Origin of the sequence: Streptomyces sp. NPDC005551, assembly GCF_042871785.1 — a bacterium.
In the GTDB taxonomy this organism is placed as follows: Bacteria; Actinomycetota; Actinomycetes; order Streptomycetales; family Streptomycetaceae; genus Streptomyces.
This window is the reverse complement of record NZ_JBIAJE010000003.1, coordinates 630462-859895: the sequence shown is the minus strand read 5'-3', so window position 1 is coordinate 859895 and position 229434 is coordinate 630462. Positions and strand designations below refer to the sequence as shown.

Genomic DNA, 229434 nt, shown 5'->3' with positions numbered 1-229434 from the left:
CACCCGGGGTACCCGCCCGGTCGGCGAGGGCGGTACCCGTCCCACGACGAGAGGAAGTGAGCCGGCATGCCCCGTGGCTCCAGTCCCAAGCGGGAACGCCAGTACGAGCACATCAAGGAGAGCGCCCGGGACCGCGGCGAGAGCGAGGACCGCGCCGAGGAGATCGCCGCGCGCACCGTCAACAAGGAACGCGCCCGCTCCGGCGAGTCGAAGACCGCGAGCCGCACGTCCACGGAGGACATGTCGTCCGGCGAGCGCGGCGGCCGGCGCTCGCACCAGGGCGCACAGGGACCCACCTACGACCAGCTGTACGAGGAGGCCAGGCGGCGCAACGTCCACGGCCGCTCGGACATGAACAAGCAGCAGTTGAAGCGCGCACTCGACAAGTAGCGGCCCCCTCCGGCGGGTTCGCGCACCACCCGCCGCACCCGGGCACGGTCCCGCGCGACGGCGAGGGCGATGGGTCGCCCTCGCCGTCGCCGTCGCCCTCGCCGTCGCGGGGACCTTCCGGGCGGTACGCGAGGGCGCCCGTACCGGGGCGACGACCCCGGTACGGGAACGCGGTCCCGGCGGCGCCGTACCCTCGTCACCACCATGACGACGACCGTAGGAATTCCGGCGGGCTGGCCCGCCACCGAAGCGCAGGCGCGCGCAGCGCAGGACGAGTTGCGGGCGCGGGTGGTGCTCGACGAGCCAGGACCGCGGCCCGGGAACGGCCACGTGACCGGCGTCGACGTGGCGTACGACGACGAGCGGGACGTCGTCGTGGCCGCGGCCGTCGTGCTGGACGCGGCGACCCTCGACGTCGTCGCGGAGGCCACCGCCGTCGGACAGGTCTCCTTCCCGTACGTGCCGGGGCTGCTCGCCTTCCGCGAGATCCCGGCGGTGCTGGCCGCGCTCGACGCCCTGCCCTGCGCCCCCGGCCTCGTCGTCTGCGACGGCTACGGACTCGCCCACCCGCGCCGCTTCGGTCTCGCCAGTCACCTCGGCGTCCTCACCGGACTGCCCACCATCGGCGTCGCCAAGAACCCGTTCACCTTCTCCTACGAGGAGCCGGGCCTCCGGCGCGGCAGCGCGTCCCCGCTGCTCGCGGACGAGGAGGAGGTGGGCCGCGCCCTGCGCACCCGGGACGGCACGAAACCGGTGTTCGTGTCCGTCGGCCACCGGGTCGGCCTGGACACCGCGTGCGCGCACACGCTCGCGCTCACCCCGAAGTACCGGCTCCCGGAGTCGACCCGCGCGGCGGACGCCCTGTGCCGGCGTGCGCTGAAGGAGGCGACGGGCTGACCCGCCGGCCCGTCGCCGCCGCCCGGGCCCGCCTGCGGGTCTCCACTCCCGGCCCGGTCCTTGAGTACGTGCTCTGAGTAGCTGTACGGATGCGGTGGCCGCCGTGGCGTCGGCAGGCTGTGCCCCATGACGACGCACCGGTCCCACCCAGCCCCCGTCCCCCCGGTCCACCCCGCCCGGCCCGTCGAGCGCGCCATGACCGCCGCCCTCGTCCTCGCCGTGATCGGCGGACTGGGCTGGATCGGCGGCATGCTCTACACGGTCCTGGGGTGGCCGCTGTAGGTCCGGTGCCACCCGGTCACCTGGTGGCCGCCACCCGGAAGACGATCCCCGCCCGGCGGAGGCGCTCCGTCAGGGCGTCACCCATGGCCGTCACCGTCGTGACCTGTCCGGCGGTCTTCGGGAGTTCGTCGAACGCGAGGGACAGCGCCCCCTCGGCGAGGATCTTCGCGGTCTCGCCGTAGCCCGGGTCGCCGCCCGCCACCTCCGTGAAGACCCGGCGCCCGCCACCCTCACCGACGAACCGCACCGAGAACCAGCTCTTCGCGCGCTTGGCCTCGCTCGGCCCCTCGCCGGGCCTGACCCGGCCCGACAGCCAGCGCCGGGCGGGCGGCAGTTGGGCCGCCGCGAAGAGGGCGCTCACCGCGGCGACCCCGCCCACGGCGAAGGGCAGGTGCTCGACGGCCGCGTAGTGCCGGTAGCGGAAGTCGGGCCCGTACCGTTCCACGGCCCGTGCGGAACGCTGGACCACCTGGGAGTCGATCGTGGGCAGCGGGAGCGCCCACGCCCCGACCTCCTTGGCGAACCGCGGCGCGCCGGGCGGCGCGTACGCCCGCCGTCCCACCAGGCGCGGCTCGTGCCGCCTGCGGTCCCGCGCCGCGGCCAGCACCTGCCGGCCGCGCGCGAACTGGTTGAGCGCCGAGGCGAACGTGCCGCCGGAGAACGCCCCCTGGGCGCGGACGAACCCGTCGACGGTCAACGGCACGCCCTCGGGAAGCTGTCGCACCGTGAAGTAGGCGCCCAGGTCGTGCGGGACCGAGTCGAAACCGCAGGCGTGCACGAGCCGCGCCCCGGTCTCCCGGGCGCGCGCGTCGTACCGGACGTACATCAGGTCCACGAACTCCGGCTCACCGGTGAGGTCGACGTAGTCGGTGCCGGCGTCCGCGCAGGCGGCCACCAGTTCCTCGCCGTAGGTGAGGTACGGGCCGACCGTCGTGGCGACCACGCGGGCGCTGCGGGCCAGTTCGCGCAGTGAGGCCGCATCGGACACGTCGGCCCGCAGCACCCCGATCTCCGAGGTGCCCGCCAGCCGCTTCCGCAGCCGCTCGAGTTTCTCCGTGCTGCGCCCCGCGATCGCCCACCGCAGCCCGTCGGGCGCGTGCGCCGCGAGGTACTCCGCGGTGAGCGCGCCGACGAAGCCGGTCGCTCCGAAGAGCACGATGTCGTACGCCCGATCCGCCCTGTCCTGCATGGTCATGACACCTTTCGTCGCACGTCCCGCGCCGTTCCCGGTGGCTGAGGCTAGCGTGAGGTGCCGTGGGCCGAACGACACGGGCCCACAACGGCCGGAATTTGACTAAGCGCTTGCTCGCTCAGGTCTTGTCCGAAGTGGAACGCGTTCTTTAACATCGCCGATGTCACATCGGTGGTGTCACAGCGCTGGGAGCCCGGATGGCAGCGGCAGGAACGGCAGGGCACGGTCCGCTCGCCGGGGTGCGCGTGGTCGAGCTGGCGGGCATCGGGCCCGGCCCGTTCGCCGGGATGCTCCTCGCCGACCTCGGGGCCGATGTCGTCCGCGTCGACCGGCCGCACGGTACGGGCCTCGCGATCGACTCCGCGTACGACGTCACCAACCGGAACAAGCGCTCCGTGGTCGTCGACCTGAAGGCCGAGGACGGGCCGGACCGCGTCCTCGACCTGGTGGAGCGGGCCGACGTGCTCATCGAGGGGTACCGCCCCGGCGTCGCCGAACGGCTGGGCGTGGGCCCCGGCAGCTGCCACGCCCGCAACCCCGGCCTCGTCTACGGACGCATGACCGGCTGGGGCCAGGAAGGACCGCTCGCCCCACGCGCCGGGCACGACATCGCCTACATCGCCCTGACCGGCACCCTGGGCATGATCGGCGGTCCGGAGGGAGCGCCCGTGGTCCCCGCGAACCTCCTCGGGGACTACGCGGGCGGCTCGCTCTATCTCGTCGTCGGCATCCTCGCCGCCCTGCACCACGCGCGGGAGAGCGGCAGCGGCCAGGTCGTGGACGCGGCCGTCGTCGACGGCACCGCGCACCTGTCCGCGATGATCCACGGCATGCTGGCCGCCGGCCGCTGGCAGGACCGGCGCGGCGCCAATCTGCTCGACGGAGGCGCTCCCTTCTACGGGACGTACGAGACGGCCGACGGCCGGTACATGGCCGTCGGCGCTCTCGAGGAGCGGTTCTACGACGAGTTCGTGGAGCTGCTCGGCATCGCGGCCGACGTCCCCGCCCGCACGGACCCGGCGCGCTGGGAGGACCTGCGCGCGGCGGTCGCGGCCCGCTTCAGGACCCGTACCAGGGACGAGTGGACCGCGCTCTTCGAAGGCTCCGACGCGTGCGTGGCGCCGGTCCTGTCGCTGCGCGAGGCCCCCGCCCACCCGCACCTCGCCGCCCGCGGCACCTTCACCGACCACGGCGGCATCACCCAGCCCGCCCCCGCCCCCCGCTTCTCCGCCACCCCCACCTCCGTGCGCCGCGGGCCCGCCCGGCCCGGCGCCGACACCGCCGAGGTGGCCCGCGACTGGGACCTGCCCCATCTGACGGACGACGGCGACATGCCGCGCCGCGACAGCAAGGACCGGACCTGATGGAACTCTCCGTCCCGCTCGACTACGCGGGCGACCCCCGGCAGGCCGCCGACGACGTGGCCGCCCTCGAATCCGCCGGGCTGGACGCCGTCTGGGTCGCCGAGGCCTACGGCTTCGACTCGCCCACGGTCATGGGCTACCTGGCCGCCCGCACCGAGCGCGTCAAGATCGGCGCCGCGATCCTGAACGTCTACTCCCGCACGCCCGCCCTCATCGCCCAGACCGCCGCGGGACTCGACGCGGTCTCCGGCGGCCGCGCGCTCATCGGCCTCGGCGCCTCCGGCCCGCAGGTCGTCGAGGGCTGGCACGGAAAGGCGTACGACAAGCCGCTCGGCCGTACCCGCGAGGCCGTCGAACTGACCCGCCGCATCCTGCGCCGCGAGACCATCGACCACCACGGCATCACGGACATGCCCCGCCCCGGCGGCCTCGGCAAGCCCCTGAAGATCCTCACCAGGCCCGTGCGTCCCGAAGTGCCCCTGTACGTGGCCTCCCTGGGTCCCGCCAACGTGCGCATGACCGCCGAGATCGCCGACGGCTGGCTGCCCACCCTCTTCATCCCGGAAAAGGCACACCAGGTGTGGGGCACGCCCCTCGCGGAGGGCGCCGCTCGCCGGGACCCGTCCCTCGGTCCGCTGCAGATCGCCGCCGGCGGACCGCTCGCCATCGGGGAGGACGCGTCGGCGCTGCGCGACCTAGCGCGTCCCAGGATCGCCCTCTACGTCGGCGGCATGGGCGCGCCCGGCAAGAACTTCTACAACGACCTCGCCGTGGCCTACGGCTACGAGCAGGAGGCCGCCCTCATCCAGGAGCTGTACCTCTCCGGGAAGAAGCGGGAAGCCGAGGCGGCCGTACCGGACGAGTTCTGCGAGCTCATGTCGCTCTGCGGACCGGAGAGTTACGTCCGCGAGCGGGTCGAGGCCGCCCGCGAGGCCGGCGTCACGATGCTGAACGTGACACCCGTCGGCGAGGACCCGGCGAAGCTGGTCGAGACCGTCAAGAACTGGCTCTAGGGGGCTTGGGCAATGAAGCGGAAGATCTTCTCCGCCGAGCACGACGCGTTCCGCGAGACCGTCCGCACGTTCCTCGCCAAGGAGGTCCTGCCGCACTACGAGCAGTGGGAGAAGGACGGCATCGTCTCGCGCGAGGCCTGGCGGGCGGCCGGGAAGCAGGGACTTCTCGGCCTCGCCGTCCCGCAGGAGTACGGGGGCGGCGGCACCGCCGACTTCCGCTACAGCGCCGTACTGGCCGAGGAGTTCACGCGCGCCGGCGCGGCAGGTCTCGCCCTCGGTCTGCACAACGACATCATCGGGCCGTATCTGACGGACCTGGCCACCGAGGAGCAGAAGCGGCGCTGGCTGCCCGGATTCTGCGACGGCTCGCTGATCACGGCCATCGCCATGACCGAACCGGGCGCGGGTTCCGACCTCCAGGGCATCCGGACGCACGCCGAGGACCGCGGCGACCACTGGCTGCTCAACGGCTCCAAGACCTTCATCTCGAACGGCATCCTCGCCGACCTGGTGATCGTGGTCGCCAGGACGACTCCCGAGGGCGGCGCCAAGGGCCTGTCCCTGCTGGTCGTCGAGCGCGGCACGGAGGGATTCGAGCGCGGCCGCAACCTGGACAAGATCGGCCAGAAGGCGCAGGACACCGCCGAGCTGTTCTTCCACGACGTCCGCGTGCCCAAGGAGAACCTGCTCGGCGAGCCCAACGGGGCCTTCCTGCACCTGATGACGAATCTCGCGCAGGAACGCATGGGCATCGCCGTCGCCGGGATCGCCGCGGCCGAGCACCTGCTGGAGATCACCACCGCGTACGTCAAGGAACGCGAGGCGTTCGGACGGCCGCTGTCCAAGCTCCAGCACATCCGCTTCGAGATAGCCGAGATGGCGACCGAGTGCGCCGTCACCCGCACGTTCCTCGACCGCTGCATCGTCGACCACACGAACGGCGAACTCGACGCCGTGCACGCCTCGATGGCCAAGTGGTGGGCCACCGAACTCCAGAAGCGGGTCGCCGACCGCTGCCTCCAACTGCACGGAGGCTACGGCTACATGACGGAGTACCGCGTCGCCAGGGCCTTCACCGACGGACGCATCCAGACCATCTACGGCGGGACCACCGAGATCATGAAGGAGATCATCGGCCGTTCCCTGCTCGGCTAACCCCCTGGCCCTCCCGAAAGGCTTATCAGTGAGCACCGAAGCGTACGTGTACGACGCGATCCGCACCCCGCGCGGCCGCGGCAAGGCGAACGGCGCCCTGCACGGCACCAAGCCCATCGACCTCGTCGTCGGACTCATCCACGAGATCCGCGACCGCTTCCCGGGCCTCGACCCGGCCGCGATCGACGACATCGTGCTCGGCGTGGTGGGCCCGGTCGGCGACCAGGGCTCCGACATCGCGCGCATCGCCGCGATCGCCGCGGGACTGCCCGACACCGTCGCCGGCGTCCAGGAGAACCGCTTCTGTGCCTCCGGTCTCGAAGCCGTCAACCTGGCCGCCATGAAGGTCCGTTCGGGCTGGGAGGACCTGGTCCTCGCGGGCGGCGTCGAGTCGATGTCGCGGGTGCCGATGGCCTCGGACGGCGGCGCCTGGTTCGCCGACCCGATGACGAACCTGGACACCAATTTCGTGCCGCAGGGCATCGGCGCGGACCTCATCGCCACCATCGAGGGCTTCACGCGCCGCGACGTCGACGAGTACGCCGCCCTCTCCCAGGAACGCGCCGCCGCGGCCTGGAAGGACGGCCGCTTCGGCCGGTCCGTCGTGCCGGTCAGGGACCGCAGCGGCCTGGTCGTCCTCGACCACGACGAGCACCTGCGCCCGGGCACCACGGCCGACTCCCTCGCCGGGCTCAAGCCCTCCTTCGCCGAAATCGGCGAACTGGGCGGTTTCGACGCCGTGGCCCTGCAGAAGTACCACTGGGTGGAGGAGATCGACCACGTCCACCACGCCGGCAACTCGTCCGGCATCGTCGACGGCGCCTCCCTCGTGGCGGTCGGCTCGCGCGAGGTCGGCGAGCGCTACGGCCTCACCCCGCGCGCCCGCATCGTCTCCGCCGCCGTCTCCGGTTCCGAGCCGACCATCATGCTCACCGGCCCCGCGCCCGCCACCCGCAAGGCACTCGCCAAGGCCGGTCTGACCATCGACGACATCGACCTCGTCGAGATCAACGAGGCCTTCGCCGCGGTCGTGCTGCGCTTCGTCAAGGACATGGGCCTGTCCCTGGACAAGGTCAACGTCAACGGCGGCGCCATCGCGCTCGGCCACCCGCTCGGCGCGACCGGCGCGATGATCCTCGGCACCCTCGTCGACGAACTCGAGCGCCAGGACAAGCGCTACGGCCTCGCCACCCTCTGCGTCGGCGGCGGCATGGGCATCGCCACGATCATCGAGCGCCTGTAACTCCCCAGCGGCCCACGAGACCTATCCGGAGACCCTCCTCATGACCGAGAGCACCACCATCCGCTGGGAACAGGACGAGACCGGCGTCGTCACCCTCGTCCTCGACGACCCGAACCAGTCCGCCAACACGATGAACCAGGCCTTCAGGACCTCGATCGCGGCGGTCGCCGAACGCGCCGAGGCGGAGAAGGACTCCATCCGCGGCATCATCTACACCTCCGCCAAGAAGACCTTCTTCGCGGGCGGCGACCTCAAGGACATGATGAAGGCAGGACCCGAGGACGCCCAGCGGGTGTTCGAGGCCGGCGCCGCCCTCAAGTCCTCCCTGCGCCGCATCGAGACCCTGGGCAAGCCCGTCGTCGCCGCCATCAACGGCGCTGCGCTCGGCGGCGGTTACGAGATCGCCCTCGCCTCCCACCACCGCATCGCCCTGGACGCCCCCGGCTCCAGGATCGGCCTGCCCGAGGTCACCCTCGGCCTGCTGCCCGGAAGCGGCGGAGTCACCCGCACCGTACGCCTCATGGGCATCGCGGACGCGCTGCTGAAGATGCTGCTCCAGGGCACCCAGTACTCCCCGCGGCGCGCCCTGGAGAACGGCCTCGTCCACGAAGTGGCCACCACCCGGGAGGAGATGCTCGCCAAGGCCCGCGCCTTCATCGACGCCAACCCCGAGTCGCAGCAGCCCTGGGACAAGCCGGGTCACAAGATCCCCGGCGGCACGCCGTCGAACCCCCGGTTCGCCGCGAACCTGCCCGCCTTCCCGGCCGGCCTGAGGAAGCAGCTGAACGGCGCCCCCTACCCGGCCCCGCGCAACATCCTCGCGGCCGCCGTCGAGGGCTCCCAGGTCGACTTCGAGACGGCGCTGACCATCGAGGGGCGCTACTTCACCGAGCTGGTCACCGGGCAGACCGCCAAGAACATGATCCAGGCGTTCTTCTTCGATCTCCAGGCGGTCAACTCCGGTGCCAGCCGGCCCGACGGCATCGCACCGCGCCAGGTCCGCCGGGTCGCCGTCCTCGGCGCCGGCATGATGGGCGCCGGCATCGCCTACTCGTGCGCCCGCGCCGGCATCGACGTGGTGCTGAAGGACGTGTCCGCCGAGGCCGCGGCCAAGGGCAAGAACTACTCCGAGAAGCTCTGCGCCAAGGCCGTCTCCCGGGGCCGTACGACCCAGGAGAAGGCGGACGCGCTGCTCGCCCGCATCACGCCCACGGCGGACCCGCAGGACCTGGCCGGCTGCGACGCCGTGATCGAGGCCGTCTTCGAGGACACCTCGCTCAAGCACAAGGTGTTCCAGGAGATCCAGCACATCGTCGAACCCGACGCGCTGCTGTGCTCCAACACCTCGACGCTGCCCATCACCGCCCTCGCCGAGGGCGTCGAGCGCCAGGACGACTTCATCGGGCTGCACTTCTTCTCGCCCGTCGACAAGATGCCGCTGGTGGAGATCATCAAGGGCGAGCGGACCGGCGACGAGGCGCTGGCCCGCGCCTTCGACCTGGTCCGCCGGATCAACAAGACCCCGATCGTGGTGAACGACTCGCGCGGCTTCTTCACCTCGCGCGTCATCGGGCACTTCATCAACGAGGGCGTCGCGATGGTCGGCGAGGGCATCGAGCCCGCGTCCGTCGAGCAGGCCGCGGCACAGGCCGGCTATCCGGCCAAGGTCCTCTCGCTCATGGACGAGCTGACCCTCACCCTGCCGCGCAAGATCCGTGCGGAGTCCCGGCGCGCGGTCGAGGAGGCGGGCGGCACCTGGGCGACCCACCCGGCCGAGGCGGTCATCGACCGGATGGTCGACGAGTTCGGCCGCACGGGACGCAGTGGGGGAGCGGGCTTCTACGAGTACGGGGAGGACGGCAGCCGCGGCAGGCTGTGGCCGGGACTGCGTGAACACTTCACGAAGCCGGGGCACCGCATCCCGTTCGAGGACATGCAGGAGCGCATGCTCTTCTCCGAGGCGCTCGACACGGTCCGGCTCCTCGAAGAAGGGGTCCTGACGTCCGTGGCCGACGCCAACATCGGATCCGTCCTCGGGATCGGCTTCCCGGGCTGGACGGGCGGCGTGCTCCAGTACATCAACGGGTACGAGGGCGGACCGGCCGGCTTCGTGGCGCGCGCGCGGGAACTCGCCGAGCGCTACGGCGAGCGGTTCACGCCGCCCGCGCTCCTCGTCGAGAAGGCGGAGAACGGCGAGACGTTCAGCGACAAGTAGCGACGGCAGCCGGTACGCCTCGCGCGGCCGCACCGCAACGCGGATCCGCGTCGGCGGCGGAGTGGCTCAGGACTCCCTGAGCCACTCCCGCAGTTCCTCCTTGAGGGAGCGCTGGAAGGTCGTCAGCAGGGCCTGCACCACGAGCGGCTGCATGTGCGCGGACAGGGACTTCACCGCGGCCACGGACTCCCGTCCGTCCACCGCTTCCCGCAGCAGCGTGGACAGCTCGTGCGCGGCCGCCCGCGAGTGCTCCAGCAGGACGGTCCGCGCCGCGACGATCGCCTCGGGCGCGATCGGCACGTCGAGGAGCTGGACACCGAGCCGCAGCAGACCCGGGTCCGCGCGGAACCCGCCGGGGACGGGGACGATCAGGTCCATCGCGGTGAGCCGGTCCAGGTCCGCCGCGTCCAGCGGCCGGCCCGCCCGCCGCTCCAGTTCCTCCCGCGACATCTCCTCCGCCGTGTCCGGCGCCCACGAGGCGACCACGGCGCGGTGGACGGCGAGGTCCTCGGCGCTCAGGCCGGGCGGCAGCCGCCGGAGGTGACGCTCGATCGCGGCCAGCGTCATGCCCTGGTGCTGCAACTCCTCGATGAGCGCGAGCCGGCCCAGGTGCTCCCCGCTGTAGTGGCCCACCCGGCGGGGGCCGATCACGGGCGGCGGCAGCAGGCCCCTGGTGCTGTAGAAGCGGACCGTACGGACCGTGACGCCGGCCCGCGCGGCCAGTTCGTCGACCGTGAGCGTCGGCTCCCCGGTGTCCGTCGTCATGGCAGCCCCTCGCCTCTTCGGGTGGTGCGGTGGTCCGGTGCAACAGTATTGCTGTCTCACCGGTGTGGTGAAAGCGCACGCCGGAGCCGGCCGGCACCCGCACCGGTGTGCCGGAAGCACGTCCCGGGAAATCTGTACAGACCCCGATCAGCATGTGAGATGTGCCGCTATGTGACATCGGCCACCGCGTGCGGGGTGATCTCTGAGGGAAGGTGGCGCCTTGGTCTGTGCCACGAGTGGGACGGTGCGGGCCAGACACATCCGGACACCCGCGTACGCCGTGCGCCGGGGCACCAGAGAGTTGATCCACCCGTGAGCAAGGACGCCGTAGACACGGCAAGGGCCGCATCCCGCCCGGAAGCCGCCGGTACCCCCGCGGACGCGGGCGACGCCGGGTACAGCAAGGACCTCAAGGCCCGCCACGTCAACATGATCGCGATCGGCGGAGCGATCGGCACCGGACTCTTCCTGGGAGCCGGCGGCCGGCTCCACGACGCCGGCCCCGCGCTGGCCCTCGCCTACCTCGTCTGCGGCGTCTTCGCCTTCTTCGTCGTACGGGCCCTGGGAGAGCTGGTCCTCTACCGGCCCTCCTCCGGGTCCTTCGTGTCGTACGCGCGCGAGTTCCTCGGCGAGAAGGGCGCGTACGTCGCCGGCTGGATGTACTTCCTCAACTGGTCCACGACCGGCATCGCGGACATCACCGCGATCGCGCTCTACACGCACTACTGGAGCCTGTTCACCGACATCCCGCAGTGGGTGCTCGCCCTCGTCGCGCTCGCGGTGGTCCTGGCCGTCAACCTGATCTCCGTCAAGATCTTCGGCGAGATGGAGTTCTGGTTCGCGATCGTCAAGGTCGCCACCCTCGTCGCGTTCATGCTGGTCGGCATCTTCCTGCTGGCGACGCGGCACGAGGTCGGCGGCACCACCCCGGGCGTGGGCGTCATCACCGACCACGGCGGCTTCCTGCCGCACGGGGCCATGCCCGTCGTCCTGGTGATGCAGGGCGTGATCTTCGCGTACGCCGCCCTGGAGCTGGTCGGTGTCGCCGCGGGCGAGACCGCCGAGCCGGAGAAGGTCGTCCCGCGCGCGGTGAACTCGATCATGTGGCGGGTCGCGCTCTTCTACGTCGGCTCGGTCGTCCTCCTCGCCCTGCTGCTGCCCGGCTCGGTCTACTCAGCCGGCCAGAGCCCCTTCGTCACGGTGCTGTCGAAGATCGGCGTCCCGGCGGCCGGTGACGTGATGAACCTGGTGGTCCTCACCGCGGCCATGTCCTCGCTGAACTCGGGTCTGTACTCCACCGGCCGCATCCTGCGCTCCATGGCGATGGCGGGCTCCGCGCCGAAGTTCACCGCGAGGATGAACCGCAGCCAGGTCCCGTACGGCGGCATCCTGCTGACCTGCGCGGTGTGCGTGCTCGGGGTCGTCCTGAACTATCTCGTGCCGAGCCAGGCCTTCGAGATCGTCCTGAACGTGGCGTCCCTGGGCATCATCAGCACCTGGGTGATCATCATGATCTGTCACCTGGTGTTCGTCCGGCGCGCCAAGGAGGGCCTGCTGACCCGCCCCTCGTTCCGCCTGTGGGGCAGCCCGGTCACCGAGATCGTCACGATCGCCTTCCTCGTCGCCGTGCTGGGCCTGATGGGGAAGGACCCGGACGTCGGCCGCAAGACGCTGCTCCTCATCCCGCTCGTCGCGGTGCTGCTGGTCGCCGGTTGGTTCGCCGTCCGGCGCCGCGTCGCGCAGTCCGCGGACCAGGAGCTGACCCGGATCACCGGATAGGCCGCGCGAAGGGACGGGTGCGGCGCCATCCCGCTGTCCGGTGTGGCGACAACGGTGAATTCCGGTCAACTCTGGCGCAGATGCGCGTTGGTTTCGCACATGTGAGCGGGTAGGTCCCGGGCATGGATTTCCCTCCGCACCCGGCGGGTCCGGTCGGCCCGAGGACCGCAGACCTCCTCCTCGCGCTGCCGCTGTTCGCCGTGGTGTACCTGTGCCTCGCACGCGTGCTGCCGCCGCTGCACCGGGCCCTCGGGACCCGGCGCGAGGCGGCCGGGGGTGCCGCGGTGCGGGCGGACGCGGTGCGGGCGGCCGCCGCGGCCGAACGGTCCCGGACGCGCAGGCTCCTGGCCGCCGCGGAGCACGACGCGGCCCGCACCCGGCGGCGGCCCGACGACACCGCCCGCACCGGGCGCCGGGTGGACGAAGCGGCCCGCACCCGGCTTCGGGCTGACGATGCGGCCCGCATCCGCAGGCGGGTCAACGACGCCTGCACCGGGCCTCAGGCGGACGACGCCGCCCACACCGGGCCTCGGGCCGACGGCATCGCCCGCACCGGGCTGTGGGCCACCGAGGAGAGCGCCGTGCCGCTCGCCGCGTCCCGCGAGGACGGCCGCCGTGGGCGGGACGCCCGCGCCGCGCGGGCACGGGCCCGCGGCGCGGCCGAGCGGCGCACCGCCGACACCGAGCTCCGCATGTCGGTCTCCGAGCTGGCCTCGGAGCTGGCGGGCCGTATCGCGGGCGGGCCGGGACCCTTCCGGGCCGAACCCGGGCGCTGACCGGCGGCACCGCGAGAAGAAAAACCGTCCGCCCGCCCGGAAGAGGACGGACGGGCGGACGGACGGCGGGGGAGACCCCGGCCGGGGGCGGCGTCAGTGCACGGAGTCGGTCGCGGCGATCTTCTTCCAGGACCTGGGCCGCGCGGGCGCGCCTTCCGCACCCTTCGTGCGCGCGTCCCGCGCGATCACCGCGTCGCGCGCCGCGGGTGCGCCCGGCTTCGACGGCTGGTACAGCCAGGTGTCGAAGAGCGAGCCGAGCGAGGCGCCGGACACCTTCTCCGCGTACTTCCGGAAGTCGTCGACGGACGCGTTCCCGTACGCGAACTGCTTGGGCCAGCCCTTCAGAACGGCGAAGAACGCGTCGTCCCCCACCTCGTTGCGCAGGGCCTGCACCGCCAGCGCGCCCCGGTCGTAGACCGCGATGTCGAACTGGTGCTCAGGACCGGGGTCGCCGGGCGCCACCGTCCAGAACGCGTCGTCCGCCGGGTGCGACGCGTACACGTAGTCCGCGAGTTCCTGCGCCGTGCCCTCGCCCTCGTGCTCCGACCACAGCCACTGCGCGTACCGCGCGAAGCCCTCGTTGATCCAGATGTCCTTCCAGCCGGCGAGGGACACGCTGTCGCCGTACCACTGGTGGGCCAGCTCGTGCACGACCACGGACGTGTTCGACCCGCCCGCGAACTGGCGAGGGCTGTAGAACACCCGGGTCTGGGTCTCCAGCGCGTACCCGGTGGTGGTGTTCGGGACGTACCCCCCGACCGAGTTGAAGGGGTACGGGCCGAAGTAGCCGGTCAGCCAGTCGGTGATCTCCGCGGTCCGCTCCACGCTCGCCCGGGCGGCTCCTTCGTTGTCCCCGAGGTCCTTGCTGTACGCGTTGACGACGGGCACGCCGTCGGACGTCGTCCCCGTGGTGAGGTCGAATTTCCCGACCGCGAGCGTGGTCAGGTAGGTGGCCTGCGGTTTGTTGGAGCGCCAGTTGTAGCGGGTCCAGCCGAGCCGTGAACTCGTCGACTGCAACGTTCCGTTGGAGATCGCCTGCGTTCCGTCGGGCACCGACACGGACACGTCGTAGGTCGCCTTGTCGCGCGGGTGGTCGTTGCTCGGGTACCACCACCAGGCCGCCTCGGGCTCGTCCGCCGCGACTGCGCCGTCCGGGGTGCGGTGCCAGGTCGAGAAGCCGTACGCGGTCTTCGTGGACGGCACTCCGCTGTAGCGGACGACGACCGTGACCGGCGTGCCCTTGGCGAGGGGCCGGGCCGGCGTGATCTCCAGCTCGTGCTGTCCCGACGTGGCGAACGACGCCTTCGCGCCGTTGACCCGCACTTCGCTGACGTCGAGCAGGAAGTCCAGGTCGAACCGCGACAGGTCCTGTGTCGTCGTCGCCAGGAGTGTCGCCGTGCCTTCCAGCTCGTCCGTCCTCGGCTGGTACTTCAGCCGCAGGTCGTAGTGCGAGACGTCGTACCCGCCGTTGCCGTAGGCCGGGTAGTAGGGGTCGCCGATACCCGGGGCGCCGGGGGAGGCGCCGGCCGCCGATGCCGGGATCGCCAGCAGGAGGGAGGCCGCGAGCGCGCCCGGGGCGATGAGTCTGCGGTGCACAGGAGCTCCAAGTCGTAGGGTCACGGAGTCTGTTCGGAGACTATTCAGCCGCCCTGGCCACGGTCATGTCCACGGCCCCACCCGTCACACGATCGCCATTCGGCCGACATGAGCCATCACGCCGCACGCACCCGCAAGAGCCCTCTTTTGTGCGGGAGTTGACCGGGGTACCTTCCGCGCATGCCGATACGTGCGCGCCGTTGGCGCCTCACCACCTGGAGATCGCTCGCGACGGCGGCCACCACCGCCCTGCTGGCCGCCTTCGTGTCCCCCGCCGTCGCCCACAGCGCGCCCCGGGAGAGCACACCGGTCTACTCCTACGAGAACGCCATCCGCGAATCCGTATGGGTCGACACCGGACTGGACGGCGACGGCGACGGGAAACGGGACCGCGTCGCCGTCGACATCGTCCGCCCCCGCGAACCCGCCCAGCGGGGCCGCAAAGTGCCCGTGATCATGGATGCCAGCCCGTACTACTCCTGCTGCGGACGCGGCAACGAGAGCCAGAAGAAGACGTACGACGCGAACGGCGACGTCGTCCGGATGCCGCTGTTCTACGACAACTACTTCGTGCCGCGCGGGTACGCCTTCGTCGGTGTCGACCTGGCCGGCACCAACCGCTCCGACGGCTGCGTCGACGTAGGCGGCCGCTCCGACGTCCAGTCCGCGAAGGCCGTCGTCGACTGGCTGAACGGCCGGGCCAGGGGCTACACGACCCGCACCGGCGCCGACCGGGCCGGGGCCGGCTGGACCAACGGCAGAACCGGCATGATCGGCAAGAGCTACGACGGCACGGTCGCCAACGGTGTGGCCGCCACCGGGGTCGAGGGCCTGAAGACGATCGTCCCCATCAGCGCCATCTCCTCCTGGTACGACTACTACTTCGCCAAGGGCGCCCCGCTCTACGACTCCGGCCCCGAGTGGCTGTCCGACTACGTGGAGAGCCCGGAAGCCCGCGCCCGGTGCGCCGCCGTCCAGCAAGAACTCGTCGACGAGGCACCGCGCACCGGCGACCGGACCTCACTGTGGACCGAGCGCGACTACGTGCGCCACGCCGACCGGGTGCGGGCCAGCGTCTTCCTCGTCCACGGCATGCAGGACCTCAACGTCCGCACCCAGCACGTCGGACGATGGTGGAGGGCCCTGGCCAGGAACGGCGTCGAGCGCAAGATCTGGCTCTCCCAGACCGGCCACGTCGACCCCTTCGACTTCCGCCGAGCCGCCTGGGTCGACACGCTGCACCGCTGGTTCGACCACGAACTCCTCGGCTACGACAACGGCATCGACGACGAGCCGATGGCCGACATCGAGCGCGCCCCCGACACCTGGACCACCTCCGGCGTCTGGCCGCCGCGGGGGACCGACGGGGTGCGCCTGCACCCGGGGAAGAGCGCCCTGCCGGGTGTCGGCACCCTCGGACTCCGTACGAGGTCGGGGACCGAGACCTTCACCGACGACCCGCGGCTGAGCGAGACGGACTGGGCCGCCCACGTCGACGGCCCGACCCCCGAGAAGGCCGGGTTCACCACCCCGGTGCTGACCCGCGACCTGCGGCTGTCCGGATCGTCCGAGGTCACCGTCACCGCCACCCCGACCACGTCGACCGCGCACCTCTCCGCGGTCCTGGTCGACCTCGGTCCGGACACCATCCGTGACTACGCCGCCGCCGGGGAGGGCATCACGACGCTCACGGACCGCACCTGCTGGGGCGCGAGCACCGCCGGGGACAGCTCCTGCTTCAAGGAGACCGCGGCGAAGAACGCGGACGTCGACTACACGGTGGTCAGCCGCGGCTGGGCCGACCTCGGCAACCACGCGTCCGCCGCGAAGGGCGTCCCGCTCACCCCGGGCCGGGCCTACACCATCACGCTCGACCTGGCCGCCACCGACCACGTCGTGCCGCGGGGCCACCGACTCGCGCTCATCGTCGCCGGCACCGACAAGGACCTCATCGACCCGCCGTCGAGCACGCCCACGCTGACGCTCGACCTGTCCCGCACCTCGGCCCGGATACCGCTGGTCGGCGGCGCCGGCGCCTTCCGCTCCGCGACGGTGAACTCCACCCGCACGCCGCGCCCGTCGGTCCTCGACGGCGTACGCGACCCGAGCGCCCCCCGCCGCGTCCCGGGCGGCGGCACTCGCTGACGTCGCGCTCCCGTGCCCCGGCCGTGGCGGTCACCGCCACGGCCGGGGCCGTTCTTCGAATTGCGCCGGCTTCGGCTTCGTAGGGTTCATCTACATGAACAACATTCAGCGCTCAGGCGGCCCTAGGTCTCTGCCCCCTGGCCATGCGCCCTTGGTCCACGTGCCGGTATACCCACTCCAGCCGCGTGTGATCCGCTCCGAGGGGTGCCTGGCGGCGAGAGTGATGTCGTGCTGCTTTCCGCTGTGTGCAGAGCAGTGTTCGAGCATGTGAATTCGATTCGGTCAGGACTCTTGCCACCCCATGGGGGCCCACTTATCGTCTGCGGCTAGAGAAAGCGCTTTCCGAGGTTGGGGAACGCTGGAGGCGGTCTACGCGCAGACCGCCGTACGCGGTCCTCGGTCAACCGCACGGGCTTGAACTGTTCGCAGGGCACGACGAATGAGCAGACCACGGTGAACCAGGAGTGAGAATGAGACGACCACTCGCACTGAGACTCTCCGCCGCGTCGGCCGCCATGGCCGCAGCGGCCGCGGTCGGTGTGGCGCTGACGATGCCCGAGGCGTCGGCGGCGACCGGCAGCGCCACCGGCTACGCGACCCAGAACGGCGGCACCACCGGCGGGGCGGGCGGGCAGACCGTGCGGGCCACCACCGGAACCGCGATCAACGCGGCTCTGTGCGGCCGTGCCAGCAGCAGCACGCCCATCACCATCCAGGTCGAGGGGACCATCAACCACGCCAACACCGCGAAGGTGTCCGGCGAGAGCTGCAACACGGCCGCCGGAGTGATCGAGCTGAAGCAGGTCAGCAACGTCACCATCGTCGGCGCCGGCAGCGGAGCCGTCTTCGACCAGCTCGGCATCCACATCCGGGAAGCGAGCAACATCATCATCCAGGACGTGACGGTCCGGAACGTGAAGAAGTCCGGCTCGCCCACCTCCAACGGCGGGGACGCCATCGGCATGGAGGGCGGTGTCCGCAACGTCTGGGTCGATCACACCACCCTCGAGGCGTCCGGAGGGGAGGACGAAGGATTCGACGGCCTCTTCGACATGAAGGACAACACCCAGTACGTGACCCTGTCGTACAGCATCCTGCGCAACTCCGGGCGGGGCGGCCTCGTCGGGTCCAGCGAGAGCGACCTCTCCAACGGCTTCATCACCTACCACCACAACCTCTACGAGAACATCGACTCCCGCGTGCCCCTGCTGCGCGGCGGCACGGCGCACATCTACAACAACCACTACGTGGGCCTCAGCAAGTCGGGCATCAACTCCCGCGCCGGCGCCAAGGCCAAGGTGGACAACAACTACTTCGAGGACTCCCGGGACGTCCTCGGCACCTTCTACACCGACGCGGCCGGCTACTGGCAGGTCAGCGGCAACATCTTCGACAACGTGACCTGGTCCAGCCCCGGCACCGACAACCACCCCGCCGGCCCGAAACCGCAGTCGAACACCACAGTCGCCATCCCCTACGCCCACACCCTCGACGCCGCAGCCTGCGTGCCCGACATCGTGCGCCGGACGGCGGGTGCCGGCACCGGTCTGCAGGTGTCGAACGGCAACTGCGGGGCCCAGACGCCGACGCCGACGCCGACCACGACTCCGACCTCGCCCACCCCCACTCCCACCCCCACGGCGACGCCGACACAGCCCGGCGGGACCAACCTCAGCCTCGGTGCCGGCTCCGACGGTTCGAGCAAGGCCGACGGCACAAGCTACGGCAACGTCCGGGACGGCAACCTGAGCACCTACTGGTCACCGGCCGGCGCGACCGGCTCCGTCTCCATCAAGTGGGGCTCCGCCACCACCGTCTCCAGCATCAACATCCGTGAGGCATCCGGATCCGCGGGAAACATCGGCTCCTGGAGGGTCCGCAACGCCGACAACGGCGCCGTCCTCGCCTCGGGCAGCGGCGCGGGCCCCATCAGCTTCCCGCGCACCTCCCTCAGCAAGATCACTTTCGAGATCACCGGTTCGACGGGAGCGCCGAAGGTGGCCGAGTTCGAGACCTACGGGTCGTAACAGCGCACTCTTCGAGGTCCGCACATCGGGTCGTATGGGCATTATGAGGCAATAATGCCCATACGGCGTCCAGGGGAAGGTGCGGAATGACAGAGGACCTGAAAGAACGGGGCGGCCGGGGAGATCCGTCCGACGTCCCCGGCGGCTCCGGCCACCGGACGGACCGGGTGGTGTTCGGCGTCACCGCAGCGCTCACCCTGGCCTTCGTGATCTGGGGCGCGGTCGCGACGGACTCCCTGGAGAGCGTCTCCACGACGATGCTCAACGGCCTGATCCACAACGGCGGCTGGGCCTTCATGCTGGCCGCCTCGTGCTTCGTGGTCTTCGCGCTCTGGCTCGCGGTCAGCCGCTACGGCAGGATCCACCTGGGCGCCGAGGGCGAGAAGCCCGAGTTCCGCACCGTCTCCTGGGTCGCGATGATGTTCAGTGCCGGCATGGGCATCGGCCTGATGTTCTACGGCGTGAGCGAACCGCTGTCGCACTACACCACGCCCCCGCCCGGCACCTCGCCCGCCGACTCCGGTGAACGCATGGAGACGGCGATGGCCACCACCCTCTTCCACTGGACGCTGCACCCCTGGGCGATCTACGCGGTGGTCGGCCTCGGCATCGCCTACAGCACCTTCCGCAAGCGCAGGCGCCAGACCATCAGCGCGGTCTTCACCCCGCTCATCGGCGAGAAGCACGCCAACGGCACCGCGGGCCGGGTCATCGACATCCTGGCGATCATCGCCACCGTCTTCGGCTCCGCGGCCTCCCTCGGCCTCGGCGCGCTGCAGATCGGCTCCGGGTTCAAGGAGCTGGACTGGCTGGACAAGGTGAGCACGGGACTGCTCGTCGCCATCATCGCCGTCCTGACCGTCGCGTTCGTCGCCTCAGCGGTGTCCGGCGTGGAGAAGGGCATCCAGTGGCTGTCCAACATCAACATGGTCCTGGCGCTGGTGCTCGTCGTCTTCGTCTTCGTCGCGGGGCCCACCATCATCGTCCTCGACCTGCTGCCCACCTCGATCTTCGCCTACCTCGGCGACCTGCCCCAGCTCGCCGGGCGCACCGAGGCGGCCGGCGGGGAGGGCGTCGCCGACTGGCTGGGCAGCTGGACGGTCTTCTACTGGGCGTGGTGGATCTCCTGGACGCCGTTCGTCGGCATGTTCATCGCCCGGATCAGCCGCGGCCGCACCATCCGGCAGTTCGTCGGCGGTGTCATCCTCGTCCCCAGCAGCGTCAGCCTGGTCTGGTTCGCCGTCTTCGGTGGTACGGCGATGAAGCTGAAAGAGGGCGGCGCGCTCGGCGGTGAGTCGACCCCCGAGGGTCAACTCTTCGGCGTGCTCCAGGAGTTCCCGGTCGCGACGGCGTCCAGTCTGCTCGTGATGATCCTCGTCGGGATCTTCTTCGTTTCGGGTGCCGACGCCGCGTCCATCGTGATGGGCACGCTCTCCCAGCGGGGCGCGCTCGAACCGGGACGTCTCGTCGTCGTGTTCTGGGGTGTCGTGACCGGCGCCGTCGCCGCCATCATGCTGCTCGTCGGCAGCGGCCAGGGCGACGCGCTCACCGGCCTGCAGAACCTCACGATCCTCGCCGCCGCGCCCTTCGTCCTCGTCATGATCGGCATGTGTGTCTCGCTCATGCGGGACCTGCGCAGGGATCCGCTCGTGGTGCGCGGCGAGATGGCCTCGGAGGCCGTCGAGCTCGCCGTGATCGAGGGTCACAGGAGATACGACGGCGAATTCGAGATCAGGGTCGGCCCGGGGGCCGGCACGGACACGGAGGGAGACCCGCTCGGGCACGACCACGGCTGAGGCGTCAGCGGCAGGCGAGCCCGGCCGCCTCCCGCGCACATCCCCAGGCCACGGTGACACCCGCACCCCCGTGACCGCAGTTGTGCACCAACAGCCTTTCGTCGGGCAGCACTTCGCGCTCCAGGCGCACCGAGTCGCGCACCGGCCGCAGCCCCACCCGGTGGCCCAGGACACGGGCTCCGGCGATCTCCGCCCGCGGCGCCGTGCAGCGCTCGACGATCCGCGCGGCCGCCGCGGGGTCGGGCGTCGGGGACCAGTCGTCCTCGTCGGTCGTGCCGCCGAGCGGGAGCGCGCGGGGCGGGCCGTTAGGATCGGCGTTCTGATGACTGCCACTCTCGTCGCCAAGAATCTCGCCGCCGGACACGGCGACCGCTCACTCTTCTCCGGGCTCGACCTCGTCGTCGCGCCCGGAGACGTGATCGGGCTCGTCGGTGCCAACGGCGCCGGCAAATCCACCCTGCTGCGGCTGCTCGCCGGGCTGCTCACCCCGGAGGAGGGCGAGCTGCGGCTGTCCCCGCCCGGCGCGTCCGTCGGGCACCTGCCGCAGGAGCCGGAGCGCCGGCCGGGCGAGACCGTACGGGACTTCTTGGCCCGCCGCACGGGCGTGGCCGAGGCGCAACGGGCGATGGACGAGGCCACCCAGGCCCTGGTGGACGGAGCGCCGGGCGCCGACGACGCGTACGGCACCAGCCTGGAGCAGTGGCTGGGCCTCGGCGGCGCCGACCTCGACGAGCGGGCCGAGGAGGTCGCCGACTCCCTCGGACTCGGCGTCGGACTCGACCAGCCCATGACGTCCCTGTCCGGCGGCCAGGCCGCCCGCGCGGGCCTCGCCTCGCTGCTGCTGTCCCGCTACGACGTGTTCCTGCTCGACGAGCCCACGAACGACCTGGACCTGGACGGCCTGGAACGGCTCGAACGCTTCGTGAGCGGCCTGCGCGCGGGCACCGTCGTCGTCAGCCACGACCGCGAGTTCCTCAGCCGCACCGTCACCAAGGTGCTCGAACTCGACCTCGCGCAGCAGGAGATCACCCTGTACGGCGGCGGCTACGAGGCCTACCTCGAAGAGCGTGAGACCGCCCGCCGGCACGCCCGCGAGGACTACGACGAGTACGCCGACAAGAGGTCGGCGCTCGAAGGGCGCGCCCAGATGCAGCGCTCCTGGATGGACAAGGGCGTCAAGAACGCCCGCCGCAAGGCGAACAACGACAACGACAAGATCGGCCGCAAGTTCCGCAGCGAGGCCAGCGAGAAGCAGGCCGCGAAGGCCCGGCAGACCCAGCGCATGATCGAGCGGCTGGACACCGTCGACGAGCCCCGCAAGGAATGGGAGCTGCGCATGGAGATCGCGGCGGCGCCCCGGTCGGGCGCGGTCGTCGCCACGCTGCGGGACGCCGAGGTGCGGCGCGGCGACTTCACGTTCGGGCCCGCGACGCTCCAGATCGACTGGGCGGACCGGGTCGCCGTCACCGGAGCGAACGGCGCGGGCAAGTCGACGCTGCTCGGCGCCCTGCTGGGCCGGGTCCCGCTGGACGCGGGGCACGCGGCCCTCGGCTCCGGCGTGGTCGTCGGGGAGGTCGACCAGGCCCGCAAGCTGTTCCACGGCTCCGAGTCCCTGCTCGACGCCTTCAGCGCGGCCGTCCCGGAGACCGAACCCGCCGAAGTGCGCACCCTGCTCGCCAAGTTCGGCCTCAAGTCGCACCACGTGCTGCGCCCCGCGGCCTCCCTCTCCCCGGGCGAGCGCACCCGCTCGGCGCTGGCGCTGCTCCAGGGCCGCGGCGTGAACCTCCTGGTCCTGGACGAGCCGACCAACCACCTCGACCTGCCGGCCATCGAGCAGCTCGAGTCCGCCCTGGAGTCGTACGAGGGCACGCTGCTCCTGGTCACCCACGACCGCCGGATGCTGGACGCGGTCAGCACGACCCGTCGTCTCGAAGTGGCCGACGGCAAGGTCACCGAGAAGCGCTGACCGGCCCCCTCCCCGGGAGCTCCCGGGAGAGGGCCGTGAGACCCGGAAACCGTGCCGGCCCGCCCACCCCGGACGGGCCGGCTCCGGACGTCAGCGGCCCCGCTCGGGGTCCGTCAGACCCGCTCGCCGCAGGGCGTCCGCCATCGCACTGTTGCCGGGTGCGGCCGCCTGGCGGGACCCACCGCCCGCGCCGCCGCCGCGGCCCTGACGCGGCTGCTGCTGCCGCTGCCTGGGCGGCCGGCCCGCACGCTGGGGACGCCCGCCCTCCTGCGGCTGGTCCTGCGGCGCCGCCTCGTCGTCCAGCCGCAGCGTCAGCGCGATCCGCTTGCGCGGAAGGTCGATGTCGAGCACCTTCACCTTGACGATGTCTCCCGGCTTCACCACGTCCCGCGGGTCCTTGACGAACGTCCTCGACATCGCCGAGACGTGCACCAGACCGTCCTGGTGGACGCCCACGTCCACGAAGGCACCGAAGGCCGCGACGTTCGTGACGACGCCCTCGAGCACCATGCCCGACGACAGATCGGTGAGCTTCTCGACGCCCTCCTTGAAGGTCGCCGTCCGGAAGGCGGGCCGCGGGTCGCGCCCCGGCTTCTCCAGCTCCCTGAGGATGTCCGTCACGGTAGGCAGACCGAACTTCTCGTCCACGAAGTCGGCCGCCTTCAGCGAACGCAGCACGCCCGTGTTGCCGATCAGCGACGCGACGCCGTCCCCCGCCGTCTTCCCCATGCGCCGGACCACCGGATACGCCTCGGGGTGCACGCTGGACGCGTCCAACGGGTCGTCCCCGCCGCGGATCCGCAGGAAGCCCGCGCACTGCTCGTACGCCTTGGGACCCAGCCGGGCCACGTCCTTCAGCGCCGTCCGGGACCGGAAGGGGCCGTTGGCGTCGCGGTGGGCCACGATGTTCTCGGCGAGGCCCGAGGTGATGCCGGAGACCCGGGCGAGCAGCGGTGCCGAGGCCGTGTTCACGTCGACGCCCACGCCGTTCACGCAGTCCTCGACCACCGCGTCGAGCGAGCGCGACAGCTTCACCTCGGACAGGTCGTGCTGGTACTGCCCGACGCCGATCGACTTCGGGTCGATCTTCACCAGCTCGGCCAGCGGGTCCTGGAGCCGGCGGGCGATGGAGACGGCCCCGCGCAGCGACACGTCCATGCCGGGCAGCTCCTGCGAGGCGAACGCGGACGCCGAGTACACGGACGCACCCGCCTCGGAGACCATCACCTTGGTGAGGTTCAGCTCGGGGTGCTTCGCGATGAGGTCACCGGCGAGCTTGTCCGTCTCGCGGGAGGCCGTGCCGTTGCCGATGGAGATCAGCTCGACAGCGTGCTCCCTGGCCAGCCGGGCCAGTTTGGCGACGGCCTCGTCCCACCGGTTCGCCGGGACGTGCGGGTGGATGACATCCGTGGCGACGACCTTGCCGGTCGCGTCGACCACGGCCACCTTGACGCCCGTACGGAACCCGGGGTCGAGCCCCAAGGTCGCGCGCGTGCCCGCCGGGGCGGCGAGCAGCAGGTCCCGCAGGTTCGCCGCGAACACGTTGACCGCCTCGTCCTCGGCGGCCGTCCGCAGCCGCAGCCGCAGGTCGATGCCGAGGTGGACGAGGAGACGAGTGCGCCAGGCCCAGCGGACCGTGTCCGTCAGCCACTTGTCACCGGGGCGGCCCCGGTCGGCGATTCCGAAGCGCCGGGCGACGATCCCCTCGTACGTGGACGGTCCCGGCTGCTCGGAGGGCTCCTCCGGTTCCAGGACGAGGTCCAGCACCTCCTCCTTCTCGCCGCGCAGCATGGCGAGGACGCGGTGGGAGGGCAGCTTCGTGAACGGTTCGGCGAAGTCGAAGTAGTCGGCGAACTTGGCGCCGGCCTCCTCCCTGCCCTCCCGGACCCGGGCGACCAGCCGGCCGCGCACCCACATGCGCTCGCGCAGCTCGCCGATCAGGTCGGCGTCCTCCGAGAACCGTTCGGTGAGGATGGCGCGCGCGCCGTCCAGCGCGGCCTGCGCGTCGGCGACGCCCCTGTCGGCGTCGACGAAGGCCGCGGCGGCGGTGAGCGGCTCGGCCGAGGGGTCCTTGAGCAGGCCCTCGGCCAGCGGCTCGAGCCCTGCCTCGCGGGCGGTCTGCGCCTTGGTGCGCCGCTTCGGTTTGAAGGGCAGGTAGATGTCCTCGAGGCGTGCCTTGGTCTCGGCGCCGCGGATCCGCGCCTCCAGCTCCTCGGTGAGTCGGCCCTGCTCGCGCACCGATTCGAGGATCGCCGTGCGGCGGTCCTCCAGCTCCCGCAGATAGCGCAGCCGCTCCTCGAGCGTGCGCAGCTGCGCATCGTCGAGCATCTCGGTCGCTTCCTTGCGGTAGCGGGCGATGAAGGGCACCGTCGAGCCGCCGTCGAGCAAGTCGACCGCGGCCTTGACCTGCCGCTCCCGTACGCCGAGTTCCTCGGCGATCCTGCCTTCGATGGACCCTACGAGGGGTGTCGTCACGATCCCGTACCGCCTTCTCCACTGGGGTTGCGCGGCAATTGTGGCAGGTGACACCGACAACGGGGGATCAGGGCGGCGCCGCAACGCGCCGGGAGCCGGACGCGTGCGAGGCGTCCGGCTCCCGAGGCGGTTCGGATGGGCGGGCCGTGCGGCCCGGGGTCGCGCTAGGCCTTGCGGGCGGAGTGCGAGGCACCGCCGAACAACCGGGCCACCGCCCGGAACGGCAGGGTCACCACTGTGGCGACGGCTCCACCGATCTGGCGCAACACGTCTGCGATCGCCTTGAACACGCGCTTCCCCTTTCGTCTCCCGGCACGTGGACTCACGTCAGTTCGACGAGGCCGGGTGACATACGTGTACCTCAGTCCTTGCCGATCATGCCTTCGGGGAACGCGCCGTTCCCCAGGGCCGTGATCAGCAGTCCCTTCGCCAGCTCCGTGAGCCGTTCGACGCCCGCCGCCCCCAGGTGGGTGTACGGGGCCAGGTCCAGCCGGTCCGTGTCGGCCTCGACCGACTGCCGCAGGGCCGTGCCGGCGTCGGTCAACTCGCCCTTCGCGTCGAGCAGTCCGCGCTCCCGCAGCCGGTTGGCCGCCGCCTCCCAGTCCTCCCGTGACCAGCCCCGGGTGCCCAGCGCCCACCTGGGGGCCATGCCCTTGCCGGTGGCGGTGTGGCTCACCAGCGCCTCGACCGGGTCGAGGTCCGCGGCGAGCAGCACGGCGAGGTGACCGTCGCCACGGTGTTCGCGCAGCAGTGTGGCCGCGTGCCAGAGAGCCAGGTGCGGTTCCCCGGGTACGGGCAGGTCGGCGTGCGCGGCGTACAGCGGGCGTGCCGTCCTCGTGCAGGCCTCGGCGGCCCGCAGCGCGAGCTCCGCCGCCTCGGCCACCACCTCGGAGGCGATCAGCTCATCGCCGAGCAGCCGCCGCAGCGTCGCGTCGACGGCACGCGTGCGTGCCGCGAGGACGGCGTCCGGGGACGCGGTCCGCCACACCCCGGGCACGTGCTCGGCCACGAGTTCGTGCCGGAAGTTGTAGAACGTCGCGGTGACCGTCCCCGCACCGACCGCGCCCATGGCGGCGGCGCGCGTGGCGAAGTAGGCGCCCCTCTCGTTGCCGAGTCCGATCGCGGCCATCTCCCGGCCGAGGTCCGGGGAGAAGTAGTGCGTCGAGTGCAGGGGGTTCAGGACGTTGTGGCAGCGCCGCCCGGCGCGCTCCGGCAGGGGAGAGGTCATGCCCGGCACCTTACCGACTGGTCGGTACGCAAGGAACCGCCGGATCTCCGATGGCAGGAAAGGTGGGATGCTCGTCATTGCGGACGTCCCGCCGCGTGCCGACACTCGACGCCATGCGCACCGTTCTGGTCGTCCTCTTCGACGACGTGCACAGCCTCGACGTCAGCGGCCCCGTGGAGGTGTTCGCGGCGGCCGGGGGCACGTACCGCATCACCACCGCCTCCCTGGACGGCGCCCCTGTACGCACCTCCAGCGGTCTGACCCTCGTGCCGGACCGGGCGCTGCACGGGGCCCCCGCCCCGCACACCCTGCTCGTGCCCGGCGGCCGGGGCACCAGGAGCCCGGCGCCCGCCCTCGTCGACTGGCTGCGCGAGCACGGACCGCGCGCCGAGCGCCTGGTGTCGGTGTGCACGGGTGCTCTGCTGCTGGCCGGCGCCGGGCTGCTGGACGGCCGCCGCGCCACCACCCACTGGGCGTTCTGCGACAAACTCGCCCGCGACCACCCGGCCGTCGAGGTCGAGCCCGACCCCGTGTACGTCCGCGACGGACACGTCGCGACCTCGGCCGGTGTCACGGCGGGCATCGACCTGGCACTGGCGCTGGTGGAGGAGGACCTCGGCCGGGAGACCGCGCTGGCCGTCGCCCGCGGCCTGGTCGTGTTCCTGCGCCGCCCGGGCAACCAGGCCCAGTTCAGCGCCCAGCTCGCCGCGCAGACCGCACAGCGCGCACCCCTGCGCGAGGTCCAGCAGTGGATCACCGAGCACCCCGGAGGGGACCTGGGCGTGGAGGCACTCGCCGCCCGTGCCCGTCTCTCGCCCCGGCATTTCGCCCGCGCCTTCCGGGCTGAGACCGGCGTGACACCCGGCCGGTTCGTCGGGCGGACCAGGCTCGAACACGCCAGGCGCCTGCTGGAGGACACCGCCGACGGGATCGAGGAGATCTCCCGCGCCTGCGGCTACGGCACTCCGGAGGCGATGCGCCGGTCCTTCGTCAGGGCCCTCGGCGCGGCACCCGCCGAGTACCGGCGCCGCTTCCGTCCCCCGGCCGCCCCCTGACAGGGACTCCCGGGGCGGTCCGGCCGGCGCGCCCTCAGTCGCTGTGCGGGCCGGTCTCGCCGACGGTCCAGGTGAAACGCGGCTGTCTGCGCTCCAGGAAGGCGGCGACACCTTCCCCGGTGTCGTCGCTGCCGCGCGCCCGGCCGGCCCAGTACGCGTCCCGGTCCGTGCGCCCGTCCGCGAACTCCTTGGCCGCGGCCTGCGTCAGCTGCGAGCGCGCGGCCAGGACCCGGGTGAACTCAGCGACCCGCTTGTCGAGTCCGCCCTCCGGCAGCACCTCGTCCAGCAGTCCCGTGCGCAGCGCCCGCTCCGTGTCGATCAACTCCCCGGAGAACAGCAGGTACTTGGCCGTGGCGGGCCCCACCAGGGAAACCAGCCGCCGGGTGGACGAGGCCGGATAGACGATCCCCAGCTTCGCCGGTGTCACCCCGAACAGCGAGCCCTCCTCCGCGAACCGCAGATCGCACGCCGCCGCGAGCTGGGAGCCGCCGCCCACGCAGTACCCGCGCACCGCCGCGAGCGTCGGCTTCGGGAACGCCGCGAGGGCCTCCTCGGCACGCACGGCGAGCCCCTGCGCCTCGTCGGGTGCAACCCGCAGCGTGGAGATGTCGGCCCCGGCGCAGAACGTCCCGCCCTCGCCGGTCAGCACCAGCGCGTGCACGGCGGGGTCGGCGGCCAGCGCGTCGAGCAGCGGTGGCACCGCCCGCCACATCTCCGGCGTCATGGCGTTGCGCTTGGCCGGGTGGTGGATGACGACGGTGGCGACGCCGTCGGCGACGCCGTGCAGCAGCTGGGGCTCCATGCGGCGGATGCTATCGGGACCCCCGCCCCGTCGACCGGGAAGGGGTACGCCCGCGCCGGAGGGACGAAGGGGACGAGCCCGGCGGCGAACCCGTACAACCCGAATAGTTCCCGAAGGCGGCACAGCCGCGACAGGAACGGTCCAGCAACCGACAAGTCCGGACACGGCACGTCGGAAGACGTCGATACCCGCTGACTTGTGTTCAGTCATCCGGTACGAACCAGCGCGTTACCAACACTCGACGTGTGGTGACAATCGAGCGCAGGGGTGGCGACCGGACGATGGACGACGGCGGGCGGGGGTCCGGCTCACGCCCGGAAGGCGGCGAGGACGTGCCGGCCGACCGGAGACCCCCCGGACCGCTGCCGTACGAGGGGGTGTGGCGGTTCACCGCCCCCGCCGTGGACGCCTCGGTCCCGCAGGCCCGGCACGCCGTCCGCGACCTGCTCGTCCGCCAGGGCGTGCCGGTCTCGGAGGACCTGGTCCAGGGACTGCTGCTGATCGTCTCCGAGCTGGTCACCAACGCGGTGCGGCACGCGGCGCTGCTCTCGCCGACCCTCGCCGTGGAGGTCGCGGTGGGCGCCGAGTGGGTGCGGGTCTCGGTGGAGGACAACCACCCCTACCGCCCGACCGCCCTGGAGGCCGACCACGGGCAGACCGGCGGCCGCGGTCTGCTGCTCGTGCGGGAGGTCACCAAAGAGGCGGGCGGCGTCTGCGACGTCGAGCACACGGCGAGCGGCGGCAAGGTGATCTGGGCCGCGCTGCCCCTCAAGCAGACCGCCGGGTGACGGACCTCACCAGCCGGCGGACGGGCCCGTGAGCTCGCGCACCGCCGGACGCGCCGCGTCCAGGACCGTCATGAACCACGCGGAGAACGGGTCCCTCGCGTGCCGCTCCGCCAGCTCCCCCGCGCTCACGTAGGCGGTCGAACCGACCTCCTGCGGGTCGGGACGCAGCGGGGACTGGACCAGCCCCACGAAGAGGTGGTTGTACTCCTGCTCCACCAGGCCCGACTCCGGGTCCGGGTGGTTGTAGCGGACCGTGCCCGCCTCGCCGAGCAGCGACGGGGACACCCCGAGTTCCTCATGCGTGCGCCGGGCCGCGGCCGCGAAGGGGGACTCGCCCGGATAGGGGTGACCGCAGCACGTGTTGGACCAGACCCCGGGGGAGTGGTACTTGCCGAGGGCACGCCGCTGGAGCAGCAGCCGGCCGCGCTCGTCGAAGAGGAAGACGGAGAACGCCCGGTGCAGCTGTCCGGGCGGCTGGTGCGCGGCGAGCTTCTCCGCCGTACCGATCGTCGCCCCGTCCTCGTCGACCAGCTCGAGCAAGATCGGTTCAGCGGTGCCGTTCGACGAACTGTGCGTCGCGGTGGCTGGTGTGATCGGCATACCCATCCTTCGCATCGGTCTTCGAAGCCCAAGTCTGCCGTACGAAACCGGCACTCCGGGCACTCACGGCGTCCCCGCATGTCCCCCGGGGGAACCGTCCGCGACGGGGGGCGTCATGTGTTCGACCGGTACCTCCGTGCCGCGATGCGTCAGTGGCAGAGCCGCGCCTCGTGCTCGGCGTGCCCGCTGGGCTCCAGCTGGAAGGTGCAGTGCTCCACGTCGAAGTGGACGCCCAGACAGCCCTGGAGTTCGTGGAGCATCTTCTCGTGGCCGATGGCGCTGAGGGCGTCGCCGCTTACGACGACATGGGCGGAGAGCACCGGCAGACCGGAGGTGATGGTCCAGGCGTGCAGGTCGTGGACGTCCTCGACCCCGGGCAGCGCCAGGATGTGCGCCCGCACCTCCGCCATGTCGACCCCCTTGGGGGCCGCCTCCAGCAGCACGTCGAGCGTTTCGCGCAGCAGCTTCCAGGTGCGCGGGACGATCATCAGGCCGATGGCGAGCGAGGCGATCGGGTCGGCCGCCTGCCAGCCGGTCGTCAGGATGACGACGGCCGAGATCAGCACGGCGAGCGAGCCCAGCGCGTCCGCGGCGACCTCCAGGAACGCGCCCCGCACGTTGAGGCTCTCCTTCTGTCCCCGCACCAGGAGCGTCAGCGAGATCATGTTCGCGACCAGGCCGATCAGACCGAACACGACGGTCAGCCCGCCCTCGGTGGCGGCGGGCGTCATGAAGCGCTGCACGGCCTCGTACAGGACGTATCCGCCCACGCCGAGCAGCAGCAGGCAGTTGGCGAGCGCCGCGAGGATCTCGGCGCGGGCCAGCCCGTACGTGCGGTTCCCGCTCGGCGGCAGATTGGCGAAGTGGATGGCGAGCAGCGCCATGCCGAGGCCGAGCGCGTCCGTCGCCATGTGGGCCGCGTCCGCGATGAGCGCGAGCGAATCGGCGAGCGTCCCGCCGACGACCTCCACCACCATCACGGTGAGCGTGATCGACAAAGCGACCCGGAGTCTGCCGCGGTACGCCGCCGCCGCCGTCCCGGTGGGCGGCGCGCCGTGCGCGTGTGCGTGGTCGTGCCCTGCCCCCATGAAAGCCGCCCTCCGATGCGTGCGCCGAAAGCCCAGTCAACTACGGGCAGGGGGTATGAGGCAACGCGGCACTGAACACCGTTGTCATACTCTCTGACCTGCGGAAACGTTCCGCAGGTCAGAGCGCCGGACGGTCAGCTCCCGGTCGTCGTCCCCTGGTGCAGCCGCCACCCCTGCCAGGCCGACTCGACCATCTCGCGCACCCCTCGGCGCGCGCTCCAGCCCAGCTCGCGGCCGGCCAGGGCCGCCGAGGCGACGGCGCGCGGGGCGTCGCCGGGCCGGCGCGGCTCCACGAGCGCGGGCCGGGTGTCGCCGCTCACCTCGCCGATCAGCGTCAGGAGTTCGCGAACCGATACACCCTCGCCGCGGCCGACGTTGACCGTCAGGTCTCCCGTGGCACCGCCGGCGAGCCGCCGGGCCGCCGCGAGATGCGCGTCCGCCAGGTCGGCGACGTGGATGTAGTCGCGCACGCACGTGCCGTCCGGCGTCGGGTAGTCGTCGCCGAAGATCCGGGGAGCCTCACCGCGGGTGAGCCGGTCGAAGACCATCGGGATCACGTTGAAGACACCGGTGTCCGCGAGCTCGGGAGCCGCCGCCCCCGCCACGTTGAAGTAGCGCAGGCACACGGTCGCCATGCCGTGCGCCCGGCCCGCCGCCCGCACCAGCCACTCCCCGGCGAGCTTCGTCTCGCCGTACGGGCTCATCGGCGCGCAGGTGGTGTCCTCGGTGATGAGGTCCACGTCCGGATTGCCGTACACGGCGGCGGACGAGGAGAAGACGAACCGCTCGACGCCCGCCCCGGCGACCGCCTCCAGCAGCGTCGCGAGACCGCCCACGTTCTCCTGGTAGTAGCGCGTCGGCTGCGCGACGGACTCACCGACCTGCTTGCGCGCCGCCAGATGCACCACACCGGTCACGGCGTGCTCGGCGAGCACCCGCTTCAGCAGCCCGCCGTCCAGCGACGACCCCTGCACCAGCCGGATGTCCCCGGGCAGCCGCCCCGGCACTCCGGCCGACAGGTCGTCCAGGACGACCACGCGCTCCCCGGCCTCCGTCATCGCCCGCGCCACGTGCGCCCCGATGTATCCAGCTCCGCCTGTGATCAGCCATGTCATGGACGCCCACCCTATGCCGGTCCCGTGCCGGCCGCCGGTGCTCCCCGTCCCGCTCGCCGCGATGCGGTCCGTTGCGCCCCGGTGCGCCGGGGACCGATCGCGATGCCGTGAATGCGCCGGTCTGGGGCCGCGGTTTGTGGCGCGGGCCCCGGATCACCGATGATGATCGCGGCTGGGCGGCCGCCCGTACCGGGTGATCGGGCGTGAACGGGCGGTGAACGCCCGCTTCCATCCATCCGATAGCCTCAGCCGACATGCCGCCCGCCGCCTCAGGCGCAGGGCCACCCCACCACGCACATGCCCGGCGCGGACGCGTCGGCACCCAGGGAGTGAGTTCGTCTGTCGACCGCCATCCTCACCGGCCAGCCGGTCCCCGGATCGTCGCTCGAGGGCGATCTGCGGACGCTCGGGTTCGACGTGCGGGTCGCCTCGGACGCCGGTGACACCGAGACGCTCCTCGCCCAAGTGCCCGCGAACCAGCGGGTGGCGATCGTCGACTCCCGCTTCGTGGGCCACCTGCACGCGCTGCGCCTCGGCCTCACCGACCCGCGCTTCCCGGCCGCCGCACTGCCCGGCGCCGTCACCGCGCAGCCCGGCGCCCGGCAGGCCCTGACCCGCGCGGTGGCCCGCGAGAGCTCGGCCGCGGGCGGCGGCGCGACCGTCGTCGTCGAGGACCTCGCCGACCGCGTCACGGCCTCCCTGGACGCGGACGGCGTCCCGCTGCACCGACCCGAGCTCGGCACGCTCGTCGCCACCGTCCCCGCCGACCCGCAGGCCCGCAACGAGGCACGGCAGGCCGTCTCCTGCGTCGACGACGAGGCCGTGCGCCTGCGCACCGCCGTGAAGTCCCGCGACGGGTTCTTCACCACCCACTTCATCAGCCCGTACTCGCGCTACATCGCCCGCTGGTGCGCCCGCCGCGGCCTGACCCCCAACCAGGTCACCACGGCCTCGCTGCTCACCGCGCTGATCGCGGCGGGCTGCGCCGCCACCGGCAGCCGCACCGGCTTCGTCGCCGCCGGCGTGCTCCTCCTCCTCTCCTTCGTCCTCGACTGCACGGACGGGCAGCTCGCCCGCTACTCCCTGCAGTACTCGACGCTCGGCGCCTGGCTCGACGCGACCTTCGACCGCGCCAAGGAGTACGCCTACTACGCGGGCCTCGCCCTCGGCGCGGCCCGCGGCGGGGACGACGTGTGGGCACTCGCCCTCGGCGCCATGGTGCTGCAGACCTGCCGGCACGTCGTCGACTTCTCGTTCAACGAGGCGAACCACGACGCCACCGCCAACACCAGCCCCACCGCCGCCCTCTCCGACAAGCTCGACAGCGTCGGCTGGACGGTGTGGCTGCGCCGGATGATCGTCCTGCCCATCGGCGAGCGCTGGGCCATGATCGCCGTGCTGACGGCACTGACCACCCCCCGCATCACGTTCTGCGTCCTGCTGGCCGGCTGCGCGTTCGCGGCGACGTACACCACGGCCGGCCGCGTCCTGCGCTCGCTCACGCGCAAGGCGCAGCGCACGGACCGCGCCGCCGGGGCGCTCGCCGACCTGACGGATTCCGGCCCGCTCGCCGAACTGCTGACGCGGCTCACCCGCGGGGTCCCGCTCCGCGGCCCGGCGTTCGTCGCCCTCGTGGCCGGCGTCCTCGTCGTGCTCTGCGCCACACTCGCCCCGTACGGCAGCTGGTGGCCCGTCCTCGGCGCCGCCGGCTACGTGCTGCTGTCGCCCGCGGCCCTCCAGCGCCCCCTGAAAGGCGCTCTGGACTGGCTGGTTCCGCCGTTCTACCGGGCGGCCGAATACGGCACCGTGCTGGTACTGGCGGTCAAGGCCGACGTGAACGGAGCCCTTCCGGCAGCTTTCGGGCTGGTGGCGGCGGTCGCCTACCATCACTACGACACGGTGTACCGCATCCGCGGCAACGCCGGCGCGCCTCCGCACTGGCTGGTGCGGGCGATCGGCGGGCACGAAGGCAGGACGCTGCTGGTCACCGTCCTGGCCGCGCTGCTCGCCGCCACTGATTTCAAGGTCGCGCTCACGGCTGTCGCCGTGGCCGTGGCACTCGTGGTGCTCTTCGAGAGCATCCGCTTCTGGGTGTCCTCCCATGCACCCGCCGTACACGATGAAGGAGAACCCGCATGATCGGCCTCGTGCTGGCGGCCGGCGCCGGACGCCGTCTTCGCCCCTACACCGACACGCTGCCCAAGGCCCTGGTGCCGGTCGGTCCCGAGGGGAACGAGGACAGCCTCACCGTCCTGGACCTGACCCTCGGCAACTTCGCCGAGATCGGCCTGACCGAGGTCGCGATCATCGTCGGGTACCGCAAGGAGGCCGTCTACGAGCGCCGCGAGGCGCTGGAGCAGAAGTACGGCGTCAAGATCACCCTGATCGACAACGACAAGGCCGAGGAGTGGAACAACGCCTACTCCCTCTGGTGCGGCCGTGACGCCATCAAGCACTCGGTGATCCTCGCCAACGGCGACACCGTGCACCCGGTCTCCGTCGAGAAGACGCTGCTCGCCGCCCGCGGCGACGGCAAGAAGATCATCCTGGCCCTCGACACGGTGAAGTCCCTCGCCGACGAGGAGATGAAGGTCGTCGTCGGCCCCGAGGGCGGCATGACGAAGATCACCAAGCTCATGGACCCGGCCGAGGCCACCGGTGAGTACATCGGCGTCACCCTCATCGAGGGCGAGGCCGCCGACGAGCTCGCGGACGCGCTGAAGACGGTCTTCGAGACGGACCCGCAGCAGTTCTACGAGCACGGCTACCAGGAGCTCGTCAACCGCGGCTTCCGCATCGACGTCGCGCCCATCGGTGACGTCAAGTGGGTCGAGATCGACAACCACGAAGACCTCGCCAAGGGACGTGAGATCGCGTGCCAGTACTGACGAGGCTCATCCCCTCGCCGGTCGTCGTCGACATCCGTCCGGGCGCCCTGGACGACCTGGCGAGCGTCCTCGCCGACCAGCGGATCTCGCACTCCGGCAAGCTCGCCGTCGCGATCAGCGGCGGCTCCGGGGCGAAGCTGCGCGAGCGGCTCGCCCCGGCGCTGCCGGGCGCCACCTGGTACGAGGTCGGCGGCGGCACCCTGGACGACGCGATCAAACTCGCGGACGCCATGAAGTCCGGGCACTACGACGCGGTCGTGGGCCTGGGCGGCGGCAAGATCATCGACTGCGCGAAGTTCGCCGCGGCCCGCATCGGCCTCCCGCTGGTCGCCGTCGCCACGAACCTCTCGCACGACGGTCTGTGCTCGCCGGTCGCGACCCTCGACAACGACGCGGGCCGCGGCTCCTACGGCGTGCCGAACCCGATCGCGGTCGTCATCGACCTCGACGTGATCCGTGAGGCCCCGGTCCGCTTCGTGCGCTCCGGCATCGGCGACGCCCTGTCCAACATCTCCGCGGTCGCGGACTGGGAGCTGGCCAACCGGGAGAAGGGCGAGCAGATCGACGGCCTCGCGGCCGCGATGGCCCGCCAGGCCGGCGAGGCCGTACTGCGGCACCCGGGCGGCGTCGGCGACGACGCCTTCCTCCAGGTGCTGGCCGAAGGGCTGGTCCTCACCGGCATCTCCATGTCGGTCGCGGGCGACTCCCGTCCCGCCTCCGGCGCCTGCCACGAGATCAACCACGGCTTCGACCTCCTCTTCCCCAAGCGCGCGGCGAGCCACGGCGAGCAGTGCGGCCTCGGCGCGGCCTTCGCGATGCACCTGCGCGGTGCCCGCGACGAGTCCGCCTACATGGCCGAGGTGCTGCGCCGGCACGGACTGCCGGTGACGCCCGAGGAGATCGGCTTCACCGCGGACGAGTTCGTGCGGGTGGTGGAGTTCGCCCCGCAGACCCGGCCCGGCCGCTACACGATCCTCGAACACCTCGACCTGACCACCGACCAGATCAGGGACGCATACGCCGACTATGCAAAAGCCATCGGTAGCTGAGCTCCGCCCGGTCGTGCACCCCCCGGGTGTCAAGGACCGGCGGAGCGGCGAACACTGGGCCGGCCGGCTCTACATGCGCGAGCTCTCGCTGCGCATCGACCGGCACCTGGTGAACACCCGGGTCACGCCCAACCAGCTGACCTACCTCATGACCGTCTTCGGCGTCCTCGCCGCCCCGGCCCTGCTGGTACCGGGGATACCGGGCGCCGTCCTCGGCGTCCTGATGGTCCAGCTGTACCTGCTGTTCGACTGCGTCGACGGCGAGATCGCCCGCTGGCGCAAGCAGTTCTCGATCGCCGGGGTCTACGTGGACCGCGTCGGGGCCTACCTGTGCGACGCCGCGGTCCTGGTCGGCTTCGGCCTGCGCGCCGCCGACCTGTGGGGCTCCGGGCGGATCGACTGGCTGTGGGCCTTCCTCGGCACCCTGGCCGCCCTCGGCGCCATCCTGATCAAGGCCGAGACCGACCTCGTCGGTGTCGCCCGGCACCAGACGGGCAAGCCGCCCGTCCAGGAGTCGGCCTCCGAGCCGCGTTCCTCCGGCATGGCGCTGGCCCGCAGGGCAGCCGCGGCGCTGAAGTTCCACCGGCTCGTCCTCGGGGTCGAGGCCTCCCTGCTCATCCTGGCCCTGGCCGTCCTGGACACGGTCCGGGGCGACCTGTTCTTCTCCCGGCTCGGCGTCGCCGTACTCGCGGGCATCGCGGTCCTGCAGACCCTGCTGCACCTGGTGTCCATCCTCGCCTCGAGCAGGCTGAAGTGAGCACGCCCATGAAGGTCGGGGCGGTCGTCATCACGATGGGCAACCGCCCCGACGAGCTCCGCGCCCTCCTCGACTCGGTCGCCCAGCAGCACGGCGACCCGGTCGAGGTCGTCGTGGTCGGCAACGGCTCGCCCGTCCCGGACGTCCCCGCGGGCGTCCGCACCGTCGAGCTGCCCGAGAACCTCGGCATCCCCGGCGGCCGCAACGTCGGCATCGAGGCCTTCGGCCCCGGCGGCACCGACGTCGACGTCCTGCTCTTCCTGGACGACGACGGCCTCCTGGCCCAGCACGACACGGCGGAACTGTGCCGTCGTGCCTTCGAGGCCGACCCGCGGCTCGGCATCATCAGCTTCCGGATCGCCGACCCGAAGACCGGTGAGACCCAGCGCCGGCACGTGCCCCGGCTGCGCGCCGCCGACCCGATGCGCAGCTCGCGCGTCACCACCTTCCTCGGCGGCGCCAACGCCGTCCGCACGAAGGTCCTGGCCGAAGTGGGCGGGCTCCCGGACGAGTTCTTCTACGCCCACGAGGAAACCGACCTGGCATGGCGGGCCCTCGACGCGGGCTGGATGATCGACTACCGGTCCGACATGGTCCTGTACCACCCCACGACCGCGCCCTCCCGGCACGCGGTCTACCACCGCATGGTGGCCCGCAACCGCGTCTGGCTGGCCCGCCGCAACCTCCCCGCGCTCCTCGTCCCGGTCTACCTCGGGGTCTGGATGCTCCTGACGTTGGTCCGGCGCCCCTCGGGACCGGCTCTGCGGGCGTGGTTCGGCGGTTTCAAGGAGGGCTGGACCAGCCCGTGCGGACCCCGCCGCCCCATGAAGTGGCGTACGGTGTGGCGGCTGACCCGACTGGGCCGACCTCCCGTCATCTGACAAGCTCGATATCTGAGAGCATTCGGCCGTACCCGGTCCCTGGCTGGCTGGTGACTGGGCCCGACCAGGCTGCGCACTTTTGAGGACGAAAGTTTCCACTTGTGAGTGAGACAACGCATGACGGCACGGTCGCGGTGAGCGACCGGCCGTCACCCGATGACGGGCTCTCCGCGGGCGAGCTGGCCACCAAGTACGGGCTCGCGGTGAGCGGTGCCCGGCCCGGACTCGTCGAGTACGTCCGCCAGCTCTGGGGACGCCGTCACTTCATCCTCGCCTTCTCGCAGGCGAAGCTCACCGCCCAGTACAGCCAGGCCAAGCTCGGCCAGCTGTGGCAGGTGGCGACTCCGCTGCTGAACGCGCTCGTGTACTTCCTGATCTTCGGCCTGATCCTGGAGGCCGACCGCGGGATGTCCCGCGAGGTGTACATCCCGTTCCTGGTGACCGGTGTCTTCGTCTTCACCTTCACCCAGAGCTCGGTGATGGCCGGTGTCCGGGCCATCTCGGGCAACCTCGGCCTGGTGCGGGCGCTCCACTTCCCGCGGGCCGCGCTGCCCGTCTCGTTCTCCCTGCAGCAGCTCCAGCAGCTGCTCTTCTCGATGATCGTGCTGTTCCTGGTGGCGGTCGGCTTCGGCAGCTACCCGCGGCTGTCGTGGCTGCTGATCGTCCCGGTCCTCGTCCTGCAGTTCCTCTTCAACACCGGCCTCGCGATGATCATGGCGCGGATGGGGTCCAAGACCCCCGACCTCGCCCAGCTCATGCCGTTCGTGATGCGCACCTGGATGTACGCGTCCGGCGTCATGTTCTCCATTCCGGAGATGCTGAAGGACAAGCCCGCGTGGATCGCCGACGTCCTCCAGTGGAACCCGGCGGCCATCTACATGGACCTGATGCGCTTCGCGCTCATCGACGGCTACGGCTCCGAGAACCTGCCTCCGCACGTCTGGGCCGTCGCCTGCGGCTGGGCGGTCCTCGTCGCCCTCGGCGGCTTCGTGTACTTCTGGAAGGCGGAAGAGAGGTACGGCCGTGGCTGAGACCAGAACCGACTCCCACATCCCCACCGTCATCGCGGACGAGCTGCACATCGTCTACCGGGTGAACGGCGCCAAGACCGGCAAGGGCAGTGCCACGGCCGCGCTCAGCCGCATCGTGAAGCGCGGCGGTGAGGAGCGCGGGGTGCGCAAGGTGCACGCCGTCAAGGGCGTCTCCTTCACGGCGTACCGCGGGGAGGCGATCGGTCTGATCGGCTCCAACGGCTCCGGGAAGTCCACCCTGCTGCGCGCCATCGCCGGCCTGCTGCCCGCCGAGAAGGGCAAGGTGTACACCGACGGACAGCCCTCGCTGCTCGGCGTGAACGCGGCGCTGATGAACGACCTGACGGGCGAGCGGAACGTCATCCTGGGCGGGCTCGCGATGGGCATGTCCCGTGAGCAGGTCCGTGAGCGCTATCAGGAGATCGTCGACTTCTCGGGCATCAACGAGAAGGGCGACTTCATCACGCTCCCGATGCGCACGTACTCCTCCGGCATGGCGGCACGCCTGCGCTTCTCCATCGCGGCCGCCAAGGACCACGACGTCCTGATGATCGACGAGGCGCTGGCCACCGGCGACCGCAAGTTCCAGAAGCGCTCCGAGGCGCGCATCCGGGAACTGCGCAAGCACGCGGGCACGGTCTTCCTGGTCAGCCACAACAACAAGTCGATCCGCGACACCTGCGACCGCGTGCTCTGGCTGGAACGCGGCGAGCTGCGGATGGACGGACCGACCGAAGAGGTCCTCAAGGAGTACGAGAAGTTCACGGGGAAGTAGCCCGTCGCCTTCTCACCGCGTGACCATCTCCGCCCGTACGGCAGAACCCCGCCGGAGCGCGTCCGGCGGGGTTCTGCCGTGCAACCGGAACGGCACGGACGGTGTCCTGACGGGCAGGGGGCGCGCCGCGAGGGGCCCCACCGTGCAAAGAGCGGGCCAACTCTCGTTGTTCCAGGGAATCTTGACGCCGATCGGTGTGCTGTTGTGATGTGCGGGACACCCTGGCGGGGCACACCGCGTTGTACAACGTAAGCTGTACCGGTGCTGATTCGCGGCAAGTGGGGCGATACCGCGCGACAACCGACAGGACGGACCGCGCGCCTGCCGGGCGGCGTGTCCGAAATAGGATGTATTGGGTCGGCAGTGTAGAACGGGAGATGTGACGGCAATGGCTACGGAAACGCGCCGGCTCCGCGATGCATGTGCCGTCCCCGCGCCGGGCGGCGAGCGGTGACCCACGCCGGGACGGCACGAGCCGTCCAGGCGGAGCGCGGCACCCTCGACAAGGCCGCCGACGAGAACTTCCCGGTGGCCCCCTTCTTCCTGCCCAGGGCCTGGCGCGACGACCTGATGGCCGTGTACGGCTTCGCCCGTCTGGTCGACGACATCGGAGACGGCGACCTGGCCCCCGGCGGCGCCGACGCCCGCCTCCTCGGGGTCCCTCCCGAGGCGGCCGAGGACCGGCTGCTCATGCTGGACGCCGTCGAGGCGGACCTCCGCCGGGTCTTCGACGCGACGCCCCGTCACCCCCTGCTGCGCCGGCTCCGGCCCACCGTGCGCCGCGCCGGCCTCACCCCCGAGCCCTTCCTCGGACTCATCGCGGCGAACCGCCAGGACCAGCAGGTCAAGCGGTACGAGACCTACGGTGACCTCCTCGCCTACTGCGAGCTGTCCGCCAACCCGGTCGGCCGCCTCGTCCTGTCCGTCACCGGTACCTCGACCCCCGAGCGCGTCCGCCGTTCCGATGCCGTGTGCACGGCGCTTCAGATCATCGAGCACCTCCAGGACGTCGCCGAGGACCTGGGCCGCGACCGCGTCTACCTGCCCGCCGAGGACATGAGGCGCTTCCATGTCCGGGAGGCGGATCTCGCCGCACCCACAGCAGGCGCATCGGTGCGCGCACTGGTTGCATACGAAGCAGAACGCGCCCTGCACCTCCTGAATGAAGGCACCCCCCTCGTGGGTAGCGTCCACGGCAGGCTGAAGCTGCTGCTCGCGGGGTTCGTGGCAGGGGGAAGGGCGGCGGTCCGCGCGATCGCCGCCGCCGAATACGACGTACTTCCCGGCCCGCCCAAGCCCGGCAAGCTCCAGTTGCTGCGCGAGGTGGGAGTGACTCTGCGAGGAGAGGGGTGATCCGGAGCGTGGAGTCCGAACAACACGCGTCCGCACCGGTACTCGCCGCATACAGCTACTGCGAGACAGTGACCGGACAGCAGGCCCGCAATTTCGCCTACGGCATCAGGCTGCTGCCGACGCCGAAGCGCCGTGCGATGTCGGCGCTCTACGCGTTCTCGCGGCGGGTCGACGACATCGGCGACGGCGCGCTGGCGCCGGACGTCAAGGCGGCCCGTCTCCAGGACACCAGGGCGCTGCTCACACGGGTGCGCGAGGGAGCGGTGGAGGAGGACGACACCGACCCGGTGGCGGTCGCCCTCAGCCACACGGCCCGTCACTTCCCGGTCCCGCTCGGCGGCCTCGACGAACTCATCGACGGCGTCCTGATGGACGTACGCGGCGAGACCTACGAGACCTGGGACGACCTGAAGGTCTACTGCCGCTGCGTGGCCGGGGCGATCGGCCGGCTGTCGCTCGGCGTGTTCGGCACCGAGCCGGGGGCGCGCGGCGCAGAGCGGGCGCCCGAGTACGCCGACACACTCGGGCTCGCGCTGCAACTCACGAACATCCTGCGGGACGTGCGCGAGGACGCCGAGGGCGGGCGCACCTACCTGCCGTCCGACGACCTCGCGAAATTCGGCTGCTCGGCCGGTTTCGACGGGCCGGCTCCACCGGCCGGCTCCGATTTCGCGGGTCTCGTGCACTTCGAAGTGCGTCGGGCCCGCGCCCTTTTCGCCGAGGGCTACCGACTGCTGCCGATGCTGGACCGGCGCAGCGGCGCCTGCGTCGCCGCCATGGCCGGCATCTACCGCCGCCTCCTCGACCGTATCGAGCGCGAACCCGAGGCCGTGCTGCGCGGGCGCGTCTCGCTGCCCGGGCGCGAGAAGGCGTACGTCGCCGTGCGCGGCCTGTCCGGCCTCGACGCCCGGCACGTGTCCCGCCGTGCCGGCGGGAGACGCCCCTGATGGACATTCAGGTCCAAGGCGACTCCTGCGGCGCGAAGCGGCACGCAACCCTGCGGCCGTGTGCGGCGTCCCTGACTGCGACGACCGGCGGTGCGGTGTCCGAGCACCCCGGCACGGTCGCGGGGGAGGGGACACGATGACCGACGGAACGCGATCCGGAGGACCGGACGCCGACGCCCCGGGACTCACCGGGGGTGCGAGCGCCGTGGTGGTCGGCGGCGGGCTCGCCGGGATCACGGCCGCGCTCGCGCTCGCCGACGCCGGGGTGCGGGTGACCGTGCTCGAAGGCCGGCCGCGTCTGGGCGGGCTTGCCTTCTCCTTCCAGCGGGGCGCACTGACCGTCGACAACGGCCAGCACGTGTATCTGCGCTGCTGCTCCGCCTACCGCTGGTTCCTCGACCGCATCGACGCCACCGCTCTCGCACCCGTGCAGAACCGTCTCGACGTGCCCGTCCTCGACGCCGGAGCCCGGCCGGGACGACGTCTGGGCAGGATCGGGCGCACGGTGCTGCCCGTGCCCCTGCATCTCGCCAGGAGCCTCGCCACCTACCCCCACCTCTCGCTCGCCGAGCGGGCCGGGGTCGGACGGGCCGCGCTGGCACTCAAGGGGCTCGACCCGGCCGACTCCGCCCTCGACGCGCAGGACTTCGGCAGCTGGCTGGCCCGGCACGGCCAGTCGGCGCGCGCCGTCGAAGCGCTCTGGGACCTCGTGGGCATCGCCACCCTCAACGCCGTGGCCGGCGACGCGTCGCTCCAGCTCGCCGCGATGGTGTTCAAGACCGGCCTGCTGTCCGATCCGGGCGCGGCGGACATCGGCTGGGCGCGCGTCCCGCTGGGCGAACTGCACGACCGGCTCGCCCGCAAGGCGCTCGACTCCGCCGGCGTGCGCACCGAGGTCCGTACCCGCGTCTCCGCCGTCTCCCGAAACGCGGACGGGCGTTGGAGCGTCCAGCTGCCCGGCGGGAGCGTCGACGCCGACGCGGTCGTCCTCGCCGTGCCGCAGCGCGAGGCCCACGACCTGCTGCCGGAGGGCGCGCTGGACGAGCCCGGGCGGCTGCTCGAGATCGGCACCGCGCCGATCCTCAACATCCACGTGGTCTACGACCGGAAGGTGCTCCGCCGGCCCTTCTTCGCGGCGATCGGCTCCCCGGTGCAGTGGGTCTTCGACCGCACCGAGGCGTCCGGCCTCGCCGACGGGCAGTACCTGGCCCTCTCGCAGTCGGCCGCCCAGGACGAGATCGACGAGCCCGTCGCCGCCCTGCGCGCCCGGTACCTGCCGGAGCTGGAGCGGCTGCTGCCCGGTACCCGCGGCGCCGGGGTGCAGGACTTCTTCGTGACCCGGGAGCGCACCGCGACGTTCGCTCCCGCCCCCGGTGTCGGGCGCCTTCGGCCCGGCGCCCGCACCAAGGCCCCCGGCCTGTACCTGGCCGGAGCGTGGACCGCCACCGGGTGGCCCGCGACGATGGAGAGCGCGGTCCGCAGCGGCGTCAGTGCGGCGGGCGCCGCGCTGGGCGCCCTGGGCCGGCCCCGCGATCACCTCCTCGAACTCTTCGAGGAGGCGGCGTGACGCTCGATCTGCACGGGTCCGGGCCCCGCACCCCCGGTACCGCAACAAGAGGAGAGACTGTGCCCACTGTGCCCCCGGCCGAAGCGGCTGCCGAGGCGGTGGACGTGACCGCGCTGCTGGAGCGCGGCCGGACCCTGGCCACCCCGGTGCTGCGGGCGGCGGTCGACCGTCTGGCATCGCCCATGGACACCGTCGCCGCCTACCACTTCGGCTGGATCGACGCCGAGGGCAACCCCGCCGACGGCGACGGCGGCAAGGCCGTGCGCCCCGCCCTCGCCCTGCTGTCCGCCCAGGCCGCCGGTGCCGCGCCCGAGGTGGGCGTGCCGGGCGCCGTGGCCGTCGAGCTGGTGCACAACTTCTCGCTGCTGCACGACGACCTGATGGACGGCGACGAGCAGCGCCGGCACCGCGACACCGTCTGGAAGGTGCACGGGCCCGCCCAGGCCATCCTCGTCGGGGACGCTCTGTTCGCCCTGGCCAACGAGATCCTGCTGGAACTCGGCACCGTCGAGGCGGGCCGGGCCACCCGGCGCCTGACCTCGGCGACCCGCGCCCTGATCGACGGCCAGGCCCAGGACATCTCCTACGAGCACCGCGAGCGGGTCACCGTCGAGGAGTGCCTGGAGATGGAGGGCAACAAGACGGGCGCCCTGCTCGCCTGCGCCTGCTCCATCGGCGCGGTGCTCGGCGGCGCGGACGACCGTACCGCCGACACCCTGGAGAAGTACGGCTACCACCTCGGGCTCGCCTTCCAGGCCGTCGACGACCTCCTCGGCATCTGGGGCGACCCGGAGGCCACCGGCAAGCAGACCTGGAGCGACCTGCGCCAGCGCAAGAAGTCGCTGCCGGTGGTGGCCGCGCTCGCCGCGGGCGGCGACGCCTCCGAGCGGCTCGGGGAACTGCTCGCGGCCGACGCCAAGAGCAGCGACTTCGAGAACTTCTCGGAGGAGGAGTTCGCCGCGCGCGCCGCGCTCATCGAGCAGGCCGGCGGCCGGGAGTGGACCGCCCAGGAGGCGCGTCGCCAGCACACCATCGCCATCGGGGCCCTGGACACCGTCCGGATGCCGGACCAGGTGCGGGCCCAGCTCGTGGCGCTCGCCGACTTCGTCGTCGTACGGAAGAGATGATCACTATCGGTCGAATAAACCTCGCGTAGTCGCCGGCCGGTGCCGCGGGAGAAGGCGCACCGGCCGACGGCGGACCCACAGCAGAGACATGCCACTGCACGAAGGGGAAGCCATGACAGCGACGACCGACGGAAGCACCGGGGCACTGCCGCCCCGCGCTGCCTCGGCCAGCGAAACTCAGCTCGACGCCCCGCAGGCGGCAGGGGTTCAGGATGCCGCCGCTCGCGCGATGCAACGCGCCGCCGACCACCTGCTCTCGCGGCAGGACGCCCAGGGCTGGTGGAAGGGCGACCTCGAGACGAACGTCACGATGGACGCAGAGGACCTGCTGCTCCGCCAGTTCCTCGGCATCCTCGACGAGCAGACCGCGCACGCCGCCGCGCTGTTCATCCGCGGCGAGCAGCGCGAGGACGGCACCTGGGCCACGTTCCACGGCGGCCCGGGAGAACTCTCCACCACCATCGAGGCGTACGTCGCCCTGCGCCTGGCCGGGGACAGCCCCGACGCGCCGCACATGGCGCGGGCGTCCGCGTGGATCCGGGCCAGGGGCGGGATGGCCTCGGCCCGCGTCTTCACCCGGATCTGGCTGGCCCTCTTCGGCTGGTGGAAGTGGGAGGACCTGCCCGAACTGCCGCCCGAACTCATCTACTTCCCGAAGTGGATGCCGCTCAACATCTACGACTTCGGGTGCTGGGCACGCCAGACCATCGTGCCGCTCACCATCGTCTCGGCCAAGCGTCCGGTGCGGCCCGCGCCGTTCCCGCTGGACGAGCTGCACCTCGACCCGCGGAACCCCAGGCCCGTCGGCCCCTTCGCCCCCGTGGCGAGTTGGGACGGTGTCTTCCAGCGCCTCGACCGGGCCCTGCACCTCTACCGCAGGGTCGCGCCGCGCCGGCTGCGCAGGGCCGCGATGAACACGGCCGCCCGCTGGATCATCGAGCGGCAGGAGAACGACGGCTGCTGGGGAGGCATCCAGCCGCCCGCCGTGTACTCGATCATCGCGCTGCACCTGCTCGGCTACGACCTCGAACACCCGGTCACGCGCGCGGGGCTGGAGTCGCTGGACCGGTTCACCGTCTGGCGCGAGGACGGGGCACGGATGGTCGAGGCCTGCCAGTCGCCGGTGTGGGACACCTGCCTTGCCACCATCGCGCTCGCCGACGCGGGCCTGCCCTCCGACCACCCTCAGCTGGTCAGAGCAGCGGACTGGATGCTCGGGGAGGAGATCGTCCGGCCCGGCGACTGGTCCGTGCAGCGTCCCCAACTGCCGCCCGGTGGCTGGGCCTTCGAGTTCCACAACGACAACTACCCCGACATCGACGACACCGCGGAGGTGGTCCTCGCGCTGCGCCGGGTCAGGCACCACGACCCGGAGCGGATCGAGAAGGCGATCGGGCGCGGGGTGCGCTGGACCCTCGGCATGCAGTCGAGGAACGGGGCCTGGGGCGCGTTCGACGTCGACAACACCAGCACCCTCCCCAACCGGCTGCCGTTCTGCGACTTCGGAGAGGTGATCGACCCGCCGTCCGCGGACGTCACCGCGCACGTCGTGGAGATGCTCGCCGCGGAAGGGCTCTCGCACGACCCGCGCACCCGCCGTGGCATCGAGTGGCTGCTCACCGAACAGGAGCCGAACGGCGCCTGGTTCGGCCGCTGGGGCGTCAACTACGTCTACGGCACCGGGTCGGTGGTCCCGGCGCTCGTCGCCGCCGGACTGCCCGCCGCGCATCCGGCGATCCGCCGGGCCGTCGCCTGGCTGGAGACCGTCCAGAACGAGGACGGCGGCTGGGGCGAGGACCTGCGCTCCTACGACGACGCCGCCGAGTGGGGCGGCCGCGGCGCCTCGACCGCCTCCCAGACCGGGTGGGCGCTGCTCGCGCTGCTCGCGGCGGGGGAGCGGGAGTCCACGACCGTCGAGCGCGGGATCGAGTGGCTCGCGCGGACCCAGCGGGAGGACGGCTCCTGGGACGAGCCCTATTTCACCGGCACCGGATTCCCCTGGGACTTCTCGATCAACTACCACCTCTACCGGCAGGTGTTCCCGCTCACCGCGCTCGGCCGGTACGTGCACGGCGAGCCGTTCGGCAGAATCAAGGGGGGTGGATGAGCGCCAGGCCCACTCCGGCACCGCTGCTGATCGCCTGCGCGCTCGGCATCGAGCACCTCGCCCTGCGCAGCGGAGACCGGGCCGGCGCCGACGGGCCCGTCACGGTGCTGCGTACGGGCATGGGGCCGAAGTCCGCCGAGCGCGCGGTCGGCAGGGTGCTCGCGCACCCGGCGCTGCGCGACGCGGCCGTCCTCGCCACCGGGTTCTGCGCCGGCCTGGCCCCCGGCATGCACCCCGGCGATCTGGTCGTCGCCGAGGAGACCCGGGACCCGCGCGGCGCCACCCCGTGCGTGGGCACCGACCTGCTCGTCAAGGAGCTGGCGCGCACCCTGCCAGGGCGCACCGTCCACCGGGGGCCGCTCACGGGCTCCGACCATGTCGTCCGCGGCCCCGAACGGCCGGCCCTGCTCGCGACCGGCGCCCTCGCCGTCGACATGGAATCGGCGGCCACGCTGTACGGCGCCGTCCGTGCGGGCGCGCGCCCGGTTGCGGCCGTACGAGTGGTGGTGGACGCTCCGGAACATGAACTCGTCCGCATCGGCACGGTCCGCGGTGGAATATCGGCGTTCCGCGTTCTTCGTTCAGTACTTCCCGCTTTTTTCGAATGGCACCGTTCTTTACTGCTCCCTCGGAGGTAGAGCCAGATGGCCATGCCGCTTCGCCAGTCCATGAAAGTCGCCGCATATCTCTTCGAACAGAAGCTCAGGAAGCGGGACAAGTTCGCGCTGCTGGTCGAACTGGAGCCGCTCTTCGCGTGCAATCTCGCCTGTGAGGGCTGCGGCAAGATCCAGCATCCGGCGGGTGTGCTCAAGCAGCGCATGCCCGTGGCCCAGGCGGTGGGCGCGGTGCTGGAGTCGGGCGCGCCCATGGTGTCCATCGCCGGCGGCGAACCGCTGATGCACCCGCAGATCGACGAGATCGTGCGGCAGTTGGTGGCCAGGAAGAAATTCGTCTTCCTCTGCACCAACGCGATGCTCATGCGCAAGAAGATGGACAAGTTCACACCCTCGCCCTATTTCGCGTGGGCCGTGCATGTCGACGGGCTGCGCGAGCGCCACGACGCCTCGGTGGCGAAGGAGGGTGTCTTCGACGAGGCGGTCGAGGCCATCAAGGAGGCCAAGCGCCGCGGTTTCCGTGTCACCACGAACTCGACGTTCTTCAACACGGACACCCCGCAGACGATCGTCGAGGTGCTGAACTTCCTCAACGACGACCTGAAGGTGGACGAGATGATGCTCTCGCCCGCCTACGCCTACGAGAAGGCTCCCGACCAGGAGCACTTCCTCGGGGTCCAGCAGACCCGGGAGCTGTTCAAGAAGGCTTTCGCCGGCGGCAACCGACGCCGCTGGCGGCTGAACCAGAGCCCGCTCTTCCTGGACTTCCTGGAGGGCAAGGTCGACTTCCCGTGCACCGCCTGGGCGATCCCGAGCTACTCGCTGTTCGGCTGGCAGCGGCCCTGCTACCTGATGAACGACGGGTACGTGCAGACGTACCGGCAGCTTCTGGAGGAGACCGACTGGGACTCCTACGGCCGCGGCAAGGACGACCGGTGCGCGAACTGCATGGCGCACTGCGGTTACGAACCCACCGCCGTCCTCGCGACCATGGGATCGCTCAGGGAATCGATCCGCGCCGCCCGGGAGACCTTCACGGAAAGCCGCGGGTGATGCCGGAGCAGGACGACGTCGCGTCCGGCGCCCCGCCGTCACGGGGACGCCCGCGGTGCCGGTGATCTGAGGCGGAAACGGACCGAGAGGAGGCCCGAGCGTGACCATTCCGGAGAGCATGGGACCGCGCTGCATTCCGGAGCAGTTCCTCGCGCACGCCAGGCGCGGTGAGGTGCTCGCGGGCATCGGCCTCACGCCCGTCGAGATCGCCGGACGGATCAGCGCCGGCCTGGCGGCGAAGGACCAGTTCGCCAAGGAGAGACAGGAATGACCATCCCTTCAGATGAGTCCCCTTCCGGGGAGCCGCTTTCCGGGAAGCCGCTTTCCGGGGAGTCGCTTTCCGGTGCGCGGGAGTTCGATCTCGCCGCGCTCCTGGCCGAGCGCGGCGGCGAGCGCTACGAGCTGCACACCAGGCACCTCAACCACCAGCTCCCGCGCATGCTGCACACCATCGGCTTCGACAAGGTCTACGAGCGGGCCGAGGGCGCGTACTTCTGGGACGCGGACGGCAACGACTACCTGGACATGCTCGCCGGATTCGGCGTGATGGGCCTGGGCCGCCACCACCCCGTCGTCCGCAAGGCACTGCACGACGTCCTCGACGCCTCACTCGCCGACCTCACCCGCTTCGACTGCCAGCCCCTGCCCGGACTGCTCGCGGAGAAGCTGCTCACCCACAGCCCCCACCTGGACCGGGTGTTCTTCGGCAACAGCGGGACGGAGGCCGTCGAGACCGCCCTCAAGTTCGCCCGGTACGCGACGGGAAAGCCGCGCGTCCTCTTCTGCGCGCACGCCTTCCACGGGCTGACCACCGGCTCGCTGTCCGTGAACGGCGAGAGCGGCTTCCGCGACGGCTTCGCGCCGCTGCTGCCCGACACCGCCGTCCCGCTCGGTGACCTGGACGCCCTGGCGCGGGAGTTGAAGAAGGGCGACGTCGCCGCCCTGATCGTGGAACCCATTCAGGGCAAGGGTGTGCTCGAAGCCCCGCCCGGCTATCTGCGCGCGGCACAGGAGCTGCTCCGCGGGCACAGGGCGCTGCTCATCGCCGACGAGGTGCAGACCGGGCTCGGGCGGACCGGCGACTTCTACGCCTATCAGCACGAGGAGGGCGTGGAGCCGGACCTGGTCTGTGTGGCGAAGTCGCTGTCCGGCGGTTACGTGCCGGTCGGCGCGACGCTCGGCAGGGACTGGATCTTCAAGAAGGTCTACTCGTCGATGGACCGCGTGCTGGTGCACTCGGCGAGCTTCGGATCCAACGCCCAGGCCATGGCGGCCGGGCTCGCCGTGCTCTCCGTGCTGGAGAACGAGCAGGTGGTCGCCAACGCCCGGGCGACGGGCGAGCAGTTGAAGTCCCGCCTCACGGCGCTCGTCGACAGGTACGAGCTGCTCAGTGACGTACGCGGCCGCGGCCTGATGATCGGCATCGAGTTCGGCCGGCCCCGGTCGCTCAAGCTGCGCAGCCGGTGGACGATGCTCCAGGCCGCCCGGAAGGGTCTGTTCGCGCAGATGGTGGTCGTGCCGCTGCTGCAACGGCACCGCATCCTGACCCAGGTCTCCGGCGATCACCTGGAGGTGATCAAGCTGATTCCGCCGCTGATCATCGGGGAACGCGACGTGGACCGGTTCGTGGAGGCCTTCACCGCCGTGATGGACGACGCGCACAGCGGGGGCGGACTGATGTGGGACTTCGGGAAGACCCTGGTCAAGCAGGCGGTCGCGAACCGCTGACCCTTTTTGCCTCCGGGGCAACAAACTTGCCTCGGAGGCAAGCGCTGGGGCTCAATGGGCGGTATGAGCCCTGCCGAGGGTACGCACCCTCCCGGACCGGGGGACGGCCTGCCCGCCGTCGCCCCGCAGCTGCGCGCACTGCGCCGCCGCGCCTCCCTGACCCTGGAGGCGGCGTCGCGCGCCGCCCATCTCTCGCCCGCCCATCTCTCGCGGCTGGAGACCGGGCAGCGCCAGCCCTCGCTGCCGATGCTGCTCGCGCTCGCCCGCGTCTACGGTACGACGGTCTCGGAGCTGCTCGGCGAGAGCGTCGCCGACCGGGACGCCGTGATGCGCGCCGCCGACCTGGAGCCGAGCACGGCGGGCGGCTGGACCTACTGGCAGGCGGGCGCCCCCGGCCGCGGCATGCAGGCACTGCGCGTGCACGTGCCCCACGGGGCGCAGGGCGACATCGTGCGCGTCCACCCCGGTGAGGAGTGGCTGTACGTCCTGAAGGGCGAGCTGCGCCTGCGTCTCGGGGACACCGCGCACGTCCTGGCGCCCGGGGACAGCGCGCACTTCGACTCGCTCACCCCGCACCGTCTGGCCGCCGCCGACCGCGCCGGGGCCGAGCTGCTCTTCGTCCACTCACTGCTGCAGAGCCCCATCACCGCGCTGTGCCTCGGCCCGGTGACCGGCCACCCGACACCAGGAGATGCTTCATGACCGAACCCACGGAGCCCGGGCCCCGGCGGTCCATGGAGGAGAAATTCCCGCGCGCGCTGTGGGTGCGGCTCATCATCTACGTGGCCGTGGGTCACCTGTTCGCGGCCTTCGTCTACTTGCTGTTCACTCTGGGCGCGCGGAACCAGTAGCCGAAGGGGGTTCCGCTCGGCCGGCCCCGCGGGGGACCGGCCGTCAGGACCCGGGCCGGGGACTCGTCAGTCGAGGAGCCGGTCGCGCAGCCGCTCCCGCAGTTCAGGGGTGACCCGCAGCCCCTGCTCCAGGTAGGCGTCGGTCCCGCCCCAGGTCGCCTCGATCGTCTCGAACGCGGCCGACAGGTACTCGGCGCGGGCGTCGAAGAGCGGGCCCAGCAGCTCCATGACCTCGGGGGAGTAGGCGGAGGCCGCGGAGCTGCTGCGGTGGACCTTGTACCGGCGGTGCGCGGCGTTCGACTCCAGGTAGTCGGCGAGGATCGCGTCGCGCTCGACACCCACGGCGAGGAGGGTCACGGCTATCGACAGGCCGGCGCGGTCCTTGCCCGCCGCGCAGTGCATCAGGGCGGGCACACTGTCCTCCGCCAGCGCGTGCAGCACGCGCGAGTGCTCGGCGGTGCGCTCCTTGATGATCATGCGGTAGGAGCCGATCATCCGGTCCGCCGCCTTGCCGTCGGCGAGGATCGCGCGCAGCTGCTCCAGATCGCCGTCGCGGACCATCTTCCAGAACTCGGCGCCGTCCGCCGGGTCGCTCAGCGGCAGATTCACGTTCCGCACGCCCGGCAGCTCGACGTCCGGTCCCTCCAGCTTCTGGTCCGCCGCGTTACGGAAGTCGAAGATCGTGTGCAGGCCGAGCGAGGCGAGGAACGCGGCGTCCTCCCCGGTCGCGTGCGCGAGGTGGCCGCTGCGGAACAACCGCCCGTGCCGCACTCGCCGACCGTCCGTGGTGGGCAGGCCGCCCACGTCACGGAAGTTGCGCACTCCGGCCAGCTGTGGCTCGGTCGACGGGATCTGCTGCGTCACGGGGGCTCCTCCCACTCGTCCGTCGGGGCTGCTCGGCGTAGCCCACCGATCGGATGCGCTCTTGACGATACGACATGGGTTCCTGGGGCAATGAGTTGTCCACAGGCGGCGTATGCCGGGCGGAGTACCGCGACGACGTGACCGAAGGTTGCCTGGGCCGAAGCCGGTAAGACGTCGCTCGTAGGGCGCCGGGCCGTGCGGGGACCGCCCGCGCCGGCGGGTGGTGACCCAGGCAGATGGAGGAGTGACAGGTGAAGGGCTTCCGCGGATTCATCCTGCGCGGCAATGTGGTCGACCTGGCGGTCGGCATCGTCATCGGTGCGGCGTTCACCGCCGTGGTGAACGGCTTCGTCCGGGCCTTCCTGACGCCGCTGGTCGGTCTGGCGTCGGGGACCACCGGTGACCTCAGCCGCAAGACCTTCACGGTGGGCGGGACCGAATTCCCGTACGGGGCGTTCATCAACGCCGCCATCAGCTTCCTGCTCGTCGCGACCGCCCTGTACTTCCTCGTGGTGCTGCCCGTGAACAAGCTGCACCAGCGTTTCGCGCCGAGCCACGACGTGCAGGCACCCAAGCGCGAGTGCCCCGAATGCCTCAGCCCCGTGCCCACGGAGGCCCGCCGCTGCGCCTCCTGCACCAGTCCGCTGCCGGCGCTCCCCGCCCAGGTGACGGCCCAGTCGGCTGCGGACGGCACCGTACCGGCGGCTGCGGACGGCACCGTACCGGCTCGTCAGGACCGGTGAGAGCGCCGGTCTGTCGGGCGGGGCGGCACGCAGGCTGCCCCGTCCAGGACGCTCGGTCCGAGCTGCCGCGCGGAAGCCGGGCCGACGCCTGTTACGACTCGTCCCGGGCGGGAAGTCGCAGCCCATGAACGCATGGGCTGACTTTCGTGAAAAGGATCATCGGTTGACGCGGCGGGTCGCCGGGTGGCAGTCGGACTGTGCGCGGCGCGTGCTGCCGGCGGTGGAGGACGCCGCCCAGCACACCAAGCTGTGGTGGGGTGCCGCCGCCGTCATGTCCCTGGCGGGCTGGAGAGGCCGTCGGGCCGCTGTCGCGGGACTGGCGAGCATGGCCGTGGCGGAGCTGGTGTCCAACGCCGTGCTCAAGCAGGTGTGCGAGCGGGAGCGGCCGCCGAAGGAATGGATCTCGCACGAGGACGTGCACGAGCGGCCCGACTCCTCCTCGTTCCCCTCCGGGCACACCGCCGCGGGCGTGGGGTTCACCGCCGCGGTGGCGGCGGTGTGGCCCCTGGCGGGCGCCGTGTGTGCGGTTCCGGCCGCGATGGTGGCCACCGAGCGGGTGCACACCGGCGCCCACTATCCGTCCGACGTCGCGGCCGGAGCGGTGATCGGCCTGGCCGCGGCAGCTCTGGTGCGCAAGAGCCCCCGGCTGGCGCTGCGTCTGCTGCGGTGAGCCCCGGGGAGCACCGCTCCCCACCGTGGCCGCCTCGGTGCGGGTGGCCGTCCGACCCCTCGGCGGGCCGCGTCTCCATGAGCGGCCCGCCGTCGCCGTTCGTTTTGTCCCGTCAGCCGTCAGCCGTCAGCCGTCAGCCGTCAGCCGTCAGGCGCCGACCACCGGACACCCTGCGGCAGATGTCCTTCAACGTGCCGTCTGAACCTTCTGTCCCATTTAGAGGCATGAGTCCCAACTGGTGCATCAGCAAGGCCTCCTGGCGGAGTGGCGCGTGAGCAGCGTCATACCGGTGACAATGCGTCGTCAGCCCGGTTTCTCAAGTCTTCGGGATTACCAAGCGATTGCGGACCCGGAAAGATCACTCGTCGACGGACAGTGACCGGCAATCCGGACATCGATCAAGAAATGGGTGCGCACAGAAAACCCACAAGGTTGTCGACGCCCTCTCATGTCGCCTACGTTCACCCTCACTCCGGACGGACGCCCAATCCTGCCGCCGCCCGGAATCCCGCACACTCACCCGTCCACGGCAGGAGCGGGGGACCCACAGGTACGACGCCTGTTCCGGTCTCCGGACAGGCTAGGGGTTGAGCCGCGCGCAACGCGGCCGGGCATCTCCAGCTCGCACCCGACAGCTGACCTCGCAGGCGCCGGAGAGGAATGCACCATGCCCGCGAAGGGTAAGCACCGCCGTCCCAAGTCCCTGCGCCTCACCCGCTCGATAGCCGTCGTCGGCACCGGTGGCGCCGCACTCGCCCTGCCCCTGATGGGAGCCGCGGGCGCCCAGGCCGCGACTCCCGCGGCCGCCGTCTCCGCCGCTCCGGAGAAGGCCGCCGCCGCGCCGGCCGCCGCCCAGAAGGTCGCGACGAAGACCTACGCGGTCAAGGCAGGCGACTCCCTCGCGAAGATCGCCGACACGCAGCACGTCGCCGGCGGCTGGAAGAAGCTCTACCAGGACAACCGCGCGGTCATCGGGGGCGATCCGGCACTGATCCACCCGGGTCTGAAGCTGACGCTCGGCGGCAAGGCCGCGTCCCCCGCCGCCCCGTCGTCCGGCAAGACCACCCAGACGACGAAGACGAAGGCCGCTCCGGCCGCGGCCACCAGCAGCTCCGGCTACACCATGCCGGTCGCGGGCGCCACCGTCGGCACCGCCTACAAGACCGCGGGCAGCATGTGGTCCAGCGGCTACCACACCGGTGTCGACTTCGTGGTCCCGACCGGCACCTCCCTCAAGGCCGTCGGACCCGGCACCGTCGTCTCGGCCGGCTGGGGCGGCGCGTACGGCAACCAGGTCGTCATCCGGCACACCGACGGCCTGTACTCCCAGTACGCCCACCTGTCCTCGCTGTCGGTCTCAGCCGGGCAGACCGTGACCGGCGGCCAGCAGATAGGCCTGTCCGGCGCGACCGGCAACGTCACCGGACCGCACCTGCACTTCGAGATCCGCACCACCCCGGACTACGGCTCGGACGTGGACCCCATCGCGTACCTGCGCGCCCACGGCGTCTCCGTCGGCTGACGCCCGCACACGCCGCCGAAGGCCGGACCCCGATCCCCGGGGTCCGGCCTTCGGCGCGCACGGCGCCGGCGACGAGGTGTGCGGAGCCCGCGCTTCCGGGCGTTGAGGCTCGTCAACCGCCCCTGCGCACCGCCTTATTCCGAGGTTGACCAACACTTGACGAGTGGCTTATCTCACCAGCCGTCAACCCCTTCCTACGGTCGCGTAGCTCACATCGGAGGGGAATCATGGGCCGATGTGGCAGACGATTCGAAGAGTGACAACAGATCAGTGATCGGGTCGTACGTGGCGGTGGGGGACAGCTTCACCGAAGGCGTCGGCGATCCCGGTCCGGACGGGGCCTTCGTCGGCTGGGCCGACCGGTTCGCGGTACTGCTCGCCGACCGGCGTCCCGAGGGCGACTTCGGCTACACCAACCTCGCCGTACGCGGGAAACTGCTCGACCAGATCGTCGAGGGCCAGCTCCGGCAGGCCAAGGAACTGGCGCCGGACCTCGTCTCGTTCTGCGCGGGCGGCAACGACATCCTCCGGCCGGGCACCGACCCCGACGAGGTCGCCGAGCGCTTCGAGCGCGCGGTCGCCGACCTCGCCTCGGCCGTCGGCACCGTCATGGTCACCACCGGGTTCGACACCCGCACCATGCCCGTGCTCAGGCATCTGCGCGGCAAGATCGCCACGTACAACGGGCATGTGCGGGCCATCGCCGACCGTTACGGCTGCCCGGTGCTGGACCTGTGGTCGCTCAAGACCATCCAGGACCGGCGCGCCTGGGACGGCGACCGCCTCCACCTGTCGCCCGAGGGACACACCCGGGTCGCCCTGCGGGCCGGCCAGGTCCTCGGCCTGGAGGTCCCGGCGGACCCGGACCAGCCGTGGCCCCCGCTGCCGCCGCGCGGCACCTTCGAGGTGCGCCGCGACAACATCCAGTGGGCGCGCGAGTACCTGGTGCCCTGGATCGGCCGCCGACTGCGCGGCCAGTCCTCCGGGGACCACGTGGCGGCCAAGGGCAGCCTGTCACCGGACGACATCAAGCTGCGGATCGCACCGGCGGTGTGAGGAACCGGGCAGAGGCCCCCGCCGCGCGGGCGGTGCGCCCGGTACGGCGGGTCAGCCGGCGGCTCAGCCGGGCGGTGACGTCAACGCCTCGCGATCCAGGCCCAGTTCGCGGGCGAGGGCCTCGTCCACCCATGCCCGGGTGCGCGCCCGCGACACGGCGCCGGGGTAGGCCGTCATCTGCACGGCGAGACCGTCCAGCAGGGCCGTGAGCCGCAGGGCCGCGTCCATGGCATCCGGGCAGCGGAACTCGCCCGCGGCCACGCCCTCCGCGATCACCTCGGCGAGCGCGGCCTTCCACTGCCGGTCGAGGTGCTGAGTGACCTCGCGCAGCCCCGGCTCGCGCAGGGCCACCGCCCAGCCCTCGATCCACAGCCGCCAGCCCTTGGCCTGGCCGGTCGGCGCGTACCAGCGGACGGCCGCCCGCAGCCGCCGAAGCGCCGACGTGCGCCGGCCCAGCAGCTTGCGGAGCCGGGCGAGGTCGTCCTCGGCGGCGAACGCGAACGCCTCGGCGACCAGTTTCTCCTTGGTCGAGAAGTGGTAGAGCACCAGCGCGTTGCTCACCCCGAGCGCCGCGGCCACGTCCGCGATGCGCACGGCCGCGACACCGCGCGCCTCGATCTGTCCGATGGCGGCCCGCAGCATCTCCTCGCGCCGCTGGACCACACTCAACCGCACTCTCGCCACGCGGCAACCCTAATCCGTCGCGCGGCGCACCCCGGACGCCGGCCCGGCCTCACCGTGAACGCGTGAGCTGCGCCGACACCGACACCGACGCCGCTGACGCCGACACCGGCCCTGCTCGGGCTGGACGCGTGCTCCGCTCCGTCACGGAGCCGGACCGTCACCGGTACCAGCCGAACCGTTCCGCGATCACCGGCAGCCGGTCGGCGGCCACGGCGTGGGCCGCCGCCCGGGGAGTCGTGCCGTCGGCCTCCGCACGCGCCAGCACGTGGCCGATCAGGACGCGCATCGCGCGACGGAGGTACGCGAACGCCTCGTCCGCGTCGGGACCGACGTCACCGAACAGCGTCCACCACCACCAGGCGTTGGTACCTGAGTTGACCACCACGTCTGGCAGGACCGTGATCCCGCGTGCGGCGAGCAGGTCCTCCGCCCCCGGCAGGACGGGCATGTTGGCGGCCTCCACGATCCAACGGGCCGTGATCCCGGCCTGGTTGACGGTGTCGACCGCGTACGAGACGGCGGCCGGCACCAGGACCTCGGCGTCGGTGAAGAGCCAGGCGTCGCCCGGCAGTTCACGGTCCCGGGGGCGCAGCGCGGCGCGGTCGACCGTCCCGTACGCGTCCCGCGCGGCCAGCAGCGTCTCCACATCGAGCCCCCGGGGGTTGGCGATCGTGCCTTTCACGTCGGCGACGGCCACCACGGTGAGCCCGGCGCGGGTGAGGAACCGCGCCGTCGCCCCGCCCATCGTGCCGAACCCCTGCACGGCGACCCGAGTTCCCGAGTACGGCACGCCCGCCCGGTCCAGCACGGCGAGGACGGCCTCGGCGACACCGCAGCCGCCGGCCAGCTCGTCGAGCCCGATGCCGTCCACCTCGACCGCGAAGGCGTCCGCGAGGCGGCGGCGGGCCGCCGCCTCGTCGTCGAGCAGCGGATACACCGCCTGGACGGAGGAGACGAGCCCCGCCTCGGCCGCCGCCCGGTCGACCAGGTCCTGGGTCAGGCCGAGATCCTCTCCGGTGGCCCAGACGGTCTCGACATAGGGGCGCACGGCGCGCAGATACCGCACGAGCACGCCGTACGCGTCCGGATGCCGGGGGTCGCAGTCGATGCCGCCCTTGGCACCGCCCAGGGGAATGTAACGGCCCTCGGGGTTGTAGTGCAGCGCCTCTTTGACGGTCATGCCGCGGGCGAGCGCGGCGACCTCGTCCACCGTGCAGCCCTCCCGCATCCGCAGTCCGCCGCTGGAGACGCCCCGTACCAGCCGGTCGACGACGAGGTGGCCCGTGCGCCCGGTGACGTGGTCGGTCCAGGTCAGCCGGATGAACGGGGCGTCGGCGAGGGGGGTCATACGGGCTCCAGGGACGGCGACCGGTGGCGGGCCCGGCCGGGACGGCCGGCCGGGCCGCGCCCCGCGTCGGGATCCGCAGGGATGATATCCGCGTGACGGCCTCTACTGAACGGCGGGTCAGTCCGCGCCCGGGGTGGGCGGGCGGACCGGGTGCTCCGCGGGGCGCGGCCCCGACGGGGCGATCCGGTGCCGGGGGATTCCGGACACCCTGTCGTCACCCGCCCGACCCGGGCCTGTCGGAGGGGCGGACCATAATGGAATGTCCGACCCACTCCACCTGGAGGTTGCCGTGACCGGTTCCCGTCTCCCGAACTCCGGGCTCCGCTCGTTGCGGCCCGCCGCCTTCGGCGCGGATCCGAGCGGCGAGCGCCTCGAGCGCATCCGCAGATCACCTCACTTCGCCGACGGTGTCTTCAAGAACCCGGAGAGCGCCCGTATTCGGCCCGACGGCTCCATGGTCGAGTTCGCGAAGGTCTACTTCCGCCGCGAGGAGCGCGTCCACCGCTTCCCGGCCGGGACGGTGCCGGTGCACCCCACGACGCTCGCGGACCTGGACAGGCCCGCCGTGAGCGGACTGCGGATCACCTGGATGGGGCACTCCAGCGTGCTGGCCGAGATCGACGGGCACCGGGTGCTCTTCGACCCGGTCTGGGGTGAGCGCTGCTCCCCGTTCCCCTTCGCCGGGCCCAGGCGGCTGCACCCCGTGCCCCTGCCCCTGGCCGCCCTCGGCCCGGTCGACGTCGTCGTCATCTCGCACGACCACTACGACCACCTCGACATGCCCAGCATCAAGGCCCTCGCCGGCACGGACACCGTGTTCGCGGTCCCGCTCGGCGTCGGCGCGCACCTGGAGCGCTGGGGCGTCTCGGCCGACCGCCTGCGCGAGCTGGACTGGAACGAGACGACGAGGGTGGGCGGCCTGTCCCTGACCGCCACCCCCGCGCGTCACTTCTGCGGCCGCGGTCTGCGCAACGCCCAGCACACCCTCTGGGCCTCCTGGGCCGTCTCGGGCGACGAGCACCGGATTTACCACAGTGGGGACACCGGCTACTTCGAGGGCTTCCGGGACATCGGCGCCGGACACGGCCCGTTCGACCTGACGATGATCCAGGTCGGCGCGTACAGCGACTTCTGGCCGGACATCCACATGACACCCGAGGAGGGCATGCGCGCCCACCTGGACCTCCAGGGCGGCCGGCCGGCCGGCGTGATGATGCCGATCCACTGGGCGACGTTCAATCTCGCGACGCACCCCTGGGTGGAGCCGGCCGAGGGGACGATCGACGCGGGCCGTGCGGCGGGCGCGCGCGTCGCCCTGCCGCGGGTCGGTGAACCGTTCGAGCCGACGGCCGCGACCGTCCCCTCCGAGCCCTGGTGGCGCGGGGTCGCGCGGGAGCCCGAGGGCGGCTGGAGCGAGCCCGCGGAGACCGTCGGCACGACCACCCGCGTCACCACCGCGGCCACGCAGCGTGATTCTGCGACCAAGGCTGCGGAGGGCACCGGAGAGCCGGAGACCGTCCCCGCCGGGTGATCCCCCGGGAAAAGACGCCTTACGCCGAGGGCCGAGGAGCGCATCGCTCCTCGGCCCTTAGCCGTTCGCTCCCGACCACTCCTGACCAGGTTCGATCGAGTCGATGCTCGACGGGAACGTCTGTCCGAGGAACCGGCCGGTCTGTCGTACGAAGCCTCATACCAGAGCGGGACGGCTTCCGCGGGACTTTGTCAACTGCCCACCGCATCTCACGCGTTGCCGACTACTGTGAGTTGCCGTCGGTCGACGTGGCGTCGGTTTCTTCGGCCCCGCCGACCGGCACCGCGATGGCGCACGACCGAGTCGCGCAGACCCGCGGGGGCCCCGTGCCCCCGACGCACCAGTACGAGGACGCCGATGTCTCACCTCCGCGCACCGGCCGCCCGCGCAGACCGCCGTGAGGGCGGACGGCACGGGCGACCGGCCGCCCGTGCCACTTTGCCGCTGCCCGAGACCCACATACGGTCTCAGCTGCTGCGCCTGGCCGTCCTGCCCCCGATCGCGGTGGCCCTCAGCGCCTGCGCCGCCGTGCTGTTCATGCTCCGCACGGCCGGCGCCCGCCCCAGCCCCGGCCTGTACGCCGTACTCGCCGGAGCCGTCGGTGTGGCGCTCGCGGGGATCGTGATCGCCGCCGTCGCCGCCGACCGTGCCGCCAGGACCGTGGGCGAACGGGTCGGCGCCCTGCGCCGCACCACCGCCCGCGGCCAGGCCGACCTGCGCGCCCTCCTGGAGACCCTGCGCCGCGGTGAACCGGCACCCGCGCGCAGGCCGCGCGGCGGGCCGCCCCCGGACGCCGACGAGTTCGAGCTGCTCGCCGCCGACCTGGTCCACGCCCAGGACGGCGCCGCGACCGCGGTCGTCCAGGCCGCGCAGCTCTCCAGCCACACGGGCAGCGAGCAGAAGGTCGAGGTCTTCGTCAATCTGGCCCGGCGCCTCCAGTCCCTCGTGCACCGGGAGATCTCCATCCTCGACGAGCTGGAGAACGAGATCGAGGACCCGGACCTGCTCAAGGGCCTCTTCCACGTCGACCACCTCGCCACCCGCATCCGGCGTCACGCCGAGAACCTCGCCGTGCTCGGCGGTGCCGTCTCGCGCCGTCAGTGGAGCAACCCCGTCACCACGACCGAGGTCCTGCGGTCCGCCATCGCCGAGGTCGAGCAGTACTCGCGGGTCAAGCTGGTGCCCCCGATCGACGGCACCCTGCGCGGACACGCCGTCGCCGACGTCATCCACCTCCTCGCCGAACTCGTCGAGAACGCCACCGTCTTCTCCGCCCCGCACACCCAGGTGCTGCTGCGCGCCAGTCTCGTCACCTCCGGGCTGGCCGTCGAGGTCGAGGACCGGGGCCTCGGCATGCCCACGGGCGAGCAGAACAAGATGAACGCCCTGCTCGCCGACCCCGACCAGGTCAATGTCGCCAGCCTGCTGCAGGACGGCCGCATCGGTCTCTTCGTGGTCTCGCAGCTGGCCCGGCGGCACGGCATCCACGTCCGGCTCCAGACCAACATCTACGGCGGCGTCCAGGCCGTACTCGTCGTGCCGCAGGCGCTGCTGGGGACGGGGCCCGAGAGCACCGGGGCCATTCCCCGGACGCCGCCGCGGGAGGCCGTGGAGCCGCCGCGAGCGGGCGCCGGCCCCGAGCGGCCCACCGTGACCGGGCCCGCGCCCGAGCCGTCGGCGCCCCGGCACGCCGCCTCGGCCTCCCCGCCGCGGCAGACGCGGGAGCACCGTGAGCCGGAGCCGGCCGGCGGAGCTCCCGCGCCCCTCTCCCGCGACGACGGCGGTCCGGCGCCGCTGCCGCTGCGGGACGCCCGCCAGGAGCGGCCCACTCCGGCGGCGGCCGTGCCCGGCGTCCGCCCGGAGGACCGGCGGACGGTGGCGCGGAACGCGATCACACCGCCCGTGCCGCGCAACGGCGTGGTGCGCGGCACCATGGGCAGGCCGCCCCAGCTGCCTCGCAGGCGGTCCCAGGAACACATCGCGCCGCAGCTCCGCGACGGCCCGGTGTCCACATCCCGCCCGGACGACGGGCAGCACGTCGGCCACGATCCGGGCCTGATGGCCGCGTTCCAGCGCGGGATCGGCCTCGCGGAGGCCGCCCAGCTGGAGCCGGACCACCCGCAGCCGGACCACCCGCAGCCGGGCCGCATGGGACCAGGCCACGTGCAGCCAGAGCGCTTCCCCCCGGACCACATGGAGCCGGACCCCGTGGAGCCCGACCCCATGGAGCCGGGCCACCTGGGGCCGACCCACGCGGAGGGAGTCCACATGGAGCAGGTGCACACGGACACCTCGGCCGTGCCGGGAGCCCGGCACCTGGGCACGCGGCACCTCGACGGGCCCTTCACCGACGCCCCGCACCAGGACCCGCCGCGGCACGCCCTGTCGTACGGCGGCCCGCCGCGCCCGGCCCCCGTGTCCCCCTTCGACGCGCCGTCCGGTCCGGGCGCCCCGCCCGCCCCCGCGCCGCCGGGAGCCGACCCCCTCGCGTACGTGCCGGAGGGCCTGTCCGTGGACGACGCCCGCCCCGGCCCGGACGCGCCGCACACAGCCGACGACCACTCCGTGCACGCGTCCGGGCGGCACGGAACGCGGGCAGCGCGCGAGATCGCGCCCGCGCCCGGACCCGGTTTCACCACCCGGCACGACGGGAGCGCACCGGCCGGATGACCACCCCCACCTCCACCCCCACCGCTCCCGCAGACCTTCGTATCCCAAGGAGTCGATCCACCATGGCGAGCGATGCGCCGACAGGCCAGGTATCCGATCTCGACTGGCTGATGAGCGGTCTCGTCCAGCGCGTACCGCACACCACGAGCGCGGTGCTCCTGTCCTGCGACGGACTGGTGAAGTCGGTTCACGGCCTCGACACGGACAGTGCCGACCACATGGCGGCCCTGGCCTCCGGCCTGTACTCCCTCGGACGCAGCGCCGGACACCGCTTCGGTGAGGGCGGCGACGTACGCCAGGTCGTCGTCGAGCTCGACTCGGCGCTGCTGTTCGTCTCCACCGCGGGCTCCGGCACCTGCCTCGCCGTACTCGCCGGACGCGAGACCGACGCGGCGATCCTCGGCTACGAGATGGCGATGCTGGTCAAGAGCGTCCGGCCGTATCTCATGACCGCGCCCCGGCGGACCGCCGTCGAACCGTCGGCGATGAGGCCGTGAGGGTGGCCGCGGCCGGCGACGGGCCCTGGCTCGACGACGCGGCCGGACGGCTCGTGCGCCCCTACACGGTCAGCGACGGCCGGACCAGGCCGACGACCGAGCTCGACCTGCTCTCGCAGGTCATGACCACCGGGGCGACCCCCCTCGGATACCTCGGCCCGGAGCACACCCAGGCGCTGGAACTGTGCCGCGGACCGCTCTCGGTCGCCGAGATCGCCGCCTATCTGAAGCTGCCGGCGGCGGTCACCAAGGTGCTGCTGTCCGACCTCGTCGACTGCGGGGCGCTGACCACGAAGCCCCCCGAATTCCACCACCACCCCACTGACCGGTCCCTCCTGGAGGCAGTGCTCGATGGCCTACGACGACAGCTCTGACCCGTTCCCCACCGCACTGAAGATCTTGGTGGCGGGCGGGTTCGGGGTCGGCAAGACGACCTTCGTCGGCGCGGTGAGCGAGATCGCGCCGCTCAGCACCGAGGAGCTGCTCACCACGGTCAGCGCCGCGACCGACAACCTCGACGGGATCGAGAACAAGGTCGAGACGACCGTCGCGATGGACTTCGGGCGCATCACCCTGGACCCGGAACACGTGCTCTACCTGTTCGGTACTCCCGGACAGGAGCGGTTCTGGTTCATGTGGGACGAGCTCTCCGAGGGCGCGCTCGGTGCGGTGATCCTCGCCGACACCCGCCGCCTGGAGGACTGTTTCGCCGCCGTCGACTTCTTCGAGCAGCGCGGTCTCGGATTCATCGTCGCGGTCAACGAGTTCGACGGCTCGTACCGCTACGACCCCGACGAGGTGCGCGCGGCCATCGACCTCGACCCCGAGATCCCCGTGGTGCGCTGCGACGCCCGGATCTCCAGCTCGGGTGTGCAGACCCTGCTCACGCTGGTACGCCATCTCCTCGTCCACGCGCCGGCCCGCGCCCGGGGTCACGGAGCCCACACATGAGCCCGGCCCGCGGGTCGGGGAGCCCGTCCATGAACCCACCCCAGGCCGAGGAGCCCGCGCATGAGTGACCACCCGCCGCGTCCGGCAGGTCGTCTGCTGCTGACCCCGGAGGACAGGGACGCACCGGCGAGGGTGCGGCGGCTGCGCCGGCTGGGCCTGGGCGAGCGGGCCGAACCGGCCTTCGACGCGTTCGCGGACCGGCTCGCCGAGGTCGCCGCGGTGCCGTACTCCATGGTCAACTTCATCGACGAGAAACGGCAGTTCTTCGCCGGTCTGCACACGCCCGGCGGGACCGGATCCGGCGCACGGCTGATCACCGCCGCGACCGCCGACGGCGGCACCCGCGGGTTCGGCCGCCATCTGACCCGCGACTACGGCTTCTGCCCCCATGTGGTGGTGCGCCGCAAGGCACTGGTCCTGGAGGACGTCTGCGACTACCCGCGGTTCGCCGGCAACCCGGTCGTGGACGAGATCGGGATCCGCTCCTACCTCGGCGCCCCTCTGATCGACCGCACGGGGATCGCCCTCGGCACGGTCTGCGTCGTCGACGTCGAACCCCGCCCGTGGGGCAGAGCGGGCCTGGACACCATCAAGTCGATGGCGTCGGAACTGCTCGCGCAGATCGAACGCCGGGAGAGCGACGGCGGCTGACTCGGCCGCCGGGGCGTGAAGCAAAGCTGCGGCGCCGCTTAAGAAAACCTCGATGGACCCGGGCCGCCGTCGTACGGCAGATTTCTGGGGGATCTCACCCCTTTCCCCGGGTCCGGGCCCCTTCGGCGTGCCCTCTCCCCGGGACCTCACCCACAGGAGCCGTAGCGTTGAAGGCGCTGGTCAAGGACAAGGCGGAGCCGGGCCTCTGGCTCACGGACGTACCCGAGCCGTCCATCGGCCCCGGCGACGTACTGATCAAGGTCCTCAGGACCGGGATCTGCGGCACCGACCTGCACATCCGCAGCTGGGACGGCTGGGCGCAGCAGACGATCAGCACCCCGCTCGTCGTCGGCCACGAATTCGCCGGTGAGGTCGTCGAGACCGGCCGTGACGTCGCCGACATCAAGGTGGGCGACCGGGTCAGCGGCGAGGGCCACCTGGTCTGCGGCAAGTGCCGCAACTGTCTGGCCGGCCGGCGCCACCTGTGCCGGGCCACGGTGGGCCTCGGTGTCGGCCGCGACGGCGCGTTCGCCGAGTACGTGGCGCTTCCCGCGGCCAACGTGTGGGTGCACCGGGTGCCCGTGGACCTCGACATCGCCGCGATCTTCGACCCGTTCGGCAACGCGGTGCACACGGCGCTCTCCTTCCCGCTGGTCGGCGAGGACGTCCTGGTCACCGGCGCCGGACCCATCGGCCTGATGGCCGCGGCGGTCGCCCGGCACGCCGGCGCCCGCAACGTCGTCATCACCGACGTCAGCGAGGAGCGGCTGGAACTCGCCCGCAAGATCGGGGTGAGCCTCGCCCTGAACGTTCGGGAGGGGACCATCGCCGACGGCCAGCGCGCGCTGGGACTGCGCGAGGGCTTCGACATCGGCCTGGAGATGTCGGGCCGCCCCGAGGCGATGCGCGACATGATCGCCAACATGACCCACGGCGGCCGGATCGCCATGCTCGGGCTGCCCGCCGAGGAGTTCCCGGTCGACTGGGCCCGGATCGTGACGTCCATGATCACCATCAAGGGCATCTACGGCCGGGAGATGTTCGAGACCTGGTACGCGATGTCGGTGCTGCTCGAGGGCGGCCTCGACCTCGCCCCCGTCATCACCGGCCGGTACGGCTACCGCGACTTCGAGGCGGCCTTCGCGGACGCGGCGAGCGGACGCGGCGGCAAGGTCATCCTCGACTGGACCGCCTGATCCCGGGTCCGGTCCGCAGCTTCGGCCCATCCGCCCTTCACGCAACTCCTGGAGCCCTTCCATGTTCGACTCCGTGCGCGACGACCTGCGCGCCACCCTCGACGAGATCCGCGCCGCCGGCCTGCACAAGCCCGAGCGCGTCATCGGCACCCCGCAGTCCGCGACGGTGAGTGTCACCGCCGGTGGCCGGCCCGGCGAGGTCCTCAACTTCTGCGCGAACAACTACCTCGGCCTCGCCGACCACCCCGAGGTCGTCGCCGCCGCACACGAGGCACTCGACCGCTGGGGCTACGGCATGGCCTCCGTGCGCTTCATCTGCGGCACGCAGGAGGTGCACAAGGAGCTGGAGCAGCGCCTGTCCGCGTTCCTCGGGCAGGAGGACACGATCCTGTACTCCTCCTGCTTCGACGCCAACGGCGGTGTCTTCGAGACCCTCCTCGGCGCGGAGGACGCGGTGATCTCCGACGCCCTCAACCACGCGTCGATCATCGACGGCATCCGGCTGTCCAAGGCCCGCCGCTTCCGGTACGCCAACCGTGACCTCGCCGACCTGGAGCAGCAGCTCAAGGAGGCCTCCGACGCCCGGCGCCGCCTCATCGTCACCGACGGCGTCTTCTCCATGGACGGTTACGTGGCGCCGCTGCGCGAGATCTGCGACCTCGCCGACCGTTACGACGCCATGGTCATGGTCGACGACTCGCACGCCGTCGGCTTCGTCGGCCCCGGTGGTCGCGGCACCCCTGAGCTGCACGGGGTCATGGACCGCGTCGACATCATCACCGGCACCCTGGGCAAGGCCCTCGGCGGCGCGTCCGGCGGCTACGTGGCCGCCCGCGCCGAGATCGTCGCCCTGCTGCGCCAGCGCTCCCGCCCGTACCTCTTCTCCAACACGCTCGCCCCGGTGATCGCGGCGGCGTCCCTCAAGGTCCTCGACCTGCTCGAGTCGGCCGGTGACCTGCGCGACAAGCTCGCCGCCAACACGGCGCTGTTCCGCTCCCGGATGACGGAGGAGGGCTTCGACGTGCTGCCCGGCGACCACGCCATCGCCCCCGTCATGATCGGCGACGCGACCGTCGCGGGACGCCTGGCGGAGCTGCTGCTGGAACGCGGCGTGTACGTGATCGGCTTCTCGTACCCGGTGGTCCCGCAGGGCCAGGCACGGATCCGGGTGCAGCTGTCCGCCGCCCACTCGACCGAGGACGTCAACCGGGCGGTGGACGCGTTCGTGGCGGCCCGCGCGGAGCTGGGCGCCTGAGGGAGGGACATACCGGTCCTCCCGGCCTGAGAGAATCGGTCGCATGATCGAGGCGCGGCGGCTCCACATCCTCCGTGCGGTGGCGGACCACCGCACGGTGACGGCGGCTGCCGCCGCGCTGTATCTCACGCCGTCCGCCGTCTCCCAGCAGCTCGCCGCGCTCGAACAGGAGACAGGCCACCGGCTCGTCGAGCGGGGTGCCAGGGGCGTCCGGCTGACCCCCGCGGGCGAGATCCTGCTCACCCACACGAACGTGGTCCTCGCTCAACTGGAGCGCGCGGAAGCCGAGTTGGCGGCGTACAGCTCGGGGGCCGCGGGCACGGTCACCGTCGCCGCCTTCGCGACCGGCATCGGTCTGGTCGTGGCTCCGGCGCTGGCCCGCCTCGCGCTGACGGCGCCCGGCATCCATCTCCGCGTCCAGGACGCCGAGGGCGACGCCAGCCTGCCCATGGTGCTGGACCGGCAGGTCGACGTCGCGGTGGCCGTCGAGTACCGCGGCGCCCCGGCCGCCGACGACCCGCGTCTCACGCACGTCCCGCTCTACGCCGAGCCCTTCGACGCGGTCGTCCCGGTCGCCCACCGGCTCGCCGACGCGGGGGAGGTGCCGCTCGCCGAGCTCGCGAAGGATCCCTGGATCGGCCCCTACCCCGGCAACCCCTGTCACGACGTGGTCGTCCTGGCCTGCGAGAACGCCGGATTCCAGCCCCGCCTTGAGCACTCCTCGGACGACTTCCGGGCCGTCGTCGCCCTCGCCTCGGCGGACGCCGGGGTCGCCCTGGTGCCCCGGTCCGCCCTCCGCGGGATGGACCTCGCAGGTGTGGTGGTGCGCCCCGTCGACGGCACCGCTCCCACGCGCCGCGTCTTCGCGGCCGTACGCCGTGGCGCGGAGGGGCATCCGCTGATCCGCCCGGTGCTGGAGGCGCTGGCGGAGGCCGCGACGGCGTAGCGGTACGCAAGCCCTGCCTCCCTGCTTGATGGCCTGTCTCACATATGGGATAGCATCCCGAATATGAGAGACGACGTAGAGGGTGCCGAGGGTGCCGTCGATGCCCGGCTCGCGGCCAGACTGGCCGAACTGCGAGCCGAACGCGGCTGGTCCCTGGGGGAGTTGGCGGAGCGCAGCGGAGTGAGCCGCTCGACGCTCTCCCGGGCCGAGCGGGCGGAGACCAGCCCCACGGCCTCGCTGCTGAACCGCCTGTGCGGTGTCTACGGACGCACCATGTCGCAGCTGCTCAGCGAGGTCGAGGCGGCTCCCGACCCGCTCGTGCGAGCCGCGGACCAGGCCGTCTGGGAGGACAGGGCGTCCGGTTTCGTACGGCGGTCGGTGTCCCCGCCGCACACGGGCCTGCGCGGCGAACTGGTCGAGGGCCGGCTGGCGGCGGGCGCCGACATCGCGTACGACCGTCCGCCCGTCCCCGGTCTCGAACAGCACATCTGGGTCCTGGCCGGAAGCCTCGACGTGACCGTGCGGGACGTCGAGCATCACCTCGCCGCGGGAGACTGCCTCCGCATGCGGGTCTGGGGGCCGACCCGCTTCCGGGCGCCCGGCCCCGAGGGCGCGCGGTACGCGCTGGCGGTGGTGCTGCCGTGACCGCCGTGTCCAGGCTGAGCGCAGCCGAACTCCTCTCTGCCGCCGACGAGTTGGCGGACCTGCTGACCGATGCCGTGGACGGCGGGGCTTCCGTGGGGTTCCTCGCGCCGCTCGGCCGGGCGGAGGCCGCCGACTGGTGGCGGGGGCGGGCCGAAGCGGTCGCCGCCGGAGAACTCGCCGTCTGGGCGGCGCGCACCGGGGGCCGGGTGACCGGTACCGTCGGCCTCGCCTTCCCGGGCAGGCCCAACAGCCGGCACCGCGCGGAAGTGGTGAAGCTGATGGTGCACCGGGACGGCCGCGGACAGGGCCTCGGCCGCAGGCTCCTCGCGACCGCCGAGCACGCGGCGGCCGTGGCCGGCGTCACACTTCTGCACCTCGACACGGAGACCGGCAGCCCCGCCGAGTCCCTCTACCGCTCCGCCGGATGGACACGGGCCGGCGCGATACCCGACTACGCGGCGACCCCCGAGGGCGCGTTGCACGCCACGACGATCTTCTACAAACACGTGGGACCAGCCGTTCCACCCGGCTGACGCCCGCCGGGTGGTTGTCAGTGCCCTTCGCTACGGTGCGGTCCATGCCGGATGCCCATGACGTACGCCGTATCGCCCTCTCCCTGCCGGAAACGACGGAGAAGACCGCCTGGAGCATGCCCACGTTCCGGGTCGCGGGCAAGATGTTCGCCACCCTGCCCGAGAACGAGACCTCCATCGCCGTCCGCTGCCCCAAGGAGGAGCGCGACGAATTGGCCCTGGCCGAGCCGGGGAAATTCTGGATCGCCGCCCACGAGGCGAACTTCGCCTGGGTCCGCGTCCGCCTCGCCGCCCTGGAGGACGAGGGCGAACTGCGCGACATCCTGGCCGACTCCTGGCGCCAGGCGGCCCCGCCCCGGCTCCTAGACTCCCACCCGGAGCCGGGGCACCCGGCCGCCGGCTGACGCGACGGTCACGGCGGCCCCGGCGCCGGCTCCGGACGGCCGCCGACCGGCCGCTCCCGTCTCGCCGGGCGGAGACTCACCCGCATGGACCCCGCCCCCGGAAGCCCGCGTACGCTCACCCGTCCGCCGCCGCCCCCAGGAACCCGCCGATCCGCTCCCGCAGCGTTCCCGCGTCGAGCCCGTGGGCGGCCACGTGTTCGTCGACGGTGCCGTACCGGCGCAGTTCGCGGCGGCCCACGCCGAGACCGAGGACCCGGTGCGGCAGGTCGGCGAGCGCGTCGTTGGCGGCGCCCGTCGACGTACCCGCCAGATACGGCTCCACCAGGACGACGTCCGCGGCCCCGGGACCGGTGGCCCGGCGCAGCCCCGCCGCGTCGAAGGGCCGGACGGTGGCCGCGTACAGGACCGTCACGTCGAGTCCCTCCGTCGCGTCGAGCACGGCGTCGAGCATCGGCCCCACGGCGACGACCACACCGGCGCGCCCCTCCCGGACGGTGAGGAGGCGTGCCCCGTCGACGGCCCGCCCGCGCGCGTTCGACTGCACGGACAGCCGTACGTACACCTTGTCGTCCCCGGCGGCGACCGCGTGGCGCAGCAGTGTCTCCGCCTCGTCCGGATGGCCGGGGACGTGCACGGTCCAGCCGTCCAGCGTGTCGAGTAGCGCCACGTCACCCGGTGACATGTGGGTGAAGCCGCCGGCCGGCCAGTCGAACGAGGCGGCGGCGCTGACCAGGACCGCACCGGCGTCCTGATGCCCGAGGTCCAGCTTGACCTGCTCGAACGGCCGCTCCACCAGGAAACTGGCGAAGGTGTGCGCCACCGGCCGCAGCCCGGTGAGCGCGAGCCCCGCGGCCGTGCCGACGAGGAGCTGCTCGCGGATGCCGACGTTGATCACCCGGTCCGGGTGCCTGCGCCGGGCCTCCGTGAAGCCGTCCGCGCCGATCTCCGCGAGGACGACCGCGACCCGCGGATCCTCGTCGAGCAGCCGCGTGACGACGGGGGCGAAACGGTCGCGCATGGTGTCCATGGGGTGTGTCCCTTCCCGGGGGTCTCCCGAGCGAAGCGAGCGGATGGCGGGGGGCGGCCGGGGCGGCTCAGGCGTCCTTGGGCTCGACCCGGGCCACGACCACGTGCGGCCGGCCCGGGTGCGGCGCGGTGAAGGCGGCGTACAGCGCCGCGTGGTCACGGCCGTCCACGGTCTCCGTGGACCACCCGGCGGCCGCGAACCGCGCCGCTATCCCGCCGGGCCGGGTGTGGCGGGCGGAGGAGTTGTCGATGACGACGGTGTGCAGCCGTTCGAGTCCGGCGGGACCGGCGTACGCGACGGCCTCGTGGTTGCTGCCCTCGTCCAGCTCGGCATCCCCGACCAGCACCCACACGCGCGGCGCGTCGAGCCCCCGGGCGCGCAGCCCGAGTGCCGTGCCGACGGCGATCGGCAGCCCGTGCCCGAGCGACCCGCTGCCGATCTCGGCGCCCGGCACCAGGACGCGGTCCGGGTGATGCCCGAGCGGCGAGTCGTAGGAGCCGAAGCCCGGCAGCCAGTCGGCGGGCAGGAAGCCCTTGGCGGCGAGTACGGCGTAGTACGCCATCGGCCCGTGCCCCTTGGACAGCAGGAACCGGTCCCGTCCGGGATCGTCCGCCGCTTCGGGCCGCACGTCGAGCACGCGGTCGTACAGCACCCACAGCACGTCCAGGGTGGACGTCGCCGCGGGCCCGTGCTTCTCGTCACCCGTCATCAGCCCCATGAGCCGGGGCAGGTCCTCGTACCGGTACCGCGCGTGATCGCGCTCAGCCGTCATCGTCATGGCGCCGATCGTGCAACCTCAAGCGGAGTTGAGGTCAACCGTCGGGTGCGGGATCTCGCCCGGGAGCCGCCGCTGTGCGTCGCCCCGTAAAAGCGGTGCGCGACCACGGGCCCGAGTGCGGTATTGTTTCCGTGCACGTTCGGCCAGGGGAAACCCCAGGTCAGACGGGCATCGGGACGTGGCGCAGCTTGGTAGCGCACTTGACTGGGGGTCAAGGGGTCGCAGGTTCAAATCCTGTCGTCCCGACGTGTGAAGTCGACAGCCGGAGGCCGTCTTCCCTTCCTGGGGAGGCGGCCTCCGTCGTGCTCGGGCAGCCCGGCCGCCCCTTCGCGGTCCGGATCCGTCAGGCCTTGGCGAAGTCGACTCCGTCACGCCTTGGCGAAGTCGACCTCGTCGGCCCGCACGACCTCGGCGTTCATGTTCCGCTCCATCATCTGGAAGGACGCCCGCGCGAGATCCTCGTGGATGTGGGCGACGGCGTCGCTCGGCACGGTCACCCGGAAGTGCCGGATGTGGGCGTCGAGCGCCGAGTACAGCACGCACTGCTCGGTGACCTGCCCGCACATCACGATGTGCCTCACCCCCTGCTCGGCCAGCAGGTACTCCAGTGGCGTCTGGTAGAAGATCGAGTGCCGGGCCTTGACGACGAAGAGCGACTCGCCGTCCGGCCGGATCGGATCGACGAGGTCGGCGTGGGGCCCTCGCAGGGCGGCGTCCAGGAGCTCGTCGTGGTGCGAGCGCCACCGCCCGGAGTTGTCGTTGACGTAGATGACGTCCGCTCCCTGTTCCCGGGCCCGGGTGATCAGCCGGCGCATCGCCGGCAGCGCCTCGCGCACGGAGTCGACCAGCACGTCGGCGTCGTCGTGCTCATAGGTGTTGATCATGTCGATGACGACCAGTGCGGTCTTCTGCATGTCGGAATCCACAAGTTCCTCCTCGGCCCAGGGAGCGGAGCCCACGGTGGCATCGTGCGCCCCGGCCGCAGCGTCCGACACGCTCCGGCCCGTCCAGGGCGCGGTGTTCGGGTGACAGGACCACGCGTCATCCCCTCTATGATCACGAATGCACGGTCCGGTCCTGTGCGGTACCCCTCTGGGCCGCGGCCATCCGCGGATCTTTCCCGGCACTTGCCCAAGGCCCGGGAAATCGCCGCTCCCCGGAACCGGGGAAATCGCCGCACGTGGGGCGGTGGGCGCCGGGCGGGTGACTCCCGCCGGTCCGGCGTGCGGCATCGGGATCGGCCCGAAAAGGGATAGCGCGCCGCATTGTGGGAACGCGGACGGCTGCCCCGGGATCACGCCACCGGGGGTCCCGCACCGTCCCGACCGTCCCGCGTAGGAGGGCACATGCCGGCACCGCAATGGCCGTTGCGGACGGAAACCCGTTTCGGCAGCAACGACGTGCTGGCGGGCCGGTACCGTCTGGACGCTCTTCTCGGCCGGGGCGGCGCCGCCGACGTGTACGGCGGCTTCGACCTGAGACTCCGGCGACCGGTCGCGGTGAAGGTGTTCAGGCTCGGCACCGACGCGCAGACGGAGGAACGGTTCACCGAGGAGGCCGTGATGCTGGCCGGCCTCCAGCACCCAGGACTCGTCACGGTCTTCGACTCCGGACGGGAAGCGGGCAGCCCGTTCCTCGTGATGCAGCTCGTCACCGGTGCGACGCTGCGTGCCCGGGTCGCCGGGGGAGCCCTCACCCCCGCCGAGGCGTGCACCGTCGGGGCGGCCCTCGCGGACGCCCTCGACTACGTGCACGCGGCCGGAGTGGTGCACCGTGACGTCAAGCCCTCGAACATCCTCCTGGACGGGACCGGCGCACCTCACCTGACCGACTTCGGCATATCGCGGCTGATGGACAGCACCACCCAGACCGCCACGGGCGCGCTGGTGGGCACCGCCGCGTACCTGGCTCCCGAGCAGGTCATGGGCCGTCCGGTCGGGCCCCCCGCCGACGTGTACGCGCTCGGACTGACCCTCCTCGAGTGCCTCAAGGGAGAGCTCGAGTACGACGGCGCCCCGCTGGAGGCGGCGATCGCCCGCCTGCACCGTGCCCCGGTCTTCCCGTCCTTCCTGGGCGAGGAGCTGGCCGCTCTGCTCGCCGCCATGACCGCCCTGGACGAGGACGAGCGCCCCGACGCCCGCACCTGCGCGGACATGCTGTCGGCCCTGGGCGCGGGGGAGCGGCCCGCTGTGATCCGTACGCTGCCCCCGCGGTCCCCCGGCGCGAAGGACGGCCACGACACGGCCCGGGTCCTCGGCGCCGGTCCCGGCACGCGTGCCGCCGACGGCGACGCCTCCCCTGTACGGCACGGCAACGGGCGCGCGCTGGCCACCGCGGGCGCGGCGCTGGCCACGCTCCTGGGCGTCACCCTCGCGGGCGTGGTGGGTCTGCCCGACCACGGCGCCGCCGCGGGGCCCGACAGCCATGCCTCGTCCAGCGCGGGCACCGAGTCGTCGGACACCTCCGCGGCCGCGCCGGCCGCGAAGGACGCGCCGGCCTCCCGGAGCGCCTCCGTGCGGCCCCGTACGCAGCCCGTCACGTCCGCCGCGTCCGCCGCCTCCGCTTCCGCGTCCGCCGCGTCCGCGCCTTCCGTGTCGGCCTCCGCTCCCCGGGAGAACGCGGTGACAACGCGTCAGGTGGCCGCGCCGGCCAACCCCGAGCCGCAGGCCGAATCGCCCACCTACAAGGCGCCCAAGCACAAGGCGCCCAAGCACAAGGCGCCCAAGAAGGAGAAGGCGTCCGGCAAGCAGAAGGCGAACAAGTAGGACCGGCGGCGCCGGCTCAGGACGGTGCCGGAGCCCGGCGCCACCCGGCGCACCGGCGCCACGTGCTGACCGGGGTGCTCGGCTGCCCCGTGGTGACCCTCGCCGATGTCCCCGCGGACCCGGCCGTCCTGCCCGGGGCACCCCCTGCGTGATCAAAGTACCGGGAGCGTTAACATCTGAGCACCGCCTAGCTCGAAAGATAAACCTGTGACTGTCAACGACGACTCGTTCACCAACTGGAAGAACCGCGAGGAGATCGCGGAGTCGATGATCCCGATCATCGGGAAGCTGCACCGCGAGCGGGACGTCACGGTCCTGCTGCACAGCCGCTCCTTGGTGAACAAGTCGGTGGTCAGCATCCTCAAGACCCACCGGTTCGCCCGGCAGATGGCCGGTGAGGAGCTCTCGGTCACCGAGACCCTGCCGTTCCTGCAGACGCTCACCACGCTCGACCTCGGCCCGTCCCAGATCGACATCGGCATGCTCGCCGCGACCTACAAGTCCGACGACCGCGGGCTCTCGGTGGCCGACTTCACCGCCGAGGCCGTCGCCGGCGCCACGGGTGAGAACAAGATCGAGCGCCGCGAGGGACGCGACGTCGTCCTGTACGGGTTCGGCCGGATCGGCCGGCTCGTCGCCCGCCTGCTCATCGAGAAGGCGGGCTCGGGCAACGGCCTGCGGCTGCGTGCCGTCGTCGTCCGGCAGGGCGGCGCCCAGGACATCGTCAAGCGGGCCTCGCTGCTGCGCCGCGACTCCATCCACGGCCAGTTCCAGGGCACGATCACCGTCGACGAGGCGAACAGCACGATCATCGCCAACGGCAACGAGATCAAGGTGATCTACGCGGGCGACCCGTCGGAGGTCGACTACACGGCGTACGGCATCAAGAACGCCATCCTGATCGACAACACCGGCAAGTGGCGCGACCGCGAGGGCCTGTCGAAGCACCTGCGTCCGGGCATCGACAAGGTCGTCCTGACGGCGCCGGGCAAGGGCGACGTCCCGAACATCGTCCACGGCGTCAACCACGACACGATCAAGCCCGACGAGCAGATCCTGTCCTGCGCGTCCTGCACGACCAACGCGATCGTGCCGCCGCTGAAGGCGATGGCGGACGAGTACGGCGTCCTGCGCAGCCACGTGGAGACCGTCCACTCGTTCACCAACGACCAGAACCTGCTGGACAATTACCACAACTCCGACCGCCGTGGCCGTTCGGCGCCGCTCAACATGGTGCTCACCGAGACCGGCGCCGCCTCCGCCGTCGCCAAGGCGCTGCCCGACCTCCGGGCGAGGATCACCGGCAGCTCGATCCGCGTGCCGGTGCCGGACGTCTCGATCGCGATCCTGAACCTGCGGCTCGCCCGCGAGACCACCCGCGAGGAGGTCCTCGACTACCTGCGGAACGTGTCGCTGACCTCGCCGCTGAAGCGTCAGATCGACTTCATCAGCGCCCCCGACGCGGTCTCCAGCGACTTCATCGGCTCGCGTCACGCCTCCATCGTCGACGCCGGCGCCACGAAGGTGGAGGGCGACGACGCCATCCTCTACCTCTGGTACGACAACGAGTTCGGCTACTCCTGCCAGGTGATCCGCGTCGTCCAGCACGTGTCCGGGGTGGAGTACCCGACGTACCCGGTGCCCGTGAGCTGACGTGCTCCGAGCCGAGACCCGCGCCGGACGACCACCGGCGCGGGACGGCGACAGCCGTACGCGGTGCCCGCCCCCTCTCCGGGGGCGGGCACCGCGTACGGCTGTCGGGGTGTCCGGGGTTCGTGGCGGAGGCGGGACCTTGACGGCCGGGGTGTCCGTCAGGCCGCCTGGACCAGCTGCGCCCGTCCGAACAGCAGGGCGTATCCGTCCGGGAGCCGACGGATGACGCGGGAGGTCAGATCGTCGCCGGCGAGGCGTGCGACGACACCGAGGACCGAGCCGGTGTCCCAGCGCGTGGTGGCCGGGGAGCCGCCGGTGCGTTCGGCGAGGTCCTTCACGAACCCCCAGCCGCTGAGCGGCTTGCCGGAGGGGATCTGCGAGGCGAGGAAGGCGGCCGCCTCCCGGGGCAGGACGGCGGCGAGCTCGACGCGCTCGTCACCCGTCAGCTGCCGGCCGAGCGCTTCGAGGACGCGGCGGACGACGTCCTCGGCCCGCCGGCGGGTGGGATAGGCGCCCTCGTAGCGCACCCTTTCCAGCATCTGCTCGAAGGTGACGGCCGCCGCCGGCGCTGCCGGAGGCGTGGGGGGCGCGGCGGGAGTGAGGAGGGTCATGTGAGGTGCGACGTCTTTCCTTGCGTGGGCCGATGTCGGGCGTGGACCGGGGTGTGTGTGGGGGGGGCGGGCCGACGTCCTCATGCCGAGGCGTCCTCAAGGGGAGGGAAGGCCCGTGCCGCCGGGGGCCGGGGCGGAACCCTGGGTGAACCGCCCCGGGCCGCGACGGCGGGTGTACGACCGGTTGTTCAGCCGTCGAGTTCCTTGCGCGTCCCGCTGCCGCGGACGCTGATCTTCCGGGGCCTGGCGCGCTCGGTGATCGGGATCCGCAGGGTGAGGACGCCGTCCTCGTAGTCGGCGGTGATGTGCTCGGTGTCGAGGGTGTCGGCCAGGACGACCTGGCGGGAGAAGACACCCAGCGGCCGCTCGGACAGTTCCGTCTGCGCGTTCTCGGACCTCGCGAGGGGGCGCCGCTCGGCCCGCACCGTCAGCATGTTGCGCTCGACGTCGATGTCCAGCGCGTCGGGGTCGATGCCCGGCAGATCGAAGGCGATCACGTACTGGTCGCCGTCGCGGTAGGCGTCCATCGGCATCGCGGAGGGGCGGGACCACGTTCCCGGACCCATCAGGTGCTGGGCAAGCCGGTCGAGTTCACGGAACGGGTCGGTGCGCATCAACACGGGAAACACCTCCAGAAGGTTCAGGCAGTTGCTGCCAATGCGCTTCACCTGACTCCGTTGTAGCATGTCATCCATCCGACGACAAGCCAGATGTCATCCGATCGATGACGCCCGGTTCCGGCGGGCGGTCGGCGGGTCTGCGCACGTGCGGAGCCGCCGGTCCGTAGAGCCGCTCGACGAAGGAGAAGAAGGAGAAGAGGAGAGGCGATGAACGACGACAGCACCCCGGCTCCAGCCTCCTTCATGGCGGCGGCCACGGCTTTGGAGGCCATCGCGCGGGCCATGCGGACGGCCCGCGCCGCCGACGCCTCCTCCACGGACGACCCCGAGCAGGCGATGGCGGCGCTGCTGCTGCTGCGTGAGGTGCGCGAGCAGCTCGCCGACTGGGAACCGGGTCTGATCGAGACGGCCCGTGAGGCGGGCGCCAGCTGGGCGGACCTCGCCCGACCGCTCGGTGTCTCCAGCCGTCAGGCGGCCGAGCGGCGGTATCTGCGCGTACGGCCAGGGGAAGCCGGTACGACGAAGGAGCAGCGCGTACGGGCCACCCGCGACCGGCGGGCGGCGGACCGCTCCGTCGCGTCCTGGGCCCACGACCACGCCGCCGCACTGCGCCAGCTCGCCGGGACGATCACGGACCTGCCCGACCTTCCCGCGGCGGCCACGGACGCGCTGAGCGACCTCCGTGCGGCGCTGGGGGACAGTGATCCGGCCCGGCTGCTGGACCCCCTCACGGCGGCGGGGCCGCATCTGCGCACCGTGCATCCCGAACTCGCCGACCGGGTCGGTGACATCGGCCGCCGTACCCGGCTGATGCGCGAGACCGAACAGCGCCAGCGCTCCTCGGGTGCGCCGTAGGCACCCGCGGGGGCCGCGTCAGCGGGCGGAGTGCGTGAGCAGGTAGTCGATCGCCTGGGTGACGTCGTCCACGCTGTGATGGGGCACGGCGAGATCGTCGGGCCAGGGCCGCCCGCGGACCCAGATCGGCTGCAGTCCCGCCTTGTACCCGCCGGCGATGTCGTTCTCCGGGTCGTCGCCGATCATCCAGTCGTCGCGCGAGAGCTGGGTGCCGCACCGGGCCGCCGCCAGCTCGAAGAGGCGGGGATCCGGTTTGCGCACGTCGATGTCGCCGCTGGCCGCGATCCCGTCGATCAGATCGGCGAGACCGGTGGCGCGGATCTTGGCGCGCTGGATGTCGGACGGCCCGTTGGTGGCGACGCCGACCGTCCAGGAGGCGGCCCTGAGCCGGGCCAGGCTGTCGAGCACGGCGGGGCGGCAGGTGACGGCGGACGCCATGCGGTCGATGTACGCGCGCCACAGGTCCGCGGCGGATTCGTCCAGGTTGAAGAGTTCGCGGAGCCGGGCGAAGTCCTCCGGGCCCGCCCGGTCGGCGAGCTGCGTGAGCATCCAGTGCTCGACGTCGGGTCCGTAGCCGCGCGTGCGAGTCAGCTCGCCCACGGCCTCGGCGAACGCGGAACGACGGTCGACCAGGGTCCCGTCCAGGTCGAAAAGAGCCAGGCGCATGCGGTGACCTTAGCCTGGTTCGTCTCTTCCGTCCGTGCTGGTTCCCGCCGATGGGCGGGCCTGGCCCAGGCGCTCGGCGGCCGCGGCCGGCGTTCCGGGATCACGCGGGTCTTCGGGCGGCTTGAGCGGGCTCGGGCTGAACCGGGCTCGGCTGAACCGCTCGGGCGGAACCGCGCTCGGGCGCCGACCGGTTCGCGGCTCACCGAGGTGGCCGCGGGCCGGGTTCCTGGACGGGGTACGGGCTTTGCCGGTCGTCGCCTCCGGTGTCCGCGTGCGTGTCCGCCCCGGCGGGAGCCGTAGGTTCCGTCGCCACGAGGACCACCTGGTCCTCGGCCCGCCACTCGCGCTGTTCCGCCTTGGGCGGATTGAGCCGGACCCCGTGGTCCGGGGGCTGCCTCCGCAGGTCGTGGCGGCGGTAGCCGATGGCGCACTCGCCGCGGTCGCGCGCGGCGGCCACGACGGTCGCGAAGGAGGCCACGCTCCCCGGGCGGACGTAATGTCCCGCCGGCCGTAGGCAGATCGTGCTGCCGTCGGCGGAGAACAGCTCGTCGAACACGGCCGCCAGATGGCGGTTCTGCGCGATCTGTGCCATGAGCAACCCGGTCAGCTCGCCGCTGACGATGACGTCGGAGCCCGGGTCGAGGGGAGCCAGGGGGCGGTTGCGGTCGTCGGTGAGCTCGGTGACCACGCGCGGCTCCCGCCCGGTCCGCTCCTCCAGCACCCGCAGGGCCAGCAGGGTGACCAGGGTGCGGTCGTCGGGGCGGTCCGGCCCGTCGCCCGGGTCGGGTCCGAGCACGACCGTCCCGTCGTAGGGCGTCAGGTCGAACCCGAGCAGGGTCTCGGGCCGTGACAGCGCGGCGGACCGGAAGCGCACGGTCAGCCGGGGGGTGTCCGCCGGTTCCGGCTCGGGCTCCCGGGCCGGGGCCGGCACGGCCCGGTCCGTCACCACGTCCAGCACCGAACCCGGCCGCGCCGTGCGCCGCAGCTGCTCCACGACGAGGGGCGCCCGCCGGTTCCAGCCGAGCAGCAGCAGGTGCGCGGCACTCTCCCGCGGTGGCTCCGCGGAGGCGGTCGCCGACGTGTCGACGAGGTGCCGGCAGTCCTCCGGCCGTGCCCCGTCGTCGTCGGGGGCGAGGACGATCAGGCGGCTTCCCGGGGTGACGACGGTGTCGGCGGCGGGATTGAGCAGGGGGTGTCCCCCGGGGGTGAGCAGTCCCACCACGCAGGCGGTGGGAAACCCCAGCAGGACCGTGCCGAAGGGAACCCCGTGGAACGCGGTGGCGTCGGCGAGATGGAACTCGTCGCCGGCGAAGTCGAGCAGATCGCGCAGGACGAGGGAGAGGCCGGGGCGGCCCACGCACTGCGCGATCAACCGGGCCGTGACGGTGTCGGTCTCCAGGACCGTGCCCCGCGGCCCGGCGGCTAGCCGGGCCGCGGCCCGGAACCGGTCGTCGCGCACCGCCGCGAGGACCGGCGGCCCCTCCGCGTCCTCCCCGAGCACGGCCCGGAGCGCCAGCAGGGTGCGCAGCACCTCGGCGTCGGCCGTCGGCTCATCCGACGGCAGCACCAGCACGGTGCGCGCCGTCCGCGGGCTGACCAGCGCGAGTACGGCCGGATCGCTCGCGGGGCCGCTGCGGCAGATCAGCCGCGTCCGGCCGGGCGGGCCGACGTGAGCGGCCAGCGCCCGCTCCATCTCGGCCTTGTCCCGGTCGGCGAGCAGGACGACCGCCCGGGGCCGGTGCGGGACCTGCGCGGCGATCAGCTCCGCCACGACCGTGAACACCTGGTCCGACCAGCCGAGCACGACGGCGTGGCCCTCCTCCAGGACCGTCGAGCGGCCCCGGCTCAGTTCCGCGAGCCGCTCGGCCAGCCCGGTCGTGATCACTCCGACGAGGGTCGACACACAGAGCAGCGCGACCAGTCCGAGCAGGGCCGCGAGCAGCATGCGCAGCGGCGTACCGTCCACCGCCCCCAGCCGCAGGGTCTCCGCACTGGACCGCCACACCGCCGTCAGCCGGCCCGAGAGCGAACGCGGCGCACCGGGATCCGTCCACACCAGCAGCGCGCTCACCGGGACCACGACGGCCAGGCAGCTGACGACCAGCCAGCCCATCAGGGAACCGGTGCTGCGGGCCAGCGTACGGTCGAACCGGTAGCGCGCCCGGTCCCGCAGCGACACCCGCCGCCGCTCCTCCGGCCGATCTCCGCCCACGCGCACCCCTCGCCTCGTACCGCACTCGCCGCGGCAGCCACCCCGTCGCGCACGGCCGCGACGCCGCACCGACGGGCGGGGCACCGCCGACAGATCCGCTCCGCACAGTGCTTGCTCCGGCGCCGGGACACGCGGCTTTCGGGGGTCGGTTCATTCTTTCGGGCAGGCTCCCGAGGAGCGGCGCGGGCCCAGTCCGACGCGTCTCCGGCCGGGAGGCACCTCCGGTGCGCGGGCGGGTACCCGTACGGGCATGTCGGCCTACCCGCACCACGGCACCTACGAAGGCGCTCCGACCGTCTGGGCGTTCGTCGCCGCGATCCTGCTCGCACTGGTCGTGGGGTGGTACATCCGGCGCCGGCCGTAGGCGCGCCCGGGGGCGGGCGACGCGGCCCCGCGTGAGCCGAAGACCCCTATGCGCGGAAGGCCCGGGCGAGGCACGCGGCGAGCTCCCGCGGGGCCGGCGGACGCTGCCGCGCCGCCAGGTAGCCGTCGGGCCGTACGAGGAAGGCGGTCGGGGCCTGCGCCGCGAACCCGCGCGCGAACTCCCCCCGCGTGTCGCGGTAGACGGGAAGCAGCCCCGCCCCGGCCGCCGCGTCCGCGGACCGGACGACGGCGATCGTCTCCACGCGTCCCCGCGCCGACTCGGCCGCGGCGCGGGCCAGTTCGTCGAAGCCCTCGTCCGGGGCGCCCGTCCCGTACAGCAGCAGTACGTGGTCACGCTCCCGGAGCACGTCGTACAGCCGCAGCGCATGGGCCGCGACCGGGCAGGTGAGGCCGCCGCAGTCCGGGACCCGGTCGCCGGGCCGCGGTCCCTCGCCGTCCACCGCCGGGTCCGGCGAGTCCACGATCGGACTGTCCCGGTAACCGACGAGGAGCTGTGCCTCGCGGAGCATCAGCGTCGCCGGGTCCTCCGGGTCGGCCTGGACGCCCTCGGCGGCGTGCCGCACGGTGCGCCCGACGACCTCCTCGCCCACCGGGCGCCGCTCGGCGTCGTAACTGGCGAGCAGGTCCGGATGCGCCGCCCCCTCGACCGCGAGGGCGAGCTTCCAGGCCAGGTTGAACGCGTCCTGGATGCCGGTGTTCATGCCCTGCGCGCCGGTCGGCGGATGGATGTGTGCGGCGTCGCCCGCGACGAAGACCCGGCCCTCGCCGTAGCGGTCCACGATCCGGTGGCTGATGCGGAACACCGAGGACCAGCGGAGGGCCGACGCCGTCACCGGCCGCGGCGACAGGCGGTCGAGCACCTTCTGGATGTCGGCGAGCCCCGGCGCCGGACCGCCGTCGAGCCCGTGCGCCACCGCGTCCCTGCCCGGCTCCGTGTCCCAGGCCCGTCCGGCCGTGGAGAGCGCGGGCGGGACCGTCGTGGACATGCGGTACCGGCCGTGCCCCGGCAGCGGGATGCACACCAGGACGTCGTCGACGGCGCCGTCCGGCCCGCGGTGCATGGAACGCACGCCGTAGCCCGCGGGCAGGTCCCAGTCGACCTCGACGTCGGCCAGCATGTACTCGTCCGGGAAGGCTCCCCCCTCGAAGCCGAGGCCGAGTCCCTTGCGTACGACGCTGTGCGCGCCGTCGCAGCCGACCAGGTACCGGCACCTGACCTCCTCCTCGCGCCGTACCGGAGCCTCGCCGCCGGCCGAGCCGGAGGTGGTGACGAGCCGGGCGGTCACCCCGTCCGCGTCCTGGCGGAACCCCACGAGCTCCGTGCCGCGCTCGACCGGCGTGCCGAAACGGGCCAGGAACCCTTCGAGGAGGCGCTCGGTCTCGTACTGCGGCAGCGCGGCGAATCCGTACGGCACCTCGGGAGGCAGTACGAGGTCGTACGCGCCCTGCTCGGTGCCGTTGACGTACACCAGCTGTCCGCGCATGGGGACGGCCGCCTCCAGGGCGTCCCGTACGAGGCCCATCCGGTCCCAGACCTCCAGCGTGCGCGGCTGGATGCCCACGGCCTTGGCGTACGGGAGCCGGGCCGGGAGCCGGTCCACGACACGGACCGCGACCCCGCGCCGTCGCAGTTCCCCGGCCGCTGTGAGCCCGACCGGACCCGCTCCGGCGACCAGGACGTCGGTGGTGTGGGCGTTGAGCGGCATGGACGCCTCCTGACACGGAGCCCGAGCGGTTGCCCCCTGGTCCCTCCCTGTCCATGGTGGGCCGCGGGGCGCCACGCCGCACCCGGGGTCCGCGCTGGGGAAAAGCGCGTGCCCCGCGCCCGTCCGGCTCCCTACACTCGCCACACACCGTGCGCGTCCGGCCGTCGCCGCGCACTCCGTGACGAACGAGGGGAGCCCGGCCGTGCGTTGCCACACGACTGCCGCCGTTCCCCGGTCACGCTTCGACGTGATCCTCGTGTCCTCGTCCGGCCGGTGCCCGCTGCGCGGCCGGCACCGGACGCCCGCGACGAACACCTGACGCCCACCGACCTGATGGAGCGTCACATTCCCTTTTCCGTCCGCTGGTCGGATCCCCGCACGCTGTGCCGGGTCCCGACGCGGGCTGCCCGGTAGGGGACTTCGTCCGGGAATCGCGCCGCCCTTCTTCCAGCGACGCTCCGAAAGGCACGGACCGTGCGTACCGACCTGCACCGTCACCCCGTCAACCCGCTGACCGCCGTCCGCAATCTGGGCATCCTCGCCCACGTCGACGCCGGGAAGACCACCGTCACCGAGCGGATCCTCTACCTCTCCGGCGCCACGCACAAGCGCGGTGAGGTCCACGACGGCACGACCGTCACGGACTTCGACTCCCAGGAACGCGACCGGGGCATCACCATCTTCGCCGCGGCCGTGAGCTGCGACTGGGACGCACACCGGATCAACCTGATCGACACCCCGGGCCACGTCGACTTCTCCGACGAGGTGACGCGCTCGCTGCGCGTGCTCGACGGCGCGGTCGCGGTGTTCGACGCCGTCGCGGGCGTCGAGCCGCAGAGCGAGGCGGTGTGGCGGCAGGCCGACCGGTACGGCGTCCCGCGCATCGCGTTCGTCAACAAGCTGGACCGTGCGGGCGCCGACCTCGACTCGGCGGTCGCGTCGATCCGGGAACGTCTGCATCCGGCCCCGCTGGCCGTCCAGTTGCCGATCGGTACGGAGGACGGCTTCACCGGGGTCGTGGATCTGCTGCGCATGCGGTCCCTGGTGTGGGCCGACGGCGGGGACGCGGCCGTGGAGGGGCCCGTACCGGACGCGCTGCGCGACGAGGCGAAGCGGCGCCGCCGGCTGCTGGAGGAAGCGGTGGCGGAGCTGCACCCGCTCGCCCTGGAGGAGTTCTGCGCGGGCTCGACGCTCTCCGCGGACACGCTGGCGTCCGCGCTGCGCGACCTGACCCGCAGCGGTGACGGCGTGGTCGTGCTGTGCGGCTCGGCCTACCGCAACCGCGGGATCGAGCCGCTGCTGGACGCCGTGGTCGCCTATCTGCCCTCGCCGCTGGACGTACCCGCGGCGCGGGGCACCTGGGACGGCACGGAACAGGAACGGGCCGCCGACCCGGCGGCACCGCTCGCGGCCCTGGCGTTCAAGGTCGAGGCGACCGCCATGGGACGGCTGACCTTCCTGCGCCTGTACTCGGGGACGATCCGGACGGGAGAGACGGTGTGGAACGCGAACGCAGACCGCACCGAACGCGTCGGCCGGGTGCTGCGCGTGCAGGCCGGCCGCCACACCCGGCTGGACCGGGCGGTGGCCGGCGACATCGTCGCGGTCATCGGGCCGAAGGCCACGCGCGCCGGATCGACCCTGTGCGCCGCCGGAGCACCGCTGGTACTCGAACCGCCGACCGTGGCCGACCCCGTGGTCTCCGCGGCCGTCGAGGCGTGCGCGGGCACGGACACCGACCGGCTGGCGTCGGCACTGGCGCGACTGGTGGAGGAGGACCCCTCACTCGTCGTCAGGACCGACCCCGAGACCGGCCAGACGACGCTGTCGGGCATGGGCGAGCTGCATCTGGAGGTGGCCGTGGAGAAGGTGCGCCGCGCCCACGGGCTGGACGTCCGGGTCGGCCGGCCGAAGGTGGCGTACCGGGAGACCGTCGTCCGGGGCGTGGGCGGACTGGTGTACCGGCACGTCAAGCAGGACGGCGGCGCGGGCCAGTTCGCCCATGTCGTCCTCGACGTGGAACCGCTCGACGGCGAGGACCCCGGCGCGACGGGCTTCGCGTTCCGGTCGGCCGTCGTCGGCGGGCGGGTGCCCCAGGAGTACGTCCGTGCGGTGGAGGCGGGCTGCCGTGACGCGCTGGCCGAGGGGCCGCTCGGCGGTCACCCCGTGACAGGGCTGCGCGTGGTGCTGACCGACGGGGCGACGCACGCGAAGGACTCCTCGGAGATGGCGTTCAGGGCCGCCGGCCGGTTCGCGCTCCGGGAGGCCCTGCGCGCGAGCACGATGGCCCTCCTGGAGCCGGTGGCCGACGTCACGGTCACCGTGCCGGTCGACGCCGTGGGCGGTGTGCTGGGCGATCTGGCCGTGCGTCGCGGCCGGGTCTCCGGCTCGGCCACGCGCGGGGGAACGGCGGTGATCACCGCCACCGTGCCGCTGGCCGAGTTGTTCGGCTACGCGACGCGGCTGCGTGGCCGGACCCGGGGCCGGGGAGTCTTCACCGCCCGGCCCGCCGGCTACGCCCCCGCCCCGGGCCCGGCGTCCCGCACGGCACCGGCCCGGTGACGTCACGACGGTCCCGCCCCCGCAAGGGCGGGACCGTCCTGCCGCGACCGGCCACACCGGTCTGCGTACGTCCCTGGGGACTGGCCCGGCGGGTCCTCGTACGCCCCCCGGGGACCGGCCCGGCGGTCTCCGCACGCCCCTCGGGGACCGCGTTGCCGCAGGTCGCGCCGGTCGCGTCAGGTGACGGCGGGCGCAGGCCCAGCTGAGCGCCCCGTGCGCGAGCAGACGGACGCCCCCGGCCCCGGGGGTCGTCGCCCCGATGTCCGCCGGCGGTGGCACAGCCCGGGGCGGGTGCTCTCACGCGGCGGTCCCGAGGACCTCCTCGGCCACCCGCCTGTCGAGCGCCGAGCGGACCAACGCCGCCGCCAGGACGGCCGGTTCGGTGTTCCCGGCGAGTTCGACCAGCCGGCCGGGATCCTCGGGAAGGCCGAGCCGCCCCGCGCCCTGCAAAGCCTTGCCGTCGACGTACGGCGCCGTCTCGGGCCAGACGCGCTGGACCTCGCGCAGGAAGATGTCCGCGCCCGTGGGCCCGATTCCGGGCACCTCCCGCAGGAGGGCGCGCAGCCGGGGCAGGTCGCCGTCGCCCTCGTCCCGCAGGCGCCGCAGATCGCCGCCCCAACGCTCCGTCAGCAACCGGGCGCCGTCGCCGAGCCGGGTCGCCGTACGCTCGTCGTAGCGCCGGTAGCCGCCGGCGCCGAGCGCGGCGACCCGCGTGTGCCGGTCCGCCGCGGCCATCCGCCGGGGATCCCGCAGTCCCGCGTCGTACAGGGATCGGGCGGTCGCCACGGCGACGGAGGCACGGATGCGCGCGCTCAGCAGGCCGGCCAGCACGAGGGTGCGGTACAGCGGCTGGGGGCTGTTCCGCAGCGTGATGCCCGCCTCCTCCGCGTACGTGCGGCCGTACGAGGCGACGAGCCGCTCGATCACGTGGCGCTGCCCGTCGGTCACGTCCCCGCTCCCTGGGGCGGCCGGAGCGCGTCGTGTCCGAGGGTCATCAGCCGGTGGCGCCGCCGCTCGTCCTCGGCCAGGGGCTCCTTCGCCCCGTCCGTCTCGGCGGTGACGGTGTCCACCACCTCGTACATGACGTCGATGTCGTCGTCGGTGAGGTCCGTGCGCCGCTTCTGCAGGAGGGCCAGGACGTGCTGCCCGGTGGGCGCGCCCGCGTGCTCGGGCGCCGGCTCCGCGTTCTCGTCGGCGTCCCGGATCCGCAGCCACGCGGCGAGCTCCTGGGACGTCATGTTCACCACGCGGTGGAATTCGGCCCACAGCGCGTCGAGTTCGAGGGCGTCGGTCACGGTGTGACTCCTTCCGGTCGCTTCCGGGGACGAGGATCCGTGGACGCGCCCGGCTCCCGCGGGGCCCGGTCCCCCCGCGCGGGTGCCCAGGAGGGATGGGCGGAAACCGCTCTGATCGTTTCCCGGCGGGGAGGGGCGGGCAGGCCCCCGGAGGGCCTTCCCAGCGGGCGGGCGGCGGTCTATAGTCCAAAACTAGCAGTGCTAATTAACGGGGTCCTCGTCATCACATCCCGTCCCAGTCCGGTGTCCGTCAGGAGTCCTGCCGTGCGTCCCGTCCACTTCGCGGCCGCCCGCCGCACCCCCATCGGCAAGCTGCGCGGAGCCCTCTCCGCCGTACGCCCCGACGATCTCGCCGCGGCCGTGCTCCGCGCGCTCCTCGCCGATGCGCCCGCCCTCGACCCGGCCCGGATCGACGACGTCTACTGGGGCGCCGCCAACCAGGCGGGCGAGGACAACCGCAACGTCGCCCGCATGGCCGCCCTGCTCGCCGGACTCCCCGCGACGGTGCCCGGCGCCACCGTCAACCGGCTGTGCGCCTCCGGCCTGGAGGCCGTCACCACGGCCGCCCGCACGATCGCCGCGGGCGAGGCCGACATCCTGCTCGCCGGCGGCTCCGAGTCCATGAGCCGCGCCCCGTTCGTGCTGCCCCGCCCCGACGAGGCGCTCCCGCACCGCATCGAGACCGTCGACACCCGGCTCGGCTGGCGCCTGGTCAACCCGGCGATGAAGGACCTGCACGGCGTGCTCTCCATGGGCGAGACCGCCGAGGAGGTCGCCGAACGGTACGGCGTCCCGCGCCGACGCCAGGACGAGTTCGCCCTGCGCAGCCACCAGCGCGCCGCGGACGCCCGCAAGAACGGGTACTTCGACGCCGAGCTGCTGCCCGTCACCCGCCCCGACGGGGTCGTCGTCGACACCGACGAGTGCGTCCGCGAGGACACGTCGTACGAGAAACTGGCCCGCCTCAAGCCGGTGTTCCGCCCCGGCGGCACGGTCACCGCGGGCAACGCCTCACCGATGAACGACGGCGCCGCCGGGCTCCTCCTGGTCAGCGAGGACGCCCTGCGTGAACTGGGGCTGGAATCCCTCGGGCGGTACGTCGCCGGCGCCTCCGCGGGCGTCCACCCCGACGTCATGGGCATCGGACCCGTGCCCGCCACCGAGAAGGCGCTCGCACGCGTCGGCTGGACGGTCGCCGACCTGGAGGAGGCCGAGTTCAACGAGGCGTTCGCCGCCCAGGCGCTGGCCTGCGTGGACCGGCTCGGCATCGACCCGGAGCTCGTCAACCCGACGGGCGGCGCCATCGCACTCGGCCACCCGCTGGGCTGCTCGGGAGCCCGCATCCTCACCACCCTGCTCCACCGCATGCGGCGCTCCGGCGCGGCACGCGGTCTCGCCACGATGTGCGTCGGCGTCGGACAGGGGAGCGCGGTGCTCGTCGAGCGCCCCTGAGAGCCGCGGGACGCACCGCAGAACGACCTGGTCCAGAGCCGCACCAGCACGGAAACGGAGTACTCCTCCATGGCAACCCTGTCCCTCGCCGCGATCCTCGCCGAGAACGCCCGCCGCCGCCCCGGACGGACGGCGCTCGTCGAGGGCGATCTGCGCCTCACCTTCGCCGAGGTCTGGCAGCGCGCCCTCGCCCAGGCCGGCGCCCTCGTCGGACTCGGCGTACGGCCCGGGGACCGGGTGGCGCTGATGGCGCCCAACACGGCCGAGTTCCCGCAGGCCTACTACGCGATCGCGGCGGCGGGCGGCGTGGTCGTCCCCGTCCACCTGCTGCTGTCCGCCTCCGAGGTCGAGCACGTCCTGAAGGACAGCGGCGCCACCCTGCTGCTGTGCCACCCGGCGCAGGCGGAGACCGGCACGGCGGCCGCGCGCACCGCGGACGTCCCGGTCGTGACCCTCGGCACCGAGTTCGAGACGCTCGCCGCGCGGGCCGACCCGCTGCCGTCGTACGTCGGCCGCCAGGCCGACGACCCCGCCGTCGTCTTCTACACCAGCGGCACGACCGGCGTCCCCAAGGGCGCCGTGCTCAGCCACTTCAACCTGGTGATGAACGCGACCGTCAACGCCTTCGACGCCAACGACATCCGCCCCGACGACATCGCCCTCGGCGCGCTCCCGCTGTTCCACGCGTTCGGCCAGACCGTCTCCATGAACTCCACCTGGCGTGCGGGCGCCACCCTCGTCCTGCTGCCGCGCTTCGACGCGGCCCGCGCCGTCGAGCTGATGGTGAAGGAAGGGGTGAACACCTTCCACGGCGTACCGACGATGTTCGTCGCGCTGGCCGCCGTCGCGGCCTCCATGGACGAGCTCCCCGACCTGCGCGTGTGCGTCTCCGGCGGCGCCTCGCTGCCCGTCGCCGTCCTGGAGCGCTTCGAGGAGGCCTTCGGCGCGACGGTCTACGAGGGATACGGGCTGTCGGAGACCTCGCCCACCGCGACCGTGAACCAGCCCCTCTTCGGCACCAGGCCCGGCACCATAGGCCATCCCCTGTGGGGCGTCGACGTCGAGATCGCGCGCGCCGAGGTCGAGGGCCGCATCGAACTGCTGCCGCCGGGGGAGCTCGGCGAGGTCGTCATCCGCGGGCACAACGTCTTCTCCGGATACCTGGGCCGGCCCGAGGCGACCGCCGAGGCCGTGGTCGACGGCTGGTTCCGCAGCGGCGACCTCGGCACCAAGGACGACGACGGCTTCCTGCGGATCGTCGACCGCAAGAAGGACGTCATCATCCGCGGCGGCTTCAACGTCTACCCGCGCGAGGTCGAGGAGGTCCTGGCCCGCCACCCCGGCATCGCCCAGGTCGCGGTCATCGGCCTGCCCGACGAACTGCACGGCGAGGAGGTGTGCGCGGTCGTCGTCCGCACGCCCGGAGCCGCGCCGGACGCCGCGGAGATCACCGAGTGGTCCAAGGAGCACCTGGGCCGGCACAAGTACCCACGGCGCGTGGAGTTCGCCGACGAGCTGCCGCTCGGCCCGAGCATGAAGGTCCTCAAGCGGGAGCTGCGGGTGCGGTACACGAGGTGACGGCGGTGGGCGCGGCCACCCGACGGGACGCTCCCGGCCCGGCGGGAACACGGTGACATAGCATCGGTTCCCGCATGAACACGATCACGCTCTGGCACATATCGCCCTGGGAGTTCGCCGCCCTCGCCGCCGCGGCCCTGCTCGTCGGCTTCTCGAAGACCGCGGTGAGCGGGGCCAACACCATCAGCCTCGCCGTCTTCGCCGCCGTCCTGCCGGCCCGCGCCTCCACCGGCGTGCTCCTGCCCCTGCTGATCGTCGGTGACGTCCTCGCCGTCCTCACCTACCGGCGGCACGCCCACTGGCCCACGCTCTGGCGGCTGTTCCCCGCCGTCGCCGCGGGTGTGGTCCTCGGCACGCTCTTCCTGGCGCGGGCCGGCGACGGGGCGGTACGGACGTCCATCGGCGCGATCCTGCTGTTCATGGCGGCGGTCACGCTGTGGCGCCGCCGCACCGCGGACCGGGACCAGGAGCCCGACTCCGTCGTCACGCGGACGGGGCGGATCAAGGCGCGCTCGTACGGGGTCCTCGGCGGCTTCACCACGATGGTCGCCAACGCCGGCGGTCCCGTGATGTCGCTCTATCTGCTCTCCGCGGGCTTCCGCAAGCTGGGCTTCCTCGGCACGTCCGCCTTCTTCTTCCTCATCGTCAACGTGTCGAAGGTGCCCTTCAGCGTCGGGCTCGGCCTGATCGACGGGAACTCGCTGCTGCTCGACGCGGCGCTCGCGGCCTTCGTGCTGCCGGGTGCCCTCCTCGGCAAGTGGGCCATCGACCGCATCGACCAGCGCCTGTTCGAGCAGCTCGTGATCGCCGCGACGATCGTCGGAGGCGTCCAGCTGCTGCTGCGCTGAGCCGCGCCGGCAGCACCTCACGGACCGTCGTCCACGCGCTCCCCGTACGCTCGGCGCCATGTCCCCGCACATCCTGGTCCTCGGCGGTACCACCGAGGCACGCGAACTCGCCGCCCGCCTCGCGGCGCGGCCCGGAGTGCGGGTGACGACATCGCTCGCCGGGCGCGTGTCCCGGCCCGGCGCGCTCGACGGGGACGTCCGCGTCGGGGGGTTCGGCGGGGCGGAGGGGCTGGCGTCCTGGCTGCGCGAGCACCGGGCGGACGCCGTCGTCGACGCCACCCACCCCTTCGCCGCGGGCATCACGGCGAACGCGGCGCGGGCCGCCGCGACGGCCGGTGTCCCGGCCGTCGTCCTGCGCCGCCCCGGCTGGCACCCGGAACCCGCCGACCGCTGGCACCCCGTCGCGTCCCTCGACGAAGCCGCCGCGGCCCTGCCCCCGCTCGGCCGCCGGGTCTTCCTCACCACCGGCCGGCTGGGCCTCGCCGCCTTCGCGCGGCTGTCCGCTCACCACTTCCTCGTCCGCTCGGTGGAGGCACCCCGGCCGCCGATGCCGCCGCACACGCGGGTGCTGCTGGCCCGCGGCCCGTTCACCGTGTCCGACGAGCGGGCCCTGCTGCGCGAACACCGCATCGACGTCCTGGTGACGAAGGACAGCGGGGGAGCCGCGACCTCGGCGAAGCTCACCGCCGCCCGCGAACTCGCCCTCCCCGTCGTCGTCGTACGCCGTCCGCCGCTGCCCGCCGGGGTCGTCGCGGTGCCGGACGTCGCCGGAGTCCTGGACCGGCTGGACCTCGGCCCGCGGTGACGGACCGCGGAGCCCGACGAGGGACGGTGCGTGCCGGTCGCCCCGCCTCCGCGCGGGCGTCGGTGGCCGGGTCCGCCCTGGGCGGACCCGGGCGCCCACCCGCCGCCGGTGCCTGCGCCTACTCGCGCGGACGCCTGCGCAGCAGATACGTGTCCATGATCCAGCCCTTGCGCTCCCGGGCCTCCGCGCGCAGGCGCTCGATCCGCGGGGCGGCCTCCGCCAGGGGACCCGAGTCGAGGATCTCGTCCGGGGTGCCGATGTAGGCGCCCCAGTAGATGTCGATGTCCTGGTCGGCGTACTGCCGGAAGGTCTGGTGGGCGTCGAGCATCACCACGACGTCGTCCACGCCCTCGGGGAAGCCCTCCGCCAGCCGGCGCCCCGTGGTGATCTGGACGGGCCGCGCGACGCGGTTCAGGCCCGTGCGGTGTCTGGCGACGAGCGCCGAGACGCTGCTGATGCCGGGCACCACGTCGTACGTGAACGCCACCGCGCCCCGGCCGAGGATCTCCTCCAGGATGCCGAGCGTGCTGTCGTACAGCGCGGGATCGCCCCACACCAGGAAGGCGCCGCTCTCGTCCTCGCCCAGCTCCTCGGCGATCAGCCGCTCGTAGATCTCCGCGCGGGCGCTGCGCCAGTCCCCGACGGCGGGCGAGTACGCCGTACCGCCGGCGGTCCGGTCCCGGTCCGGATCGCGCGCCTCGACCAGCCGGTACGCCCCGTCCGGCACGTGCGCGTCGAGGATGTCACGGCGCAGCCCGACGAGGTCGGACTTCACCTCGCCCTTGTCCAGGATGAAGAACACGTCCGTGCTCCTCAGCGCCCTGACCGCCTGCAGGGTCAGCTGCTCGGGATCGCCCGCCCCAATACCGATGACATGTATCTTTCGCACGCACCGAGTCTGCCGCACGCCGCGGGCGCCCGGCGCACCGCGTCCGCGGAGCGGTCCCCGGCGCCGCCCGGACCGCCACCACCGATCCGGCTCCGGAACCCCGGCGCCACCGGGCGGGCAGCGACGGTGCTCGCCTCAGGCCAAAGTCCCAGCAACGCCGGCCCCGGTCTACCGGGTCACGGTCCCCTTCCCGGTCCCGGTCAGCCTGGGCGCCCGCTGCCCGGCGTCGACCGCCGTCCCGGCCCGCTCCACGCCGTCCGCCAACTCCCTTGCCCAGTCGGCGAGTTCCGCCAGGACCATGCCGTACGGCCGGGGCCGGCCCGTCTCGGCGGCCCACTGCTCGACGGCCCCGCCGCCACGCCGCAGCAGCCGGGCGCCGCCCGTCGTGTTGCCCCGGGCCGCGTGGGTGAGCCCCACCGCGAGCTGGGCCAGCCCGCGCCACAGCCCGCGCTCCTCCTCGGGGCCCGACTTCCAGGCGTCCTCGAAGACCTCGTGGGCGTGGAACGGCTTGCCCGCGTCCAGCAGCGCCTGCGCCTGCGCGACCGTCTCCGCCGGTGCGCGCACGATCCCTTCCGGCTGCCGCTCCACCCCGTCGGCGCCGTACGGCAGGGGGCGGCCCAGCCCGTCCCGGGGCCGGGCGTTGCGTGCCCGTCCCTCCGTGTCCCGGTCGCGTCCGTCGTTCGTCCGACCCTCAGAAATCCCGGTCATCCTCCGATTGTCCCGCCCGGGGCGCGGCGCCGCCCCGGCGCCCCCTTCGGACCCGCCGCCGACGTGCGGTAAAGTTCTGTACGCGCCGTTCCGCGGGTCACCTTGGAAGGCGCACCGGGACGTGGCGCAGCTTGGTAGCGCACTTGACTGGGGGTCAAGGGGTCGCAGGTTCAAATCCTGTCGTCCCGACAGTGTTGACCAGCGGGTCTGCCGATATGGCAGACCCGCTGGTCTGCGTTGTACGGGGCGCGTGATGAGCCGGTGACCGGCCCTGCCCCACCTCCCGTGAGTGGCGTGAAACCGCCGCAAGCCGGGTCGCCGGCCGCGAAAACGCTTGGACCGCGCCGGCGGCGCCGCGACACACTGCGGTTCCCGGACCGCCGGGACGTGCGTGTCGGAGCCGGCGCGAGGCGCGTGACCGTCGTCGTCACCCCTCGCCGGCGGACGGCCCCCGGGGCGGTCGCCGTACGACGACACGGGGGGTGGGATGGGACCGGTCATGTCGCGTGGGACTCCGCCGGGAAAAGGGGCGGTGTCCCTCGCACTTCGTTTCTACGGACGGGAGTTGGCCCGGCTGCGGTGGCTGGCGGTGCCCGCCGTGCTGCTGCCGGCGCTGGGCAACATCGGCCTCAACTACCTCGCGCCGCTCGTCGTCGCCAAACTCGTCGGCCGCATCGCCGGGGACGCCGGAGTCGGCCTCGGCCAGACCCTGCCCTACGTACTCGGCTTCGCCGGCGTGCTGCTGCTCGCGGAGCTGCTGTGGCGCATCGGCCTGCACTGCCTGAACCGGGTCGACGCCCTCGGTATCGAGCACCTGTACGTCGTCGGCATGGACGAGCTGTTCGCCAAGGACGCCGCCTTCTTCCACGACAACTTCGCGGGGTCGCTGACGAAGCGGGTCCTGAGCTTCGCCTCCCGCTTCGAGGAGGGCTTCGACACCCTGACGTTCTCGGTCGTGGGCAGCCTCGTACCGCTGATCTTCGGGTCGGTGGTGCTGTGGCACTACGAACCGCTGCTCGTGGCCGGGCTCCTAATGATGATCGCGCTGACGGCCCTGTGCGTGGCACCCCTCATCCGGCGCCGCCAGGCACTCGTCGGCCGGCGCGAGGAGGCGATCGCCCGGGTGTCCGGCCACGTCGCCGACAGCCTGATGAACATGGACACGGTCCGGGCCTTCGCCGCCGAGGAGGGCGAGGCCGCCGAGCACCGCTCCCGCGTCGCGGAGTCACGACGGCTCACACTGCGGTCGTGGGACTACGGCAACCTGCGCATCGACACGCTGGTCGCGCCGATGTCCGTCCTGACGAACGCGCTCGGCCTGCTGCTCGCGGTGGCCCTGGGCGGTGGCAGGCTCGGGGTCGAGGCGGTCGTGGTCGCCTTCATGTACTACACCAACGCGACACGGATCATGTTCGAGTTCAACCAGATCTACCGCCGTCTGGAGAGCTCGATGACGGAGGCCGCGCAGTTCACCGAGCTGCTGCTGACACCGCCGACCGTGCTCGACCCGCCGTCCCCGCAGCCGCTGCTCTCCCGGGACGCCGACGTCCGCTTCGAGCACGTCACCTTCGCCCACTCCGGCGCGCGGCCGCTGTTCGAGGGCCTCGACCTGGCCGTGCCCAGCGGGGCGAAGGTCGGTCTCGTCGGCCGGTCCGGCGGCGGCAAGACCACGCTCACCCGGCTGCTGCTGCGGATGACGGACATCGACGGCGGGCGGATCCTGATCGGCGGCCAGGACATCAGCGCGCTGCGCCAGGCCGACCTGCGCAGCCTGATCGCGTACGTCCCCCAGGACCCGGCGATGTTCCACCGCACCCTGCGGGCCAACATCGCCTTCGCCCGGCCGGACGCCACGGACGCCGAGATCCGCCGCGCGGCCGGGGCGGCGCACGTCACGGAGTTCGCCGACGCGCTGCCGGAGGGCTTCGACACCATGGTCGGCGAGCGCGGGGTGAAACTGTCCGGCGGCCAGCGCCAGCGGGTCGCCCTCGCCCGGGCGATCCTGCGCGACGCGCCGGTCCTGCTGCTGGACGAGGCCACCAGCGCCCTGGACTCCGAGAGCGAACTCTTGGTGCAGGAGGCGCTGTGGCGGCTCATGGAAGGGCGGACGGCGCTCGTCGTCGCGCACCGGCTGAGCACGGTCGCCGGCATGGACCGGCTCGTCGTCCTGGACCGCGGACGGATCGTCGAACAGGGCACCCACCAGGAACTGCTCACCCGCGGCGGCACCTACGCGAAGCTGTGGCAGCACCAGTCGGGCGGCTTCCTCGACGACAGCCCCGCGCGGGCCGAGCTGCCCTGACCGCGAGGACCCGGGCGGTCGGGGAAGCCGCCGCAGTGGCCTGCTTCACAGCGGGGGAGTGGGCCGCCTCACATGGCGCGGAACGGGCGGGGCCGACACCATGGTGCGCGTCACCGGCAGGCTGAAGGGATCCCGCATGTTCCGCAAGGTGCTGGTCGCCAACCGAGGTGAGATCGCGATTCGCGCGTTCCGTGCCGGCTATGAGCTGGGCGCGCGGACCGTGGCCGTCTTCCCGCACGAGGACCGCAACTCACTGCACCGGTTGAAGGCCGACGAGGCCTACGAGATCGGTGAGCCCGGGCACCCGGTGCGGGCGTATCTCTCCGTCGAGGAGATCGTCCGCGCGGCACGCAGGGCGGGCGCGGACGCGGTCTACCCGGGCTACGGGTTCCTCTCGGAGAACCCCGACCTGGCCCGCGCCTGCGAGGAGGCCGGCATCACCTTCGTGGGGCCTGGCACCGAGACGCTCGAACTGACCGGGAACAAGGCGCGCGCGGTGGCCGCCGCCCGCGCGGCCGGCGTGCCGGTGCTCGGCTCCTCGGCGCCCTCCACCGACGTGGACGAACTCGTCCGGGCCGCGGAGGACGTCGGGTTCCCGGTGTTCGTCAAGGCGGTCGCGGGCGGTGGCGGCCGCGGCATGCGCCGCGTCGAGGACCCCGCCCAGCTCGGCGAGTCCATCGAGGCCGCGTCGCGCGAGGCCGCCTCCGCGTTCGGTGACCCGACGGTCTTCCTGGAGAAGGCGGTCATCGAGCCCCGGCACATCGAGGTGCAGATCCTCGCCGACGGGCAGGGCAACGTCATCCACCTGTTCGAGCGCGACTGCTCGGTGCAGCGCCGCCACCAGAAGGTGATCGAGCTGGCCCCCGCGCCGAACCTGGACCCGGCGTTGCGCGAACGTATCTGCGCCGACGCCGTGCGGTTCGCCCGGGAGATCGGCTACCGCAACGCGGGCACCGTGGAGTTCCTCCTCGACCGCGACGGCAATCACGTCTTCATCGAGATGAACCCGCGCATCCAGGTCGAGCACACGGTGACCGAGGAGGTCACCGACGTCGACCTCGTGCAGGCCCAGCTGCGCATCGCCTCCGGTGAGACCCTGGCCGACCTCGGCCTCTCCCAGGAGACCGTCACCCTGCACGGCGCCGCCCTCCAGTGCCGTATCACCACCGAGGACCCGGCCAACGGCTTCCGCCCGGACACCGGCCGGATCAGCGCCTACCGCTCGCCCGGCGGCTCCGGGATCCGGCTGGACGGCGGCACCACCCACGCCGGTACGGAGATCAGCGCCCACTTCGACTCGATGCTGGTCAAGCTCACCTGCCGGGGCCGTGACTTCGACACCGCGATCGGCCGGGCCCGGCGGGCCGTCGCCGAGTTCCGCATCCGCGGCGTGGCCACGAACATCCCGTTCCTCCAGGCCGTGCTCGACGACCCGGACTTCCGGGGCGGCCGGGTCACGACCTCGTTCATCGAACAGCGTCCGCACCTGCTCACGGCACGGCACTCCGCCGACCGCGGCACGAAACTGCTCACCTATCTCGCCGACGTCACCGTGAACAAGCCGCACGGTGAACGGCCCGAGCTGGTCGACCCCACCACCAAGATCCCGGCCGTGCCGGCCGGGGAACCGCCCGCCGGCTCCCGGCAGCGGCTCGCCGAGCTGGGCCCCGACGGCTTCGCCCGGTGGCTGCGCGCGTCACCGGCCATCGGCGTCACCGACACCACGTTCCGCGACGCACACCAGTCGCTGCTCGCCACCCGCGTCCGCACCAAGGACATGCTCGCCATCGCCCCCGTGGTGGCCAGGACCCTGCCCGAACTGCTGTCCCTGGAGTGCTGGGGCGGCGCCACCTACGACGTCGCGCTCCGCTTCCTCGCCGAGGACCCCTGGGAACGCCTGGCCGCACTGCGCGAGGCGGTGCCGAACATCTGCCTGCAGATGCTGCTGCGCGGCCGCAACACGGTGGGCTACACGCCGTACCCGACGGAGGTGACCGACGCGTTCGTGCAGGAGGCGGCAGCCACCGGCATCGACATCTTCCGGATCTTCGACGCGCTGAACGACGTCGGACAGATGCGGCCCGCCATCGACGCCGTACGGGAGACCGGAACGGCCGTCGCCGAGGTCGCCCTGTGCTACACCTCCGACCTGTCCGACCCGTCCGAGCGGCTGTACACCCTGGACTACTACCTCCGCCTGGCCGAGCAGATCGTCGAGGCGGGCGCCCACGTCCTCGCCGTCAAGGACATGGCGGGCCTGCTGCGCGCCCCGGCCGCCGCCACCCTCGTGTCGGCGCTGCGCCGCGAGTTCGACCTGCCGGTGCACATCCACACCCACGACACCGCGGGCGGCCAGCTCGCCACCTACCTCGCCGCGATCCAGGCCGGGGCGGACGCGGTCGACGGAGCGGTGGCGTCCATGGCCGGGACCACCTCCCAGCCGTCGCTGTCGGGCATCGTCGCCGCGACCGACTACTCGGAGCGGCCGACCGGGCTGAGCCTGCGGGCCGTGGGCGAGCTGGAGCCGTACTGGGAGAGCGTCCGCAAGATCTACGCGCCCTTCGAGGCGGGCCTCGCCTCGCCGACGGGACGGGTCTACCACCACGAGATCCCCGGCGGGCAGCTGTCCAACCTGCGCACGCAGGCCGTCGCGCTGGGCCTCGGCGACCGCTTCGAGGAGATCGAGGCGATGTACGCCGCCGCCGACCGGATCCTCGGCCACCTGGTGAAGGTCACCCCGTCGTCGAAGGTGGTCGGCGACCTCGCCCTCCACCTGGTGGGCGCCGGCGTCGACCCGGCGGACTTCGAGGCCCGCCCGGACCGGTTCGACATCCCGGACTCCGTCATCGGCTTCCTCCGCGGCGAGCTGGGCAATCCGCCCGGCGGATGGCCCGAGCCGTTCCGCACCCGGGCGCTGGAGGGCCGTGCCGCGCCGAAGCCCCGGGAGGAGCTGACCGCGGACGACCGCGACGGTCTGGCGAAGGACCGGCGGGCGACGCTCAACCGGCTGCTGTTCCCCGGGCCGACCCGCGAGTTCCAGACGCACCGGCAGACCTACGGCGACACCAGCGTGCTGGACAGCAAGGACTTCTTCTACGGGCTGCGTCCGGGCAAGGAGTACGCGGTCGACCTCGAACCGGGCGTCCGGCTGCTCATCGAGCTGGAGGCCGTGGGCGAGGCCGACGAACGCGGCATGCGCACCGTGATGTCGGCGCTGAACGGCCAGCTGAGGCCGATCCAGGTGCGCGACGCCGCCGTCTCCTCCGACATCCCGGCCACGGAGAAGGCCGACCGTGCCGACCCCGGACACGTCGCCGCGCCGTTCGCGGGAGTGGTGACGCTCGCCGTCGCCGAGGGGGACGAGGTCGAGGCCGGTGCCACGGTGGCCACCATCGAGGCGATGAAGATGGAGGCCGCGGTCACCGCCTCCAGGAGCGGCACGGTGTCGCGGCTGGCCATCAACCGCATCCAGCAGGTGGAGGGCGGCGACCTGCTCGTGGAGATCGCCTGACGTTCCGCCTGCCCGGCCGGCGGAGGCTGCCGTCCGTCACCGGCGCACGCGCGCGGTGACGCGGTGCGCCGGCTCCGGGTCCCGCCCGGCCGGACCGCGGCCGACCGGACCCGGGGGCGGGCGAGGCCGACGGGACCCGGAGCCGTGGACGGCGCGGCTCCGGCTATCCTGTGCGGCGTACCGGACACGGGGTGCCCCGCACGGGGCTGAGATCACACCCGTCGAACCTGAACCAGTTCGCACTGGCGGAGGGATGTCTCATGTCGTTGCCGCGTGCCCGTGGCGAGGCGGCCGTCGCAGGCCCGCAGCGGGTCTCCCCGGGGCGGATGGCCGCCGCCCCCGCCGGACCGTCCGCCGTACCGGCCCGCGTCCTGACCGTCGCCGGATCGGACTCCGGCGGCGGTGCGGGCATCCAGGCCGACCTGAAGACGATGCTCGCGCTCGGCGCACACGGGATGAGCGTGCTCACCGCGGTCACCGCGCAGAACTCCGTCGGTGTCCAGGGCGCCTGGGAGCTTCCGTCCGAGGCGGTGCGGGCGCAGTACCGCAGCGTCGTCGACGACATCGGCGTGCAGGCGGTGAAGACCGGGATGCTGGCCTCGCCCGAACTCGTCGCCACCGTCGCCGGGTTGCTCGCCGACACCGCCGCACCCGTGGTCGTGGACCCCGTGAGCGTGTCCAAGCACGGCGACCGGCTGCTCGCGGACGAGGCGCTGGACGCCGTACGCTCCGTGCTGCTGCCGGTCGCGACGGTGGCGACGCCCAACCTGGACGAGACGGCGCAGCTCACCGGCGTCCGCGTGACGGACGAGCGGGGCATGTCCGAGGCCGCGGAGCGACTGCTGTCCTACGGGCCGCGCTGGGTCCTGGTCAAGGGCGGGCATCTGCCGGGCGAGGCCGTGGACCTGCTCACGGACGGCACCGAGACGCACTGGCTGCGCGCCCCCCGCCACGACAACCGGCATACGCACGGCACCGGTTGCACCCTGGCCTCGGCCGTCGCCGTGGGGCTGGCGCAGGGGCGGCCGGTGCCCGAGGCGGTGCGGCTCGCGAAGGACTACGTCACGGGCGCGATAGCGGCGGGGTTCCCGCTGGGCGCCGGCCTCGGCCCGGTCGACCACGGCTGGCGGCTGCGCGCGGCCCGCTGAGCCGCCGAACGGGACCGGGCGTACGGGGGCCCTGTCCGGGGCCGTCCGGAGACCCCCGTGGCGCCGAACGGGTGGACTCGCAGGAACGCGTACCGGACGAGGGGGGTGCCCCGGGGAGCGGATGGTGACGTTGCCACCCGAACCCTGACCAGGAAGAGGAGTCCCGTGCGACGTACCCCCTCCCGCCGCCTGTTCGCCGCATCCCTGCTGGTGGCGTCCGTCCTGGCGCCCATGACGGCGATTCCCGCCGCCGCCGATCACGTCGTGGCCGTCGGCCGGCACGACGAGGACAGGACCCCGCCGGACGGCCTCGGCCGCAAACTCACCGCGCGGCTGGACAAGGCCGTCGAGAAGGTCCGCCGCGAGGCAGGCATCCCCGGGGTCGTCGTCGGACTGTGGATGCCCGGCAAGGGGAACTACGTCCGCGCGACCGGAGTCGCCGACACCGGGACCGGCGAGCCGATGAGCACCCGCCAGTTCATCCGGATCGGCAGCGAGACCAAGACCTTCACGGTCACCGCGCTGCTCGAACTGGTCGACGACGGCCGGATCGGACTGGACGACCCGATCTCCGAGTACATCGACGGCGTGCCGAACGGCGACCACATCACCCTCAGGCATCTGGCCGGGATGCGCAGCGGTCTGTTCCCGTACAGCGCCGACCCGGACTTCGAGCACGATCTGCTGAGCGACCCGAGCCGTTCGTTCACCCCGGAGGAGTTGCTCGCGTACGGCTACCGGCACGACAACACCTTCGCACCGGGGACGCAGTTCCAGTACTCCAACAGCAACCTCGTGCTCCTCGGCCTGGTGATCGAGAAGGTCAGCGGCCACCGCCTCGGCGACTTCATCGAGAAGCGGGTCGTGCGGCCGGCCCGCCTGCGCCACACGCTGTTCCCCGAGGACCACGAGTTCCCCGAGCCGCACGCGCGCGGCTACACCGACCAGACGCTCAGCGGTGAGGTGGAGGACTCCACGGACTGGAACCCCAGCTGGGCCTGGGCCGCCGGGCAGATGATCTCGGACCTGCGCGACCTGCGCCGCTGGGCGAAGATCGTGGCGACCGGTGAACTGCTCAGTCCGAAGACCCAGGCGCAACGGCTCAAAACGCTGCCGATCGGCCACCCCGGGACGAGCTACGGCCTCGGCATCTTCAAGTCGGGCGGCTGGCTCGGGCACAACGGCTCCATCCCGGGCTACGAGACGGTGACCGTCTACCTGCCGTCGAAGAAGGCCACCCTGGTGGTGATGATCAACACCGACATCCTCGTCGGAGAGCAGGAGCCGTCCTCGCTCGTCGCCCGGGTGGTCACCGAGATCGCGACGCCGAAGAACGTCTACGACCGTCCGGTCCCCTTGGGTTGAGCACCCGCTGCCCGCTGCCCGGTCCTGCGCGGCCGACCGGGCGGCGGGAGTCGTCCAGCCGCCCGCCGGACAAGCCGCTCGCCGGGCAAGCCGGTCGCCGGGCAAACCGGTCACGCCGGGCAGGCCTGCCGCGTCGGGCCAGCCTGCCACGCTGGCCGCGGTTGGTGAGGCCCGGCGCGGCCGTGTGACCGCGCGCCTCACCAACCCGCGTTCTCGCGAATCCGGTTGATCCTTCATCACTCCGACACCTGCCGCCTCTGGTGCTTTCGGCGACGGCCCGGAAAGCTGAGCTGGGCATGTCAATGCGACCGTCCGCTCCGCCCCCACCGCGGTCGACCAGGAGGACGTAGTGAAGAAGAACTCACGCACCCGCCAAGTCTCGGTGATCCTCGGCAGCGCGCTCGCGCTGGTCGTCGCCCTCCCGGGCAGCGCGCTCGCAGCTCCGCCCACGGCCCTGCCGGCCGACGCGGACGGACTGGAGCAGACGTTCCAGCCGGCCTTCGACTACGACACGGACGGCTGCTACCCGACGCCGGCCATCGGCCCCGACGGGACCCTGAACGCCGGCCTCAACCCGTCGGGCGCCCTGAACGGGCAGTGCCGCGACTCCTGGGACCTCGACAACACCAACGGCTACGCGCGCGAGAAGTGCAACAACGGGTGGTGCGCGATCATGTACGGCCTCTACTTCGAGAAGGACCAGGCCCTGGCCGGCAGCAGCCTCGGCGGGCACCGTCACGACTGGGAGCACGTCGTGGTGTGGGTGCAGAACGACCAGGCCCAGTACGTCTCCACCTCCGCGCACGGCGGCTTCAGCGTCTACGGCCGCGACCGGATCCGGTGGGACGGCACCCATCCCAAGGTCGTCTACCACAAGGACGGTGTGAGCACGCACTGCTTCCGCCCGGCCAACTCCAACGACGAGCCGCCGGAGAACCACTCCCACGCCTGGCGCTTCCCGAGCCTCGTCGGCTGGAACGGCTATCCCGCCGGTCTCCGCGACAGGCTGAGCCAGGCCAACTGGGGCAGCGCCGTCTTCGGCCTCAAGGACGGCAACTTCAACGCGCACCTGGCGAAGGCCAAGCCGGCCGGCATCACCTTCGACCCCAACGCCTGACGAGCACGCGCGGCGAGACCGGCCGTGCGCGTGCGGTAGGGTTCACCTGCGCGATCACGTGGGCCACCACGGGAACGCGGCGGGACGTGGCGCAGCTTGGTAGCGCACTTGACTGGGGGTCAAGGGGTCGCAGGTTCAAATCCTGTCGTCCCGACTTTACGAAGTCGCAGGCCGAAGGCCGTACCGGAACCTCCGGTACGGCCTTCGGCCGTTGCGCCGCCGGGCCCGGCTACTCGACCTTCGCCCAGTCGAGCGTGCGCTCCACCGCCCGCTTCCAGCCCGCGTAGCCCTCCGCGCGCCGGTCTTCGGACCACTGGGGCTCCCAGCGCTTGGACTCCTGCCAGTGGGTGCGCAGTTCGTCGGTGTCGCGCCAGAAGCCGGTGGCCAGCCCCGCCGCGTAGGCGGCGCCGAGCGCCGTCGTCTCGGCGACGACGGGACGGCTGACCGGTACGCCGAGGACGTCCGCCTGGATCTGCATGCACAGGTCGTTGGCGGTCACGCCGCCGTCGACCTTCAGCACGTCGAGGTGGACCCCGGAGTCCTGCTCCATCGCCTCCACGACGTCGCGGCTCTGGTAGCAGATGGACTCCAGCGTGGCCCTGGCCAGGTGGCCGCCGTCGTTGTACCGGGCGAGGCCGACGATCGCGCCGCGCGCGTCGGAGCGCCAGTACGGGGCGAAGAGACCCGAGAACGCGGGCACGAAGTAGATGCCGCCGTTGTCCTCGACGGTCTTCGCCAGGGTCTCGCTCTCGGCCGCGTCATTGATGATCTTCATCTGGTCACGCAGCCACTGCACGGCGGATCCGGTGACCGCGATCGAGCCCTCCAGGGCGTAGATCGCCGGGCTGTCGCCGAACTGGTACGCCACGGTCGTGAGCAGGCCGTGCTGCGAACGGACCAGTTCCGTACCGGTGTTGAGCACCAGGAAGTTGCCGGTGCCGTAGGTGTTCTTGGCCTCGCCCGGCGCGTAGCAGACCTGCCCGACGGTGGCCGCCTGCTGGTCGCCGAGCACGCCGGTGATGGGAATCGGGGCGCGCAGCGGCCGGGAGGTCCGGGTCACCCCGAACGCCTCCCGGTGGGACGAGGGGCTGATGGCGGGCAGCATGGCCCGGGGGATGCCGAAGAAGCCCAGCAGTTCGTCGTCCCAGTCGAGGGTCTCCAGGTCCATCAGCATGGTGCGGCTGGCGTTGGTCACGTCGGTGGCGTGGATACCGCCGTCGGGACCGCCCGTCAGGTTCCACAGGACCCAGGCGTCCGTGTTGCCGAAGAGGGCGTGGCCGTGCTCGGCCGCCTCACGGACCCCGTCGACGTTCTCCAGGATCCACTGGATCTTGCCGCCGGAGAAGTAGGTCGCCGGCGGCAGCCCCGCCTTGCGGCGGATGACGTCGCCCTGCCCCGAGCGTTCCAGCGCCGCGGCGATGGAGTCGGTGCGGGTGTCCTGCCAGACGATGGCGTTGTAGTAGGGACGGCCGTTGCGCGGGTCCCAGACCACCGTGGTCTCCCGCTGGTTGGTGATGCCGATCGCCGCCAGGTCGGTCGGGGACAGGTTCCCGTGCCGCATGGCGTTCTGCATCACCGAGTTGGTGCGCTCCCAGATCTCCACCGGATCGTGTTCGACCCAGCCGGAGCGCGGCATGATCTGGGCGTGTTCGAGCTGGTGCTTCGCCACCTCGTTGCCGGCGTGGTCGAAGATCATGAAACGGGTGCTGGTGGTCCCTTGGTCCACCGCGCCCACGAAGTCCGCCATGGGAATACGCCTCCTTCGCGGGCGTCAGGACTCGTCGGGTGAGGGGACGCGTCCGGGGGGCTCCGGCTCCGCCGTCGGCAGGAACCGGCCGATCAGGAGCTTGTACAGGCCGGCGCCGAGCAGTCCGCCGATCAGCGGGCCGATGATCGGCACCCAGAAGTAGAAGTTCCCGTACTGATCTCGCCAGGCTCCGCCGTATCCGGTCAGGAAGCTGGCCAGCCGGGGCCCGAAGTCGCGCGCCGGGTTGATCGCGTAGCCCGCGTTGGTACCCCAGGCCATGCCGATCGCGACCACGACGAGACCGATGATGAACGGTGCCAGGTTGGCGCCGGGCGGCGTGTTGAGCAGGTCCGTGATGGCCAGGATCAGCAGCAGCAGGATCGCGGTGCCGATGATCTGGTCGCGGAACGCGCCCCACTCGTGGACCGGCAGATTCGGGTTGCCGTTCGCCGGAAGGGTGGAGAACACGCCCTGTGTGTTGATGGTGTGGCCGGGGTCGGCCTTGGCCAGCGCCTCGGAGTAGTTCCAGCGCACCAGCAGGGCGGCCACGAAGGCGCCGGCCGTCTGGGCCAGCGCGTACGGAGCCACCTTGCTCCACGGGAACCCCTTGAACGCGGCCAGCGCGACGGTCACCGCGGGGTTGAGGTGAGCACCGCTCAGCCGTGCCGCCACGTAGACGCCGAGGGTCACGCCGAGGCCCCAGGCCCAGGCGATGCTGTCGTGGTTGCCGAGACCGCCCGCAGGCGTCGTGAGTGCGCCGCCGGCGACCACCTGGGCCACCACGCCGCAACCGAAGAGGATGAGAATCATGGTGCCGAGGAACTCGGCCGACATCTCGCCGGCCAGCCCCAGCCGCTTGAATCGCTCAGCCATGGAAGCCCACTTCCCACCGGCATGGAGCCGGCCGTCGACTGTCCGAGCCCTCCCCGCATCAGAATAGGACGATCAAGCGACAAACGCACAAGGGGCGGAATATCCACTTTTGTGGCACGCGGGTGTGCTCAGGACGGGTGCAGCGGGGAGCCGGTCAGGGCTTCGGAGGGCCTGCCGTCCACGCCCTTCGGGATGTCGCCCGCGAGCATGACGCGGTGCATGACCCGGGGGTGGTCGAGGTGGCCGGTGTCGCCGGGGGCGAGATGGACGGTGGCCCGGTTGTCCCAGAACGCGACGCTGCCCGGCTCCCAGCGGAAGCGGACCGTGTACTCGGGGCGGGTCGCCTGCTCGACGAACATCTCCAGCAGCCGCAGGTTCTCCGCGCGGGACACGCCCAGGATCCGCTCCACGTAGTACCCGTTGACGAACAGCAGGCGCTCACCCGTCTCCGGGTGCACCCGCACCAGGGGGTGCACCGAGGCGACCTGATGGTCCTGGAGGTGCTGGACGTAGGCGTCGTGGCCGGGACGCGGCTGGTATCCGACGCCGAGCCGGTGCTCCGCGCGCAGTCCCTCGGCGAAGCGCTTCACCGGCTCGGACAGGCCCGCGTAGGCGGCCGCCAGATTCGACCAGGTGGTGTCCCCGCCGTACGGGGGGACGGTCTCCGCGCGCAGGATGGTGGCCGCCGGCGGATCGATCCGGGCCCCGTGGTCGCAGTGCCAGCCCCGCAGCAGTGTGTGGCGGCGCCGCTCCAGCCATTCGTCGCGGTCCATGCCGTACCGCCCGGCCAGCTCGAGCCGGTCCGCCGTCGTCTCCACCAGCGGAAAATCCGCCGGGGACGCCGTGCCGCGGGACCGCAGGGCGACCGGTTCCCCGAAGCGGCGGGCGAGCGCCACATGGGCGGCGTGATCCAGGCGCTGGTCCCGGAAGAACACCACCTTCCAGCGCAGCACCGCCGCCCTGATCGCCGCGACGACCGCGTCGTCCAGGGGCCCTGCCAGGTCCACTCCGCCGATCTCCGCGCCGGTGTGGCCCGAGGCCGGCCGCACATCGATACCGGCGTCCGCTGTCACGTCTCACTCCGTTCCGTCGAGTCCGGTGGGCCGTCGACCGCCGAAACCCGGATCGCGGCCCCGTTGATCGCTACCCGCCCCCGGCCCTGCGAACCCGCACGGGTCCCGGCGCACCCCACCACGGCGGCCGAGACGGCAGCCGCCCCGGCCGGAGGGATCCCGGCCGGGGCGGCTGTGTGCGGACGGCGGGTCCGCGGCGGTGCGTCAGGCAAGGATCGCCAGCGCCTCGTTCCACGTCTTCGACGGGCGCATGACGGCCGTGGCCTTGGTGACGTCGGGCTGGTAGTAGCCGCCGATCTCGGCCGGCTTGCCCTGCGCGGCGATCAACTCGTCGACGATCGCCCGCTCCTTGGCGGACAGCGTCTCGGCGAGCGGGCCGAACGCCTTGGCGAGGTCGGCGTCCTCGGTCTGCGCGGCCAGCTCCTGGGCCCAGTACAGGGACAGGTAGAAGTGGCTGCCGCGGTTGTCGATGCCGCCGACGCGCCGGGTCGGGGACTTGTCGTTCTCCAGGAAGGAGGCCGTCGCGCGGTCGAGCGTGTCGGCGAGGACCTGGGCGCGCGCGTTGCCCGTGGTCGTCGCGAGGTGCTCGAAGCTGGACGCCAGCGCGAGGAACTCGCCGAGGCTGTCCCAGCGCAGGTAGTTCTCCTTGACCAGCTGCTGCACGTGCTTCGGCGCGGAACCGCCCGCGCCCGTCTCGAAGAGGCCGCCGCCGTTCATGAGCGGCACGATCGAGAGCATCTTGGCGCTGGTGCCCAGCTCCAGGATCGGGAACAGGTCGGTCAGGTAGTCGCGCAGGACGTTGCCGGTGACGGAGATCGTGTTCTCGCCGCGGCGGATGCGCTCCAGGGAGAACGCGGTCGCCTCGACCGGGGACAGGATCTTGATGTCCAGGCCCTCGGTGTCGTGCTCGGGCAGGTACCGCTTGACCTTCTCGATCAGCCGGGCGTCGTGCGCGCGGGTCTCGTCCAGCCAGAACACGGCCGGGTCGCCGGTCGCGCGGGCGCGGGTGACGGCGAGCTTGACCCAGTCCTTGATCGGGGCGTCCTTGGTCTGGCAGGCGCGGAAGATGTCACCGGCCGAGACGGTCTGCTCCAGGACGGTGTTCCCGGACTGGTCGACGAGGCGGACCGTGCCGGTGGCGGGGATCTCGAAGGTCTTGTCGTGGCTGCCGTACTCCTCGGCCTTCTGCGCCATCAGACCGACGTTCGGGACCGAGCCCATCGTGGACGGGTCGAAGGCGCCGTTGGCGCGGCAGTCGTCGATGACGACCTGGTACACGCCGGAGTAGCTGCTGTCCGGCAGGACCGCGAGGGTGTCGGCCTCCTGGCCGTCCGGACCCCACATGTGGCCGGAGGTGCGGATCATCGCCGGCATGGAGGCGTCGACGATGACGTCCGAGGGGACGTGCAGGTTGGTGATGCCCTTGTCGGAGTCGACCATCGCCAGCTCCGGGCCCTCGGCGAGCTCGGCGTCGAAGGACGCCTTGATCTCGGCGCCCTCGGGAAGCGCCTCGAGGCCCTTGTAGAGGCCGCCGAGACCGTCGTTCGGGGAGAGACCGGCCGCGGCGAGGGTCTCGCCGTACTTCGCGAACGTCTTCGGGAAGAAGGCGCGGACCACGTGACCGAAGATGATCGGGTCGGAGACCTTCATCATCGTGGCCTTCAGGTGCACCGAGAACAGCACGCCCTCGGCCTTGGCGCGGGCGATCTGCGCCGTGAGGAACTCGCGCAGCGGCGCGACGTGCATCACGGACGCGTCCACGACCTCGCCGGCCAGGACGGGTACGGACTCGCGCAGCACGGTGGTGGAGCCGTCGTCGGCCGTGAGCTCGATGCGCAGGGAACCCGGCTCGGAGATGACCGTGGACTTCTCGGTGGAGCGGAAGTCGTCGACGCCCATGGTGGCGACGTTCGTCTTCGACTCGGCGGTCCAGGCGCCCATGCGGTGCGGGTGGGCCTTGGCGTAGTTCTTCACCGAGGACGGGGCGCGGCGGTCGGAGTTGCCCTCGCGCAGCACCGGGTTCACGGCGGAGCCCTTGACCTTGTCGTAACGGGCGCGGATGTCCCGCTCCTCGTCGGTCTTCGGGTCGTCCGGGTAGGCCGGCAGCGCGTAACCCTGCTCCTGGAGCTCGGCGACGGCCGCCTTCAGCTGCGGGATCGAGGCCGAGATGTTCGGCAGCTTGATGATGTTGGCCTCGGGCGTCTTGGCCAGCTCACCGAGCTCCGCCAGGGCGTCGGGGATGCGCTGGCCCTCCTCCAGGTACTCGGGGAAGAGGGCGATGATGCGCCCGGCAAGCGAGATGTCACGGGTTTCCACAGTGACACCGGCCTGCGACGCGTATGCCTGGACCACCGGCAAGAACGAATGGGTCGCCAGGGCCGGGGCCTCGTCGGTGTGCGTATAGATGATGGTCGAGTCAGTCACCGGTGCTCCGCTCCACGTCTGCAACATTGCTCGACATCAAGATATCTCGTGACCGGCCCCCGTTCGACAGGGCCCTGCCCGCCGTCCGCCCGCCCGTCCACGGCGGGGCGCCGCCCGCGGCGGCTCCCGGAGCTACGGCAGCCGCGTCCGTGCCTCCCGCTGGTGCGGGATGCCGGACTCGGGGAGGACGGTGCCGGGGCCGACGGCGTCGGGCAGGGACGACGCGCCCTGCTGGAGCGCCACCGTCCGGGTCGGCGCCGGGATCCTGATGCCCTCGTCCCGGTAGCGCCGGTGCAGCCGCTTGATGAACTCGTGCTTGATCCGGTACTGGTCGCTGAACTCGCCCACGCCGAGGATCACCGTGAAGCCGATGCGCGAGTCGCCGAAGGTGTGGAAGCGGACGGCGGGCTCGTGCTCGGGGACGGCCCCGGTGATCTCCGTCATCACTTCGGCGATCACCTCGGTGGTGACGCGCTCGACGTGCTCCAGGTCGCTGTCGTAGCCCACGCCGACCTGCACGAGCAGGGTCATCTCCTGCTCGGGTCGGGTGAAGTTGGTCATGTTGGTGCCCGCGAGCTGGGCGTTCGGGATGATCACCAGGTTGTTGGAGAGCTGGCGGACGGTCGTGTTGCGCCAGTTGATGTCGACGACGTAGCCCTCCTCGCCGCTGCTGAGACGGATGTAGTCGCCGGGCTGGATCGTCTTCGAGGCGAGGATGTGGACGCCGGCGAAGAGGTTGGCGAGGGTGTCCTGGAGCGCCAGCGCGACCGCGAGACCGCCCACGCCGAGGGCCGTGAGCAGCGGGGCTATGGAGACGCCCAGGGTCTGCAGCATGATCAGGAAGCCCATCGCCAGCACCACGACGCGCGTGATGTTGACGAAGATGGTCGCGGAACCCGCGACGCCCGACCGGGACTGGGCGAGACTGCCCACCAGGCCGGTGATGACCCGGGCCGCGGTGACGGTGGCGACCAGGATGAGGACCACGGTCAGGACCCGGTTCACGTTCCGTCCCACCGAGGCGGTCAGCGGCAACGCCGTGGCCGCCGTCGCGATGCCCGCGGACACCGCCGCCCACGGCACGAGGGTCCGCAGCGCGTCGACGAGGACGTCGTCGCCGCTCCAGCGGGTGCGCAGCGCGTGCTTGCCCAGCCAGCGCAGCAGCATCCGCAGCAGGAAGGCCGTCGCGAGGCCCGCCGCGAGGGCGATGCCGGCGACGACGAGATCGTCCAGGGTCAGGGCGCGGTTCACCGGTCGCCTCTCGTACGGCCGAGGGAAGGGCTCGTGGGCCCGATGTGAAGTGTCGTCACTTGCCACCTGCTCGAATCCGGGAATGCACGATCGCGCCGGACGGGTACGTGCCGTCCGGGACGACCGCTCATCCTGCCGCATCCGGCTGCCCACCCGTCACCGGGCCTGCGGGACGGGGCCGTTCGGTCCGTACCGGCATCCGCCGCTCCGCGCCCCGGCTCGACTCCCGTCGGCCGCGCACGTCGTCGGCGCCGCGCCGTGTCCGCCGGGCTCAGACGACCTTCAGCCGCAGCAGGGCGCCCAGGGTCAGCGCCCCGGGCAGCAGCGGCAGCCAGACGGTGATGATCCGGTAGCCGAGGACCGCGGCGGTCGCCAGGGCCGCCGGGCTGCCCGCGGCCACGAGCGTGACGATCAGTGCCGCCTCGACCGAGCCGATACCGCCCGGCACCGGCACGAGCGCGACGGCGACCGTGGCCGCCAGATACGCCACGGCCAGATGCGCGGGCGGCACCGGCACGTGCAACGCCCGCCCCACCGCCGCCAGTCCGGCGGCCTGGAGCGCCGGAAACGCCAGCGATCCGCCCCACAGGGCGCACGCACGGGCCGGCCGGACGTGCACGGAACGCGCCTCACCGAGCGCGGTCCGCAGGAACGAGCCGACGGCCGCGCGCAGCCGGCGGACGAGCAGCAGGACCGTGACCGCGGCGCAGAGGACCGCCGCCACGGCGAGCAGCAGGGGGCAGGCCGCACCCGGCGGTACCAGGGTCCCCGGGCGCAGCGCGTCCGGAAAGGCGATCATCAGCACGAGCAGCAGGCCCACCCGGGTGACCGACTCCGCGAGCAGGTACAGCGCCAGCGCGGCCGACGCGCGGGCCGGCGGGACACCGCACACCGTCATGAAGCGGAGGTTGACCGCGCTCGCCCCGAGGCCCGTGGGGAGCAGGTGGTTGGCCGCGCCCGCCGCGAACTGCGTGGCGAGCAGCCGGCCCGCGGGCAGCCGCTCGACGACCGCGCCCTGCCGGGTGAAGGCCGCGGCCACCCAGGTCAGACAGGTCGCCGCGGCGGCCACCGCCAGCCACGGCAGCTCGGCGCCCCGCAGGTGCCCGAAGCCTTCCTGGATCACGGCACGCCGGCGCACCGCCACCCACAGCACCAGGGCGAGCGGGAGCAGGCACAGCAGCTGCCGGACCGGAACGCGTCGGGAAAGGGTCTCGGGAGGGCGTACGACGGCTGTCACATCCGGAGAGGTTTTCCACACCGGACCAACGTGGGGTTGCGGACGCGAGGACGGCCGCTGACACACCGGGCAAGGCACGGAAGAACCGGGAGAGACCGCTGAACCGTTGACCTCAACGTTGCTTGAGGTCCTAACGTCTCTCTCATGAGTATGGAGACCACAGCCTGGATGCAACTGCACAGCGTCATGAACGCGCAGCAGGAGCGCCGCCCCTTCGCCCGCGTCACCCTGCGCCGCATCGCCGCCTTCGCCCGCCCGCACCGCCGCCGCATCGCCTGGTTCGTGGCGCTCAGCGTGGTCACCGCCCTGCTCGCCGTCGCCACGCCGGTCCTCGCGGGACGCGTCGTGGACGCCATCGTGTCCGGCGGCGACGAGAGCACGGTGACCCGGCTCGCCGTGCTCATCGCGGTCATCGCCTTCGCCGAGGCGGCGCTCGGGATCGTCGGACGCTGGCTGTCGTCGACGCTGGGGGAGGGGCTCATCCTCGATCTGCGGACGGCGGTGTTCGATCATGTGCAGCGCATGCCGGTCGCGTTCTTCACACGTACCCGTACGGGCGCGCTCGTCAGCCGGCTCAACAACGACGTGATCGGTGCGCAGCGGGCCTTCAGCAACACCCTGTCCGGAGTCGTCGGCAACGTCGTGACCCTGCTGCTCACCCTCGCCGTGATGCTCACCCTGTCCTGGCAGATCACCCTGCTCGCGCTGGTGCTGCTCCCGGTGTTCGTGGTCCCGGCCCGCCGCATGGGCAGCCGGATGGCCAGGCTCCAGCGCGAGGCGGCGGACCTCAACGCCTCGATGGGCACCCGGATGACCGAGCGCTTCTCGGCACCCGGCGCCACCCTCGTCAAACTGTTCGGGCGGCCCGGCGACGAGTCCGCCGAGTTCGCGGCCCGGGCCCGCCGCGTACGGGACATCGGGATCCGCACGGCGATGGCGCAGTCCGCGTTCATCACCGCACTGACCCTGGTGTCCGCCCTGGCCCTCGCCCTCGTGTACGGGCTCGGCGGCTGGTTCGCCCTGCGCGGCAGCCTGGAACCGGGCGCCGTCGTCTCGCTCGCCCTGCTCCTCACCCGCCTCTACGCCCCGCTCACCTCGCTCGCCGGGGCCCGCGTGGAGGTCATGAGCGCCCTCGTCAGCTTCGAGCGCGTCTTCGAGGTCCTCGACCTGAAACCCCTCATCGAGGAGAAGCCGGACGCCCGCGAGGTCCCGGAGGGCCCGGTGTCCGTGGAGTTCGAGAACGTCCGCTTCGCCTACCCCTCCGCCGACAAGGTCTCCCTCGCCTCGCTGGAGGAGGTCGCCGCCCTCGACACGCGCGGCGGCGCCGAGGTCCTGCACGGCGTCTCCTTCCGTGCCGAACCCGGCAGGACCGTCGCCCTCGTCGGATCCTCCGGCGCCGGCAAGTCCACCATCGCCCAGCTGCTGCCACGGCTGTACGACACCGACGAGGGCGTCATCCGCATCGGCGGCGTCGACGTCCGCGACCTGAGCGCCGAGTCGATGCGCGCGACCCTCGGCATGGTCACCCAGGACGGGCACCTCTTCCACGACTCGGTCCGGGCCAACCTGCTGCTCGCCCGTCCCACCGCGACCGAGGACGAACTGTGGGGCGTCCTGCGCCGCGCCCGGCTGGAAGACCTCGTCCGGTCCCTGCCCGACGGTCTCGACACGGTGGTCGGCGAGCGCGGCTACCGGCTCTCCGGCGGCGAGCGCCAGCGCATGACCATCGCCCGGCTGCTGCTCGCCCGGCAGCGCGTCGTCATCCTCGACGAGGCCACCGCCCACCTGGACAACACCTCGGAGGCGGCCGTCCAGGAGGCGCTCGCCGAGGCACTGGAGGGACGGACGGCCGTCGTGATCGCCCACCGCCTGTCGACCGTGCGGGCAGCCGACGCCATCCTCGTCGTCGAGGCCGGACGGATCGTGGAACGCGGCACGCACGACGAACTGCTGGCGGCGGACGGCCGGTACGCGGAGCTGTACCGGACGCAGTTCGCCAAGGCGGGCACCGCCCGCGACGGCGGGACGGACCGGGCGGACACGGCCCCCGGGGAGACACCCCGGGCCGTGGTGGCCTGAGCCCCCGCGGGCGGGGGCTCAGGGGCTCTCGTGGGTGGCGTGTGTCCCGCGGGGGTGGGGGCTCAGGGGCTTGTGGTCCGCGGCCGTGAGTCCCCGAGCGCCGGGCTCAGGGGCTCACGGTTCCCGCCCGGGCGACCGGCAGCAGGACGGTTACACCGTCGGGCGTGCCGGATGCCGTAACTCTTCGCGGCTACGGGCTGATTGATGACATCGGTCGGGCGAATTGACCCGTCCTTATGTAGGGCGCCCGGGGGCGGCGTCGGCTCGCCGCGCTGCACGCCTATGGCGAGTTGCAGCCGATTGTCCGGGCCGGGACGAAGACCGGACGAGCGCCCAGGCGTGCCGTGGGGCGGATGCCGTGACGGAGGTGTGTGCGCCACATGGCGTGTGATCTTCGTACATGCAGCGCGTGTTAGCCTGCCCGCGATCATGATCAACTGCGTACGGGGGAGGCACGGTGGGCTCGGACGGCTACCAGGTCAGGGCGGGTATGACCGGCCAGGCCCAGCAACTCGACGACGCCGGAACGGACATGGACGGCGTCACCTCGGCCGTCAAGTCCCGCACGACGTACTCGTACGGCGATGTCGGCGGCGAGGACGCCGCGGCGGCGCTGAACGCGTTCGTCAAGGCCTGGGAGGCGGAGGCCAAGACCCTGGCGTCGGCGTTGCACGAGCTGGGTGGCAAGGTCCAGTTGGCCAAGAAGACCTACCACGGCACCGACGGCCTGGTGAAGACGCACGCGGACAGTGTCACCGTCGGCGGCGCGAGCGGTCTCACCGACACATCGACGCAGGGCGGCCGCATCTCCGCCCTGTCGAGCTACTGAGGAACGGGCCGGTGTCGTTCTTCTCCTCTCCTCTCGACTCCCCTTCCTTCCGCCTCGCTCTGCTCGCCGGGCTGTCCAAGAACATGCTCGGTGCCGGGAGCAAGAACGAGCTCCTCGACCTGATCGAGAACGCACTCTCGGTGCCCGCACCGGGCGGCGACCAGGGCGTACTGGAAGGCCTGGCAAGGCTCTACCGCGACCAGGTCGACCACGTCGGCAGCGTCTTCGACCAGGTCGACCGGGTGGGCCGCAAGGGTCTTCCGGAGGTGTGGGTCGGCGACACGAGCGTCCTCGCCTCCGATGTGGTCAACGCTGCCGGGCGGTCGGTGAACCAGATGAGCGAGGCGTTCCGGGGATGCGCGACGGTGCTGCTGACGCTGGCCGACGCGATCGGCGCCGCGCAGCGCAAGGACGAGCAGGGCCGCGGGCAGCTGCTGGAGCAGAAGAAGACGCTCGGCGGCAAGGACGGTTTCTTCGACGACCTGCACGAGAACGACGAGGAGGAGTGGGACCGCGCGAACGCCGCCCACTTCGGCTCCTACGCGGTCGACCTGATGCACGCCGCCGTCTCCGAGGCGCAGGAGGCCACCCGCATCGCGGCCCGGGACCTGAACAAGTGGGCCGCGGAGGCACGGGCCGGGAAGATGGTGACCAGCGAACTCACCGCCGTGGACAAGCTGATGCTCGCGGACACCGGCGTCGCGGGCGCCGAGACCGAGCTGAACGAGATCCTCACGGCCGACGACCTGGTGCGCGCGTCGACGCGTATGGACCTGCTGGGCCTCGACGACGAGATGGCCTTGCAGCGGATGCTGGCGACGTCGGACAGCCCGCAGGAGCGGGCCTACCTGATGAAATCGCTGGCCGCCGGCCACAGTGTCGCCGAGATCGGGAAGTTCCAGGACAAGATCCACGGCAAGGACCCCGACTGGCTGCGCCGGCACCTCACTCCGGTGGTCACCGCGGCGGACGGCATGAACGACGAGGGCCTGGCACCGGACGGCTCGAACAACAACAAGGACGACGTCACGTTCGACGGCCAGCGGTGGGTCCAGGGCGGCAACGGCTCCGAGGGCACCTGCGTGGCCTCGTCCACCGTCACGTCCCGCGCCATGGTCGACCCCCTCTACGCGCTCGAACTCACCGGCGGCCCCGACGGGCAGCAGGACGACCCCAACGCCTTCAAGCAGCGCCTGGTGGCCGAACAGCACCGGCTGCACACCGAGGGCGACGGCGGCGAGAACTGGGGCGGCATGGGGCCCGAGGGACAGGAACGGATCAACGACACCGCCGTCGGCAGTGCCACCGGCAGTGACTACGAGCGCCAGGACCTGAACAGCGCCGCCGACCGCAGGGCGGTCCTCACCGAGGTCGAGAAGTCGGTGACGCAGGGGCGGCCGGTGCCGGTCGACGTCTCGGGCAAGGACGGCGCCCACGCGATGACCATCATCGCCCAGGAGGGTGACAAGCTTCAGGTGTACAACCCCTGGGGCTTGACCACCTGGGTCAGCGAGGACGACTTCATCAACGGCCACATGGGCAAGGCATCCAAGAGTGAACTCCCCAATGCGTACAGCGTCTATCTCCCGCGGTAGCGGGGGCGGTGCCGCGATCACGGCGGCCGCGCTCCTCGCGCTCGCCACGGGCTGCGGCTCGGGCACCGACGAACCGGCCGGCGGCTCCACGGGCACCGCGAGCCGCCCCACGGGTACCGTGAGCCGCCCCACGGGTACCGTGAGCCGCCCGGTGGGGGACACCAGCATCACCGCCGAGCCGGGTGAGCGTTTCACGCTCACCGTCGGCCAGAACGCCTCCACCCGCGAGTACTGGTACCTGGTAGACCCCGAGCCCGACAGCTCGGTGCTGGTCAGCCGCGGCCGGGACTACGCGCCGGACTCCGGCGACGAGCCGATGCCCGGTGCCGGCGGCCGTCTCACCTTCACCTTCGAGGCGAAGGGCAGGGGGACCACCCGGTTCACGCTGCTGCACTGCACGTCCACCACCTGCCAGGGCAACACCTCCACCGTGCCTCCCGGGACGACCGGACCCTCCGCCACCCCGACCACGGGGGCGGCCACCGCCTCCCAGGCCCCCGAACGCATCACGTACACCGTCACCGTCAACTGAGCCGCGGCGGACCAGCCCGATGAGACGAGACACCGGAGGCCCCGCCATGAACGACGACGCCGCGTACCCGCCGGACCGCACGGACGACGAGCTGGTCCGGCTCGACGTCACCGTCCTGCTGCGCTACGGCCTCACCGCCCCGCCCGGCACCCGGCGCACCGCCCTGTTCGGCGACGGCGCCGCGGCCGCGGCCGTCGTCCTCGACCGCCTCGGCACCGAGCCGCGCTCCGTCGCCTTCCTCGCCGACACCGTGCGCGCCGGCGGACTCGCCCGCGCCGCGGAACTGCCCGAGCCGCTGCCCCGCCGGGAGGCGGCCGTCCTCGTACGGGAGTGGCTGCGGGCCGGCACCGAACTCGTGGGCGGGATCACCGCCGACGACACGGCGGCCACCTGGTTGCGCGCCGTCGCGACCCTCATCGAACTGAAGCAGCTGAGCCGGGCGCGGGGCCGGAGCACGTGATCGTGAGCTTTACGGAGAAGCCCCGTGGCCGTCTGACGGAGCGCGAACGCGAGATATTCCAGCGCTTCCTGACGGGAGAGCCGGGCCACCTGTCCTCATAGGTGCGGGCCGCAAACGCCCTGGTCGCCGCCCTCAACAGCACGATTGCCACGGTTCGTACGTCGCACGGCCTGAGCGTCACCCCGGACCGGAAGCCGGCGGACGGTCTCGAAGCCGACGTCAAGGCGGCTGTCGACCTGCTACGCAGCCCGCCCGGGTTTGCGCACCCGTGAGCAGTCCGAGCAGCTCCGCGACGTCCTCCCGCACCGTATCGAGGACGCCCGCCGCGCCGACCGGCTGCCGGTTATGCGGCCCATCTGCGCACCGCCCTGGACTACCGAGCCTGGTTCGCCTTCACCCCCTAGGTGCCTGCAGCCGGCAGGAAGCATCAGCCTCGAGCACCTGGACGCACATGAGCGAGAGGCACTGTCCCTCACTTTGGCTCGACCGATCACCGGCCCCACCGCCACGATCTGCCTGCCGGATCTGGACACCCGCCTGCGCACCAGCGCGGGCTGGAGGAGATACGACGCGGAGGCACACTCGCCCGCCAGGATCCTAGGACTGCGGGAACCGTCATCACCCAGGCCGTCCGGATCCTGGCCATGCTCTTCCCCACGGTGGTCCCGCCCTCACCCCGCCGACATGAAGCCGCGGCGAACCGGCCACCCGCGCCACCGGCTCGGCCCACGGCCTGGACGACGGCACACTGCTGTCCCGGCTGGTCCTCCGCGGCATCGCGCCGGCGCACGGTGTCGAGCCCCCGGTCAATGCGCCCGCGCGCCGGGCACTGTGGCCAACGGCCTCGGTCACCCCGGACGAGGTCTCCAGCACGGTGCTGCCAACCTTCAGCCTGCGCCCAACCGGCGGCACTTGGCGGGAAGCCGCCTTGCGGGAGCGCGCCGACCACCACATGGAAACGCACGCGACGTTGCGCGAGCTAAGCACGCTGCGGTTGGAGATGCCGCCCGGCATCCTCGTCCACGTCTGCGAAAACCCCCAAGTGGTCGAAGCCGCGGCCGACACCGGCCGTACGGCGCCCCCGGTCTGCACGTCGGGGAGCGCGACGACGGTCGTTCTCGCCCTCCTGGACGCGCTGGCGGCGTCCGGTTGCGCCTTCGCCCACCACGGTGACTTCGACTGGCCCGGCATCGCGCTGGCCAACCGGATCACGCATCGGTACGGAGCCGAGCCATGGCGTATGCGAGCGGCCGACTACGAGTACCTCGTGACTCGCACGCAGGTGCGCGGCACGCCGCAGATCGCCCTGACCGGAAACCCCGCAGAGGCCGTGTGGGACGGGGAACTGGCCCCCACCATGAACACCCTGGGCACGGGCATCGCATTGCACGAGGAGGCGGCGCTCGGTCTGCTTCTGGAGGACCTCGGGTGAAGGCTCCGGCCGGGGTGCGGACGGGCTGGTGACGGGCACCGCACCGGCAACTCTGTTCGTATTCGGCGCTGTTGCTGACGTTGTACGGGAGCCGGTGATCGGGACGGGGGAGACGATGACGTTCGGCGACGAGTGGGCGCAGCTGGTCTCGGAGGCCAGGCAGCATCAGTCCGTGGGGATGCGGCTCAATCAGCCGAAGCCGGGTTGGGGGGTATGGGTGGCGAGGCCAGCATGGACCTGGTGGTCACGCAGGACGATCTCGGGGCGGTCGGTCACGAGGCGTTTCTGCTCCACGGCGAGCTGCACGAGAAGGCGGACATCGTGGGCGCCGGCGGTGACCGGAACGGAGAGGGTTCCACCGCGCGGGCAGCCAGGGAATGCGCTGACCGCAACCTGACCATGGGCGGCGAGCTCTACACCACGCTGTCGGTGTGGGACTCCCAGGTGAAGACCGTCCTGCAGATGTGCGCGCACATCTCGAACCACTTGGACTACTCGAAGAAGTTGCACGCCAACGACGACGCCGCGATCGCGGCCGACCTTCGCGGCCGGGACGGGACCGCCATGCCGGTCTCCGCGATCTCCAGCTACGTGCGCTGACGGGAGGGCGGCACATCGATGGGCACGTTCACCTATGCCGACCTCATCGCGCTGGACCTCGGCAGGCTGAGCACCGCCGTCACCGACTGGGGGACGATGGCCGGAAACCTCGCCACTCTGCAGACCGATGCCAGGGACGGCCTGCTCAAGAAGTCCGAAGCGGCCCGTTGGCAGGGCGTCAACGCGGCCGTGACCAGGGACTTCGTGCGCAAGACCGCCAAGGAGTTCGCTGATCTGCACAAAGAGGCGCGGAGCATCCACGCCGTGCTCGCCGACGCCCACACCGAACTCTCACAGATCCAGAAGAGGGCGAAGGCCCTGACCGACGAGGCGCGCAAGGGCGACCCGGACCGATCCCCCGACCCCGACCACGGCCTGCTCGTGACGGACGGCGGAAACGGGACGGTGAAGGTCATCGAGGCGGTGTGCGACGTGGAGGGAACCTCGCAGCGCACCAAGGACAGGATGCAGTGGTACGCCGACACCCTCACCGGCCTGGTCGCCCACGCTGCCGAGATCGACGCCGCGGTGACCCGAGCCCTGCGCAAGCCCCACGGCGGTGATCCGCACAACGCCGGACATGCCGCGTACACCTCGCTCGACGAGGACCAACTGCCGCGGGCGATGAAGCTCGCCTCGCTCGGCGAGGACGCCAACGCCCGGCAGCGGGCCGAACTACGGCGTCTGTGGCAGTCGCTGAGCCCGGATGCCCGCGGTGAGATGTGGACGAAGCACAAGGACGAGCTCCTCGCCGCTGGGCTTCTCGCGCCCCGCTCCAAGCGCATCGCGGCGGACCCGGGGGCGGGCGCGTACGACGTCGAGGCCCCCACCGCACACGACCAGTGGATCCAGGCGCAAGCCGTCGCGATGTCCAACACAGGTGACTTCATCGGGCACACCGACGCCGCACACCACATGGATCACTACCTGCGCGGGCTCGGAACCCCGGTGGCCCTGGACGTGGACCGGATGCTCACGGACGACGCGGCACTCCGGCAGACCGCGGAGTACACCATCCAGGACGAGCAGGAGAAGTGGCGCGAGCAGGCTCTTGCCGCGTTCGAGGACTCGGGCGGCAAGCCCGTGGCCATCCCGGTGGAGACCCCGCCGCAGAGCTACACCCACAGCGACCGCAACTGGTACCTGGCCATCGGCAGCGGCATGACGAACACGACGGGCACGGTCACGGTCGTGCCGGGTGAGAAAGGCGAACCCAAGATCAGTCTCGACTACCAGGTGAACGTGTGGGACCGGTACAACTGGGACCCGGGTAAGGAAACCCCCATCGGCCCGACCACGGTGACCGACGCCGACATGGCTCGGTTGCACAGCACAGGTCTGGCGAGAGAGTTCGACATGCGCGGCAGCGGATCGGTGCACCACCACGACCTGAGTTCGAACGACAGCCTTCCCGCCCCCGAGGACCCGGGGCGCGACGGGACACGCACCGATGCGGGACGGAACGGGGACGCCCGATGACGCGGACACCCCACGACTCGCGAGTGAAGCGCGTCGTCCTCGCCGCCGGCGCGGTGGCCGCGCTCTGTCTGACCAGCCCGGCCCTCGCCGCCTGCTCGGCCACGGCCGAGTCCGGTGCGGCCGACAGAACCAGCGAAGTGCCCGGCTGGGACGACGAGGCCACCCCTGTGACGGTCAGCCGGCAGATGAACATCGACCTTCCGTCCAAGGCTGCCGACACACGTGCGGCACGTCAGAACGGATTCCAGGACGACGGGCTGCTGCTGGCCTTCATCCTCCCCACCTCCGGCGTGAACGGCTTCGTGGAACAGCTCCAACCCGAAAGGGAACTGAGGCAGCGTGACGAGCCCCGCGAGAGCGTCGCGAAGCCCATGACTCCCTTCTCCCACCTCGGACTATCCGAACCCGAGTCGTTGCCGGACGTACGGGAAGGGCAGGTCTGTGCCCCCTGCGGCGGAGGCTTGAACTCCCTGGCGATCGCGGTGCAGAGGCTGGACGACAGCGAGAGCCGGATCTACCTCAGGGCAGTCGACTGACGAGAGTGTTTCGGCGGTCGGCGGTCAGCGGCCGGTGGCTCTGCCCGGGGCTCCTGCCTCACATCGACCATCCGGTCAACTACCGGAGGGTAGGGAGAGGACGAAACGTTGTGCCGAGCGACCATCGTGGTTTCCGCACCGGATGGAAAGCGCCGGCCGAGGGGCGCAGCGGAGAGGAACTGCGGCTGGGAGAAGGGCGTCGTCTGCTCGGGCGTGGTGCGGGTGCCGACGTCCCATGCAGGCAGGGAGCCTAGTTTCCGGAAGTGCCTCATGCTGCGCACCATGTTCACGTCCAAGATTTGGCAGCTTGGTGTTTTGCGGGTCAGATGCCTAGTGGCCCCGTTCAGCTCAGCAATCGGTCAGCACCGGGACCGGGACCGTCCCAGCTTGCTGACCAGGTGGCCGCCATGACGGGGATCTGGACGCAGGTGCCTGGCTCCCGCTTGGGACACTCGCTGCGTTATCCGACAGCTCGTCCGCGGCATGGGTTCTGAGCGAGTGGGCTGCGTTCGAGGCCGCAGCGGCGTGCCTTGTGGATGCCGACTGCCCCCTCCGGCCGCTACCGCGACCTCGCCCGCCCCGGTGTCCTTCTCGTCCGTTGCGCCGGTGCCATGGGCCCCGGCTTCGGCACCGTCGTGGTTTCCGACACCGAGACCGAAGCCGGCTCCACTGCGGCGGCCCTCCTCGTAACGTGCTGCGCCATGATCACACAAGCCCGCGAGCGTGCTGGTCCCGGGTCTGCACGGCAGCTGGTTGCCGCGCCACCTGGGGCCTGAACGCGTACGCGATGATGCGCTAAGTGCCCACTGGGTGAGATGTCCGAGGGAAGGGCGGGCGGCCACCCGACGTACGTACGACAGGGGACCCCGTATCCGCCATGCCACCGCCTACCAGCAGCGATACTGGATGCATGGACACGACGAGCACCGTGCCCCGCGCCGAGGTGCTGTGGGACCGCTACCGCAGCCGACTGCCCGAGCGCCTGCAGGAGCTGGCCGGCCCCATCGAGGGCAACGTGGACCTGCCGCTCCACATCGCTTGGTCCGGGCGGACGAGCTACAGCCTGGACCGTCCGAAGTCCCGCATGACGCTCTACCGGACCGTCCTTGCCGAAGGACTGCGCGAGGACCTGGTGACCCTCCTGCACCACCGGCTGCTCGCCGAGCAGTGGCCCGTGCTGCGGCGCTTGATCAGTCCCTACATCCGCGAGGTCTGGGAGGACGCCTTCCCCGAGCTGCTCCGCACCGCTCCGGCCGACACGACCGCCGCGTGAAACTCACTCCCCTCCACGAGCGTCTCCTCGCCGACATCCTCGACCTCGGCTCCCCCTACCCTCTGGTCCTCACCCACGGCGGTTGTGCATGGCGGCCGCGCGAGACCCCGCAGTGGACTCACGGCGAAACTGGGCTGCGGTGACGGTCAAACACTGCATCCCGCTCCCACGTCCAGGTCCAGTCCGGGTCCCGACGGGGGAACTCGATAACGGCCAGCTCGAAGAATTGGTCGGAAGGCTTCCGGCTGGATCCCTTAACTACCAGCGCTGACAGCATCGGCTCGGGACCGGTGCTGTCCCGGAGGCAGACGTCTGCGGAGTGACGGGCCACAAGTCCATTGAAGAGACGTACCGGACCTATCGGCACCCGATGCCGGGCAGCATTACCAAGGCCGCCCGGCGAGGTAGAAGTGCGCGGGTGCGCCGCATGGCTGTACCCCTGCCTCGGTAGGCGATCGACAGTGCTCCTGTCACCGCAGGCACTGTGCGCCTTCTGTCGAGTGACGGCATCGGCCTGGAGCACGACCCGCCGGCCGGGGATCCAGTCGCCCTTCACCTTGGGACCGACGAGGTGGACGACGCCGGCCACCTCGTAACCGGGCGTCGCGGCCCCTTTGGGCAGTGACCCGCCCTATGCCCTCCGGTTCCTGATATGCCGTCAGGTAAGTCGGCGTTTCGTCAGCATCGGTCCTGGCGCGTTCCGCGAAGAGTGTTCGGGTAGGGGCGTGTTCGACGAGCCACGACAGCCTGGTTCGCACGGAAGCCAGGCAGGGAGCCGGCTCACCGAAGTGAAGCGATGTTCCTCACAATCTTCGAGTCAGGCCCGTGCCAGTTGTAGAGTGCTACCGCCCTTGACCTGCAAAAAGCAGGCAGGGAGCCGTCTTCCAGGAGTTCAACATGCTGCGCACCATGTTCAAGTCCAAGATCCACCGCGCCACCGTCACCCAGGCCGACCTGCACTACGTGGGATCGGTGACCATCGACGCCGATCTGCTCGACGCCGCTGATCTGCTGCCCGGCGAGCTCGTGCACATCGTCGACATCACGAACGGTGCCCGCCTCGAGACGTACGTCATCGAGGGGGAGCGCGGTTCGGGGGTCGTCGGGATCAACGGGGCCGCCGCCCACCTCGTGCACCCCGGCGATCTGGTGATCATCATCAGCTACGCTCAGGTGACCGACGCCGAGGCGCGGACACTCGAGCCCCGGGTCGTGCACGTGGACCGCGACAACCGCATCGTCGCCCTGGGTGCCGATCCGTCCGAGCCGGTGCCGGGCTCGGACCAGGAGCGCAGTCCGCAGGCCGTCCCGGCCTGAGCCGCACCCCGTCGTCCGGGTCCGCACCCCATCCCGAGAGGTGTGTCCCGTGAGCGACATCGAGATCCGCGACGACCGGGCCGCCGGCCGCCTGGAGGCCTTCGCCGGGGACGAAGTGGTCGGCCGCGTCGAGTACTTCGTCCTCGGCGTCCCCGAGCGCGCCCTCGTCCCCGTCCACACGATCGTGGAACCCGAGCATGAGGGCCGGGGCATCGCCGGCTCCCTCGCGCGCGAGCTGTACGCCCTCTCGGGACGCGAGGGCGTCCCGGTCGCGCCGCTGTGTCCGTACGTCGTCAAGTGGGCCGCCCGCCATCCCGAGGAGGCCCCGGCCGCCTCGCCCGAGCTGGTGCAGGCCGCGAAGGACTGGCTCACGGCGCACCCGGAGCGGTTCTGATGACCCGGCCCCGCCAGCTCACCCTGCTGCACACCTCGCCCGCGCACATCCCCGTCTTCGACGCGCTGCGCGACGAGTCCCATCCGGGTCTGGAGCTGCGGCATCTCGTGGCCGAGGACTTGCTCGCCCGGGCCCGCGCCGAGGGTGTTGACGCGGTCGCCGACGACGTACGGGCAGCGGTCGGGCGGGCGGTCGCCGAGGGGGCGGGTGCCGTGCTCTGCACGTGCTCGACCATCGGCGAGGTCGCCGAGGCCTCGGGCGCGGCGGTGCCCGTCCTGCGCGTGGACCGGCCGATGGCCGCCGCCGCGGTGGCGGCGGGACCCCGCGTCGTGGTCCTCGCCACGGTGGAGAGCACCCTGACGCCGACGGTCGCCCTCGTCGAGCAGGAGGCCCGGCGCGCCGGACGCCCGGCCGACGTCCGCGCCCTCCTCGTCGACGGCGCCTTCGCCCGTTTCGAGGCGGGCGACACGGACGGGTACGCCCGCGTCGTCGCCCGGGCCGCCGACTCCGTCACCGACGCCGACTCCATCGTCCTCGCCCAGGCGTCCATGGCGCCCGCGCAGCACCTGACGACGACCGCCGTGCCGGTGCTGTCGAGTCCCCGTCCGGGACTGGCCGCGGGAGCGGACGCGGTGCGCCGGGGGTGACGGGGCCTCCGCTCCCGGAGCGAACGCGCCCCGGCCGCGCCGGCTGACCGGTTGCCCCGTCGACCCGGTTGCCCCGGTTGGACCCACCTGGTCGTCTTCCGTGCGGCGACGGGGTGACTGCGGGCGCCGCGGCCGGGTACGCGGGGGAAAAGTCCAGGGCCGATGAACCGACTGGCTGGAGGACACATGACCGAGCCGTTCCCCACACCCGTGCCGCCGAGCCCCACGCCGGGGCCGGTCCCCGACCCGCAGCCGTTCCCCGACCCGGCTCCGCCGAACCCGACTCCGCAACCGGGTCCGGGCCCCGGTCCGCAGCCCTCTCCGGAGCCGTCGCCGTCGCCCGTTCCGAAGCCGCCGGGGCCCGACCCGGTCCCCGAGCCGGAGCCGCAGCCGGGACCGCTCTCCTGACGGACGACCGGGACGGCCCGGGCGACTCGGGGTGACCCGGATGACTCCGGACGCCGCCACGCAGCACGCCACGCACCGCAGCACCCCCGTGGCCCGAAGCGGACCCCGTCCGCGCCGGGCCACGGCCGTTGCCCCGGCGCCGGGCCACGCCGGTCCCGTACCCGGAACCCCGTCCGCACCGAGCCCCGGGGGTTGGCGTACCCGCGCCGGTACGCCGACCCCGTACCCCCGCGCCCCCTACGCCTCGACCTCCGACCGGTCCCCGCCCCACAGCGTGTGGAACGAGCCCTCCCGGTCCGTGCGCCGGTAGGTGTGCGCACCGAAGAAGTCCCGCTGGCCCTGCGTGAGAGCGGCGGGCAGCCGTTCGGCGCGGAGCGCGTCGTAGTAGGCGAGGGCCGCCGCGAAACCAGGCGTCGGCACCCCCTGGAGGGTCGCCGCGACGAGGACCTCGCGCCAGTTGTCCTGCGCCGCGGCGATCTCCTGCGCGAACGTCTCGTCGGACAGCAGGCTCGGCAGGTCCGCCCGGGCGTCGTAGGCCGCGCGGATGCGGTCCAGGAAGGCGGCGCGGATGATGCAGCCGCCACGCCAGATGGAGGCGACCGCGCCGAGGTCGATGTCCCAGCCGTACTCCTCGCTGCCCGCGCTGATCTCGTGGAAGCCCTGGGTGTACGACACGATCTTCGAGGCGTACAGCGCCTGCTCCACGCGGTCCGCGAAGGCCGCGGCCTCGGCGTCCCCGAGCCGGGTGGCCTTCGGGCCGGCGAGACCGCGGGAGGCGGCCCGCAGGTCGGCGTGTCCGGACAGCGAGCGGGCGAAGACCGCCTCCGCGATGCCGGACACCGGGACCCCGAGGTCCAGGGCGATCTGGACGGTCCAGCGGCCCGTGCCCTTCTGCTCCGCCCGGTCCTGGACGATGTCCACGAACGGCTCGCCCGTCGCCTCGTCCACGTGCGAGAGGACCTCGGCGGTGATCTCGATCAGGTACGAGTCGAGGCGTCCGGTGTTCCAGGTGCGGAAGATGTCGGCGATCTGCGCGGGGGAGTACCCGGCCACGTCGCGCAGCAGCTGGTAGGCCTCGCCGATGAGCTGCATGTCGGCGTACTCGATGCCGTTGTGCACCATCTTGACGAAGTGCCCGGCGCCGTCGGGACCGACGTGCGTCACGCACGGCGAGCCGTCGGTGGCCTTCGCGGAGATCTTCTCCAGCATCGGGCCCAGCGACTCGTACGACTCCGGGGAGCCGCCCGGCATGATGCTCGGCCCGTGCAGCGCCCCCTCCTCGCCGCCGGAGATGCCCGCACCGACGAAGTGGATGCCCTGCTCACGCAGCTCGCGCTCCCGGCGGCGGGTGTCCGCGAAGTGGGCGTTGCCACCGTCGATGATCATGTCCCCCGGCTCCAGGAGCGGGGCGAACTCCTGGATCACCGCGTCCGTCGGTTCGCCGGCCTTGACCATGATCACGAGGCGCCGCGGACGTTCCAGGGCCGCCACGAAGTCCTTCGCGGACTCGGCCGCCACGAAGTCCCCCTCGTGCCCGAACTCCGCCACCAGGGCATGCGTCTTCGCGGCGGTCCTGTTGTGCACGGCGACCGCGTAGCCGTTGCGCGCGAAGTTGCGGGCGAGGTTGCGGCCCATGACCGCGAGACCCGTGACGCCGATCTGCGCTGAAGTGCTCATAGGTGTGACTCCTGAGAGGTCCTGTTGTCGCTGATGCCGGTCGTGCTCGTCAGTATTGCGCTCCGGCCATCCTGACTCGCCGAGGGTGTGTACGCAGGAGAACCCGTCGGCGGCTCATCGGCCGGCACACTCCGGCACCGTCCGGAACCGTCCCGCAGCATCGGATTCCGGCCAGATGGCCCGCCGCTGACCTCAGCACCTCTTGAAACGGCAACAGCACGGCCGATTGCCGCCTTGTCACGGTCTGTTCGCGGCACTTACTTTTGCCGCTCCTGACAGGTGTCGAGGGGGGCTTCATCATGGCCGTGCGCGGGCGGCATCGCCGGTACCAGCCGAACAGGATCAACCGGGCCTCGCTCACCGTCACGGCGGGCGGCGCCGGGATGGCGATCCCGCTCATCGGCGCCGGCGTCGCGGACGCGGCCGACGTGGGGACCTGGAACAAGGTCGCGGCCTGCGAGTCCACCAGCAACTGGAGCATCAACACCGGCAACGGCTATTACGGGGGACTGCAGTTCAGCCAGTCCACGTGGGAGGCGTACGGCGGCAAGGTCTTCGCCGGGCGGGCGGACCTGGCCACCAAGGGCCAGCAGATCGCCGTCGCCGAGAAGGTGCTCAGGAGCCAGGGTCCGCGGGCCTGGCCGGTGTGCTCCGTTCGTGCGGGTCTCACGCGCGGCGGCGGCACACCCGCCGTCGACACCTCGCCGCGCACGCCCCCGCGCACCGTCCGGGACGTGCAGCCGCAGACCACGCCCCAGTCGCAGGCGGGCACCGCCCGGATGTACACCGTCGTCCAGGGCGACACCCTCTCCGGGATCGCCGACTCGCGGCGGGTCCAGGGCGGCTGGCGGCAGCTGTACGAGGCCAACCGCGCGACCGTGGGCGCCGATCCCGACCTGATCGTCCCCGGCCAGCGGCTGGACCTGCGTGCCAAGTCCCCGGCGCACACCGCCGGTACGAGCGCGCCCGCCCGCAGGCCCGCGGCGAAGCCCGCCCCGAAGAAGCCGGCGCCCCGCAAGGCCGATCCGCAGAAGACGTCCTCGGACACGGCGACGAGGACCCACACCCTCGTCGCGCCCGTGAGCGCGGCGACCGGCACGCCGTACCGCGCCGCCGGGTCGTCCTGGTCGAAGGGCTACCACACCGGCGTCGACTTCCCCGTGGCCACCGGGACCTCGGTCAGGTCGGTCGGGGCCGGCCAGGTCGTCAGTGCCGGCTGGGGCGGTTCGTACGGCTACCAGGTGGTGATCCGGCACGCCGACGGGCGCTACAGCCAGTACGCCCACCTGTCGGCGATCTCCGTGCGCGGCGGGCAGAGCGTGACGGCCGGGCAGCGCATAGGGCGTTCCGGATCGACGGGCAACAGCACGGGACCCCATCTGCACTTCGAGGTGCGCACGGGGCCCGGCTTCGGCAGCGACGTCGACCCGGTCGCCTATCTGCGAGCGGGCGGCGTCAGGATCTGACGCGGGTCCGCCGGCGGTTGCGGTGGGGCAGCGGCACGTACGGAGCGCCGTAGAAGGGGCTCCAGTAGCCCGGCACCTCGTCGTCGGACGGATCCCGGTCGTCGTGCGCGCCCTCCGGGGCGGACACCGCGACCGGGACGAGGACGTCCTCGGGGAGCGTCACGCAGGAGAAGACGTCCGTGGGGGCCGCGGCGACGGACTGGTCGGGAAGCCGCGCCAGCAGTTCCTCGACCAGGTCCGACGCGACCAGTGCCTCCGGTCCGGGCAGCGCTCCCGGCCCGGCCGGCGCCTCCCGCTCCACCGGGGCGTCCGGCCCCAGGAGCACGTCCGGTCCGGTCAGCACGTCGGGTGCGGTCAGCGCGTCCTGTGCGATCAGCGCGTCCGGTCCGGTCAGCGCGTCCGAGGCGCGTGACGCTTGCGGCCCGACGACCGCGTTGGGTCCGGCGAACGTGTCCGGGACGGTCACGTCCGTACTCTCCACCCCCGACGCGTCCGGCGCCCCGGTCGCCTCCGCCCCGGTCGCCTCCGCACCCCGGGCCGCGGGGACCCCGGCCTTGACGGGCGTACCCGACGTGATGGGCGTTCCCGACGTGATGGGCGTTCCCGACGTGACGGGCGTACCCGACGTGACGGGCCGCGCGTCCGTGCCACGGCCGCCGCCGAGCCGCTCCGTGGTGAGCAGGATCAGACCACCCGCGGCTACGACACCGCAGCCCAGCGCGAGGACCGTCCCCGTCGTCCCGTAGCGGAAGGTCTCGCCGAACATCGTGATGCCCACGGCCGCCGCCACGACCGGGTTCACCACCGTCAGCGTGGCGAGCGGGGCCGCGAGGCCGCCGCCCCGGTAGGAGGCCTGTGACAGCAGCATGCCGGCCGTGGCCAGGACCGCGATCACGGCCAGGGACGGCAGGTCCGCCGGGGAGACACCGCCCGTCCAGTCCACCGCGACGGTCTTCGTGAACACCGACGAGATGCCGAAGGCGAGACCGGCCGCGACCGCGAGGAGCACGCTGCGCACCGCCGGATGGCGGTGCGCCGCACGGGCCGCCACCATGAGCGCCACCACCGCGCCGCCCGTCACCAGGGCCAGCACCACCCGCTGGGCGCCGCCCAGGGACTGCGAGTCGGCCGTGCCGACCAGGGACAGGAGACCCGCGAGGCCGACCGTCGCCATGATCGCGCCGCGCCAGGCGGTCGATCCGGCCCGGCGGCCGACGAAGAGGGCCGCCATCGGCAGCGCGAACACGATCGTCAGCGCGCCGAGCGGCTGTACGAGACTCAGCGGACCGTAGGCGAGTGCCACCACGTGGAGCAGCCCGCCGAGGCCGTTCAGTGCGACGGCGGCCCACCAGCCCGGCCTGCGCAGCGGCGCGTACGTCTCGTCCGGGGACGTCACCGCGACCTGCTCCTGGACGATCGCCCCGCCCGCGTAGGCGACGGCGGAGACGAGCGAGAGCAGCACGGACAGCGAGAGGGCGTTCATGAGTCCCTCCTCTGCGTGCTGCGGGGGCGCGGTGCCCGGCGCGACGTACGGTCGGCTTCCATGGTTACAACGATGCCTCGCGAATCAGTTCATGTCGTCGTCCTTGAGCAGTCATTGACTCCTACTGCCGATGGAGTAGAGCGGGGCCGCCGTCCTCCCCAGGGTGGGTGACACCGGACGCCTCCCCGGGGGTGTCACCCCCTAGGGGCCTTGGTACTACTGGACTTCGTGGACCTCGACCCCGACCTCGCAGACCTGGACGCCCTCGGCGGCTTCTTCGTACTACGCACCGGCGTAGCGCCGGGCCGCGCCCTGCCGACGCTCGCGCGGGCGTACGCGGATCCGACGGCCGCCGACCCGGAGGTTTACGAGGATCCGGTAATTTTCCGTGTCCGGAAAGTCGCGAAGAGTCTGGGGGCGCCCCAGACGCGGATCGCGGTGTCGGTGGCGCACCAGGGGCTCGTGGCCCGCCTGTGGTCCGTCTCCCTCGGCGCCGCCGCGCTGTACGGGTGGGTGCCCGACCTCGACGCCCGCCGGCTGCGGTGGGATCCGGACGGCGGCGCTCCGCGGGACCTGTGGCTGTCCGACGTACGGGCGCTGCCCGCGGAGGCGCTCGGCGAGGTCGTGACGGAAGGCCACCTGGTGCCGCTGGCGGCCGCCCTGCACGCCAGATACACGATCTCCGCCCGTCTGCTGTGGGGCAACGCGGGTTCCGCACTCGCCGGCGCGGTGCGGCAGCTCGACCGCTGGGCGCGGGCGAACGGCCGTCCGGAGGTCGCGGAGCGGGCCCGCGCGCTCGCCGGTCCGCTTCTCGCGCACCCCGGTCTGTCCGGGACGCTGGACCGGAGCACGCTCCGGCGCCGCAGCTGCTGCCTCTACTACCGGCTGCCCGGCGGGGGATTGTGCGGCGACTGCTGTTTCGACCGCCCTCCCCGGCCGGCGGGGAGCGGTTCCCGGCCCCCGCGCTCTTCCCCGGGGGCCACATCTGGGTGACCATGGAATCCAACTGCGACGACAAGGGGTTCTGGGTGCGTGTGGGGCTGCTGACGCGGGAGTATCCACCCGACGTGTACGGCGGTGCGGGGGTGCATGTCGAGTTCCTCGCCCGCGAGTTGAGGTCCCTCGTCGACCTGGACGTGCACTGCTGGGGCGAGGGCGCCGCAGGCGGAGTCGTACGGCACCGGCCCTGGCCCGCGCTGGACGGCGCCAACGACGCGCTGCGCACCTTCTCCGTGGACCTGGCCATCGCCGCCGCCCTCGAAGGCCGCGACCTCGTCCACTCGCACACCTGGTACGCCAACCTCGCCGGCCACTTCGGCAAGCTGCTGTACGGCATCCCCCACGTGATGACCGCCCACTCCCTGGAACCGCTGCGCCCCTGGAAGGCCGAGCAGCTCGGCGGGGGTTACGCCCTGTCGAGCTGGGCGGAGCGCACCGCCGTGGCGTCCGCGGACGCCGTCATCGCCGTATCCGCAGCGATGCGCGAGGACATCCTCACCTGCTATCCCGCCCTGGACCCGGCCAAGGTGCGCGTCGTCCACAACGGCATCGACACGTCCCTCTACCGGCCCGACCACGGCACGGACGTCCTGTCCCGCGTCGGCCTCGACGCGGACCGCCCGTACGTCCTGTTCGTCGGCCGCATCACGCGCCAGAAGGGCGTGCCCCATCTGCTGCGCGCGGTACGGGACATCGACCCGTCCGTCCAGGTGGTGCTGTGCGCGGGCGCCCCCGACACCCCGGAGATCGACCGGGAGTTCCGCGACCTCTTCCGGGAACTGAGCGGCGTACGCGAGGGAGTGCACTGGATCCCGCAGATGCTGCCGCGCCCGGACGTGATCCAACTCCTCACGCACGCGGCCGTGTTCGTGTGCCCGTCCGTGTACGAGCCGCTCGGCATCGTCAATCTGGAGGCGATGGCCTGCGGTACGGCCGTGGTGGCCTCCCGGGTCGGCGGCATCCCGGAGGTCGTCGACGACGGCCGCACCGGCGTACTCGTCCCGGTCGAGGGCGACTTCGAGGCACAGCTCGCGCGCGCCCTGGACTCGGTGCTCGCCGATCCGCAGACGGCCCGGCGGATGGGTGAGGCCGGACGGGAGCGCGCCGTGCGGGAGTTCGGCTGGGACGCGGTCGCCCGCAGAACCGTCCAGTTGTACGAGGAAGTCCGCAAACCGGGGTAGCCGTGGGACAGGCGTAGTCGAGAAACCGGAGCCGGCTCTGCGACAGGGGCGGCCCGACCGGGCTTAGAGGGGCGGCGGAATGCGGCGCGGTGGACCTTCGGTGCTGGGAATCGTACTGGCGGGCGGAGAGGGCAAGAGACTCATGCCCCTCACCGCGGACCGGGCGAAACCCGCGGTGACCTTCGGCGGGACGTACCGCCTCGTCGACTTCGTGCTCTCCAATCTCGTCAACGCGGACATCCTGCGCATCTGCGTCCTGACGCAGTACAAGTCGCATTCGCTGGACCGGCACGTGACGACGACGTGGCGGATGTCGAGCCTCCTCGGCAACTACGTCACTCCCGTCCCCGCCCAGCAGCGCCTCGGCCCGCGCTGGTATCTCGGCAGCGCGGACGCGATCCTGCAGTCGCTCAATCTTGTCCACGACGAACAGCCGGACTACATAGCGGTGTTCGGCGCCGACCACGTGTACCGCATGGATCCGCGGCAGATGCTGGAGCAGCACATCGAGGGCGGCGCCGGGGTGACCGTCGCCGGCATCCGGATCCCGCGCGCCGACTCGTCGGCGTTCGGGATCATCACGCCCGGCTCCGACGGGCAGACCGTGCAGGGCTTCCTGGAGAAGCCCGCCGACCCGCCGGGCCTCGCGGACGACCCCGAGTGCGTCTTCGCGTCCATGGGCAACTACATCTTCTCCACCAAGGCCCTGATCGAGGCGCTGCACCGGGACGCCGAGGACGAGAACTCCGTGCACGACATGGGTGGTTCGATCCTTCCCATGCTCACCGAGCGCGGCGAGGCGCAGCTGTACGACTTCAGCGAGAACCACGTCCCCGGCGAGACCACCCGGGACCAGGGCTACTGGCGTGACGTCGGAACCCTCGACGCGTACTACGACGCCCACATGGACCTGATCGCGGAACGTCCCGCCTTCAACCTCTACAACCGCAGCTGGCCCATCTACACCCACTCCGGGCAGCTCTCTCCGGCGCGGTTCAACGCCGGCGGCATGGCCAGCGAGTCGATCATCAGCGCGGGCTGCCTCATCCGCGGCCAGGTCACCCGTTCCGTGCTGTCACCCGGCGTCGTCGTCGACCCGGGAGCCGTCGTGCAGGGCTCGGTCCTGCACGACAACGTCCACATAGGGCGGGGAGCGGTGGTGCGCGGCGCGATCCTCGACAAGAACGTCGAGGTGCCCCCCGGCGCGACGATAGGGGTCAATCCGGAGCGGGACGCGGAGCTCTACACCGTCTCGAAGGGCGGAGTGATCGGCCTGGGCAAGGGGCAGCGGGTCCCGTAGGGCGGGAGAGGCGGACGGAGCGGGCCGGCGACCGCGCGGGCGTCACAGCACCCGCCGTCGCCGGCCCAGCCAGGTCTGGGCGATGACGACGACCGCGAGGAACGCCCCGCTGACGACCTGCTGGTACGCCGAGTCCAGTGAACCGATCTGGTTGATGACGTTCTGGATGACCTTCAGCAGCAGCACTCCCACCAGCGAGCCGCTGATGAAACCGAACCCGCCGGTGAGCAGCGTGCCGCCGATCACCACCGCGGAGATCGCCTCCAGCTCCATGCCGGACCCGAGGATCGTCACCCCCGACACGAGCCAGGCCGCGTTGAGGGCTCCGGCGAGCCCCGCGCACAGTCCGGACAGCGTGTAGACGACGATCTTCGTACGGGCCACGGGGGCGCCCATCAGGGCCGCCGCGTCCTCGTTGCCGCCGACCGCGTACACGTACTGCCCGAACCGGGTGCGGCGCAGGACGACGGCACCGAGGACGAACAGCGCGACGGTGATCCACACGGGCACGCCGACGCCGAGGAGCGTGCCCTGGCCGAGGGTGGCGAAGAACGACTCCTTGTCCACCAGGTAGGTCCGCGACCCCTCGTCGGTGACCGAGAGCAGGATGCCGCGGGCGCCCAGCATCGCGGCGAGCGTGACGATGAAGGGGGCCAGCCGGGAGCGGGCGATCAGCACCCCGTTGACCAGCCCGATCAGCCCGCACACCGCCAGCGGGAGCAGCAGCGCGACCGCGGTCCCGTACTGCGAGCCCCAGGCCGCGAGCACGCCGCCCAGCGCGAACAGCGACCCCACGGACAGGTCGATGCCGCCGGTGACGATCACGAAGGTCATACCGAGGGCGACCACGGCGAGGAACGCCGAGGACACCGCCATGTTCTCCAGGTTGGCGCCGGTCAGGAACGTGTCGAAGCTCAGCGACGCCACGGTCATGGCGACGACGAGCGTGACCAGCGCGCCGTGCTGCTGGGCGAGGGCGCTGATCCGCTCGGAGCGCCCGGCGCCCGGCGGCTCCTCCTCGGGCGCCGTGGTCGTGCGCGGGACAGTGTCCACGTCGTCCACGTCGGTCGTCATCGCTTTCCCCCTTCCCTGGCCGCGCAGACGGCGAGGACGATCACCACGGCCTGGGCGATCTGGGTCCACGACGGCGGCAGATCGTGCTTGATGAGCGTGGTGGTGAGCAGCTGGATCAGGACGGCGCCGGCGACGGTGCCGCCGACGCGGACCCGCCCACCGCTCAGCGGGGTGCCGCCGACCACCACGGCGGTGATCGCGGAGAGTTCCATCAGGGTGCCGAGCGAGGTGGGGTCGCTGGCGGTCAGGCGCGCGGTGGCCAGCACTCCGGCGACCGCGGCGAGGACGCCGGAGGCGACGTACACCAGGATCAGCACCCGGCGCACCGGCAGACCGGCGAGCCGGGCCGCCGGACGGCTGTCGCCGACCGCCAGGAGCTGCCGGCCGAACGTCGTGCGGCGCACCACGAAGGCGACGAGCAGGGCGAGCGCCGCGGCGATCAGCACCAGGTACGGCACCCCCAGCACGGCCCCGGAGCCGAGCTCGGCCATGCCCGGGTCGCGGACGTCCTTGAGCTGGGGGAGGAGAACCAGGGCGAGTCCCCGCCCCGCGACCATCAGGGCGAGCGTCGCGACGATCGGCTGGACGCCCACGAACGCGATCAGCGAACCGCTCGCGAGGCCGGTCACCGCCCCGCCGAGCAGTGCCGTCAGGGCGGCTGTCCACGGCCCGTACCCGAGATAGAGGGACAGCAGGGAGGTCGAGAGGGCCATCACCGAGCCCACCGACAGATCCACGCCCTCGCTGCCGATCGCCAGCGCCATGCCCAGGGCCACGATCAGCACCGGCGCCACCTGGACGGCCTGGGTGCGGAAGTTCTCGCCGGACAGGAAGTGCGGCGTGAGGACGGTGTTCACGAGGAGCAGGACCGCGACGCCGAGATAGACGCCGTAGTCCTGGAGCAGGCGCAGCAGCCGGTCGCGGTCCGCGGTCATCCGGCCCAGGGACAGGTCAGCCATGGGTCTCTCCGGTGCCGTGGGACTCGGGCGGGGTCTTCCCGGCGCCGACACCGGCGCCGGGCTGCGGGGGGCCGCCGGACACCACGACGCCGGCCGGGGCCGGCGTCGTACCTCCGGTGCCGGTGGGCGCGGTCGCGAGGGCCCGCATCAGCCGGTCCTCGGTGACGGCGTCGCCGGTGAGCTCCTCGACCACCACGCCGTCCTTCAGGACGATCACCCGGTCGCTGCCCTCGATCAGCTCCTCCGTGTCCGAGGAGATCAGCACCACCCCGAGGCCGTCGTCGGCCAGTTCGTCGATGAGCCGCTGCACCTCCGCCTTGGCGCCGACGTCGATGCCCCGGGTCGGCTCGTCCAGCAGCAGGACCTTCGGGTTCATGGCGAGCCAGCGGGCCAGCAGCACCTTCTGCTGGTTGCCGCCGGAGAGTTCGCCGACCTTCTGGTGCGGTCCCGCGGCCTTGATGCGCAGCCGCTTCATGAAGGTGTCGACGATCCGGTCGACGCGGGCCTCGTCGACCAGACCGAACCGGGACAGCCCTGGCAGCGCGGCGAGGGCGATGTTCTCACGGACCGAGAGCCCCGGGACGATGCCCTCCGCCTTCCGGTCCTCGGGCAGCAGGCTGATGCCGGCCCGGATCGCGGCGGGCGTCGAGCCGGTGCGCACCGCCGCCCCCGCCACGACGACCCGGCCGGAGTCGAGGGGCAGCGCGCCCGCGATCGCCTTCACGGTCTCGCTGCGCCCCGAGCCGAGCAACCCGCCGAGGCCTACGACCTCACCGGGCCGCACACTCACGGACACCGCCCGCAGTCGATGACGGACCGCCAAGTCAGTCGCTTGAAGCACCGGTTCGGACTGTGTGTCGTGACTCCCGGTGAACTCCGTCAGGCCCTTGTCCCGTACGGCGCCGATATCGCGCCCCAGCATCAGGGACACGAGTTTGAGCCGGTCGAGGCCGGCGATCGGGCCCGTGTGCACGACCTTGCCGTCACGCAGCACGGTGACGGTGTCGCAGATCTCGTACAGCTCGTCGAGGCGATGGCTGACGTAGACCACCGCGATCCCGCGTCCGCGCAGCATCCGGATCAGTCCGAAGAGGGTGCGCACCTCGCGGGGTTCGAGCGAGGAGGTCGGCTCGTCCATGACGACGACCCGGGCGTCGACCGAGACCGCCCGGGCCAGGGCCACCATCTGCTGTGCCCCGACGCCGAGTTCACGCAGCGGTCTGCGGACGTCGATCCGGATGCCGAGCCCGCGCAGCGCCTCGTCGGCCTCGCGGTGCATGCGCCGGAAGTCGATCAGGCCCAGCCTGCCGCGGGGTTCGCGGCCGAGGAAGAGATTGCGGGCCACACTCATCAGCGGGACGAGGTTGACCTCCTGGTAGATGGTGGAGACGCCCGCGTGCTGCGCCTGGAGCGGTGTGGCGAAACGGACCGGGGCGCCGTCGTAGGTCATCTCGCCCTCGTCGGGCCGGTGCGCGCCGGTGAGGACTTTGATGAGGGTCGACTTGCCCGCGCCGTTCTCGCCGACGAGCGCGTGCACCTCCCCGGCGCGGGCCGTGAAGTCCACCCCGGACAGGGCCTTCACGCCGGGGAAGTTCTTGGACAGACCGGTCACCGCCAGCATGTCAGTAGGCCTTGCCCAGGTCCGCCTCGGCGTTGTCACTCGTGTAGGCGCTGTCCTCGATGACGACGTTCTGCGCGACCTTCTCGCCCTCGGTGAAGGTGTCGAGGGTCTGGAAGGCGAGCGGACCGAAGCGCGGGTTGGACTCGATGACGCCGTCGATCCAGCCGTCGACGATGCCCTGCACGGCGTTGCGCGTGCCGTCGATCGTCACGATCTTGATGGCGCCGGGCTTCTTGCCGGCCCCCTTGAGGGCGTTGACGGCGCCGAGTCCCATCTCGTCGTTCTCGGCGTAGATCCCGGTGATGCCCGGCTTGGACTGGATGAGGTTCTCGGTGACCGACTGGCCCTTCTCGCGGGCGAATTCCCCGGTCTGCCTGAACACGATCTCGAGTCCGGGTGCCTTCTCCTTGATGCGGTCCTCGAAGCCCTCGGTGCGCTCGGTGGTCACGTTGTTGCCCGCGGCGCCGAGCAGCACGGCGATCTCGCCCTTGCCGCCGGTCGCCTCGATCATCCGGTCCGCGGCCCGCCTGCCCTGCTCGACGAAGTCCGAGCCGATGAAGGTCACATAGTCCTTGCACGCGGTGGCGTTGATCTTCCGGTCGATCGTGACGATCGGGATGTGCTTCGCGGACGCGGCGCGCAGCACCGGTTCCCAGCCGTCGGAGTTCAGCGGCGCGATCACCAGCAGGTCGGCGCCCTTGGCGATGAGGTCCTGGACGTCGCTGATCTGTTTGGAGAACTGCGACTGCGCGTTGGCGGTCAGCAGTTTCACGCCGCGCTTCTCCGCTTCGGCCTTGATGGAGGCCGTCTCCGCGATCCGGAAGGGGTTGGCCTCCTTCTCGGACTGGGAGAAGCCGACGGTGGCGGTCTCGAGGTCGAGCTTCTTGCCGCCGTACGCGTCGATGGCGCAGGCCGGTCCTGATCCGGCGTCCGGCGTCGCGACGACCTGTCCGGAGTCGCCCTGGCTCGCGGGGTTCTTGTCCTTCCCGTCGTCGTCCTCGGGCTTGGCGCATCCGGAGACGAGCGCGAGGCTCGTGACGAGGCCGGTGGCGAGGAGGGTCCGGACAGGGGTGCGGCGAAGGAATGCGGTCGGCTTCATGGAGTCCCCAAACGGCACGGCCCCGGCGCTGAGAGTGCTCCCGGGGAAGTTCGGCTCTTGCGGTCAACTCGATGTGCACGTCGTTCAGGGGAGGTTTTTACATCGTTGGAAGAGGGCTGTAAAGCCTTCTGTCCGAAATCCCGTCAGCGTCGGCCCAGTGTGCTCTCCCGCTCCACGAGCCTGAATTCCGCGATGAGTTCACGCCCGCCGGGGTCCGTACGGCCCGACAGGCTGCGCAGCAGCGAGGCCACCGCCATGCGGGCGATCGCCTGCTTGTCCGGCGAGACCGTGGTCAGCGTGACCGCGCCGAACCGGCCCTCCGCGATGTCGTCGAAACCGACCACCGCCACGTCCCACGGCACCCGCAGCCCGCGCTCGTGCAGCACCCGCATCGCACCGATCGCGACCAGGTCGTTGTACGCGAAGACGGCGTCCGGACGCACTCCCGAGTCCAGCACCCGCGCCATCGCCCGCGCGCCCTCGTCGCGGTCCCAGCCGCCGACGGGTACCACCAGCTCCTCGGGCGCGGGCACCCCGGCCGCCGCCAGCTCCTCGCGCCAGCCGACGAGGCGCAGATGGGCGGGCCGGTTGGCCGAGTCGGTCCGCGCGCCGAGGTAGGCGATCCTCGTCCGGCCACGGCTCAGCAGGTGACGTACGGCCGCGCGTGCCGCCGCCACGTTGTCGATCGCGATGTGGTCGTGGGGCAGGTCGTACTCCCGCTCGCCGAGCAGCACCAGGGGCACGTCGTCCGTGCGGGCGCGCAGGTCCTCGGCCTCGAGTTCCAGCGGACTGAGGATCAGGCCGTCGATCACATTGGCCCGGAACCCCTGGCTGACCAGCATCTCCTGCTGACGGTCGCCGCGGGTGTGGTCGAGCAGCACCGTGAACTCGTGCTCGGCGGCCGCGTCGATGACAGCGCCGGCGAGCTCAGCGAAGTACGGGTTGCCGAGCTCGGGCACGGCGAGCGCGATGATGCCCGTACGGCCCTTGCGCAGGTGGCGTGCCGTCAGATTCGGGCGGTAGCCCAGGTCGTCGATGGCCTCCTGGACCTTCGCGCGCATGGCGGGTGTGACGTGCGGATAGTTGTTCACGACGTTCGAGACCGTCTTGATCGAGACGCCGGCGCGTTCCGCGACGTCCTTCAGGCTGACCCGCAAGGGATCTCCTCCGCATCGATGGGGGCTCTCTCACCGGGGCGTTCGTCATGGCCCTGGACAGAGGCCGGGAGCCGTGCTCTCATGCCAACTGCCGTTGCTTCCAACGTTGTACAGACTGAAGCACCGAGCCGCCACCCTTCCTGAGCCAAGGAGGATCCGTGCGCATCAGCCGACTCAGAATCCGAATGGCGTTCCTGCTCGCAGCGGCCCTCGGGACGGCGGGACTCACCGCCACGCCCGCCGCGACCGCGGCCGAGGACCCCGTCGAGGTCCACGGCCTCAAGGGCGAGTACTACACCCAGTCCGCCCCCGGCGCCTTCGACTTCCACGAGCTCAAGGCCACCGGTTTCGACACCCACCTCGACTTCGACAACCTGGAGCCGCGCCTGAACTTCGCCACCGGACGGTCGGACGACGTCAACGTCCGCTGGACCGGCAGGATCGTGCCGGAGAAGACCGGCGCCCACACCTTCTCGATCACCGGCGACAACGGCTTCCGGCTGTGGATCGACGGGAAGCCGGCCATCGACCACTGGGTCGACGACTGGGACCGCGAGCAGACCTCGGAGCCGGTCGAACTGACCGCCGGCCGCGCCTACGACATCAAGGTCGAGTACTTCGAGCACTTCGGAGGCTCCAACCTCCATCTGCGCTGGACCGAGCCCGGCGGCAGCAAGGAGGCCGTGCCGCAGTCGGCGCTGCGGCTGCCCGAGGGCTATGCATACGACGGCGCCATCAGGACCACGGTCCTCAAGGACGGCCGGACGCTCCGGCTGGACTTCGCGCAGCGCCTGAAAGCGCCGCCGGCCGGTCTCGCCGACCACGTGGAGGCCGTCATCGGCGGCGCCAAGTGGCCCTTGGGCAAAGCCACGTTGGACCGGTCCGACCACAAGGCCCTGAACATCGCGCTGAAGGAACCGGTCGTCGGCAACAAGACCGGCACCGCCCGCGGCACCGCGGATTTGCGCTACGACGGCCGGGGCGGCCTGCTCGGAGCCGACGGCAACGTTGTCAGCGCCTTCTGGAGCAGCGGCCCCAACCACTCCACCCACGAACTGCGCACCAAGTGGGCCGACGACGTGGGACCGCGCAACGCCCTGCCCGAGTACCCGAGGCCCCAGCTGACCCGCGACGCCTGGCGGAACCTCAACGGGCGGTGGCAGTTCGCCGCCGCCGAGGCCGGCGAGCAGCCGCCCGTGGGCCGGAAGCTGGCCGAGCGGATCCTCGTCCCGTACCCCGTGGAGTCCCAGCTCTCCGGCGTCGAACGGCACGAGGACCGCATGTGGTACCGCCGCACGTTCACCGTCCCGGCCGACTGGAAGGTCGGCTCCGGCAAACGGCTGCGCCTCAACTTCGGCGCCGTCGACTGGCAGTCCGAGGTGTACGTCAACGGCACCCGGGTCGCCGAGCACAAGGGCGGCTACGACAAGTTCAGCGCCGACGTCACCGACGCGCTGAAGCCCGGCCGCACCCAGGAGCTGATCGTCGGCGTCTACGACCCGACCGACGCGCAGGGCGGCGAGAACCCGCCGGTGGGCAAGCAGCGCCTGGACCCGAGCGGCATCTGGTACACCCCGTCCTCCGGTATCTGGCAGACCGTGTGGATGGAGCCCGTGGCCGCCGACCACGTCGACTCGCTGAAGCTCACGCCCGACGTCGGCAGGAAGCAGCTGACCGTGGAGCCGAAGGGCGTGCGCGACGGACTCGCGGTCACGGCGACCGCGTACGCCGGGCGGCACAAGGTCGCCACGGTCAGCGGCCGCACGGGACGGCCGCTGGTCCTGAGGATCGACGACCCGCATCTGTGGTCGCCGGACGATCCGTTCCTCTACGACCTGTCGGTCAGGGTCGGCGGTGACCGCGTCGGCAGCTACTTCGGGATGCGGTCCATCGCCGTCGAGAAGGTGAACGGCACCCCGCGCACCGTCCTCAACGGCAAGCCGGTCTTCCTGATGGCCACGCTCGACCAGGGCTTCTGGCCGGACGGACTGCACACCGCCCCTACCGACGAGGCACTCGCGTACGACCTGAAGCTGCACAAGAAGCTGGGCTTCAACTCGGTCCGCAAGCACATCAAGGTGGAACCCGACCGGTGGTTCTACTGGACCGACAGGCTGGGCCTGCTGGTCTGGCAGGACATGCCCGCGATGACCGCGGGTGTCGACCCGGACGCCGCGTCCCGCGCCCAGTACGAGCGCGAGATGAAGCAGATGATCGACGAGCACGTCAGCAGCCCGTCGGTCGTCATGTGGGTGACCTTCAACGAGGGCTGGGGCCAGTACGAGGAGGCGCGCATCGCCGACCAGGCCAAGGCCTGGGACCCGACCCGGCTGGTCAACAGCATGTCGGGCATCAACCTCGGACGCGACGGAGGCACCGGCGACATCATCGACGAACACGGCTACCCGAGCCCGGCGCTGCCACCCCGTCCGGACGGTGAACGGGCCCTGGTCAGCGGCGAGTACGGGGGCCTCGGGCTCGCGGTGCCGGGACACGCCTGGTCGGTGCAGCAGTCCTACGTGGACGTGGACCCGTCGACGTACACGGACGACTACCTCGCCCGGCTGGCCGAAGTGCGGAAGCTGACCTGCAAGGGCGGGAACGGCGCCGTCTACACCCAGATCTCGGACGTGGAGGGTGAGCTGAACGGCCTGGTCACCTACGACCGCAGGGTGGTCAAACCCGATGCGGCGCGGCTCAGGGCGGCCCACGAGGCGCTGATCCGGGGCGCGTCGCAGCCGACACCGCAGGGCTGCGTCTGACGGCGAGGCGCTCTCCGGGCCGGCACCTCCCCGCCGCCCGGCGAGCGCCTCGCCCCGACCCGCCGACGGGACGCCGGCCCGGTCCGCCCCTCCCACCCGGGCGGACCGGGCCGGCCGGACACCCCCGCGCTCAGCCGGTCGACGGCCGACCGCGGTCCAACGGGCCGTCGTCCGCGACCCGTTCCGCCCCGGTCACTCCGCCGGGGCGCCCGGCGGCAGGTCACGGCCGGCACCCGCGCCGGGTTCGAGATGGCTGGCGCGCCGTCACGATGGCGGAAGCACTGCTCCATAGGTAACCCCCGCTTCACCGTGGCACAAGGCGGCCCATGTGACACGTGCCGTGCACCGGCTCAGCGCCACGCCGGGGCCCGGCCGCGACCCTTGACGAGTACACGTACACGACGAAGAATGAGCGCGCTGCATGCTTTGACAACGTTGTCCAAGCCTGAGGAGGCCCTCCCGCCCATGAAATGGACCCAACGGCTCCGCGGAGCGGGCATGGCGGTCGTCGCCGCCGCGCTGCTCGGCAGCTCCTTCACCGCGCCGGCCGCCCAGGCCGCCGACGCGCAGGACGGACCGCTCACCGACCTGGTCAACCCGTTCATCGGGACGGAGAACGAGGGCAACACCTACCCGGGTGCCGCGGTGCCGTTCGGGATGGTGCAGTTCTCGCCGGACACCGGCCACAACACCGGCTACGACTACTCCCACACCCACATCCGCGGGTTCTCGCTCGTCCATCTGTCGGGCGTCGGCTGCGGCCTCGGCGGTGATCTGCCGGTACTGCCGACCACCGGGGACGTCACGAAGACCGACTACGCCGCCTACCAGGCCGAGTTCAGCCATGACGACGAGTCCGCGAGCCCCGGCTACTACAAGGTTGGCCTGAAGACCGGCATCGAGGCGGAGCTGACCGCGACGGAACGCACCGGCGTGCAGCGGTACACGTTCCCCGCGACCGCCAAGGCCAACGTCCTGCTGAACGCGGGCCAGTCGCTGCACAGGGGGATCACCACCGAGGTCGAGATCCTCGACAACCGCACGGTGCGCACCGCGATCACCGGCAGCGGCTTCTGCCAGGACACGAAGCCCTACACCGTCTACACCGTCACCCGCTTCGACCGGCCGTTCACGACGTCCGGCACCTGGAACGGCGACACCGTCACCACGGGCTCCAAGGAGTCGGCGGGCACCGGCCGCAACGGCGCCTTCGTCCGCTTCGACACCACCGGGGACCGCACGGTCGAGGCGACCACCGCCCTGTCGTACGTGGACGCCCGAGGTGCGGCCGTCAACCTCCGCTCCGAGGGCGGCCGTTCGTTCGACGCGGTCAGGAAGGCGGCCCACCGCTCCTGGGAGGACCGGCTCGACGACGTACGCGTACGGGGCGGCGGCGACACCCTGCGCCGCACGTTCTACTCGTCCCTGTACCGGTCCTTCCTCGCGCCCAACATCGGCAGCGACGCCGACGGCCGCTACACCGGCTGGGACCAGCGGATCCACCGCGCGAAGGGCTTCACGTACTACCAGAACTGGTCGCTGTGGGACACCTACCGCACCCAGTCGCAGCTGCTGTCCCTGCTCGCGCCGCGCGAGGCCCGCGACATGGCGATCTCCGTCATCAGGATCGACGAGGAGAGCGGCTGGCTCCCCAAATGGGGCTACGGGACCGTCGAGACGAACATCATGACCGGCGACCCGGTCACCCCCTTCCTCACCAACGCCTATCAGCAGGGGCTGCTCAAGGGGTACGAGGAGCGGGCCTACCGCGCGCTGAAGAGGAACGCGGACGGGGTGCCGCCCGCCGACTCGCCGGCCGTCGGCCGCGAGGCGAACAAGGAGTACCAGGCCAACGGTTTCGTACCCCACGTCAAGGGGCGCCCGCACGCGAAGCCCGGCGACTCCGATTACGACCACGGCGCGTCCGCGACTCTGGAGTACGCCCTGTCGGACGCCATGCTCGGCGAGATGGCACGCGACCTCGGGCACGGGGCGGACGCAGCGCGCTACGCCGCCCGGGCGCAGAACTACCGCAGGATCTTCGACGCCTCGACCGGCTTCTTCCGCGCACGCGACGCCGCCGGGGCCTTCACCGGACCGGCGGACCCCGCCCGCAGCGAGGGCTTCCACGAGGGCACGTCCTGGCAGTACCAGTGGCTCGTGCCGCAGGACCTGCCCGGCATGGTCGCCCTGATCGGCGGCAAACGGGCGGCCAACGAACGGCTCGACGCGTTCTTCGCCTACGACGAGCTGCTGAAGGACCCGGCGAAGACCGCCCGCGAGGTGTGGGTCAACGGGCCGTACGACTACTACAACGCGGACAAGTACAACCCGCAGAACGAGCCGGACCTCATCGCCCCCTACACCTACCTGTCGACCGGTGAGCCCTGGAAGACCACGGACGTGGTCCACGCGGCCCTGACCCTGTTCACCGACACCCCGACCGGCATGACGGGCAACGACGACCTGGGCACGATGTCCGCCTGGAACGTCCTGTCGTCCATCGGGATCTTCCCGGTGCAGCCCGGCTACGACAGCTGGGGCCTGTCCACGCCCGTCTTCGACCGCGTCGACCTCACCCTGGACCGGCGCTACTACCCGCGCGGCGCCCTGACCGTGACGGCGCCGGGCACCTCGGACAGTTCCCGGTACATCCGGTCGGCGCGGGTGGACGGCGACGCGTACGGGCGTACGTATCTGACGACGGACAAGCTGCGTGGCATCCGCTCGCTCGCCTTCACCGTCGGCCCGGAGCCGTCCGGGTGGGGCACGTCCGAGGCGGCCGCACCGCCCGCCCTCAACTGACCCGGTAGCTCCTCCGCCACCCCTGCGTCCCGCCTCTCGCCGAGGGGCGGGACGTACTCTGATGTCGACTGAGCGCTGCTTGATCACCCTTGACCGTAATCGACGGTCAGAGGGTGACTTGCCGGCTCACCCGACCGTCGACGCGAGAGCAAGCCCTTGACCTCAGAGCCGCTCGCACCACTCGACCTGGCGTTCTGGAACATCGAGTCCGCCCGGCACCCCATGCACCTCGGTGCCCTCGGGGTCTTCGCGGCCCGGTCGCCCGGCGCGGGTGCGCACGCGGCTGAACTCCTCGCGTCGCGCGCCGCGGCAGTTCCGGGGCTGCGCATGCGGATCCGTGACTGCTGGCAGCCGCTGCCCTCCCCGCTGGCCTTCGGCGGAGCGACGCGGGAGCCCGTACCCGACTTCGACCCGCTCCGGCACGTACGCCTCCACGCGCCGACACGCGATTTCCACGCCGTCGCGGGCCGTCTCATGGAGCTCCCCCTGGAGCGCGGCCGGCCCCCGTGGCAGGCCCACGTGCTGCCCGCCGAGGACGGCATGTCGTTCGCCGTCCTCTTCACCTTCCACCACGCCCTCGCCGACGGACTGCGGGCGCTGACGCTCGCCGCGGCACTCATGGACCCGACGGACCTGCCCGCACCGAGGCCGCGCCCCGCCGCACCCCCGCGGAGCCTTCTCCCGGACGCGCGCGACCTGCCGGGGCGCCTGCGCGACACGCTCCGCGACCTGGGCCGCGCCCTCGACATCGGGGCGTCCGTCGCCCGCGCCACCCGGGACGTACGGTCCTCGTCCGCGCTGACCTCCGAGGCCACCGGCACCCGCAGGACCGCGGGTGTCGTCATCGACCTCGACGAGGTGCACCGCGTCCGCAAGAGCGTCGGCGGCACCGTCAACGACGTGTTGATCGCCGTGGTCGCCGGCGGGCTGCGGCGCTGGCTCGACGAGCGGGGCGACGGCAGCGAGGGGGTCGCGCCCCGGGCGCTGATCCCGGTCTCCCGGCGCCGCCCGCGCACCGCGCACCCGCAGGGCAACCGGCTGTCTGGCTACCTGGTACGGCTGCCGGTGGACGATCCGGATCCGCTCGGCCGACTGCGCACCGTGCGCACCGCGATGGACCGCAACAAGGACGCGGGGCCCCACCGGGGCGCGGGCGCCGTCGCACTGCTCGCCGACCATGTGCCGCCCCTCGGGCACCGGCTCAGCGGGCCTCTCGTCGGCCAGGCGGCCCGGCTGCTCTTCGATGTCCTCGTCACCAGCGTGCCGCTGCCCGGTCTCAGCCTGACGCTAGGCGGCTCCCCGCTCACCGCGGTCTTCCCGCTCGCGCCGCTCGCCCACGGCCACTCCCTCGCCTTCGCCGTGTCCACGTTCCGCGGACGCGTCCACTACGGGCTGGTCGCCGACGCGGAGGCGGTGCCGGACCTCGACGTGCTGGCGCGTGCCCTGCGCGAAGAGATCGCCGAACTGGCGGAGGTCGGCGCGTCCCCGGCCGACGGCGACCGGCGCCGAACCGGGCTCCCGGTGGCGGACCAGGAGGGCCGGCCGGGTGACATGCGACCATTTTGCTGACACCCGCCGCGTCAGTATGCTCCTGAGCTGGCGGGATGGAGGGAGCAGCGTGTAGGGTGCCCCCTTTTGGGAGCTGCCGTGGCCGTTCGAGGCGCGCGGCGGACCGAGTGACATGAGGAACGCAGCGGCGATGACGGTGACAGAGCACGGCCAGACGGGTGCCACGGACCTCGCGGAGGTGTCGTGGGGCCCCGGTATCGACCCGGAACGCCTCGCCGTCTGCCTCGGCGTGCTCGAGGAGCTCGACAAGCTGGACGTCGACCACCCCGACGCCATCGCGGTACGCCGTGCCACCGCCGGCGTCTACCGCACGGTCAAGCAGCGCCGCCGCCAGGAGCGCCGGGCCGCGAAGACCGCCCACGACAAGGCGGTCACCGAGTCCACGGCCACCGGATCCGCCCAGCGCATCGACGACGAGACGGAAGGCATCCTCCCGTCGTCGGTGACGGACGCCGGCGAGATCGCGGGGATCCTGCAGCGCCCGCGCTCCTGCTACATCTGCAAGACGCGGTACGTCGAGGTCGACTACTTCTACCACCAGCTCTGCCAGGGCTGCGCCGCGGAGAACCGCTCGCGGCGCGAGGCCCGCGCCGACCTCGCCGGGAAGCGCGCGCTGCTCACCGGCGGCCGCGCCAAGATCGGCATGTACATCGCGCTGCGGCTGCTGCGCGACGGCGCGCACACCACCATCACCACGCGCTTCCCCAATGACGCCATCCGCCGCTTCAAGGCCATGCCGGACAGCGACGAGTGGATCGGCCGCCTGAAGATCGTCGGCATCGACCTGCGCGATCCCGCGCAGGTGGTCGCCCTCGCCGACTCGGTCGCCGCCGAGGGCCCCCTCGACATCCTGATCAACAACGCGGCCCAGACCGTACGCCGTTCCGCGGGCGCCTACAGCGAGCTGCTGGCCGCCGAGTCCGGTCCGCTGCCCGCCGGTGAGCTGCCCCCGGCCGAGGTGATCGGTACCTTCGGCTCCGGCGCCGTGGCCGCGCTTCCGGTCGCCGGCGGCGGCGCGCTCACCGCGCAGGAGGTCACCGACCTCGCGCTGGTCTCCGGATCGGCCTCCCTGGAGCGGATCGCGGCCGGCACGGCGATCGACGCGGGCGGTCTCGTGCCCGACCTGCACGACACCAACAGCTGGATCCAGTCCGTCGAGGAGGTCACGCCGGTCGAGCTCCTCGAGGTCCAGCTCTGCAACTCCACCGCGCCGTTCATCCTCATCAGCCGGCTCCGGGCGGCGATGGCGGCGGCGCCGGCGAAGCGGACCTACATCGTGAACGTCTCCGCGATGGAGGGCGTCTTCAACCGCGGCTACAAGGGTGCGGGCCACCCGCACACCAACATGGCCAAGGCCGCCCTGAACATGCTGACGCGCACCAGCGCCCAGGAGATGTTCCAGAAGGACGGCATCCTGATGACCGCCGTCGACACCGGCTGGATCACCGACGAGCGCCCCCACCCCGACAAGATGCGGCTCGCCGACGAGGGCTTCCACGCCCCGCTCGACCTCATCGACGGCGCGGCCCGCGTGTACGACCCGATCGTCCGCGGCGAGCAGGGCGAGGACCTGTACGGCGTCTTCCTGAAGGACTACGCGCCCGGCAAGTGGTGACCCCTCAGGGCTGACGGGACGCGCGGCGCCGTAAGCCGTTCGTGCACGGGGTACGTCCCCGCCGCGGGCGGCGCCGCGCGGACTCGCGTCCCCCGTCCACCAGCAGGTCCGCGCCCGTGCTCCACCGGGCCGCGCAGGAGGCCGGCCGGACCACGGCGCGGGCGACGTCCCCCCACGTACCGTGCCCTGGCGGTTCGTCAGGCAACAGAGCGCCGGCGCAGGCGCGTTCAGGGCCGGATCGCGATCCCCCCGGGTTCATCCCCTCCGTCCGGGCCCCTCCCGGGATGTGCCGCGGTCCGCATTTTCTTTCCCCCGCTGAGCCGAACGGGTGGTGGATGTTTGGGGCGCAGACTTCCAAATGCCCCCGTATCGTGAGGGGATGGACGCCGGACGACTCGATACGGTTACCTGTTGTTTTCAGCCCCATCGAGCGGGCGCCCGCTCATTTGGTTACTCTGTAGCGGACGGACAGCCACACTGGGTCACACCCACACCCACGGTCCGTCCCGGGACAAGCCGTACATCACGGCCTGCTCTCCCTCGACTTACCGGCGCCACCGCGTCCGAACCGCTTCGACCCAGACCCGAGCGGGCGTCAGGCGCACGGCAGCAGAGTGGGCCAGTACAGCCCGAGGGTGACCCGACACATAAGGAGTGCGCGGTGACACCGGAGAAGACGAACCCCGATCAACGGTCCAAGGAACGCCTGGAGCGTGCAGGCCTGTCCGAGAAGAAGCTCGGCAGCCTCGACGTGTGGGCCAGGTCCGCACCGATCCGCCTCGCGGGCTACGAGGACGACCTCGCCGAGCCCCATATCCTGCCCAGCGTGGACTGACCTCCGGAAAAGCCGCAGAGGACCCGTCGCCACCGCGATCAGCATGGGCGTGCCAGACTGACGCCCATGCTGATCAGGGAAGCCGCGGCCGAGGACTGGCCGCGGATCTGGCCTTTCTGGCACCGCATCGTCGCCGCCGCCGAGACCTATGCCTGGGACCCGGACACCTCCGAGGAGGCCGCCCGCGCCCTGTGGATGGGGCCGGGCAAGCGGGTGTACGTGGCGCAGGACGACACCGGAACCGTCGTCGGCTCCGCCTACGTCACCCCCAACTACGGCGGCCCGGCCGCCCGTATCGCCAACGCGGGCTTCATGGTCGACCCCGACCGGTCCGGCCGCGGCATCGGCCGCGCGCTCGCCGAACACCTCCTCGCCGCGGCGAAGGCCGACGGTTACCGCGGCATGGTGTTCAACGCCGTGGTGGAGACCAACCCCGCCGTCAAGCTGTGGACTTCGCTCGGTTTCACGATCCTGGGCACCGTCCCGGACGCCTACGAGCACGCCCGGCACGGCCGGGTGGGCCTGCACGTCATGTACCGGGCCCTCTGACACGGCAGCCCCTGCTCGCTAGTCGAGCGGTGCGGTGCGCCGCCACGGCCGCAGCGTCTCCAACTGCCCCGCCACGTCCAGGAGTACGGGTTCCGAGCCGGGCCTTCCCACGAGCTGCACGGCACACGGGGCGCCCGACACCGATGTGCCGAACGGGACGGACATCGCGGGCCAGCCGGTCAGATTCCAGGGCGGCGTCATCGGCGAGCAACCGGTGTTGACCAGCAGGTTGCGCAGCCAGCCCCGCTCGTGCCAGTCCGCCGCGGCCGGTCCGCGCCGGGCGAGCGCCGGAGTCAGCAGCACGTCGTGCTCCGCGAGGAACGGCTCCAGCCGCCGGCGCAGCTCCGCACGCCGGTCACCGCCGCGGACGCTCCGCGCGAACCTGCGTCCCACGGCCGCGTGGACACGGGTGCGCCGGGTGAGCCGCCGCGGGTCGAGATCCTCGGCGTCCACCGCGGTGCCCGCGGTCCAGTGGGCCAGCGAGGTGGTGCCGAGCCACCACGGGTACGGGGGATCCGCGCGCCGTACCCGGTGACCGGCACCCGCCAGCAGCCCCGCGGCCTCGCGGGCGGCGGTCGTGTACGGCCGGGTGACGCGCACCCCGACGAGCGGGCTGCGCAGGGAGAGGGCGATGCTGCGCCCCGCGCCCCCGGACGGGCGTGCCGCGTCGTTGTCCGTCCCGGGGGCACCGGCGGTGCCGGCGAGGACCGAGAACATCAGACGGGCGTCCTCGACGGTGGTCGCGAGTGGCCCGTTCTCCGACATGCCGAACCAGTCCCCGTGGCCGATGCCGGCCGGCACCACGCCGTACCCCGGCTTCAGTCCCACGAGCCCGCAGTGGGCGGCCGGGATCCGCAGCGAGCCCATCCCGTCGTTGCCGAGGGCGAGCGGCACCAGCCCGGCGGCGACCGCGGCCGCACTGCCGCCCGACGAACCGCCCGCCGTGCGGGAGGTGTCCCAGGGGTTGCGCGCGATGCCGTGCACCCCGTCGGTGGTCCCGAAGACGCAGAGCTCCGGCACGTTCGTCACGCCCACCACGACGGCGCCCGCGGCACGCAGCCGCGCCACCGTGACGTGGTCGTGGACGGCGGGAGTGTCCGCCGTCGCCGCGGTGCCGTTGCGGGTGGCCTCGCCCCGTACGGGCAGGTTGTCCTTGACCGCCAACGGGACTCCCGCGAGGGGCAGTTCCGCCAGGTCCGGGCGGGCGGCGACCTCGTCGGCCTCGGCGAGCGCCGCGTCCGCCCGCACCTTGCGGAAGGCGCCGACCCGGGTGTCGAGGCGCTCGATCCGCGCGAGGTGCTCGGCCACCACCTCGCGCGGTGTGACCCTCTTCTCGCGCACGGCGGCGGCTATGTCGGCGGCGGTCCGGCCGGCCCAGCTGGTCACGGGCGCTCCTTGTCGCTGGGTGCGCCGCACGGTGGGGTGCGCCGCACAGCGGGGCGCGGCGGGCTCCTCGTCGGGCAACGCGGGCTTACTCACGAGTAGTAGGGAGCACTGTGCCCGCAGAGAGGGCCCCGCGTCGAGCCCCCTCGACCGGCCGCCCCGGTCATCGCGTCGCCCCCCGGGGAGTCGGCCGGACAGCGAGGGCGTTCCAGGAACCCTCGCGTGCGGAACCGGGGTGCCTTGGGACCCCGGCCGCCTCTGGACGTCCGGCACCCCTGGACCTGCGGCACCCCTGGACCTGCGGCACCCCCGGACCTCCGGCACCCCGGCAGCCAGGCACCCCGGGCCCGACGGTTCAGCCGTCGGCGGTCACGTCCCGCAGGGCCCCGTGCTGTCCCGTTCGATCAGCCGCGGCACCGGGACCTGCACCGTGCGCGCCGGGCCACCGTCCAGCAGCGCCGTCAGTTCCTGCGCGGCGGTGCGCCCGAACTCCACGGTGTCGCGGGAGAGCGCGGAGAGCCACGGCTTGACCATGCGGCACAGTGCGGAGTCCTCCCAGGCCACCACCGACACGTCCCCGGGAACCGAGAAGCCGAGCTCGGCCGCGGCGGCCACCCCGGCGACGGCCATCACGTCGTTGTCGTAGACCAGCGCGGTCGGCGGTGTGCCCTGCTCCAGGACGCGGCGGGTCACCGCCGCGCCCTGCGCGTCCGAGTAGTCCGTGGTCACCGAGCGCACCCCGGCCAGGCCGCGCCGGGCGGCCTCGTCGCGCAGCGTACGGATCCGGCGCTCGGTGTGCGCGAGGCCGGGCAGGCCCGCGATGTGCACGATCCGGCGGTGCCCGAGGGCATGCAGCTCGCCGACGACCGCGGCCATCGCGCCGGCGTCGTCCGCCCACACGACGGACAGCCCCGGGTGCCCCGCGTCGGGCACCCCGCCGATGACCACGGCGGGCAGCCCCAGTTCGTCGAGGAGGTCCGGCCGAGGGTCGTCGGTGCGCGGATCGACGACCAGTACACCGTCCACGCGGTGCTCGGCCCACCACCGCCGGTACACCGCGCACTCGGCGGCCACGTCCTCCACCACCTGGAAGAGCAGGCCGAGATGGCGCTCGGCCAGCACTTCCTGGATCCCCGAGATCAGCTGCAGGAAGAACGAGTCCACGCCCAGGGTGTCCGCCGGGCGCGCCACCACGAGGCCGACGGTGGCCGTGCCCTCGCCGGACAGCTGCCGTGCCGCCGTGCTGGGCCGCCAGCCCAGCTGTTCGGCGACCCGGCGCACCCGGTCCCGTGTCACCTCGGAGACTCCGGGCCGGTCGTTCAGCGCGAAGGAGACCGCGCTCTCGGAGACCCCGGCACGCTGCGCGATGTCCTTCATCGTCGGCCGGCGCGCGGGGGATCGCTTGGCTGACACCTGGCCCCTTTCCCTGTGACTTGCGGCCGTCAGCCTACCGCAGCCGACTGCTGACTAAAGCGCTTGAGCGAGCTTTGACTAAAGCGCATTAGTTAGAGATGGACGCGGATTCAAGGAGCGGCTCTGACCTGGTGTTTCGACCGGCAGGAGAATTTCGTTTGTACGAATGCATTGACTTCCCGACGGGCCTGCGTGCAAGGTCTGCGACGGCACCCGTTCATCCCCTGCGAAGGAGCCCCATCCGTGCGTATCTCCCGCAGAGCCCTCGCTGTCGCCGCCGCTGTCACCGTCGTCCTGCCGTTGAGCGCCTGCGGCTCCGGGGACGACGGCAGCGGCTCGACGGACGCCTCCGGCAGGATCGAGGGCGACATCACCTTCCAGACCTGGAACCTGCGAGCGAACTTCAAGCCGTACTTCGAGGGTGTGATCGCCGACTTCGAGAAGCAGTACCCGGGCACGCACGTGAAGTGGGTCGACCAGCCCGCCGAGGGCTACGCCGACAAGATCAGCGCGGACGCGGCCGGCGGCACCCTGCCGGACGTCGTCAACGTCTCGCCCGACCTCGTCGCCCCGCTCGCCCGGGCGGGCCTCGCCCTCGACCTCGACAAGGCCGCCGCGAAGTACCGGGGGGAGTACCTGGACGGGGCCTGGGCCAGCCACCGGATACCGGGCACGACCGGCACGTACGCGTTCCCCTGGTACCTGAACACCGGCCCGCTGTTCTACAACAAGAGCCTCTTCGAGCAGGCCGGGCTCGATTCCTCTAAGCCTCCGAAGACGTACGACGAACTCTTCGCCGACGCGCTGCGACTGGCGAGGAAGAGCAAGGGCGAGGTGGCCACGCTCGCCAACGTGCCCACCATCGAGGACTTCGGCCGCTACGGCGTCCGGCTGATGAACGACGAAGGCACCAAGTTCACCTTCGACGACGCCAAGGGCATCGAACTCCTGACCAAGTACAAGGAGTTGTACGACGCCAAGGCACTCGACCCGCAGGCGCTGACCGCGACCCCCGAGTCGTCCGGCAAGAAGTTCCTCACCGGGGCCGTCGCCATGAACCCCGGCAGCGCGCTGGACCTCGGCAACTTCAAGAAGCAGGCGCCGAACCTGTACAAGAACATCGGCATCACGGACCAGATCACCAGCACCGGCAAGGTGAACATGTACGTGATGGGCGTGATGGTGAACTCCCGGACCAAGCAGAAGCCCGCCGCGGTCGCCTTCGCGCACTACGTCACCGACGCGAAGAACCAGATGTCGTTCGCCAGGAAGGTCGCGATCTTCCCGAGCACCGCCGGATCGCTGGACGACCCGTACTTCACCAAGGAGGACGGGACCGACGAGACCCGGGTGCGCGTCGCCGCCGCCAAATCCCTGAAGAACGCGGTGAACTACACGCCGGTCCTGTTCAGCGAGCAGATGAAGACCGCCCTGCGCAACGAGGTCGCCAAGGCGCTGCAGGGCAGGCAGAGCCCCGAAGCGGCCCTTGACAACGCTGTCAAGGCCTGCGACCGGCTCCTCAAGCAGCAGGGCTGAGCCGGCATGGCGAGTTCCACACTCTCCCGGGTGAGCGGCCAGCGGCGCGAGACGCCTCCCGGTCCCAAGGGGCCCCCGCACCGCGTGCGACGCCATCTCCCGTCCAGCCCCTGGCTGTTCACCGCGCCGGGCCTGCTGATCACGGGCGCGTTCATCCTCTACCCGTTCCTCTCCACGCTGGTCAACGCCTTCACCGACCGGCGGACCCTGATCCCCGGCCGGTTCGTGGGCCTGGACAACTTCCGGGAGCTGCTGCACGACGAGATGTTCTGGATCGGCCTGCGCAATAGTTGCCTGTACGTCGTCGGGGTCGTCCCCGCGCTCGTCCTGCTGCCGCTGCTGCTCGCCCTGCTGGTCCGGAAGAGCATCCCCGGCATCACCTTCTTCCGGTCGGCGTTCTACACCCCCGTCGTCGCGTCCGTCGTCGTGGTCGGACTGATCTGGGTGTGGCTCCTGGACGAACGCGGCCTGGTCAACTCGCTGCTGGAGGCGATCGGCGCCGGCCGGGTCGGGTTCCTCAGCGACCAGTGGCTGCTCCTGCTGAGCGCCATGGCCGTCACGGTCTGGAAGGGCCTCGGCTACTACATGATCATTTATCTGGCCGCGCTCGCCGACGTGCCGCGCGAACTGCACGAGGCCGCGGCGGTGGACGGCGCGGGTACGGTGCGCCGCTTCCTCACGGTCACCGTGCCCGCCGTCCGCTCCACCATGGTGCTGGTCGGCGCGCTCTCCTCCGTCGCCGCCTTCAAGGTCTTCTCCGAGGTGTACCTGATGGCGGGACCGGACGGCGGCCCGGCGGGCGAGGACACCACGCTCGTCATGCTCGTCCAGCGCACCGGCACCGGTCTCACCGGCCGGGTCGGTTACGCGTCCGCCCTCTCCGTCGTCGTCTTCGTCGTCACCGTCGCGCTCATGCTGCTCGTGCTGCGCGCCGACCGGAAGGAGGACGCGTGACCACCCCCGTGAAGGCGCCCGGGGCCCGGCAGGCACCCGGGGAAACCGCGCGCACCCCGCGGCGGCGCGTCACCGACGAGCACGGCCGGCGCGTCGGCGTCCGCGAACTCGCCCTGCGCTACCTCCTGCTGCTCGCCGTCCTGGCGCTCACCGTCGGCCCCTTCGTCTGGCAGCTGTCCACCTCGCTCAAGGGCCCCACCGAGGACATCTTCAGCTCGCCGCCGCGTTTCCTGCCGGACGACCCCACCCTGCACAACTACCGGCGCGTCGCCGACACCATCCCGGTCTGGGACTATGCACTCAACTCGCTCAAGGTCGCCGGAGCCAACGTCGTCACGAACTGCGTCGGCTCGGCGCTCGCGGGCTACGCCCTGGCCCGGCTGCGCTACCGCGGACGCCGCGTCGCCACGCTCGTCTTCATCCTGGCGATGCTCGTCCCCGTCGAGGGCATCATCATCGCCCAGTTCACGACCATGCGTGAGCTCGGCCTGAACAACACCCTCGTAGGGGTCGTCCTGCCGGGCTGCATCGGCGCGATGAACGTGCTGCTGATGCGCAACGCCTTCCGCAACCTCCCGTACGAGATCGAGGAGGCGGCCTACGTCGACGGGGCGAACGCCTGGCAGCGGTTCCTGCGCATCGCGCTGCCGTCGGTGAGGGGCACCCTCGCCGTGGTCGCGGTCTTCGCGTTCATGGGTGCCTGGGACGACTTCCTGTGGCCCCTCATCGTGCTCAGTGATCCATCCAAATTCACCCTGACCATCGGCCTCAACTATCTGCACGGCACCTTCGCCAACGACGAACGGCTGGTCGCCGCCGGCACGATCATCGCCGTGGCACCGCTGATCGCCCTGTTCGCCTGCCTCCAGCGGTACTTCTTCCGCGGCGTGGGCGAGGGCGCGGTGAAGGGCTGAGCCGCGGCGAGGGGGTCACGCCCCGTCCTCCCAGCGGCGCGCCGGGCCGCACTCCCGCCCCACCCGATTCGCAAGGATCCCGTATGTCCTCTGCCGTGCGCTTCGGCGTCAACTACACCCCCAGCGAAGGGTGGTTCCACCACTGGCTCGACTTCGACCTGGACGCCGTCCGCGCCGACCTCGACTCCATCGCGCGGCTCGGTCTCGACCACATCCGGGTCTTCCCCCTGTGGCCCTACTTCCAGCCCAACCGCACCCTCATCCGCCCGCGCGCCGTCGAACAGCTCGTCGCCCTCGCCGACGCCGCCGCCGACCGGGGACTCGACGTCAACGTGGACGGCCTGCAAGGACACCTGTCCAGCTTCGACTACCTGCCGGCGTGGACCCGGACCTGGCACCGGAGGAACATCTTCACCGACCCCGAAGTGACCGATGGCGAGGCGGAGTTCGTGCGCACCCTCGCCGCCGCACTCGCCGACCGGCCCAACTTCATCGGCATGACCGTCGGCAACGAGATCAGCCAGTTCGCGGCAGGCCCGCACCCCGACCCGGACCGCATCACGCCGGCGGAGGCGGAGGCCTGGCTGCTGACCCTGCTCGCCGCCTGCGAGAAGGGCGCCCCCGGCAAGCTGCACCTGCACGCCTCCTACGACGCCACCTGGTACCAGGACGACCAGCCCTTCACCCCCGCGCACGCGGCACGGCTCGGCGCGGTCACCGCCGTGCACTCCTGGGTCTTCAACGGCACCGCCCAGCGCCACGGCCGTGCCGCCCCGGCCACCGAGCACCACGCCGCCTACCTCGTCGAGCTGTCCAAGGCCTGGGCGGACGACCCGCACCGGCCCGTCTGGCTCCAGGAGGTAGGCGCGCCCGCGCCCGTCATCCCCGCCGAGCACGCGGCCGCCTTCACCGAGGCGACCGTCACGAACGTGCTGGACTGCCCCGGCCTGTGGGGCGTCACCTGGTGGTGCTCGCACGACGTGAACCGCGGCCTCGCCGACTTCCCCGAACTCGAGTACTCCCTTGGCCTGTTGACGAACGACCGGCGGACGAAGCCGGCCGGGGAGACCCTCGCGCGGATCGCCGCTGAGCGGCGGACCGACCGCCCCGCGCCCCGCACCACCGCGCTGGTCGTCGACACCACACCGGGCCGCTCGGTCTGCGCGCCCGGCGGACCGGTCTTCGAGGCCTTCGCCCGGCTGGCCGGCGACGGCGCCCGCCCCACCACCGTACTGGCGAGCCGCGCCGGCGACAGGGAACACCTCACCGCCCGCGGCATCACCGAGACCGTCACCCCCGACCAGGTCACCACGTGACCTGCCGCCCCACGAGAACACCTGGCAAGCACCGTAGTCCGTCCCCCAACGTTACGGAGCGCACCGTGAACCTCAGCAGACGCACCGTCCTGATCGCCGGAGCCGGCGCCGCCGCGGGACTCGCCCCCGGCCTGTCCGGCACGGCCGGCGCGGCCACCCGGGACCTCCAGCCGTACGCCTCCTACTGGTACCCCGACACGCTGCCCGCCGGCACCCCGGGCGCCGGCATCACCTGGCGCAGTCTGAAGACCTGGCGCGCCGCGGACGACACGGACCTCGCGTTCAACGCGGCGTCCGTCCCGCTCGCCACGCGCTTCACACCGACACCGGCGAACCGGACGGCGCGCGCGGGCCAGGCCCGGATCCAGTCCCTCGTCTCCTTCGGCCCGACGGCGGGCAACCCCTCCCAGGGCGCACCGACCGCCGACTACTACGCCCTGACGCACTGGGCGTACATCGACGAACTCGTCTTCTGGGGCGGCTCGTCCGGCGAGGGCCTGATCCTCGCCCCCAACGCGCCGGTCGTCGACGCCGCCCACCGCCACGGCGTACCCGTCCTGGGCAACGTCTTCCTGCCGCCCGCCGCCTACGGCGGACAGCTGCGCTGGACCCGAGACCTCGTCCAGAAGGACGCGGCCGGCCACTACCCGCTGGCGGCGCAGCTCGTCGCGGTCGCCGCCGCCTACGGCTTCGACGGCTGGTTCGTCAACGCCGAGACCGGCGGCGGCGACCCTGCCCTCGCCGCCGACATGCTCGGCTTCCTCAAGGAGCTCAAAGCACTCGGAGCGGCGAAGGGGCAGCGGGTCACCTGGTACGACTCGATGACCGCCGACGGCTCCGTCAGCTGGCAGGGCGCGCTGAACAGCCGGAACAAGGCGTTCTTCCAGGCGGCCGACGCCATGTTCGTCGACTTCCGCTGGTCGCGGAGCACGCTCGCCTCCTCGGGCACGGCAGCACAGCGACTCGGCCGCAGCCGGTACGAGTTGTGGGCGGGCGTCGACGTCGAGTCGAACGGCACGAACACGCCCGTCGACTGGGACGCCATCGTGCCGGCCGACAAGGCCCACGTCGTCTCCGTGGGCCTCTACCGGCCCGAGTGGACCCGCAACCACCTGCCCGCGGACCGCACCCCGGGAGACTTCCACGCGGCCGACGACGCGTTCTGGACCGGGGCTTCACGCGACCCCTCCACGCCCGGCCCGACCGCCGGCTGGCGGGCCCCGGCCGTCTCCGTCGCCGACCGCTCGACCGTCACCGCGCTCCCCTTCGCGACCACCTTCAACACCGGCCACGGCCGGCAGTGGTACGACGCCGGCAAGGTCACCTCGGACCGGCCGTGGAACCATCTCGGGCTCCAGGACCGGCTGCCCTCCCGCCGCTGGGTCGTACGCACCACCGGCCGCCGCCCCGACGTCGCCTTCGACTTCGCGGACGCCTGGCGCGGTGGCAGCAGCCTGCTCGTCGCCGGCACGCTCGACGCGCCGGTCACCCTGGACCTGTACGCCACCCGGTTGCCCCTCGGCACGGACACCGTCGTCGAACTGACCCACCGCACGGACGCGGGCGCGGTCGGGACCGAACTGGCCGTCGCCACCGCCGAACCCGGCACGGCGGGCGGAACACCCCCGTACACCTACTTCCCCGTCGAGGCGGGCAGCGGCGGCTGGCGGACCTCCACCGTGCGCCTGACCGGCCTGACCGGAACCATCCGCGCGCTGGGCGTCCGGCTCATCCCGAGCGGCGGCACCCCGGTCCGCCACCGGCTGGGCGGACTCGCCGTCCGGAACGCGCGGGAGACCCCCGCCGCGCCCGCCGGCCTGCGGATCACCGACGTCGACGGCGGCGACCTGCGCCTCGCCTGGCAGGCCGCCCCCGGCGCCGTACGCCACTACGAGCTGTACCGCACCCTCCCCGACGGCACGCGGCGCTTCCTCGGCGGCACCTGCCAGAGCGCGTTCTTCGTCAAGGGGCTCACCCCCGAGCAGCAGGAGACCGCCGCACGGTTCGAAGTACGCGCGGTGGGGGAGCTGTTCACCATCTCCACCGCCGCCACGACCACCCATCCCTGGTAGCCCGCACCCACACCCACGGAGCACCCCATGCATGACGACCGCACCCTGGTCGAAGCCCGCCTCAAGCGCGTCCTCGACGAGCGCATCCGCCCCGCCGTGTATCCCGAGTCCGTACCGCTGGACGTGGCGGTGTGGCACGCGCCCGGCGAGCCCGTGCCGGTCGCCGAAGGACTGGCCGCCGACACGGCACCGATCGAGGTCGGCGCGCGCTGGGGTGCTCCGTGGGGCACCAGCTGGTTCCGTGTCACCGGAACCGTCCCGAAGGAGTGGGCGGGACGGACCGTCGAGGCGATCCTCGACCTCGGCTTCGACGAGAACATGCCCGGCTTCCAGTGCGAGGGCCTCGTCCACCGGCCCGACGGCACCCCGGTGAAGGGCCTGAACCCCCGCAACCAGTGGGTCCGGGTCGGCGCTCCGGCCGAGGGCGGTGAGGAGGTCCGGCTGCACATCGAGGCGGCCTCCAACCCGGTCATCCTCGACTACCACCCCTTCGTGCCGACCCTGCTCGGCGACAAGGAGACGGCGGGCAGCGAACCGCAGTACACCCTCACCCGCATGGATCTGGCCGTCTTCGACGAGACGGTGTGGCAGCTGGTCATCGACCTGGAAGTGCTCGGCGAGCTGATGGCAGAGCTGCCCGTGGAGTCCGCGCGGCGCTGGGATCTGCTGCGCGCGGTGGAGCGGGCCCTGGACGCGGTCGACCTCCAGGACGTGAACGGCACGGCCGCCGCCGCACGCTCCCGGCTCGAAGGAGTACTCGCCGCGCCCGCCGTGCCCTCCGCGCACCGCATCAGCGCCGTCGGGCACGCGCACATCGACTCGGCGTGGCTGTGGCCGCTGCGCGAGACCGTCCGCAAGGTGGCCCGGACGGCCTCCAACATGACCGCTCTGCTGGAGGACGAGCCCGACTTCGTCTTCACCATGTCCCAGGCCCAGCAGTGGGCATGGGTCAAGGAGCACCGGCCCGAGGTGTGGGCGCGCGTGAAGAAGGCGGTCACGGACGGGCGGTTCGTGCCCGCCGGCGGCATGTGGGTCGAGTCCGACACGAACATGCCCGGATCGGAGGCGATGGCCCGTCAGTTCGTGCACGGCAAGCGGTTCTTCCTGGACGAGTTCGGCATCGAGAACGAAGAGGCCTGGCTGCCCGACACCTTCGGCTTCGCCGCCGGCCTCCCGCAGATCATCAAGGCGGCGGGCTCCAAGTGGCTGCTCACCCAGAAGATCTCGTGGTCGCAGACCAACAGGTTCCCCCACCACACCTTCCAGTGGGAGGGCATCGACGGCACCCGGATCTTCACCCACTTCCCGCCCGTCGACACCTACAACTGCTCCATGAAGGGCAGCGAGATCGCGCACGCCGCGAGCAACTTCAAGGACAAGGGGGTCGCCCGGCACTCCCTGGCACCCACCGGCTGGGGCGACGGCGGCGGCGGCACGACACGCGAGATGGTCGCCAAAGCGGCCCGGCTGCGCGACCTGGAGGGCTCCGCGACCGTCGTCTGGGAGGCTCCCGAGGAGTTCTTCAAGAAGGCGGAGGCCGAATACCCGAACGCGCCCGTGTGGGTGGGTGAGCTGTACCTGGAACTGCACCGCGCCACGCTCACCAGCCAGGCGAGGACCAAGCAGGGCAACCGCCGCAGCGAGCACCTCCTGCGCGAGGCCGAACTCTGGGCGGCGACCGCGGCCGTACGCACCGGATTCGCCTACCCCTACGAGGAGTTGGACCGCATCTGGAAGACGGTCCTGCTCCACCAGTTCCACGACATCCTGCCCGGCTCGTCCATCGCCTGGGTGCACCGGGAGGCACGCAGGACGTACGAGCGGGTCGCCGAGGAGCTGAACGCCGTCATCGACTCGGCGCAGCGTGCGCTGGCCGGCGAGGGTTCGGCGCCGCTGGTCTTCAACTCGGCTCCGCACAGCCGCGACGGGGTCCCTGCGGGCGGCGCCCGGACCCCGGCCGTCCTGGGTGAGACGGCCCTCGAACCCCGCCCGGACGGCGGCTACGTCCTGGACAACGGGATGCTGCGGGTCGGGATCGACGCGCGGGGGCTGGTCGTCTCGGCGTACGACCTGTCCGCCGACCGGGAGACGGTCGCCCCGGGACAGGCTGCCAACCTGCTGCAGATCCATCCCGACTTCCCGAACATGTGGGACGCCTGGGACGTCGACGAGTTCTACCGGAACACGGTCACCGACCTGGTCGACGCCGACGAGGTCGCGCCGGGGGAGGACGGCGTCTCGGTGCGGGTCGTCCGCTCCTTCGGGGCGTCGCGGGTGACCCAGGTGCTGTCGCTGGCACCGGGCGAACAGCGCCTCGGCATCGACACCGAAGTCGACTGGCACGAGACCGAGAAGTTCCTGAAGCTGGCCTTCCCGCTCGACGTGCACGCCGAACGGTACGCGTCCGAGACCCAGTTCGGGCACGTCCACCGGCCGACGCACACCAACACCAGTTGGGAGGCGGCCAAGTTCGAGGCGTGCAACCACCGTTTCGTGCACGTCGAGGAGCCCGGGTGGGGCGTGGCGGTCGTGAACGACTCGACGTACGGCCACGACGTGACCCGGACCGTGCGCGACGGCGACTCCGGTACGACCACCACGGTACGGGTCTCGCTGCTGCGCGCTCCGCGTTTTCCCGACCCCGAGACCGACCAGGGTGTGCACCGGTTCCGGCACGCGCTGGTGCCGGGCGCGACGGTCGGTGACGCGGTGCGCGAGGGGTGGCGGATCAACCTGCCCGAGCGCCGGGTGACCGGCTCCCAGGAGGTCGCGCCGCTGGTGACCGTCGAGCAGGACGCCGTCGTGGTGACGGCGGTCAAGCTGGCCGACGACGGGAGCGGGGACGTGATCGTGCGGTTCCACGAGTCGCGGGGCGGTCGGTCGTGGGCGACGCTCACGCCGGGGTTCTCCTTCGAGGAGGTCGTGGTGACGGATCTGCTGGAGAGGCCGCTTGCCGGGGCGGGGGCGCCTGAGCGGGACGGGGCGCGGCTGCGGGTGCGGTTGCGGCCGTTCGAGTTGGTGACGCTTCGGTTCGGGCGGGGGTGACGGGCCACTGCCGTGACTGACCGAGGTGTCACCGGGCCGCTTTCCTGCCCGGGCCCCGGGGGTTCCCTTGGGGGTTTCCCGCCCGGGGGATTGGTTCCGACTCGGGGCTCCGCCCCGGGCCCCGCTCCTCAAACGCCGGAGGGGCTGGATTTCCCGCCGTCGGCGCTGAGTTCTTTCCGGCTGGCGCTCGATGCGGCATTGTCTACGGTTCCAGCTGCGTCCGCAGCCATTGCTCCACCTCGCCCACGTGGGCCGCCGCAGCCGTTCGGGCCGCTTCCGGGTCGTGGGCGAGCAGGGCGCGGTGGATCGCCGCGTGCTCGCGGCGGGTGCGTTCGAAGGCGCCCTGCTCCTGGTAGCCGCGCCACACCCGGGCGCGGAAGGTGCGGGAGGAGAGTCCCTCCAGGATCGCGGCCAGCGTCTCGTTGCCCGCCGCCGCCACCACGGCGCGGTGGAAGGCAAGGTCGTGCGCGAGGATCTCCTCGGGATCGTCCGTCGCGTTCATGGCCAGCAGGTGTTCCCCGACCTCGGCGAGCTGGTCGGGGGTGATCCGCGCGGCGGCCAGCGCAGTCGCCGTCGATTCGAGGATCCGGCGCACCTCGAGCAGCTCGACGAGTCGCGGTCCCCGGGAGAGGTCGGCCACGATCCCGAACGTCTCCAGGAGGTCCCCGGCCTGCAACTGCGTGACGTAGATGCCCGATCCGTGCCGGGCCTCCAGCACCCCGAGGACCGTGAGCGCACGGATGGCCTCACGCATCGAGCTGCGGGACATGCCGAGCCGGGCCGCGAGATCCCGCTCGGTCGGCAGCCGCTGCCCCGGTTCCAGGCGGCCCTCACCGATCATCGCCTTGATCCGCTCGATGGCGCGCTGCGTCACCGTGCCCTTCGGCGGGGCGGCCTCCGTCTCCTGGGGCTCGCTCTCGTCCACGCCGTTTCCTCCTGTTGCCGGGTGCGCGCAGTCTAACCAGCCAGGTGGTCGGACCACTGTGGCCGAAAACCGGGACGACTTGGCTCCAGAGGGTGGTGTGAGCCACAAGTGGTCTGATAAATATTCGTCCGGTCGGCAAGGAAACTTCCCGGGCCCGGCCCCGGAGACCGACCCCCGGCCCACGTTCGCGCCCGTCCCCGAGCCCCGGACCGAAAGGCCTCCCGTGTCCCCCACCGCCGCCCGCGTCACCGCGGTCGACACCCACGACATCCGCTTTCCCACCTCGCGCGAGCTCGACGGGTCCGACGCGATGAACCCGGACCCCGACTACTCGGCGGCGTACGTCGTGCTGCGCACCGACGCGGCCGACGGCATCGAGGGCCACGGCTTCACCTTCACCATCGGGCGGGGCAACGAGGTCCAGGTCGCCGCGATCGAAGCACTGCGGGCGCACGTGACCGGACGGTCCGTCGACGAGCTGTGCGCCGACCCCGGCTCCCTGAGCCGGGACCTCGTCGGCGACAGCCAGCTGCGCTGGCTCGGGCCCGAGAAGGGCGTGATGCACATGGCGATCGGCGCCGTCGTCAACGCCGTGTGGGACCTGGCCGCCAAACGTGCGGGAAAGCCGCTGTGGCAGCTGCTCGCGGACGCCGAGCCGGAGTGGCTGGTGCGGCAGGTCGACTTCCGCTACCTCACGGACGCCCTCACCCCCGACGAGGCGCTGGAGCTGCTGCGCCGCGGCCGGGAGGGGGCCGCCGAACGCGTCGCGGTCCTACGGGAGAAGGGTTCCCCGGCCTACACGACCTCGCCCGGCTGGCTCGGCTACAGCGACGAGAAGCTCACCCGCCTCGCCGCTCGGGCGGTCGCCGACGGCTTCACCCAGATCAAGCTGAAGGTCGGCGCGGACCTGGCGGACGACCTGCGCCGCTGCCGCGTCGCCCGTTCCGTGGTCGGACCCGGCATCCGCGTCGCCATCGACGCCAACCAGCGCTGGGACGTCGACGAGGCGATCGCCTGGGTCGGCGCGCTCGCCGAGTTCGCGCCCTACTGGATCGAGGAGCCGACCAGCCCCGACGACATCCTCGGACACGCGGCCGTCCGCCGGGCCGTCGCACCGGTGAAGGTCGCCACCGGCGAGCACGTGCAGAACCGCATCGTCTTCAAGCAGCTGCTCCAGGCGGACGCCGTCGACATCCTCCAGCTCGACGCGGCGCGGGTCGGCGGCGTCAACGAGAACCTCGCGATCCTGCTGCTCGCCGCCAAGTTCGGCGTGCCCGTCTGCCCGCACGCCGGCGGTGTCGGGCTGTGCGAACTCGTCCAGCACCTCTCGATGTTCGACTTCGTGGCACTCGCCGGCACCACCGACGACCGGGTCATCGAGTACGTCGACCATCTGCACGATCACTTCGTGGACCCCGTGGTGATCCGCGACGGCCACTACACCGCGCCCACCGCACCCGGCTTCTCGGCGACCATGCGGCCCGAGTCCGTAGCGGAGTTCACCTTCCCCGGCGGTACCTTCTGGGCAGCCGACCTCGCGCAGCAGTCACTCACCGACCCGGAGGACGAGACGGCATGACGGACACTCAGGAAATGGGCGACTTCGCGGGCCTCAGGGCGCTCGTGACGGGCGGCGCCTCCGGCATCGGCCGCGCCACCGCCGATCTCCTCGCCGCCCGCGGCGCCCGGGTCGCCGTGCTCGACCTCGATCCGAGCGGCGTGGAGGCGCCCCTGCTCGCGTACCGGGCCGACGTCGCCGACGACGCGTCCGTCCGGGACGCCGTGGCCGCCGCGGTCGCGGACCTCGGCGGCCTGGACGTCCTGGTCAACAACGCGGGCATCGGCGCCCGGGGCACCGTCGAGGACAACGACGACGAGCAGTGGCACCGGGTCCTGGACGTCAACGTCCTCGGCATCGTGCGCACCACCCGCGCCGCGCTGCCCGCCCTGCGGGAGTCCGCGCACGCGGCCGTCGTGAACACCTGCTCCGTCGCCGCCACCGCCGGTCTGCCCCAGCGCGCCCTCTACTCCGCCTCCAAGGGCGCGGTCCTCTCCCTCACCCTCGCGATGGCCGCCGACCACGTCCGGGAGGGCATCCGCGTCAACTGCGTCAACCCCGGCACCGTCGACACCCCCTGGGTGGGGCGCCTGCTCGACGCGGCCCCCGACCCCGGCGCCGAACGGGCCGCGCTCGAAGCGCGTCAGCCCACCGGCCGCCTCGTCTCGGCACCCGAGGTCGCCGGGGCCGTCGCGTACCTGGCGAGCCCGCTGTCCGGCGCCACCACCGGCACCGCCCTCGCCGTGGACGGCGGCATGCAGGGCCTGCGCCTGCGCCCCGAGGCCCGGTGAGCAGGCTCGGGAGCAGCCGCGTGGAGGTCGGTGACCTCGCCTTCGGCGCCGCGGGCATCGGCAACCTGTACACCGCGGTCGGTGAGGAGCAGGCGCGTGAGGCCGTGGACGCGGCCTGGGCCGCCGGCATCCGCTACTTCGACACCGCCCCCCACTACGGCCTCGGTCTCTCCGAACGCCGCCTCGGGGCCGCCCTGCGCGACAGGCCCCGCGCCGACTACACCCTCTCCACCAAGGTCGGCCGCCGCCTGGAGCCCCATGACGCGGGCGGGGACGACCTCGCCAACGGCTTCGCCGTACCCGCGACCCACCGCCGCGTCTGGGACTTCAGCGCGGACGGCGTACGGCGCGGCCTGGACGCGAGCCTGACCCGCCTCGGCGTCGACCACGTGGACGTCGTCTACCTCCACGACCCCGACGACCACGCCGAGCAGGCGTTCCGCGAGGGCTACCCAGCCCTGGAGAAACTGCGCTCGGAAGGTGTGGTGCGTGCGATCGGCGCCGGCATGAACCAGACCGCGATGCTCACCCGCTTCCTGCGCGAGACGGACGTCGACGTCGTCCTGTGCGCGGGCCGCTACACCCTGCTGGACCACCGGGCCCTGACCGGCCTGCTGCCCGCCGCCCAGGACCGCGGCGCCTCCGTCGTCGTCGGCGGTGCCTTCAACTCCGGCCTGCTGGCCGACCCGAAGCCGGGCGCGACGTACGACTACGCAGCCGCGCCACCCGAGTTGCTGGACCGGGCCCTGCGCCTCAGGGCGATCGCCGAGCGGCACGGCACCACGCTGCGCGCCGCCGCCCTGGCCTTCCCCGCCGCGCACCCGGCAGTGGCGAGCGTCCTGGTCGGCGCCCGCTCGTCCCCCGAAGTCCGGGATTGCGCAGAGCAGTTCACGACACCGGTGCCGGCCGGCTTCTGGCAGGAACTGCGCGACGCCCGCCTGCTGCCCGAGGACGCCCCCGTACCCGTACCGGGAGAGCAGCCGTCGTGACCGTCGACGCACACCACCACGTGTGGGACCTCACCGTCCGCGACCAGGACTGGATCACCGGGCCGCGGCTGCGGCCGCTGCGGCGGAACTTCACGGTCGCGGACCTCGCGCCACAGGCCCGGGCGGCGGGTGTCGAGCGCACGGTGCTCGTCCAGACGGTCACCGTGCCCGAGGAGACCCCCGAGTTCCTGGCGCTCGCCCTGGAGAGCGACCTGGTCGGGGGAGTGGTCGGGTGGACCGACCTCACACGGCCCGACGTCGCCGGGGAACTGGCGCGCCTGGCGCAACTGCCCGGCGGCCGGCACCTCAAGGGCGTCCGCCACCAGGTCCAGTCGGAGCCCGACCCCGCCTGGCTGCTGCGGCCGGACGTGCTGCGGGGACTGTCCGCCGTCGCGGAGGCGGGGCTCGTGTACGACCTGGTGGTCCTGCCCGAACAGCTCCCGTCCTGCGTCGGGGCGGCCGCCGCCCTGCCCGGACTCACCTTCGTCCTGGACCACGCGGGCAAGCCGCCCGTCGCCTCCGGTGAGCTGGAGCCGTGGGCGTCCGGGCTCCGGGCACTCGCCGCCCTCCCCAACACGGTCTGCAAACTGTCCGGTCTGGTCACCGAGGCCGACCTCGCGCGGTGGACGGCCGACGGCCTCCGCCCCTACGCCGACACGGTTCTGGACGCCTTCGGTCCCGGCCGCCTGATGTTCGGCTCGGACTGGCCGGTGTGCACCCTGGCGGCGAGCTACCGCCAAGTCGTGGAGTGTGCACAGGAGTTGACCAGGCAATTGAGCGCCGGTGAACGCGCCGACGTCTTCACGAACACCGCGGCCCGCGTCTACCGCCTCTGAGACCCCGAGGCCAGCCGCGTCGGCGGCAGGAAGTCCCGCACATACGTCCGCTCCCAGTACGACCCCGTCTCCCGCAGCTCGCGCCAGGTCGTGCAGCGGTAGCGGAAGAGCCGGGCCCGCACGAAGCGAGGCGGGGCGTCCACGGGGAACGGTGACCGGCGCAGGAGCCGCAGCGTGTCACGGTCGTTCTCCAGCAGCCGCTCGACCAGGGCACCGAACCACGGCTCCGCGTACGCCGGGGAGAGGGCCGCGAACCACATCATCCAGTCGAGCCGCAGATGGTACGGGGCGAACTGGCGCGGCCGACGCCGCGGATCACCGGGCTTGCCCCGGAACTCGTACTCCCGCCAGTCCGAGTCCGCGCGCGCCACCTCGTCCGCGGTGCCCTCGACCACCACCTCGTACCGGATGCGGCTGACACTGCCGAAGGCGCCGTACGTGTTGACCAGGTGGAGCGGGTCGAACGAACGGTTCATCACCTGACGCCGGGACACCAGGTTGCGTGCCGGACGGTAGCTCAGGCCCAGCAGCAGCGCGGCGACGGTGAGGACGACGACCTCGTACCAGAGCGGTGCCGCGGGCGTCTTCGGCGCGGTGGCCGGGAGTTCCAGCGCGGACAGCGCCAGCACGATCGTGACCCAGTTCAGCCAGGCGAAGTTGCCCGACAGGACCAGCCACAGCTGGGTGACGATCATCAGTGCCGCGGCCGCCGTCGCCACCGGCTGCGGCGCGAACAGCAGTACCGGCACCACGAGTTGCGTGACATGGTTGGCGGCCGCCTCGATGCGGTGCACCGGCTTCGGCAGGTGGTGGAAGAACCGGCTCAGCGGACCCGGCATCGGCTGCGTCTCGTGGTGGTGGTCCAGGCACGTCAGCCTGCGCCAGCACACGTCACCGCGCAGCTTGATCAGCCCCGCCCCGAACTCGACCCGGAACAGCACCCAGCGCAGCAGGAAGAGGACGACGACCGGCGGGGCCACCTCGTCGTTGCCGAGGAACACCGCGAGGAACCCGGTCTCCAGGAGCAGGGACTCCCAGCCGAAGCCGTACCAGGTCTGACCGACGTTCACGATCGACAGGTACAGCGCCCACGGGACGAGCCACAGCAGCATCCCGCCCCACAGGGGCAGCCGCGCGTCGAGGCCCGCCAGCAGTGCCGCCGACACCGCGCAGCCCGCCCATGACCAGGCCGCGAAGAACCGGTCGGAGTAGTACAGCTGGAACACGCTCGGCGCCCTGCGGAACGGCACCCGGGCCACGAAGCGGGGCACGGGCAGCATGCCGCGCTCCCCGAGCAGCGCCCGGAACTGCAGCGCCGCCGTCAGGAAGGCGACCAGGTACACACCCGCCAGCCCGCGCTGGAAGACCACCCGGCTCACCCAGTACCCGGGTGCCGTGAACCACTCCACGCCCGCCTCCTCGCTCCTGCCGGGTCCGCCGCTCACCGGACGGGTCCCCGCCGCCGGACATCCCGACACCGCGTCCCGGCCGGCGCTTTCCTCCGTCACCCGTACGCAGCAACCCACCCCGGCGGCGTGCCGGGGTGGGTTGCCGCGCGTCCCGAAGGCGCCCACAAGTCGAATAATCGGGCAGATCCTGGCAAGGTGGGCGCATGGTTGATCGGGGAGCGAGCGCCCTGTCACTCCCGGACGACTGGCCCGCCCGCCCGGATCCGATCATGGCGCTCAACCGCATGGGCAGCTTCGACTGGAACCTGGACACCGCCGTGATGTACATGGACGTCCAGGCCCTGGCCGTGTTCGACATGAGCCCGGACGAGTACGACGGCCGCCCGCAGACCCTCGGCGCGCGGGTACCGCCCGCCGAGGCCCACGGCCTGGACACCATGGTCTCCCAGGCCCTCAAGGACGGCAGCGCCAACTACGGCGCCTACTTCCGCGTCCGCCACCGGGACGGCTCCCTGCACTGGACCCACACCCAGGGCTACATCCACCGCGACGGCGCCGGCCGCCCCCGCCGGATCCTCGGCATCGTCCGCGACGCCACCCAGGAGCTGAGCGAGAGCGCCGAGCGCCGGGAGAAGGCCGCCGAGGACGAGGCCCGGCGCCAGCAGACGAACGTCGTGCAGATCACCACGGCCGCGCTCGCGCACGCCCGCACCGTCGAGGACGTCATCGACGTCCTCGAGGACACCCAGGGCGTCACCCACCTGGGCGCCACCAGCCTGGTCATGGGCCTGCTGGAGGCCGGCCGGATCCGCCTCGTCGCGGCGGGCCCCGAGTACAGCTACGTGCCCGGCACCCGGGTCACCCGCATCGACGAGCAGTACCCGATGAACGAAGTCGTCCGGACCCTCGTCCCGCACTTCATCGAGTCGCCCGAGGAGTTCGCCGAGGCCTACCCCCTGCTCTGGCCCAACATCACCGATCTGAAGATCACCTCAGCCGCGTACCTCCCGCTCATCGTGCAGGCCAGACCCATCGGCGCGATCGGGCTGCTCTACAACGACCGGCGCGGCTTCTCGGCGGAGGAGCGCAACGTCCTGGTGGCCCTCGGCAGCAGCATCGCCCAGAGCCTCCAGCGGGCCATGTTCTTCGAGCAGGAGAAGGACCTCGCCCAGGGCCTCCAGCAGGCCATGCTGCCGCGCTCGATCCCGAGCGTGCCCGGCGCCGACCTCGCCGTCCGCTACCGCTCCGCCGCCCTAGGCCGGGACATCGGCGGCGACTGGTACGACCTGATCCCCCTGCCCGGCGGGCGCGTCGGAGCCGTCATCGGCGACGTCCAGGGCCACGACACCCACGCCGCCGCCGTCATGGGCCAGCTGCGCATCGTCCTGCGCGCCTACGCGGCCGAGGGGCACACACCCGCCACCGTGATGGCCCGCGCCTCGGTCTTCCTGCACGAACTCGACACCGACCGCTTCGCGACCTGCCTGTACGCCGAGGCCGACCTGACCACCGGGGTCGTCCAGGTGGTCAGGGCCGGCCACATCGATCCGATCGTGCGGCACACCGACGGCACCTGCCGACGGCTCCCCGTCGAGGGAGGACTGCCGCTCGGCCTGTCCGCGGAGTTCGGCAGCCTCGAATACCCGGTCGACACCGTCGAGCTCGACCCCGGCCAGACCCTGCTGCTGTTCACCGACGGACTCGTCGAGCAGCCCGGCATCGACCTCGACGAGGGCATGCGCACCCTCCGTGAGCTCGTCAGCTCCGGACCCGACGACGTCGGCGACCTCGCCGACCGCCTCATCGAGGTGGCCGAGGAACGCTGTGGCGACGACGACGTCGCCCTGCTCCTGCTGCGCCGCCGCGGCCCCACCCGGCAGACCGGCGGACGGCTCCAGCAGCACGTCGCGCCGGGCGACCCCGAGGCACTCACCGAGGCGCGGCACATGATCCGCGCCGCGGTCCGCGCCTGGGGAGCCGGGGACCGTGCCGACGAGATCGAACTGGTCGCCGACGAGCTGATCACCAATGCCCTCATGCACACCGAGGGGGCCGCCGTCGTCACCCTGCGCGCACTGACCGGTCCCGGCCGCAGGCTCCGCGTGGAGGTCGAGGACTCCTCCAGCGCGCTGCCGCGCCGCCGCGAGGCGGGTGAGTCCGGTGTCTCGGGGCGCGGTCTGCTGCTGGTCGACCTGCTCACCGACGGCTGGGGCGTGGAGGCCCGGGGCGGCGGCAAGTGCCTGTGGTGCGAGTTCGCGGTCCCGGACCAGGACTGACGGGCGGTTCCCCTGGCGCCGGTCCCGGACCGGGACCGACGGACGGTTCCCCTGGCGCCGCCCGTGCCGGGTGGCACCCTGGACCCATGCCGGAACTGCCCGAGGTCGAAGCGCTCAAGGACTTCCTGGACGGCCATCTCGTCGGCCGGGAGATCGTCCGTGTCCTGCCCGTCGCGATCAGCGTCCTGAAGACGTACGACCCGCCGCCCGGCGCCCTGGAGGGCCGCGAGGTCACCGCGGTGCGCCGGCACGGCAAGTTCCTGGACATCGAGGCGGGCGGCCTGCACCTCGTGACGCATCTGGCCCGCGCGGGCTGGCTGCACTGGAAGGACAGCCTGCCCGACGGTCCGCCCCGCCCCGGAAAGGGTCCGCTGGCGTTGCGCGTGGCCCTGGGGACGGGCGAGGGCTTCGACCTGACGGAGGCCGGCACCCAGAAGCGCCTCGCCGTGTACGTGGTACGGGACCCGGCCGAGATCCCCGGCGTGGCCCGGCTCGGGCCGGACCCGCTCGCCGCCGACTTCGACGAGGGGTGCTTCACGCGGCTGCTGCAAGGCGAGCGGCGGCAGCTGAAGGGCGCCCTGCGGGACCAGAGCCTGATCGCGGGCGTGGGCAACGCCTACAGCGACGAGATCCTGCACGCCGCGAGGATGTCGCCGTTCAAGCTGGCGTCCGCACTGACGCCCGAGGAGACCAGCCGGCTGTACGAGGCGCTGCGCGGCACGCTGACCGAGGCCGTCGAGCGGTCCCGCGGGGTGGCCGCGGGCCGGCTGAAGGCCGAGAAGAAGAGCGGGCTGCGGGTGCACGGCCGCACCGGGGAGCCCTGCCCGGTGTGCGGGGACACCATCCGCGAGGTGTCCTTCAGTGACTCCTCGCTGCAGTACTGCCCCACCTGCCAGACGGGCGGGAAGCCGCTCGCGGACCGGAGACTGTCGCGGCTGCTCAAGTAAGGGGCGGCCGGTCCGGTCGGTCCGGCCGAGGGGCACGGGGGCGCAGGTCAGCGCGGGTCGAGGGTCACCAGGCGCTCGCCGTCCTCCGTGCGCACCTCGAACCGGCTGATCTCCCCGGGCTCGAACGCGGCGCCGCCGTGCATGCCGGACGCGTGGGACTCGTGCCCGGGGACCATCCAGCTCGTCGCCGTCTCCTCCGAGCCGTCCTCGCCCACCACCACGAGCCGGCAGGCGCGCGGACCCCCGGCGTCCTTGACCCGCACGTCGAACTCGACTCCCCAGACCCGGTCCGTCCACGTGACCTGCGCCCACACCCCACTGTGCGCGTCGGTCGCGGCGACCCGGTCGGCGGGGGAGTCGTGCGCCGTCACGACCGCGACGGCGGGCCCGCCCGCGGCCAGGACCACGGTGGCGGCCACGGCGAACAGCCAGCGCCTGCGCCCCGCCCGGTGGCGCGACGCCACCTCGCCGAGCAGCCGGTCCAGAAGCCGGGGCCCGGGAGCGGCGAAGGGATGCACGACGCGCGGTGTCGCCCGCCGGTACAGCATCAACTGCCGTGCCGCGGGACCGAATTCACTCACGTGGGCGGTGCAGCTCGGACACCCCATGAGGTGGTCCTCGAAGCGGAAGGCATCCGCTTCGTCCAGCACGCCGAGCGTGTAGGCGCCGACGTCGCGATGGCGTTCCAGGGACCTCATACCAAATCCTCGTGCCGGGGGGCGGGGTGGGGTGGTGTTGCTGTTGCCCATCGGTACGGACCAGACCGCCGAATCATTCAAGCCCCGCGGGGAAACGGGGTGAGATGTTCGGAGCGGAGCGGCCCCCGGATTGGTCGGAGCCGGAAAAGTTTCCGCCGTCAGAAGAGATGGATCGCCAGGTGCCCCAGCGGCAGCCCCAACTGCCAGGCCGGAGTCCACACCTTCGGCCCGTCGTCCTCGCCGGGGACCGGACCGCCGCCGGGCACCGCGTCCAGGTCGGGTGCGAGCAGCTCGGTCTCCTCCAGCCAGCGCCAGGCCGCCTCCGCCAGCTCCAGGTCCGGCGCGGGTCCGCCCGCCTCGGCCGCCTCCTTCGCGACCCGCGCCATCCGCCCCCGCACCCAGTCCTGCCACGGCTGGTCGTACGCCGTCAGCGACAGCCAGGTCTCCAGCTGCGAGACGACGCGGATGCCGGGGAGCTCGCCACCGGTGTCGGACAGGAAGATGGTCAGCGCCAGGGCGTCACGGCCGGCGCGGAACTCGAAGGACGTGGGCGGCATCAGATCGCCGGTTCTCAGCAGTTCGTCGGCGATGTACTCGGCGTACAACCACGCCATGGGGACGGCCAGTTCGCCGCCTCCGGTGCCGCCCGTGCTCTCTTGACCTCTGTGCAGCATCCCTTCCTGCCCTCCTCCGGTGCGTGCGCGTAGCCCGACCCCGGGTCCCGGTCCGGAAATCCGGATGAGGACAGCTCATGGCCCAACCATGGTCCGCAGCAAGGCGCTTTACGGAGGTTTGACTGATGCTTCGGTTTCACCGCAGGTCGGCCGCGTATCCCGGAAGGACCCGGCGCAGGGCGCGCAGCGCGTAGTACGCGCGGGACTTCACGGTACCGGGCGGGATCCCGAGGGCCTGAGCGGCCTCCGCCACACTCGCCCCCCGGAAGTACACCTGCACCAGGACTTCACGGTGCTCGGGAGTGAGTGTCTTCACAGCCTCCCGCACATCGAGCGTGGCCGCGGACCGTTCGGCGTGGTCGGCGCACACCCGGGCGTTCTCCAGCACCTCGTCCCCGACCTCGTCCGGGCGCGCCCGGCGGGCTCGCCGCGCGTCGATGGCGAGCCGCCGTCCGACGGTGAGCAGCCAGGGGCGGACGGAGGCGAAGTCGTGCGCGCGCAGCGCCTCGGGGTGCTGCCAGGCGCGGACGAGCGTCTCCTGGAGCAGGTCCTCGGCGCGCTGGCGGTCTCCGTCGGAGAGCCGCAGCAGCAGCGCGAACAGCGGTCGGCCGTGCTCGCGCTGCAGCGCGGCCAGCTCGTGTTCCGCGGTCGTGCCGCGGGTGATGGTGGTGGTTCCGGCCGTCATGGCCTGTATGCCAGCGGGTGGCGCTCCGCGGGGACAGGGGCGGGGCGCGGGTGTGCGGTGGGCGGTCGATGCGGTCGGTGAACGGTACGACGAACGGTCCACCGGGGGCGGGGTCCGCCTTCGTCCCCAGAGGGTCCGGGCGGGCCCCGGGCCCGCGGTCACTGCTCGCTCCGCCGGGCTGCCCGGCGAGGTGCTGGAGTTCGACCTCGAGAGAGGAGCTCGAGAGGCCGATGGAGAAGCACCCCACCGAAGTCCGTGCGGCCCGAGGGGCCCCTCAGGCCGCCATCAGCGCCGCCAGCGCGCGGTCCGTTGCGGCGTTGAACTCTTCCGGCGTCAGCGGCAGACGGGACTTGACGTCCCGGCTCCACTGGTCGGCGAGGACCTCGGCGGAACCCGCCTCAACACCGTCGAGCGCCGCGTCGGCCAGGTCCGACGGCGCGATCTTGTCCACGGGCCAGCCCGCCGCCATGTCGGTGTCGGCCAGGCCGAGGTGTACCGCTGTGACGAGCGTGCCCTGCTCGGCGAGCTCCAGGCGGACGCCGTTGGTCATTGCCCAGGCGGCGGCCTTGGTCAGGTGGTAGGCATTGGCGCCCCTGCCCCCGAACCACGACATGGCGGAGAGGACGTTGACGATCGCGCCCCCGCCGTTCCTGGCGAGCGCCGGCGCGAACTCCCGGATCATTCCCAGGTGGCCGAACATGTTGGTCTCCAGCTCGTGCCGCACCGCGTCCAGCGAACCGGTCACCAGGTCGGTCCCCGTACTGATTCCCGCGTTGTTGATGAGCAGCGAGACGTCCGGGGCGGCTTCGGCGGCGGCCCTCACGGATGCGGGATCGGTGATGTCGAGGGGCAGCACCTCGACCCCGGGCAGGTCGACGGTCTCCGGCCGGCGGGCCGTCGCGTAGACCTTGCGGGCGCCCCGTTCGAGCAGGCGCTGGGCGAAGGCGCGGCCCAGGCCGCGGTTGGCTCCGGTGACAAGGGCGACGGCGTTGTTGATGTCCATGGCCGGTACGCTAAAACCTGACGCCAGCGTCAGAGGCAAGTGCTCGTCGTCAGGGCCAGGGGTGAGAGGAATCACCATGACTGTCACAGTGGCCGCAGCCGAGCGGTTGATCCGCATCGGCGAGGTGGCACGAGGTGCCGGCGTCTCGGTGCGCGCCGTGCGCTATTACGAGCAGCAAGGGCTGCTCATCGCGGAGCGCAGCCCGTCCGGCCAGCGCCTGTACCGGCAGGACGCCATCTCCCTGGTCCGCTTCTTCCAGCAGATGTTCGCCGCCGGCCTCACCAGCCGGAGGATCACCGAGCTCCTTCCGTGTTGGGACTCCGGGCACACGGACGCCGAGCAACGAGCCATGCTGCGAGCCGAGCGCGAGCGCATCCAGGCCAAGATCGACGACCTGCAGGTGGCCCTGGACCACCTCGACAAGGTCATCGCGATCACGGACACCCACCCGTAGACGCGGTCGGCCAGGCGTCTCAGCGATCTGACCTCACTGTCCTCCGCCAGGACGACGTCGCTGGTCCTCGGGACGCTCGCCCACGTCCCGCAGGCGTACGAGAAGGTGAACGGCACCCGGGTGGTCGTCCTGAGCCGGGGCGCGGCCGAGGACGGCCTCTCATGGGCCGGTGGCCGACGGCGGCACGGGGCTCTTCGCCAGCTCGGAACGCCGGTACGAGTACCCGAAGTAGATGACGCAGCCGACCAGGAACCACACGGCGAACCGCACCCACGTCCGCCACTCCAGGAACGTGATCAGCCAGATGGAGAAGACCACGCCGAGGGCGGGGACCACCGGCATCCACGGCGTGCGGAAGGTGCGCGGCAGATCCGGCTGCCGGTAACGCAGCACGATCACCGCGACACACACGACGACGAACGCCAGCAGGATCCCGATGTTGGTCAGTTCGGCCGCCTCGCCGATCGGCAGGAACCCGGCGATGGCCGCCGACGCGAACCCGACGATCCACGTCACACGCGTCGGCACGTGCCGGGTCGGGTGCGTCTTGGCGAACCACTTCGGCAGCAGCCCGTCCCGGCTCATCGAGAACCAGACCCGGGTGACGCCGAGCATGAACGTGAACATCACGGTGAGGATGCCGATGATCGCGCCGACCGCGATCACGTCCGCGAGCCCGCTCAGGCCCACCGACTTGAAGGCAGTGGAGAAGCCGCTCTCCTTGTCGATGTCCCGGTAGTTCTGCATGCCGGTCAGCACCAGACAGGCGGCCACGTACAGGACCATGGAGATACCGAGGGAGTAGAGGATCGCCTTCGGCATGTGACGCTGGGCGTCCCTCGACTCCTCGGCGGCCGTCGACATGGCGTCGTACCCGAAGACCGCGAAGAAGACGGTCGCCGCCCCCGTGAACGCCCCGCCGACCCCGTACGGGAAGAACGGGTCGTAGTTGCCGGTGTCGATGTGGAAGACCCCCACGCCGATCACGAGCAGCACCACCAGCACCTTCAGGACGACGACGACCGTCTCGAACCGGGCGGCGTTCCTGATGCCCAGGTTCAGCAGATACGCGATCAGGAGGCACAGGACCGCGGCGAACAGGTCGACCCGGTGGCCGTCGCCGGTACCAGGCGCCCCCAGCATCCAGTCCGGCAGGTCGGCGCCCATCTCCTCGACCAGGAAGCTGAAGTACCCGGAGATGCCGATGGCGACCACCGCGACGATCGCCGTGTACTCGAGGAGGAGGTCCCAGCCGATGAACCAGCCCGCGAACTCGCCGAGCACCGCATAGCCGTACGTGTAGGCGGAGCCCGCCTTCGGAATGAGGCCCGCGAACTCCGCGTACGACAGGGCGGCCGCCGCGCTCGCGATGCCGGCGATCAGGAACGAGACGAGGACCGCGGGCCCGGCCGTGCCGTTGGCGACCGTGCCGGCCAGCGTGAAGATGCCGGCGCCGATGATGCCGCCGACCCCGATGGCGGTCAGCTGCCACAGGCCGAGCGTACGGACGAGTCCCGTGCCCTCGCCGGCTTCCGTCTCGTCGATCAGTTCGATGGGTTTGCGGCGGAGAATGCCTTCACCCATGCGGAGCCCGGCCATGAGCCTCACCTCGTCGCGGACGGCAATCGGCTGACGGCGGATCATGATGCTCCTGCCGCGGCGGCGGGGGAAGACGCCACGCACATCCGCGTGCGGCTACGGCACCACCGTCACCGGCCAGCGCCCCGCCTTCACCAGGCGGATCGCGACCGAGCCGACGATCCGGTGCCCCGCCTGCTCGGAGGCACCGACCACCACGGCGTCCGCCTTGAGCTCGTCGGCGGCCGTGACGAGGCCGCCGTAGGGGTCGCCGCGGAAGGTGTGGAACTCCCAGCGCACGTCGAATATGTCCTTGACCCGCTCGGCGGCCTCCCGGATCTGGGCGACCAGGTCCTCGGCGATCTCGTCGGTCGTATCCGCGACCGGCACCCCCAGCGCCGCTCCCGCCGCCATCACGGGCTGGACGTAGACGACGGCGAGAAGCGCGTGCTGCCGCCGCGCCAGACCGGAGGCGTACGCCGCCGCGCGCAGTGAGGGGTCGGAGCCGTCCACGCCGACCACGATGACCTTGGGACCGTCGGTGCCCCGCTCGAACCGGGGCGAGTGCTGCTGTTCCGTCACGGCGGTGAGGCTATCGGAGGCCCGTCCTCCAGCAACCGCACGGGCACCCGCACCTCGCGCCGGGGACTCGCCCCCGCAGCCGGCCCCCGACGCCCGTCCGGGACCGGTGCCCGCTGCACCGCCGCGCCGCGCTGAATGGTTCCATCGGGTGCATTCGGGGGCCCGCAGCCGTGTTGCGGAGCGGCACCGGCGGTCAAATGGGCGACTGATGAGTCATGAAAAAGGATCAGCTGCTCACGCGGCGCACGGCGATGCTCGCCGGCGCCGCCGTGCTGGGCGCGGCCGGGGCGGCGGGCACGGCCCGGCTGCTCACCGCCGACCCGGGCGCGCACCCGGTGCAACGCCCCGCGCCGGTCTCGGGTCCTCAGGCGCGGCGCGCGGTGAAGCCCTCCGCGTACCGTCTCCAGCCCCTCACCGGATACGGCCCGCCGCACGGCGGACCCGCCAGGACCCTCGTCCGGCGCGAACCGATCCTGCGGATGTCCGGACGCGGGCGCAGCATGGTGCTCACCTTCGACGACGGGCCCGACCCGCGCTACACCCCGGACATCCTGCGGATCCTGCGCAGGCACGACGTCCGCGCGATGTTCTTCGTGTGCGGCGAGATGGCCGCCGACAACAAGGACCTGCTGCGCGAGATGGCCGACGACGGGCATGTCGTCGGCAACCACACCTGGACCCACCCGCTGCTGACCCGGCTCTCCCGTCCGGCGATCCGCTCCGAGATGGAACGCACCTGCGAGGTCATCGACAAGACGTACGGCGGGCCGCCCGCCTGGTTCCGCGCCCCCTACGGCGCCTGGAACAGGGCGGCCTTCCAGCTGGGTGCCGAGCTGGGCATGGAGCCGCTGGCGTGGACGGTCGACACGCTCGACTGGACGACACCGGGCAGCCGGAAGATCGCCGGCCGGGTGGAGCGCGGTGCCGGCCCGGGCGCCGTGGTGCTCTCGCACGACGCGGGCGGCGACCGTTCGCAGAGCGTCCGGGCGCTGCGCGACTACCTTCCGGAACTGCTGGATTCCGGCTACCACATCACCGTGCCGCGCAGGCAGTACACCTGAGGGCTGTCCCGCAATTCCCGGCGGGCGCACGGCGACAGCCACGGCACCTCGCCGCGTTGCCGGATCGCCCGGATACGCCCGGTATGAGGGCGACCCTCCGCCTTGCGATGCACCGCATGCGACGCCGCACGCTGATCCACCGGGAATTGCGGGACCGCCCTCAGGAACAGCGGCCGGGCGGAGAATCCCGCCCGGATCGACGGTGCCCCGCACGCGCCGGGTCGCGGAACGCTCAGCGGACCTCGGTCAGGCGGGCGAACACGACCACGTTTCCGTCGTAACCGTGCTGCTTGGAGAATCCGCCTCCGCAGGTGATGACCCGCAATTCCGGTGTTCCTTTGTCGCCGTAGACGCGGTCTCCGGGGAAATTTCTCTTCTCGACGACTTCGATGCCGTAGATCTCGAATACGGCGGTCTTCCCGTCCTTGCGCTGGATCTCGACCCGGTTCCCCTTCTTGAGCGCGCCGAGTCCGTAGAAGACGGCGGGTCCGAGCCGGTTGTCGACATGACCGACGACCACGGCCGTGCCCTTCTCGCCGGGCGAGACAGCGCCGGTGAACCAGCCGGCGAGATTGGGGTCCTCGGCCGGCGGCGCGTCGACCCAGCCCTCCGCGTCGAGTCCCACCGGCATGGCGGGGGCGTCGACCTGGATGCCGGGGATCCGGACCCGGTCGACCTCGGAGTACGGCAGGGGGGCGGGCGCGGCCTTGCGGAAGGTGTCGCCGTCCTGGGTACGGCTGTCCGCGGCGGCCGCCGTCGCCGGCTGCGGCGGCCCGACATCGAACTCCCCCGAACCGTTCCGAACGAGAGCGAGGCCGGTCAGCAGCACAAGCGCTATCACGCCCCACGGCGCGCGCTTCTTCTGCCGCTCCTCTTCTTCGGCGAGCTCGGACGCGTGCATTCGCAAACCCCTCTCGACGCGGCCGTCGCCGTGTCCGTCGCGCATATGAGAACGCTAAGCGCAGTACGCCCGGCGGGCGACGGGGGAACGTGCGAACGGGTGGTGCGCGACACCGGCGTGAGCCATCCGAGTTGCCGTGCGCAGGAAATTTCTGACGGTCCGTGACCTGCGGCGACAGCCCTCTTCGTGGAATTCTCACGGCGTGTTCTCTCACCAGGACGGACCATTCCCGAAATGCGGCTCTGCGCAAGGCATCTGAGGGTCTGTCTGGGAGGTGCTTTCTCGCCGATCGACCGGGGACGGTTCCCGGGGCGCCTTCCGCGGAGGATCACATGCGTACTACTCGTGCCCTGGCGGTCTCTGCCGCCGCGGTCGCGGTCGTGGGGCTCGCCGCCCCCGCGGCCACGGCGTGGGACAGCCCGAGCAACATCGTCGCCATGCCCAGCGTCATCGCGCGGGGCGGGCAGCTGACCATCACCGTGGACGGCTCGTCCTGCCAGATGCCCGGCAGCACCGTCTCGTCGAGGGTCTTCCCGGCCACACCGCTGCGCCACGTGAGCGGCCGGACCTCGTCGGCGACGGTCACGGTCGACCGCCGCGCCCAACCGGGTTCGTACGACATCACGGCCCGCTGCGGGGAGGGCAGGACCCTCACCCGGCCCGCCGCCTTCACCGTCATCGGCGGTACCCGCGGTGGTCTCGGCGGCAGCAGCTCCGCCGGGGCGACACCCACCGACATGGCGATCGGCGGCGCGCTCGTCGCGGCGGCCGTCGTGGGCGGCGGGGTGTTCTGGATGCGCCGCAGGGCGGAGAGCCAGATCTGACCGGCCGGCCCGCCGGAGACCGCACGTGACAGCCCTTCGCCCCGAACCCTTCCGAAGGGGTCCGGGGCGAAGGGCTGTGCGGTCCGCCGTCAGGAGTCGCCGGTGGCGCGGCGGCGGGACACGTACCACGCGGCGCCGACCGAACCGGCGATGAGCGCGGCCCCGAGACCGATCTGCTGGACGTCGAACCCGGCGACGCTGCCGCCGATACCGGCCTTCACGCCCTGGTGCACGGGTGCCAGCGGGCGGCTGGGGCCGTCCGGGTGTCCGGCGGCGATGCCGAGGTCCGTGTGGCCGCTCACCCCGTCGCAGGTGAACGTCACCTGGTAGACGGCGCCCGGTTTGGCGTCCCGGTCCACGGTGGCCGTGGCCGACGACTGCCGGTGCGGGATGGTGACGGTGTCGAAGACGCCCGAGGACACCGTGGCGTTGCCCTTGCAGCCGCCGTCCCGCCGCAGCAGCAGCGTGACCTGGCCGCCGGCGGCGACGGTCGACGGCTGGACGCTGAAGCCGAACGGGGTGATGTCGCGTTCTTCCTCGCCGGCCGTCGCGGTGGGTGCGGTCAGGGTCAGGGCGGTCACGCCCAGCAGTGCGGCCGAAGCGACGCCTATCGCGCGCATGGTGTGCCTCCGGGTCCCCGAGGAGCCTGCTGCGGACCTTTTCCGCGTGCGTCACAAATGCACCTCGATGACCGAAACGCTAAGAAGGTGCGCGCTGCGGCGCGATCCCGGTCGCGCGAATGGGGCAATCGTGTGGGCCGCACAGGGGACGCCGTACGTGCGGACGGGGGACGGAGGCGGCGTGGTGTCCGCCCCCGGGGCTAATGCCCCTGCCGGGGACCCGTCATCCGGCGAGGTGCGGGAACAGCGTGCGGAAGGGTTCCGCCGAGGCCGCGATGCCCCGGCTGTAGGGAGCGTCCAGGTCCCAGATCAGAAAGAGGAGGAAGGCGATCAGGGCGGAGAAGAGCCCGGCGAGGACCAACTCGCGTGCCGTGCGCCTGATCTGGAGCGCGAAGATCATGCCGACGGTCACCACGGCGCCGGTGATCAGCCCGAACCACACCACGCCGGGCATGGTGGCCGCGGACGACGCACCGCGGCCGTTGCGGGCGTCGTCCGCGGCGGTGACCTGGTCGAGGAGGGGCTGGTAGGCCTGGGCCTCGAAGTCCGTCCTCGGCTGGTAGTCGGTGACGTCCTGCCGGATCCGTTCGAAGAGCCTGCCGCCCTCCGGGCTGAGCTTCTGCTCGTCGGCCATGCTCTTCCACTCGCTTGTGACGACATGACCGACATAGGTGTTGACGTCGTCCCGGATCCGGTCGCGGACGTCGGGGGGATACACCCGTACCCGCTCCGAGATCTCGTGCAGCGCCTGGGCCTCCGCCTGCACCTGGTCCTGGGCGATCCCGCGTCCCTCCCAGACGCCGGCGATGGCCAGGCCCAGCACGATGGCGTACACCACGCCGATCATCATCGTCATGTACTCGATCACGTCCGGGGTCTCGGACGGGTCCTCGTCCTCCCTGGCGGTGCGGTGCCGGACGAGGGTCACGATGAGGACGACGGCGCACGCGGCCGCCATCGCGAGGATGAGAACAAGCCATTCCGACAAGGGTGTCTCCAGGGGTCAGCGCGGACGCAGCGCGGCGACGGCGAGCACGGCGGGCGCGGTGATGAGCAGGGTGAGCGAGACCAGCGGCGGGCCACCGCGCGGCGGGTGCTTGCGCGGGGACGTCCGGTACTCCGGATAGCTCACCGGGGCCGGCGACGCCTTGGGCGGCGGGCTCGGCTTGCGGGAGCGCGTCGGCGTCGGTTCCGGTTCCGGCGTCGGCTTCTCGACGGCCACCGGCGCCGGCGGCGGGGCCGCGAGCGGCGGCCTGGAAGCGGGCGGGGGAGGCGGCGGGAGCGGAGGCGGCGTGGGTTTGGGCGGCGTGGGTTTGGGCGGTGTGGGTTTCGGGGGCGGCGGCGGTGTGGGCTTCGGAGGCGTCGGCTCGGGCGGTTCAGGCGTCGGCGTCGGCTTCGGGGGCGGTGGCGGCGGCTCGGGCGTGGGTGTCGGGCAGGGCGGCGGGATCTCCGGGGGCGGCCGGCACCATCCGGCCCCCGCGACGGCCCTCGCCTCCACCGCGCCGTCCGGACCGACCGAGACGTACGCGCACGCGTCGGCGGCCGCCTCCCCGGCCGGCGCGCCACTGAGGAACCAGGTCAGCGCGAGCAGCGCCAGGACCCTGACGACGAGCGCGGTTCGACTCCGTTCGGGTGAGTGCACGACCGAGATCATGACGCGCCCGGCGGTGCGGCACGCCGGAGCCGCCGCGGATTGACCCGAAGGAGGGACATACGCCTTCTGCGGGTTTGCCGTACCCCGCGAAGGATCTCCTGGAGTGCGTACATCCGTACGATCCGTCACCCACACGACACGGGATCCGGAAAGAAATGTGCGGGCCGGTTGAACACTTCACCCCCGCCCGCTCGTACCTAAGACCATGAGCGGCGCACTAGGACGCTGCAACACCCAAGCGAACAGCGGGAGTTGACATGAAGACCTCCTGGCGGAGCGCCTCACTCGTAGCGGCAGCTGCGGCAGTACTGGCGCTCACGACGGCGTGCGGTCAGGAACAGGGCACCCAGTCGTCGGGAACCCAGAACGTGGGTGCCGCACCGGCCGCCGACGGTTACGGGGCCGGCTCCAGCGACGGTTACGGCGCCGATGCCAAGGAAGAGCAGGGCTCCACCGCGAAGGCGGAGACCGCGGGTCAGCTCTCCGTCACGGAGAACGTCAAGCTCGGCGAGGTCGTCACCGACAGTGCCGGTCTCACCCTCTACCGGTTCGACAAGGACACCGCGGAGCCGCCGAAGTCGGCTTGTGACGGCGACTGCGCCAAGGCCTGGCCGCCGGTTCCCGCCGACGGTGCATCCGCCGCGGCCGGGGTGGACAAGTCCCTGCTCGGCGAGGTGACCCGTACGGACGGCACCAAGCAGCTGACGATCGCCGGCTGGCCGATGTACCGGTACGCGAAGGACACCAAGGCCGGTGACACCAACGGCCAGGGCGTGGGCGGGACGTGGTACGCGTCGGCTCCGGACGGCAAGAAGGCCGCCGCGGCCGATCTGCCGGGCCTGTCCGTCCGCAACGACCCGAAGCTCGGCGAGGTCGTCGTCGACAAGAACGGCATGACGGTCTACCGCTTCATGAAGGACCAGGCCTGGCCCGTCTCCAAGTCGGCCTGCACGGGCGCCTGCCTGGAGAAGTGGCCCGCGGTCGCGCCGGTCGAGGCGAACGACACCAAGGGCGTCGTGAAGAAGGGCCTCATGTCCTTCACCCGGCCGGACGGCGTCAAGCAGATGACGGTCGACTGCTGGCCCGTCTACACCTTCTCCGGCGACAAGGCCCCCGGGGACACGAACGGCCAGGGCGTCGGCGGGACGTGGTACGCCGTCTCACCCGAGGGAAAGCCGGTCGGGGCCTCGAAGTAGCGTCGGCCTCAACGGGGTTGACTCTCCCGCGCGGACATTGACGCCCCGCGGGGAGAAGTTGACGAAGAGGCACCGAGTGCCGGACGAACGGAACAACGCGCGCGACCCCGGTCCGCCCCCTCCGCACCGCGCGGAGGGGGCGGGCCGCTTCGGCGTACCCGGTGCTCCGGAACGGTTCGGCCGCGTTCCGTGCGGGCCTGGCGGCCCCGTTCGCGGGTGCACAAATCGGCATGTGCCGGAGGCAGTGACCGGTAACGGATGGTCAATTTCCGTTTTGGCTCGCCCGTTTGGCGGGCGATCAGTAGCCTCAGCTCGAACACCGGATCGCCTACGCCACCGCCAACGCCTGGAGAGATTGATGGAGCGTCCCGCCTGGGCCCCCCGGAGCATCGACATCTCGGTGCCGAGTGTGTCCCGCATCTACGACTACTACCTGGGCGGTTCGCACAACTTCGAGGCCGACCGGGAAGCGGCACGCGCGGCGATGGAGTTCATGCCGGGACTTCCGAAGATCATGCAGGCCAACCGCGCGTTCATGCGCCGCGCCGTGCGCTACGCCGTCGGTGAGGGCATCACCCAGTTCCTCGACATCGGCTCCGGCATCCCGACCTTCGGCAATGTCCACGAGGTCGCCCAGGCCGCCTGCCCCGGCGCGCACGTGATGTACGTGGACCACGATCCGGTGGCCGTCGCGCACAGCCAGGCGGTGCTCCAGGGCAACGAGCACGCGGACGTCCTCGCCGCGGATCTGCGCAAGCCCCGCGACATCCTGACGAACCCCCAGGTCCAGGGTCTGATCGACCTGAACCGTCCGGTGGCACTCCTCCTCGTTGCCATACTGCACTTCGTGGAGGACGCGGACGACCCGTACAGTGCGGTGGCCGAGCTGCGCGACGCACTGGCGCCGGGCAGCCTGCTGGTCCTCACGCACGCCTCGTACGAGGGAATCCCGCTCCCGCCGGAGCGGGCCGAGGGTGCGGTGGACGTGTACAGGAAAGCCCGCAGCCCGCTGATCATGCGCTCGCGCGAGGACATCGCGCGGTTCTTCGAGGGGTACGACATGGTGGAACCCGGACTGGTGCCGATGCCGGACTGGCGGCCCGACACGGCACCCGAGGACGAGGATCCGTACTCCTATTCCGGTTTCGCGGGCGTGGGGCGCGCGGCGTGACCGCGGAACCGGACGGACCGGAGGACAGACTCCGCAGGTTCGCGAAGATCTGGAGCCGGGCGGTCTTCCCGGTGACCTCCACGTCGCTGACCCGCCCGGAGGTCGAGGAACAACTCCTGCCGCTCGCGCGCCGGTTGAGCGACGCGCTGCTGGCCAGGTCGTACCAGGCCGCCGAGGGCAAGGCGGTCGGCGCGGCGCTGGTCGCCGCACACTGCACCGACCCGGAGGCACTCAGCCGCTCCCTGGAGTGCGTGGACGCCTACCTGGTCCTCTACTGCGGCGGGGACGGGAACCGGGAAGCCCTGCGGACGCGTTCCGCGCGGCTGCAGCACGGGATCGCCGCCGGTTTCGCGCAGGCCCTGCGGGACCGGACGCTGGCCGAGCAGGAAGCCATCTCCCACGCAGCGCTGAACGCGCGCAGCGTGGTCGCCGAGGCGCTGCACGCGAGCGAGGCGCGCTTCCGCGCGGTGTTCGAGGGCGCGGCCATAGGAATCGGCATCGCCGACCTCGAAGGCAACATCCTCCAGGTCAACGGCGCGTTGCTGCGGATGTTCGGCGGCTCCGAGCAGTCCCTGCGCGGCCGCCGGGTCAGCGACTGGACGCACCCCGACGACGCCCCCCAGGTCTGGCGGCTCTACGAGGAGCTGGTCAGGGGCGAGCGCGAGCACTATCACGTCGAGAAGGCCTTCTACCGCCCCGACGGCACCGCCCTGTGGACCAACCTGACGGTCTCCCTGCTGCGGGACGCGGACGGCCGCCCCCAGTACCAGCTCGCGCTCATGGAGGACACCACCGAGCGCCGGCTGCTCAACCTGCGGCTGCGGTACGAGGCCACGCACGACGCCCTCACCGGGCTGCCCAACCGCACGCTGTTCTTCGAGCGGCTGGAGAAGGCCCTGTCCGCGGGCGAGGGCCAGCGCTTCGGACTGTGCTACCTCGACCTGGACGGCTTCAAGACCATCAACGACAGCCTCGGCCACGCGGCCGGCGACCGGCTGCTCGTCGAGGTCGCCGACCGGCTGCAGTCCTGCGCGACCGCTCCCGGCGAGATGGTCGCGCGGCTGGGCGGCGACGAGTTCGTGGCGCTGACCACCGGTCCGGACACCGAGCACGAGGTCGACGAACTCGTCGGACGCATCATGAACGCGCTGGTCACCCCGGTCAGCATCGACGGCCGCGAGCTCACCGTGCGGGGCAGCATCGGCGTGGTCGAGGGCCCGGCGGGGGAGCGGGGGCCCGCCGAGGTGCTGCGCAGCGCCGACATCACGATGTACCGGGCCAAGTCCGCGGGCGGCAACCGTTTCGAGCTCGCCGACCCCGAGGCCGACCTCCGGGCCATCACCCGGCACGGCCTCACCACCGCGCTGCCGGCCGCCCTGGACCGCAACGAGTTCTTCATCGAGTACCAGCCGCTGGTGCACCTCGGCGACGGCAGTGTCCGGGGCGCCGAGGCCCTGGTCCGCTGGCTCCACCCGCAGCACGGTGTCCTGGGCCCCGACCGCTTCATCCCGCTCGCCGAGCACACCGGGCTGATCGTTCCGCTCGGCCGCTGGGTCCTGGACCAGTCGGTCCGCCAGGCCCGGCAGTGGCAGGAGCGGCACGCCGGCGCGGGCCCGCTGCGGATCAACGTCAACCTGTCGCCCTGCCAGCTCACTCATCCCGGTCTGGTCTCCGACACCGTCGACATCCTGGAGCGGGCCGGCCTCGAACCCGACGCCCTGTGCCTCGAGGTCACCGAGTCCGCGCTGATCGGCGCCGACGACGACCTGCTCAAGCCGCTGCGCCGGCTGGCCGAGATGGGCGTCGACATCGCCCTCGACGACTTCGGTACGGGCTACTCGAACCTCGCCAATCTGCGCCGCCTGCCGGTGAGCGTCCTCAAGCTGGACCGCTCCTTCACGCAGGGCATGCAGCAGTTCCCCGCGGACCCCGTCGACCTCAAGATCGTCGAGGGGATCGTCGCTCTCGCCCACAGCCTCGACCTGGCGGTCACCGTCGAGGGCGTCGAGACGGGCGCCCAGGCCGAGCAGCTGCGGATTCTGGGCTGCGACACGGCCCAGGGCTGGTACTACGCCCGTCCCGGCCCGCCGGAGCGGCTGCACGAGCTGGCGCTGGTGGACGCGACGGGCTGACCCGGCGGCGGGGGTGAGGGGGAGGGCTCGTGCGGGACGAGGACCGGTTGCTGGACGGGCGCTACCGCCTGGCCGGGCGGATCGGCGCGGGCGGCATGGGGGAGGTGTGGAGGGCCCATGACGAGCACCTGCGCAGGCCGGTGGCCGTCAAGCTGGTCACCGCCCTCGGCCACGACCGCGATCCCACCGTGGCGGCCCGCTTCGTGCGCGAGGCGCGCGCCGCGGCCCGGTTGTCCAGCCCGTACATCGTCACGGTGTACGAGCTCGGCGCCGCGCGCACGGACGGCGGCGTGACGGTCCCGTACCTGGTGATGGAACTGGTCGACGGACGTCCGCTTGACCGGCTGATCCACGGCCCGGAGGGGCTGCCCGCGCTGGCCGACGTGGCCCGCTGGACCGGCCAGATGTGCCGGGCACTGAGCACCGCGCATTCGGCCGGGGTAATCCACCGGGACGTGAAACCGGCGAACGTCCTGGTGACCGCGGGCGACACGAGCGACGCCGAGGACGGCTCCGTGAAGGTGCTGGACTTCGGTATCGCCCGATTCCTGGACGGCACCGGCGCGCCGACCGTGCTCACCGCCGCGGGGTCCCTCGTCGGGACGCCGGCCTACATGTCGCCGGAACAAGCGCGCGGGGACGTCCCTGTCGACGGGCGCGGCGACCTCTACTCGCTGGGCTGCGTGCTGCACGAACTGCTCACCGGACGGCCGCCGTTCGAGGCGTCGGCCTGGCACGTGCTGCTCCGCCGGCACCTCGACGAATCGGCGCCGCCGCCGAGCCGGCTGCGGGCCGGCCTGCCTCACGGGTGGGACGAGCTGGTCCTCGCGCTCCTCGCGAAGGACCCGGCCGACCGGCCGCGGACCGCGACGGAGGTCCGGGACCGGCTCGCCGCGCTGGCGGCCGGTCCGCCCCCGCCGCCGCCCCGGCGCGGGGCATTTCCGTCGCAGGCCGACGCGGAGGCCGAGACCCGCACGGCCCCGGAACCGTCGGCACCGGTGCCTTGGCCGCCCACGGCGACGCCGTCGGTACCCGCCCCGGCTCCGGCGCCACCCGCCGTGCCGCCGGCGGTACCGGAATCCGCACCTCGTCCGGTCCGGCCGGAGTCATCGGCGCCCGAGCCCGTACGGCCCCGGTCCGAACCTGCCCCGCCACCCGTGTTCGGGCCGCCCGCTTCCGCCGGACCCGGAGCGGGGCGGACGGTGTCGGGGCCGGGTGGTCCGCCGGGGTCGGTGCCGCGCCGGCCGGACGAGGCGAGTGCGGGCCGTTCGCCGGCGGGCGGCGGCGCGGTCCCGTCGCAGCGCGGACCCCGGGCCGCGGACATCGTGCCCGCGGGGCTCGGGGCGGCCGTCGCCCTGTTCGTGACGGTGGTCCTTCTCCCCTGGTGGGTGGCCGTCGTCGTCGCCGCGGTGGCCGTGACCGCCGGGGCGCGGGTCGCCGCCCGCAGGTGGGGACTGTTCCGGCCGGGGAAACACCAGTGACGCCCCGGGACCGGCGCCCCGTGACGCCTCGCATCTCCGGGCGCCGGGTGCGGGGGCCGACGGCCGGCGGGCGTCTCCGGTCGTGACCGCCGGTGCCGTGGCCCGCCGCGGGGCGCGAGGCCCCCTCAGCGCTCCAGCAGCATCCGCTGGAGCTCCCGGGCGGCCCGGGGCGGCGCCACGTCGCTGCGGTGGGCCAGGGCGATCGTCCGGTGCAGGCCGGGCCGGGCCAGCGGGGTCACGCGCAGGCCGCGCCCGGACCGGGTGGCCACCATGCGCGGTACGACGGCCACGCCCAGGCCCGCCCGGACGAAACCGAGCACCGCGTCCATCTCGCCGCCCTCGACGGCGAAGTCCGGCTCGAAGCCCTCGGCGCGGCAGGCGGCCACGGTCAGCTCGCGCAGGTCGTAGCCGTGCCGGAACATCACCAGACGCTCGCCCTCGAGGTCGGGGATCCGCACCGTGCGGCCCCGGCCCGGCGCGGGCGCGTCCGGCGACGACACCACCACCAGGTCCTCCCGCAGCACCTCCACCGTGGTCAGCGCCGGGGAGGGCGTCGGCAGCGGGAGGACCACCAGCGCCAGGTCGAGGGCGCCGCGTGCCAGCTCCCGTACGAGATCGTGGGAACCGCCCTCCTCGATCAGCAGCCGGACACCCGGATAACGGTCGTGAAAGGCCCGCAGGACGTCCGGGAGCAGCCCGGTGCACAGGCTCGGAGTGGCCCCGAGACGCACCCGGCCGCCGCGCAGCTGCGCCAGTTCCTGCACCTCCTGGCGGGCGGTGTCCGCGTCCGCGAGGATGCGGCGCGCGAGCGGCAGCAGGGCCTGCCCGGCGTCCGTGAGCGTGATGTTGCCCCGGGCCCGCTGGAACAGGTCCGCGCCCAGCTCCCGCTCCAGCGCCTTGATCTGCTGGGACAGGGACGGCTGGGCGACATGGACGAGGTCGGCGGCCCGGGTGAAGTGGCGGGTCTCGGCGACCGCGACGAAGTACTGGAGCTGCTGGAACTGCACCCCACCACGATAGGCCATGCCTATGGAATCGAGCCGGACCATGTCTTGGACCGATCGGGGTCCGGGGCCCTAACGTCCTGAGACATGGCTCAGGCAACGCGGACGGACCGACGGCCGTCCATCGCACGCACCGTGTGGGACAGCTCCGTCGGGAAGAAGACGGTGATGGCCGTCAGCGGCCTGATCATGCTGCTGTACCTGGTCGCCCACATGATCGGCAACCTCAAGATCTTCTTCGGCGAGGGCGAGTTCGACCACTACGCGCACTGGCTGCGCACCGTCGGCGAGCCCTTCATGCACTACGAGTGGACACTCTGGCTGATCCGTGTGGTCCTGGTGGCCGCCGTCGTCGCCCACGCCACCGCCGCGTACCAGCTGAGCCGCCGCGACCTCAGGGCGCGCCCGAGCAAGTACGTCCACAAGAAGCCGCGCGCCGGTTACGCAACCCGCACGATGCGCTGGGGCGGCATCATCCTCGGCCTCTTCATCGTCTGGCACCTCCTCGACCTGACGACCGGCACCGTGCACGCGGGCGGCTTCCAGTCGGGGCATCCGTACCAGAACGTCATCGACACCTTCTCGACCTGGTACGGCAACGCCGTCTACATCGTCGCGATGCTCGCGCTCGGCCTGCACATCCGGCACGGCTTCTGGAGCGCGGCCCAGACCCTGGGTGCCGGAAGCCGCACCCGCGACCGTGCCCTCAAGGCCGCCGCCGACGTTCTGGCGCTGGTGCTGACGGCCGGTTTCGTCTCCGTACCCGTGGCAGTGATGACCGGAGTGGTGAGCTGACATGACCTCCTATGCCGCATACCGGACCGGTGAACCGGCCGTCGACCGCAAGGCCCCGAAGGGGCCGGTGAACGAACGCTGGGACACCCGCCGTTTCGAGGCCAGGCTGGTCAACCCCGCCAACCGCCGCAAGCACACCGTGATCGTCGTCGGCACCGGCCTCGCGGGCGGCTCCGCCGGCGCCACACTCGCCGAACAGGGCTACCACGTCGTCCAGTTCTGCTACCAGGACTCGCCCCGCCGCGCCCACTCGATCGCCGCGCAGGGCGGCATCAACGCGGCGAAGAACTACCGCAACGACGGCGACTCCGTCCACCGGCTGTTCTACGACACCGTCAAGGGCGGTGACTTCCGGGCGCGCGAGTCCAACGTGCACCGCCTCGCCCAGATCTCCGTCGAGATCATCGACCAGTGCGTCGCCCAGGGCGTCCCGTTCGCCCGTGAGTACGGCGGACTCCTCGACACGCGCTCCTTCGGCGGAGTCCAGGTCTCCCGCACCTTCTACGCCCGCGGCCAGACCGGCCAGCAGCTCCTGCTCGGCGCGTACCAGGCACTGTCCCGGCAGATCGCCGCGGGCAACATCGAGATGCACCCGCGCACCGAGATGCTCGACCTGATCGTGGTCGACGGGCGGGCCCGCGGCATCGTCGCCCGCGACCTGGTCACCGGCCGGATCGACACGTACTTCGCGGACGCCGTCGTCCTCGCCAGCGGCGGCTACGGCAACGTCTTCTACCTGTCGACGAACGCCATGAACTCCAACGCGACCGCGGTCTGGCGGGCGCACCGGCGCGGCGCCTGGTTCGCCAACCCCTGCTTCACCCAGATCCACCCCACCTGCATCCCGCGCACCGGCGAACACCAGTCCAAGCTCACCCTGATGAGCGAGTCGCTGCGCAACGACGGACGCATCTGGGTCCCGAGGGCCAAGGGCGACACCCGCCCGCCGAACGAGATCCCCGAGGACGAGCGCGACTACTACCTGGAGCGCGTCTACCCCTCCTTCGGCAACCTCGTGCCCCGCGACATCGCCTCCCGTGCGGCGAAGAACGTCTGCGACGAGGGGCGCGGCGTCGGCCCCGGCGGCCAGGGCGTCTACCTGGACTTCGCCGACGCCGTCCGGCGCATGGGCCGCGAGAAGGTCGAGGAGAAGTACGGCAACCTCTTCGACATGTACGCCAGGATCACCGCCGAGGACCCGTACACCGTGCCGATGCGGATCTACCCCGCCGTGCACTACACGATGGGCGGCCTGTGGGTCGACTACGACCTCCAGACCACCGTCCCCGGCCTGTTCGCGATCGGCGAGGCCAACTTCTCCGACCACGGCGCCAACCGGCTCGGCGCCTCCGCGCTGATGCAGGGCCTGGCCGACGGCTACTTCGTGCTGCCGTCCACGATCAACGACTACCTCGCGCGCAACCCGCGCCATGAACCGATCACCGACGAACACCCCGTCGTCCAGGAGGCACTGGCGGAGACCGAGGACAGGCTCCGGCTGCTCCTCGCCGTCGACGGCGACCGCACCCCCGACTCCTTCCACCGCGAACTGGGCGAACTGATGTGGGAGTTCTGCGGCATGGCCCGCAACGAGAGCGGACTGCGCAAGGCACTGGAACGCATTCCGCAGATCCGCGAGGAGTTCTGGCGCCGGATCAAGGTGCCCGGCACCGGTGAGGAGTTCAACCAGTCGCTGGAGAAGGCCAACCGCGTCGTCGACTACCTGGAACTCGCCGAGCTCATGTGCCTCGACGCACTGCACCGCTCCGAGTCCTGCGGCGGCCACTTCCGCGAGGAGTCCCAGACCCCGGACGGCGAGGCCGCCCGCAAGGACGACGCGTTCTCGTACGCGGCCGCCTGGGAGTTCACCGACACCGGCGAGGCGCCCGTCCTGCACAAGGAAGACCTCGTCTTCGAGTACGTCCACCCCACCCAGCGGAGCTACGCATGAAGCTCACCCTGCGCGTCTGGCGCCAGCGGAACGCCGACGCCGACGGAGCGATGTCCACGTACGAGGTGGACGGCATCTCGGCCGACATGTCCTTCCTCGAGATGCTCGACACCCTCAACGAACAGCTCATCCTCGACGGCGACGACCCCGTCGCCTTCGACCACGACTGCCGCGAGGGCATCTGCGGCGCCTGCTCGCTCGTCATCAACGGCGACGCGCACGGCCCCGAGCGCACCACCTCCTGCCAGCTCCACATGCGGTCCTTCCGGGACGGCGACACGATCGACGTCGAACCGTGGCGCGCCTCGGCCTTCCCCGTGGTGAAGGACCTCGTCGTGGACCGGTCCGCGTTCGACCGGATCATCCAGGCCGGCGGCTACATCACCGCCCCGACCGGCGCCGCACCCGAAGCGCACGCGACGCCCGTGCCGAAGCCCGACGCCGACTTCGCCTTCGAGCACGCGGAGTGCATCGGCTGCGGCGCCTGCGTGGCGGCCTGCCCGAACGGCGCGGCGATGCTGTTCACCTCGGCCAAGGTCAACCACCTCAACGTCCTGCCGCAGGGCGCCCCCGAGCGGGAGACCCGCGTCCTCGACATGGTGGCGCAGATGGACGACGAGGGCTTCGGCGGCTGCACCCTCGCCGGCGAGTGCGCCACCGCCTGCCCGAAGGGCATCCCGCTGGTCTCCATCACCGGCATGAACAAGGAGTGGCTGCGCGCGACCCGCAGGGCGGGCAGGCGGTAGCACGCTCTTCACACAACGTTCGCCGGCAGGGTGCGGACGGGCGGGACCGGGAGTGGTGCTCATCCCCGGTCCCGTCTCGCCCTTCCGGCACCCGTCGGCCGGCCCCGCACGGGCGCCCCCTGGCATTCAGCATCCCCACATCCCGGCTCCCGGCACAGGTCACGCGCACGCCAATCGGCATCGGAAGAACAGGAGCGCACAGACCGCACCGATCCGGTCTGCCGCGCCCGCCGAACCGGCCCGTGACCAGGAGAGTGCCATGACCGGCGTTTCCACCCTCGACAGCCCTCCGCAGCCGACGTCCCCCGCCCGCTACACCGTCACCCTCGCCCGCGACGCATCCGACGTCCGGGCCGCACAGCGACTGCGTCACGACGTCTTCGCGGGGGAGCTGGGCGCACTGCTGGCCTCTCCGCAGCCGGGCCTCGACGCCGACCCCTTCGACGCCCACTGCGACCACCTGCTGGTACGCGACACGGACGGCGGCCAGGTCGTCGGCACCTACCGGCTGCTTCCCCCGGAACGGGCGGCGATCGCCGGACGCCTGTACTCGGAGAGCGAGTTCGACCTCGGAGCGCTGGCCCCGATCCGCCCCGGGCTCGTCGAGGTCGGCCGCTCCTGCGTACACCCCGACCACCGCGACGGCACGGTCATCGGACTCATCTGGGCGGGCATCGCCCGCTACATGGTGCGCAGCGGCCACGACTGGCTCGCCGGCTGCTGCTCCCTGCCCCTCGACGACGGCGGCACGCTCGCCGCGACCACCTGGGACCGGGTCAGGAGCAAGCACCTGGCACCCGAGGAGTACCGCGTACGGCCGCTGCTGCCCTGGTCGCCGGACACCGACCGCACGCCCTCGTCACCGGCCGCGCGCCGGGAACTGCCCCCGCTGCTGCGCGGGTACCTCCGTCTCGGTGCCTGGGTGTGCGGAGAGCCCGCGCACGACCCGGACTTCGGCGTCGCCGACCTGTACGTGCTGCTGTCGATGCGCCGGATCGACCCGAGATACCTGCGGCACTTCCTCTCCCTGGTACCGGCGTGACACGGCTCCCGCGGGCCCCGCACCGGCCGTCCCACGGCCCGGCGGCGCCCGCGGCGGCCGGCGCCTGGCTGCCCAGCGCGCCCTGCTCCCCGCCGGACTGCGTGCAGGGCACGGCCGGGGCGTCGGCCGTGCCGCGCGCCGCGCTGCGGCTGGCGGCGGTCCTGGCGCTGACCGCCGCGGGAGTCGTACTGATCCCCGTGGCCGCCCGGTTACCCGCGAAGCCCCGGGACCGGCTGATCCGGAGCTGGTGCCGGGCGGTCGTACGGTCCTCGGGCGTGCGCGTGCGCCTCACCGGCGCGGCCGCCCCGGCCGGCGGGCTGCTCCTCGCCGCGAACCACATCTCCTGGCTCGACATTCCCCTCCTGGCCACCGTCCGGCCCTCCCGCATGCTCGCCAAGTCCGAGGTCCGGCGGTGGCCCGTCGCGGGCGGGCTCGCGGCGCGCGCCGGCTCCCTGTTCATCGAACGCGACCGGCTGCGGGCGCTGCCCGGGACGGTCGCGCGGATCGCGCAGGCCCTCCGCGCGGGCGCCGCGGTCGTGGTCTTCCCCGAGGGCAGCACCTGGTGCGGACGCGCCCAGGGCCGCTTCCGGCCGGCCGTCTTCCAGGCCGCGCTCGACGCCGGTGTCCCCGTCCAGCCGGTGCGCGTCCGCTACCGGCTCGCCGGGGGAGCGGCCAGTACGGCGCCCGCCTTCGTCGGCGACGACACGCTGCTCGCGTCGCTGTGGCGGGTCGTGTCGGCACGCGGCCTGGTCGCGGAGGTGGAGGTACGGGCCGCGCTCGCCACGGGCGCCCACCCCGACCGGCGCGCACTGGCCGCCGCGGCCCAGCGGGCGGTGGCGGGAGCGTCCGCCGGGGCCGCCCCGCGGGGGGTGACCGTGCGGCCGTAGTCCTCCCACGGTGGACCGGCCGGTGGCCGCCCCTCCGCCACCGGGCCCGGGCCGCGGCCTCCGGGACACCGGGGCGGCCCGGCCCGTGCCCGGCGCCTCGGCCGGTCGTGACCCCGCCGCGGGACGCCGGGCCGGGACCACCGGCATCGGGCGGGTCTGCTACGGCGAGGCCGGTCCCGCCGACGGTGTGCGGGACAGGAACGCTTCGAGGTGGCGGGCCGTGCGGCTCTCCCGTACCGCCGCGACCCTCGCCGGAGGCCCCGCCGCGACGATCCGTCCGCCCGCGTCGCCGCCGCCGGGTCCGAGGTCGATCACCCAGTCCGCGCCCGCGACCACCGCCATGTCGTGCTCGACGACCACGACGGTGTGGCCCGCGTCGACCAGCCCGTGCAGTTGGCGCATCAGGACCTCCACGTCGGCCGGGTGCAGACCCGTCGTCGGCTCGTCGAGGACGTAGAGCGTGGCTCCCCGCCGCACCCGCTGCAACTCGCTCGCCAGCTTGATGCGCTGGGCCTCGCCGCCGGACAGCTCCGTCGCGGGCTGGCCGAGCCGCAGATAGCCGAGGCCCACGTCGAGGAGGGTGGACAGGCTGCGGGCGACGGCGGGAGTGTCCGCGAAGAACGCGGCGGCGGCCTCCACCGTGAGGTCGAGCACCTCCGCGATGTTCCGGCCGCGGTACGTCACTTCGAGCGTCTCCGGGTTGTAGCGGGCCCCGCCGCAGTCCGGACACGGGGCGTACGTGCTCGGCAGGAAGAGCAGTTCGACGCTGACGAACCCCTCACCCTGGCAGGTCTCACAGCGCCCGCCCGCGACGTTGAAGGAGAAACGGCCCACACCGTAGCGGCGCCGTTTCGCCTCGTCCGTCGCCGCGAACACCTTGCGGACGACGTCGAACAGGCCCGTGTAGGTGGCCAGGTTGGAGCGGGGCGTCCGCCCGATGGGCTTCTGGTCGACGCTCACCAGCCGCTCCACGCCCGGCAGTTCCGGCGTCACCTCGCCGATCAGCGTGGACTTCCCGGAGCCGGAGACCCCGGTGACCGCCGTGAACACCCCGAGCGGGAACTCGGCGGTCACGCCGCGCAGGTTGTGCCGGCTGACCGGGCCGACCTCGAGGTGGCCGCGCGCGGGACGCACGTCCCGGACCGGCACGGGGGAGCGGTCGAAGAGGTGCCGGGCGGTCGCCGACTCCGCCACCTCCGCCAGCCCGGCCACCGGCCCGCTGTGCAGGATCCGCCCGCCGTGTTCACCGGCGTGCGGGCCGACGTCGACCAGCCAGTCCGCGCCGCGCACGACATCGAGGTGGTGCTCCACGACGAACACCGAGTTGCCCGCCGCCTTCAGCCGGTCCAGGATCGTGAGCAGGGCCTCCGTGTCCGCCGGGTGCAGTCCCGCGGACGGCTCGTCCAGGACGTAGACGACGCCGAAGAGTCCGGAGCGCAACTGCGTGGCCAGGCGCAGACGTTGCAGCTCGCCCGCGGACAGGGTCGGGGTAGCGCGGTCCAGGCTCAGATAGCCGAGGCCCAGTTCGACGACGGGGGCGATGCCCGCCCGCAGGTCGTCGGTGAGGACCCGGGCCGTCTCCCCGCGCGGCTCCAGAACCTCGGCCAGCCCGGCCAGCGGCAGCGCCGCCAGTTCGGCGATCGTGCGGCCCGCGAACGTCACGGCCAGTGCCTCCGGCCGCAGCCGCCGGCCACCGCAGACCGGACACGGCGCACTCTCCAGGAACCGCTCGGCCCTGGCCCGCAGCGTCGCGCTCCGCGAGTCCGAGAACGTCTTCATGACATGGCGCCGCGCGCTCATGTACGTGCCCTGGTAGGGGCGTTGGATGCGGCCGGCGTCGCGCACCGGATGCACCGTGACGACCGGCTGCTCGTCCGTGAACAGGATCCACTCCCGCTGCCCGGCGGGCAGTTCGCGCCAGGGCCGGTCCACGTCGTACCCGAGCGCGTCGAGCACGTCGCGCAGGTTCTTGCCCTGCCAGGCCCCCGGCCACGCGGCGATCGCGCCCTCGCGGATCGACAGCGACGGGTCCGGGACCAGCGACTCCTCGGTCGTGCGGTGCACGCGGCCGAGTCCGTGGCACTCCGGGCAGGCCCCGGCCGCCGTGTTCGGCGAGAACGCGTCCGAGTCCAGCCGCGCCGCGCCGACCGGGTGGTCACCGGCGCGCGAGAAGAGCATCCGCAGCGAGTTGGAGAGGTTGGTGACCGTGCCGACCGAGGACCGTGAACCGGGCGCCGTGCGCCGCTGCTGCAGGGACACCGCCGGCGGCAGACCGGTGATCTCGCCGACCTTCGGCGCCCCGATCTGATGGATCAGCCGGCGCGCGTACGGTGCGACCGACTCGAAGTACCGCCGCTGGGCCTCCGCGTAGATCGTCCCGAAGGCGAGCGAGGACTTCCCGGATCCCGAGACCCCCGTGAACACCACCAGCGCGTCGCGCGGGATGTCGACGTCGACGCCCCGCAGGTTGTGCTCCCGGGCGCCGCGCACACGGACGTACGGGTCGTGAGGGCTGTGCATGGCCGGGCTCCCGGGGGCGGGGGACAAAACCCCACGATTCTAGTGCCGCGCCAGCCCGGCGACCCGCGCCAGCCTGCGGTACGAGTCCAGCAACGCGTCGCGGTCGTACGTACTGGTCGTGACGAGCACCTCCTGCGCGCCCGTCTCCTTGACCAGGGTCTCCAGTTCGTGGGCGACCTGGTCCTCGGTGCCGGCGAGGTGACCGGCGAGCCCGGACTCGTAGAACTCGCGCTCCCTGGCGCTCATGTGGAGTGCCGCCACGCGCTCGGCGGACGGAAGGGGCGGGAACGTGCCGTGGGTGCGGGAGTACGCCATCGACCAGGCCTCCGGGACCAGGATGCGGCGCGCGTCCTCCGGGGTACCGGCGACCGCGATCGTGCCGGACACGACGACGTACGGCTCCCGGGCCCAGGGGGAGGGCCGGAAATTCTCGCGGTAGTGGTCGATGCCGCGCCGCATCCGGTCGCGGTTCCGGAAGTCGCCGATGACCAGGGGCAGCCCGGCCCGCGCGGCGGTCGTGGCACCCTCGCCGAGCGCCAGCACGAAGGGCGGCACCGTCAGCCCCTCCGCCGGACGCGCGTGCACGCCCGTCGGGGACGTGCCCCGGAACCACCCCAGCAGCTCGTCGAGCTGGGCCGCGAAGTCCTCCGCGTCGTCCTTGTCCCGGCCCAGCGCCCTGCGTACGCCGTCCGTGAAACCGACGGAGCGGCCGAGCCCCATGTCGATCCGGCCGGGAAAGAGGGACTCCAGCACACCGAACTGCTCGGCCACCACCAGCGGCCGGTGGTTCGGGAGCATGACGCCGCCGGTGCCCACCCGGATGCGGCGGGTGGCCGACGCGACCGCCGCCGCGAGCACCGTCGGAGCCGAACCGGCGATCCCGGGGACACCGTGGTGCTCCGAGACCCAGATCCGGTGGTACCCGAGCTCCTCCAGCTCGCGCGCCAGCCGCACGGTGTCCCGCAGCGCCTGCGCCCCGTCGTGGCCCTCCCGGGTGCGGGAGCGGTCGAGTACGGACAATCGTGTGGCTATCACGCGGGATCCCCTCCCGATGCGCCGGTCCCCGGAGCCGGCACGGGCGCCCCGGACCGGTCCGTTCGTTCGGCTGTGCCGCCGTCGGTCCCCCGGTACAACAACGCCGGCGCCCCGCGACTTCCAGGATGATGCGAACCCGGACGAGCAGGGTGTGCCCGGGCGGCGTACTGAACAGGTGCGCCCCGGGCGGCGTACTGAAGGGGAGGGGCCTCGGCCCACGCCCCACGCAGCCCTGCACGCCGGAGGTACCTCACCCGTGACGACCATCAAGGAAGCCCCGACGCGGGCCGCGCGGCGGGACCCGGACGAACCGCGGGGCTGGCAGTTCAGCTCGCCCCTCGTGCTCACCATGCTGCTGCTCGTCCTGGTCGCGTTCCAGGGGCCGGTGCGCCGGGCGCTGTCCGTGCCGGTGATGCAGAGCTGGATGACCGTCTTCGTCGCCGTGGTCGTGCAGGCACTGCCCTTCCTCGTCCTCGGCGTCCTGCTGTCGGCTGCCATCGCCGTGTTCGTCCCGGCGTCGTTCTTCGCCCGGGCCCTGCCCGCCCGGCCGGCCCTGGCGGTGCCGGTCGCGGGGCTGGCCGGGGCCGTCCTGCCCGGCTGCGAGTGCGCGTCCGTACCGGTGGCCGGGGCGCTGGTGCGCCGCGGTGTCACCCCCGCGGCGGCGCTGGCGTTCCTGCTGTCCGCCCCGGCGATCAACCCGATCGTCCTGACGGCCACCGCGGTCGCGTTCCCGCGCGAACCCCGGATGGTCCTCGCGCGCTTCGTGGCGAGCCTGCTGGTGGCCTGCGTCATGGGCTGGCTGTGGCAACGGCTGGGGCGCGCCGACTGGCTGCGTCCACCCGCCCGTCCCTCCTTCGAGGGCCTCGGCAGGGGAGCGGCGTTCTGGGGCTCCGTGCGGCACGACGTGGTGCATGCGGGCGGTTTCCTCGTCGTCGGGGCGATGGCCGCGGCGACCCTCAAGGCCGTGGTGCCGGCGGACTGGCTGCACGCCGCGGCCGGCAACCCCGTGGTCGCGGTCCTCGCCCTGGCGGTCCTCGCCGTGCTGCTGTCCATCTGCTCCGAGGCGGACGCGTTCGTGGCGGCGTCCCTGTCCCCGTTCCCGCTCACCGCGCGGCTCGCGTTCCTCGTCGTCGGACCCATGATCGACCTGAAGCTGTTCGCCATGCAGACGGCCACCTTCGGCCGCGGTTTCGCCCTCCGGTTCGCCCCCGCGACCTTCACCCTGGCCGTCCTGATGTCGGCCCTCGTCGGGTCGGTGCTCCTGTGAACCGGCAGGCCCAGGCGGCCGTGCTCTTCCTCACCGGCGCCGCGGTACTGCACGCCGCGTTCACCGACCTCTACCTGCGTTACGTCAAGGCCGGTCTGCGCCCGCTGCTGATCGCGGCCGGGATCGTCCTGATCGCCACCGCCGCCGCCACCGTCCGGTACGAACTGCGGCGACCGGCGGCCGAGCGCGCGGAAGCGGGGGAGGGACACGCCGAGGCGGGGGACCGGGACCGTGGGGCGGAGGACGGGCACGGTGAGGCGGGGGACGGGGACCGTGGGGCGGAGGACGGGCACGCCGAGGCGGGGGACGGGCACGGTCACGCCCACCGGGAGCCGCGGATCGCGTGGCTGCTCGTCCTGCCGCTGCTCGCGCTCATCCTGGTCGCCCCGCCCGCGCTCGGGTCCTACAGCGCCATGCACACCGGTACGGCCCTGCAGCCGCCGTTCGGCTACCCCGAACTCCCCGGCGGCGATCCGCTGCGGCTCAGCGTCGTCGACTACGCCGGCCGCGCGGCCTACGGCCACGGGCGCTCGCTTGACGGGCGGCGGGTCGAGATCACCGGGTTCGTGGCGCTGGACCGGAGCGGCACGCCCTACCTGGTCCGCATGGCACTCAACTGCTGTGCCGCGGACGCCCAGCCGGTCAAGGTCGGCCTGACGGGACGGATTCCGCCCGTCCTCCAGCCCGACACCTGGCTGGACGTCGTCGGCACCTACAGCCGGCGGCGGGCCGAGGACCCCGTCAACGGCGGTGTCATTCCGTTCATCGAGGTCGAACTGGCCAGGCCCGTTCCGGCGCCGACCGACCCGTACGACGAGAGCTGGAACAGCTGACGCCCCGTTCCCGCGGCCGTGCTCCTAAGGTGGTCGGCGTGACGACGAACAGCAGGCCACTGGCCGTATTCGACCTCGACGGCACCCTCGCCGACACCGCGCACCGGCAGCGGTTCCTGGAGCGCAGGCCGCGGGACTGGGACGCGTTCTTCGCGGCGGCGCCGCACGACCCGCCGCTGGCGGAAGGCGTCGCGCTGGTGCTGGAGAGCGCCGGGGAGTGCGAGGTCGTCTACCTCACCGGCCGTCCCGAACGCTGCCGCCGCGACACCGTCGCCTGGCTCGCCGCCCAGGGCCTGCCCGAGGGGACCCTGCGGATGCGCGGCGACAGCGACCGCAGGCCCGCCCGCCGCACCAAGCTGGAGATCCTCCGCCGGCTGGCCCGGGACCGCGAGATCCGGATACTCGTGGACGACGACGAGCTCGTCTGCGAGGACGCCGAACGGGCCGGGTTCACCGTCGTACGGGCCCGCTGGGCGGCCACGTCGGCGGCGTTGAGGGAGGCACAGGAACGGGAGGGGCGGACCTGACCGGGCCGTCTCCCTCCCGCACGGGACCGTCGCGTCGGCGAGGAGGCCGTCAGTCGCCGTCCTCCAGGCGGAAGCCGACCTTGAGGCCGACCTGGTAGTGCTCGATCTGGCCGTTCTCGATCTGCCCCCTGACCTGCGTCACCTCGAACCAGTCGAGGTTGCGCAGGGTCTGCGAGGCCCGGGCGATCCCGTTGCGGACGGCCTGGTCGATGCCCTCCGTGGAGGTGCCGACGATCTCGGTGACCCGATAGGTGTGGTTGGACATGCGGGTGCTCCTCTCCGCCGTGGCGCCTGTGCCACGCGTCACTCCACGGTGCCCCAGAGCGCGGCCGTGCGCGAGATGTCGGACACCGAGCGGCTGTGGCCGGTTCAGCCCTTGACGGTTCTATTGGTCCATACCAAAATCCAGCACACCCGTGCGAGCGATCCCGCTCGTCCCCCCATGTCGGGCTCCCTTCCCCTGTCCGCAAGACAGAACAGGACCCCTCGTGAGACGTCGCCCCGCTGCCGCACTCCTCGCCGCCGCCCTCGTGTCCGCCTCCCTGCTGAGCGGGTGCGGAACCACCGCGGAGGGAGGCGGCGCGCGGCGGACCGTGACGGTGTGGCTGATGAAGGACAGCGCGTCCAAGGAGTTCCTGGCCCGGTTCACCGACGACTTCGAGCGGACGCACCGCGACATCGAACTCGACATCCGGATCCAGGAGTGGACCGGGATCGGCGACAAGGTGCAGGCCGCGCTGAAAAGGCGCGGACAGGGCGGCCCCGACGTGATCGAGGTCGGCAACACCCAGGTCGCGCAGTACGTCGCCGGGGACGGACTCCTCGACCTGACCCTGGAGTCGATGCGCGACTGGGGCATGGACGAATGGCTGCCCGGTCTCGCCGAACCGGGCCGGCACATCTCCCGCCAGTACGGCATCCCCTGGTACGCGGCCAACCGCGTCGTGATCTACCGCAAGGACCTCTTCGCGCGGGCCGGGATCGACAAGCCCCCGAAGACGCGCGACCAGTGGCTGGAGGACACCCGCCGGCTCAACTCCGCTGGTACGCAGGGCATCTACCTGGCCGGGCAGGACTGGTACACCCTCGCCGGATTCGTCTGGGACGAGGGCGGCGAGCTGGCCGTGGAGACCGACGGGACCTGGAAGGGAGCCCTGCGGACGCCGGCCGCGCTGCGCGGGATGGACTTCTACCGGCGTCTCCAGGCCCTCGGTGAGGGCCCCGTCGACGCCGACGAGGAACACCCCCCGCAGGCCGGGGTGTTCGCCAAGGGGCGGATCGCGCAGATCGTGGCCGTGCCCGGCCTCGCCCAGGCCGTGGTGCGGGCGAACCCCGAACTGAAGGAGCGGCTCGGCTACTTCCCGGTGCCCGGCCGGACGGCGGCCGCGCCCGGAGCCGTGTTCACCGGCGGCTCCGACCTCGTGGTGCCGAAGAACACCGACGACCGCCCCGGAGCCACCGCCGTCATCGCCGCGCTGGCCGGCGCCACATGGCAGAAAAAACTGGCCCGGACGATGGACTACGTGCCCAACAAAGCGACTCTGGCGGGCGCGGTGGCGGGCGATGAAGGGGTCGCGGCCATGGCGGCGGGCGCCGCACAGGGCCGGGCGACCCCTCCCTCGCCCGAATGGGCCGCCGTCGAGGCGGACAACCCGATCAAGGACTACATGACGAAGGTCCTCACCGGATCCGACCCCGCGGCAGAGGCCGCCCGCGCCTCACGCCGGATCACCGAGGCACTGGCGGCCGACGGGGGGTGACCCGCGCCGGCCCGCGGAGGGGGCACCGCCTCGGAAGGTGCCCGCCCTCCCGAGACCTCGGAGCTCCCGTTCCCGAGGCCCCTTCACCGGGCCACGCTGAGCGAGAGCGCGAACCGCCCCTCCTCGTCCGTCCACCAGTGCGTCAGCTCCAGCCCGGCGGCGCCGAGATCCTCGCGCACCCTCTCCTTGCGGAACTTCGCGGAGATCTCGGTGCGCAGTTCCTCCCCGTCCGCGAAGTCGACGGCGAGGCCGAGCGCCGGGATCTTCACGGTCTGCGCCGTACGCGAGCGCAGCCGCATCTCGATCCACTCGTTCCCGGCGTCCCAGAGGGCGACGTGCTCGAATGCGTCGAGGTCGAAGTCGGCGCCGAGTTCGCGGTTGACGACGGACAGCACGTTCTTGTTGAACGCGGCCGTCACCCCGGCCGCGTCGTCGTAGGCGGCCACCAGCACCGAGGGGTCCTTCACCAGGTCCGTGCCCAGCAGCAGGGCGTCGCCGGGCGCCAGCAGCGAGCGTACGGACGACAGGAACGCCGCACGCTCGGCGGGCAGCAGGTTGCCGATCGTGCCGCCGAGGAACACCACGAGGCGCGGCCCCGGCGTGTCCGGCAGCGTGAGACCTCCCGTGAAGTCGGCGATCAGCGCGTGCACGTCGAGGTCCGGCCGTTCGGCCACCAGGGCCTGCCCCGCCCGGGTGAGCGCGCTCTCGCTCACGTCGACCGGCACGTACGTGTGCAGCCCGGACAGCGCGTCGAGCAGGTGCCGGGTCTTCTCGGACGAGCCGGACCCGAGCTCCACGACGGTGCGGGCGCCGGTCGCCCCGGCGATCTCCCCGGCCCGGACACGGAGAATCTCCCGCTCGGCCCGCGTCGGGTAGTACTCGGGCAGCTCGGTGATCTTCTCGAAGAGCTCGCTGCCGTGCGCGTCGTAGAACCACTTGGGCGGCAGCGTCCTGGGGGTGCGGGTGAGGCCGTGCAGGACGTCGGCGCGCAGCGCCGCCTCCGTGGCGTCCTCGGGAAGGGTGCGGGTGACAAGCAACGGGCTCACGTGCGGGGCTCCTTGGGTGGGGCGGGTGCCATGTGCGCCTGCGGCGCGCTCTGTTCCTGCGGGTCCTTGAGCGGGGTCAGCAGGACGTCCGTGCGGCTCGCCGCGAGCAGCGTGCGGTCCGGCACCTCCTGCCAGTGCGGATCGTCGTCGTACGGCTCGGAGGCCACCACGGTGCGGCGGCCCGGTTCGGCCAGGTACCACAGCGTGTCGCCCCAGGCGGTCGCGGTGATCGTCTCGCCGTTGGTGAGCAGCAGGTTGAGCCGTGATCCGGGGGCCGCCGCGGCGACCTCCAGGACCGTGTCCGACAGCGCCTGGCTCTCGTCGTCGCCGCCGGTGAGCCGGCCGAGGATCAGCGCCCACACGAGCGCCGAGTCGCAGCGTGCCTCCATCGACAGCAGGGCGGCGGCCGGCAGGGTCGTCGCGAGGCCGGCCAGGGAGTGCGGCCAGCCGGTCACGGCGCCGTTGTGGCTGAACAGCCAGCGGCCCGCCGCGAACGGCGCCGCCGCGGCCTCCCCGTCGGCGCCCGCCACGGTCGCGTCCCGGACCGCCGCGAGCAGCGCTCCCGAACGCACCACCCGCGCCAGGTCGGTGAAGGACTGGTCGCCCCAGATGGGCCCGGACCGCCGGTAGCGGGCGGGCACGGGGTCCCCCGCCGCGTACCAGCCCACGCCGAACCCGTCGGCGTTGACGGTCCCGTGGCGCTGTCTGCGCGGGGCCCACGACTGGCGGTACAGGGCGTGCGGCGGTGCCACCAGCAGCGAACCGAGCGGTTCCTCGGGCCCCAGGTACGCCACATGACGGCACATCAGGCGGCCCCGTCGCGGGCGGTGCGGAACCCGGAGAAGATCTGCCGCCGGACCGGGTAGTCCCAGTTGCGGAACGTGCCCCGGCAGGCCACCGGGTCCACGGCGAACGAGCCGCCGCGCAGCACCTTGTGCTCGGATCCGAAGAACACCTCCGAGTACTCCTTGTACGGGAACGGGGCGAAGCCCGGATACGGCTCGAAGTCGCTCGCCGTCCACTCCCACACGTCGCCGATCAACTGCCGTACGCCGAGCGGGGACGCGCCGGCCGGATAGCTGCCGGCCGACGCGGGTCGCAGATGGCGCTGGCCCAGATTGGCGTGCTCGGGGGTCGGGTCGGCGTCGCCCCACGGGTAGCGCGTGGAGCGGCCCGAGACCGGGTCGTGGCGGGCGGCCTTCTCCCACTCGGCCTCGGTGGGCAGCCGCCGCCCCGCCCAGCGGGCGTACGCGTCGGCCTCGTACCAGCACACGTGCAGTACCGGCTCGTCGGGCGGCACGACCTCGGTGACGCCGAAGCGCCGCCGCAGCCACTGCCCGCCCTCCCGGCGCCAGTACAGCGGCGCCCCGATCGCGTGCTCGCGGATGTGGTCCCAGCCCCCGGGCGCCCACCAGCGGGCGTCCTGGTAGCCGCCGTCCTCGATGAAGGCCTGGTAGGCGGCGTTGGTCACCGGCGTGGTGTCGATGTGGAAGGCGGGGACCACGCGCTGGTGCGCGGGACGTTCGTTGTCCAGGGACCAGGGCTCCGCCGAGGTGCCCATGGTGAACGGGCCGCCCGGCACGAGGACTTCGGCCGGCCCCGTGAACGGAGGTCCGGCGACGGGGTCCGGCGCGGTCAGAGCCGCGGGCCCCCGGCGCAGCTGATGGGTAATCAGCATCGTTTCGTCGTGCTGCTGTTCGTGCTGCGCGATCATGCCGAAGGCGAAACCCGCCTCGGTCAGCCGCGTGCCCCGCAACGTGCTGCTCTCCAGGACGTCCAGCGCCCGCCCGCGCACGTCCGCGGCATAACGGCGGGCCTCCTCGGGCGGCAGCAGCGGCAGCGTGGGCCGCTCGGCACGCGGGTGCTCGAAGGCGTCGTAGAGACCGTCGATCTCCGGGCGCATCGGCTCCCGCCCCGCGACCGCGCGCAGCAGCCACAGCTCCTCCTGGTTGCCGATGTGGGCGAGGTCCCACACCAGCGGGGACATCAGTGGGGAGTGCTGCGCGGTCAGTTCGGGCTCGTCCACGCAGGAGGTCAGGAGCGCGGTGCGGTCGCGGGCCGTCACCAGCGCGTCCAGGGCGCGCTCCCTGAGCGACTCCGGGTCCGTGAGGGATTCGGGGGCGGTCATGTGCGGATGTCCTTCCCGTGGAACTGGTCGAGCAGATCGTCGGCGGGGCAGCGCCCCCGGGCCACATAACGTTCGGTGAACCGCGCCACCGCCTCCCGGACCTCGGGGGAGGCACCGAGGCGGGGCAGTGCCTTGGCCGCCGCCGCGAAACAGACGACGGCCGCCTCGCGCAGCTCGGGATCGGCGAGACCGCCGCGCGCGGCCTCGGCCCACAGCGGGTTGCACGGGGCGGACTGCTGACCGGCACGTTCCGCCAGGGGTTTCACGGTCCGGTACGCGGTCTCGGCGGCCTCCGCGTCGTCGAACAGCGCGGTCGTGACGGCGAGCGGCACGATCCACCCGTCGTCGCCCGGCTGCGCGTCGATCATGCGGAGTTCGAGATGCCCGCGCGGACGCACCGGCGGGAAGAGGGTGGTGAGGTGATACTCCAGGTCCTCCCGGTCCGGCGGCGTGCCGGACCGGGTCCATTCCCGGAAGGTGAGGTTCTTCGGCGCCGGCCAGGGGCCGCTCGGGCGCCGTACGCACATCACCGGCGCGTCCAGGACGCGCCGGGCCCAGGCGGCCCGCGGGTCCCCGCCGAGGGCGGGTGCGCCGGTCCTGCCGGGGTCCATCGCCGCCCACAGCGACTGGCGGGTGGAGCGCATCCCGGTCGGGCGGCCCTCCGCCATCGGGGAGTTGGCGAACGCGGCCACCAGGACCGCGCCCAGCTGGTGGGCCAGCCACCAGCGCCGCCCGTGTCCGAGCGGGCCCGGTTCCTCGTACCCGGCGTCCAGGCACACCTGGACGGAGGCGGAGGAGCACATCATGGCGCGGCCCTCGGGGCCGGCGCGGTCGAGGCAGCGCTCCATGGCGTCGTAACGGGGTTCACGGAGGAAGCGGCTCGGGGGGCGCCAGGGGTCCTGGCCGTATCCGCTCAGGCCCAGCCCCGCGTCGCGCAGTACCTCGCGTACGGCGGTGAGGTCGGCGGACACGGACCCGACGCACTCCATAAGGGAGGTGGCGGGGAGGGAGCTGAGCTCCAGCTGGCCGCCCGGTTCGACGGTGAGCGCCGAACGCAGGGGCAGGGTCCGCAGGGTGGTGTAAGCCTCTTCGAGTCGTGCGGGTGTCACCGGGAGCTGCGGCCCGCGCAGCTCGTGGACGAGCCATTCCACTTCGACGCCGAGGTAGCGGGGTGGTCCTGTCTTGAAGCAGATGCCCCGGACCAGGGCCTCCACCTCTGCTTCGGTGACCACGGAGCGGTGCTCCGTACAGTCACTCACCGAATCGGACATGTCGGGATCCTCCTGAGATTCCATCATGCCGCCGACCCGGCTTTCGAGGCACCGGACCGGCTCGCTCGTACCACCCAAGACCAACCGAGCCGGTTCGCACAAGAGTGCAGATCGCCGCATTCGGGGTCCGGTGAGCGGTGTGCGAGCACCCGGAAAACTCTGTTGCGTCGCATGACCAGCATCGCTCACGATGCGTTCATGAGCACGACGGGGGAGCTCGCGCAGGGTGCGTTCGAGGCGTGTACGGGGGTCGCGCCATGAGTGCGCGGCTGCGCGGGATCGCGCATCAGACGGAGGAGATCGTCGCGGCCGGCCGGTACCGCGCGTCCGACGGACGCACGGTGTCGATCGCCGCGGCGGTCGAGGCCGCCCGCGCCGGCACCCGCCTGTACGGGCCGGAACCGGTGCGGACACCGCAGGTCAGCCCGGTGGACACGGTGGTCGAGGTCACGGGCGAGAGCAGCCTGGAGGCCGCCCGGCGCCTCGCCGGGCCCGTCGCCGTGCTCAACTACGCCTCGGCCCGCAATCCGGGTGGCGGCTATCTGAACGGCGCGCAGGCCCAGGAAGAGGCCCTCTGCCGGGCCTCCGCGCTCTATACGTGCGTGCTGCGCGCCCGCGCGTTCTACGACCATCACCGCGCGCACCGCGACCCGTTCTACACGGACCGTGTCATCCACTCACCCGGGGTGCCCGTCTTCCGGGACGACCGCGGCCGGCTGCTGGACGAGCCGTACCCGGTCGGCTTCCTCACCGCGGCGGCTCCCAACGCCGGAGTCGTCCTGCGTACGGCGCCGGAGCGCGCCTTCGCACTGCCGGGGGCCCTCGCCGTCCGGGCCGAGCGCGTGCTGGAGACGGCGCTGGCCCACGGTTACCGGCGGCTGGTGCTCGGCGCCTGGGGCTGCGGCGTCTTCCGGAACGATCCCGCGCAGGTGGCGGGCGCCTTCCGGACCCTGCTGGGCGACGGCGGCCGGTTCGCCGGAGCGTTCGAGCACGTCGTCTTCGGCGTGCTCGACCGGACCCAGGGCTCGGTGACCCGCCGCGCCTTCGAGCAGGTGTTCGCCCCGAGGCAAGGGGCCCGGCTGTAGCGGGCCGTGCCGCCGGCCGTGTCCTCGTCCGCGTCCCCGGCCGCCCTGTCAGAGCCGGCCGTGGCGTTCCCGGCCGGCTCGTCAGCGCCAGCCGTAGCGTTCCCGGAGCCGGTGGACGACCAGGTTGAACCGCATCCGGTCCAGTGCGCACGCCTCCCGGCGCATGCCGTCCTCGTGCAGGCGCAGGACGCGGTCCACGGCCACCCACGAGTCCCGCCCCGAGCGGTCCCAGGGCCCGCTGCCGATCGGCACCCACTCGCGCTCGCCGTCGTGCCGCCTGCTCGACAGCCGGACGGCGAGGAGCGTGCCCGCGGCCTCCCGCGCGACGACGAGCACCGGGCGGTCCTTGCCCCGGCCGTCGTTCTCCTCGTAGGGCACCCAGGTCCAGACGATCTCGCCGGGGTCGGGGTCGCCGTCGTGCGCGGGCGAGTACTCGGTGCGCACCCGGCCCACCTCGCGCGGCTCGGCCTCGGTGGTCGCCGAGGGGCCGTGGCGGCCGGGGACTTCGTCGGTGTTCGCAGTCACAGGCAGCACGGTAGGGCCCGCCCGTGCCGCCCCGCCCCGCGGGTCCGTACGACAGCGGCCGCGGCCCCTCCCGCGAGAGGCCGCGGCCGTCGTTCCGTCAGGGATGCCGGGCGCACCCCCGGCCGGGATCAGTTCACTCGTCGCCCTTCTCCACCGGCACCTTCTGGGTGCGCGGCGGCACGAAGCCGTTGAGTCCGGCGGTCTCCTCGGCCGGCGTCCCGTTCTGGCTCATCGAGGAGAGCAGCTGACGGGCCAGGCCGAGCCCCGTACCGCCCATGGTGAGTGCCTTGGCGAACATGTCGGACATGCCGTCGGCGCCGTTGAGGAGCACCATGTGCTCGACGTTGTTGAACGCGCTCGCCCCCGCCTGGACGATCTCCGGCCAGTTCTCGGCGAGTTGCTGGGCGACCACGGCCTCCTGGTTCTCGGCCAGGGCCGCGGCCCTGGCCGCGATGGCCTCCGCCTCCGCGAGCCCCTGCGCGCGGGTCGCCTCGGCGGCCGCGAGGCCCTTCGCCTGGGCGGCGGCCGCCTCGGCCTCACCCGTCGCACGGGTCGCCGTCGCGGCGGCCGCGCCCCGGGCCCTGGTCGCCTCGGCCTCGGCCCCGGCGGCCGTCTTGACGCGCGTCGCCTCGGCCGCCGCGGCGAGCTCCGTCTCCTTCGCCTTGGCCTCGGCGGCGGAGATCCGGACGTCGCGCTCGGCCTCGGCCAGCGTGCGCTTCTCATACGCCTTCGCGTCCGCCGGCTTGCGCACGTCCACCTGGAGCTGCTGCTCACGGCGCTGCGCCTCCAGTTCGGCGACGCGGGTCTCCTGGACGACGACCTCCTGCCGGGACGCGGCGTCGGCGAGCGGTCCCGCCTGCCGGGACTTCGCCGCCGCCTTGTCGCGCTCGGCCTGGTAGCCGGCCTGGAGGATCTCGCTGTCCCGGGTCGCCTCCGACATCCGGGCCGCTGCCTGCTGTTCGGCCTCGGTGGCCAGCCGGTTGGCCTCGGCCTGCGCGATCCGCGCGTCGCGCTGCACGGCGGCGGCGTGCGGCATGGCGAGGTTCTTGATGTACCCGGTCGGGTCCTCGATCTCGTGGATCTGCAGCGAGTCGACGATCAGGCCCAGCTTCTCCATCTCCGTGCCGCAGGCGGCACGGGTCTGCCCGGTGAGCTTCTCCCGGTCGCGGATCATGTCCTCGACCGTCAACCCGCCGACGATGGAACGCAGATGACCGGCGAACACGTTGTGCACCCGCTCCGCCATCAGCTTCTGCTGATCGAGGAAACGGCGGGCCGCGTTGGCGATCGACACGAAGTCGTCGCCCACCTTGAAGATGACCACGCCCCGCACCCTGAGCGGGATGCCCTGGTGCGTCACGCAGTCCACGCACAGCTCGGTCTCGTTGAGGTCGAGCGACAGCTTGCGCACCGCCTGGACGCCCGGCGTCACGAGCGTGCCGCGTCCCGTCACGATGCGGAACCCCATGCCTTCCTCAAGGCCTTCGGTCCGGTGTTTCGAACCGGAGATGATCAGTGCCTCGTTGGGCTCCGCGACGCGCCACATGAGCTTGAAGACCACAACGATGAAGATCAGTGCGAGGAGAACAGCCCCCGCCACGACGCCGACGATCATCGGCATACGCCCCCTTTGGATGGTGCCCTGTCGGCACCGAACGAAGGGAGTGTGCTCCTGACGGGAGGCCGGGTACAGCCGTCGGCGGATCCTTGTTGCAATCTTGATGCCCGCGGCCCCTCACCTGGGCCGCGGAGGCTCAACCGCCGTACGCGGCCGACACGTAGACCGTCCTCGGCGGCAGGTACTCCACCACCATCACCACCGTGCCCCGCTCGATGCGCTCCGTCGCGGCGGCCGGATACGCGAGGAAGTGCTCGGCGCCGCCACGCACCCGGACGATCACCTCGCCGACGAGCCCGGGCCCGACCGTGCCGGTGACCCGCCCCATCAACCCGACCATCGACGCATCACCCATGCCGACAGCGTACGGCCGCCGGGCCGGCGACCACGGACCGCATCGCGCGCGCTCAGCTCCCCCTCGGCGAGCGCACGGGCGCACTCCGCCAGACCGGGGACGGGATCCGCAGCCGTCCGGGCACCTCCGATACAGGGCGTCCGCCGAACGGTGGCGACCGCGCGCCCACAGCGGTACGGGGTGTCGAATCTCCTTCTGGGAGGCGGGAGTTGCCGCTCGTATGCCCGCACGGTCGCGTGCGTGGACACCGGATGTTCCCCCGGCGCGATGCGGCGCGCCGGGCTTCTGCAAGGATGCCGTACGTCATGGTGCAGATACCGAAAGACTCCGTCCCGCCGTCGCCCGCACCGCTCGCCGTGCCGACGAGCGCGGATGTGGCCAGACTGGCGGGTGTCTCCCGCGCGACCGTCTCGTACGTCCTGAACAACACGAGCGCCGTGCGCATCAGCGAGCCCACCCGCCGCCGGGTCCACGAGGCGGCCAGGGAACTCGGCTACGTCCCGCACGCCGCGGCCCGCAGCCTGCGCGCCGGACACAGCCGCCTGGTCCTGATGCCCGCCCCGAACGTGCCGGTGGGCCCGCTCTACAGCCAGTTCCTCAGCGAGCTGCAAGGGGCCCTGGGCCGCCTCGACTACACCGTGGTGCAGTACGGCAGCGTCGGCCTGAACGGCGACGAGGCCGCCCGCGCGTGGGCGGAGCTGCGGCCCGTCGCCGTCCTGGTACCCGGCAGTGACCTCGGCCCGCAGGGCGTGGCCGTCCTCAAGCGCTCCGGCGCCCGGGCCGTCGTCACGCTCGGCACCCGGCGCGTGGAAGGCGCGCACGCGCTGCTGATGGACCACGCCGGGGTCGGCCACAGTGCCGGCGCGCACCTCGTCGCCCGAGGCCGCCGCCGTATCGGCGTGGTCGTCCCCGAGGAGCCCGGCTTCGAGGTCTTCTCCCAACCCCGGCTCGACGGCGTACGGCGCGCCGCGCACGGCACGGACGCCGTGGTGACCGAGCTGTCCCTCGCCCACGACGAGGACTCGGCGGCCCGGCTGGCCGGAAAATGGCGGTCACTCGGCCTGGACGCGGTGTTCGCGTACAACGACGAGTACGCCATGCTGCTGATGCGGGCCCTCCAGGACGAAGGCATCGCCGTCCCCGAGGAGACGGCGGTCATCGGCGCCGACGACCTGATGCTCGGCAGACTGCTCCGGCCGCGGCTGAGCACCGTCCACGTCGAGCTGCCGGCCGGCCGCGACCTCGCCGAACTGGTCGACCGGGCGGTCCGCGAACCGGGCGCCGCGCCCCAGGCGCACGAGGTGCTGGGGGCGAGGGTCGTCCACCGCGAATCGACCTGAACGCCGGGGAGGCGCGTCAAGCGGACGAGGGTCGGCGTCATCGGAGGCGGGCCCGCCGGGCTGCTCCTGGCCCGGCTGCCGCACCGTTTCTCGTACGGCCTGACGCGGATGCTGCACACGCGACCGGACAAGGACGCCCTCGGCGACCGCATGCAGCTCGCCCGGCTGTGCCGGATCACGGCGTCCCGCCCGGCGGCCGCGGAACCGGCCGCGAACTGCACGGGTCTGCCGATCGCGCTGTGGGCCCGGGGGCAGCGCGGACGGCGGGCGGTGTTACTCGCCGCCCTGCCCGGGCTCCTGCGCCTGCTGTGCCTGCTGCTGGGCCACGGCCTTGCGGACCTCGTCCATGTCGAGCTTCCTGGCCTGGCCGATGACGTCCTCGAGGGCCGCCTCCGGCAGTGCGCCGGGCTGCGCGAACACCGCGACCTGGTCGCGGACGATCATCAGCGTCGGAATCGACTGGATGTTGAACGCCTGGGCCAGCTCGGGCTGCGCCTCGGTGTCCACCTTGGCGAACACCAGGTCCGGGTTGGCCTCCGCGGCCTTCTCGTAGACCGGGGCGAACTGCCGGCACGGTCCGCACCAGGACGCCCAGAAGTCGATCAGGACGAACTCGTTGTCGGTGACCGTCCGGTCGAAGTTCTCCTTGGTGAGCTCCACGGTGCTGCTCATGGCGATTTCCCACTTCCTGGTGTCGGGGGACCGGGGTCCGGGGCGAGCCGCTGTCGACAACGCTGCCCCACGGTGGCGTATTCCGCGCACGTACCCCTGCGGCCAGGGCGCACACCCCGTGTGGCCACGCCTCGCACCACCTACCAGACTGACCCCATGACGGAAACGGAAACCATCGCGTACGACGTCGTGGTGCTCGGTGCCGGGCCCGTGGGGGAGAACGTCGCCGACCGCACCCGTGCGGCCGGACTCTCCACCGCGGTCGTGGAGGCCGAACTGGTCGGCGGTGAGTGCTCGTACTGGGCGTGCATGCCGAGCAAGGCGCTGCTGCGCCCGGTCCTCGCCCGCGCCGACGCCCGCCGCGTGCCGGGACTGCGCCAGTCGGTGCAGGGCCCCCTCGACGCCGCCGCGGTCCTCGCCCACCGGGACTACTACACCTCGCACTGGAAGGACGACGGCCAGATCGGCTGGCTGGAGGGCATCGGCGCGGACCTCTACCGGGGGCACGGGCGGCTCTCGGGGACACGCGAGGTGACGGTCGAGGGCGCGGACGGCGGACGGCGTGTGCTCACGGCCCGGCACGCCGTCGCCGTGTGCACCGGCACCCGCGCGTCGCTTCCCGGTCTGCCGGGCCTCGCCGAGGTCAAGCCCTGGACCAGCCGTGAGGCCACCAGCGCGCAGGCCGTGCCGGACCGGCTGATCGTCGTGGGCGGCGGTGTGGTCGCGGTCGAGATGGCCACGGTGTGGCAGGCGCTCGGCTCGCGGGTCACCCTCCTCGTCCGCGGTGCGGGGCTGCTGCCCCGTATGGAGCCCTTCGCCGGAGAACTGGTCGCGGAGTCGCTGAAGGAGGCCGGCGCGGACGTCCGCACCGGGGTCTCGGTGACGTCGGTGACGCGCGAGGGACCGACGGTGGTGGCCGTCACCGACGGCGGAGAGCGCCTCGAGGCCGACGAGATCCTGTTCGCCACCGGGCGGGTGCCGCACACCGACGACCTGGGCCTCGAGACGGTCGGTCTGGAGCCCGGCTCGTGGCTGCCCGTCGACGACACGCTCCTGGTGAGCGGCAGCAGCTGGCTGTACGCCGTGGGCGACGTGAACCACCGCGCCCTGCTGACCCACCAGGGCAAGTACCAGGCCCGTATCGCGGGCGCCGCCATCGCCGCCCGCGCGTCCGGGGTGCCCCTGCTGGAGACGGACCCCTGGGGTGCCCACGCGGCGACGGCCGACCACGCGACCGTCCCCCAGGTCGTCTTCACCGACCCGGAGGCCGCGGCCGTCGGTCTCTCCCTCGCCGAGGCGGAGCAGGCCGGCCTCCGGGTCCGCGCCGTCGACGTCGACCTCGCCTCGGTGGCGGGTGCGGGGCTGTACGCCGACGGCTACCGGGGCCGGGCCCGGATGATCGTCGACGTCGCACGGGAGGTCGTCCTCGGGGTCACCCTGGTCGGCCCCGGAGTGAGTGAACTGATCCACTCGGCGACCGTCGCCGTGGCCGGCGAGGTACCGGTGAGCCGCCTGTGGCACGCGGTGCCCTCGTACCCGACGGTGAGCGAGGTGTGGCTGCGGCTGCTGGAGGCGTACCGGGACGCCTGAGCCGCGACACGGGGGTGCCGCCGGTCGGCGGCACCCCCGTCAACCGGGCCGGTGACGCGGGCTCCGGGCGTCCTGGTCGGCCCGGCAGTACTGGTCAGTTCCCTGGACGTGTCCTGGTCAGCCGGGCAGGCCGAAACCGAGGGCCGCCGCGGCCTCACCCGGAGTCGGCTGGGCCCAGCGCCGCGCCATCGCCTCGGTCGAGGACAGCGAGCGCAGTTCCGCGCGGTCCAGGTAGAGCGTGCCGTCCAGGTGGTCCGTCTCGTGCTGCACGATGCGCGCGGGCCAGCCGGTGACGATCTCGTCCACCGCGCGGCCGTGCTCGTCCCGTGCCGTGAGCCGGACCCGGGCGGCCCGGGCCACCACCGCCTGCCAGCCCGGCACGCTGAGGCAGCCCTCGAAGAACGCGGCCCGCTCGGCGCCGACGGGCTCGTACGACGGGTTCACCAGCACCCGGAACGGCTGCGGCACCCTGCCGCGCGCCAGCCGCACCTCCTCCGGCACCGGCGCCGGGTCCTCGATCACCGCGATCCGCAGCGGTACGCCCACCTGTGGCGCGGCGAGCCCCACGCCGGGCGCCGCGTGCATCGTCTCGCGCAGCGCGGTCACGAAGCGGTCCAGCAGCTTCTCGTCCAACTGGCCGTCGAAGGGCTCGGCTTCGCCCCGCAGCACCGGTTCACCGGCGGCGACGATCGGCAACGGGCCCGCCCGGGAGAGGAGTTCCTCCACCTGGTCGGTCAAGGAGCGGGAGGGACCGGGGTCGTGTTCGGATGCCATCGGGCCAGGATGCCAAGCCGGGAGGCACGGCGCGAGGCGGGACCTCGGCGGGACCGCCCGCCGGAGCCGAGGGGAGTGGCGGTACGGAGGACTGACGGGGCCTGGCGGGAAAGGGCCGGGAACCGCGGCCGGCCGGTCGTTCGGGTGACCGGCCGGGCGCTGGGCTCCCGGCCTCCTCGGGTGACCTCCCAGGGTCTGGCGCGACCGCGGGGGAGGCCGGCGGTCACAGGCGGTCGAAGTCCCCCGCGAGCGCCGAGGCGATCCTGAGGTGCGGCTCCGCCTCCTCGTGCCGGCCCTGGCGTTCGAGGGTCCGGCCCAGCATCAGCCGGGCGTAGTGCTCGACCGGGTCGCGCTCGACGAGGATCCTCAACTCGGACTCCGCGCGGCGAAGTTGGGCCGAGTGGTAGTACGAGCGCGCCAGCAGCAGCCGGGGACCCGCCTGCTCCGGCACCTCCTCGACCAGCCCGCCCAGCACCCGCGCCGCAGCCGCGAAGTCCCTGGCGTCGAAGAACATCCGCGCGCGCTCCCAGCGCTCCGCGGCCGTCCCGTGGTCGTAGTACGTCATGTCCACTGCTGACCTCCTTCGGCGGCGACAACGAAGGCGGGTGGTTGAATATTCCACTACTGTGCGAGTTCGCTGTGCCGTGAGGGCGGGCTATGCGAGGGCTGCCGCGAGCGCGGAGCGGGGTTCGCGGCCCAGCAGTCGGCGCAGGTCACCGCCGGTGCGGGACATGAATCCGGCAGCGATGGCGGAGTAGGTGCCCACCAGCATCGGAACCTGGAACGGCTCAGCGCCGGAAGCGGCGAGGCGCGCACGGGCCCGGGCGAGTGTCTCCGGCTCATAGGTGACGTGCGGGCCGTGCGCGCGGGCCAGCTCGGCGCCGCCGATGGCCTGCTCGCCCACGAGTTCATAGACGCGCCGCGCATGAGCGGGTGCCTCCACCGTCACACGTACCGCGGCGTCGGCCAGATCCGCCCGTGCCACGGCGGCCAGTTGGCCCTCGCCGAGCGGAGCGGTGATCCGCCCGTCGGCCGACGGCGCGGCGAGCCCGCCCAGCAACTCCGCGTACAGGCCGTTGCGCAGGATCGTCCAGTCCATGGTGCTCGCCCGGAGCCGACGCTCGGTCCAACGGTGCGGCAGCGCGTAGGGAAGATGATCGCCGTCGGCGGTCAGGCTCGTGTAGACGACATGCCCTGCGCCGGCCTTCTCCGCCGCGTCGATGGCGGCGCCGTGCCGGGCTGTGACGGTGTCGTCCTCGCCGTAGCCCGCCGAGACCAGCAGCAGCACATCCACAGCCTCGAAGCCCGCGGCGAGGGTGGCGGGCTCGTCGAAGTCGATGCGGCGGACCGGCAGCGTGGTCCTGAGACGCTGAGGTTCGCGCGTTCCGAGGACGATGTCGTCATGGCCGGCCAGCCGCTCGGCGATCAGCGTGCCCAGGGCACCGGTGGCGCCAGTAACAAGGATCATCAGGGTCTTCCCGTTCCGGTAGGTTCTCTTCGGTAACCGGGATCATCCTGAGCTTTTGCGGCAGGGAGCGTAAGGAGGCACTTCCATGTCAGTGGGGCACACCGGGGTAACCACCGAACCCGTCGTCAGCTGCGGCGACGAGCACGAGGACTGCGGGATCCGCGATGTACTCGACCGGATCGGCGACAAGTGGTCAGTCCTGGTCGTCGTCGAACTGGCCCAGGGCGTCCGCCGTTTCCGACAGCTTCAGCGCGCCGTACCCGGTATCTCGCAGCGGATGCTGACGCTCACCGTCCGCCGGTTGGAACGCGACGGCCTGGTCACCCGGACCGTGCACCCGACGGTGCCCCCGCAGGTCGAGTACGAGCTCACGGCGATGGGCCACAGCCTCACCCATCTGGTCAAGGCCCTCACGGACTGGTCGGCGGAACACCGCGACGCCATCGCGCAGGCACGCCGGCAGTGGGACGGCGAACATCCCGACTCCGGAATCCGGTGAACAAGCGGGCTCCAGCACCTCGCCGGCCATGACGAGGACGGTTTGCTCATCCCTCTCGGCGGACTTCTGCGGAGGACACTAGGTTGGGTGCCATGAGCAATCTTGATCGCGAGGCGGTTCCCGCACTGTGCGGAGGCCGTGGTTTCGTGGTGGCGGAGCCGGTGCGTGAACTCCTCAGCCCCCGCCGGGTCCAGCTCGGCGAGGCCGGCGAGGTCCGCCGGCTGCTGCCGAACCTGGGCCGCCGCATGGTGGGCGCCTGGTGCTTCGTCGATCACTACGGACCCGACGACATCGCGGACGAGCCCGGCATGCAGGTCCCGCCGCACCCGCACACGGGTCTGCAGACGGTCAGCTGGCTGCACGAGGGCGAGGTGCTGCACCGCGACTCGACCGGCAGCCTGCAGACGATCCGCCCGCGCGAGCTGGGCCTGATGACCTCGGGCCGCGCCATCAGCCACTCCGAGGAGAGCCCCAGGTCGCACGCGCGCCTCCTGCACGGCGCGCAGCTCTGGGTGGCGCTCCCGGACAGACACCGGCACACCGATCCGCGCTTCGAGCACCACGCCGGACTGCCCACGGTCACCGCCCCCGGCCTCACGGCCACCCTCATCCTCGGCAGCGTCGACGGCGCGACCTCGCCCGGAACGACGTACACCCCGATCGTCGGTGCCGACCTGAGCCTGACCCGCGGCGCCGACCTGCGGCTGCCCCTGGAGCCGGACTTCGAGTACGCCGTGCTCTCCATGTCGGGCGAGGCGCATGTCGACGGGGTGCCGCTGCTGCCCGGCTCGATGCTCTACCTCGGCTGCGGCCGCCGTGAACTCCCCCTGCGTGCCGAGTCCGACGCCGGACTGATGCTCCTGGGCGGCGAGCCCTTCGAGGAGGAGCTCATCATGTGGTGGAACTTCATCGGGCGCACGCAGCGGGACATCGAGCAGGCCCGCGAGGACTGGACGACCGGCTCCCGCTTCGGTGAGGTCAAGGGCTACGACGGCGGTCCGCTTCCCGCGCCCGCGCTTCCGCCGGTGCCGCTGAAGCCGCGCGGCAGGGTGCGCTGACCCTCTGGGGTCCGTCACGGAAGTCGAGCCGCGGGCCCCTCTCCGCGGCAGACGTCTCAGGCCGGGGCAGCGGACGGTATCGGCTCCGCCGGCTCGTTCGGGCTCCGGGGCCGGCCCTCCTCGTGCGGGACCCGGCGCACCTGGCGAAGTCGCCGTAGGCCGCGTCCTGCCTGCCCCGGGGCCTCTCAGTGCGCGTGCGCCCGCGCCGCCGTCCGCCACACCTCGGCCGCCAGATCGATCATCTCCGCGTCCTGTGCCTGCTCCGCGAGTGCCGTGAGGTCCGTGATCGCCGTCGTGTCACCCTCCGCCAAGCGGATCTGCGCGCCCAGCATGCGGTAGCGGATCCGGTCGCGGTAGCTGAGCAGGAGCGCGTCCTGGTCGATGTCGTCGCAGAGGGCGCGGGCGGCTGCGAAGTCACCCCGGGCGTACCGTAGTTGGGCTGTGAGGAAGGTGTACTCCTGCTGGTTCGCCGGGGTGCCCACCAGGTCGAGGGCAGGTTTCACCTCCGCCAGATAGTGCTCGACGGCGTCGAGGCGCAGGGGGCCGGCCTGGAGCTTGAGCGCGGCGGCCGCCAGCCGCAGTCGCACCCACAGCGAGAGGTCCTCACGGCTGCTGACCGCCGCGAGGGCCCGGTCCAGGAGCAGGCCCGCGCGCTTGTGGTCGCCGATGCGGGTGGTGACGGTGGCCGCGGCCCACCAGGCCTCTGCGGCGAGGGAGCCCGTGCGGTCGTGGAGGGAGGAGCAGATCTCGTCACTCATGCGCTTCGCCTCCGCGAGGTCGCCCAGTTCGGCCGCGGTGGAGACGAGCAGGATCCGGAGGCGGGTGGTGTCGTCGGTGCCGAGACCGGCCTCCTGCGCGAGACGCAGACCGTCCCGCGCGGTGGCGCGTGCGTCGTCGATGCGGCCGAGGGATCTCTGGCACCGCGCGAGGCGCAAGCGGGCGTGGACGAGGAGCACGGGGTGCCCCAGCTCCTCGCTCACCTGTACGAGGTGCCGGAGGTTGTCGTACTCCTCCCGGCGCTGCCCTTCCTCGCACTGGAGCTTGGCGAGTTGGGCGTACGCCTGCCACCGCAGGGTGGGGTCGGCCTCGGTGTCGGTTTCCAGTGCCTGTTCCAGCTGGAGCCGGAGTTCGCCTTTGTCGGCCGACTCCCACAGCGCCGCCGTGGTGGCGAGGATGTCCGAGAGGCCGGTGGCTTCGACCTCGTCGAACATGCTGAGCGGAACGTTGAGCTTGGCGGCGAGAAGTTCCACGCTCTGCGGTGTGGGCGGGCGGGATCCCGCCTCCAGTCGCGACACGTAAGCGGCCGACATGCGGGGACCGGTGAGGCTGGCCTGGGTGAGCCCCTGCTGCTGTCGGAGCTGACGGAGGCGGCGGCCGAACGCCGGCTGCTCAAGCATCTTCATTCCTTACGGACAGCCCCGTCCTCGATTTGTCAACACATTATCGATCCTTTACTCGGGCCGTCAAGAATGATGGTGCGGCCCGGTCGGTGCGCATCATCCGGTCCCCGGTCGGCGGGGATGGAGCCCTACGGAGTCGGTGCCGGCCACTCGATGTCCAGCGGGGTCTCCCGGCCCGCCGCCGGCCACTCGATCTCCGACGTGATCGCCCGGCCCGGCGCCGGCCACTCGATCTCCTGCGGGGTCGCCCCGCCGGGCGCCGGCCATTCGATCTCCTGAGGCGCGATGGCAACTGCCGGGCGGGCGGGGGCCGCTTCCGCGTGCGCCGAGGTGATGGTGAGCAGCGTGGCCGCCGTGAGCGTGGCCAGGGTGGCGAGGCTGTGGGCGAGGCGCATGGCAGTTCTTCTCTCCTGGGTCGGGTGCGTCCCGGGCTCCGGCCCTGCGGGTCGGTCCGGACGCTCGTCTTTCTTCGGTGGCGCGGGGCCGCATGCCGAGGCTAGGAGCCCTTGACGAGTGTAGTCAATCCTTGACAAGGCTTGACTGGCTTGCCTATTTTTGCGGTGAACCAGTTGTAGATCTTGGGGAACGAGGGGTCCGGAAAGCTCCGCGAAGGGGCGGAACGGGCATCGGTGGCGCATCCGGACTTTCCCGGCACGCCGGGAGGTCGGTCCACCAGCCGCGGCAGGCCCGCCCCACCGGCGGGCAGGCGGACGGGACGGCCCCTCCTCACCGCTACGGGCGCCGTGAGGCGCGCATGGAGGTTGCACCCGTGGACATTCGAGCATTCACGTACTTCATCGCCGTGGCCGACGAACTGCACTTCGGCAGAGCGGCGAAGAGACTCCACATCTCGCAGCCCGGCCTCTCTCAGGCGATCAAGGTGATGGAGCGCGAGATCGGCGCTCCCCTGTTCCACCGGTCGCGCCAACTGGTCTCGCTGACCGCGATCGGCGAGGAACTCCTGCCCAGGGCGAAACGTCTGGTCGCGCACGCCGAGGAGGTGAAGGGCTTCGCCAGCGACATGGTCGACCGGCATCACGCGACCCTGACGCTGGCCCACACGGCCTCCGCGAGCCTCGGCCGGGCCCACGAGCTGACCGCAGCGTTCCGCTCCGTCCGCCCGCACATCAACCTGCGGACCTCGGCCGGCTTCAGCTCCTTCAACGTGGAACGCGTGCGCACCCGCCGCGTGGACGTGGGCTTCGTGCGGCCGCCGGTGGAGCTGGGGCAGGACCTGGGGCTCCTCGGCGTGGGCGACGAGGAGATCCTCGTCGCCCTGCCCGCCGCTCATCCGTTGGCCGGCCGGCTCACCATCCGGTTCGAGGACGTCGCCGCGGACCCCCTGGTCTACTTCCCCCGGGAGTCGGGCGGTTTATGGGAGTCGATCATCCACGCCGTCTATCCCGTGGGCCGCACCCCGCACATCGTCCGGGAGGAGCCCGACGAGGTCCACATGCTGATGGCGGTCGCGCAGGGGCAGGGCATGACCCTGGTCACCCGGGATGCCGTCGCCCTGCTGGACGTACCCGGCGTGGTGCTCCGTCCGTTGGAGGGCACGCCCACCGTGCCGCTGGCCCTCGTGTGGCGCAAGGACAACACCAAGTCCGCCCTGCGGGCCTTCCTGTCGTTCATGGCCTCCGCGACGGACCAGCGGCCGCGCCCCGCCCGGCGGGAGCAGCAGGCTCCCGCCGAGGTGGTGACGCGCCCGCGTTACACCACGCAGGCCGTGCGCGCGGGCGTCGCCGCGCGTTCCGAACCCTCGGAACTGGCCCTGCGGATCTCCAGCGTGCAGCACTTGGCACTCCCGCCGGCCTTGAGAAGCTCCGAGAGGTCGATGCCGATCGGGTTGTAGCCGCGCGCGGCGAGCTGATCCGCGAGACCTGTCGCCGCCTGGGGCAGGACGACGTTGTACCCGTCCGAGACGGCGTTGAGGCCGAACACGCCCGCGTCCTCGGCCGAGACCAGGACGGCGTCCGGGAACAGGCGGCGCAGCACCGCACGGCTGCCCGGTGAGAACGACTCCGGGCAGTACATGATCTCGTCGTCGCCCAGGACCGCGAGCGCGGTGTCCAGGTGGTAGAAGCGCGGATCGACCAGGCGCAGGCCGATCACCGGGCGGCCGAAGAAGTCCTGGGCCTCCTGGTGCGAGGCGGGGTCGGTACGGAACCCGCAACCGGCCAGCACCCACGTCCCGGTGACGAGGTAGTCGCCCTCGCCCTCGTTGATGAACTCCGGGTCCCGCACCTCGGGGAAACCGTTCTCGCGGAACCACCGGGAATACGCGGGTCCCTCCGCGACGCGCTGCTCGTTGCGGAACTTGGCACCGAGCACGCGCCCGTCCACGACGGTGGCGCCATTCGCGGCGAACACCATGTCCGGCAGACCGGGCACCGGCTCGATCAATTCGACGGTGTGCCCGAGTTCCAGATAGATCTCACGGAGGCGCTCCCACTGGAGGACGGCCAATTCGCGGTCGACCGGCTTCTCGGGATTCATCCACGGATTGATGGAATAGGTCACCTCGAAGTGTGTGGGCCGGCACATGAGATAACGGCGCGGAACGGCGGTTCGGGTGGTGCGCTCGGTCATGGGAACTCTTCTCTCGAGTCGGGTCGGCGGGTCCCGGAACGGATGTCTTCGGTGCGGGGGTGATCGGGACGACGGCCCCGGCGGGGTCAGGGCAGCGGCTGGTCCTTGACGACCAGCGGCGTCTTGTTCGACCGCTCGTTGACGGTGAAGCGCTCGACCGCCCGGACCGCGAACGCGCGGGGCGCCTCGGTCTCCACCTCGTAGCCGAGCCGGTAGACCTGGGTGAGGACCGTGCGGCGCACCTCCGACTCGACCTCGGCCGGGTCGGCCTCCTTGGCGGTCTTGATCCGCAGTTCCATCCGCTCCGCGGGGGAGCCGTGATCGAACAGCGCGATCTGCACGTCGTCGACCGCCGGGTGCAGCCGGGTCGCCTCGACGATCTCCTGCGGGGTGACCAGGATGCTCAGGAACTTCATCTGCGGGTCGTCACGGCCCACGACCCGCAGTGCGGTGTCCGCCCGGCCGCAGGCGCAGTGGACGAACTCGCCCAGATCACCGAGCCGGTAGCGCACCACCGGGTTGACGCACTCCGGGTGCAGGTTGGTCACGAGGATCGCCCCGTCCTCCAGCTCGACGTGCTGGTAGGGCATGAGGTGGAACGTGTCCAGGGCGCAGGCGGGGCCGTTGTGCCCGATCACCCAGGTCTCCGTCGACCCGTACACACCGTGCAGCTCCGCGTCCGGAAGGACCCGGCGGACGGTCTCCAGCGCACGCTCGCCGAACGGTTCGCCCGTCCACAGCAGCTTCTTGAAAGCCGGGGGCCTGCGGTCCGTGCGCTCGTAGAACTCCAGCAGGTTGCCTATCTGGCTCTGCGTCGCGTTCAGGGCGGTCGCGTCGAGCAGACCCACGAAGTCGAGCCACTCGCCGAGCTGCGCCTCGTCGACCGCGCCCAGCGGGATCGTCACCGCGCCGGCCCGGTGGGCCACCGCGTTGAAGAAGTTGTGCGACGAGGACAACCGGCCCGGAGTGTCGTAGTTCACGAGGACGTCCTGGTGGTCCAGCGGACTCCACTCGGCTGCGATCGCCTCGATCAGCTGGCCACTGGCGATGAAGCTCAGCTTCGGGGTCGAGGTGGTCCCGCCGCTCCCCAGGACGATCGAACCGTGCCGCCGTGACCGTGCGACACGCAGGACATCGGGAAGAGCGCCCCGGAAATCGTCCTTCGTGAGGATCGGCAGATCTCGCAGTGCCGGTTCGGCAAGGGCCCGCGCGTCGTCGTACCGGTCACTGAGGGACGGAATCTCCGCCATGCGTTCCAGCAGGGCGGGAACGGAGAGCGCCGCTTTGTTCTTCGTCATGTCAACAAGTAGGCCCGGCCGCGCCGTCCGGTGTCCAAGCAGATTTTCAACTCACGTGATCAGTGCCGCTTATCGCGCGTTGATTCGAGATGGTTATTGGACGCCTGACAGGGCTTGTGGCTGAATTCTTCGGAGCGCGCATCATCGAGTTGCCCACATGCCACAGTGAGTTGGGAAGAAAGCATGTTGATCCGAGATGAAGCGGGACTGAGGCTGCTGCGAGAGGCACAGGAGGAGGCCCGGTGGGCACGACGCCACCCGCCCACCGCCGACTTCCACACCCGCAAGCTGTCCGCGGCATGGGCACGAGCCGCCAAGTCCCAGGCCTTCCGGGACATCGGTGCGTTCTCCTGGGACGGCTTCGAGCGGCTCCCCGTCACCCCCAAGGACCGGCTGAAGCAGGACCCCTGGAGCTTCGCGGTGGGAGAGCTGGCCGAGGCGGCCAAGTACTACGAGACGACGGGCACCTCCGGCCGGGTCACCCCCACCCCGCGCCACTTGGAGGACATCGTGTGGAACACGGTCTCCGTCGCCGAGGCGTGGCGCTCCGTCCTGAACGCCGACGACCGGGTCGCGATCCTGCTGCCCTCCGACATCGTGCCGGTCGCCGACCTCATCGTCGGCGTCTGTGAGTACCTCGGACTTCCGCACACCCGGATGTACCCGTTCGCCACCGGCATCTCCGACTGGGACCGCCTGAGCGATCTGTGGTCCACCCTGCGGCCCACCGCCGTCTTCGCGGCCCCGGGCGTGCTGATGCAGCTCACCCGCCTGCTCGTCCAGCGCGGCACGCTGCCCGGACTCAGCGACTCCATATCCAAACTGATGCTGCTCGGCGAGGTCAGCACCCCGGCTCTGCGCACCCGGCTCGGCACCTGGTGGGACGCCACCGCGCACGACGTGAGCTACGGCAGCACCGAGACCGGCACCCTCGCCGCGACCTGCCCTGCCGGGAACCTTCACCTGCTCACCCACGCCCACTACTTCGAGCTGACGGACGGCGAGCGCACGACGCCCCTGCCGGCCGACGGCGCGGGGCGGCTGGTCGTCACCCCCCTCAACCTGCACGCCCGCCCGCTGCTGCGCCTCGACACCGGCGACGAGGTGGAGATCAGCAGCGACCGGTGCGACTGCGCCACCCCCGGCAGCACGATCGTCGTCCGCGGCCGGTCCAGCGAGGGCCTGCGCATACGGGGGGCGGACCTGGCGATCCGCGACGTGGAGGAAATCGTCTACGGACTGACGTCGGCCACGGGCTATCTCGTCGAGGTCGACGAGGCGGGCACGCAGGCCCGGCTCCTCCTGGAGCGCGTACCCGGCTCCGACCGCGCTTCCGAAGCCGCCGACGCCGACTCCGTGCAGGAGGCCTGCCGGCACCGGCTGGGCTTCGCCTGGGACGGTGTCGCCTTCCTCAACGCGCTGCCCTCCACCACCAAGAGCGGTGGATCGCAGAAGAGTTGGAAGCGCACCAACGTACGCGTCGTGGAGAACGCCCGATGACCGCCCCCACCGTGCCCCCCGAGTCCACCCCCGCCGCGTCCCCCGCTCCCGGCGGCGCCGTCCTGGGCGATCCCGACCTGTGGTGCACGTACGCCGCGACGCGCACCCTCGCCTGGCTCGGCCGGACCGCCGACGCCACCGCCCCGGACGCCACCGCCCGCTACCTGAGCGGCCGCCGCAACGCCGACGGCGGCTACGCGTGGTCCGTCGGCATGCCCTCCGACGCCTGGGCCACCTTCTACTGCACCCAGGCGCTCACCGATCTCGGTCACCCCGTCCCGGAACCGGAGGCGACCGCCGCATGGCTCGCCACGACCTGGACCGGCGACGCGTACGCCATGACGCCCGGACAGGACGCCGAGGTCTGGGCCACCCACTTCTCCACCCGCACCGCCCTGGGCCCCGCCCGCTCCACCGTTCCCGACCGGGAGCGCCTGCTGGCCTGGCTCCACGGCCTCCAGACCGCGGACGGCGGACTCTCCTGGAGCCCCGGCCACACCACCGCCGACGTGCGTGCCTGCCACTACGGCGTCGCCGCCTGGGCCGCGCTGAACGCCCAGGAGCCCGTACGCCCCCCGTGGGACGTAGCGCGCCTGGTCGCCTGGATCCAGGCCCAACAGGCACCCGAGGGCGGCTTCCGGTTCTCGCCCGGCGCCGGGATCCCGTGCATGTGGGCCACCTACCGGTCGGTCGCCGCCCTGCGCCTGCTCGGCGCGATGCCCACGTACGACATCGAGCCGTGGGTACATGCCCTGCGCGGCCCCGGGCGGGCGTTCGTGCGGTGGGAGGGCTACGCGGTCGAGGACGTGTGGGCGTCCTTCTGCGCCGTCGGCGCGCTCGTCGGTGTCGGTGCCGACGTCACCGGCATCGCCGACGACGTGGTGCGCCGCATCGCGGAACTCGCCTGCCCCGGCGGCGGCTACACCTACCGCGAACCTGCCCTCGCCGCCGACGCGCTGACCACCGCCGCCGCCGTCCTCGCGCACCCGGACGACCCCGCCGTACCGGCCCACCGGGCCTGGCTCGAAGGGTGCCTGCTGCCCAACGAGGCAGGCCTGATGTACATGCCCGGGCGGGGCAGCGAGATCCGCTGCACCCTGTGGGGCCTCACCGCCGGGGCCTTCGCCGACCCCGAACGCCACGCCGGGCAGCGCGCCGGCGTCCTCGGCTGGCTCCGCTCCCTGCAGAACCCCGACGGGGGCTTCGGGTTCTGGGAGGGCAGGGGTTCCGACTCCCTGTCGACGGCCGCCGCCGTCGCCGTCGTCCGGCTGCTGGGCGCCGACGTGAGCGCCGTACTCGACGCCGACGCCCTGGAGGCCTTCGCCGCCCGGACCCCGGGCGAAGGGGCACGCGCGCGCCTGCGCGCCCTGCGTGTCCGCCACGCGCTCGGGCACCTGGACGACGCTCCCGTCCGTGCCGTCCTGGACGCCCACCGGGTGCGCGGCGGCGGCTGGGCGGACACCGGTTCGCGCATGCCCGACCTGCTGTCCACGTACGAAGCGGTGGCGACCGCCGATCTGTTCGGTGTCGCGCTCGACCCCGAACACCTGCGCCGCTTCGTCGACCGCGTCCACACCGCCGACGGCACCGCCTGGACGCCGTTGGCCCCCGCCACGGGCGGTCCCCTGGCCGACTGCCTGGGCGCGCTGCTGCGGCACCGGGCCGGGCAGGGCCCCACCGGGTCCCTGCCCGACCTGGTCCTGTCCTGATGCCCGCCCCCGTCATCCCGGCCAACGCGTCCCCGAGGCCCACCGAAGGCACCCATGCCCACCATTGACATCCTCGCCCCCGAACTGACAGTGCCCGCGCGGCGGGCCGTGGCCATCCGGCTCACCCGGCACCTGACCGCCCGTGGTGTGCCCGCCGGTCACGTCGTCGTGCACTTCACCACCGCCGAACCCCACTCGCTGTTCAGCGGTGGGATGTCCGCCGACGCGCTGCCCGCCGTCGAGGACGGCCTCCACCACGCACGCGTGACCGTGTGCGTGGGCCCGGACCGCGACGCGACCTTCCGCTCCGACCTGGCGGAGGAGATCGCGGCGGCGCTCGGCATGACCGAGCGGACTCCCTTCCTCTACATCGAGTTCCGCCCCACCGACCCCTCGCTCGTCCACCTGGCCGACGGAGGACGCCTCCGGCTCGCGGCGACCCCGCGAGTTCCCTGAGCCGTCGAGAGGCCTCCCGCGTGCCCGCCGTGCCCGGACCCCAAGGCTCTCCGATCGACGGAACGACCAGTGCCGACGCTCCTGAAAGGCAGGACCCCGCATGACCACGACCGTCCCCGCCCTCGACGAACTCACCGCACAGGTACGGGCCGCCCTCAGCCCCGTCCTGGGGGACGCCCTCGCAGCCGTCACGGACGACGCCGACCTGGCCCGGGCCCTCGGCGACCGCTACGACAGCCTCACCGCCCTGGAGTGCGTCTCGCGTGTCGAGGCCGCATTCGACGTGGAGGTCGACTTCGTCGCCCACGACGTCCGGCACGTCTTCGCCACGGTGGGACGCATCGCCGCCTTCGTACGCGACCTGATCGAGGACCGCACGGCCCTGGAAGCCTCCTCGTGACTCCCGTCTCCGCCCCCACCGCCACCGACCGCGCGGTGGCCGACGTCCCCTTCGAGACCTCCGGCCACAGCGGCGACCCGGTGCGCTGGTGGCGCACCCCCGGCCAACTGCGCGACGAGGCCCTGCTGGTGGCCCGGACGGCGCTGGGCACCGTGGAGCAGGTCGTCTGCTTCGCCCCGCCACGCCACCTCTTCGGGCACCTCTTCGGCGTCGTCCTGCCCGGCCTCCTCGGCGTCCCCGTCGTGCGGGCCTGGGACGACCCCATGAGCGTGCCGGCCCCGCGCCCCGGACTGCGCACCCTCTTCGTCTGCCTGCCGTCCAGCTGGCTGGTCATGCGCTCCCTGGTGCCGTCCACCACCGACCACCCGGGAGCGGTCGCCCTCCACGGCACCGGACCCGTCACCGACGCCGCCCGCACCCTGGTGCGGGACCGGCGGGGCACCCCGTTCACGGCCGTCGAGGTCTTCGGTTCCACCGAGACCGGTGCGGTCGCACTGCGCCACCTGGCCGACCACCCCGGGGCCAGGACACCGTGGCAGCTCCTGGACGACGTCGTCGCCGACGTGGAGGACGACGACCGGCTCACCGTGCGCGGCCCCCGGCTCGCCCGGCGCGACGGCTGCGAGCGTCCCCTCACCGCGTGGACCATGGACGACACGGTGACCCCGGCCGGGCCCCGCTCCTTCCTCTGGCGCGGACGCGCCTCCCGGATGATCAAGGTCAACGGGGTCCGCTGCGACCTCGGCGCCGTCGAGGACGCGGTCGCCTCCGCCTTTCCCGGCACCGAGGTGGTGTGCACGACCACCGGCGACCCCGTGCGCGGTGAACGCTACGACCTGTTCCACACCGCGGGACCCGCCCGGGTCGACGCGCGGACCATCCGTACCGCGCTCAGGGCCTCGCTCCCTGGCTGCCCCCTTCCCGGCGCCGTCCATCGCGTCGACCGGATCGCCCGCTCCGCCACCGGGAAACCCCTGCTGAACCGGCTCACCGCCCCTCCCGCCACGACGTCCCCGACACCGACGAGGGTGGCATGACGGCATCACCCGCCCCTCCGTCCCTCGCCGAGGCCCCCACCGCGCCCGACACCGCGGTCCCGGACTTCCTCCGGGCCGCGGGACCGGACCGGGTCCTCGCCCTGGGTCCCGAAGACCGTGCCCGCCTCGCCGCGAGCCGCGCGTCACTGGCCGAGATCGCCGCCCGCCGCCCCGTCTACGGCCTGACCAAGGGCTTCGGTCCACTGGTCTCCTACGACGCCGACCGCGACCCGCACGTCCAGGGAGCCGGGCTGCTCGATCACCTCACCACCGGTCAGGGCCCGGCGCTGCCGCCCGAGGTCACCCGGACCATGGTCTGGCTCAGGCTGCGCGGCATGTCCCTGGGCCGCTCCGCCGTAGCCGTCGACGTCTGGGACGCCCTCGCCGCCCAGTGGAACCAGGGGTTCACCCCGGTCGTGCCCCAGGACGGCAGCCTCAGCGCCAGCGGCGACCTCGTCCCACTGGCCCACGCGGCACAGGCGGCGGCGGGGAAAGGCGACGCCTGGCGGCGCGCCCCGGACGGCAGCTGGCGGCAGGAGCCCGCGGCCCGGGCGCTGCGCGCGCTGGGCGCCGACCCGGTCGACTGGGACGCCCGCTCCGCCCTCGCCTTCGCCAACGGCACCAGCGCGTCCCTCGCCCGCGCCCTGCACAACCACGTACGGCTCCAGGCCCTGGCCCACGCCGTGGCCGCCGGAACCGGCCACCTGGCGGGACTCCTCGGCAGCAGCCCCGAACCCTACGACGACCGCCTCTCCGCCGTCCGGGGGCACCGGGGACAGCGGCAGGCCGCCGCCCTGATCCGTGCGGCCCGCAGCGCCGTCGTCCGCACCGAGGAGGCCGCGCGGCGCCTCCAGGAACCGTACTCACTGCGCTGCGCCCCGCAGGTCGTGGGCGCCGTACTCGACCAACTCGGCTTCCAGGCGCAGGTGTTGATCACCGAAGGAGAGGGCACCACCGACAACCCCGTCTTCGTCGACGACGACGTTCTGCACGGCGGCAACTTCCACGCCGCGCCCGTGGCCCTGGCGAGCGAGCAGCACATGCTGTGCCTGCACCAGCTCGCCTACCTGGCCGAACGCCAGCTTCACCTCGCCCTCGACCCGCAGCACAACGGCGGCCTCCCACCCATGCTGACACCCGCCCCCGGACGCCAGAGCGGGTTCGCCGGTGTCCAGATCGCCGCCGGTTCGCACCTGGGCGCGATCCGCCAGCACGGCTATCCTGCCTCGTTCACCCCGGTCCCCACCAACCTGGGCAACCAGGACCACGTGCCGCTGGCCCTCAACAGCGCCAACGCGGTGTCCACCGCCCTGGACCGAGCCTGGTGGATCGTCGCCTCCCTCGCCCTCGCCCTCAACCAGCTGGCCCGCCTGAGCGGGACCGCTCCCGCGCACGGCGTCTGGCGGCACCTCGCCTCCGACTGGACCCCCCTGGACCGCGACCGGCCCCTGGCCGGCGAGGTCGCCGCCACCGCCCGACGGCTCGAACGCCACTTCACGACTCCCCAGGGACCGCGCACATGACGACAGCACCCCACCGGATCCGCCTGCCCGCCGCCCAGCAACCCACCTGGACCTGCGACGGCCTCGTCGAGAACGTCCGCGCGGACCTCGCCGCGCTGCCGCCCCTCGTGGAGGCGAGCGCCGTGCACCGGCTGCGTGCCGAGCTGGCCCGCGCCGCGCAGGGCACCCGTTTCGTCCTCCAGGGCGGCGACTGCGCCGAACCCTTCCTCGACTCCGCGCCCGCGAGGATCACCGCCAAGGCCGCCCAACTGTGCTCTCTGGCGGACCTGCTGACCACCCGCGCGGGCCTGCCGGTCGTACGGATCGGCCGGTTCGCCGGGCAGTACGCCAAGCCCCGCTCACAAGCCGTCGAAACCCTCGCCGACGGCACCGTGCTGCCCGTCTACCGGGGCGACGCCGTCAACCGGCCGACGGCGGACCCCGCCGCGCGCCGTGCCGACCCGGCACGGTTGCGCGCCGCCTACGACCACGCCGCCGCCTGCCTGGACACCCTCCTCCTCCGAGGTCACCTGGCCGAGGACGCCGCCGCCGGCTCCGTGTTCACCAGCCACGAGGCACTGCTCGTCGACCTGGAGACCCCCCTCGTGCGGGAGGACACCGAAGCCGGAGGTCACTACAGCTCCTCCGCGCACATGCTCTGGATCGGCGAGCGCACCCGGCAACTCGACGGCTGGCACGTAGGGTTCGCCGAAACGGTGAACAACCCCGTCGGCGTCAAACTGGGCCCCGGCGCGTCCCCGGACGACGTACACGAACTGTGCGAACGGCTCACCCGGGGCCACGGCGCCGGGCGCCTGTCGCTCATCAC

198 protein-coding genes, 3 tRNA genes, 4 pseudogenes and 2 riboswitches (1 of these 207 cut by a window edge) are annotated in these 229434 nt (G+C 72.2%); of the genes and pseudogenes, 133 read left to right on the top strand and 72 right to left on the bottom strand.

Annotation, left to right across the window (positions count from 1 at the left end; translation table 11 throughout):
* Positions 1-66: 66 nt before the first annotated feature.
* The 3 genes from ACFYP4_RS12115 to mmpA all read left to right on the top strand — a co-directional run bounded on the left by ACFYP4_RS12115 (position 67) and on the right by mmpA (position 1569).
* Positions 67-390 (top strand): plasmid stabilization protein, encoded by a 324-nt coding sequence (locus ACFYP4_RS12115; RefSeq protein WP_358851919.1) that lies wholly within the window; start codon positions 67-69, stop codon positions 388-390.
* 204 nt (positions 391-594) lie between these two features.
* Positions 595-1287, top strand: a complete 693-nt coding sequence (locus ACFYP4_RS12110) for an endonuclease V (protein ID WP_388784990.1) — start codon at positions 595-597, stop codon at positions 1285-1287.
* A 126-nt stretch (positions 1288-1413) separates the two neighbouring features.
* A complete protein-coding gene (gene mmpA / locus ACFYP4_RS12105) occupies positions 1414-1569 on the top strand; it encodes a morphogenic membrane protein MmpA (protein WP_388784988.1) in 156 nt (51 codons plus the stop codon).
* A 16-nt stretch (positions 1570-1585) separates the two neighbouring features.
* Here mmpA and ACFYP4_RS12100 read toward each other — a convergent pair whose 3' ends face one another.
* Positions 1586-2764 (bottom strand): saccharopine dehydrogenase family protein, encoded by a 1179-nt coding sequence (locus tag ACFYP4_RS12100; RefSeq protein ID WP_388784986.1) that lies wholly within the window; start codon positions 2762-2764, stop codon positions 1586-1588.
* A 194-nt stretch (positions 2765-2958) separates the two neighbouring features.
* Here ACFYP4_RS12100 and ACFYP4_RS12095 point away from each other — a divergent pair, with 194 nt between their 5' ends.
* The 5 genes from ACFYP4_RS12095 to ACFYP4_RS12075 are packed head-to-tail and all read left to right on the top strand — an operon-like array spanning position 2959 to position 9751.
* Positions 2959-4125 (top strand): CaiB/BaiF CoA-transferase family protein, encoded by a 1167-nt coding sequence (locus ACFYP4_RS12095; RefSeq protein ID WP_358851915.1) that lies wholly within the window; start codon positions 2959-2961, stop codon positions 4123-4125.
* Positions 4125-5138, top strand: a complete 1014-nt coding sequence (locus tag ACFYP4_RS12090) for an LLM class F420-dependent oxidoreductase (protein ID WP_388784984.1) — start codon at positions 4125-4127, stop codon at positions 5136-5138. Before ACFYP4_RS12095 ends, ACFYP4_RS12090 begins: the two co-directional genes overlap by 1 nt.
* Positions 5139-5150: 12 nt before the next feature.
* A complete protein-coding gene (locus ACFYP4_RS12085; protein ID WP_358851913.1) occupies positions 5151-6293 on the top strand; it encodes an acyl-CoA dehydrogenase family protein in 1143 nt (380 codons plus the stop codon).
* 28 nt (positions 6294-6321) lie between these two features.
* The gene (locus ACFYP4_RS12080; protein WP_388784981.1) at positions 6322-7536 is read left to right on the top strand and encodes an acetyl-CoA C-acetyltransferase; all 1215 of its coding nucleotides are present in this window, start codon (positions 6322-6324) and stop codon (positions 7534-7536) included.
* A 40-nt stretch (positions 7537-7576) separates the two neighbouring features.
* The gene (locus ACFYP4_RS12075) at positions 7577-9751 is read left to right on the top strand and encodes a 3-hydroxyacyl-CoA dehydrogenase NAD-binding domain-containing protein (RefSeq protein ID WP_388784979.1); all 2175 of its coding nucleotides are present in this window, start codon (positions 7577-7579) and stop codon (positions 9749-9751) included.
* Positions 9752-9817: 66 nt separating this feature from the next.
* Here the strand turns inward: ACFYP4_RS12075 and ACFYP4_RS12070 are convergent.
* Positions 9818-10559: pseudogene (locus ACFYP4_RS12070) on the bottom strand (MerR family transcriptional regulator).
* A 269-nt stretch (positions 10560-10828) separates the two neighbouring features.
* On the opposite strand from ACFYP4_RS12070, the gene ACFYP4_RS12065 reads away from it, so the two are divergent.
* Both ACFYP4_RS12065 and ACFYP4_RS12060 read left to right on the top strand, forming a co-directional pair.
* The gene (locus tag ACFYP4_RS12065; RefSeq protein ID WP_358851910.1) at positions 10829-12295 is read left to right on the top strand and encodes an amino acid permease; all 1467 of its coding nucleotides are present in this window, start codon (positions 10829-10831) and stop codon (positions 12293-12295) included.
* A 122-nt stretch (positions 12296-12417) separates the two neighbouring features.
* Positions 12418-13071 (top strand): hypothetical protein, encoded by a 654-nt coding sequence (locus ACFYP4_RS12060; RefSeq protein ID WP_388784977.1) that lies wholly within the window; start codon positions 12418-12420, stop codon positions 13069-13071.
* A gap of 93 nt (positions 13072-13164) precedes the next feature.
* Here the strand turns inward: ACFYP4_RS12060 and ACFYP4_RS12055 are convergent, their stop codons facing one another.
* Positions 13165-14667, bottom strand: a complete 1503-nt coding sequence (locus tag ACFYP4_RS12055; protein WP_388784975.1) for a M1 family metallopeptidase — start codon at positions 14665-14667, stop codon at positions 13165-13167.
* 180 nt (positions 14668-14847) lie between these two features.
* Between ACFYP4_RS12055 and ACFYP4_RS12050 the strand changes: the two genes are divergently transcribed.
* The 3 genes from ACFYP4_RS12050 to ACFYP4_RS12040 all read left to right on the top strand — a co-directional run bounded on the left by ACFYP4_RS12050 (position 14848) and on the right by ACFYP4_RS12040 (position 20635).
* Entirely contained in the window at positions 14848-16812 is a 1965-nt protein-coding gene (locus ACFYP4_RS12050; RefSeq protein ID WP_388784973.1) for a Xaa-Pro dipeptidyl-peptidase, read from the top strand.
* Positions 16813-17282: 470 nt separating this feature from the next.
* On the top strand, positions 17283-18839 hold the full coding sequence (locus tag ACFYP4_RS12045) for a polysaccharide lyase family 1 protein (RefSeq protein WP_388784971.1): 1557 nt from the start codon (positions 17283-17285) through the stop codon (positions 18837-18839).
* Between the two features lie 86 nt (positions 18840-18925).
* Positions 18926-20635, top strand: a complete 1710-nt coding sequence (locus ACFYP4_RS12040) for a BCCT family transporter (RefSeq protein ID WP_358851905.1) — start codon at positions 18926-18928, stop codon at positions 20633-20635.
* A 4-nt stretch (positions 20636-20639) separates the two neighbouring features.
* On the opposite strand, the pseudogene ACFYP4_RS12035 reads toward ACFYP4_RS12040, so the two are convergent.
* Positions 20640-20933: pseudogene (locus ACFYP4_RS12035) on the bottom strand (FAD-dependent oxidoreductase); the annotation flags it as partial.
* A 24-nt stretch (positions 20934-20957) separates the two neighbouring features.
* Here ACFYP4_RS12035 and ACFYP4_RS12030 point away from each other — a divergent pair.
* Positions 20958-22601 (top strand): ABC-F family ATP-binding cassette domain-containing protein, encoded by a 1644-nt coding sequence (locus ACFYP4_RS12030; protein ID WP_358851904.1) that lies wholly within the window; start codon positions 20958-20960, stop codon positions 22599-22601.
* Positions 22602-22691: 90 nt separating this feature from the next.
* Here ACFYP4_RS12030 and ACFYP4_RS12025 read toward each other — a convergent pair whose 3' ends face one another.
* The 3 genes from ACFYP4_RS12025 to ACFYP4_RS12015 form a co-directional block, all read right to left on the bottom strand.
* Positions 22692-25076 (bottom strand): Tex family protein, encoded by a 2385-nt coding sequence (locus tag ACFYP4_RS12025; protein WP_388784968.1) that lies wholly within the window; start codon positions 25074-25076, stop codon positions 22692-22694.
* Between the two features lie 164 nt (positions 25077-25240).
* Entirely contained in the window at positions 25241-25366 is a 126-nt protein-coding gene (locus ACFYP4_RS12020) for an LPFR motif small protein (protein WP_358851902.1), read from the bottom strand.
* A 71-nt stretch (positions 25367-25437) separates the two neighbouring features.
* A complete protein-coding gene (locus ACFYP4_RS12015; RefSeq protein ID WP_388784966.1) occupies positions 25438-26304 on the bottom strand; it encodes a hypothetical protein in 867 nt (288 codons plus the stop codon).
* A 113-nt stretch (positions 26305-26417) separates the two neighbouring features.
* Here ACFYP4_RS12015 and ACFYP4_RS12010 point away from each other — a divergent pair, with 113 nt between their 5' ends.
* On the top strand, positions 26418-27359 hold the full coding sequence (locus ACFYP4_RS12010; RefSeq protein WP_388784964.1) for a GlxA family transcriptional regulator: 942 nt from the start codon (positions 26418-26420) through the stop codon (positions 27357-27359).
* A gap of 34 nt (positions 27360-27393) precedes the next feature.
* Here the strand turns inward: ACFYP4_RS12010 and ACFYP4_RS12005 are convergent, their stop codons facing one another.
* Positions 27394-28161: an enoyl-CoA hydratase/isomerase family protein gene (locus tag ACFYP4_RS12005; RefSeq protein ID WP_388784962.1), complete on the bottom strand. Its 768-nt coding sequence runs from the start codon at positions 28159-28161 to the stop codon at positions 27394-27396.
* A gap of 281 nt (positions 28162-28442) precedes the next feature.
* On the opposite strand from ACFYP4_RS12005, the gene ACFYP4_RS12000 reads away from it, so the two are divergent.
* On the top strand, positions 28443-28949 hold the full coding sequence (locus ACFYP4_RS12000; protein ID WP_388785083.1) for an ATP-binding protein: 507 nt from the start codon (positions 28443-28445) through the stop codon (positions 28947-28949).
* A 6-nt stretch (positions 28950-28955) separates the two neighbouring features.
* On the opposite strand, the gene idi is transcribed toward ACFYP4_RS12000, so the two are convergent.
* The 3 genes from idi to galE form a co-directional block, all read right to left on the bottom strand.
* Positions 28956-29549, bottom strand: coding sequence for an isopentenyl-diphosphate Delta-isomerase (gene idi, locus ACFYP4_RS11995; protein ID WP_358851898.1), 594 nt, complete (start codon positions 29547-29549; stop codon positions 28956-28958).
* Positions 29550-29698: 149 nt separating this feature from the next.
* Complete coding sequence (locus tag ACFYP4_RS11990; protein ID WP_358851897.1) at positions 29699-30637, bottom strand: cation diffusion facilitator family transporter; 939 nt, start codon at positions 30635-30637, stop codon at positions 29699-29701.
* A gap of 134 nt (positions 30638-30771) precedes the next feature.
* A complete protein-coding gene (galE, locus tag ACFYP4_RS11985) occupies positions 30772-31752 on the bottom strand; it encodes a UDP-glucose 4-epimerase GalE (protein ID WP_388784959.1) in 981 nt (326 codons plus the stop codon).
* A 339-nt stretch (positions 31753-32091) separates the two neighbouring features.
* Between galE and ACFYP4_RS11980 the strand changes: the two genes are divergently transcribed.
* The 19 genes from ACFYP4_RS11980 (at position 32092) to ACFYP4_RS11890 (ending at position 50480) form a co-directional block, all read left to right on the top strand.
* The gene (locus ACFYP4_RS11980; protein WP_358851949.1) at positions 32092-33891 is read left to right on the top strand and encodes a DUF5941 domain-containing protein; all 1800 of its coding nucleotides are present in this window, start codon (positions 32092-32094) and stop codon (positions 33889-33891) included.
* Positions 33888-34640, top strand: a complete 753-nt coding sequence (locus ACFYP4_RS11975) for a phosphocholine cytidylyltransferase family protein (RefSeq protein ID WP_358851895.1) — start codon at positions 33888-33890, stop codon at positions 34638-34640. Before ACFYP4_RS11980 ends, ACFYP4_RS11975 begins: the two co-directional genes overlap by 4 nt.
* Complete coding sequence (locus ACFYP4_RS11970) at positions 34628-35689, top strand: iron-containing alcohol dehydrogenase family protein (RefSeq protein ID WP_358851894.1); 1062 nt, start codon at positions 34628-34630, stop codon at positions 35687-35689. The genes ACFYP4_RS11975 and ACFYP4_RS11970 overlap by 13 nt, the downstream gene beginning before the upstream one ends.
* Complete coding sequence (locus ACFYP4_RS11965) at positions 35667-36446, top strand: CDP-alcohol phosphatidyltransferase family protein (RefSeq protein ID WP_358851893.1); 780 nt, start codon at positions 35667-35669, stop codon at positions 36444-36446. The genes ACFYP4_RS11970 and ACFYP4_RS11965 overlap by 23 nt, the downstream gene beginning before the upstream one ends.
* Positions 36443-37327, top strand: a complete 885-nt coding sequence (locus tag ACFYP4_RS11960) for a glycosyltransferase (RefSeq protein ID WP_358851892.1) — start codon at positions 36443-36445, stop codon at positions 37325-37327. Before ACFYP4_RS11965 ends, ACFYP4_RS11960 begins: the two co-directional genes overlap by 4 nt.
* Positions 37328-37428: 101 nt before the next feature.
* On the top strand, positions 37429-38358 hold the full coding sequence (locus ACFYP4_RS11955) for an ABC transporter permease (RefSeq protein ID WP_358851891.1): 930 nt from the start codon (positions 37429-37431) through the stop codon (positions 38356-38358).
* A complete protein-coding gene (locus ACFYP4_RS11950) occupies positions 38351-39133 on the top strand; it encodes an ABC transporter ATP-binding protein (protein ID WP_358851890.1) in 783 nt (260 codons plus the stop codon). Before ACFYP4_RS11955 ends, ACFYP4_RS11950 begins: the two co-directional genes overlap by 8 nt.
* Before the next feature lie 420 nt (positions 39134-39553).
* Positions 39554-40486: a squalene synthase HpnC gene (gene hpnC, locus ACFYP4_RS11945; RefSeq protein ID WP_388784955.1), complete on the top strand. Its 933-nt coding sequence runs from the start codon at positions 39554-39556 to the stop codon at positions 40484-40486.
* Complete coding sequence (gene hpnD / locus ACFYP4_RS11940) at positions 40483-41433, top strand: presqualene diphosphate synthase HpnD (RefSeq protein ID WP_358851888.1); 951 nt, start codon at positions 40483-40485, stop codon at positions 41431-41433. The genes hpnC and hpnD overlap by 4 nt, the downstream gene beginning before the upstream one ends.
* The gene (locus ACFYP4_RS11935; protein ID WP_358851887.1) at positions 41433-41573 is read left to right on the top strand and encodes a DUF6380 family protein; all 141 of its coding nucleotides are present in this window, start codon (positions 41433-41435) and stop codon (positions 41571-41573) included. Before hpnD ends, ACFYP4_RS11935 begins: the two co-directional genes overlap by 1 nt.
* On the top strand, positions 41570-43000 hold the full coding sequence (gene hpnE, locus ACFYP4_RS11930; protein WP_388784952.1) for a hydroxysqualene dehydroxylase HpnE: 1431 nt from the start codon (positions 41570-41572) through the stop codon (positions 42998-43000). Before ACFYP4_RS11935 ends, hpnE begins: the two co-directional genes overlap by 4 nt.
* On the top strand, positions 42997-44127 hold the full coding sequence (locus ACFYP4_RS11925; protein WP_358851885.1) for a polyprenyl synthetase family protein: 1131 nt from the start codon (positions 42997-42999) through the stop codon (positions 44125-44127). The genes hpnE and ACFYP4_RS11925 overlap by 4 nt, the downstream gene beginning before the upstream one ends.
* A 112-nt stretch (positions 44128-44239) precedes the next feature.
* Positions 44240-46234: a squalene--hopene cyclase gene (shc, locus tag ACFYP4_RS11920; protein ID WP_388784950.1), complete on the top strand. Its 1995-nt coding sequence runs from the start codon at positions 44240-44242 to the stop codon at positions 46232-46234.
* On the top strand, positions 46231-46872 hold the full coding sequence (locus ACFYP4_RS11915) for a 1-hydroxy-2-methyl-2-butenyl 4-diphosphate reductase (RefSeq protein ID WP_358851883.1): 642 nt from the start codon (positions 46231-46233) through the stop codon (positions 46870-46872). Before shc ends, ACFYP4_RS11915 begins: the two co-directional genes overlap by 4 nt.
* 6 nt (positions 46873-46878) lie before the next feature.
* Positions 46879-47901, top strand: a complete 1023-nt coding sequence (hpnH, locus tag ACFYP4_RS11910) for an adenosyl-hopene transferase HpnH (protein ID WP_358851882.1) — start codon at positions 46879-46881, stop codon at positions 47899-47901.
* A gap of 100 nt (positions 47902-48001) precedes the next feature.
* Complete coding sequence (locus ACFYP4_RS11905) at positions 48002-48172, top strand: hypothetical protein (RefSeq protein WP_358851952.1); 171 nt, start codon at positions 48002-48004, stop codon at positions 48170-48172.
* Complete coding sequence (locus ACFYP4_RS11900; protein ID WP_388784948.1) at positions 48169-49629, top strand: aspartate aminotransferase family protein; 1461 nt, start codon at positions 48169-48171, stop codon at positions 49627-49629. The genes ACFYP4_RS11905 and ACFYP4_RS11900 overlap by 4 nt, the downstream gene beginning before the upstream one ends.
* Before the next feature lie 63 nt (positions 49630-49692).
* On the top strand, positions 49693-50331 hold the full coding sequence (locus ACFYP4_RS11895; RefSeq protein ID WP_388784946.1) for a helix-turn-helix domain-containing protein: 639 nt from the start codon (positions 49693-49695) through the stop codon (positions 50329-50331).
* Entirely contained in the window at positions 50328-50480 is a 153-nt protein-coding gene (locus ACFYP4_RS11890; RefSeq protein ID WP_358851879.1) for a DUF6126 family protein, read from the top strand. The genes ACFYP4_RS11895 and ACFYP4_RS11890 overlap by 4 nt, the downstream gene beginning before the upstream one ends.
* A 66-nt stretch (positions 50481-50546) precedes the next feature.
* Here the strand turns inward: ACFYP4_RS11890 and ACFYP4_RS11885 are convergent, their stop codons facing one another.
* Positions 50547-51344: a tyrosine-protein phosphatase gene (locus ACFYP4_RS11885; protein WP_358851878.1), complete on the bottom strand. Its 798-nt coding sequence runs from the start codon at positions 51342-51344 to the stop codon at positions 50547-50549.
* 251 nt (positions 51345-51595) lie between these two features.
* On the opposite strand from ACFYP4_RS11885, the gene mscL reads away from it, so the two are divergent.
* From mscL to ACFYP4_RS11865, 4 genes are all read left to right on the top strand, one after another.
* A complete protein-coding gene (gene mscL / locus ACFYP4_RS11880) occupies positions 51596-52087 on the top strand; it encodes a large conductance mechanosensitive channel protein MscL (RefSeq protein ID WP_358851877.1) in 492 nt (163 codons plus the stop codon).
* A 163-nt stretch (positions 52088-52250) separates the two neighbouring features.
* A complete protein-coding gene (locus tag ACFYP4_RS11875; RefSeq protein ID WP_388784943.1) occupies positions 52251-52757 on the top strand; it encodes a phosphatase PAP2 family protein in 507 nt (168 codons plus the stop codon).
* A gap of 507 nt (positions 52758-53264) precedes the next feature.
* Positions 53265-53420: riboswitch (cyclic di-AMP (ydaO/yuaA leader) on the top strand.
* A 4-nt stretch (positions 53421-53424) separates the two neighbouring features.
* Positions 53425-54279 carry a LysM peptidoglycan-binding domain-containing M23 family metallopeptidase gene (locus tag ACFYP4_RS11870; protein WP_358851875.1) on the top strand — a complete coding sequence of 285 codons (855 nt, stop codon included), beginning with the start codon at positions 53425-53427 and terminating at the stop codon, positions 54277-54279.
* Positions 54280-54549: 270 nt separating this feature from the next.
* Positions 54550-55335 (top strand): SGNH/GDSL hydrolase family protein, encoded by a 786-nt coding sequence (locus ACFYP4_RS11865; protein WP_358851948.1) that lies wholly within the window; start codon positions 54550-54552, stop codon positions 55333-55335.
* 63 nt (positions 55336-55398) lie between these two features.
* Here the strand turns inward: ACFYP4_RS11865 and ACFYP4_RS11860 are convergent, their stop codons facing one another.
* Positions 55399-55998: a TetR/AcrR family transcriptional regulator gene (locus ACFYP4_RS11860; RefSeq protein ID WP_388785081.1), complete on the bottom strand. Its 600-nt coding sequence runs from the start codon at positions 55996-55998 to the stop codon at positions 55399-55401.
* Positions 55999-56176: 178 nt separating this feature from the next.
* Positions 56177-57367 (bottom strand): Glu/Leu/Phe/Val dehydrogenase dimerization domain-containing protein, encoded by a 1191-nt coding sequence (locus tag ACFYP4_RS11855; RefSeq protein ID WP_388784941.1) that lies wholly within the window; start codon positions 57365-57367, stop codon positions 56177-56179.
* A gap of 259 nt (positions 57368-57626) precedes the next feature.
* Between ACFYP4_RS11855 and ACFYP4_RS11850 the strand changes: the two genes are divergently transcribed.
* The 12 genes from ACFYP4_RS11850 to ACFYP4_RS11795 all read left to right on the top strand — a co-directional run bounded on the left by ACFYP4_RS11850 (position 57627) and on the right by ACFYP4_RS11795 (position 68646).
* Complete coding sequence (locus tag ACFYP4_RS11850) at positions 57627-58898, top strand: MBL fold metallo-hydrolase (protein ID WP_388784939.1); 1272 nt, start codon at positions 57627-57629, stop codon at positions 58896-58898.
* Between the two features lie 357 nt (positions 58899-59255).
* On the top strand, positions 59256-61568 hold the full coding sequence (locus ACFYP4_RS11845) for an ATP-binding protein (protein WP_388784937.1): 2313 nt from the start codon (positions 59256-59258) through the stop codon (positions 61566-61568).
* 62 nt (positions 61569-61630) lie between these two features.
* Positions 61631-62065, top strand: coding sequence for a roadblock/LC7 domain-containing protein (locus ACFYP4_RS11840; RefSeq protein WP_358851872.1), 435 nt, complete (start codon positions 61631-61633; stop codon positions 62063-62065).
* A 2-nt stretch (positions 62066-62067) separates the two neighbouring features.
* Positions 62068-62439, top strand: a complete 372-nt coding sequence (locus ACFYP4_RS11835; protein ID WP_358851945.1) for a DUF742 domain-containing protein — start codon at positions 62068-62070, stop codon at positions 62437-62439.
* Positions 62417-63016: an ATP/GTP-binding protein gene (locus ACFYP4_RS11830; protein WP_358851871.1), complete on the top strand. Its 600-nt coding sequence runs from the start codon at positions 62417-62419 to the stop codon at positions 63014-63016. Before ACFYP4_RS11835 ends, ACFYP4_RS11830 begins: the two co-directional genes overlap by 23 nt.
* 60 nt (positions 63017-63076) lie before the next feature.
* On the top strand, positions 63077-63667 hold the full coding sequence (locus ACFYP4_RS11825; protein WP_358851870.1) for a GAF domain-containing protein: 591 nt from the start codon (positions 63077-63079) through the stop codon (positions 63665-63667).
* A 167-nt stretch (positions 63668-63834) separates the two neighbouring features.
* Positions 63835-64863 (top strand): L-threonine 3-dehydrogenase, encoded by a 1029-nt coding sequence (gene tdh / locus ACFYP4_RS11820; protein ID WP_358851869.1) that lies wholly within the window; start codon positions 63835-63837, stop codon positions 64861-64863.
* 61 nt (positions 64864-64924) lie between these two features.
* Positions 64925-66118: a glycine C-acetyltransferase gene (locus ACFYP4_RS11815; protein WP_358851868.1), complete on the top strand. Its 1194-nt coding sequence runs from the start codon at positions 64925-64927 to the stop codon at positions 66116-66118.
* Positions 66119-66161: 43 nt separating this feature from the next.
* Complete coding sequence (locus tag ACFYP4_RS11810; protein WP_358851867.1) at positions 66162-67064, top strand: LysR family transcriptional regulator; 903 nt, start codon at positions 66162-66164, stop codon at positions 67062-67064.
* A 63-nt stretch (positions 67065-67127) separates the two neighbouring features.
* Positions 67128-67709 carry an XRE family transcriptional regulator gene (locus ACFYP4_RS11805; protein ID WP_358851866.1) on the top strand — a complete coding sequence of 194 codons (582 nt, stop codon included), beginning with the start codon at positions 67128-67130 and terminating at the stop codon, positions 67707-67709.
* Between the two features lie 5 nt (positions 67710-67714).
* Positions 67715-68242, top strand: a complete 528-nt coding sequence (locus ACFYP4_RS11800) for a GNAT family N-acetyltransferase (protein ID WP_388784933.1) — start codon at positions 67715-67717, stop codon at positions 68240-68242.
* Positions 68243-68286: 44 nt separating this feature from the next.
* Positions 68287-68646, top strand: a complete 360-nt coding sequence (locus ACFYP4_RS11795; protein ID WP_388784931.1) for an MmcQ/YjbR family DNA-binding protein — start codon at positions 68287-68289, stop codon at positions 68644-68646.
* A gap of 115 nt (positions 68647-68761) precedes the next feature.
* Here the strand turns inward: ACFYP4_RS11795 and ACFYP4_RS11790 are convergent, their stop codons facing one another.
* On the bottom strand, positions 68762-69673 hold the full coding sequence (locus tag ACFYP4_RS11790; protein WP_358851863.1) for a transketolase: 912 nt from the start codon (positions 69671-69673) through the stop codon (positions 68762-68764).
* 67 nt (positions 69674-69740) lie between these two features.
* Positions 69741-70451: a transketolase gene (locus tag ACFYP4_RS11785; RefSeq protein ID WP_358851862.1), complete on the bottom strand. Its 711-nt coding sequence runs from the start codon at positions 70449-70451 to the stop codon at positions 69741-69743.
* A gap of 172 nt (positions 70452-70623) precedes the next feature.
* Here ACFYP4_RS11785 and ACFYP4_RS11780 point away from each other — a divergent pair.
* Positions 70624-70697: transfer RNA gene (locus ACFYP4_RS11780), tRNA-Pro, on the top strand.
* A gap of 122 nt (positions 70698-70819) precedes the next feature.
* Here the strand turns inward: ACFYP4_RS11780 and ACFYP4_RS11775 are convergent.
* On the bottom strand, positions 70820-71365 hold the full coding sequence (locus ACFYP4_RS11775) for an isochorismatase family cysteine hydrolase (protein ID WP_358851861.1): 546 nt from the start codon (positions 71363-71365) through the stop codon (positions 70820-70822).
* A gap of 432 nt (positions 71366-71797) precedes the next feature.
* Here ACFYP4_RS11775 and ACFYP4_RS11770 point away from each other — a divergent pair, with 432 nt between their 5' ends.
* Positions 71798-73216, top strand: a complete 1419-nt coding sequence (locus tag ACFYP4_RS11770; RefSeq protein ID WP_358851860.1) for a serine/threonine-protein kinase — start codon at positions 71798-71800, stop codon at positions 73214-73216.
* Between the two features lie 207 nt (positions 73217-73423).
* Positions 73424-74869, top strand: coding sequence for a glyceraldehyde-3-phosphate dehydrogenase (locus tag ACFYP4_RS11765; RefSeq protein WP_388784929.1), 1446 nt, complete (start codon positions 73424-73426; stop codon positions 74867-74869).
* Between the two features lie 158 nt (positions 74870-75027).
* Here ACFYP4_RS11765 and ACFYP4_RS11760 read toward each other — a convergent pair whose 3' ends face one another.
* Positions 75028-75480, bottom strand: a complete 453-nt coding sequence (locus ACFYP4_RS11760; protein WP_358850767.1) for a DUF2267 domain-containing protein — start codon at positions 75478-75480, stop codon at positions 75028-75030.
* 188 nt (positions 75481-75668) lie between these two features.
* Positions 75669-76100, bottom strand: coding sequence for an Hsp20/alpha crystallin family protein (locus ACFYP4_RS11755; RefSeq protein ID WP_358850779.1), 432 nt, complete (start codon positions 76098-76100; stop codon positions 75669-75671).
* 207 nt (positions 76101-76307) lie between these two features.
* Here ACFYP4_RS11755 and ACFYP4_RS11750 point away from each other — a divergent pair, with 207 nt between their 5' ends.
* Positions 76308-76955 (top strand): type III effector protein, encoded by a 648-nt coding sequence (locus ACFYP4_RS11750; RefSeq protein WP_358850766.1) that lies wholly within the window; start codon positions 76308-76310, stop codon positions 76953-76955.
* A gap of 18 nt (positions 76956-76973) precedes the next feature.
* Here ACFYP4_RS11750 and ACFYP4_RS11745 read toward each other — a convergent pair whose 3' ends face one another.
* The 3 genes from ACFYP4_RS11745 to ACFYP4_RS11735 form a co-directional block, all read right to left on the bottom strand.
* The gene (locus ACFYP4_RS11745; protein ID WP_358850765.1) at positions 76974-77621 is read right to left on the bottom strand and encodes an HAD family hydrolase; all 648 of its coding nucleotides are present in this window, start codon (positions 77619-77621) and stop codon (positions 76974-76976) included.
* 199 nt (positions 77622-77820) lie between these two features.
* Entirely contained in the window at positions 77821-79833 is a 2013-nt protein-coding gene (locus tag ACFYP4_RS11740; protein WP_388784926.1) for an NAD-binding lipoprotein, read from the bottom strand.
* A gap of 410 nt (positions 79834-80243) precedes the next feature.
* Complete coding sequence (locus ACFYP4_RS11735) at positions 80244-81923, bottom strand: FAD-dependent monooxygenase (RefSeq protein WP_388784924.1); 1680 nt, start codon at positions 81921-81923, stop codon at positions 80244-80246.
* A 474-nt stretch (positions 81924-82397) separates the two neighbouring features.
* Here ACFYP4_RS11735 and fusA point away from each other — a divergent pair, with 474 nt between their 5' ends.
* On the top strand, positions 82398-84485 hold the full coding sequence (gene fusA / locus ACFYP4_RS11730; RefSeq protein ID WP_388784922.1) for an elongation factor G: 2088 nt from the start codon (positions 82398-82400) through the stop codon (positions 84483-84485).
* A 297-nt stretch (positions 84486-84782) separates the two neighbouring features.
* Here the strand turns inward: fusA and ACFYP4_RS11725 are convergent, their stop codons facing one another.
* Together ACFYP4_RS11725 and ACFYP4_RS11720 are read right to left on the bottom strand one after the other, a co-directional pair.
* Entirely contained in the window at positions 84783-85433 is a 651-nt protein-coding gene (locus ACFYP4_RS11725; protein ID WP_358850762.1) for an endonuclease, read from the bottom strand.
* Positions 85430-85780, bottom strand: a complete 351-nt coding sequence (locus ACFYP4_RS11720; RefSeq protein WP_358850761.1) for a DUF3140 domain-containing protein — start codon at positions 85778-85780, stop codon at positions 85430-85432. Before ACFYP4_RS11720 ends, ACFYP4_RS11725 begins: the two co-directional genes overlap by 4 nt.
* Positions 85781-86044: 264 nt before the next feature.
* On the opposite strand from ACFYP4_RS11720, the gene ACFYP4_RS11715 reads away from it, so the two are divergent.
* The 4 genes from ACFYP4_RS11715 to ACFYP4_RS11700 all read left to right on the top strand — a co-directional run bounded on the left by ACFYP4_RS11715 (position 86045) and on the right by ACFYP4_RS11700 (position 90463).
* On the top strand, positions 86045-87232 hold the full coding sequence (locus ACFYP4_RS11715; RefSeq protein ID WP_388784920.1) for a thiolase family protein: 1188 nt from the start codon (positions 86045-86047) through the stop codon (positions 87230-87232).
* Between the two features lie 69 nt (positions 87233-87301).
* A complete protein-coding gene (locus tag ACFYP4_RS11710; protein WP_358850759.1) occupies positions 87302-88810 on the top strand; it encodes a long-chain fatty acid--CoA ligase in 1509 nt (502 codons plus the stop codon).
* Between the two features lie 74 nt (positions 88811-88884).
* Positions 88885-89658: a sulfite exporter TauE/SafE family protein gene (locus ACFYP4_RS11705; protein ID WP_388784917.1), complete on the top strand. Its 774-nt coding sequence runs from the start codon at positions 88885-88887 to the stop codon at positions 89656-89658.
* A 58-nt stretch (positions 89659-89716) separates the two neighbouring features.
* Complete coding sequence (locus tag ACFYP4_RS11700) at positions 89717-90463, top strand: cobalt-precorrin-6A reductase (protein ID WP_358850757.1); 747 nt, start codon at positions 89717-89719, stop codon at positions 90461-90463.
* A gap of 118 nt (positions 90464-90581) precedes the next feature.
* On the opposite strand, the gene cobF is transcribed toward ACFYP4_RS11700, so the two are convergent.
* Complete coding sequence (cobF, locus tag ACFYP4_RS11695; protein ID WP_358850756.1) at positions 90582-91352, bottom strand: precorrin-6A synthase (deacetylating); 771 nt, start codon at positions 91350-91352, stop codon at positions 90582-90584.
* A 168-nt stretch (positions 91353-91520) separates the two neighbouring features.
* Entirely contained in the window at positions 91521-92060 is a 540-nt protein-coding gene (locus ACFYP4_RS11690; protein ID WP_388784915.1) for a DUF309 domain-containing protein, read from the bottom strand.
* A 115-nt stretch (positions 92061-92175) separates the two neighbouring features.
* Between ACFYP4_RS11690 and ACFYP4_RS11685 the strand changes: the two genes are divergently transcribed.
* The 7 genes from ACFYP4_RS11685 to ACFYP4_RS11655 all read left to right on the top strand — a co-directional run bounded on the left by ACFYP4_RS11685 (position 92176) and on the right by ACFYP4_RS11655 (position 101657).
* A tRNA-Pro gene (locus ACFYP4_RS11685) sits at positions 92176-92249 on the top strand.
* A gap of 298 nt (positions 92250-92547) precedes the next feature.
* On the top strand, positions 92548-94362 hold the full coding sequence (locus tag ACFYP4_RS11680; protein WP_388784913.1) for an ABC transporter ATP-binding protein: 1815 nt from the start codon (positions 92548-92550) through the stop codon (positions 94360-94362).
* Positions 94363-94498: 136 nt separating this feature from the next.
* A complete protein-coding gene (locus tag ACFYP4_RS11675) occupies positions 94499-97873 on the top strand; it encodes a pyruvate carboxylase (protein ID WP_388784911.1) in 3375 nt (1124 codons plus the stop codon).
* A 177-nt stretch (positions 97874-98050) separates the two neighbouring features.
* Positions 98051-98144: riboswitch (TPP riboswitch) on the top strand.
* 55 nt (positions 98145-98199) lie between these two features.
* Entirely contained in the window at positions 98200-99021 is an 822-nt protein-coding gene (gene thiD / locus ACFYP4_RS11670) for a bifunctional hydroxymethylpyrimidine kinase/phosphomethylpyrimidine kinase (RefSeq protein ID WP_358850777.1), read from the top strand.
* 165 nt (positions 99022-99186) lie between these two features.
* Positions 99187-100386, top strand: coding sequence for a serine hydrolase domain-containing protein (locus ACFYP4_RS11665; protein ID WP_388784909.1), 1200 nt, complete (start codon positions 99187-99189; stop codon positions 100384-100386).
* Positions 100387-100735: 349 nt separating this feature from the next.
* Positions 100736-101503 carry an NPP1 family protein gene (locus ACFYP4_RS11660; RefSeq protein WP_388784907.1) on the top strand — a complete coding sequence of 256 codons (768 nt, stop codon included), beginning with the start codon at positions 100736-100738 and terminating at the stop codon, positions 101501-101503.
* Positions 101504-101583: 80 nt separating this feature from the next.
* A tRNA-Pro gene (locus ACFYP4_RS11655) sits at positions 101584-101657 on the top strand.
* 75 nt (positions 101658-101732) lie between these two features.
* On the opposite strand, the gene glpK is transcribed toward ACFYP4_RS11655, so the two are convergent.
* The 6 genes from glpK to ACFYP4_RS11625 all read right to left on the bottom strand — a co-directional run bounded on the left by glpK (position 101733) and on the right by ACFYP4_RS11625 (position 110108).
* The gene (gene glpK / locus ACFYP4_RS11650; RefSeq protein ID WP_388784905.1) at positions 101733-103250 is read right to left on the bottom strand and encodes a glycerol kinase GlpK; all 1518 of its coding nucleotides are present in this window, start codon (positions 103248-103250) and stop codon (positions 101733-101735) included.
* Between the two features lie 24 nt (positions 103251-103274).
* On the bottom strand, positions 103275-104123 hold the full coding sequence (locus tag ACFYP4_RS11645; RefSeq protein WP_358850749.1) for an MIP/aquaporin family protein: 849 nt from the start codon (positions 104121-104123) through the stop codon (positions 103275-103277).
* 128 nt (positions 104124-104251) lie between these two features.
* The gene (locus tag ACFYP4_RS11640) at positions 104252-105196 is read right to left on the bottom strand and encodes a TauD/TfdA dioxygenase family protein (protein ID WP_388784902.1); all 945 of its coding nucleotides are present in this window, start codon (positions 105194-105196) and stop codon (positions 104252-104254) included.
* A 204-nt stretch (positions 105197-105400) separates the two neighbouring features.
* A complete protein-coding gene (locus ACFYP4_RS11635; RefSeq protein ID WP_358850747.1) occupies positions 105401-107620 on the bottom strand; it encodes an NADP-dependent isocitrate dehydrogenase in 2220 nt (739 codons plus the stop codon).
* A 132-nt stretch (positions 107621-107752) separates the two neighbouring features.
* On the bottom strand, positions 107753-108871 hold the full coding sequence (locus tag ACFYP4_RS11630) for a mechanosensitive ion channel family protein (RefSeq protein WP_358850746.1): 1119 nt from the start codon (positions 108869-108871) through the stop codon (positions 107753-107755).
* 271 nt (positions 108872-109142) lie between these two features.
* Positions 109143-110108 carry a lysylphosphatidylglycerol synthase transmembrane domain-containing protein gene (locus ACFYP4_RS11625; protein WP_358850745.1) on the bottom strand — a complete coding sequence of 322 codons (966 nt, stop codon included), beginning with the start codon at positions 110106-110108 and terminating at the stop codon, positions 109143-109145.
* A 150-nt stretch (positions 110109-110258) separates the two neighbouring features.
* Here ACFYP4_RS11625 and ACFYP4_RS11620 point away from each other — a divergent pair, with 150 nt between their 5' ends.
* The 14 genes and pseudogenes from ACFYP4_RS11620 to ACFYP4_RS11555 all read left to right on the top strand — a co-directional run bounded on the left by ACFYP4_RS11620 (position 110259) and on the right by ACFYP4_RS11555 (position 123281).
* Entirely contained in the window at positions 110259-112187 is a 1929-nt protein-coding gene (locus tag ACFYP4_RS11620; protein ID WP_358850776.1) for an ABC transporter ATP-binding protein, read from the top strand.
* A 457-nt stretch (positions 112188-112644) separates the two neighbouring features.
* Complete coding sequence (locus ACFYP4_RS11615; RefSeq protein ID WP_388784899.1) at positions 112645-113016, top strand: hypothetical protein; 372 nt, start codon at positions 112645-112647, stop codon at positions 113014-113016.
* An 11-nt stretch (positions 113017-113027) separates the two neighbouring features.
* The gene (locus tag ACFYP4_RS11610) at positions 113028-114611 is read left to right on the top strand and encodes a peptidoglycan-binding protein (protein WP_388784897.1); all 1584 of its coding nucleotides are present in this window, start codon (positions 113028-113030) and stop codon (positions 114609-114611) included.
* Positions 114583-115143 carry a protease inhibitor I42 family protein gene (locus ACFYP4_RS11605; protein WP_388784895.1) on the top strand — a complete coding sequence of 187 codons (561 nt, stop codon included), beginning with the start codon at positions 114583-114585 and terminating at the stop codon, positions 115141-115143. The genes ACFYP4_RS11610 and ACFYP4_RS11605 overlap by 29 nt, the downstream gene beginning before the upstream one ends.
* A gap of 46 nt (positions 115144-115189) precedes the next feature.
* The gene (locus ACFYP4_RS11600; RefSeq protein WP_358850741.1) at positions 115190-115603 is read left to right on the top strand and encodes a hypothetical protein; all 414 of its coding nucleotides are present in this window, start codon (positions 115190-115192) and stop codon (positions 115601-115603) included.
* 733 nt (positions 115604-116336) lie between these two features.
* Positions 116337-116423, top strand: a pseudogene (locus ACFYP4_RS11595) (hypothetical protein); the annotation flags it as partial.
* 108 nt (positions 116424-116531) lie between these two features.
* The gene (locus tag ACFYP4_RS11590; protein WP_388784893.1) at positions 116532-117035 is read left to right on the top strand and encodes a DUF2399 domain-containing protein; all 504 of its coding nucleotides are present in this window, start codon (positions 116532-116534) and stop codon (positions 117033-117035) included.
* A gap of 213 nt (positions 117036-117248) precedes the next feature.
* Positions 117249-117635 carry a hypothetical protein gene (locus ACFYP4_RS11585; protein ID WP_388784891.1) on the top strand — a complete coding sequence of 129 codons (387 nt, stop codon included), beginning with the start codon at positions 117249-117251 and terminating at the stop codon, positions 117633-117635.
* Positions 117636-117653: 18 nt separating this feature from the next.
* Positions 117654-119114, top strand: a complete 1461-nt coding sequence (locus tag ACFYP4_RS11580) for a hypothetical protein (RefSeq protein ID WP_358850739.1) — start codon at positions 117654-117656, stop codon at positions 119112-119114.
* Positions 119111-119650 carry a hypothetical protein gene (locus ACFYP4_RS11575; RefSeq protein WP_358850738.1) on the top strand — a complete coding sequence of 180 codons (540 nt, stop codon included), beginning with the start codon at positions 119111-119113 and terminating at the stop codon, positions 119648-119650. Before ACFYP4_RS11580 ends, ACFYP4_RS11575 begins: the two co-directional genes overlap by 4 nt.
* 910 nt (positions 119651-120560) lie before the next feature.
* Positions 120561-120923: a hypothetical protein gene (locus tag ACFYP4_RS11570; protein WP_358850737.1), complete on the top strand. Its 363-nt coding sequence runs from the start codon at positions 120561-120563 to the stop codon at positions 120921-120923.
* An 897-nt stretch (positions 120924-121820) separates the two neighbouring features.
* Positions 121821-122240, top strand: a complete 420-nt coding sequence (panD, locus tag ACFYP4_RS11565; RefSeq protein WP_358850736.1) for an aspartate 1-decarboxylase — start codon at positions 121821-121823, stop codon at positions 122238-122240.
* A gap of 49 nt (positions 122241-122289) precedes the next feature.
* Positions 122290-122634 (top strand): GNAT family N-acetyltransferase, encoded by a 345-nt coding sequence (locus tag ACFYP4_RS11560; protein ID WP_358850735.1) that lies wholly within the window; start codon positions 122290-122292, stop codon positions 122632-122634.
* The gene (locus tag ACFYP4_RS11555; RefSeq protein WP_358850734.1) at positions 122634-123281 is read left to right on the top strand and encodes an arylsulfatase; all 648 of its coding nucleotides are present in this window, start codon (positions 122634-122636) and stop codon (positions 123279-123281) included. The genes ACFYP4_RS11560 and ACFYP4_RS11555 overlap by 1 nt, the downstream gene beginning before the upstream one ends.
* A 645-nt stretch (positions 123282-123926) precedes the next feature.
* Here ACFYP4_RS11555 and gndA read toward each other — a convergent pair.
* The gene (gene gndA, locus ACFYP4_RS11550) at positions 123927-125366 is read right to left on the bottom strand and encodes an NADP-dependent phosphogluconate dehydrogenase (RefSeq protein WP_388784887.1); all 1440 of its coding nucleotides are present in this window, start codon (positions 125364-125366) and stop codon (positions 123927-123929) included.
* A gap of 299 nt (positions 125367-125665) precedes the next feature.
* Here gndA and ACFYP4_RS11545 point away from each other — a divergent pair, with 299 nt between their 5' ends.
* Complete coding sequence (locus ACFYP4_RS11545) at positions 125666-126832, top strand: transglycosylase family protein (protein WP_358850732.1); 1167 nt, start codon at positions 125666-125668, stop codon at positions 126830-126832.
* Here the strand turns inward: ACFYP4_RS11545 and ACFYP4_RS11540 are convergent.
* Positions 126822-128315 (bottom strand): DMT family transporter, encoded by a 1494-nt coding sequence (locus tag ACFYP4_RS11540; protein WP_388784882.1) that lies wholly within the window; start codon positions 128313-128315, stop codon positions 126822-126824. The genes ACFYP4_RS11545 and ACFYP4_RS11540 overlap by 11 nt on opposite strands.
* 210 nt (positions 128316-128525) lie before the next feature.
* On the opposite strand from ACFYP4_RS11540, the gene ACFYP4_RS11535 reads away from it, so the two are divergent.
* The 3 genes from ACFYP4_RS11535 (at position 128526) to glgC (ending at position 131795) form a co-directional block, all read left to right on the top strand.
* A complete protein-coding gene (locus ACFYP4_RS11535; protein WP_388784880.1) occupies positions 128526-129308 on the top strand; it encodes a (2Fe-2S)-binding protein in 783 nt (260 codons plus the stop codon).
* Positions 129309-129343: 35 nt separating this feature from the next.
* Positions 129344-130495 carry a glycogen synthase gene (gene glgA, locus ACFYP4_RS11530; protein ID WP_388785077.1) on the top strand — a complete coding sequence of 384 codons (1152 nt, stop codon included), beginning with the start codon at positions 129344-129346 and terminating at the stop codon, positions 130493-130495.
* Positions 130496-130574: 79 nt separating this feature from the next.
* Positions 130575-131795, top strand: coding sequence for a glucose-1-phosphate adenylyltransferase (gene glgC / locus ACFYP4_RS11525; protein WP_358850729.1), 1221 nt, complete (start codon positions 130575-130577; stop codon positions 131793-131795).
* A gap of 42 nt (positions 131796-131837) precedes the next feature.
* On the opposite strand, the gene ACFYP4_RS11520 is transcribed toward glgC, so the two are convergent.
* The 5 genes from ACFYP4_RS11520 to ACFYP4_RS11500 form a co-directional block, all read right to left on the bottom strand.
* On the bottom strand, positions 131838-132869 hold the full coding sequence (locus ACFYP4_RS11520; protein ID WP_388784878.1) for an ABC transporter permease: 1032 nt from the start codon (positions 132867-132869) through the stop codon (positions 131838-131840).
* Complete coding sequence (locus ACFYP4_RS11515; protein WP_358850727.1) at positions 132866-133828, bottom strand: ABC transporter permease; 963 nt, start codon at positions 133826-133828, stop codon at positions 132866-132868. The genes ACFYP4_RS11520 and ACFYP4_RS11515 overlap by 4 nt, the downstream gene beginning before the upstream one ends.
* A complete protein-coding gene (locus ACFYP4_RS11510; protein WP_388784875.1) occupies positions 133821-135449 on the bottom strand; it encodes a sugar ABC transporter ATP-binding protein in 1629 nt (542 codons plus the stop codon). The genes ACFYP4_RS11515 and ACFYP4_RS11510 overlap by 8 nt, the downstream gene beginning before the upstream one ends.
* A 1-nt stretch (position 135450) precedes the next feature.
* The gene (locus ACFYP4_RS11505; protein ID WP_388784873.1) at positions 135451-136548 is read right to left on the bottom strand and encodes an ABC transporter substrate-binding protein; all 1098 of its coding nucleotides are present in this window, start codon (positions 136546-136548) and stop codon (positions 135451-135453) included.
* 143 nt (positions 136549-136691) lie between these two features.
* Complete coding sequence (locus ACFYP4_RS11500) at positions 136692-137705, bottom strand: LacI family DNA-binding transcriptional regulator (RefSeq protein WP_388784871.1); 1014 nt, start codon at positions 137703-137705, stop codon at positions 136692-136694.
* A gap of 158 nt (positions 137706-137863) precedes the next feature.
* On the opposite strand from ACFYP4_RS11500, the gene ACFYP4_RS11495 reads away from it, so the two are divergent.
* From ACFYP4_RS11495 to ACFYP4_RS11470, 6 genes are all read left to right on the top strand, one after another.
* Positions 137864-140467: a PA14 domain-containing protein gene (locus ACFYP4_RS11495; RefSeq protein WP_388784869.1), complete on the top strand. Its 2604-nt coding sequence runs from the start codon at positions 137864-137866 to the stop codon at positions 140465-140467.
* Positions 140468-140932: 465 nt separating this feature from the next.
* Positions 140933-143272, top strand: coding sequence for a GH92 family glycosyl hydrolase (locus tag ACFYP4_RS11490; RefSeq protein ID WP_358850722.1), 2340 nt, complete (start codon positions 140933-140935; stop codon positions 143270-143272).
* 156 nt (positions 143273-143428) lie between these two features.
* Positions 143429-144841 carry a wax ester/triacylglycerol synthase family O-acyltransferase gene (locus ACFYP4_RS11485; RefSeq protein ID WP_358850721.1) on the top strand — a complete coding sequence of 471 codons (1413 nt, stop codon included), beginning with the start codon at positions 143429-143431 and terminating at the stop codon, positions 144839-144841.
* A 130-nt stretch (positions 144842-144971) separates the two neighbouring features.
* Positions 144972-146456, top strand: coding sequence for an SDR family NAD(P)-dependent oxidoreductase (locus ACFYP4_RS11480; protein WP_358850720.1), 1485 nt, complete (start codon positions 144972-144974; stop codon positions 146454-146456).
* A gap of 661 nt (positions 146457-147117) precedes the next feature.
* A complete protein-coding gene (locus tag ACFYP4_RS11475) occupies positions 147118-147291 on the top strand; it encodes a hypothetical protein (protein WP_358850719.1) in 174 nt (57 codons plus the stop codon).
* A 66-nt stretch (positions 147292-147357) separates the two neighbouring features.
* Positions 147358-147840: a GNAT family N-acetyltransferase gene (locus ACFYP4_RS11470; RefSeq protein ID WP_358850718.1), complete on the top strand. Its 483-nt coding sequence runs from the start codon at positions 147358-147360 to the stop codon at positions 147838-147840.
* Positions 147841-147858: 18 nt separating this feature from the next.
* Here ACFYP4_RS11470 and ACFYP4_RS11465 read toward each other — a convergent pair whose 3' ends face one another.
* Together ACFYP4_RS11465 and ACFYP4_RS11460 are read right to left on the bottom strand one after the other, a co-directional pair.
* On the bottom strand, positions 147859-149226 hold the full coding sequence (locus tag ACFYP4_RS11465; protein WP_388784866.1) for an amidase: 1368 nt from the start codon (positions 149224-149226) through the stop codon (positions 147859-147861).
* A gap of 366 nt (positions 149227-149592) precedes the next feature.
* Positions 149593-150636 (bottom strand): LacI family DNA-binding transcriptional regulator, encoded by a 1044-nt coding sequence (locus ACFYP4_RS11460; protein WP_388784864.1) that lies wholly within the window; start codon positions 150634-150636, stop codon positions 149593-149595.
* A gap of 243 nt (positions 150637-150879) precedes the next feature.
* Between ACFYP4_RS11460 and ACFYP4_RS11455 the strand changes: the two genes are divergently transcribed.
* The 6 genes from ACFYP4_RS11455 to ACFYP4_RS11430 all read left to right on the top strand — a co-directional run bounded on the left by ACFYP4_RS11455 (position 150880) and on the right by ACFYP4_RS11430 (position 160473).
* The gene (locus ACFYP4_RS11455; protein ID WP_388784862.1) at positions 150880-152172 is read left to right on the top strand and encodes an ABC transporter substrate-binding protein; all 1293 of its coding nucleotides are present in this window, start codon (positions 150880-150882) and stop codon (positions 152170-152172) included.
* Positions 152173-152178: 6 nt separating this feature from the next.
* Positions 152179-153126, top strand: a complete 948-nt coding sequence (locus ACFYP4_RS11450) for a carbohydrate ABC transporter permease (protein WP_388784860.1) — start codon at positions 152179-152181, stop codon at positions 153124-153126.
* An 8-nt stretch (positions 153127-153134) separates the two neighbouring features.
* A complete protein-coding gene (locus tag ACFYP4_RS11445; RefSeq protein ID WP_388785075.1) occupies positions 153135-154040 on the top strand; it encodes a carbohydrate ABC transporter permease in 906 nt (301 codons plus the stop codon).
* 83 nt (positions 154041-154123) lie between these two features.
* A complete protein-coding gene (locus ACFYP4_RS11440) occupies positions 154124-155356 on the top strand; it encodes a glycosyl hydrolase (RefSeq protein WP_388784858.1) in 1233 nt (410 codons plus the stop codon).
* A 65-nt stretch (positions 155357-155421) separates the two neighbouring features.
* Complete coding sequence (locus ACFYP4_RS11435; protein WP_358850712.1) at positions 155422-157428, top strand: endo-beta-N-acetylglucosaminidase; 2007 nt, start codon at positions 155422-155424, stop codon at positions 157426-157428.
* Positions 157429-157455: 27 nt separating this feature from the next.
* On the top strand, positions 157456-160473 hold the full coding sequence (locus ACFYP4_RS11430) for a glycoside hydrolase family 38 C-terminal domain-containing protein (protein WP_358850711.1): 3018 nt from the start codon (positions 157456-157458) through the stop codon (positions 160471-160473).
* Positions 160474-160675: 202 nt separating this feature from the next.
* Here the strand turns inward: ACFYP4_RS11430 and ACFYP4_RS11425 are convergent, their stop codons facing one another.
* A complete protein-coding gene (locus ACFYP4_RS11425) occupies positions 160676-161398 on the bottom strand; it encodes a FadR/GntR family transcriptional regulator (RefSeq protein ID WP_358850710.1) in 723 nt (240 codons plus the stop codon).
* A gap of 223 nt (positions 161399-161621) precedes the next feature.
* On the opposite strand from ACFYP4_RS11425, the gene ACFYP4_RS11420 reads away from it, so the two are divergent.
* From ACFYP4_RS11420 to ACFYP4_RS11405, 4 genes are read left to right on the top strand one after another with little or no spacing between them, the layout of a single operon-like run.
* Positions 161622-162977: an L-fuconate dehydratase gene (locus ACFYP4_RS11420; protein WP_388784855.1), complete on the top strand. Its 1356-nt coding sequence runs from the start codon at positions 161622-161624 to the stop codon at positions 162975-162977.
* Between the two features lie 14 nt (positions 162978-162991).
* Positions 162992-163747, top strand: coding sequence for an SDR family oxidoreductase (locus tag ACFYP4_RS11415; RefSeq protein ID WP_358850773.1), 756 nt, complete (start codon positions 162992-162994; stop codon positions 163745-163747).
* Positions 163744-164736 carry an aldo/keto reductase gene (locus ACFYP4_RS11410; RefSeq protein WP_358850708.1) on the top strand — a complete coding sequence of 331 codons (993 nt, stop codon included), beginning with the start codon at positions 163744-163746 and terminating at the stop codon, positions 164734-164736. Before ACFYP4_RS11415 ends, ACFYP4_RS11410 begins: the two co-directional genes overlap by 4 nt.
* The gene (locus tag ACFYP4_RS11405; protein WP_358850707.1) at positions 164733-165572 is read left to right on the top strand and encodes an amidohydrolase family protein; all 840 of its coding nucleotides are present in this window, start codon (positions 164733-164735) and stop codon (positions 165570-165572) included. Before ACFYP4_RS11410 ends, ACFYP4_RS11405 begins: the two co-directional genes overlap by 4 nt.
* Here ACFYP4_RS11405 and ACFYP4_RS11400 read toward each other — a convergent pair.
* Positions 165560-166981, bottom strand: a complete 1422-nt coding sequence (locus tag ACFYP4_RS11400; RefSeq protein WP_388785073.1) for a lipase maturation factor family protein — start codon at positions 166979-166981, stop codon at positions 165560-165562. The genes ACFYP4_RS11405 and ACFYP4_RS11400 overlap by 13 nt on opposite strands.
* A 203-nt stretch (positions 166982-167184) precedes the next feature.
* Here ACFYP4_RS11400 and ACFYP4_RS11395 point away from each other — a divergent pair, with 203 nt between their 5' ends.
* Both ACFYP4_RS11395 and ACFYP4_RS11390 read left to right on the top strand, forming a co-directional pair.
* Positions 167185-169257 (top strand): SpoIIE family protein phosphatase, encoded by a 2073-nt coding sequence (locus ACFYP4_RS11395; RefSeq protein WP_358850705.1) that lies wholly within the window; start codon positions 167185-167187, stop codon positions 169255-169257.
* Between the two features lie 86 nt (positions 169258-169343).
* A complete protein-coding gene (locus ACFYP4_RS11390; protein WP_358850704.1) occupies positions 169344-170204 on the top strand; it encodes a DNA-formamidopyrimidine glycosylase family protein in 861 nt (286 codons plus the stop codon).
* A 47-nt stretch (positions 170205-170251) separates the two neighbouring features.
* On the opposite strand, the gene ACFYP4_RS11385 is transcribed toward ACFYP4_RS11390, so the two are convergent.
* From ACFYP4_RS11385 to ACFYP4_RS11370, 4 genes are all read right to left on the bottom strand, one after another.
* Positions 170252-170902 carry an anti-sigma factor family protein gene (locus ACFYP4_RS11385; RefSeq protein ID WP_388784852.1) on the bottom strand — a complete coding sequence of 217 codons (651 nt, stop codon included), beginning with the start codon at positions 170900-170902 and terminating at the stop codon, positions 170252-170254.
* Between the two features lie 158 nt (positions 170903-171060).
* Positions 171061-171576 (bottom strand): hypothetical protein, encoded by a 516-nt coding sequence (locus ACFYP4_RS11380; protein WP_358850702.1) that lies wholly within the window; start codon positions 171574-171576, stop codon positions 171061-171063.
* A gap of 136 nt (positions 171577-171712) precedes the next feature.
* Positions 171713-172261 carry a sigma-70 family RNA polymerase sigma factor gene (locus ACFYP4_RS11375; RefSeq protein WP_358850701.1) on the bottom strand — a complete coding sequence of 183 codons (549 nt, stop codon included), beginning with the start codon at positions 172259-172261 and terminating at the stop codon, positions 171713-171715.
* A gap of 274 nt (positions 172262-172535) precedes the next feature.
* The gene (locus ACFYP4_RS11370; RefSeq protein ID WP_388784849.1) at positions 172536-173264 is read right to left on the bottom strand and encodes an SDR family oxidoreductase; all 729 of its coding nucleotides are present in this window, start codon (positions 173262-173264) and stop codon (positions 172536-172538) included.
* Positions 173265-173340: 76 nt separating this feature from the next.
* Here ACFYP4_RS11370 and ACFYP4_RS11365 point away from each other — a divergent pair, with 76 nt between their 5' ends.
* A complete protein-coding gene (locus ACFYP4_RS11365) occupies positions 173341-173718 on the top strand; it encodes a MerR family transcriptional regulator (protein WP_388784847.1) in 378 nt (125 codons plus the stop codon).
* A gap of 159 nt (positions 173719-173877) precedes the next feature.
* Here ACFYP4_RS11365 and ACFYP4_RS11360 read toward each other — a convergent pair whose 3' ends face one another.
* A complete protein-coding gene (locus ACFYP4_RS11360; RefSeq protein WP_358850772.1) occupies positions 173878-175317 on the bottom strand; it encodes an amino acid permease in 1440 nt (479 codons plus the stop codon).
* Between the two features lie 96 nt (positions 175318-175413).
* On the bottom strand, positions 175414-175878 hold the full coding sequence (locus tag ACFYP4_RS11355; protein WP_358850698.1) for a universal stress protein: 465 nt from the start codon (positions 175876-175878) through the stop codon (positions 175414-175416).
* A gap of 215 nt (positions 175879-176093) precedes the next feature.
* On the opposite strand from ACFYP4_RS11355, the gene ACFYP4_RS11350 reads away from it, so the two are divergent.
* A complete protein-coding gene (locus tag ACFYP4_RS11350) occupies positions 176094-176939 on the top strand; it encodes a polysaccharide deacetylase family protein (protein ID WP_358850697.1) in 846 nt (281 codons plus the stop codon).
* Between the two features lie 232 nt (positions 176940-177171).
* On the opposite strand, the gene ACFYP4_RS11345 is transcribed toward ACFYP4_RS11350, so the two are convergent.
* Entirely contained in the window at positions 177172-177840 is a 669-nt protein-coding gene (locus tag ACFYP4_RS11345) for a class F sortase (RefSeq protein ID WP_358850696.1), read from the bottom strand.
* Positions 177841-178172: 332 nt separating this feature from the next.
* On the opposite strand from ACFYP4_RS11345, the gene ACFYP4_RS11340 reads away from it, so the two are divergent.
* A complete protein-coding gene (locus ACFYP4_RS11340; RefSeq protein ID WP_358850695.1) occupies positions 178173-178664 on the top strand; it encodes a hypothetical protein in 492 nt (163 codons plus the stop codon).
* Between the two features lie 89 nt (positions 178665-178753).
* Here the strand turns inward: ACFYP4_RS11340 and ACFYP4_RS11335 are convergent, their stop codons facing one another.
* The 3 genes from ACFYP4_RS11335 to ACFYP4_RS11325 form a co-directional block, all read right to left on the bottom strand.
* Positions 178754-179284, bottom strand: coding sequence for a hypothetical protein (locus tag ACFYP4_RS11335; protein WP_358850694.1), 531 nt, complete (start codon positions 179282-179284; stop codon positions 178754-178756).
* Positions 179285-179507: 223 nt separating this feature from the next.
* Positions 179508-180272: a hypothetical protein gene (locus ACFYP4_RS11330; protein ID WP_388784844.1), complete on the bottom strand. Its 765-nt coding sequence runs from the start codon at positions 180270-180272 to the stop codon at positions 179508-179510.
* Between the two features lie 15 nt (positions 180273-180287).
* Positions 180288-180416: a hypothetical protein gene (locus ACFYP4_RS11325; RefSeq protein WP_355794043.1), complete on the bottom strand. Its 129-nt coding sequence runs from the start codon at positions 180414-180416 to the stop codon at positions 180288-180290.
* Positions 180417-180606: 190 nt separating this feature from the next.
* On the opposite strand from ACFYP4_RS11325, the gene ACFYP4_RS11320 reads away from it, so the two are divergent.
* The 5 genes from ACFYP4_RS11320 (at position 180607) to ACFYP4_RS11300 (ending at position 186918) form a co-directional block, all read left to right on the top strand.
* Entirely contained in the window at positions 180607-180981 is a 375-nt protein-coding gene (locus tag ACFYP4_RS11320; RefSeq protein WP_388784842.1) for a hypothetical protein, read from the top strand.
* Positions 180982-181195: 214 nt separating this feature from the next.
* Complete coding sequence (locus ACFYP4_RS11315) at positions 181196-182134, top strand: SCO0930 family lipoprotein (RefSeq protein ID WP_388784840.1); 939 nt, start codon at positions 181196-181198, stop codon at positions 182132-182134.
* Between the two features lie 358 nt (positions 182135-182492).
* Entirely contained in the window at positions 182493-183305 is an 813-nt protein-coding gene (locus ACFYP4_RS11310) for an SAM-dependent methyltransferase (protein ID WP_388784838.1), read from the top strand.
* Positions 183302-185437, top strand: coding sequence for a putative bifunctional diguanylate cyclase/phosphodiesterase (locus ACFYP4_RS11305; RefSeq protein ID WP_388784836.1), 2136 nt, complete (start codon positions 183302-183304; stop codon positions 185435-185437). The genes ACFYP4_RS11310 and ACFYP4_RS11305 overlap by 4 nt, the downstream gene beginning before the upstream one ends.
* 29 nt (positions 185438-185466) lie before the next feature.
* Positions 185467-186918: a protein kinase gene (locus ACFYP4_RS11300; protein WP_388784834.1), complete on the top strand. Its 1452-nt coding sequence runs from the start codon at positions 185467-185469 to the stop codon at positions 186916-186918.
* A 125-nt stretch (positions 186919-187043) separates the two neighbouring features.
* Here the strand turns inward: ACFYP4_RS11300 and ACFYP4_RS11295 are convergent, their stop codons facing one another.
* Positions 187044-187925 (bottom strand): LysR substrate-binding domain-containing protein, encoded by an 882-nt coding sequence (locus ACFYP4_RS11295; protein ID WP_358850687.1) that lies wholly within the window; start codon positions 187923-187925, stop codon positions 187044-187046.
* A gap of 120 nt (positions 187926-188045) precedes the next feature.
* On the opposite strand from ACFYP4_RS11295, the gene ACFYP4_RS11290 reads away from it, so the two are divergent.
* The 5 genes from ACFYP4_RS11290 (at position 188046) to ACFYP4_RS11270 (ending at position 193343) form a co-directional block, all read left to right on the top strand.
* Complete coding sequence (locus ACFYP4_RS11290) at positions 188046-188717, top strand: succinate dehydrogenase (RefSeq protein ID WP_358850771.1); 672 nt, start codon at positions 188046-188048, stop codon at positions 188715-188717.
* Position 188718: 1 nt separating this feature from the next.
* Positions 188719-190668 carry a fumarate reductase/succinate dehydrogenase flavoprotein subunit gene (locus ACFYP4_RS11285; protein WP_388784832.1) on the top strand — a complete coding sequence of 650 codons (1950 nt, stop codon included), beginning with the start codon at positions 188719-188721 and terminating at the stop codon, positions 190666-190668.
* Positions 190665-191414, top strand: coding sequence for a succinate dehydrogenase/fumarate reductase iron-sulfur subunit (locus tag ACFYP4_RS11280; protein WP_358850685.1), 750 nt, complete (start codon positions 190665-190667; stop codon positions 191412-191414). Before ACFYP4_RS11285 ends, ACFYP4_RS11280 begins: the two co-directional genes overlap by 4 nt.
* A gap of 259 nt (positions 191415-191673) precedes the next feature.
* A complete protein-coding gene (locus tag ACFYP4_RS11275; RefSeq protein WP_388784830.1) occupies positions 191674-192456 on the top strand; it encodes a GNAT family N-acetyltransferase in 783 nt (260 codons plus the stop codon).
* A gap of 68 nt (positions 192457-192524) precedes the next feature.
* Complete coding sequence (locus ACFYP4_RS11270) at positions 192525-193343, top strand: lysophospholipid acyltransferase family protein (protein ID WP_388785070.1); 819 nt, start codon at positions 192525-192527, stop codon at positions 193341-193343.
* A 159-nt stretch (positions 193344-193502) separates the two neighbouring features.
* Here the strand turns inward: ACFYP4_RS11270 and ACFYP4_RS11265 are convergent, their stop codons facing one another.
* A complete protein-coding gene (locus ACFYP4_RS11265; protein WP_388784828.1) occupies positions 193503-195863 on the bottom strand; it encodes an ATP-binding cassette domain-containing protein in 2361 nt (786 codons plus the stop codon).
* Positions 195864-195902: 39 nt separating this feature from the next.
* A complete protein-coding gene (locus ACFYP4_RS11260) occupies positions 195903-196898 on the bottom strand; it encodes an LLM class flavin-dependent oxidoreductase (RefSeq protein ID WP_358850682.1) in 996 nt (331 codons plus the stop codon).
* A 256-nt stretch (positions 196899-197154) separates the two neighbouring features.
* Here ACFYP4_RS11260 and ACFYP4_RS11255 point away from each other — a divergent pair, with 256 nt between their 5' ends.
* From ACFYP4_RS11255 to ACFYP4_RS11245, 3 genes are read left to right on the top strand one after another with little or no spacing between them, the layout of a single operon-like run.
* The gene (locus ACFYP4_RS11255) at positions 197155-198165 is read left to right on the top strand and encodes a permease (RefSeq protein WP_358850681.1); all 1011 of its coding nucleotides are present in this window, start codon (positions 197155-197157) and stop codon (positions 198163-198165) included.
* Positions 198162-198998, top strand: coding sequence for a TIGR03943 family putative permease subunit (locus ACFYP4_RS11250; RefSeq protein ID WP_358850680.1), 837 nt, complete (start codon positions 198162-198164; stop codon positions 198996-198998). Before ACFYP4_RS11255 ends, ACFYP4_RS11250 begins: the two co-directional genes overlap by 4 nt.
* Positions 198999-199036: 38 nt before the next feature.
* On the top strand, positions 199037-199525 hold the full coding sequence (locus ACFYP4_RS11245) for a hypothetical protein (RefSeq protein ID WP_358850679.1): 489 nt from the start codon (positions 199037-199039) through the stop codon (positions 199523-199525).
* Positions 199526-199574: 49 nt separating this feature from the next.
* On the opposite strand, the gene ACFYP4_RS11240 is transcribed toward ACFYP4_RS11245, so the two are convergent.
* Positions 199575-199790 (bottom strand): dodecin, encoded by a 216-nt coding sequence (locus ACFYP4_RS11240; RefSeq protein ID WP_358850678.1) that lies wholly within the window; start codon positions 199788-199790, stop codon positions 199575-199577.
* Between the two features lie 223 nt (positions 199791-200013).
* Between ACFYP4_RS11240 and ACFYP4_RS11235 the strand changes: the two genes are divergently transcribed.
* Positions 200014-201285 (top strand): extracellular solute-binding protein, encoded by a 1272-nt coding sequence (locus tag ACFYP4_RS11235; RefSeq protein ID WP_358850677.1) that lies wholly within the window; start codon positions 200014-200016, stop codon positions 201283-201285.
* Positions 201286-201368: 83 nt separating this feature from the next.
* Here ACFYP4_RS11235 and egtD read toward each other — a convergent pair whose 3' ends face one another.
* From egtD to egtA, 4 genes are read right to left on the bottom strand one after another with little or no spacing between them, the layout of a single operon-like run.
* Positions 201369-202331, bottom strand: a complete 963-nt coding sequence (gene egtD, locus ACFYP4_RS11230) for an L-histidine N(alpha)-methyltransferase (protein ID WP_388784824.1) — start codon at positions 202329-202331, stop codon at positions 201369-201371.
* On the bottom strand, positions 202328-203137 hold the full coding sequence (gene egtC / locus ACFYP4_RS11225) for an ergothioneine biosynthesis protein EgtC (protein WP_358850675.1): 810 nt from the start codon (positions 203135-203137) through the stop codon (positions 202328-202330). The genes egtD and egtC overlap by 4 nt, the downstream gene beginning before the upstream one ends.
* Positions 203137-204459 carry an ergothioneine biosynthesis protein EgtB gene (egtB, locus tag ACFYP4_RS11220; protein WP_388784822.1) on the bottom strand — a complete coding sequence of 441 codons (1323 nt, stop codon included), beginning with the start codon at positions 204457-204459 and terminating at the stop codon, positions 203137-203139. Before egtB ends, egtC begins: the two co-directional genes overlap by 1 nt.
* Entirely contained in the window at positions 204456-205730 is a 1275-nt protein-coding gene (gene egtA, locus ACFYP4_RS11215) for an ergothioneine biosynthesis glutamate--cysteine ligase EgtA (RefSeq protein WP_388784819.1), read from the bottom strand. Before egtA ends, egtB begins: the two co-directional genes overlap by 4 nt.
* Before the next feature lie 257 nt (positions 205731-205987).
* Between egtA and ACFYP4_RS11210 the strand changes: the two genes are divergently transcribed.
* The gene (locus ACFYP4_RS11210) at positions 205988-206815 is read left to right on the top strand and encodes a TIGR02452 family protein (RefSeq protein ID WP_388784816.1); all 828 of its coding nucleotides are present in this window, start codon (positions 205988-205990) and stop codon (positions 206813-206815) included.
* Between the two features lie 81 nt (positions 206816-206896).
* Here the strand turns inward: ACFYP4_RS11210 and ACFYP4_RS11205 are convergent, their stop codons facing one another.
* The 3 genes from ACFYP4_RS11205 to ACFYP4_RS11195 form a co-directional block, all read right to left on the bottom strand.
* The gene (locus ACFYP4_RS11205; RefSeq protein ID WP_358850671.1) at positions 206897-207340 is read right to left on the bottom strand and encodes a type II toxin-antitoxin system PemK/MazF family toxin; all 444 of its coding nucleotides are present in this window, start codon (positions 207338-207340) and stop codon (positions 206897-206899) included.
* A gap of 133 nt (positions 207341-207473) precedes the next feature.
* Positions 207474-208961: an SPFH domain-containing protein gene (locus ACFYP4_RS11200; RefSeq protein ID WP_358850670.1), complete on the bottom strand. Its 1488-nt coding sequence runs from the start codon at positions 208959-208961 to the stop codon at positions 207474-207476.
* Between the two features lie 133 nt (positions 208962-209094).
* Complete coding sequence (locus ACFYP4_RS11195; RefSeq protein ID WP_388784812.1) at positions 209095-209313, bottom strand: hypothetical protein; 219 nt, start codon at positions 209311-209313, stop codon at positions 209095-209097.
* Positions 209314-209618: 305 nt separating this feature from the next.
* Here ACFYP4_RS11195 and ACFYP4_RS11190 point away from each other — a divergent pair, with 305 nt between their 5' ends.
* Positions 209619-210653: a LacI family DNA-binding transcriptional regulator gene (locus ACFYP4_RS11190; protein WP_388784809.1), complete on the top strand. Its 1035-nt coding sequence runs from the start codon at positions 209619-209621 to the stop codon at positions 210651-210653.
* Positions 210654-210926: 273 nt separating this feature from the next.
* Here the strand turns inward: ACFYP4_RS11190 and trxA are convergent, their stop codons facing one another.
* Entirely contained in the window at positions 210927-211325 is a 399-nt protein-coding gene (gene trxA / locus ACFYP4_RS11185) for a thioredoxin (RefSeq protein ID WP_358850667.1), read from the bottom strand.
* A gap of 156 nt (positions 211326-211481) precedes the next feature.
* Here trxA and ACFYP4_RS11180 point away from each other — a divergent pair, with 156 nt between their 5' ends.
* Positions 211482-212915, top strand: a complete 1434-nt coding sequence (locus ACFYP4_RS11180; RefSeq protein ID WP_388784806.1) for a dihydrolipoyl dehydrogenase family protein — start codon at positions 211482-211484, stop codon at positions 212913-212915.
* A gap of 117 nt (positions 212916-213032) precedes the next feature.
* Here the strand turns inward: ACFYP4_RS11180 and ACFYP4_RS11175 are convergent, their stop codons facing one another.
* The 3 genes from ACFYP4_RS11175 to ACFYP4_RS11165 form a co-directional block, all read right to left on the bottom strand.
* Positions 213033-213689, bottom strand: a complete 657-nt coding sequence (locus ACFYP4_RS11175) for a peptide deformylase (RefSeq protein WP_358850665.1) — start codon at positions 213687-213689, stop codon at positions 213033-213035.
* 223 nt (positions 213690-213912) lie between these two features.
* Complete coding sequence (locus ACFYP4_RS11170; protein WP_358850664.1) at positions 213913-214260, bottom strand: tetratricopeptide repeat protein; 348 nt, start codon at positions 214258-214260, stop codon at positions 213913-213915.
* Between the two features lie 84 nt (positions 214261-214344).
* A complete protein-coding gene (locus tag ACFYP4_RS11165) occupies positions 214345-215157 on the bottom strand; it encodes an NAD(P)H-binding protein (protein WP_358850663.1) in 813 nt (270 codons plus the stop codon).
* An 85-nt stretch (positions 215158-215242) separates the two neighbouring features.
* Between ACFYP4_RS11165 and ACFYP4_RS11160 the strand changes: the two genes are divergently transcribed.
* Positions 215243-215656, top strand: a complete 414-nt coding sequence (locus tag ACFYP4_RS11160) for a helix-turn-helix domain-containing protein (RefSeq protein ID WP_358850662.1) — start codon at positions 215243-215245, stop codon at positions 215654-215656.
* Positions 215657-215748: 92 nt separating this feature from the next.
* The gene (locus ACFYP4_RS11155; protein WP_388784801.1) at positions 215749-216714 is read left to right on the top strand and encodes a pirin family protein; all 966 of its coding nucleotides are present in this window, start codon (positions 215749-215751) and stop codon (positions 216712-216714) included.
* 185 nt (positions 216715-216899) lie between these two features.
* Here ACFYP4_RS11155 and ACFYP4_RS11150 read toward each other — a convergent pair whose 3' ends face one another.
* Positions 216900-218111 (bottom strand): helix-turn-helix transcriptional regulator, encoded by a 1212-nt coding sequence (locus tag ACFYP4_RS11150; RefSeq protein ID WP_358850660.1) that lies wholly within the window; start codon positions 218109-218111, stop codon positions 216900-216902.
* Positions 218112-218242: 131 nt separating this feature from the next.
* Entirely contained in the window at positions 218243-218509 is a 267-nt protein-coding gene (locus ACFYP4_RS11145) for a hypothetical protein (RefSeq protein WP_388784798.1), read from the bottom strand.
* Between the two features lie 92 nt (positions 218510-218601).
* Between ACFYP4_RS11145 and ACFYP4_RS11140 the strand changes: the two are divergent.
* Positions 218602-219741 (top strand): annotated as a pseudogene (locus tag ACFYP4_RS11140) (LysR substrate-binding domain-containing protein); the annotation flags it as partial.
* An 83-nt stretch (positions 219742-219824) separates the two neighbouring features.
* Here the strand turns inward: ACFYP4_RS11140 and ddaH are convergent.
* Positions 219825-220703 (bottom strand): dimethylargininase, encoded by an 879-nt coding sequence (gene ddaH, locus ACFYP4_RS11135; protein ID WP_358850658.1) that lies wholly within the window; start codon positions 220701-220703, stop codon positions 219825-219827.
* A gap of 86 nt (positions 220704-220789) precedes the next feature.
* The gene (locus ACFYP4_RS11130; RefSeq protein ID WP_358850657.1) at positions 220790-222001 is read right to left on the bottom strand and encodes an AMP-binding protein; all 1212 of its coding nucleotides are present in this window, start codon (positions 221999-222001) and stop codon (positions 220790-220792) included.
* A gap of 183 nt (positions 222002-222184) precedes the next feature.
* Between ACFYP4_RS11130 and ACFYP4_RS11125 the strand changes: the two genes are divergently transcribed.
* From ACFYP4_RS11125 to ACFYP4_RS11095, 7 genes are all read left to right on the top strand, one after another.
* Positions 222185-223501 (top strand): phenylacetate--CoA ligase family protein, encoded by a 1317-nt coding sequence (locus tag ACFYP4_RS11125; protein ID WP_388784794.1) that lies wholly within the window; start codon positions 222185-222187, stop codon positions 223499-223501.
* A complete protein-coding gene (locus ACFYP4_RS11120) occupies positions 223498-225210 on the top strand; it encodes a prenyltransferase/squalene oxidase repeat-containing protein (RefSeq protein WP_358850655.1) in 1713 nt (570 codons plus the stop codon). Before ACFYP4_RS11125 ends, ACFYP4_RS11120 begins: the two co-directional genes overlap by 4 nt.
* A 54-nt stretch (positions 225211-225264) precedes the next feature.
* A complete protein-coding gene (locus ACFYP4_RS11115) occupies positions 225265-225666 on the top strand; it encodes a hypothetical protein (protein ID WP_358850654.1) in 402 nt (133 codons plus the stop codon).
* Between the two features lie 100 nt (positions 225667-225766).
* A complete protein-coding gene (locus ACFYP4_RS11110; RefSeq protein ID WP_358850653.1) occupies positions 225767-226066 on the top strand; it encodes a phosphopantetheine-binding protein in 300 nt (99 codons plus the stop codon).
* On the top strand, positions 226063-227103 hold the full coding sequence (locus ACFYP4_RS11105; protein WP_388784789.1) for an acyl-CoA synthetase: 1041 nt from the start codon (positions 226063-226065) through the stop codon (positions 227101-227103). The genes ACFYP4_RS11110 and ACFYP4_RS11105 overlap by 4 nt, the downstream gene beginning before the upstream one ends.
* Positions 227100-228626, top strand: a complete 1527-nt coding sequence (locus ACFYP4_RS11100; protein ID WP_388784786.1) for an aromatic amino acid lyase — start codon at positions 227100-227102, stop codon at positions 228624-228626. The genes ACFYP4_RS11105 and ACFYP4_RS11100 overlap by 4 nt, the downstream gene beginning before the upstream one ends.
* On the top strand, positions 228623-229434 hold the 5' portion of the coding sequence (locus ACFYP4_RS11095) for a 3-deoxy-7-phosphoheptulonate synthase (RefSeq protein WP_388784783.1). The gene runs 391 nt beyond the window's last position; only the first 812 of its 1203 coding nucleotides appear in the window; it begins with the start codon at positions 228623-228625; its stop codon lies beyond the right edge, outside the window. The genes ACFYP4_RS11100 and ACFYP4_RS11095 overlap by 4 nt, the downstream gene beginning before the upstream one ends.

Coding starts and splice junctions, on each gene's coding strand:
- ACFYP4_RS12115 (WP_358851919.1), top strand. CDS start 67: ATGCCCCGTGGCTCCAGTCCCAAGCGGGAACGCCAGTACGAGCACATC.
- ACFYP4_RS12110 (WP_388784990.1), top strand. CDS start 595: ATGACGACGACCGTAGGAATTCCGGCGGGCTGGCCCGCCACCGAAGCG.
- mmpA (WP_388784988.1), top strand. CDS start 1,414: ATGACGACGCACCGGTCCCACCCAGCCCCCGTCCCCCCGGTCCACCCC.
- ACFYP4_RS12100 (WP_388784986.1), bottom strand. CDS start 2,764: ATGACCATGCAGGACAGGGCGGATCGGGCGTACGACATCGTGCTCTTC.
- ACFYP4_RS12095 (WP_358851915.1), top strand. CDS start 2,959: ATGGCAGCGGCAGGAACGGCAGGGCACGGTCCGCTCGCCGGGGTGCGC.
- ACFYP4_RS12090 (WP_388784984.1), top strand. CDS start 4,125: ATGGAACTCTCCGTCCCGCTCGACTACGCGGGCGACCCCCGGCAGGCC.
- ACFYP4_RS12085 (WP_358851913.1), top strand. CDS start 5,151: ATGAAGCGGAAGATCTTCTCCGCCGAGCACGACGCGTTCCGCGAGACC.
- ACFYP4_RS12075 (WP_388784979.1), top strand. CDS start 7,577: ATGACCGAGAGCACCACCATCCGCTGGGAACAGGACGAGACCGGCGTC.
- ACFYP4_RS12060 (WP_388784977.1), top strand. CDS start 12,418: ATGGATTTCCCTCCGCACCCGGCGGGTCCGGTCGGCCCGAGGACCGCA.
- ACFYP4_RS12050 (WP_388784973.1), top strand. CDS start 14,848: ATGCCGATACGTGCGCGCCGTTGGCGCCTCACCACCTGGAGATCGCTC.
- ACFYP4_RS12045 (WP_388784971.1), top strand. CDS start 17,283: ATGAGACGACCACTCGCACTGAGACTCTCCGCCGCGTCGGCCGCCATG.
- ACFYP4_RS12040 (WP_358851905.1), top strand. CDS start 18,926: ATGACAGAGGACCTGAAAGAACGGGGCGGCCGGGGAGATCCGTCCGAC.
- ACFYP4_RS12030 (WP_358851904.1), top strand. CDS start 20,958: ATGACTGCCACTCTCGTCGCCAAGAATCTCGCCGCCGGACACGGCGAC.
- ACFYP4_RS12015 (WP_388784966.1), bottom strand. CDS start 26,304: ATGACCTCTCCCCTGCCGGAGCGCGCCGGGCGGCGCTGCCACAACGTC.
- ACFYP4_RS12010 (WP_388784964.1), top strand. CDS start 26,418: ATGCGCACCGTTCTGGTCGTCCTCTTCGACGACGTGCACAGCCTCGAC.
- ACFYP4_RS12005 (WP_388784962.1), bottom strand. CDS start 28,161: ATGGAGCCCCAGCTGCTGCACGGCGTCGCCGACGGCGTCGCCACCGTC.
- ACFYP4_RS12000 (WP_388785083.1), top strand. CDS start 28,443: ATGGACGACGGCGGGCGGGGGTCCGGCTCACGCCCGGAAGGCGGCGAG.
- idi (WP_358851898.1), bottom strand. CDS start 29,549: ATGCCGATCACACCAGCCACCGCGACGCACAGTTCGTCGAACGGCACC.
- ACFYP4_RS11990 (WP_358851897.1), bottom strand. CDS start 30,637: ATGGGGGCAGGGCACGACCACGCACACGCGCACGGCGCGCCGCCCACC.
- galE (WP_388784959.1), bottom strand. CDS start 31,752: ATGACATGGCTGATCACAGGCGGAGCTGGATACATCGGGGCGCACGTG.
- ACFYP4_RS11975 (WP_358851895.1), top strand. CDS start 33,888: ATGATCGGCCTCGTGCTGGCGGCCGGCGCCGGACGCCGTCTTCGCCCC.
- ACFYP4_RS11965 (WP_358851893.1), top strand. CDS start 35,667: ATGCAAAAGCCATCGGTAGCTGAGCTCCGCCCGGTCGTGCACCCCCCG.
- hpnC (WP_388784955.1), top strand. CDS start 39,554: ATGTGCCGTCCCCGCGCCGGGCGGCGAGCGGTGACCCACGCCGGGACG.
- ACFYP4_RS11935 (WP_358851887.1), top strand. CDS start 41,433: ATGGACATTCAGGTCCAAGGCGACTCCTGCGGCGCGAAGCGGCACGCA.
- hpnE (WP_388784952.1), top strand. CDS start 41,570: ATGACCGACGGAACGCGATCCGGAGGACCGGACGCCGACGCCCCGGGA.
- shc (WP_388784950.1), top strand. CDS start 44,240: ATGACAGCGACGACCGACGGAAGCACCGGGGCACTGCCGCCCCGCGCT.
- ACFYP4_RS11915 (WP_358851883.1), top strand. CDS start 46,231: ATGAGCGCCAGGCCCACTCCGGCACCGCTGCTGATCGCCTGCGCGCTC.
- hpnH (WP_358851882.1), top strand. CDS start 46,879: ATGGCCATGCCGCTTCGCCAGTCCATGAAAGTCGCCGCATATCTCTTC.
- ACFYP4_RS11900 (WP_388784948.1), top strand. CDS start 48,169: ATGACCATCCCTTCAGATGAGTCCCCTTCCGGGGAGCCGCTTTCCGGG.
- ACFYP4_RS11895 (WP_388784946.1), top strand. CDS start 49,693: ATGAGCCCTGCCGAGGGTACGCACCCTCCCGGACCGGGGGACGGCCTG.
- ACFYP4_RS11890 (WP_358851879.1), top strand. CDS start 50,328: ATGACCGAACCCACGGAGCCCGGGCCCCGGCGGTCCATGGAGGAGAAA.
- ACFYP4_RS11870 (WP_358851875.1), top strand. CDS start 53,425: ATGCCCGCGAAGGGTAAGCACCGCCGTCCCAAGTCCCTGCGCCTCACC.
- ACFYP4_RS11855 (WP_388784941.1), bottom strand. CDS start 57,367: ATGACCCCCCTCGCCGACGCCCCGTTCATCCGGCTGACCTGGACCGAC.
- ACFYP4_RS11850 (WP_388784939.1), top strand. CDS start 57,627: ATGTCCGACCCACTCCACCTGGAGGTTGCCGTGACCGGTTCCCGTCTC.
- ACFYP4_RS11845 (WP_388784937.1), top strand. CDS start 59,256: ATGTCTCACCTCCGCGCACCGGCCGCCCGCGCAGACCGCCGTGAGGGC.
- ACFYP4_RS11840 (WP_358851872.1), top strand. CDS start 61,631: ATGGCGAGCGATGCGCCGACAGGCCAGGTATCCGATCTCGACTGGCTG.
- ACFYP4_RS11830 (WP_358851871.1), top strand. CDS start 62,417: ATGGCCTACGACGACAGCTCTGACCCGTTCCCCACCGCACTGAAGATC.
- ACFYP4_RS11825 (WP_358851870.1), top strand. CDS start 63,077: ATGAGTGACCACCCGCCGCGTCCGGCAGGTCGTCTGCTGCTGACCCCG.
- ACFYP4_RS11815 (WP_358851868.1), top strand. CDS start 64,925: ATGTTCGACTCCGTGCGCGACGACCTGCGCGCCACCCTCGACGAGATC.
- ACFYP4_RS11810 (WP_358851867.1), top strand. CDS start 66,162: ATGATCGAGGCGCGGCGGCTCCACATCCTCCGTGCGGTGGCGGACCAC.
- ACFYP4_RS11805 (WP_358851866.1), top strand. CDS start 67,128: ATGAGAGACGACGTAGAGGGTGCCGAGGGTGCCGTCGATGCCCGGCTC.
- ACFYP4_RS11795 (WP_388784931.1), top strand. CDS start 68,287: ATGCCGGATGCCCATGACGTACGCCGTATCGCCCTCTCCCTGCCGGAA.
- ACFYP4_RS11790 (WP_358851863.1), bottom strand. CDS start 69,673: ATGGACACCATGCGCGACCGTTTCGCCCCCGTCGTCACGCGGCTGCTC.
- ACFYP4_RS11785 (WP_358851862.1), bottom strand. CDS start 70,451: ATGACGATGACGGCTGAGCGCGATCACGCGCGGTACCGGTACGAGGAC.
- ACFYP4_RS11775 (WP_358851861.1), bottom strand. CDS start 71,365: ATGCAGAAGACCGCACTGGTCGTCATCGACATGATCAACACCTATGAG.
- ACFYP4_RS11770 (WP_358851860.1), top strand. CDS start 71,798: ATGCCGGCACCGCAATGGCCGTTGCGGACGGAAACCCGTTTCGGCAGC.
- ACFYP4_RS11760 (WP_358850767.1), bottom strand. CDS start 75,480: ATGACCCTCCTCACTCCCGCCGCGCCCCCCACGCCTCCGGCAGCGCCG.
- ACFYP4_RS11750 (WP_358850766.1), top strand. CDS start 76,308: ATGAACGACGACAGCACCCCGGCTCCAGCCTCCTTCATGGCGGCGGCC.
- ACFYP4_RS11745 (WP_358850765.1), bottom strand. CDS start 77,621: ATGCGCCTGGCTCTTTTCGACCTGGACGGGACCCTGGTCGACCGTCGT.
- ACFYP4_RS11735 (WP_388784924.1), bottom strand. CDS start 81,923: ATGCCGCTCAACGCCCACACCACCGACGTCCTGGTCGCCGGAGCGGGT.
- ACFYP4_RS11710 (WP_358850759.1), top strand. CDS start 87,302: ATGGCAACCCTGTCCCTCGCCGCGATCCTCGCCGAGAACGCCCGCCGC.
- ACFYP4_RS11705 (WP_388784917.1), top strand. CDS start 88,885: ATGAACACGATCACGCTCTGGCACATATCGCCCTGGGAGTTCGCCGCC.
- ACFYP4_RS11700 (WP_358850757.1), top strand. CDS start 89,717: ATGTCCCCGCACATCCTGGTCCTCGGCGGTACCACCGAGGCACGCGAA.
- ACFYP4_RS11690 (WP_388784915.1), bottom strand. CDS start 92,060: ATGACCGGGATTTCTGAGGGTCGGACGAACGACGGACGCGACCGGGAC.
- ACFYP4_RS11680 (WP_388784913.1), top strand. CDS start 92,548: ATGGGACCGGTCATGTCGCGTGGGACTCCGCCGGGAAAAGGGGCGGTG.
- ACFYP4_RS11675 (WP_388784911.1), top strand. CDS start 94,499: ATGTTCCGCAAGGTGCTGGTCGCCAACCGAGGTGAGATCGCGATTCGC.
- thiD (WP_358850777.1), top strand. CDS start 98,200: ATGGCCGCCGCCCCCGCCGGACCGTCCGCCGTACCGGCCCGCGTCCTG.
- glpK (WP_388784905.1), bottom strand. CDS start 103,250: ATGGCGGACTTCGTGGGCGCGGTGGACCAAGGGACCACCAGCACCCGT.
- ACFYP4_RS11645 (WP_358850749.1), bottom strand. CDS start 104,123: ATGGCTGAGCGATTCAAGCGGCTGGGGCTGGCCGGCGAGATGTCGGCC.
- ACFYP4_RS11620 (WP_358850776.1), top strand. CDS start 110,259: ATGGAGACCACAGCCTGGATGCAACTGCACAGCGTCATGAACGCGCAG.
- ACFYP4_RS11605 (WP_388784895.1), top strand. CDS start 114,583: ATGCGTACAGCGTCTATCTCCCGCGGTAGCGGGGGCGGTGCCGCGATC.
- ACFYP4_RS11600 (WP_358850741.1), top strand. CDS start 115,190: ATGAACGACGACGCCGCGTACCCGCCGGACCGCACGGACGACGAGCTG.
- ACFYP4_RS11585 (WP_388784891.1), top strand. CDS start 117,249: ATGGGTGGCGAGGCCAGCATGGACCTGGTGGTCACGCAGGACGATCTC.
- ACFYP4_RS11580 (WP_358850739.1), top strand. CDS start 117,654: ATGGGCACGTTCACCTATGCCGACCTCATCGCGCTGGACCTCGGCAGG.
- ACFYP4_RS11575 (WP_358850738.1), top strand. CDS start 119,111: ATGACGCGGACACCCCACGACTCGCGAGTGAAGCGCGTCGTCCTCGCC.
- ACFYP4_RS11570 (WP_358850737.1), top strand. CDS start 120,561: ATGGACACGACGAGCACCGTGCCCCGCGCCGAGGTGCTGTGGGACCGC.
- panD (WP_358850736.1), top strand. CDS start 121,821: ATGCTGCGCACCATGTTCAAGTCCAAGATCCACCGCGCCACCGTCACC.
- ACFYP4_RS11555 (WP_358850734.1), top strand. CDS start 122,634: ATGACCCGGCCCCGCCAGCTCACCCTGCTGCACACCTCGCCCGCGCAC.
- gndA (WP_388784887.1), bottom strand. CDS start 125,366: ATGAGCACTTCAGCGCAGATCGGCGTCACGGGTCTCGCGGTCATGGGC.
- ACFYP4_RS11545 (WP_358850732.1), top strand. CDS start 125,666: ATGGCCGTGCGCGGGCGGCATCGCCGGTACCAGCCGAACAGGATCAAC.
- ACFYP4_RS11540 (WP_388784882.1), bottom strand. CDS start 128,315: ATGAACGCCCTCTCGCTGTCCGTGCTGCTCTCGCTCGTCTCCGCCGTC.
- glgC (WP_358850729.1), top strand. CDS start 130,575: ATGCGGCGCGGTGGACCTTCGGTGCTGGGAATCGTACTGGCGGGCGGA.
- ACFYP4_RS11520 (WP_388784878.1), bottom strand. CDS start 132,869: ATGACGACCGACGTGGACGACGTGGACACTGTCCCGCGCACGACCACG.
- ACFYP4_RS11515 (WP_358850727.1), bottom strand. CDS start 133,828: ATGGCTGACCTGTCCCTGGGCCGGATGACCGCGGACCGCGACCGGCTG.
- ACFYP4_RS11510 (WP_388784875.1), bottom strand. CDS start 135,449: ATGCTGGCGGTGACCGGTCTGTCCAAGAACTTCCCCGGCGTGAAGGCC.
- ACFYP4_RS11505 (WP_388784873.1), bottom strand. CDS start 136,548: ATGAAGCCGACCGCATTCCTTCGCCGCACCCCTGTCCGGACCCTCCTC.
- ACFYP4_RS11490 (WP_358850722.1), top strand. CDS start 140,933: ATGAAATGGACCCAACGGCTCCGCGGAGCGGGCATGGCGGTCGTCGCC.
- ACFYP4_RS11480 (WP_358850720.1), top strand. CDS start 144,972: ATGACGGTGACAGAGCACGGCCAGACGGGTGCCACGGACCTCGCGGAG.
- ACFYP4_RS11470 (WP_358850718.1), top strand. CDS start 147,358: ATGCTGATCAGGGAAGCCGCGGCCGAGGACTGGCCGCGGATCTGGCCT.
- ACFYP4_RS11450 (WP_388784860.1), top strand. CDS start 152,179: ATGGCGAGTTCCACACTCTCCCGGGTGAGCGGCCAGCGGCGCGAGACG.
- ACFYP4_RS11440 (WP_388784858.1), top strand. CDS start 154,124: ATGTCCTCTGCCGTGCGCTTCGGCGTCAACTACACCCCCAGCGAAGGG.
- ACFYP4_RS11430 (WP_358850711.1), top strand. CDS start 157,456: ATGCATGACGACCGCACCCTGGTCGAAGCCCGCCTCAAGCGCGTCCTC.
- ACFYP4_RS11415 (WP_358850773.1), top strand. CDS start 162,992: ATGGGCGACTTCGCGGGCCTCAGGGCGCTCGTGACGGGCGGCGCCTCC.
- ACFYP4_RS11395 (WP_358850705.1), top strand. CDS start 167,185: ATGGTTGATCGGGGAGCGAGCGCCCTGTCACTCCCGGACGACTGGCCC.
- ACFYP4_RS11390 (WP_358850704.1), top strand. CDS start 169,344: ATGCCGGAACTGCCCGAGGTCGAAGCGCTCAAGGACTTCCTGGACGGC.
- ACFYP4_RS11385 (WP_388784852.1), bottom strand. CDS start 170,902: ATGAGGTCCCTGGAACGCCATCGCGACGTCGGCGCCTACACGCTCGGC.
- ACFYP4_RS11380 (WP_358850702.1), bottom strand. CDS start 171,576: ATGCTGCACAGAGGTCAAGAGAGCACGGGCGGCACCGGAGGCGGCGAA.
- ACFYP4_RS11375 (WP_358850701.1), bottom strand. CDS start 172,261: ATGACGGCCGGAACCACCACCATCACCCGCGGCACGACCGCGGAACAC.
- ACFYP4_RS11370 (WP_388784849.1), bottom strand. CDS start 173,264: ATGGACATCAACAACGCCGTCGCCCTTGTCACCGGAGCCAACCGCGGC.
- ACFYP4_RS11365 (WP_388784847.1), top strand. CDS start 173,341: ATGACTGTCACAGTGGCCGCAGCCGAGCGGTTGATCCGCATCGGCGAG.
- ACFYP4_RS11360 (WP_358850772.1), bottom strand. CDS start 175,317: ATGGCCGGGCTCCGCATGGGTGAAGGCATTCTCCGCCGCAAACCCATC.
- ACFYP4_RS11350 (WP_358850697.1), top strand. CDS start 176,094: ATGAAAAAGGATCAGCTGCTCACGCGGCGCACGGCGATGCTCGCCGGC.
- ACFYP4_RS11345 (WP_358850696.1), bottom strand. CDS start 177,840: ATGCACGCGTCCGAGCTCGCCGAAGAAGAGGAGCGGCAGAAGAAGCGC.
- ACFYP4_RS11340 (WP_358850695.1), top strand. CDS start 178,173: ATGCGTACTACTCGTGCCCTGGCGGTCTCTGCCGCCGCGGTCGCGGTC.
- ACFYP4_RS11335 (WP_358850694.1), bottom strand. CDS start 179,284: ATGCGCGCGATAGGCGTCGCTTCGGCCGCACTGCTGGGCGTGACCGCC.
- ACFYP4_RS11315 (WP_388784840.1), top strand. CDS start 181,196: ATGAAGACCTCCTGGCGGAGCGCCTCACTCGTAGCGGCAGCTGCGGCA.
- ACFYP4_RS11310 (WP_388784838.1), top strand. CDS start 182,493: ATGGAGCGTCCCGCCTGGGCCCCCCGGAGCATCGACATCTCGGTGCCG.
- ACFYP4_RS11285 (WP_388784832.1), top strand. CDS start 188,719: ATGACCTCCTATGCCGCATACCGGACCGGTGAACCGGCCGTCGACCGC.
- ACFYP4_RS11280 (WP_358850685.1), top strand. CDS start 190,665: ATGAAGCTCACCCTGCGCGTCTGGCGCCAGCGGAACGCCGACGCCGAC.
- ACFYP4_RS11275 (WP_388784830.1), top strand. CDS start 191,674: ATGACCGGCGTTTCCACCCTCGACAGCCCTCCGCAGCCGACGTCCCCC.
- ACFYP4_RS11265 (WP_388784828.1), bottom strand. CDS start 195,863: ATGCACAGCCCTCACGACCCGTACGTCCGTGTGCGCGGCGCCCGGGAG.
- ACFYP4_RS11240 (WP_358850678.1), bottom strand. CDS start 199,790: ATGTCCAACCACACCTATCGGGTCACCGAGATCGTCGGCACCTCCACG.
- egtC (WP_358850675.1), bottom strand. CDS start 203,137: ATGTGCCGTCATGTGGCGTACCTGGGGCCCGAGGAACCGCTCGGTTCG.
- egtB (WP_388784822.1), bottom strand. CDS start 204,459: ATGACCGCCCCCGAATCCCTCACGGACCCGGAGTCGCTCAGGGAGCGC.
- egtA (WP_388784819.1), bottom strand. CDS start 205,730: ATGTCCGATTCGGTGAGTGACTGTACGGAGCACCGCTCCGTGGTCACC.
- ACFYP4_RS11210 (WP_388784816.1), top strand. CDS start 205,988: ATGAGTGCGCGGCTGCGCGGGATCGCGCATCAGACGGAGGAGATCGTC.
- ACFYP4_RS11200 (WP_358850670.1), bottom strand. CDS start 208,961: ATGCCGATGATCGTCGGCGTCGTGGCGGGGGCTGTTCTCCTCGCACTG.
- ACFYP4_RS11195 (WP_388784812.1), bottom strand. CDS start 209,313: ATGGGTGATGCGTCGATGGTCGGGTTGATGGGGCGGGTCACCGGCACG.
- ACFYP4_RS11190 (WP_388784809.1), top strand. CDS start 209,619: ATGGTGCAGATACCGAAAGACTCCGTCCCGCCGTCGCCCGCACCGCTC.
- trxA (WP_358850667.1), bottom strand. CDS start 211,325: ATGAGCAGCACCGTGGAGCTCACCAAGGAGAACTTCGACCGGACGGTC.
- ACFYP4_RS11180 (WP_388784806.1), top strand. CDS start 211,482: ATGACGGAAACGGAAACCATCGCGTACGACGTCGTGGTGCTCGGTGCC.
- ACFYP4_RS11175 (WP_358850665.1), bottom strand. CDS start 213,689: ATGGCATCCGAACACGACCCCGGTCCCTCCCGCTCCTTGACCGACCAG.
- ACFYP4_RS11165 (WP_358850663.1), bottom strand. CDS start 215,157: ATGATCCTTGTTACTGGCGCCACCGGTGCCCTGGGCACGCTGATCGCC.
- ACFYP4_RS11160 (WP_358850662.1), top strand. CDS start 215,243: ATGTCAGTGGGGCACACCGGGGTAACCACCGAACCCGTCGTCAGCTGC.
- ACFYP4_RS11155 (WP_388784801.1), top strand. CDS start 215,749: ATGAGCAATCTTGATCGCGAGGCGGTTCCCGCACTGTGCGGAGGCCGT.
- ACFYP4_RS11150 (WP_358850660.1), bottom strand. CDS start 218,111: ATGCTTGAGCAGCCGGCGTTCGGCCGCCGCCTCCGTCAGCTCCGACAG.
- ACFYP4_RS11145 (WP_388784798.1), bottom strand. CDS start 218,509: ATGCGCCTCGCCCACAGCCTCGCCACCCTGGCCACGCTCACGGCGGCC.
- ddaH (WP_358850658.1), bottom strand. CDS start 220,703: ATGACCGAGCGCACCACCCGAACCGCCGTTCCGCGCCGTTATCTCATG.
- ACFYP4_RS11130 (WP_358850657.1), bottom strand. CDS start 222,001: ATGACGAAGAACAAAGCGGCGCTCTCCGTTCCCGCCCTGCTGGAACGC.
- ACFYP4_RS11125 (WP_388784794.1), top strand. CDS start 222,185: ATGTTGATCCGAGATGAAGCGGGACTGAGGCTGCTGCGAGAGGCACAG.
- ACFYP4_RS11120 (WP_358850655.1), top strand. CDS start 223,498: ATGACCGCCCCCACCGTGCCCCCCGAGTCCACCCCCGCCGCGTCCCCC.
- ACFYP4_RS11115 (WP_358850654.1), top strand. CDS start 225,265: ATGCCCACCATTGACATCCTCGCCCCCGAACTGACAGTGCCCGCGCGG.
- ACFYP4_RS11110 (WP_358850653.1), top strand. CDS start 225,767: ATGACCACGACCGTCCCCGCCCTCGACGAACTCACCGCACAGGTACGG.
- ACFYP4_RS11100 (WP_388784786.1), top strand. CDS start 227,100: ATGACGGCATCACCCGCCCCTCCGTCCCTCGCCGAGGCCCCCACCGCG.